Source organism: Microbacterium marmarense, assembly GCF_037204165.1.
GTDB classification, from domain to species: Bacteria; Actinomycetota; Actinomycetes; order Actinomycetales; family Microbacteriaceae; genus Microbacterium; species Microbacterium marmarense.
This window is the reverse complement of the sequence record NZ_JBBDGL010000005.1, coordinates 1-163,307: the sequence shown is the minus strand read 5'-3', so window position 1 is coordinate 163,307 and position 163,307 is coordinate 1. Positions and strand designations below refer to the sequence as shown.

The window sequence follows — 163,307 nt, the reverse complement described above, 5'->3', positions numbered from 1 at the left end:
GGGGTCGGCGAATCGCTGCGAATTGGCTAGGTGGGCGCTCTTAGGTGCGTTGCTTGCCCAGCCCACCGGCGCCGTACCCGTACCGTCACGATTTCCAACGGCACCGCCTCGGGGCAGAACACGACGTACGCGCAGACGTACCGCTGACCATAGTGCCGGTCGCGTGCGGCCTGGTCTTCATCGCGATCCGGCTCATCGCCCGACGAAGAAAATCTTGTCGCACAACGAGCTCGGCTTTAGAACCGGTACTCGTCACATCGGCTGCAGTTTCGGACGCCGGACAAATGCTATTGGGTTGTGATGGCGCGCGATTCTGTGCGAACTCTGTCTTGAGGTGAGCCGGAATACCCTGGTGCGCCAACGCTGGCGCGTGAAAGCCCCGCCCGGATCATTGAAAATCAGGACGGGGCCTCGGCGCAACGTGTAGCTACACCGTGGTGGTTGACGCGGTGGGAGTTCCCGCATTCTCAAGCGTCGCGCGGCGCTTCATCAACACCATGAAGTAACCGGCTGCGACGGCACCGACCAATCCGATGACAGCGGTGACGACGAAGTACACATTGTTCGCACCTGCGACATTGTCACCGAAGCTCGTGTAAATCGCGCTGCTGATCTGCGGCAAGAAGATGTCTGGCAGGTAGCCGAAGAACGAGATAATTCCGATCGCGATTCCCGTTACTGCTACCGGTACGCGGCACTCGTCAAGAATCGACCAGTACACACCGCGAATGACGTACATGACAAGACCTGCCGCGACGATCAGCACATAAATGACGCCGATCGGTGAGCTGCCCGGAAGCACGGCGAGCGCGATGAGCATTGCAGAAGTGAGCACCATCGAAATCATCAGAACGCGTGAGCGACCAAACCGATCGGCCAAGAAACCGCCGCCAAAGCCGCCGATCGGGCGCATCCACAACACGATCACTGTGACCACTCCGGCACCTACCTGCGTTACACCGTGATTGACGTTGAGGAAACCAGAGAAGTAGTAGTGGCCCCAAAACAGCGTGTAGCCGCAAAAGAGAATGACGATCATCACCCAAACCTCGCGGATCTTCACGATGCGGCGGATGCCAGCCCAGGTCGACTCAACGTCACCCTTGCTCTCGGCTTCAGCCTTGATCTCTTTGTCGCGCCCACCGGGCATAAGAAAGAAAAGACCGACGGCGATCACGATAATCGCGATGCAGTACATGTACACGACCGCTTGAAATCCAGCCTGAGTGCCAGCAAGGTCAACCACTCCAGGCCCCGCGACAACTGCGAAAATCGCGATCGCTGCACTGGCCAGAATGGCCTCGACCAGGCCTCGTCCGCCATCGAGTGCGCCGAAGTAGCGCCCCTCCTCATTGGTATCGGCGAGCAGGTTCACCGTTTTGAGAATGGCACTCCAAAAGGTGAAGACCGTCGCGATACCCCAAATCAGGTAGATGAAGATCAGCGACGACTTGTCGGGAATCTGTGCATACCAGAGGCCCGCTCCTGCCGTCATGAGCAGCGAAATGATGATCAAGAACTTGACCGGAAAGCGGTCGGCGAGCCAACCACTGGGAATGTAACCGACAACGAAAATGATGCCGATCATCGAATACAGATTGGCCAGTTCGGACTGGTTCATGCTGAAGACGGTCAGGATCGTCTCTTCGAAGTTCTGGCGAAGATAGACCAGCGGGTAAATCGACCCCGCGGCGAGAATGAGGAGGATTAGCTCGAAAATCTTCCTTGATTGGGCGAGCTTGGGCATGGGGTGGTGCTCCTTATTGTTCGGAAAGAATGTTGTACGTGCGTTCGAGAATGACGTCCGTCTGCGCAGAGATATCTGCATAGACTTCGCCGAGCTTGCTGTATAGGTGTGCACGGCTGGGGTCGGGTGTGAACCCGTCTGCCTGATGCACCATCCGTTGAGTCGCTACATCGAGATCGGGGTAGATTCCGCATGCCACGGCGACACAGATCGCCGCACCCAGCCCTGCTGCGTTGGGTACCGCGTTGCGCGCAACAGGAATGTTGAAGACATCAGCAAAAATTTGCATGCCCACATCGCTGTTTGACCCCCCGCCAGAGATGACGAGGTTCTCAATGCGGAAACCCAGCTCGGCCTCCATCGCGGCGACGTTCTGCTTCATGCGAAACGCGATGCCCTCAAGAATCGCGCGGTACATATGCGCATACCCGTGCCGCTCGTCAAAGCCGATGAACATGCCCTTCTTATGGGGCTGCGTTGGCGATGCCAGCCAGTCGAGCACGCACATGAGCCCGTCGCATCCCGCCGGCACCGTCGCCGCGAGCGTGTTGAGGTGCTCTTCACGCGACATGTCTGCCTCAGCTGCCGATTGTGTGATCTCGGCGCCCACCAGATTGCGCAGCCACGACACCGTCCACATCCCGCGCCGAATTCCCGCGCTTTCGTAGATGTAACGATTCCGTTCTGATGCGAAGTTGCTGAAGTAGTTCACGGAGTCGTTCGCGTACTCGACGCCCACGACCATGGCTGCGATGTAGGTTCCGAGCGACACCAGTCCCTGGCGCTGGTCGCGAAGACCAGCCCCCAGCGCCTCCGTCGCTTTGTCATTTGCTGTGTGCACGACCGGCAAACCACGCGGAATGCCGGTAGCCGCCGCGAATTGCTCGTTCACCCGTCCGCCAATATCCCCGGGCATCTGCAACTCGTACAACATCGCCCGAGGCACGTTGAAGGAGTCAAACGTCGCCGGATCGTCAAACCACTCCCACGTCTGCACGTCCATCGGCCACGGCCCGATGTAGTTGGCCGCCGTATCGGTGAGGCTTCCGGTGAGACGTCCCATCAAGTAACCCGAGGTCGTGGTCACATAGGCGACGTCGTCGTTCGTGTGCTCGTAGGGCTTAGATAACCGGTGGTCCATCCAGCTCTGCACTGGGGCCGCCAGCATCCCGTTTTCCCGAACCAGTGCGCGACAGCACCGGATCGTGCACAGACCCACCCCGACGATGTCTGCGGGGTCGCCTTCGAACATCGTCATTACACGCCTTGCGGCGGCAACGATCGTGTCATAGAGGTCGTCGTCGGGATGCTCAGCGACGCCTGGGCGCGGCGTATACATAGGCGCCAACGCCTCGCTTGCTTCGCACACGATCCGCCCGTCGGTGCCGAAGATAACAACCTTCGAGCTTTGCGAACCGCCATCGATGCCAATGATGTATTTGGTCGTCATCGCTCAGCGCACCAGGTATCCGCCGTCGACGCTCAGAATGTGACCGTTGACGTAGTCCGATGCGCGACTGGCCAAAAACGCTGTCGCTCCCATCAGGTCTTGCGTCTGACCCCAGCGGCCCGCCGGCACGTGGTCCATCACGCGCTGGTTGGTGTCGGGGTTTGCCCGCGTCTCGACGGTGAGAGCGGTGGCGTAATAGCCCGGGGCGATTCCGTTAACCTGAATGCCGAAGGGCGCCAACTCGTCGCAGTATGCCTTGGTGAGTCCGGCGATGCCGTGCTTCGTTGCCGCGTATGCCGGTGACCATTGACCACCCAAGAACGAAAACACCGAACAGATGTTGATGATCTTGCCGCTTCGCTGCGGCACCATGTGCTTTGCCACCTCGTGCGACATTTCGAACGCCGCCGTGAGGTTCAGCGCCACCATCGGGTCCCACTGCTCGCGCGTGAACTTGAGCACGTCGGGCTCATTGATGCCGCGACCGGCGCAGTTGATGAGAATGTCGACGCTGCCGAACTCTTTGATGCACGCGTCGACCACCTGCTTGGCGTTGCCTGCTTGCGTGATGTCAGAACGAATGTAGGCGTACCGCGAGCCCGCGGCTTCGACCAGTGCGCCCGTTGTTCTGTCGTCGGGGATGATGCTCGCGGCGAGCACGTTCGCGCCCATCTTGGCGAGTGCGAGGGTGAAGGCCTGGCCAAGCCCCGTATTGCCGCCCGTCACGATGGCATTCTTGCCAGCCAGCGAGAAGAAATCTGCGCCGAAGTCGGCGATATCTAGGTCATTCATGTGTGCCTGCTCTAAAGAGGTATGAGTGTGAGGGATACGGGTGCGGCGCCGTCGTGGCACCGCACCCTGGCTCGCTACTGTGCGAGCGGAAAGATAGTGCCGCGGTTCATAATGCCGTTCGGGTCAAACGCCTTCTTGAGCGTCTCGAGCATGTACAGCGACGAGCCGTACTCTTCGGCGAGAAAGTGCGTGCGGTGCTTGCCGACGCCGTGGTGGTGGCACATTGAACCGCCGAGCTTCAGCGTCTCTTCGACGATGATGTTCTGAATCGGGTCGTGGTAAGTCGTGCGCTCTTCGGTCGGGTCAACGTCGACCTTGTAGTAGTAGACGAAGTACATGTTGGTGCCGTTCAAGTAACTGTGGCTGGAGTGTCCTCCCAGCAACGAGAACTGCGCGGGAATCTCGGCCCGAATGCGCGCCAAGGCGTTCTCATAGATGTCACCGATGACGCTCCAGTTACCCGAGATCTCGGTCGTGAAGCCGTTGATCAGCGTCTCGCGAATTTCGACCCGCTCTTCTTCAAGCTTCGAGACATCCCAGTTGAGGTGGTTGAACCAGTCTTCAATGAGCTCACCGTCGACGCGATCCACGCCGGGGAACGAGGCGACAATTTCTTCGATCGCGTCGCCGGTCGCAACTGCGAGACGCTCGGGTCCCTCAGCAACGAAAATCAGTACGCAGCGTCCATCTGAGAAGTGCTTGAAGTGGTAAAGCCCATCCTCCTTGTCGTACAACCGTGCCACCGACGGGCGATAGCCCTGTGTGACAACCTGGCGAAGAATTTGCAGCCCGGTCTTCATGTCATCGAGCAGATAGCCGTAGAACTTGTTGTTCTGGGGGTAATAGCGAAAGATCTTCACCGTCACTTCGGTGATGTAGTTCAAGGCGCCCTCGTTGCCGAGAACGAGGTGACGAATGTCGGGGCCAGCAGCGCGGCGAGGCACATTCTTAATGCGGCAGATTTCGCCGTTTGCAAACACTGTCTCGACGCCCACCAGCATGTCTTCGATGCCACCGTAGAGCGTCGAGAACTGGCCGATCGAGCGCGTGGCGACGAGACCGCCGAACTGAGCCAAAGGCTTCGACTGCGGTGAGTGACCAGTGGTGTAGCCGATCTTGCGCAGCTCATCTTCGAGCGCTTCGAGGCCGACGCCACACTCGACAGTAGCGAGCATGTCTTCGGTGTTGATGTCGATGATCTTGTTCATTGTCGAGCCGTCAACCACGATCGAGTTCTCGACGACGGTTTCGAGCCCACCCTCCGTGGCACTGCCACCGGTCTTGGGCACGACATTGATGCCGTTATCGTTCGCGAAGGTCAGAATCTTCGCTACGTCTGCTGTGCTCGCGGGCTTCAAAACTGCCGCTGGCAGCGGCAGCGAGTAGACGCCGAAGATGTTCTCGACCTTGTAGTAACGGTCGACGCTGTTCTCTTTCAGAGTCTGTTCGTCAGTGATCACCCGGTCAGCGCCGAGCATGTCGGTGTACGCGGCGACGATCTCTTCGCGGGTGAGGTGAGCCGTGGCGATGGCTGTGGTGAGAGACAAGGAGCCTCATCCTTTCGTAGGGAGGTCAGCGGCGCCGACCTCGTCGTGGCACAAAAAAAGAACAGCGATCTCCTTAAGAAAGGAGGTCGCTGTTCTCTAGGTTCTAGCAACCGTTCCGAAATGAATCAGAAGGTATGTGAAGTTTTGAAAGAGGCTAGCACGGACCTCAAGCCGCGCCTAGAACTATTTTCCAGTTCGCTCGACTACATCTGCCACACGTCTCGATTCGACGAAGCGATAGCGATCGCTCCGGCACCTAGTGCCGCAAGAACATCTTGCTTGTCGCAGACTAGCCCGCCCGCGATCAGCGGTAGATCGGTGTCTTCACGCACCCACGAAAGCACTCGCGGCATACACCCGGGGAGAATCTCAACCGCATCCGCGCCCGACAAGCTGACTTGCTTCGGTACGTTCTTGTAGCTGAACGAGTCCACGAGAAACAAACGATGGATCCCAAGGAAGCCCACCGACTTCGCGTACTTCACCATCATCGCCTTCGAACTGAGAACTCCATCGGCTTGCGAGTTTTGTTTCAGAAAGTCGATCACGACCGGCCTATTTGAGAATCCGTCGACTAGATCGATGTCGACGAACACCGTGCGACCCGCGTCTTTGAGAGCCTTGACGATGTCGGCGATTGTCAGCACGGACCCAAAGAGTACAAACACGACCGGGCAGTGCACTTTCAAGATGGCCTGCATGTCGCTGTCATCTTTGATGCTCGCGATCACCGGGTGAAGCAAGAGGATCTCTTCGATTACCGGCGCGATTGTGGGGTCGGGCCGCTGGCGCGGCGCTGGACGTGCGTCGCTGGACGTCGAGTTGCGGCCTACATGGGGGCTTTCGCCACGCACAGCACTCACTTTCTGGCCTCTTTCTGGGTGTGATGGAGCGGTTCGCGCGATGGCGATGCACCCCGTCGCTTGAGCGTAACCCGGGTACGCGCGAACCAGAAGGTGGGGGCCGACGACTTGTTCGCGGAGCCAGCAACTATCACGAACTGCTCCAACAACGATGTGCCGTACAAACAGGTTGTGCAGTTGATTCTTAGACAGTTCACGAACTGTACTGCACAGCATCCAATACTCGAACATAGCGATCATCAGCGGGTTGAGTCAATTAGCCCATAGATCAGGTCTTAACTGGGATTCGCTGGTTTCCTCCGGACCATTCCTTGGGCACGCATCGACCCTGCTCAGTGTCGGAGGCCCTTTCCATCGTTCAAACGTTCCGATCGACCGCTCGATTCCCGCTCCAGGCGATAGTGGACGTGTTCCTGATGGGGTGGTCGAGTTGGCGGGCCGGCGAACGCCCTCAGCGGGGGTTACGACGAATGCGCCAGAGCGCGATCACGCTCAACAGCGCGGGAACACCCAGAAGCAGGGCGAGGGCAGAAAGGGTATCCATGAAGCGGGTCTGTTCGTTTATGTGGAGCTCGTCGAAAATGATGAAGCGAGCCTAAGCCCGCGAAATCGGCCGCAACCGCAACCTGCGCAGAGCCGCAGACAATCCTGAGCCTGCAAGCAAAAGCGGCGCAATTGCCCAGCATCCGCTCGTTTATAGTTTCTAACAGATGCCGATCTACCAACTGTCAATGTCGGAGGTATGCGCGACAATAGAAGCATGACCAACAACGACAGCGAGCTCGAGATTCGCGAGACCGCGATCTTGACCGAGCTGCTCGACACGGTCACCGAGTCGCGCCGATTGATTGCCCAGCACCAGGCCATCGAAGCCGCCGCACTCGCCCAGGCAGGCCACATCGGAGCCGCCCGCTCGGCGCGACTGTCTGCTCGCGCAACCCTCGAACGCGAAATGCCGATCCGCTCTATCGCCGCGGAGTTCGGCACCGCCATGCACGTCGCCGACCGCACGGCCCAAGCGCAGATCAACGACGCGATGAGTCTCGTCGATGACTACCCCGAAACCTTCACCGCCCTGCACGAGGGGCGCATCTCGCGCAGCCATGTCAACACGATCCTCAATGCGGGCGCACCCCTCGAAGGCGCCGAGGCACGAGCGCAGTTCGACCACGACGTAGTCAAGATCGCCGAAGTCGAGACCGCCGGGCGTCTGCGCCGCTTTGCCGATGCCCTCGCCGAGACAGCCCAACCACGCACCCTCAACGAACGCCACCTCGACGCCCGCGAAGAGCGCTCGGTGCGAGTGTTCGCGCTCCCCGATGGCATGGCCCAACTCGAGGCCCGCCTTCCAGGAATTCTCGCGCACGGAATTTTCGATCGCATCACGCAACAAGCACGCCTGATCAAGAATGTTCGGGATGCTGCGCCCTCCCCCGACGCCAATGCACCATCCGACACCTCGCCCACTGGCAGCGCGCTTGACGGCGCGACGGGCGCCGGGTCTTCGCCGAGTGGCTCCTCGCCGGATGGCTCTCTGCCCGATAGCGCTTTGACCGACGCCACCTTGCCAGACCGTGCCGCCGAGCGCGACGTGCGCACAATGGATCAGATTCGCGCAGACCTTCTCGCCGACATGCTGCTGACCTCTGTGCCCGCGGCTGAGCCCAACGAAGCGGATGGTGACGGCACGCTCGGCGCGATCCGTGCGGTCGTGCAGGTGACGGTTCCTGCCGCAACCCTCGCGGGCACGGCTAACATCCCGGCCGATCTCGCCGGGTTCGGCCCGGTCGATCCCGAGACGGCACGTACTCTTGCTGGCGGGGCCGCCGGGTGGGATCGCGTGTTCACCCACCCGATCACTCGCGAAGTGCTCACCGTCGACCGCTACCGCCCAAGCGATGCGCTCAAACGCCACTTGCGTGCCCGCGATCAGCACTGCCGCTTTCCCGGTTGTCGCACCGCGGCCGTGCGATGCGACATCGATCACACCATCGATGCGGCCCTCGGCGGAGCAACCGAAGCGCGAAACCTCGCTCACCTGTGTCGGAGGCATCACACCCTGAAACACGCCACACCCTGGCGGGTGGTGCAGCATGCCGGCGGAGTTCTCGAATGGACCTCACCCGCCGGCCGCATCTACACCGACAAACCACCCGGAGTGATGTTCTCACCATCACCCCCAGACGACCGCGTTCACCCCGACGACCGTTCGGGCAAGTCGTCGCGGTTCACCGATGTGCTGGACCATCCGCTCGACACCAATGCCCCACACGACGATGCACCCGACCGCCCACTCAACGCTGACGCCCCACTCGACGCAAACGCACCGCTCGACACTGACACTGACACCATCGCACCGACTCAGTTCGAGGGCTGGTCCATCGTCTCCGACCCCGACGACGAACCCCCGTGGCTGCGTTCGGCCGGTTGAATTCGGTGCCGACCACTCGTGTGCAAATCAACCTGGTATATAGCGAATACGATTGATGCCACACGACTTGCCCCTCCCCTTAGTTTTGGAGCTTCATGCGTCTTTCGGTTATCGGCTGCGGATACCTCGGAGCCGTTCACGCGGCAGCGATGGCATCGATCGGTCACGAGGTTGTCGGTATTGACGTTGACGAGCGCAAGGTCGCTTCACTGTCCAAGGGTGTCGCGCCGTTCTTCGAGCCCGGACTGCAGGAGATCCTCACCGCCGGCATCGAGTCAGGTCGCCTCACATTCACGACCGACATGGCTGCAGCATCCGGCGCCAAAGTGCACTTCATCGGCGTCGGCACCCCGCAGCAGAAAGACGGCTACGCGGCCGACATGACCTACGTCAACGCCGCCGTCGACGGCCTCGTGCCCTACCTCTCTGAAGGCGACATCGTCGCCGGCAAGTCGACCGTGCCCGTCGGCACCGCCGCAAGCCTCACCCCACGCGTCGAAGCCACCGGCGCCACCCTCGTGTGGAACCCCGAATTCCTACGCGAAGGCTGGGCCGTGCAAGACACCATCGACCCCGACCGCCTCGTCGTCGGCGTGCCCGCAACCGACGCCGGCACCACCGCCACCGACGTGCTGCGCCAGGTCTACCACCCCGCCGTCGCCAAGGGCACCCCCTTCATCGTCACCGACCTCGCCACCGCCGAACTGGTCAAAGTCTCGGCCAACGCGTTCCTCGCCACCAAAATCTCGTTCATCAACGCCATGGCCGAAATCGCCGAGGTCACCGGAGCCGACGTCACCCAACTCGCCGACGCCATCGGCCACGACGCCCGCATCGGCCGCCGCTTCCTCGGCGCCGGCATCGGCTTCGGCGGCGGCTGCCTGCCCAAAGACATCCGCGCCTTCGCCGCCCGCGCCGAAGAACTCGGCCGCGGCGAATCCGTCGGCTTCCTCCGCGAAGTCGACGCCATCAACCTGCGCCGCCGCGAACGCGCCGTCGAACTCGCCGTCACCGCCGCTGGCGGCACCGTCTACGACAAGAAGATCACCGTGCTCGGCGCAGCGTTCAAACCCCACAGCGACGACATCCGCGACTCGCCCGCCCTCGACGTCGCCGTGCGCCTGCACGGCCTCGGCGCCAAGGTCACCGTCACCGACCCCGCCGCGATCGAAAACGCCTCCCGCGTGCACCCCCAACTCACCTACGTCGAAGGACGCGACAACGCCCTACAGGGCGCCGAAGTCGTCATCGTCGTCACCGAGTGGGACGAATACCGCCGCGAACTCACCCCCGCCCACGTCGGCGAACTCGTCGCCAACAAAGTCATCGTCGACGGCCGCAACTGCCTCGACGCCGCCGCCTACCGCGACGCCGGCTTCACCTACTACGGCATGGGCCGCCCCTAACCTGCACCACCAATCCGCGCGGTGCACACAGCGGCACCGCGCTACTGAATCAACCGGGTGAAAACCTCACCCGGTTGATTTCGGCAAGTCGCGTAATGAATCACTTGGTTCGACGTCTCTTCAGTAGACCCCTCAAGACGTCACCAAGGAATCCCGCCACATGCTGAACAATTTCGAACTGCTCTCCCTGATGCACGTCACCGCTTCAGGCATCGCTACCGTCGGACTCTGCCTTGCCCTCGTGGCCGCAGTGGGCGTGTTCATCGCACTGGCCGCCGACCGCCCCGACAAGCTCGTCGGCCCCACCGGACTGCTCATTCTCGCCGTGCTCGGCGCAACCGTCGGCGGCGCCGCCCAAGAGTGGTGGCAGCTGATCACCGCCGTTGTCGCCGGAGGCACCGCCATCGTCGCCGGACTGATCGTCGCCCGCCTGCTCCGCACACGCCAGCAGCCCGACGCACCCCAGACGTCCATCGACCGCATCCCCCTCGCCTCCTGGCAGTAAGCGGGAGTGCCACCCCGGCCTGTGGTCGTTGATGGGATTCATAGGATGCTGACGCCCAACTGTCACCTCACAGATTGCGGCCGCCGCTCACATGATCGATAGCCTGAAACGAACGCTCGACAACGGCGCATTCCCGGCGCTGACGCCGACACCATCGATGATCGCTGGCCGACGAACCTGGGGTTCTTATGCAGACCACGACACTCTCTAGGCGCACGCGCGCCGTCGCCGTCGCGGCAGCTGCCGTATTGCTGCTCGCCGGCTGCACTGTTGCCGCTCCAAAGGCCGAAAGCGCCCCCGAACCGACCGACACCGGCTCCGCGGCGACAGCGACGGCTGCACCCGTGCCGAGTGACGACGACACCACGCAGGCCGACGGCGCTGAGAGCGATGAAACCGACGATGCCACCGATGACGCATCGACCTCTCCCGAGGCTGCTCCTGCGCCGTACAGCGCCCCTTACAGTGCTCCGTATGCGGCGCCGTACGCTGCGCCGGGCGCGGTGCCGGGCGAGGCCTCGGGCGACACTGGTGCCGGCACTGCTACGGGTGGCGGCGGTACTTCGAGCGGCAGTAGTAGTGGAAGCGGTTCGTCGAGTGGCAGTGGGGGCTCCGGTGCTACGGGTGGTTCCGGTAACGATAGTGATGTCGACCCTGAGCTTGCGATCTCGCACGACGACTCGGTGTACCTCAACTCGAGCGTCGGCACCCTTACTTTCGACTACGAGAGCTACTCGGTCGGCAGCGGCGACTCGTTCGACTGGCAGGGCACCTCGTGGAACAACTCAGATCAACTGCAGTTCGACGTGAGTGCCACCCACGACAGCTCAACCACTCCGGCCACATACTTCTCGACGAACACGAACCAGAAGACGGTGCACACGCTGTCGTCTGACGGCGACGAACCAGACGAGCTGCACTACGCGTTCTGCGGCGACCTTAACTTCACCGCCTTCGGTGCCGCCAGCACCTCCACCTGTTTCGGTCAGGGCGAATGGGGCATCGACAACAACTGGTGGGTCGGCGGCAGCGACTACCAGACCCACGACGGCGAGATCTGCTACATCAACCCCAACGAGGTCGGCGCCATGGGCGCGAGTGCGGTGGCGTGCATCAATCCCGACATTTCGTCAGACACGTTCGCGGTCGACTCGGGCGGCACACACTCGAACTTTCTCTCGTTCTACAGCTTCGAGCAGCTCACCGTCGTCAACACCGAACTGCAGACCGCGCTCGACAGCGTGGTCGAAAAGCTCAACTCAGCCGGTGTGCTCACCAACGCACAGACCACGGCGATCACTCACGCAATCGACGCGAAGGTTCCTGCCGGCGTGCCGCTCGTGCTCAACTCGCCGTCGTCATGGGAGTTCGGCTGCGCCGACTCGTGCACCGACACCGACGACTACTCGATCACTTCTGGTCAGCTGTGGGCGGGCCTTCACTCCACCACCGACTACGACGGACTGCTGTGGAACGCGGGTCTCGACAACCTGGCGATGAACAACATGAGCATCAACGCGACCGCTGGCCGCAATGCCTCGTCTGACGTCGCCGACTGGTTCACCGGCGAAATCGCAAGCGGCGCCATGATCGGTGCGGGCACGCAGAACGGCACCGCCAGCCCGTCTGAACTGAACTTCGCGGTGTGCGGCGACCTCACCCCACAGGGCGGCAGCTTCAACAACGACCCCATCACAACGTGCATCGGTCAGGGCCACAACGCTGATGACTTCGATGCGAACAACTGGTGGATCGGCGGCCCCAGCTGGCAGGCAACCACTCCCGTCGCACTCGACAAGATCATCGACGCTATTCCCAACACCTTCGTCCGCGACTTTCTCGAGGTCATCGCTGACGACACCGAGGCGCGCATACTCATCGACGTCGACCGGCTGACCGCCCTGATCACGCTGAGCGGCAACGCCGTCACCGGCGACGCAGTCGACGGAGCCGTGTTCGTCGTAGGACTGGGCTAGTCATGGGACCGGGCTAGTCATGGGACCGGGCCAACTGTGCGGCTGGGATAGTCGTGGGACTGGGCTAGTCGTTCGACCGCGTCAATTGTGCGGCTGGGCGAGGTGAGGCCGGTGCTAACTGTGCGATCAGGCAGCGATGAGCGAATCGACGCGGGCGGCGAGCGCACGCGGCGAGAACGGCTTCGTGAAGTAATCGTCAGCGCCAGCATCCATCGCCCGTTGACGATCGATGTCTTCAGAACGCGCGGTCAGCATGAGAATCTTCGTCTGCGCGTACCGCTCTGTTGCGCGCAATTCGAGGCACACTTCGAGCCCGTTCTTTCGCGGCATCATCCAATCGAGAATGATCAGATCTGGCAGCCGTTCAGCGGCGGCTTGCAACCCGAACTCACCGTCAACGGCCACGTGAACATCGTGACCTGAGAGTGAGAGCTTCATCTGGATGAGCCCGGCGACATCGGGGTCATCCTCCACGACGAGAATAGCGGCCATGGAGGTCCTTCCTCGGGGAGAGTGGGTAGCGTAATCATACGACCTTGCGCCCGTTTTGCGACAGTAGCCACTCCCGCACTACGGTCGCATCATGCAACCGCTCTTGCCATCGCAACGGCTTGATGGTGGCGAGGGCCCCGGTTGGGTCACCTCTTGGTGGATCTGGGTGGGCGCCGCGCTCACCGTTTTCGGGCTCGCTACCCTGGGCGTTTATCTGCGCCCCGAGGGCACCAACATCGCGGTGTGGTGGCCCGCCGCCGGCTTCTCGGCAGCGTTCGTGCTCGCCAATCCGCGCCACCGTCGTTGGGGTGCAATCACCCTCATATTCGTGTCGACGGTACTCGCCAATATGGTCGGCGGCCGCGACATCGACATCTCTCTCGTCTTCGGCATCGGCAACGCCGCCGAAGCCGGAATGTTCGTATATATCCTCGAACTAGGGCGCCGGCGGTTCGTGCTGCGCACGGTCTCAGATGCACTGCGATTCATCATCGCTGCTGTTGTCGGCGGCTGCGTGATCGGAGTGCTCGCGGGCCTCGCCATCATGACGTTCGACGGCGGATCATTCGTCACCAGCGGACTCCATGCAGCGATGTCGCACTCGGCGGCGATCATGATGATCGCCCCGTTCGCCGTGCTCCCCCCTCTCACCAGCGAGAGAGCTCCATGGGGCGAAGTGGCGCTGCAATCAGTGCTGCTGTTGCTGTCGCTCGTGATTGTTTTCGGCGTCGAGAATCAGCTGCCCCTCGCCTTCGTTCCACTCGCCTTTCTTTCGTGGGCGGCATTCCGCTTTCCTGCAAGCATCGCGATCGCAGAGGTGCTGACCACGTCGATCATCGTCATCTTGGTCAGTGTGGCCGGCTTCGGTCCCTTCGTCGACGACTCGTTGCATCCCGACGAGCAGGCGGCTGTCATCGTGACGTTCTTGCTCGTGCTGGCCGCGTTCACCCTGTTGTTGGCGGGCGGGCGCACCGAGGTGATTCTCGCCGGCCGCGCGGCCCAGAACGCCTCGCAGTTGCTGTCGTCGGGCTTCGTCGACTCGCAGGTAGCCCTGGTGCTCGCCGACGTGGTCGACGACGAGTGGGTCGTGCGCTGGACGAACCGCGCTGCCGCCGCGGTGCTCGCCGACGAGGTGAGTGCCGACAGCCGCTGGCAGGGCGAGCTGGCCGACCAGGCGAAGGCAGCGCTCGAGTGCGGCGACGTGGTGTCGTTTCAACGCATTGCGGGCCGTGAGACGATCAACGTCGTCGCCAACGCGGTCGATGGTGACGGCAGCCGCATCGCGGTGCAGATCGTTGACGTCAGCGAAGCCGTGCGGGCAGCCGATGAACAGCTCGCCGCCGAGCGCGAGCGAAGCGCCGTGCTCGCGGCGAAGATCGAGCTCGAACGCCAGCGCGAAGACTTCGTCGCGACCACCAGCCACGAGCTGCGCACCCCCATCGTGAGTGTCGCCGGCTACACCGAGATGCTGCAAGATTCCACCGAGCTGCGCGGCACCGAGCGCGAGTGGGTCGACATCATCGCCCGCAACGCCGACCGTCTTATCGAGCTCGTCGAGGGCCTGTTGTCACTGAGCCGTGCTGCGCAGGCGCCCTATGAGAGGGGCATCAGCGAGCAGGTGCAGATCGCTGAAATCGTTCAAGACGTCGTGCGCATTCAGTCACCATTCGCCGCGAACCGCGGCGTGGCACTGCAGGTCGGTGCCCTCGACGGCAGCGTGACGAGCGTGCGCAGCGACCTTGCTCGTGCGATCGGCAACCTGGTGTCGAACGGCATCAAGTTCACGCCCGATGGCGGCCAGGTCACCATCGAATCCTTCGTCACAGATGCCGCGACCGTGATCAAGGTCACCGACACCGGGTCGGGCATTCCCGCAGAAGCGCTGGCGCACGTGTTCGAGCGGTTCTATCGCGCACCCGACGCTGAGCGCAACAACACCCCCGGCACCGGCTTGGGTCTCGCGATCACGGCAGAACTCGTGCACCGCAATGGCGGCACGGTCTCGCTCGAATCACCCGAAGAGCGCGGCACCATCGCGACGGTGCGGTTTCCGATTCGAACGCCCACCACCACGATCGACGTGATCGGCGCTTAAGCCCACCAGCCGAACACCAGGCTCACCGGTGCGAGCACGGCGAACGCGCCGAGCGCGGTGCCAACAATGGGCAGCGTCTTCGAGACGCCGGGGCGTGCTTTCACCAGGGCGATGATGCCGAGAATCAGCGCCACGAACCCGAGCAGCCCAACAACGGGCAGCACGACGATCAGCAGCCACAGCACCGGGTTCATTCCCGGAATCAGCGAGATCAATACCAGCAGCACAGCGGGCAAGAGCGCAACCGCGGCGACGATCACCGCGGCCAGCCCGAGCGCTGAGCGCCCTCGCGTAGCGGGCTGAGATGCGGCGGTCTGCTCGGTGAACGCGGCGTCGTTCGCAGAAGGCGGTGTGGATCCGGGCGCAGAAGTGGTCATGCGGTGAGCGTAGCGGAGCGCGCCTTTCGGCGGCGTCCCCGCAGAGAACGCGGCACGTCTCCGTGTTGCGGTGCGACGTGCGCAAGAATCTTGCGCCAGTGCGTCGCGATCGCAAGCCCCGCACCCTCGGCTCGCACCGTGCGGCCGTCGAGCAGCCGTTGACGAAACCAGCGCCCATCGATGTCGGTGCTCACCTCGGGGTGATCCTCGCCATACACGAGCAGGGTCTCGGCGCGAACGCGGTCGAGCCGAGCCAGCCAGTCACGCTGGTCGAATGCGAGCTGATCACCACGAACGCCGGCATCGCCCTGCCGCGCGGCGAGTGTCAGCATCCGCTCAACACGACTGCTCGCCGCTGTCCAACTGGGCTCACTCTCTGAGATTCCCAACATCGACGGCGTGAACGGTTCATCGGCCGACACTTCGTCAGGAAAATGCTCGGGAGCGGGCGTATCAACCAGCACCGCCCGATCGATAAGCTCAGGATGCTGCGCCGCCAGCGCGAGCGCCACGAGACCGCCGGCGCCCCATCCCACCACTCCGATGGAGCCGTAATCAACGCCTTCGAGCATCGCTGCCTGGCGCTCGACGCCGTGCAGATAGCTCGAGATATCGTCGGCGTGACGGGCAAACGAGGCATCGGCATCGCGACGCCACGGGTCGCTCGCGCCATACCCCGGCCGCTCGGGCGCGATCACGCGCACTCCCCACTGCGTAGTGATGAGCGGATCGGGGTCGAACTCGCTCGCGCCGGGCGAGGGGTGACACAGCAGCACCAGTCGCCGAGCGACGGGGTCACCGAGATCTGACATTCCCAGGCTGCGGCCGTCGCGCAGCGTGACCTGTCGCGCCGTCATCGGTCGCCAATATGCAGTGCGCCTTTGACCCGCTCCGCCGTCTGGGTGGCGAGCGCTTCGGCCGAATCGCGAATCACGTTCACCGCCGACGGGTCGCCCTTGAGCAGCGCCATGCCGGTGTTCTTCGCGAACTCCGCGGTGATGTGGGGCGGCAGCGGCGGAACGTTCTTGCTGACATACGCGTCGATGAGCGTCACGCCGCGGTGCGCGAGAGCCGCTTCCATCGCGGGCGCGGCCTCATCGTCGCTCTTCACCCGAATGCCCTGAAACCCGACCAGTTCGGCCCACCCGGCATAGTCGACCGACTCGACGTTCTGCGAGCCCTCCCACAGCGGGTTGGCGTCTTCGGTGCGCATCTCCCACGACACCTGCGCAAGGTCGTCATTGTGCAACACGACGATGATCAGCTGCGGCGATTGCCACTGGTGCATGTACTTCTTGATCGTGATCAGTTCGTTCATGCCGAGCATCTGAAAGGCGCCGTCGCCGATCGTGCACACCACGGTGCGGTCAGAGTAGGCGAACTTCGCGGCGAGCGCGTACGGCATCGCCGCCATCATCGTGGCGAGGCGGCCCGACAGATCTCCGCGCATGCCCTCGCGCAGCCGAATGTGGTGGCCATACCAATCGGCCGAGGTGCCCGCGTCGGCCGTGACGATGGCGCCGTGCGGCAGGCGCTCGTTGAGTTCGTAGAACACTCGGCGTGGGTTCACCCCGTCGGAGTAGTCCACCATCGCCTGCGCCTGCATCTCGCGCTCCCAGCCGACCATCTCTTCGGCGACCTTCTCTTGCCATGACAGGTCGGTCTTCTCGGTGAGCTGCGGAATCACGGCGCGCAGGGTCGAGGCGACATCACCCCAGAGGTTGAGTTCGGTGGGGTACCGCGTGCCCAGGTGCTCGGGACGCAGATCGACCTGCACCGCGCGCGCCTGGCCGGTCTCGGGCATGAACTCGCCGTAGGGGTAGTTGGTGCCGAGCATCACGAGCGTGTCGCAGCGCTGCATCTGATGCAGACTCGGCAGCGAACCCAGCAGCCCGAGTTGCTGCGTGTGATGGGCAACGTCAGAGCTGATCACGTCTTTGCCGCGAAGCGCGGTGATGATGCCGGCACCCGCCAGTCGGGCGGCCTCGAGCACCTCGGCGGTGGCGCCCTGCGCGCCCGCGCCCACGAAGAACGTCACACGCTCACCCTCGTTGATGATCTTCGCCATGCGTGCGATCTCGTCTGCCGGTGGGGTGATCTCGATAGACGCGGGCTTCGCGCTCGAGCGCGAGACCCAGTGCTCAGGTTGCGGAGCCTCAGCGTCAAGCGCCTGCACGTCGTGGGGCAGCACGATGACCGTGGGCTGGCGCCGCGCGATCGCGGTGCGAAACGCGGTGTCGACGACGACCTGCGCCTGTTGCGGAGTGGTCACCGTCTGCACGTAGGCGGCAACGTCGGCGAACACCCGCTCGAGGTTGTTCTCTTGCAGTGTGGCAGTGCCGGCAGAGGCGAGACCCTGCTGGCCGACGATGGCGACGACGGGCTGGTTGTCCATCTGCGCGTCATAGAGACCGTTCATCAGGTGGAATGCCCCGGGGCTCGAGGTGGCGATGCAAACGCCCACCTCTCCGGTGAACTTCGCATGCGCGGTGGCCATGAGTGAGCAGAGCTCTTCATGCGTGGGGCGGATGTATTCCAGCCCCTCGCCGGCTTTCTCGGCGCGCCCGAGGGCCCCGTCGAACTCTCCGATGCCGTCACCGGGGTAACCGAAGACCCGCGAGACACCCCATTCCTGCACTCGATCGATGATGAAGTCGCTGACTGTAGGCATGCCTCTAGTCAAGGCCGATGGCGAGCCGATTCCAAGCCACTTGACAGCGCTTGGGGGTGCGCTATCCTCCCCAACTCGGCTTCTCGCGCCCGTGTCCACAGCGACCACCCAACGAGACCGAGTGTCGTAGGTATGTTCTAGTCTTTAGCTATGTCGATCGACAGTTCGAGCCCCACTCCCGAAGACGCCGAGCGCGCCGCGGATGGCATCGACGACGTGGTCGGCTTCGCCCCGCAGATCACGCAGATCGCGGCAGCTCAGCTCGAAGCTCTCGTCACAGTGCATCAGGTTTCATTGGCGGATGCTGCGCGGCACGGCCGCGAACTCACCGACGTCGTCGAGCGTGGCATTCGGCTTGAACTCGCTGCCGCATTGCGCGTCACCGAAACGGCAGCCAGCAACCTGTTGCATCTCGCCGATGCGGTCGTGGTTCGTTACCCGACGGTGCTCGATTCGATGCGCGCAGCGCGCATGACGCAGCAGCACGCCGAGATTCTGGTTGACGCCGTCGACAAGGCAGAGCCCGAGTTGCGCGATGATCTGCTGCCGCGGGCGATCACCCTCGCCGAGGCCGAGCCGGTCGGAACGTTTCGCCGCAAGGTGAACCGGCTGGTTGAGGTTGCGCGGTCGGTGACGCTGCCGCAGCGGCACGAAGAAGCCCTTGAGCAACGGCGTGCGTACGTGTCGCCGGGCGATGACGGCATGGCCTGGCTAGCGATCCTGGCTCCTGCCGTTGAGGTTCACGCCGCGTACGGGCGCGCAACCGCGATGGCCAAGGCGATGCTCGAGGTCGACGGCGAACACCGCACCCTTGATCAGCTGCGGTCCGACGTGTTGTGCGACCTGCTCATTGACGGTGAGGTCGCTGATGGCTCACCGGTCACGCGGGGCATTCGAGCGAACGTCACGGTGACGGTGCCCGCGCTCGCGTTGCTGGTCGACGACGAAGACGCTCGCGCAGCCGCCGGGCTCGCACCGGCCGAGGTCGAGGGCATCGGGCCTATCCCACTCGATCGGGCGAAGCAGCTGTGCGGTGGAGACAGCGGGTGGATGCGGGTGCTCACCCACCCAGAGACCGGAATGGTTCTCTCGGTCGGGCGAGACCAATACCGACCACCCGCTTCGTTGAGGCGGTTGGTCAGGTGGCGAGCCGACAGATGCATGGCACCGGGATGCGGACTCACCGCCGTCAGATGCGAAATCGACCATACGGTCGCATGGGAAGACGGCGGCGGCACCTCACTCGACAACCTGAGTCCGATCTGCCGAGGGCATCATCGCGTCAAGCATCACGGCGGCTGGACGGTCACCCAGATCGCCGACAGTGGCGGCGCACTGCAATGGACTTCGCCCACCGGGCGGCAGTATGACGTCTACCCCGAGCGCCGCGTGGTGGCGTTCCGCCCGAGCGACGAAGGCACCGCACCGTTCTAGCGGGCGCAGGGTCGTCGGGGGTGAGTCGTCGGGGTGCGTCGTTTGGGGTGGGTCGTTCGGGGTGAGTCGTTCGGGGTGAGTCGTTGGCTGGTGCAGAGGGGTCAGGCTGGTGCAGAGGGGGCAGGCTGGTGCAGAGGGGTCAGGCTGGTGCAGAGGCGCTCCCGCTAGCGCGGAGTCACTTCGAGCTCGCGCCGAGTCGTTTCTGCTGAGTCGTTCGAGCTGGCGCAGCGTGCACGGGTGTTGCAGAGGGGTTCTGCTGTATCGATTCAGTCGGGCGCTGCGCCGAATTTCGCGCCTCACCAGCGTAATTCTTGGCAGGGCACGGGCGTCATGGCGGAAAGCGCATCCCACCCGTAATTCCGGGTGCGTTTCACAACCGTTGCGAAACGTTTCCATTTTGTTTCCACTCGTGATGAGAACCATTTGCGCCGCTAGCTTGGACGAGCCAGCGTAGGCTCACCGCCGCTGGCATTGGGCGGGCGAGACGTCGGTTTGCTCCACTCCCCCTTCCCATCCCTCCCCCCAGGAGAACTGTGTTTCGCACGCGAATAACCAAAGCGGTCCTTGCCGCTGCCGCCTGTACAACCGTTGCATCCATGTTCGTCGGCCTGCCTGCGTCTGCGGCAGAGACCGGCGTCGTAGCCGAAGGCGACGACTGGACGATCACCGAAGTCGCGGGTGGCTACGAAGTAGTCAAAACCCTCGACGAGCCGCTCGAGATCACGGCCGACGTCCCCACCCTGTGGGCCGACGACCTCGACCTCGGGTTTGCCACCGAATCCCTCGACGGCCTCACGCTCTCGGCAACCACCGCCGACCCCGAAGTCGTCAGCACCGACGACGTGCTGCAGGGCTGGGCAGGTCAGGGCAACCCCAGCGAATCAGTCGATGTCGACGTCGATGCTTTCGCGATGAAGTCGCTGCTCGCTCCGCTCGCCGCTGAGGTACCCGAACTGGCCGCAGACCCGAGCGCCATGGGTGACTATGCGGTCGAGCGCCTCGACTACGACCTCGGTGACGAAGCTGTAGAGCTTTCGGGCTTCGACCGTCTCGGCGAAATGCGCGCCGCGGTGTTCATGCCCGAGGGTGCCACTGGCGAACTGCCCGTGGTCGTCTTCCTCCACGGTCGCCACTCCACCTGCGCCAACGGCACGCGCAACCCGCTCGCCTGGCCGTGTGGTGAAGACCAAGACGAGATCCCCAGCTACCTCGGCTACAACGACGCGGCAGAGATCCTCGCCAGCCAGGGCTACGCGGTTGTGTCGGTTTCGGCCAACGCGGTCAACGCGCTCGACGGCTCGCTTTCTGACGACACCGGTGCCCTTGCTCGTGGCCAGCTCGTCATCGACCACCTCGACCTGTTGCGTGACGCCAACGCGGGCACGTTCGTCTCCCCCGACGACGCTGTTGTTCCCGTCTCGGCATCGCTCACAGGCCGCCTCGACCTCGACAACGTGGGCCTCATGGGCCACTCGCGCGGCGGCGAAGGAATCATGCGCGCAGCGGTGCTGAACGCTGAGCAAGACGAGCCCTTCGGCATCAACTCCGTGCTCCCGATCGCGCCGACCTCCTACAGCCGCATCGCGGTTCCCGGAGTCATCACCGCGACCCTGCTCCCCTACTGCGATGGCGACGTCGAAGACCAGATGGGCCAGAAGTACATCAACGACTCGCGTCACTCCTACGACGACGACGTGCTGCGTTCATCGGTGCTGATCATGGGCACCAACCACAACTACTTCAACACCATCTGGACCCCGGGCCTGTACCCCTACAACGTGAGCGATGACTGGGGCATTTACGACCGCTCGCAGACTGACGCGACCTGCGGCTCGACCGTCTCAGACACTCGGTTGGATGCTGCAGAGCAGTACGCCGTGGGCAACGCCTACATGGCTGCGTTCTTCCGCCTCACCCTCGGTGGCGCTGACGAGTTCTTGCCGATGTTCGATGGCACCGATGCGAAGCCGGCTGACCTCGACTTCGCTGACATCCGTGTGAGCGCAACCCAGCCAGCATCCACTCGTTTCGACATCGACAACTTCGATGTGCCGGGAACGACCTATGACCTGCGCGGCAGTGGCACCTACGTCACCTGTGAGGGCATCTCGTCAACACCGGTACCCGGAGTGCTGCCTTACTGCATCAACGGGCTCGGCTTCGCGCAGGCTCCTGACTGGGGCAACGCGGGCAGCGTGACACGCACGTCGTCGAACCCGAAGACGCCTGGCGTGCCGTCGACCACCGCGATGCACTTCACCTACACCAGCTCGTCGAACCCGGCAGAGCTCGGTGTGACGGTGCCCGGCGGTTCGGTTGATGCAACCGCATTCGAGAACCTCTCGCTGCGCATCTCGCCCGACGAAACCGTAGCCACCAGCACTGAGATCACGATCCAGCTGGTCGACGGTTCAGGTGCGAAGGCATCGGTTGTTGCTTCAGAGTACGGCGACGCGCTCACGGTGCTTCCGGGCAGCGGCAACCCGCTGCGCAAGGTGCTGCTGCAGCAGATCACCATTCCTGTCGGCGACTTCACCGGCATCGACCTCACCGACGTTCGCCAGGTGCGTTTCATCGCTCCCGACGAAGACGGTGGCGTCATGCTGAGCGACCTGGCTCTGCTTGAGCCCGCGAGCATCGGCACCGCCGAGGTATCGACTCGACCAGTTGTCTCGGTTGGCGACGTGATCGTCGATGAGGGTGCTGGCCCGTCAACGCTGCAGGTGCCGATCTACCTGTCGCGCCCCGCAGAAGAGACCTCGACCATGTACTTCAGCGCCGTCAGCTTCGCTTCCGCGAAGATCGCCGGTGTCGTGCAGCAGGTCACCTTCGCTCCCGGCGAGACCTGCACCGCGGTTGAAGTTCCCTACACCGGAGACACCGAAGAGAGCAGCAGCGCGACCACGAACTACACGGCGAACGTGGCAACCACCGCTGGTGGCGTCACGATCGGCGACTCGTTCGCATGGATCACGCTTCGCGAAGATGACGGCGTCACCGACGGCACCCCGGTGCCCGAGGTTGGCGTGCAGGGCGACCCCTGCCTCGAAGCGACCGGTGCACCCGGCACGCTGACCGTCAGCCCCGCTTCGGCGGCTCCCGGCGACACCGTCACGGTGACCGGCAGCGGCTTCCGCACCGGCGAGTCGGTGTCGTTGACGATGTACTCCGACCCGGTTGACCTGGGCTCGGTCGTCTCGAACGACGGCTCGGTATCGTTCACGGCCGTTGTTCCTGACGACGCCGAGCTGGGCGAGCACGAGTTCGTCGCCGCCGGCTACGGCTCAGGCTCCGAATCGACCTCCGCGTTCACCGTGGCGATCGAAGAAGAGCCTGTCGACCCGACCGACCCTGTCGACCCGACCGACCCGGTTGACCCTGACTCGGGCACCGACTCGGGTTCAGGCACCGATTCGGGTTCGACCGACACTGACACTGACACTGACACCGACGGCGCAACGGCGTCGGATGGTTCATCGGTGTCGTCACTGCCCGTGACAGGTCTTGACACCGGCATCGTGATGGGCTGGGCAGCTCTTGCCTCGATCCTGATCGCCGTTGGTGTCGGCGCACTGATGATTCGTCGTCAGCGTGCAGGACACGACGTCGGCTAGCACGCCTCCCCAGCGCTAGCCGCCTCCCCAACGAACGTCCCGTCCCCGAGCAATCGGGGGCGGGACGTTCGTTTTGTCTGTGGCCTCGAACATCCCGCTTGCCGGGCAGAATGGAAGGCATCCGAACCATCAACGCGAGCAACCGTTTCTCGAGCTACTGGCCACGCGACTATTGACTGCGTCTACCGCAACCGAAGGACTCTATGCGCATCTCGGCACGAGCTGACTACGCCGTTCGCGCGGCAGTCTTTCTCGCGCGCGGTTCGCTCGGTGAGCGTGGTTCGGACGAACAGGGGTCTGGCCCGCGGGTGCCGGGTGAGCAGGTCTCGGCCAAGCAGATACCCCCACAACGCATCTCCGGCGAGCGCATCGCCAGCGAGCAGGGCATTCCGGCGAGCTTTCTTGAGGGCATTTTGTCGGCGCTGCGCAAAGCGGGCATCGTCGAGAGTCGACGCGGAGCGGGTGGCGGATACCGGCTGGCAGCACCCGCCGGCGAGATCTCGGTCGCCGATGTCATTCGAGCCGTCGATGGCCCCCTGGTGTTCGTGCGCGACGAGCGACCGAGCGAGCTCGAGTACCCCGCCGCCGATAGCGACCTCGTGACGCTGTGGGTCGCGCTGCGCGCGAGCGTGCGCCGCGTGCTCGACGACACCTCACTCGCGCAGCTCGCGACGGGTGACCTGCCCGCCGAAGTTCGCGCGCTCGCCGACGACCCGTCGTCTTGGATCAGCGGGCGCTAAGCGCCGAAACGCCGGCTGCGCGGGCCGCGGCCGCGCGCTGCACCTGACGGCCGTGACCGACTTGCCCGCGACATATTGCGACACGTTTATTGCGGCATCCCGCGGGCTCTGATTGATTACCTACCTATCCAGTCGGAATTAGCCGGAATAGGTGGCCATGCACACTCTCGTACTCCTCGCCCTCGTGGGCCTCGGCGCGCAGCTCGTCGACGGAGCACTGGGCATGGCCTACGGCGTCACCTCGACCACCCTGCTTCTTGCCATCGGTGCGAACCCCGCCGCGGCGAGCGCGTCAGTGCACCTCGCCGAGATCGGCACGACGCTGGCTTCGGGGTTCTCGCACTGGAGATTCGGCAACGTCGACTGGAAGGTCGTGTTGCGCATCGGCATTCCCGGAGCCATCGGCGCCTTCGCCGGAGCCACCGTGCTGTCGAACCTGTCGACCGACGCGGCGCGTCCGTTGATGAGCCTCATTTTGCTGAGCCTCGGCATCTACATCCTCATTCGCTTCACGTTTCGCTCACTCCCGCGCGTCGACCGCTCGAAGCCACTGCGGCTGCGCTTTCTCGCACCGATCGGCCTTGCGGGTGGATTCCTCGATGCCACCGGAGGCGGAGGTTGGGGCCCGGTGGGCACCCCCGCACTGCTCGCCAGCGGACGCATCGAACCCCGCAAAGTCATCGGCTCCATCGACACGAGCGAGTTTCTCGTCTCGCTCGCCGCAAGCGTGGGTTTTCTGCTCGCCCTCGGCACCCAGGGTTTCGACTTCGCGTGGGTGGCCGCGCTCCTCATCGGCGGCGTGATCGCTGCACCGATCGCCGCCTGGCTGGTGCGAAAACTGCCCCCGCGCCTGCTCGGCTCGCTGGTCGGCGGAATCATCATCTTCACCAACGTCCGCACGCTGCTGATCGTGCTCGAGGCCCCGGGGTTCGTCGTCGCCTGGACGCTCAGCGCCATCGCGGTGATCTGGGCGGCAGCGGTGGTCATCTCATTGCGCGCATGGCGCCGCGAGCAGACAGTTTCTGCCCGCGAAGAGATTTCAAACGAGTCGGATGCTGCGCCCAGCTACCGCACCTAGAAAACCCGGTTATCACACCTAGAAAAGTGCGCCGCACCATGCCCGCGGGGGTCTAACGTAGCCGCATGGCAACTGCGACTCCCACCACGTCGCTGATGCGCACCTACCGGTATCTGCGCATCGGCATCGCAGGAACGATCATCGCGTTGTTCGTCTCCGTGGGCATCTCAGCGACGCAGGTCGGCCTGCTGCCGTCGCTCAGCAACTACTACTTCACGCCCGCGCGTGACGCGTTCGTCGGTGCACTGATTGCAGCATCCCTCGCCCTCTTTGCCCTGTCTGGGCGCGGAGTCGAGCGTGCTCTGCTCGACGCGGCCGCGCTGTTCGCCCCGCTGATCGCCTTCATTCCGACGACGCTCGGCCCGGGCAATATCGCGCGCATTGTGGTGCCGTGCGAGTTTCGGTGTTTTCCGCCCGAGTACGAGGCGATCGCCGCGGCAGGGGTCATCACCTACCTGGTGATGGGTGTGCTGACGGTGATTCTGGTGCTGATCCTGGCGCGGCGACGGCAGGTGTCGCTGGGCGCCGTGTCGGTTTCACTGACCTTCGCGATCATCGTGCTGTTGACGCTCGCCATCGGCTGGATCTTCTTTCGCGACTTCGTGCTTGATCAGGGCCACGCCATTGCAACGGTCGCGTTCTTCTCACTGTTCGCCGCGGTGGCTGTGCGGGGAGCGTTCCCGAGGCTTGGTGCGCCGCCGCGGCGCACGTTCAAAGCTGCGTACATTCTGATCGCCTTCATGCTGGTTCTCGTGCTCGGCGTGTATGTATACGCCGAGCTGAACGGCTATGTCGAGCGCATCGACTTTCCGGTGGCGCTGATCGCTGAAACCGTCGCTCTCGCACTGTTCGGCGCCTTCTGGATCGTGCAGTGCGTCGAGCTGTGGGACGAACCCGACCCCGCCGCGTCACGAGTACAGCCCCAACCGCAGGCCCAGCCGCAGGCGTAGGGGTAGCGCGGCGAGGCGTAGGGGTAGGCGTAGCGCAGGCTCAGCTCCCGCTGCGGCGACGCACGAGCAATACGATCGCCAGCCCCACAGCCGCGCCGAGCGTGTTGGCGATGATGTCGAGGCCGCTCGGTGTGCGCTGGGCGAGCAGCAGCGCCTGCACCGACTCAATCACGATCGTGACGCCTAGCGCGATGACGATGACCAGCCACGGGCGGCGCCTCAACAGCATTGCGCCCAGCGCTCCCAGCGGCACAAACAGCGCAATGTTCGCGGTGAACTCGATCAGGTTGTAGCTCAGCCACGGAATCGCGGCGCTGATCGCGTGCAGCAGGCCGGCGGCGTTGCGGTCCACCGGCGTCGGCCAGAACGCGATCAGCGCGAGGAGCACCCCATAGGCGACAAGCCATGAGCGCGGATCGCGCACGAGCGAGGCGCGCGGGTCGCGCAACAAGGCGCGTGGGTCGCGCGGGGCAAGCAAGGCGCGTGGGTCAAGCGCGTCACGCGGGATCGCGGGGGAGCTATCACGAGCGGGGCGGGTTCGCGGTGCCCTCGGGCGCCATTCGGGCGCCAACGCAAGGGGTGGCCGCGGGGGCACCAAGAGGTATCCGGGCGGCGGAGTCGGCGGAGGCGTATCGGCTACCGGCGGCGGCTGAGCGGGCGGGGGCGTATCGGCTACCGGCAACGGCTGAGCGGCTGGCGACAGCTGATCGCGCGGGGGCGTATCGGCTACCGGCAACGGCCGAGCGGGCGGGGGCGGCGGGATGCTTCCGGGTTGAGGCGCTGAATCGACCGCGGGCACAGCAGTGATGGGCGCCGCAGCATCCGTCGTGTCTGCGACCGTGGTCGAATTCTCGTGCACCAAAGCTGTCCTTCGCGCTCCCCTGGCGCGCTGCGACATTGCCGCGCATGTTGAAGTGAGTGTACTCCGCGGCCTACCAGCAGACGTACGGCAATTCTCGATAGCCTGGCCTTCACTGTTTGCTGTGAGGTGGCTGCGCACTGGAGCCCCACGCCCGAGCTTCCCCACGGACCTATGACTAACTCCACTGCTTTCCGCGTCGCGGGCCGCACCTTCGCCTGGGTGCTCGGCGCCGTGCTGATCGCGGCTATCGCCATGACCGCGTGGGTCGGCGTTCGCGGTCTGCTCGCCTACACCCACCTCAGGGATGTGCAGGCCGAAGCGAGCTCGGTGCGCGATGACCTGACCGACCCGGCGGCTGCGACAACGGCGATCGACGAGATCTCGGTCGACACCCGCGCAGCCGAGTCGTTGACATCAGACCCGATTTGGCAGCTCGCTGAGTCGCTGCCGTGGGTGGGACCGCAGCTCGAAGCAGTATCTACCGTCGCCGCGGCCGCCAACCAGGTGGTCAACACCTCGCTCACCCCGCTCACCGAAGTGGCCTCGTCGTTCGAACTCGACGCGCTGCGTGCCGAGAACGGACGCATCGACTTGGCGCTGTTCGAAGAACTGCAAGCACCGGCCACGATCAGCGCGGCGGGTATTGCGGCGGCATCAGCATCCATCGACAACATCGACACTGCCCCGCTGCTCGCTCCCGTCGGCGACGCAGTCACCCAGGTCGCCGACGTGCTCACCGAAGCCACCGAGGCGACCAGCGCGCTCGCGCGCGCCACGGTGCTGCTGCCCTCGATGCTTGGCGCTGATGACGCGCGCGACTACCTCGTGCTGTTTCAGAACAACGCCGAGTGGCGTTCGCTCGGGGGCATTCCCGGTGCGATGGCCCTCATCCACACCGACGACGGCGAGATGAGTCTGGCTGGGCAAGAGTCTTCGAGCGATTACCCCAAGTACGAAGAATCGGTGCTTCCCCTCGACGACGATGTGTTGGCGATCTACACCGACCATCCCGGCAAGTGGATTCAGAACGTCACCCAGGTGGCCGACTTCAGCGTCTCGGGTGAACTCGCCCGTCAGATGTGGGCCCTCGAGCACAACGGCGACGAGGTGGATGGCGTGATCGCTCTTGACCCGGTGGCCCTGTCATATCTGCTTGAGGCGACCGGTCCGATTGAGCTACCCACCGGCGATGTGCTCACGAGCGAGAACGCCGTGCAGCTGCTGCTCAACGATGTCTACCTTCGCTACACGGTGCCCGCCGAGCAAGACGCATTCTTCGCCCTCGCCGCGGCGAGTGTTTTCGAGGCGCTCTCAGACGGCAGCTCCGACCCGGTCGAGCTGGTCGCCGCGCTCACCAAGGCCGGCAGCGAGAACCGTCTGCTCATGTGGAGCGCCGTCGAATCCGAGCAGACTCTCATCGCCGAGACCACCCTGGCGGGCGGACTGCCCATCACCGACGAGGTCACCACGAGCTTCGGGGCGTACGTCAACGACGGCACCGGCTCGAAGATGGACTACTACCTCGACACCGACGTTGCCGTGCAGTGGGATTCCTGCACGCTCGACGAGTCGGGCTTGGCTTCGGGCACCGCCACGATGACGCTGACCGTCACGAACAATGCACCGGCAGATGCCGCCTCACTGCCCGACTACATCACCGGCGGGGGCAACTTCGGGGTGCCGGCAGGCATTGCCCGCACGGTCGGATATCTCTACGTTCCCGAACACTTCGAACTGATGGATGCTGTCAGCACAAATGAGAAGGGTTTCGGCGGAGCCAGCCACGACGGCCGTCGCGTGTTGTCGTTTTCGACAGACCTCGCGTCGGGCGAGTCTTTCACCGCCACCGTGACCGCGCGCTCGACGGTGCCCACCGGAGCAGAACTCCTGGTCAGACAGACTCCCACGATTGGCGATGCGTACTCCGAAGCAGATTTCTGCGCGTAGACTTGCGCGTGTTATGACCACGACACTCGCACCTCGCATCGCCCGCCTATCCGCGGCAGCGATGCTCGCTGCTTCGCTGGTGGTTGCGGCGCCTCTGGCCGCCCAAGCATCGACGATCTACCCTCCCGCTGAGTCATGCACGACTGCAACCAGCACAGTGCAGGCAGGCGGGGGCTTTCAGTTCGGCTGCAACGGCGCCACGTTCTCGCCGAACGAGTCAGTGACGATCACTGTGACCGGCGAAAACGGCGCGGGGGCCAGCATCGGCATGGTGCGCACAGCGGTCACCACCGCGAGCGGCCAGGTCACCTCAGATGACTCTGGCGCATTGCCCGCGGTCACCATCACGCTTCCCACGAATGCCTCGGGCATCTACAACATCGCCGCAGTCTCGGCGACATCTGCTGGCGCCACCGCCAGCGTGACAGTCACCACCGGCACCGACGGCCTACCGGTCACCGGTTTCGACAGCGGCACCCTGACCGGCTTGTGGATCGGCGGCGGAGCCCTCGTGCTCGCGGGCGCTGCGGTCGGCATAACCGCCCTGGTCCGTCGCCGCCAGAGCGACGACTGAACCTCAGCCCTCGCTTATAGGCGCTCAGGTTGGCGCCTAGGCTATTGGCGCCTAGTTTGCTGGCGTCTAGGTTACGGGCGCAGCGATAGCGGGAGCTTCTGCGGGCGCCGCGGTTGCCGCGGTTGCCGCGGTTGCTGCCGTCGCCGTGGTGTCGTGCACGCGTGCCGTCACCAGAATCGGCAGGTGATCGCTCAAGCCCTGGGGCAGGGTGCGCACGCGGTCGATCTCGAAGCCCACTGAGGTGGCGAAGTCGTAGTGACCACGGAAGAACTTGTAGCGCGTATACGTGCGTGAGTCGCTGAGGTTCAGCTCATAGCCGTGCTCGCGAATCGTCTGGCCCAGGTTCTCTTTGAAGACCGGGTAGTTGTAGTCGCCGACCATGAGCGCGGGAAGGCCGTCACCCAGGTGCTGCAGTTCGGTGAGAGCGGTGCGGATCTGGTGGCGCCGCAGCGAGTTGAGCGCGGTGAGGGGCGCCGCGTGAAACGACGCGACGATCACTTCGTGGCCGTGGTCGATGTCATACAGCCGCACGCCGAGCAGGCGTTCCTCTGCGGGCTTCAACACCCGGTCGTGCAGTGACTTCTTGAGCGCGAGTGCGCGCACGTCAACGGCACGAAAAGTGCTCTCGCGGTAGTAGACCGCGAGCCCGAGCCGGTTCCGCTGTGTCGAGTCGGCAAGTCTGAGACCGTTGATCGTGTCAGGGATGTCGGTGGTGTCGGCCTCTTGCAGGCACAGCACGTCGGCTTCGTGTTGCTCCACCAGGCGGGGTAGTTCTCCAGCGGCCTGGTGCTTGCGCAGGTTGTACGAGATGACCTTCATGGTGGTGCCAGCATATTCCTGTCGGGTGTCGCTGCGGTGACTTATGTCCTACCTCTGCGCACACTCATAGCGAACAGCTCGATACCCGGCCGCGTCACTGCTCGATACCCGGCGCTGCTACAGCTCGATACTCACTGCTCGTCGCTGCGGCGACGCCGGGTCTGCTCAGCGCGCAGGGCGAGCAGCTCGTCGCTCGGGTAGCCCACCGCGGTGAGCGTAAGACCCCGCGCGGCGAGCACCTTCGTCTCGGGAACCCGCTGCAGCTCATCGCGAATCTCGGCGACATCTGCCACATCGAGGCGCCCGTCGCCCACGGCAGCGCAGGCACCTACCAGGGCGCGCACCATCGAGTGGCAGAACGCATCGGCCTTGACGTTGGCGATCAGAATGCCATGCTCATCGCGATGCCAGTCGAACTCGAGCAGCGTGCGAATCGTCGTCGCGCGCTCTTTCGGCCGGCAGTACGCCGCCCAATCGTGCAGGCCGATCAGGCTGCTCGCTGCAGCATCCATCTTCTCGACATCGAGCGTCGATCGAACGCTCGTGGTGCGCAGCCGCTCCATCGGGTTGTAGCCGGCAACGCGGTCGGCGATGCGGTACTCGTACCGACGCCACACCGCTGAGAAGCGAGCGTCGAAGCCTTCGGGCGCGAGCGAGGTGCGACGCACCACCACGTCGGGGTAGGCACCGCCGGCACCGGTCAGCCGCGCGGCGAGCGCGCCCGCGGCGTAGTCGGTGAGAGATTCAGCATCCGTCGCGTTCTTCACTCCCCTGCCGCGCACATTGCGCAGACGACGCTGCTGGTCTTCGTCAAGATCGATGTGCGCGACCTGGCCGGTCGCGTGCACACCCGCGTCGGTGCGACCGGCGACAACCAGGCGCGGCTCGCCGCCGAGCACGAGAGAGAGCGCAGACTCAAGCGTGCCCTGCACCGTGCGAAGCACCGGCTGCACGGCCCAGCCGCGAAAATGCGTGCCGTCGTAGGCGATGTCGAGCCGAATGCGCATCAGACAATCCTATCGAGGAGCGCTCGCTCAGAAGCGGCGGGTGAACACCTGCTCGCGCTCGCGCTCGACGAAGCCCAGGCTCGAGTACAGCGAGTTTGCGCCGGTGGGGCTGGCGGTGTCGACGTCAAGCTGTGCCTTCTCGAGACCCGCTGCGCGCATCGATGCCAGCGTGCTGGTGAGCACGCGCGGCGCAAGACCCTGCCCGCGGTGGTCGCGCACCACACCGACGTATTCGATGTAGCCATAGCGCGCGCCGCGGTGCACCCAGTTCGCTTCGTTGACGCTGACGAGGCAGAACGCCGCGACGCGGCCGTCAACATCGGCGACGGTGCACAGGTCGTGGCGAAAGTTGTCGCCGCCGGTGAGCTTGCCCCAGGTCTCGCGGCTGTAGGGAACGCTGCCCCAGTGGTCGCGAAACGCGTCGTTGCGCGCAAGTCGCGCTTCGTTGTCACGGTCGGGCGTGAGCGCCTGCAGGGTGACATGGGCGTCGACGTCGAGCTGTTCGACGGGGCCCGAGAGGTCACGTTCCATCACCACGAACCACCGCTCGCCGGCGAGGCCGTTCGCGAGGGCGATCTTCTCAGCACCGGGGTTGCCCTCGTGCACGTACTGCTCGATGACGCCCTCTACCTCAACGTCGACTTCGGCCAGCACCTGCAGGGCACGCGCGTACTGCCACGCACCGACGATGGTGCCGATGCCACGGCGCCGATACTCGGGCAGCACCGCACCGCGCAGCGAGACCTGCACCTCGACGGTGACGTCTTGTTCGCGCACGACCGCTGCGACCACGACGATCTGTCCGTCGGCATTCTCGCCCACGAGCGCATCGTCAGCGCTGACGTGGGGCATATCGAACAGGTCAGCGATCGATCCGCGGGTCGTCACCCACGTCGGATGATCAACCTGATCGGCCGCGGCCACCACCGCGTGAATGGCGTCGATATCGTCACGGGTGGGCGATCGCCACACCGCGATGGCCTCATGGGGGGCGACAGGAGCGGTTTCAGGCGCACTAATGCGGTCAGACAGCTGCGATGACATTACTCCAGGCTATGCCGCGGCGGCTATGCGGTGCGAGTTCGCGGTCTATTCCAAGGTCAAACCTCAGGCGCGCGACGTAGACTTGACCGCGCTTTCTGCCACGTTCTGCGCTCGCCCGTCATCACCGAAAGTTCCATGTTTACTCACGCGCCCGCGCACTCCCCTACTCGGTTCGCCGGGCTCGATGGGCTACGTGCGATCGCGGTGATTCTGGTGGTGGTGTACCACCTGTTTCCCCCCGATGCCCTGCCTGGCGGGTTCATCGGGGTAGACGTTTTCTTCGTGATCAGCGGATTTTTGATCACCAGCCTGCTGCTGCGAGAACATTCGCGCAGCGGAAAGATCGCGCTCGTGCCGTTTTGGCAACGTCGCGCGCGACGCCTGCTGCCAGCGCTCGCGGTCGTCGTGACGGTCTGTTCCACCCTCGCGTGGATGGTCGGCGGCGACGTGCTCACCCGCCTCGGCGCGCAGGTGCTCGGAGCCGCGACCTTCAGTTACAACTGGATATCGCTCGCCGGCGACAGCGGATACTTCGCAGCATCCACCCCCGAACTCTTTCGCAACTTCTGGTCGCTCGCCGTCGAGGAGCAGTTCTATCTGCTCTGGCCCCTCGTGCTGCCGCTGTTTCTGCTGCTGCCGCGCACGTGGGCGCGTGTGGGCATGGCGCTCGTTCTAGCGGCCGCGTCTGCGGTCTGGATGGGCGTCATGGTGTCGTCTGGCGCAGGCGAGCTCACCCGCGCCTACTTCGGCACCGACACGCACGCGTTCGGTCTGCTGATCGGAATCGCCGCCGCATTCGCCATGGCGCAGTTGAGGCGAATGGATGCTGCGTGGGCCCGCACGAACTGGGCGCTGGGCGTGACATCAGCGACTGCGGTTCTGGCGCTTGCGGGCATCGTCGCGCTGGCGATGATGGCACCGACCGAAGACCTGGTGACCTTTCCCGGAACGCTTCTTGCGGCGAGCCTGTGCAGCGTCGCGGTGGTGATTGCTGGGGCGTGGCCGCGATCGTGGGTGGGGCCCCGGCTCGACGCCGCGCCGCTGCGATGGATCGGCGCCCGTTCGTACGGCATCTATCTGTGGCACTGGCCGCTGCTCGTGTTGGCCGTCGCTGCGGCGCAGGGCACGGGACTGAGCGCCGGGGTGCCACTGTGGATCAGCGTGTGGGTGCTGGGCGTTACGCTCGTCGTCTCGGCACTGTCGTACCGCTACATCGAGATGCCGATACGGGTGCTCGGGTTTCGCGGAGCGTTGGCACGCATGCGCCGGGCGTTCGGCACCAGCTCTCGTTCGCGCATGCGCGCGCTCGGCGCTACCGCTGCGGTGTGCATCGCGCTTGGCGGCACCTCGGCGGCGATCGCAGCCGCGCCGCAGGGCTCGAGCGCTGAGGAGTACGTGCAGGCAGGCGCCGCCGCGCTGAAAGCCGCGCAGGACGCCGCGGCGGGTGCTTCGGGAGCGGGAACGGGGGGTTCGGAGTCGGGAGCTTCCAGCGCCGAGGTGGACCGCCAGAGCGACGGCACTCTCACGAGCGCGATGGGGCCGTCTGGGTCGTCCGCGCCAGCGCCTGGGCCGAGCGGAGCGATGCCCGATGCCTCGCAGCGCATGGCGCAGTCCGGTGCACGGGCAACAGAGAGCGCAAGTTCGCTGGCGGGCGCGAGTAGCGGCGTTGGTTCCGCCGACGCTGCGGCGACCGTTTCTGCTGGCGCGTCAGGTTCCAGTGCGTCAGGTGCTGGCGGGGCGGGCGCTGGCGGGGCAGAGGCTGCTGGGTCGGGAGAAGCAGCATCCGCCACCACAACGTCTGATCCCGCTGAACCGGTGATCGACGGTGCTAACGTCACGGCCGTCGGCGACTCGGTCATGCTGGCCTCGGCGCCCGCTCTGCTGGAGCGGCTGCCGGGCATCGACATTGACGCCGCAGTGTCGCGGTCGACGTGGGCGGGGCCCGGCATTCTGCAGAAGCTGGCGAAGCAGAACAAGTTGCGCGACTACGTGGTGCTCGCGCTAGGCACTAACGGACCTATCGACGCCGGTTCGCTCGACGAGATGCTCGATATCGCTGGCCCCGATCGGCACGTGATTCTCGTGAACGCGTTCGCGCCACGTGACTGGATACCGGGCGTCAACGCCGACCTCGCGAAGGTCGCGCACGAACGTCCGAACGTGATGGTTGCCGACTGGTCGAGTGCGATTGAAGACAAGACGGCGATGCTGGCGGGTGACCAGATCCACCCCGGCGAGCCGGGCGGACGCGTCTTCGCCGACACGGTGGCTGGCGTCATCGAGCAGGTTGAGGCTGAGCGCCTGGCGCGGGTCGAGGCTCAGCGTGACCTGCAGATGCGCATCATGACGTGGCTCGCGGGCGACACGCCCTACGCCGGCCCGGCGCCCGCCCCGGTGCCCCTTTCGCGCGCCCCGCTGGGCTAGCCGCCCGCCGCGCTGGGCGCGCTGTGCTAGCCGCCGCACGCAAACCCCGCCCCACCGTCGAAACAAGCCCTCGCGCCCGAAACAAGGCGCACCACCACTCGTTTCACGCACCAGCTCATGTCTCGACGCAGCGGGCCACGTCGCACCGCGCTGCACGGCGCAGCAGCGACGCACCGCCTGCCCTGCGCTGCCCTGCCCTGCCCTGCCCTGCCGACGGAGCCATCCACGGCCGGCCCCAACGCAGCATCCACCCCGCAGGCAAACCCCGCCCCACCGACGAAACAAGCCCTCGTGCCCGAAACAGGGCGCACCACCACTCGCTTCGCGCACCAGCTCATGTCTCGACGCAGCGGGCCACGTCGCACCGCACTGCACAGCACCGGAGAGCGCAGCAGAGCTGCACAACACCACACCACACCGCACCGCACCGCACCACAAAGCTGCCCCGCACTGCCCGACAGAACCATCCGCGGCCGGCCCCAACGCAGCATCCACCCCGCCCGCAAACCCCGCCCACCGGCGAAACAAGCCCTCGTGCCCGAAACAGGACGCACCACCACTCGCTTCGCGCACCGGGTCATGTCTCGACGCAGCGGGTCACGTCTCACCGCACTGCACAGCACCGGAGAGCGCAGCAGAGCTGCACAACACCGCGGCACCGCACCGCACCACACCACAAAGCTGCCCCGCACTGCCCGACAGAACCATCCGCCGCCGGCCCCAACGCAGCATCCACCCCGCCCGCAAACCCCGCCCCACCGTCGAAACAAGCCCTCGCGCCCGAAACAAGGCGCACCACCACTCGTTTCGCGCACCAGCTCATGTCTCGACGCAGCGGGTCAGGTCTGACCGCACTGCACAGCAGGCCGTGAACGGCGAACGCCAGGCCCCACACACCCGAAGGCATGCGGGGCCTGGCGTTCCGAGATCAGCTCTGTGCTGTGCGGCGTCGCATCCACAGCACCGCGGCGCCGATACCGGCGGCCAGCAGCGCGAGAACGCTCAGCCCGACGATCGGCGCAGCGTCGGAACCAGTCACAGCAAGCGCGCCATCGGTCACCGCAGTCACCGTGATCGGCGCCGATGCCTCAAGCCCCGATGCGCTAGTCAGCACGATCTGGTGCTCTCCGGCCTCGGTGTCTGCCGGAATGGTCACCGTCAGCTCGAGCATGCCGCTCGCGCTCGCTGTGGCCGTCGCGAGCGTCACCGGCGTGGAGTGCAGCTCAACTGACACCGACTCGCCGGCGGCGAACCCTTCGCCCGAAACTGTCAGAGATCCGCCGGCAGCGACCGTCGATGCCGAGATCGCCACGCTCGCACCGCCATCGGTCCCGCCATCAGTGCCACCATCAGTGCCACCATCAGTGCCACCATCGGTCCCACCATCAGTGCCACCATCAGTGCCACCATCGGTCCCACCATCAGTGCCACCGTCAGTGCCACCGTCAGTGCCACCGTCGGTCCCACCATTGGTCTCGTCCGCCAGACGTCCAAGCTCGAAGCGGTCGATAACCCACGGGTCAACCTCGGGCGTGCGCACGTCATACGCGTACGAGACGACCTCGTTGGCGCCGGTGTCGAGCATCGCGAAGACGGCGAGGTCGTTGCTCTGCACGAAGGGTTGCGCGGTGCCATCCTCGGTAGTGAACGGTGCGACGTTGGGAACAACCGGCTCAAGGCCGCCCGGGTTGCCCTGCGACAGGTAGTTTGACGCATCCCAAGGCTCGGGCGGCAGCGGACGGGTGCGGCCGCTCAGCTCGTGGTAGGCACCGTACGAGTTGCCGGTGTTCGACGTTTCGAGGTAGTTGACACCGTTTTCGGAGACGAAACGGTTCCACAGGTGCGAGTGACCGTTGTGCACCAGATCGACGCCTGCGCCTTCCATCAACGGGCTCAAGTCGTTCAGCAGCATGTTGTTCTCAGTCGGATACTCGTACCGCACGCCGATGACCTCGCCAGCGTCGTTGGTCTCTTCGATGCGCACCGGGTCGCCGAACTGGGGCATGACGTTGTCGCCGAGACCCTGGGGGCTCTCGTGCAGCATCACGATGCGAAAACGTGCGTCGGTGTACTCATCGCTGGCGAGCTCGTCGGCCAGCCAGTCATACTGCTCTGAGCCCACAGCCAACGACTCGAAGATGTGCTCGCCATAACCCTGCGTGAGCGGATCGTCGAGGCTGGCCGCACTCTCTTGGTAGCGAGAGCTCGAGGTGCGCGCTTCAGGATCTGCTTGAGCCGTGGTGCCGCGCCAGATTCGCGTGGAGTACAGCGAGATGAGGCGGATGTCGCCGAACGAGACTGCGTAGTAGGTTTCGCCACCCGGTGAGTCTTCAGGAAGCGTGAACACCTCTTCATACGTGGTCGTGCTGAACGAGTTGTCTTCGATCCACTGCGCTTTCACTTCGGGGTCGGCAGACGGGTTGACCTCGGTGGCGACTTTCTCGTACTCCGCTTCGGCGACCGAAACCGGCACCGGCGAGTTGAAGCTGGTGCCGATGCTGGTCATGCCGTCGATACGGCCCTGCACTTCGTGGTTTCCGACGGCGGGATACAGCGGTGCGTTCTGCACGATCTCGCCACCGTAGTACTCCTGCACACCGTTGTTGTCGAAGCGACCGCCGTTGCCCTGCAGAGCTGCGAAGAAGGCGCTGCCGCGGGTGTCATCGAACCACTCGGACGCACGGTCGGGGTGGTTGACGAGATCGCCGGCGAGGAACACCGCGTCGATGTCGCCGATCGTCTTGGCCGCCATCTGCAGGTTGGCGGCTGTATTCGCCATGGCCTGGTGGTCGCTGGTCAGCAGCACGCGCAGATCGTCGCCAGCCTGCGGGGCGGGCGCGAGGCTGAAGGTGCCAGACACTGCCATGTCGGCACCGTCGACCGAAACAACTCGGTATGCCACGGTCTCACCGGGCGTGAGGCCGGTGACGTGCGCCTCGTGGCGCCACACGTCGCGAGCGACGATGCCCTCTTCGGCGGCCGGGGCGTCGACGAGACGCGATGAGCTGTCTTCAGCCATGCGTGAGTATGCGGCAGTTACCGCAGCGAACGCAGTCACGTTCGGGAATGGCGTGCCGGTCGCGGCCGCCCGCGCCTCGGCATCGGTGAGTGCTGCAACGCCCGATCCGATCAAGGTCACGTTGGCCGTACCGGCGTACTCGGTATTCCAAACGACGTATACGTCATCTGCGCCAGGCAGTTGCAGGAACGGGTCGCTGAGCAGTGGCAAGGTTCCGCTGCTGTCGGTGGATGCGGCCGCGAGGTCGACCGCGGCAGGAGCGGTCGCCGCAGAAGCAGGTAGAAGAGGAAGCGCAAGACTTGCGCAGACGACGACGCCAGTGGCGGCCATCGCGAAGCGCGTTCGATTTCGAGGCATTTGGGGGAACCTTCATGTCAGCCGCGCGCACGCCGTATCCGGCCGCACACACGTCGGGGGATGTCGGACTCCCAGCCTCCCGAGCTCAGCCTGCGTTCAGGTGGCTCCTAGCCGAACGATAGCTTTCACCCATGTAGACAGTTGCGCCCGCCCCGGCTCAGAACCCACGCCGCGCACCCGCGCCAGCTCAGAACTCGCGAGTCAACGCCTGCTCGCGCTCGGTGGCTACGAAGCCTAGGCGTTCATACAGGGTGTTGGCGCCGGTCGGGCTGTCGGTGTCGACGTCGAGCACCGCCTTTTCGAGCCCTGCTGCCCGGATCGCCGCCAGCGTGCGGGCAATCACTCGCGGCGCGAGCCCCTTGCCGCGATGATCCCGCACCACCCCGATCAGGTCGATGTAGGAGTTGCTGGCGCCGAGCGTCACCCAGTCTTCTTCGTTGACCGACGCGAGGCAGAACCCCACGATGCGGCCATCCGCAAGGGCGAGAGTCGACAGGTCTGGGCGAATGAACGGGCCGCCGACGAACTGCTTCCACCGCTCGGGTTGCGACGGCAAACTGCCCCAGTGATCGCGAAAGGCATCGTTGCGTGCGAGGCGTGCCTCTTCGGCCCGGTCGGCGCTGTATGCGACGAACTCGATGCCGTCGCGCACCTCAAGCTCGGGAATCTCGATCGACATGTCGCGCACCATGCTCATGAACCACCGCGCCGTCTTCAGCCCATAGCGCTCCGCGATGACGACCGCGCCACTGCCCTCACCGGCATACATGTCGATCTCGCCGGGCAGAGTCGTGTCGATCGACACCAGGTGCTCAAGCGCCCGCGCGTGCTGCCACCTAGCGAGCGCCGTGCCGATGCCGCGACGACGCCAATCCGGATGCACGGCCCCCGTCATGTACACCTTGACACGCTCAGAAGAATCGGGATGCCGCATGGTCGTTCCCAGCGCGATCACCGCCCCATCGTCGCTGAGTGCGACAACCATGTCGCGTTCCGGGTCGATCTCGGGCAGGTCGAACGAGTCTGCAATATCTTCGCGCGGCGTCGTCCACGAGGGGTGGTCTGCCAGATCGGCCGCGCGCTGCGCCTGGTGTATTGCGTCGATATCGTCAACGGTCGGATGCCGCCACATAGCCACATCGGCATGCGATGGCAGCTGCGCGGCTGGCACATCACCACACACCGCCCGCACGCGATCAGCCAGCGGCAAAGCCCCAGCCCCAGCAGCATCCATCGACTCAGTCACACCATTACCCTACGCGCGACGCGCACCTGCGCTCTAGAACAGTTAACGCAAACGAGACCCGCGCCTCCCGAAGGAGCACGCGGGTCTCGCGGTGCAAGGTTGGTCGAGCAAATGGATGCTGCGACCTGCCGGGCAGAGCCCGGCAACCGATTACTCGGCTTTCTCCTCTGCAGGAGCTTCAACAGCGTCTTCGGCTGCAGCCTCAGCGGCTTCTCCTTCGGCCTGCGACTCGGCGCCCGCCTCGGCGGCACTGTCGTCAGCAGCAGCGTCGTCAGCTGCAGTCTCGTCAGCTGCGGTCTCTTCGACAACCTCTTCAGCAGGAGCCGCGTCAGCAGCCTTGGCGGCAGCCTTCTTGTTCGACTTCTTCGGGGTTACCGGCTCGAGTACGAGCTCGATGACAGCCATCGGAGCGTTGTCGCCCTTGCGGTTGCCGACCTTGGTGATGCGGGTGTAGCCACCCTCGCGCTCGGCGACGAGCGGTGCGATCTCGGTGAAGAGAACGTGCACAACTTCTTTGTCACCGATGACCGACAGCACGCGACGGCGTGCGTGAAGGTCGCCACGCTTGGCGAACGTGATCAGTCGCTCAGCGTACGGACGAAGGCGCTTGGCCTTGGTCTCGGTCGTCTTGATCGACTTGTGTGTGAAGAGCGCTGCGGCAAGGTTTGCCAGCATCAAACGCTCGTGTGCGGGGCCGCCTCCGAGGCGGGGACCCTTAGTGGGCTTAGGCATTGTCAATTACTCCAGTGTGAAGGTCGATTCGGGGTCGCGCCGGGCTTCAAGCCGGTGCGAACATCGGACACAGCTCAGACGGTGGTCTCGTCTTCGTATCCGCCGTAGAAGTGTGCACCGTCGAACCCGGGAACCGAGTCCTTCAGCGAGAGGCCGAGCGAGATGAGCTTGTCGCGCACCTCGTCAACCGACTTCTGACCGAAGTTGCGGATGTTCATGAGCTGCGTCTCCGAAAGGGCGACAAGCTCCGAAACGGTGTTGATGCCCTCGCGCTTGAGGCAGTTGTACGAGCGAACCGACAGATCGAGGTCTTCGATCGGCATCGACAGCTCGTTCGAGAGAACAGCTTCAACCGGCGCGGGGCCGATCTCGATGCCCTCAGCCTCGACGTTGAGCTCGCGAGCCAGGCCGAAGAGTTCGGTCAGCGTGCGACCAGCCGACGCGACTGCGTCGCGAGGGTCGATCGATGCCTTCGACTCAACGTCAAGCACGAGCTTGTCGAAGTCAGTGCGCTCACCGGCACGAGTTGCCTCGACGCGGTAGGTGACCTTGAGCACGGGCGAGTAAATCGAGTCGATCGGAATCTGACCGACCTCTGCGTACTCGTTGCGGTTCTGGGTCGCCGACACGTAGCCACGGCCACGCTCGATGGTGAGTTCCAGCTCGAACTTCGCGGTGTCGTTGAGCGTCGCGATGACGAGCTCGGGGTTGTGAACCTCAACACCCGCGGGAGCGGAGATGTCGGCGGCCGTAACCTCGCCAGCACCGGTCTTACGAAGGTAAGCGGTGATGGGCTCATCGCGCTCGCTCGAAACAACGAGCTGCTTGATGTTCAAGATGATTTCGGTGACGTCTTCTTTAACACCAGGAATGGTGCTGAACTCGTGGAGAACGCCGTCGATGCGAATCGACGTTACTGCTGCACCGGGGATCGATGAAAGCAGGCTGCGACGCAGGGCGTTTCCGATCGTGTAGCCGAAGCCAGGCTCCAGCGGCTCGATGATGAAGCGACTGCGGAACTCCCCGATCTTCTCCTCGGTAAGAGTGGGACGCTGTGCAATGAGCACTATGTGTTCCTTTCGATCACGTGACCGCTATATGACACGTGCGGTGAATGAGGTGTTGAGTTTTATTCTTGGGATGCTGCCAAGCACCATCCCGGTAAACCTGCTGTAGCCGAGCCCGCCCCAGTTTCCTGAGGGGGCCCGGCTGCAAAAGTCAGACGCGGCGACGCTTCGGCGGACGGCAGCCGTTGTGAGCCTGGGGCGTGACGTCGTTGATCGAGCCGACCTCGAGGCCAGCGGCCTGAAGTGAACGGATCGCGGTCTCGCGGCCTGAGCCGGGTCCCTTGACGAAAACGTCGACCTTCTTGACACCGTGCTCCTGAGCCTGGCGTGCTGCCGACTCGGCAGCCATACCGGCGGCGTACGGGGTCGACTTACGCGAGCCCTTGAAGCCCACGCCACCCGAAGATGCCCAGCTGATGACTGCGCCCGAGGGGTCGGTGATCGAAACGATCGTGTTGTTGAACGTCGACTTGATGTGGGCCTGGCCCAACGCGATGTTCTTCTTATCCTTGCGGCGCGGCTTGCGCGCTGCGGTTTTGGCCTGTGCCATGTTCGTAGTCTCCTAAATCCGTGACGCCGGCGGTGGCCTAGCGCGCCTTCTTCTTGCCGGCGACGGTGCGCTTCGGACCCTTGCGGGTACGTGCGTTCGTCTTGGTGCGCTGACCGCGCACGGGGAGACCGCGGCGGTGGCGGATTCCCTCGTATGAACCGATCTCGACCTTGCGGCGGATGTCGGCGGCAACCTCACGGCGAAGGTCACCCTCTACCTTGTAAGTGCCTTCGATGAAGTCACGAAGCTGAACGAGCTGCTCGTCGCTCAGGTCCTTGACACGGATGTTCTCGTCGATACCCGTAGCGGCGAGAATCTCGTCCGAGCGGGTACGGCCGACACCGTAGATGTACGTAAGGGCGATCACCACGCGCTTGTCGCGCGGGATGTCAACGCCGGCAAGACGTGCCATGCGAATCTCCTAGGAGTTGGTGGAGGTGTGGAGCAGAGTCGGTGCCCGGGCCTCCAGCCCGAGGTGTCCCCCGTTTTCACGGGTTCTGACGCTGCCGTTTCGTGTGAAGTTGTAAAACTGTGAGTTGTAAAACTCAGCCCTGGCGCTGCTTGTGACGCGGGTTCGACTTGCAGATGACCATCACGCGGCCGTGGCGGCGGATGACCTTGCAGTGGTCACAGATGGGCTTGACTGAGGGGTTGACCTTCATGGTTCTTTCCTTATCGCTGTCTTCGTGCTGCGCGCAGGCATAGCCCGGCACACAGCCGTTACTTCTCGACCGGACTAGCGGTAGCGGTAGACGATGCGACCGCGGGTGAGGTCGTAGGGGCTAAGCTCCACAACCACGCGGTCTTCGGGGATGATGCGGATGTAGTTCTGCCGCATCTTGCCTGAGATCGTTGCGAGAACCTTGTGCCCGTTGCTGAGCTCAACGCGGAACATCGCGTTGGGCAGAGCCTCGGAGATCACGCCTTCGATCTCGATGACGCCGTCTTTCTTCGCCATATACTCGCTATCGCTTCAGCAGACCGGTCGGTCTGCGGTGAATGGGGGTTTTGGTGCCTCGACACGCCAATGAAGGCGCAACGCACCAAAGAGCAATCATAGGTGATATGTGCCCGCGCGGCAACTCGGGCGTGTCGCTGCCCCGAGCTTCGCTCTCGCTAGTTGAAGAGCGAGGCCAGTTCGTCGGGTGCTGGCAGATCAGAGTTCGAGATCGCGTCGCCGTTGACCGCCACCGTGGGCGTGCCGATGCCGGTCGATCCTGGCTGAATCGGAGTCAGCTCGGTGATCTCGGCAACGTACTTCATATACGTGCCGTCGTTGACGCATGAGTCGATGCCGGTGACGCCGACCAGCTCTGCGATCGACAGCATGTCTGCGTCGGTCAGCCCCGTGGTTCCCTCGTCGGGCTGGTTCGTGAACATCGTCTGCATGAACGGCAGTGCCGCATCGGCGTCAGCGACGGCGACGCAGTACATGGCGTTGGCAGAGCGGGTCGAGAACTCGGTGCCCTGCGACGCACGGTCAAGGATCGAGATCGGGTGGATGCCGAGGGTCGCGGTGCCTTCGTCAACGAGCGTTTCGATCGATGGACCGTAGCTCAATTCGAACTGACCGCAGACCGGGCACATGAAGTCGACGTAGGTGTCCAAGCGGTTCTCCGCGTCACCGACGAGGATCGCACCGGAATCGGTCTCGATGTTCGCCGCGACAGGCTGTTCACCCGGTGCGCTGGCTTGGTTGTTCATCGCGACGACCAGCCATGCCAGCAGCCCGATAGCGATCAGGATGCCCACGCTGATCCAGATCGCGAACCAGTTCGTCTTTCGTGCTTGCTTGGCCACCGTTACTCCTTGTGATTGCTATGCGATCGGTTGGGGAGTGATGCCGAACGGTGCGAGACCGGCCGCTCCCCCGTCGGGCGCCGTGAGCACCCATATGCCATCATCGTGCAGCGCGATGCTGTGTTCCCAGTGAGCACCAGCGGTGCCGTCGACCGTCGAAACGGTCCAGTCGTCGTCTTCGATGAGCGTCTCTTGATCGCCGATGACGACCATCGGCTCAATCGCGAGCACTAGACCGGGGCGAACCTCGGCTCCGGGATCGCTCACCCGATAGTTGAACACCGACGGCGACTCGTGCATTTTGCGGCCGATGCCGTGACCGACATAGTCACGCAGAATGCCGTACCCGCCCTCGGGAGCGTTCGCTTCGATGTAGTCCTGAATGGCGGCGCCGATGTCGGCGATATAGCCCGCAGACGCCATCGCCGCAATACCGGCCCAGAGCGACCCCTGCGTGACGTCAGAGAGCAGCTGTCGCTCGGCGACCACCTCGGGCCGCGTTGGATCGGGGATCACGATCGAGAATGCCGAGTCACCGTTCCAGCCCTTGAACTCGGCGCCAGCGTCAACCGACAGAATGTCGCCCGCCTCGAGCACTCGGTCGCCGGGGATGCCGTGAACAACCTGCTCGTTCACCGAGGTGCAGATCGAGTGGCGGTAGCCGCGCACCATCTGGAAGTTCGACTTCGCGCCTCGCCCAGTGATGACGGCGGATGCTGCAGCATCCAATTCGAGAGTCGTCACCCCGGGAGCCGCGAGCGAGCGCGCCGCCTCTAGCGCAGCCGCGGTGATCAGGCCCGGTTCGACCATCGCCCGCATCTGCGCGGGGGTCTTATAGATGGATCGCCGAAACGCCACAGAGAATCAGACGCCAGCGGTGCGCGTGAGTCCGCGCGCTTCAAGGGCAGCGACGATGCGCGCGGCGATCTCGTCAAGCGAGCCCACGCCATCGATCTTGTCGACGATGCCACGTGCGTGGTAGACGCCCAGGATCGGCGCGGTCTCGCGCTCGTAGATGGCAAGACGGTTCGCGATGACTTCTTCGGTGTCGTCGGTGCGGCCCTGCTCCTGCGCACGCAGCGTCAGACGAGCGATGCTCTCTTCGCGCGGCACACTCAGCTCGATCACGGCGTCGAGCGCCTCGTCACGACCCTCGAGAAACTCGTCGAGGTGCGCAACCTGGCCCACGTTGCGAGGGTAGCCGTCGAGCAGAAAGCCACCCGCAGCATCCGCCTGCGAAAGACGATCGCGAACGACCGCACTGGTGACCTCGTCGGGAACCAGGTCGCCGGCTTCGATGATCGACTTGACCTGCTGGCCGAGTTCGGAATCGCCTGAGACCGCGGCGCGGAACATGTCGCCGGTGGAGATAGCAGGAACACCGAACTCCTCGGCGATGCGCACACCCTGGGTGCCCTTTCCTGAGCCCTGCGGGCCAACGATCAGAAGACGGGTCATCGGAGCAGCCCTTCGTAGTGGCGTTGCTGAAGCTGAGCGTCGATCTGCTTCACGGTCTCAAGACCGACACCGACGATGATGAGGATCGATGCGCCACCGAACGGGAAGTTCTGGTTGGCACCCACCGTCACCAGTGCGATGAGCGGAATGAGCGCGATCAGACCGAGGTAGATCGAGCCCGGGAGCGTGATGCGGGTAAGCACGTAGTCGAGGTATTCGGCAGTCGGTCGACCAGCACGGATGCCGGGAATGAAGCCGCCGTACTTCTTCATGTTGTCTGCAACCTCGACCGGGTTGAACGTGATGGCGACGTAGAAGTACGTGAAGCCCACGATCAGGAAGAAGTACAGCGCCATGTAGAACGGGTGGTCGCCCGTCACGAGGTAGAGCTGGATCCACGCGACCCACGCCGGCACTTCTTCGCCAGCCTGCGGCTGGTTGAACTGCGCGATCAGGGCGGGGATGTACAACAGCGACGAGGCGAAGATGACGGGCACCACACCGGCCATGTTGACCTTGATCGGAATGTAGGTGTTGGTACCGCCGTAGGTGCGGCGGCCCACCATGCGCTTGGCGTACTGCACGGGAACACGACGCTGCGACTGCTCAACGAACACGACGAGCGCGATCACGACGACACCGACGGCCAGCACGAGCAGGAACACCTCGAAGCCGCGTGTCTGCCAGATGGCCCAGAGCGACGAGGGGAACGATGCGGCGATCGAGGTGAAGATCAACAGCGACATGCCGTTGCCGATGCCGCGCTCGGTGACGAGCTCGGCGAACCACATGATGAGGCCGGTACCGGCGGTCAGCGTGATGATCATGAGCAGCTGTGCCCACCACACGTCGTTGGTGAGGAGCTGCTCGCACTCGGGAATGCCGGTGACACCGAACAGCTGTCCGCTGCGGGCTACCGTGACCAGCGTCGTCGACTGCAGCAGTGCAAGAGCGATCGTCAGGTAACGGGTGTACTGAGTGAGCTTGGCCTGGCCCGCCTGGCCCTCCTTGTGGAGAGTCTCAAAGTGCGGAATGACCACGCGCAGAAGCTGGGTGATGATCGTCGCCGTGATGTACGGCATGACGCCGAGCGCGAAGATCGACAGCTGCAGCAGCGCGCCACCTGAGAACAGGTTGACGAGCGAGAGCAGACCGTCTGTGCCTGCCGACTGATCGAGGCAGGACTGCACGTTCGGGAAGTCCACGAACGGAGCTGGCACGTGTGCGCCGAGACGGTACAAGGCGATAATCGCCAACGTGAAACCGATCTTCCGACGTAGATCAGGTGTGCGGAAGACCCGCGCAATGGCGCTGAACAAAAGGATTCCTCCAAGAAGGGATGCCGGTCGCGCAAACGACGACCAGCATTCAGGGTAACCCAATGGGGGCCGGAGCATTGCTCCGGCCCCCATTGTGAGTGCTACTTGACGGTACCGCCTGCGGCGACGATCTTCTGCTCGGCAGAACCCGAGACCTTGTCGACCGACACTTCGAGCTTCACCGAGATGTCGCCGGTGCCAAGCACCTTGACCTTCTCGTTCTTGCGAACCGCACCCTTGGCGACCAGGTCGCTGATGGTGACTGAGCCACCACTCGGGTAGAGCTCCGCGAGCTTTTCCAGGTTCACAACCTGGTACTCGACGCGGAACGGGTTCTTGAAGCCACGGAGCTTCGGGGTGCGCATGTGCAGAGGCATCTGCCCACCCTCGAAGCCGGCCTTGACCTGGTAACGAGCCTTCTGACCCTTGGTACCACGGCCTGCCGTCTTACCCTTCGAGCCCTCACCACGGCCGACACGGGTCTTCGCCGTGTTCGAGCCCGGTACGGGACGCAGGTGGTGAACCTTCAGCACACCGGGGCGCGATGCCGGAGCATCTGCCTTCGGAGCAGCCTTCTTCTTCGCGGGAGCCTTCTTCGCGGGAGCCTTCTTTGCAGGAGCCTTCTTGGCCTCTGCTTCGACGGCGTCGTTCTTTTCAGCCTTGTCAGCCATTAGTCGATCTCCTCAACCTTGACGAGGTGTGCGACGGTGTTGACGTAACCGCGCGTCTGCGCGTCGTCGGGACGAACGACAGAGTCGTTGATCCGCTTCAACCCGAGCGAACGCAGCGTGTCACGCTGGTACTGCTTCTCGCTCACCTTGGACTTGATCTGTGTGACCTTGAGACGCGCGGCCATCAGGCACCTACCTTCGCAGCGGCCGCGGCATCAGCCTCGGCACGGACGAGACGCGCAGGAGCAACCTGGTCGAACTCGAGGCCACGACGCGCGGCAACCGCACGAGGCTCCTCAAGCTGCTTCAGGGCTGCAACCGTCGCGTGGACGATGTTGATCGTGTTCGATGAACCGAGCGACTTCGACAGCACGTCGTGAATACCAGCGCACTCAAGCACGGCACGCACGGGACCACCGGCGATAACACCGGTACCACCCGACGCGGGGCGCAAGAGCACCACACCGGCAGCAGCTTCACCCTGGACGGGGTGAGGAATGGTCACACCGACGCGGGGAACGCGGAAGAAGTTGCGCTTGGCCTCTTCAACACCCTTGGCGATCGCCAGGGGAACTTCGCGTGCCTTGCCGTAGCCGACACCGACCAGACCGTTACCGTCACCGACGACGACGAGTGCGGTGAAGCTGAAGCGACGACCACCCTTGACGACCTTCGACACACGGTTGATCGTAACGACGCGCTCCAGGAACTGGCTCTTGTCGTCGCGACCGCCACGGTCACGCTGGTTCTGGTTGCGCTCACGGCCACCGCGACGCGGCTCGCGCTCACGCTCGGCCGGTGCCTCGGCAACAGCCGTAGCCTCGGCAGCGGCAGGTGCTTCAGCGGCGGCAGTTTTTTCCTGCTCGGTCACTTCGGACTCCACCTTGTTGTTGTTCGTTGCTTCGCTCACAGGTTCAGACCTCCCTCGCGGGCGCCGTCGGCGATTGCCGCGACACGTCCCGCGTAGCGGTTGCCACCGCGGTCGAAAACGGCGTCAGAGACGCCAGCAGCCTTGGCGCGCTCGGCGACGAGTTCGCCAACCTTGCGAGCCTTGGCGGTCTTGTCGCCCTCGAAATCACGAAGATCGGCTTCAAGCGTCGACGCCGAGGCCACGGTGTGGCCCTGGCTGTCGTCTACAAGCTGCACGAATACGTGACGCGCGGAACGGTTTACGACCAGGCGGGGACGCACGGCGGTGCCGACGACCTTCTTGCGAAGGCGGGCGTGGCGACGCGAACGTGCGACTGACTTCGACTTCACAGCCATGATTACTTACCAGCCTTTCCGGCCTTGCGCCGTACAACTTCGCCGGCGTAGCGCACACCCTTGCCCTTGTAGGGCTCAGGCTTGCGGATCTTGCGGATGTTGGCAGCTGCCTCACCGACGGCCTGCTTGTCGATGCCGCTCACGGTGAGCTTGTTGTTGCCTTCAACCGTGAGGGTGATGCCTGCGGGTGGCTCGATCAGCACGGGGTGCGAGAAGCCAAGAGCGAACTCGACCGAGCTGCCCTTCTGAGCAACGCGGTAACCCGTACCAACAACCTCGAGGCCCTTGGTGTAACCCTGGGTGACGCCGATGATGTTGTTGTTGATGAGCGTGCGGGTCAAGCCGTGAAGCGAACGCGATTCGCGCTCGTCATCGGGGCGAGAGACAACGATCTGTCCCTCTTCGAGCTTGACACGGATGGGGTTCGCAACGGTGAGGTTGAGCTCACCCTTCGGGCCCTTTACTGCGACATCCTGGCCTTCGACCTCAATGGTCACGCCGGCGGGAATGTCGATGGGAAGACGTCCAATACGCGACATATCAGGTCACCAAACGTAGGCGAGGACTTCCCCACCTACACCTTTCTGCTCGGCCTGACGGTCAGTGAGAAGACCGGAGGAGGTGGAAAGGATGGCAACGCCGAGGCCACCGAGAACCGTGGGGATCTCGTTCGACTTCGCGTATACACGGAGGCCGGGCTTCGAGACGCGCTTGATGCCGGCGATCGACCGCTCGCGGTTCGGGCCGTACTTCAGCGTCAGAGTGAGGGTCTGACCGACGCGTGCGTCGCTGGTCTCCCAGCTGCCGATGTAGCCCTCGCGCTCGAGGATTTCTGCAATGTGAGTCTTGAGCTTGGAGCTCGGCAGCGACACAGATTCGTGGTGCGCCGAGTTCGCGTTGCGCAGACGGGTCAGCATGTCTGCGACCGGGTCTGTCATTGTCATGTGGATTGTTTCCTTTGTTCACCAGGTTTCGCCGCCTGTTTCGCAGACGTCGACCTGTGGTGGGGTGGTCCCTCACCGCGCCTGAGCGAGGTGAGGGACCGGGGTATGACTAGGCCTGTGCGTCCTCGGAGCGGAACGGGAAGCCGAGGTGACGCAGAAGTGCGCGACCCTCGTCATCCGTCTTCGCCGACGTCACGATCGTGATGTCGAATCCGCGGACACGGTCGATCTTGTCCTGGTCGATCTCGTGGAACACGGACTGCTCCTGAAGACCGAAGGTGTAGTTTCCGGTGCCGTCGAACTGCTTGCCCGAGAGCCCGCGGAAGTCGCGGATACGGGGCAGAGCGAGGTTGACGAGACGGTCGACGAATTCCCACGCACGGTCACCACGGAGGGTGACGTGTGCGCCGATGGCCTGACCTTCACGCAGCTTGAACTGCGCGATGGACTTGCGAGCCTTCGTGACGACCGGCTTCTGACCGGTGATCTTGGTGAGGTCTTCGACCGCACCGTCGATCACCTTGGAGTCGCGAGCTGCCTCGCCGACACCGGTGTTAACGACTACCTTGACCAGGCCAGGGATCTGCATGACGTTCGTGTAACCGAACTCTTCCTGCATTGCCTGCTGAATCTCGGACTTGTACTTCTGCTTCAGGCGCGGCTGGATCTTGCCAGCCGGCGCGGCAGCGGTGGTGGTCATCAGAGGTCCTTACCTGACGTCTTTGCGTAGCGAACCCGAACGGTGCGCTTCACGCCGTCCTTCGTCTGCTCCTCGACGCGGTGACCGACACGGGTCGGCTTCTTGGTCGAGGGGTCTACGACTGCGACGTTGGAAATGTGGATCGGGGCTTCCATCGTTTCGATGCCGCCCGTCTTGGTGCCTCGCTGGGACTGACCCACGCGGTTGTGCTTGGTGACGTAGTTCACGCCCTCCACAATCACGCGGTTCTGCTCGATCAAGACATCCAGGACTTTGCCCTGCTTGCCTCGGTCGCCGCCCTTGTCCTGCTTCTTACCGGTGATGACCTGAACCAGGTCGCCCTTTTTAATGTTCGCCATGATCAAATGACCTCCGGGGCGAGCGAGACGATCTTCATGAACTTCTTGTCACGAAGCTCGCGACCGACCGGTCCGAAGATGCGGGTGCCGCGAGGCTCCCCGTCGGTCTTCAGGATGACGGCGGCGTTCTCGTCGAACTTGATGTAGGAGCCGTCGGGACGACGGGTCTCTTTAACGGTACGGACGACAACCGCCTTGACGACGTCGCCCTTCTTGACGTTTCCGCCCGGAATTGCGTCCTTGACCGTTGCGACGATGATGTCTCCAATGCCGGCGTACCGACGCTGCGAGCCACCAAGCACGCGGATCGTGAGCAAGACCTTGGCGCCGGTGTTATCGGCAACCTTGATGCGGGATTCCTGCTGAATCACTTGTTACTCCTTGGGTTCCAAGTAAGCCGAGGGCTTACTTGGCCTTCTCGAGGATCTCGACCAGGCGCCAGCGCTTCGTAGCGCTGAGCGGACGGGTCTCGTTGATCAGGACGAGGTCGCCGATGCCAGCCGAGTTGGCCTCATCGTGAACCTTGACCTTCGAGGTGCGGCGGATGACCTTGCCGTAAAGCGGGTGCTTCACGCGGTCTTCAACCTCAACAACGATGGTCTTGTCCATCTTGTCGCTGGTGACGAGGCCACGACGCGACTTGCGGTAGCCGCGAGCCTCAGCGTCGCGCACATCGTGCTCGCTGCTCTCGTGACCTGCAGCAGCGACCGTGGGGGTCTCGACCTCGGCTGCCTTGGCAGCGGCAGGCTTCTTAGCCGCCGCCTTCTTGGCAGGGGCCTTCTTCTCAGTGGTCTCAGCCATTACTCGGCCTCTTCCTTCACGGCCTTGTCAGCGGCATCCGCCTTCTTGGCCTTCGTCTTCTTCGCCTTCGTCGCAACCTCAACAGGAGCGGGCGTGGCACGAATGCCGAGCTCGCGCTCGTGGATCACGGTGTAGAGCCGCGCGATGTCGCGCTTGACCGCACGAATGCGACCGTGGCTCTCGAGCTGGCCGGTGGCCGACTGGAAGCGCAGGTTGAACAGCTCTTCCTTGGCCTTGCGCAGCTCCTCAACGAGGCGCTGGTCTTCGAACGTATCGAGCTCGCTCGGTGCGAGCGTCTTGGTGCCGATCGCCATTACGCGTCGCCCTCCTCGCGCTTGATGATGCGTGCCTTAAGGGGCAGCTTGTGAATTGCACGGGTCAGAGCCTCGCGAGCGAGTGTCTCATCGACGCCAGCGACCTCGAAGAGAACGCGACCCGGCTTGACGTTTGCGACCCACCATTCCGGCGAACCCTTACCGGAACCCATGCGGGTTTCAGCAGGCTTCTTGGTAAGCGGACGGTCGGGGTAGATGTTGATCCACACCTTTCCACCACGCTTGATGTGACGCGTCATCGCGATACGAGCGGACTCGATCTGACGGTTGGTCACGTATGCCGGGGTGAGGGCCTGGATACCGTACTCACCAAAGCTGACCTTGGTGCCACCAGTTGCCTGGCCTGAACGGCCGGGGTGGTGCTGCTTGCGGTACTTGACCTTACGGGGAATAAGCATCAGGCTGACGCTCCTTCTGCGACGGGGGCCTCGGTGCGAGGGGCGCGACGACGGTCGCCACCGCGGTCATCGCGACCACGGGGTGCCTTCGGAGCGTTTGCCTGCTCGCGAGCGAGTTCCTTGTTGGTGAGGTCGCCCTTGTAGATCCAAACCTTCACGCCGATGCGGCCGAAGGTGGTCTTTGCCTCGTAGAAGCCGTAGTCGATGTTCGCGCGGAGTGTGTGCAGGGGCACACGACCTTCGCGGTAGAACTCCGAACGGCTCATCTCGGCGCCGCCGAGGCGGCCGGAGACCTGAATACGAATACCCTTGGCGCCAGCGCGCTGAGCGCCCTGCAGGCCCTTGCGCATTGCGCGACGGAAGGCGACACGAGCAGAAAGCTGCTCGGCGATTCCCTGTGCAACGAGCTGTGCGTCAGCCTCGGGGTTCTTGACCTCGAGGATGTTCAGCTGGATCTGCTTGCCCGAGAGCTTCTCGAGGTCAGCGCGGATGCGCTCAGCCTCGGCGCCACGGCGACCGATCACGATGCCCGGGCGGGCGGTGTGAATGTCGACGCGAACGCGGTCACGGGTGCGCTCGATTTCGATGTTGCTGACGCCGGCTCGGTCGAGCTGGGTCTGCAGCAGCTTGCGGATCTTGATGTCCTCAGCTACGTAGTCTGCGTAACGCTGACCCGGCTTCGTCGAGTCCGAGAACCAACGCGACACGTGGTCGGTGGTGATTCCCAGGCGGAAGCCGTACGGGTTTACCTTCTGGCCCATTACTTGCTCGCCTTCTTGGTCTGGACGGGGGCTGCCTCAGCAACCTCGGGGGTCGACAGCACAACAGTGATGTGGCTGGTGCGCTTCTTGATCTGGAAGGCGCGACCCTGTGCACGGGGGCGGAAACGCTTGAGCGTCGTGCCCTCGTCTACGTATGCGTTAGCAATGTAGAGGTCTGCCTCAGCGAGGTACTCGCCGTCCTTGTCTGCCTTGACGCGAGCGTTCGCGATAGCAGCTTCGACCAGCTTGTAAATCGGCTCACTCGCGGACTGGGGAGCGAACTTCAGGATGGCCAAAGCCTCCTGAGCCTGCTTGCCCTTTACGAGCGCAACGACACGACGAGCCTTCTGAGGGGTCACGCGGATGTGTCGCACGCGTGCGATGGACTCCACCATTTCTCTCTCCTCTATCGTCCCCGCGTTAGCGGCGACGGCCCTTCTTGTCGTCCTTCACGTGGCCGCGGAAGGTGCGGGTGGGCGCGAATTCGCCCAATTTGTGGCCGACCATGGTCTCGGACACAAACACGGGGATGTGCTTGCGGCCGTCGTGCACGGCGATCGTGTGACCCAGCATTGCGGGGACGATCATCGAGCGGCGTGACCAGGTCTTGATGACGTTCTTCGAGCCGGATTCGTTCTGCGAGACAACCTTGCGAAGCAGGTGCTCGTCGACGAAGGGGCCCTTCTTAAGACTGCGTGGCATCTTCCTCTACTCCTACTTGCGCTTCTTGCCGGCGTTGCGACGGCGAACGATGTACTTGTCGCTTTCCTTGTTCGCGTGGCGGGTGCGGCCTTCGGCCTGGCCCCACGGCGTAACAGGGTGACGACCACCGGAGGTCTTACCCTCACCACCACCGTGCGGGTGGTCGACGGGGTTCATTGCAACACCACGAACGGTCGGGCGGATGCCCTTCCAGCGGTTGCGACCGGCCTTGCCCCAGTTGATGTTCGACTGCTCGGCGTTGCCGACCTCGCCGATCGTCGCGCGGCAGCGTGCATCAACGTTGCGGATCTCGCCCGAGGGGAGACGCAGCTGAGCGTAGGGGCCCTCTTTCGCCACGAGGCGAACCGAGGTACCAGCCGAACGAGCCATCTTGGCACCGCCGCCGGGGCGGAGTTCGATCGCGTGGATCACGGTACCGGTAGGGATGTTGCGCAGCGGCAGGTTGTTGCCGGGCTTGATGTCAGCGCCAGCGCCCGACTCTACGATGTCGCCCTGAGCCAGCTTGTTCGGCGCGATGATGTATCGCTTCTCGCCGTCGAAGTAGTGCAGGAGCGCGATGCGCGCGGTGCGGTTGGGGTCGTACTCGATGTGAGCGACCTTGGCGTTGACGCCGTCTTTGTCGTTGCGACGGAAGTCGATCACGCGGTACTGGCGCTTGTGGCCACCACCGATGTGACGGGTCGTGATGCGACCCTGGTTGTTGCGACCACCGGTCTTTGACAGCGGGCGGAGGAGCGACTTCTCAGGCGTCGATCGTGTGATCTCGGCGAAGTCGGCCACCGACGAGCCGCGGCGACCCGGGGTCGTGGGCTTGTACTTGCGAATAGCCATATCTCTAGTCCTCTATTCCGACCGTCAGCCGACAGCCGTGAAGATGTCAATGGTGCCCGACTTCAGGGTCACGATGGCGCGCTTGGTGTCCTTGCGCTTTCCCGTGCCGAAGCGGGTGCGACGGGCTTTGCCGACGCGGTTGAGCGTGTTGACCGCTGCAACCTTGACGTCGAAGATCTTCTCGATAGCGAGCTTGATCTCAGTCTTGGAGGCACGCGGGTCCACGAGGAACGTGTACTTGCCTTCGTCGATGAGACCGTAGCTCTTCTCTGAAACGACCGGCTTCAGGATGATGTCGCGTGGGTCCTTGTTCACGGCGGTCATGCCGAGACCTCCTCGGAAGCGCCAGCCTTCGAAGCAACGAATGCGTCGTAAGCGGCCTTGGTGAAGACGATGTCGTCTGAGACGAGCACGTCGTATGCGTTGAGCTGGTCAGACGTCAGCACGTGCACGTACGCAAGGTTGCGCACGCTCTTCACGGTCAGCTCGTCTGCGCGGTCGATGACCACGAGCACGTTCTTGACAGCACCGAAGCCGGTAAGCACGGTTGCGGCGGCCTTGGTCGACGGCGCACCGTCGATCTCGAAGGAGTCAACGATGTGCAGGCGTCCACCACGAGCACGGTCGCTGATGGCACCCAGAAGGGCAGCAGCGATCATCTTCTTGGGGGTGCGCTGCGAGTAGTTGCGCGGCTTCGGGCCGTGGACGATGCCACCACCGGTCATGTGAGGCGCACGGATCGAGCCCTGACGGGCGTTACCGGTGCCCTTCTGCTTGAAGGGCTTGCGACCTGCACCCGAGACCTCACCGCGACGCTTGGTCGAGTGGGTTCCCTGGCGAGCTGCCGCGAGCTGCGCGACAACGACCTGGTGGATCAGCGGAATGTTCGTCTTGACGTCGAAGACTTCGGCGGGAAGCTCAACCGAGCCAACCTTCTTGCCATCTGCCTTCAGCACGTCGAGCGCGAGAGTCGAGTCAGTCATGTGCTCAAGCCCCCTTCACTGCGTTGCGGACGTAAACGATGCGGCCACGAGCGCCGGGGACGGCGCCCTTGACGAGCAGCAGACCCTTCTCGACGTCGATGCCGTGCACCTTGAGGTTCATAACGGTCACGCGCTCGCCACCCATACGGCCGGCCATGCGCATGCCCTTGAAAACGCGGCTCGGGGTCGACGACGCGCCGATCGAGCCAGGCTTGCGGTGGTTGCGGTGAGCACCGTGCGAGGCGCCCATGCCCTTGAAGTTGTGACGCTTCATAACACCCGCGGTGCCCTTGCCCTTGCTCGTGCCGACAACGTCGACCAGCTGGCCGGCCTCGAACACACCGTCAACGGTGAGCTCCTGGCCGAGGGAGTAGTCGCCGGCGTCCGCGGTGCGGATTTCGGTGACGTGGCGACGGGGGGTCACGCCTGCAGCCTCAAAGTGAGCCGTCAGGGGCTTGTTGACCTTGCGGGGATCGATCTGGCCGTACGCGATCTGAACAGCCTGGTAGCCGTCCTTCTCGGGCGTGCGAACCTGGGTGACCACGTTGGGGGCCACTTCGATCACAGTCACGGGGATGAGCTTGCCGCTCTCGTCCCAAACCTGAGTCATACCGAGCTTGGTGCCCAGCAGACCCTTGGAAATCTTGTTGTTGATGTCAGCCATGTCGAACCTCAGAGCTTGATCTCGATGTTGACGTCTGCCGGCAGGTCGAGACGCATAAGCGAGTCGACAGCCTTGGGCGTCGGGTCGATGATGTCGATCAGGCGCTTGTGGGTGCGCATCTCGAAGTGCTCGCGGCTGTCCTTGTACTTGTGGGGCGACCGGATAACGCACACGACGTTTTTCTCGGTCGGCAGCGGCACGGGGCCTACTACCGTCGCGCCCGCACGGGTCACGGTGTCGACGATCTTGCGCGCCGATGAATCAAGACCGGCGTGGTCGTACGACTTCAGGCGAATGCGGATTTTCTGTCCCGCCATTGTCTGTCTCTCTCTCTAACGCGTCTTACCTACCCGGGGTGCCGGGGGCATTGGACGCCCGGTGACGCTGTTGCGCCATGGGCACTTCCACCAGTTCTCACTGGTTTTGCTGCACCACTGTTCTCATGTCAATCCGGATGCTTCAGCATCCGGAACCAAAGTCTGCGCACGCGAACGCGCTGCCCATTTCTGGGTGGGTTTTGGTTTGGATGTTCTAACTACCCGCGGCCTAGGACCCTGCGCCTTCTAAAAGTCGGCGCCGCCTATGCACTGCCCTGGTAGTGATCCGAGCGCACACCCAAAAGGGCCCGCCGGAATGTGGAACCTCACTAGTCTACGTGCAGCCCGGGCGTGTCGCAAACTCGGGCGTGTCGGATTCTTGCTTGCTCAGCCCACTCCCAGTTAGCCGCTCGCGGGTACGCGGCGACGGGGCTTCGACAAGGCCAGCAGTGATAGTCCCACGAGCAGCGCAGCGATCGCACCGAAGCCGATCATCGCCGGCGTTTGGCCGCCTGTGACCGCGAGCGGCTGCGCGACGGCAACCGTTGCGCTGTCGTCGTTGCAGGCTGCGATCTCTCCTGCATCGTCGGCACCGCCCCAGCAGACCTCTGCGGTATTGCTGATGGTGCTGTCGGTCACATCACTGGCAACGGTGACACCAAGAGTGATGTCAGGGGCTGCGGATCCGATCGCGAGTGCGCCGAGCAGACTGCACTCGAGCACTCCGCCGAATCCGTCGGCGTCAGCACCGGTCACCGCGCAGTCTTCCCACCGGGGAAAGGCCGTGGCATCTGTGGTGACCTGATCTACGCGGATGCTCGCGGGAATGACGTCGGTGATCACCACCGGCTGTGCTGTCGAGTTCACACTGACGTTCTGCACTGCGAGCGAGTAGTCGAAGGTGTCGCCGGCGACGACGGTATTGACGCTCGCGGTTTTGGTGATCCGCAGGTCGGCGCTTCGCTCAACCGCGCAGTTCGGCGTCGCGGCCGGATAGCTCGTAGTGACGACGAGGGTGGGGTTCACCGTGAACGTGACTGTGGACGACCCCCGCCACGGATAGGTTTCGTATTCGGTATCGAGCACGAGGCCGTTGTAGACCAGAGACGCATCCACCGCGAGCGATCCATCGCTGTTGTAGTCCTGCTCGGCGAGCGGACGATAGCCAGGCCATTGGATGCTGTCACCGTTGCTCGCGAAGGCGGCGCCCGGCCATGCGATGCGCCCAGAATCTCCCGATACGAGCGTCTTGGTCTCAGACGCGGGCACCGCGGGCTGCGCATCAGGTGACCAGGTCATCGTAATCGGCTGCCCGACGAGCGAATCGCTCGTCTCGACTGAGTAGTAGAGGTATGGGGCGTCATTGATGCACCGCGCGTAGACGTTGGCGACAAGTTCGTCGCGAGTGATGTCGACGGAGTCGCAGTCGTTGTCGGGGTTCGCGTCGAACGGCGCATCAACACAGGCCTCATTCGTCAGCGTGCCCGATAGGGCGAGCGCAGGTGCGGGATCAGCGTCGCCGGTATCGACCTGCGCCGCGGTGTAGTCGGGAGAGGCTCTGACCTTCACCTTCACCTCGACTGCGCCACTGGCCAGCGTTGCGAGGGCGACGTCTGAAACGGTCACCAGGTTGCCGTCAACCTCAGACGACCAGCCCTCAGGCACGACGACCGACTGCACGATCAGAGCTTCGGGAACCTCGTCGGTGATGACACCGTCGGCAACGGCAGCCGTGCCGTGATTGGTCACGGTCAGGAAGTAGCTGAATTCGGTGCCGTACTCGACGGAGTCTTGTTCGCCGAGGTCGGAGTGGGTCTTCTCGATGCCCAGATCGACGAAAGTCGGCGTCGGTGTCGGTGTCGGTGTCGGTGTCGGCGTCGGCGTCGGCGTCGGGGTTGGTGTGGGGGTCGGGGTTGGGGTTGGTGTCGGTGTCGGCGTCGGTGTCGGGGTCGGGGTCGGAGTTGGGGTCGGAGTTGGGGTCGGAGTTGGGGTCGGGGTCGGCGTCGGGGTCGGGGTTGGGGTCGGGGTTGGTGTCGGGGTCGGGGTTGGTGTCGGGGTCGGGGTTGGGGTCGGGGTTGGTGTTGGTGTTGGGGTCGGGGTCGGGGGCTCGCACTCGAGCAGCGGCCAGGTGTCGGTCGAGTTCGTCTGCACGAAGGTCACGGTGAAGCCCGTGACCGTGCCGATGTATGCCGGGTAGTCGAAGGTGATCACGCCCGAGACAACTTCGACTTCGGTGAGCGGGCGCGTGGTGCCATTCGAGAAACGCAGGCCGAGGGAGTTGTATCCCCCAGCGATGTTCCGGTCGACGTAGGCATTCACTTGGGTGGTGGATGCTTCGCCGCTCGCGCGGTACTCCAGGTTGATGTGATCGCCGTTCACCAGGCTGCGACGATAGTCGACGGTGATCTCATCGCAGGACAGGTGCTGGATCGGATTCGCGGCGCCGGCGCCCGACGACACGAAGGTCGTCTGTCTTTGCTGCGCGCCCTGGTCTGCAGACGCGGCGGTCGCGATACCCGCGCTTGAACCGAGAACGAGTGCGCACGCAAGTGTGGTTGCGAGCGCGGTGCGCAAATATCGCACGATGACCTCCCCAGACGGTGCACGAAGCACCAGGCTCGACGGGTCGCTTTTTCGCTGCAGCATCCCCATGCCACAGCGGCATCCCATCTGATTCCACGACGATTCGGGTCGCCGTGTGAACAAGTGTTCGCGGCCAACGATAGCCAGAGAACCTCCTGCGCTCAGCACACAAAAGTGCTGATCAAGTCAATGCTTGGCCGAAGCTGAGGCTATGCCGCTGATGGCTCTGAGGATGCGCGTTTTGCGCGCGATCAGACGCGCGATCGACACGGAAGAAACTCCCCTCGCGGCCGGCCACGAGGGGAGTTTTTGCGCACATGGCGCGGGGCGGAAGGAGCGACCGCGGGGACGACGCTCCTTCCACGCGATTAGAGCAGCAGCTTTGCGTTGCGGCGACGGCGAATCACCAGAACCGTCACACCCCCACCGAACACAGCCAACAAGCCCAACATCACGATCGCGGCCAACGGGCCACCACCTGTCACCGGCAGCGCCGACAGCAGCACGATCGCATCGTCGCTGTCACGTCCTGAGTCCTCAGGGTCGCCGAAGGTGTAGTAGTCCACAACGGCGACGTTGGTGATGACGCTCGCGGTCGACGACGCGTTGACCAGAGCGGTCAGCGTGATCGTCGGCGCGGTCGTCGGCCCGCCGTTGTCGCTGCCCAGTGGCTGCAGTGGCCCCGTAAGCACACATTCGAGCGAACCGCCGTAGCCAGCGCTGTCAGCACCCGAGACTTCACACGTCTCCCAGTATGGGAAGGTCGTGTCGTCGTCTTCGCCTGGCCAGCTCACATCAGTGATCTTCAGGTCTGCGGGGATCGAGTCGGTCACCACAACGCCCTCCGCTGCCGAGTCGGTACTGACGTTCGCTACCGCGATGTCGTACGTGAACGACTCGCCGGGCTCACTCTTGTCAACACTGGCGGTCTTGTCCACCTCCACCTCGGTGTGACGAGCCACTGCGCACTCGGGCGTTGCCGTCGGGTACTCGGTGGTGAACGTCACTTCGGGGTTCACGCTGAACGTGCCCGTGGTCAGTCCTCGCCAGGCGAAGTCAAGCTCGCTCGGGTCGAGAATCAATCCGTTGAACACGTTCTGGGCCTGTTCTTCGGGCGTCATGATCGTCGTCGTTCCGGGCAGGTAGTACTGCCCGTCGCCGGCGAGATCAGATCGCTCGATGGCGCGCCACCCCGGGTAGTCGATTGAAATGCCCGCGGGATTGAACTCCGCACCCGGCCACGGAATCTCGTCTGACCAGGTTGCCGTGCCGCCCGGCTGAGTCATCGCGACCTGCGAGGGCGATGTTTCCGGAGTCACATCGCCATTGGTCGGCATCCACACGAAGTCGATCGGCTCTGAAACGAGCAGCTCCGACTTCGATACGGTCCACCCCAGCAACGCAGCGTCGTTCAAGCAGCTCGTGTAAACAGACGCCACGACGTCTCGTGTCGGGATGTTCTCATCGTCACAGTTGTTCGACTCGTTGTTGTCGGGGCCGTTGAACTGCTCGTCTTCAACCTGACCGGTCAGCTGCACACACGCCGTGTTGTCGAGCGACTCGAGCGGTGTCGGCACCGTGGGCGTCGCTTCGCCATGAATGACGTACGGCAACGGCGACGCAACTTCGTAAGGAAGGAACTCGACCGTCAGAGTGATCGTGGCTGACTCGCCGACTCCCAAGGCGTCGAGCGTGAGGTCAACGACGTTGCCTTCATAGCCGGGGCTCGGGCTCCAGCCGGCACCCTCCACGTCCAAGCCGACGATCTCGAGACGGTCATTGAGGTCGTCATCGGTGACCTGCAGACCGTAGGCGGTTCGCGTGCCGTAGTTCGTGACTGTGAGCACGTAGTCGAACACATCACCCGGTGCGACCGAGGTTTCGCCCTCAGGCAACTCAGATGTCTTCACGATGCCCACGTCGTCAACGTGAACGACCGTGCAGCCGTCGTCGGTGTCTTCATAGGCACCCGATGTCACGGTCGCGTCGTTCCAGATCACGATGCCGTGCTCATAGACATCGCCGCAGGTTTCAAGCACCTGCTCGCCAGACGTAACCACGTCGACGACGGCGCTCACCTCGTAGGTGTACGAGGGGAATTGATCGCCATCGACAATCAGTTCGCCCGCTTCTACGAGCGTCCAGGTGCCCTCTCCGTTCCAGGTGGCGTTGTCGAGCGGACCACCGTCGGTCGCCGCTGCTGTCCACGACGCGCCGTCAGCAAGCGTGACACCGGCCGGAAGCACGGGCTCGTCGGTGAGAGTGAAACCTACCGGCGAGGGCAGCGGATCTGCATCCGTTTGCGGATAGCTCACCGTCACGTCATACGAGATGTTCCAAGAACCGTTCTCGTTCTGGGTGCTGGTGCTTCCGATCTTGTAGATCTCAGGGAAGACCGGCTCGGCGCACGCGTCGACCATCACTGGTTCCGCACCACCCGAGGTGAGCACAGCGATGTTCAAGAATCCGCCTGCCGGGTCATCGCTGTCGGGATAGCACACTGTTGTGCCAGCTTCGATGGCCTCAACCGTGACGTCAGCGACCGCACTCACCGTGTAGGTGTGCGTTGCGCCGGGTCCAATGGCCTTGCCCTCCGCAAGCTGCGCTGACCACGATCCGCTGTCGAAGTCAGTCGCTGAGCCCCCTCCGAGGGCCCACGAAGCACTCTCAATGACGATGTCACCGCCGAAATCAAGGGTGTCCACGAGGTCGTAGCTTGCGCTCAGCCCGTCGGGATTCATTTCGCCCTCGGGGGCCAACTCGACAACGAGGTCGTAGGTGATCTCCCACTTGCCCGTCGTGGCGTCTTGCGCTAGCCCGCTCACCGTCTTCGTCACCGTCGGGTACACCCGGTCAGCGACGGGGATGCACGTGGCGCTCTCGTCAATGACCTGACCGCCCTGAAGCAGCTCTGCCGTGTTGTAGAAGCCGGAGCCCGGTTCTTGCGTGCACTCCGCAAGATTCTCGTCGAACTCATTCGCGATTGCTGCCGTGAACGACACCGTCCACGTGTGTGGTGCGTCTGCGGCAAGGATCTCGACGGGCTCGCTCGGGAACGTGTCACCGGGTGCGATGGCTATCGGGGCTCCGACCGGATCGGTGTCGGTGCGAACCGCGGTTCCCGAGGCGTCCACGATCGTGATGCCGGCCGCGAAGTCCGGATCATCGGCCAGCGAGTAGTACGTGTCGTAGCTGCTCGGGGTGACCGTGATCATGTAGCTGACGACCCATTGGTCAGGGTTGCCCTCAACTTGCGTTGCACCGAGAGGTGCCTTCACGATCGTCGGAAGATCCGGCGTCGAGCAGTCATCTGCTGTCGACGAGGTGCCGCCAGCAAAGACTGTCGCGGCGTTGAGGAACCCGCCCGCCGTGAGCGAGCCCTGTTCCTCACACGTCAACTGCGAGTTCTCGCTCATCCACGCGTCGGTGCTGATTTCGGCCGTTGCCGTCACCGTGTAGGTCTCGGTCGCCCCACCGTTCAGCACGCTCCCTGTAGCGAGAACCGCGTTCACTCCCATGAAGGTTCCGCTGGTGCCCGACGGGCCTGTCCACGAGGCTGCCGGGTCGTCAAGCAACGTGATTCCGCCGCCGAATCGTAGCTGATCACTGAGGTCGTACAGGGCGATCAGGGTGGACGAGTCGTTCGTGACGGCTACATCGTACGAAACGGTCCACGTACCGTCTTCGTTCTGAATCGTCGATGTCACAGACTTCTCAACTGACACGGTCGGCGTCTCGATCGAGATGCAGGCATCGGCCTCGTCATCGCCAACACCGTTGGTCACCGTCGTGGCGTTCCACACCCCGGTGGCGCTGTCGGGCGACTCACCACATGCCAGCTCATCGCGCGACGCACTCACCGCGACATCCACCTCGCTGGTCACGGTGTACGTGTGCGATGCACCTGCCGTGATCAAACCCGTCGCCAGCTCGGTGTTCGAGTCGCCGTTCCATGCATCGTTGACGACGCCTGCGTCTGCGGCAGTTCCGCCGGTGATCTCCGGGCCTGTCGCCGACCAGTCTGCACCGTCGACGCCCATGGGCAGCTGCGCGATCGTGTCAGTCGCCGAGTACGCGAGCTGAGTATCGCTCGCGTTCATGACCGTCACCTCGTATGTGAGTATCCAACGGCCATCATCTGTCTGCGATGTTGCAAGCGCCGTCTTCTGAACCTCGGGCGACGCCGGTTCGGCGCAACCTGAGTCAGCGTCGGTGCCACCAGGGAAGGCGATGGAGGCAGTGTTGAAGAACGCCCCTCCGTTGCTCTCGTCGCACGCAAGCTCCGGATCCGCCGTTTCGGTATCGAAGCTGGCGATGACGCGGTAGACGTAGGTGTCTTCGCCGTTCGCTTCGATCGCCGTGTTCGCGGCCGGGGCAGAGACCTCGGTGTCGACATCAGCAGGGTCGCGCCAGCTCGAAGCCGCTTCTTCCCAAGTGAAGCCTGTTCCGAGATCGGGCAGGTCAGTCAACGTGTAGGTGCTGGCCAGGTTGGTGCCATTGGTCACCGTGATCTCGTAGTCGATCTGCCAGGTCCCGTCGGCAAGCTGCGCGACGGTGCCGTCTGACTTTTCGACCTCGAGCTCGGGGAGTTCAACCGTGACGCATGCCGAGTCAGACAGTGTGATCTGACCCGAGACGACCGTCGCCTGGTTGAGCAGACCACCCTCGTCGCTACACGAACCGATCTCGTCCGCAGAAAGCGACGGCGTGATGATCCCACTCACCGTGTAGCTGTACGACGCGCCTTTGCCAAGCGTGCCTTCCCAGATCGGGTCGGCCGAGCTGTCGCTGTTGGTGATTGGCGCGCCATCGATCGGCGCAACCGTCCACACTCCATCTGAAAGCGTCCAGCCGCCGGGCAAGGTCGGCCACTGATCGGTCAACGCGGCAGCGATGTCAGTCGCTTCGCTCTCGTTTGCGATCGTGATCTCGTACGAGATGTTCCACGAGCCGTCGGCGTTCTGGGTGGTGGCGTTGGCAGTCTTCTCGATCATCGGGAAGGCTGGTTCGCCGCATGCCCACGCCTCACCATCCGGCTCATTGCCGCCGGGGGTGTAGAGCTCTGCGATATTCAAGAAACCACCCTGATCCGGGCGTTCCATGTTGACGGCATCAATGCACATCCAGGTTTCATCGCTGATGAAGGTGGCAGAAGGATCCGTGAAGCTCGATACGACTTCGATGGTGTAATCGTGAGTGCCCGTCGCCGCCGGCAAAGCTGCTGTCGCGACCAGCACGGTGTCAGCTGTGCCATCCCAATCCGAGTTGAGAGTAACTCCGTCGGGAGATTCGATGACGCTGGCGTCATCGATGTCGATACCGACGCCGAAGTCGAGCACATCGCGCAGTTCATACGTGAACGTCGAGAACTCCGAGGTGTTGGTCACCGTGATGTCGTAGCGCGTTACCCACGTGTTCCCCACCTGCTGCGGGTAGCCGTCGGCGAGCTCTTTGACGATCGTGCCGTCGGCATCTTCGGCGACGTTGACAATCTGGCAGGTGATGTCGTCGCCCGGCTGAAGCGTGACCGTGTTGGTGACGGCGGTCAGCGCCATGGCATCAGGCTGCGCCATGGGCATGACCCGAGTGGGTGCACAGGCCCAGTTGTTGTCTGTGGTGTAACCCGAAGGACCGTCAGTCTCGCTCAGCGTGTAAACGACACCTGCTTCTACCTCAGCGCTGATGGCTGCGATGTCGGATTCAGGCTCGATCAGGGCTCCCTCGCCGTCGATCGGGGTTTCGCCACCGCCGGCGGCCACAAGAGTCCACTGGTCGGCCGTCGCGACGCCACCGTTGGTGTTGTCCACGCGCTTCTGCAATGTGAGAGTGGGCGCGATGTCGTCGTTGACGAAGCGGTAGATCGGGTCGTCGAGCGCATCGACAGTGACCATCCAGTTGCCGGCGTCATTCTTGCGCGGGTATCCGGGTGCCGCCACGGCGACAACGTCGGTCCAGCTTCCATCCACGAATTGCTCAAGTTTTTGGAAGTCATAGCCAGAGACATCTGACTCAGTCAGCGTATACGCGTGGTCAGGGCGCACACCGAAGGTGCTTGCCTCGACGACATCGAGCGATCCGTCGACCGAGGTCGCGGTCAGGCCAGGAAGGGTGGCCGGCGTTGCGGTGAGTTCCCAGTCCGCTGGGACCGCGTCGCCGCCGTTGTCGTTGACCACGCGCTTGAGCAACGTGAGTTCCGCCGTCTGGTTCACCAGGGTGCATCGCACGTTATAGCCGAGGGGTACGTTCACGCCACCATTGATGCCATCAGAGAAACCCGTGATGGGCGTTCCATCGCCTGATACGCGGATACAGGTCGCGCTGCCGGTCGACAAGGGGTTGGACTGCAAGCTGGTGCGGTTGTCAGTCTGGGTGTATCGCGGGTCCCCGCCGGTTTCGAACAGCTGGTAGCGAGCGGTCGGAGTTACATCGTGCTTGACACCCGATACGCCCGAGGCAAACGCTATCGCACCATTCTCTCCGGTCGCATTCAGTGTCCAAAGGTCTGCGTCCGCGTCGCCACCCTGAACCTCTTTCGCAAGAGTCAGCGTGCTCCGACATTCGACCGTATTTGTAATGGTTGCTGTGTTGTTTGCCTTGGTAAGTTCCATCTCAAAGCCGGAGCCGAGCGCGGTCTTCGTTGCCACGCCATTCACGCTTGTGACTTCCGCTGTGTTGGTGCAGAGCGCGTTGTCAATCAGAGTTACAGACTCTGAGAGAGTCGCTTCGTCCCCCTGCGTGTAGCCGGAACGGGCCACACCCCAGCCCTGAGTCGTGGCACTCGCGTCATCCGGGCCTGTCAACGACAGCTGAGCGGAAAGCCCCGCCGGCTGCGCGCCGTTTGCGTACTCGGTGCCGTTCACAACCCACTTTTTGGTGACCGTAAGATCGGCTTCAGGGTTGGGAGCACGGTTGTAGACCGTGCAACTCACGAGGTCTGTGCTCGGCACGTTCACGGTGAAGCCAAGCGCACCCGAATTGGTCACTGCGACCGAGGCGCCCGTAGAACGGTTGGTGCACACGGCGTTCTTTCCATTCACTTGCTGAAGAGTGAACCCGGTCTGCTGCGTTTCGGTCGCCGACACCGCAGCGGAGTTGACACCGCCGGGGAAGGTCAGCGGGAAAGTCACCGTGCCCGTGCCGTCAGCAGTCGTCGTCCGCGAGGCTTCGGGAGTGGTGACCGTGCTGGGGCTGACCGTGCTGCCGAAGGTCCATCCAGCTCCTGCAGGAGTGGCGCCGGCGATTGATCCTGCGGCCGCCGTCGAGGGCACGATCTGCTTGGTCACAGCGAGGTTTCCCTTGCAGTTGCCAAGCGCAAGTGCGCGCAACGCGTTTCCTACGGTTTCGTAGTTTGTCGTCTGGTAATAGTCTGCCGTGCTGCCGTTCGAACCCGAGAAGGCTGTCGTCCCTGAGATCGCACGCAGGTTGAGCGCGTTGGTCGCGCCGACAGCGCCGTCGCCGACACCGAAGGCGAGCACACGTGTTCCGGCGGCTTTCAACGCGTTCGCGGAAAAGACTCCATTCTCAGTCTCTCGAAAGCGGTTGTTGCTGCCCGAACCCTGGTACGGGTCTTGGTTGTACGTTGTCGGGTTTCCATCGGTAATCACGACCGCCACGTCGTAGTGGTTGTCGGTCGTGTTCGATGATGCAGCGATTCCTAGACCGCGGTCCCAGTTGGTTCCGCCTCCGGAAGTCCACGATGAATACCTGTTCTTGAACGTGGTCGCTTGCGCGCCCGTGGATACGGAGACCAGGTCGGGATAGTTCGCGGATGCACCGGCTCCAGGCGTCTGCCAAGAGAACGAGAAGAGCGACATGCGCGACGGCGTACCCGCGAGCGCATCCACAAACGTGTTCGCCGCAGTTTTGAGATCGGGAAGCGCATCGCCGACTGAACCAGAAATGTCAAGGATCAATGCGACGTCAAGGCCACAGGCCGGGTCTAGCGTCGGATTCGAACGCGATTGCTGCCAGATGCCGCCGGAGGCATCTGAAGCACTGCCTGAAGACGCCATGAAGTCGTTGGAGTTTGTTGACTCATATGTTTGCCCGGCACGCAACTCGTCTCCGGTGCGGAACTCGTAAGCGAGCGAGCTACCGCCACCGAAAGCGCTTCCTACCCGCAGGTCGGGGTTTGAGTAGTAGCTACTGGGCACGGAATATTGGACTACCCAGTACCGGTCGTCGCGATTTGCGCCACCATTTTGCGTGTTGGGTACGACGAATGAGCAGTCACCGTCGGCGTCTGAGACGCACTTGGCCCAGCCATCGCCGTTGGCAGAAACACCATCCGGGCGGTTGCCGTTTGACCCGTTGTTGTTGCCGCCGTTGAGGTGAAGGGTCACGCCGGCGAGTTCGGTAACGCCGGTAACCCCGACGCGGTCGGATCCAACTTTGACCGTGATCACGGCATTGTTTCCGGTGGCGTCAGGAACGCGCAAGACGCCGGTGTCGCTGGCCCTGGGCTCAGTGACGGGCACCGTCGTAGTCGGCCTGGGCGAGGCCGTCGCTTCCGTGGTCGCCGCGGCAGTTTCTTCGGCAACAGGGGTCTCTTCCGCTACCGCGTTCTCTGCGGGCGCAGTGATCGTGGGGGTGGGCGTAGGAGTTTCCTCAGCCAGCGCGGGTGTCATGCCCGTGAAGACCAGTGCCGCCGACAGAATCGTTGCGATGCCGCCTGCATACCAGCGGTGGCGGGTCACCAGCTTTCGCTGAGTCTCCCGCTTCGCTCGCAAACTACGCCGCGTTACCGACTGGCCGCTTTCCCCAAAATTGCGCACGCCAAACATCGCTTTTCACCTCTGTCATCAACGACAGGTGCCCCCCAGTTTTGGGACTCCCCAGTTCGAGCTTCCGCAGTCATCACGCTTCCCCAAGCTGATCGTCGCGGACGTCTCGTCCCACTCCCGAACCTAACCCGGCGCAGCCCACCCGAGCAAATGAAATCGACGACGTGAGGTGGAACTGAGCAAAAACTGAGCTAGTTGATATCGAGATGATTCGTGCGCTGCTCGATCGCACGACAAAGCCCCGGGCAGCAGCACCCGGGGCTAGTGAGACTGACTACTCGTCGCCTACCGACTTGTCGATCTTGCCGCGCACATCGTCGACGGTGCCATGGTGAGACTCGGGCGCCACCTTCTTGGCTGCACTCGATGCTCCGTCCAACAGGCTGTCGCTGATGTCTTCCGCTTGTTCAGACTTCACAAACCCATCGACGTGCTCTTTGTTCTGCTCGTAGAGGCCTTTGCCCTGATTTACGAGATCTCCGAAACCCATAGTTGCCTTCCCTCCCGGCGCGCGGTGCGGCCCGTCACAGCCATTGTGGCGGCGTTCGCAGACCAGCAACAGCACCTCCGGCCAATCCTGGGCGATTCTTGCGCACACAAAAAGGCCCCCGGGAATCCCCGGGGGCCTTTCTTGAAGCGGCAGATGCTACTTGAGCACCTTCGTGACCGTGCCGGCGCCGACGGTGCGGCCACCCTCACGAATCGCGTAGCCGAGGCCCTCTTCCATGGCGATGGGCTGAATCAGCTCAACCGACATGTCGGTGGTGTCGCCGGGCATGACCATCTCGGTGCCCTCGGGCAACGTGATGACGCCGGTGACGTCGGTGGTGCGGAAGTAGAACTGCGGGCGGTAGTTCGTGAAGAACGGGTTGTGACGGCCGCCCTCTTCCTTGGAAAGGATGTACGCGGTGCCCTCGAAGTTGGTGTGAGGGGTAACCGAGCCGGGCTTGACAACAACCTGGCCACGCTCAACGTCGTCACGCTTGGTGCCGCGAAGAAGCAGACCACAGTTCTCGCCGGCCCATGCCTCGTCGAGCTGCTTGTGGAACATCTCGATACCAGTCACGATGGTCTTCTGCGTCGGGCGGATGCCGACGATCTCAACCTCGGAGTTGATAGCAAGGGTGCCACGCTCGGCGCGACCCGTGACAACGGTTCCACGACCGGTGATCGTGAAGACGTCCTCAACGGGCATCAGGAACGGCTTGTCCTTGTCGCGTACCGGGTCGGGGATCGACTCGTCAACGGCGTCCATGAGCTCGACGATCTTCTCAACCCACTTCTCGTCACCCTCGAGAGCCTTGAGGCCCGAGACCTGGACGACAGGTGCGTTGTCACCGTCGAAGTCCTGCGACGAAAGAAGTTCGCGAACCTCGAGCTCAACGAGCTCAAGGATCTCTTCGTCGTCGACCATGTCGCTCTTGTTGAGTGCGACGAGCAGGTAGGGAACGCCAACCTGCTTAGCGAGCAGAACGTGCTCGCGAGTCTGTGCCATCGGGCCGTCGGTCGCTGCAACCACGAGGATTGCGCCGTCCATCTGGGCAGCACCGGTGATCATGTTCTTGATGTAGTCGGCGTGACCCGGGGCGTCAACGTGTGCGTAGTGACGCTTGGGGGTCTCGTACTCGACGTGCGAGATGTTGATCGTGATGCCGCGCTGACGCTCTTCAGGAGCCGAGTCAATCGACGAGAAGTCGCGCTGCACGTTGGTGGCCGACGGGTACTTGTCGGCGAGCACCTTCGAGATGGCAGCGGTAAGCGTGGTCTTACCGTGGTCAACGTGACCGATCGTTCCGATGTTTACGTGCGGCTTGGTCCGCTCGAACTTGGCCTTAGCCACTGGGTCCTCCTCAGGACTGTCGTGTAGAAGTTCCGGGCGCTGGTTTGCGACCGGCTCTCTACGAGGGATTGTCTCCACCTTAGTAGAGACGCGTTAGATGAAACTGTGTGTCTGCTCACGCCACCTTCGACCAAGCTTCCACACACAATATGCAGTTGTGACCGGATGCCACACCCTCCGCTGCTGCTCGGGGTGTGGCATCCGAAGTATTACTCGCCCTTTTTCTGGACGATCTCTTCAGCGACGGCCTTGGGAACCTCGGCGTAGCTGTCGAATTCCATCGAGTAGACGGCACGGCCCGAAGTCTTCGAGCGCAAGTCGCCAATGTATCCGAACATCTCGGAAAGCGGAACGCTCGCGCGAACCACCTTGACGCCGGCAGCGTCTTCCATCGACTGGATCTGTCCACGACGCGAGTTCAGGTCGCCGATGACGTCGCCCATGTACTCCTCAGGAGTACGCACCTCGACGGCCATGATCGGCTCGAGGATGATGGGCTGCGCCTTGCGGATCGCTTCCTTGAAACCGATCGAGCCAGCGATCTTGAACGCCATTTCAGACGAGTCAACATCGTGCGAAGCACCATCCATCAGGGTGGCCTTCACGCCCACCATCGGGTAGCCGGCGAGCACGCCGACGTTCATGGCGTCCTGGAAGCCCTGGTCGACCGGAGCGATGTACTCGCGCGGGATACGACCACCGGTCACCTTGTTGACAAATTCGTAGATCTTGTCGGGGGTGACTTCGAGCGGCTCGATTGCAAACTGGATCTTGGCGAACTGACCCGAACCACCGGTCTGCTTCTTGTGCGTGTAGTCGTGACGCTCAACGGCACGCTTGATGGTCTCGCGGTACGCGACCTGGGGCTTGCCCACGTTGGCCTCGACGCGGAACTCGCGCTTCATGCGGTCAACGAGGATGTCGAGGTGAAGCTCACCCATTCCCTTGATGACGGTCTGACCGGTCTCGCCGTTCTGCTCGACGCGGAACGTCGGGTCTTCTTCGGCGAGCTTCTGGATCGCAAGACCCAGCTTCTCCTGGTCAGCCTTGGTCTTGGGCTCGATGGCAACCTCGATAACCGGCTCGGGGAACGTCATCGACTCAAGCACAACCTGGTGCTGCGAGTCGCAGAGAGTGTCGCCCGTGGTGGTGTCCTTGAGACCGATAACCGCGTAGATGTGACCTGCGGTAACCGCATCAACCGGCATCTCTTTGTTGGCGTGCATCTGGAAGATCTTTCCGATGCGCTCCTTCTTGCCCTTGGTGGAGTTGATCACCTGGGCACCCGAGTCGAGGTGACCCGAGTAGACGCGGATGTAGGTCAGACGACCGAAGAACGGGTGCGTCACGATCTTGAACGCGAGCGCCGCGAACGGCTCTTCGCGGTCAGCGTGACGGGGAATGACGATCTCTTCGTCCTTGGGGTCGTGCGCTTCGATAGCGGCCACGTCCAGGGGCGAGGGAAGGAAGTCGACAACAGCGTCAAGCATGGGCTGAACGCCGCGGTTCTTGAACGCCGAGCCACAAAGCACGGGGTACAGCTCCGAGTTGATCGTCATCTTGCGGATGGCGCCCTTGATCTCGGCAACTGTCAGGCCTTCGCCGCTGAAGTGCTTCTCAAGAAGCGCCTCGTCGGACTCGGCGACCGTCTCGAGCAGCATTTCGCGGTACTCGGCAGCCTTGTCGGCGAGGTCAGCAGGAATCTCCTGAACTTCGTACTTGGCGCCCATGGTGACGTCACCCTTTGAGTCACCGGGCCACACGAGTGCGCGCATTTCAATGAGGTCGACGACCCCGATGAAGTCGCTCTCAGAGCCGATGGGCAGCTGCAGAACGAGCGGCTTGGCCTTGAGCTTGTTGATGATGGTGTCGACGGTGAAGTAGAAGTCCGCGCCGAGCTTGTCCATCTTGTTGACGAAGCAGATGCGAGGAACGTCGTACTTGTCAGCCTGACGCCACACGGTCTCGGACTGGGGCTCAACGCCCTCCTTGCCGTCGAAGACGGCAACAGCACCGTCGAGCACGCGGAGCGAACGCTCCACCTCGACCGTGAAGTCAACGTGACCGGGGGTGTCGATGATGTTGACCTGGTTCTTGTCCCAGAAGCACGTCACAGCAGCGGAGGTGATCGTGATGCCACGCTCCTGCTCCTGCTCCATCCAGTCGGTGGTCGCCGCACCATCGTGCGTTTCACCGATCTTGTGGTTGACACCCGTGTAGAACAGGATGCGCTCGGTTGTCGTCGTCTTGCCGGCATCGATGTGCGCCATGATGCCGATGTTGCGGACCTTGGTGAGGTCGGTGAGCACTTCTTGTGCCACGGGGTGTTCCTTACTTTTGGAATCCAGGTAAATCGATTATGTCGATCAGACGTGTGTGGGAGGTGGCGACTTCGCTGCGTGAGCAGCGAAGTCGCCACCGCCGCTGTTTACCAGCGGTAGTGCGCGAAGGCGCGGTTCGACTCAGCCATCTTGTGAGTGTCTTCGCGGCGCTTGACCGCGGCACCCAGGCCGTTCGAGGCATCCAGAATCTCGTTCTGGAGGCGCTCAGTCATTGTCTTTTCACGACGGCCCTTGGCGTAGCTCACGAGCCAGCGAAGAGCGAGCGTGTTGGCGCGGTGAGGCTTGACCTCAATCGGCACCTGGTAGGTCGAGCCACCAACGCGGCGGCTCTTGACCTCAAGGGTGGGGCGCACGTTGTCGAGTGCCTTCTTGAGGGTCGAGACTGCGTCCTGGCCGTTCTTCGCCTCAACGCCACGAAGGGCGGTGTACACGATCGACTCGGCGATGGACTTCTTGCCGTCAACAAGAATCTTGTTGACGAGCTGGGTGACGATAGGTGCGCCGTATACCGGGTCGTTGACGACGGGGCGCTTCGGGGCTGGTCCTTTACGAGGCATCTAACTCAACCCTTCTTTGCGCCGTAGCGGCTACGAGCCTGCTTACGGTTCTTGACTGCCTGGGTGTCAAGTGCACCGCGGACGATCTTGTAGCGAACACCGGGAAGGTCCTTAACACGACCACCACGGACGAGCACTAACGAGTGCTCCTGAAGGTTGTGACCCTCACCCGGAATGTACGCGGTGACCTCGGTGCCGTTGCGAAGCTTGACACGAGCGACCTTGCGCATCGCCGAGTTCGGCTTCTTAGGCGTGGTCGTGTACACGCGAGTGCAGACGCCTGCCTGCTGGGGGTTCGACTTAAGTGCTGGCGCTTTGGTCTTGGTGACCTTGGGCGAGCGACCCTTGCGAACCAACTGCTGAATGGTTGGCACGTTCTCTCCTTGTTGTGCTGCACGGTTCTTTAGTTCCGCACAGGTGCTGCACGGTGTTGTTGGTTCCGCACAGGTGCTGCACGGTGACAGCTTCGTGGTTTCACCACAAACCCACCGGCGCAACAAAAGTCATCGCGATTTGTGTGGTGGGTATGCCGTGGGGGCGACCTGTTCGCAGGCCTCTCCCTGAAGTGTGTTGCGACACACCGAGTCCGCACCGAGGCACGGCAGACGGCGTGCACTAGCACACACCCGGTCAATGATACGCGGGATCGGCTGTCGCGGCAAACGAGGGTCAAGCGTTGAGCGAGAGCAGTGCGGTGAGAGCGGCAATGGCGAGCACGAGTCCGAGGGATGCTGCGACGATCACGATTGCTGCGCGCATACGCCGGCGCCCAACGGCCCGCCTGACGGCGTTGCCGTCTACCGGCCGATGCTCGCTGCGGGCGGCCGGAGCCGCCCGTTCGATGCGGGCCGGGGAAGCATTTCGCACGGCGTAGATCTGCACATCGTTCGAGCGCGCTTCGAGGGTGCGTGCGGCTTCTTCGCGCTGCGCAGTCGGGGTGAGCTTCGACTGCTCGGCAGCAAAACCGGTGGTCGGCGCTGTCTGACGCGCGCCCCGCCGCACAACGATCGTCGACCCATCATCGGGATCGATGCTCGGCGGCGTTTCAGCGCCCGATCTGCGGCGCGCGCTGACGGCGGTCTCAGCCGGGGCGGAGTGTTCGTTGCCGCTCTGGCGGCGCGAGGGCAGTGTGCTCTCGTCAAGAAGCTCAGCGGGGCCGTCGTCAGGAAGCTCAGCGGGGTCGTCGAATCCGCTCACCGATCAGTCCGCACCAACCGCACCTCAGCATCGCCGAGCATAAAACGGTCGCCTGCCTCCGTCTCTTCGCCCGGAGTCGCTTCGATCTCGGGCCCGACCAGCGTGGCGAACACCACACCGTTCGTGGAGGCAAGGTCGGTGATGTACCAGCGATCGTTTTTCAACTCGAGCCGGGCGTGGGTCTTTGAAACGGTGCCATCGTCGACCGAGACGAGCTGGGCCGTCGGGTGGTCTGGGTCGGCGGCGGGACGCCGACCCAGCAGCACCGTCGTGGAGCCGAGCGCGACCGGCTCACCCGCCGGCAGCACCAGCGACCAGTTCGTTCGCCTGCGGCGCGCGATGATCGTCTCGTCGAGGACATCTTCGGGAATCTCGGGGCGGGTGTGAAACGACGACACCGAGGTGCGTGCTGAGCGGGGCGTGCCTGCTTCGGGCGCTCCCACGACCGCCGAGACCGGTCCCGATGTCTCGGGGAAGGCCTCAGGATCGCTCGGCGCCCAAGGGTCACGCTCTGCGTCAGCCGGTGCCGCTGGCACCCGGGTGACCGGCGGGTGGGTGGATTGATCGGTGGTCTCGCCCGTGGGCAGGATCGCTCCCCCTCGACCCCGCAGAACACCATCGGGAATGCTCGCGGGATCTGTTGGCCCAAACTTCATCGCCGGCATGGGAGCCGGTGCGTCAGAGGTGGAATGAGCGTCTTCCCAGTCGGATTCGTCGTCGATCATAGGTTCTTCCTTGGCGTCCTCTGGTTCGGGCGCCCAGCTGAGGGTAGGAGGTGGTGAGTCTACTGAACTGTGGGCATCCGTGACGGATTTGTCAACTGAACTGGGCTGAGCGGATAGTTCTTCATGATCCACATAACTCTGTCGCGCGTATGCGGGTCGCGGCACGCTGGGGTCGAGCGCTCGACGCTCACTCGCTCCGAGCCAGCGAGCACTGCCAAAGCCAACCACTGATGCCCACACCGGGAACAGCAGCGCCGCCAGCGCCGTCATCGCAGCGTTCACACCGAAAGCGAGATTGATGCGGTGGCACGCAAGCACCTGCGCGATCCACACCGCCGCCCAGCCGAGCACCGGCACGAGCCAGAGCAGCAGCAGCCAGGCCGAGAGGTGCCCGAGTCGAAACAGGACTGCCTGATTGTAGAACGGCACCCATGCCTTCCAGGCGTGGTCACCAGACTTGCGAAACACGGCACCCAGAGCGAGGGCCGTCCACACGTAAATGCCGATCGCGGCAACGAGCGGAATCGGGCCGAAGAGCCCGAGCGTGAATGCTTCGAGGGTCATAGCGTGGAGCGCGCGGGCGAGGCGCGCCGTCCCTTCTGAACGTTCGGGGAGCGAGCGCCCCTGTTGGGGTCGAGCCGACGAATGAACGATCTCAACGATACGGATGCCGCCAGTCGGCGGACAGCAGAAAGATCAGCGCGAAGCGCGGCGCTCTGCCGCGCGACCTGCGACCAGACCGCTTCGACATCGCTGTCGGTGACCGCCGTTCCTGAGAATACCGCGCGGTCTGCGGCGTCGGCGATACACACAGCCTCGGGGGCGCCGAATGCGACGGCGAGCTCGCGGCGGGTGAGTCTTGCGGGCGCTTCGAAACGAGCATCAACCGCTGCATCCACGTATTCCTCCCACGCACCCGCGACACGATCGGCGGGCGTGGCGGCACGTCGACGTGTACGGCGCCGCACTGCTTTGGCCGCGACCACCACCAGGAAGGGACCGAGAACGATCAACAGCACCAGCAGGACAATTGCCACGACCCGCAGGGCTGCCCAGAGCCAGGCCAGATCGACGGCGTTCGAATCACCGTCGTCATCGGGCAGGGCGGCGTCTTGTTGCACGGGATCTGGGGGCAGCACCGGTTCGGCGGCGTCGGGACGAACTTCGGTCACGTTCTCGGGGTCGCGCAGTTCGGTCACATCGAGGCTGGGCGTGTTGGCGTGCTGTGGCGTGACATCGATGGGCACCCATTCGCCGTCAGCCGCCGCTACCTCGGTCCACACCGAAACGTCCTGCGCTTCGCAGCTGCCGTTATCGCACGCCGCTAGTCCAGCGGGCGCGTCACCGATCCGCACACCCATGACGACACGCGAAGAGAACCCGAGCTCACGCGCGATCAACGCCGCAGCTACTGCAAACTGTTCGTCATCACCGATCGCTGCGACGTAGTTGCCCGTCTGCTGCGCACGCGGGTCGTTCTCTCTTTCGAGCAGCCGCTCGAAAAGCGTATCGATTCGTGCGAGTGAGTGACCAGAAGCGCTGGGCTGAACGGTGTAGTCAACCAACTCACTCGCCCAGGCGGGTTCTTGCTCGTCGGCGAGACCCAACCCATGACTCAGGTAGCCCCGCTCGCGCAGCAGCGCGATGAGCGATTGCAGCGCGGCACCTTCGGTGCCTTGCGCGTGTTCTTCGACCCACCTCGTCAGATTCTCCGGAACGGCTGCACCGTCGTCGACCGCGCCCGCCGCTTCGATCTCAGCGAGTGATGGCGTGGGCTTCTCGACCGCCCGGACCGTATAGGTGTCGCCCGCGCTTAGACCGCCGCCAGCGGTCTGCACTCCTGCTGCCGCATCCACGCTGTAGTAGAAGCTGTCTGCGAGATCAGCGCTTCGAGCGCCGGCGAACTCGACCGCTTCGAGTCCGCTCAAGGTGGGCATCCAGATTCCGCCGAGAGCGCCGATTGTGATCTCTGCCTCGACCGGAGCGCCCTCGCCAGCATCAATCGTCGATGGCAGGCGCACAAACTGCGCCGCTTCAGCCGATTGCTGCGCACCACCGCTTCGATACACCTCTCCGTCATATGCGTCGAGAGTGGCGATGCGAACTCTTGCGGGCAGCGCTCCGTCAGATGTCACCGTGAAGATGATGTCGGTGGCTCGTTCGTCGGCGAACAGGGCGCGATACTCTGACAGCGGACTCGCTGCCTGAGCCAAGTCGATGTCGGGCCCGACAGACGAGCGCAGCACCTGACGATCAGCGTCGTGGGTACTCAGCGGCACCACGACAATGCCAATCAGCACCGCCACGGCAACCATGCCCGCCCCCAGCGAAGCGCGGCGTCGATCTGCCTGCGAGAAACGGCGCGGTGTGCGAATGCCACTGGAGTCGGCTGCCCGTTGCAGCGCGCGCACGCGCTCGTCGCTCGTGCGCCATGCGAGCCACGCCAGACACACCACCAGAATGCCCGCTCCACTCGCGGTCTCGACCGGCGCGTACAGCACCACCGGGCCGAGTTGCAGCGGCATGCTCACCGAGGTGCGCCCGAAGAACAGTCCGAAAGACGCCATCGCGATAGCCAGCGGAACCGCCAGATACGCCAGGCGGTCCGGCCGCCACGACAGCCGCAAGAGCACGCACGTGCCCACGAGGAACAACACCAGTGCCGGCACCAGCAGGTTGCGATACGAGCCGACGGGCAATTCGACGGTGACCAGATCTTTCCAGGCGAAGAAGAACCCCGCCACCACCTCGGCTAGGCTCTCACCCCACCCCGAGGGCGCGCCCAGCTGCGCAGGAACCGCGAGTGTCACTCCCAGTACGAGCAGAGCGGCGACCAGCACCGCCGTGACCAGCCAGCCGCGCCACTGCTGGCGCCACGATACCGCCGCGATCAGGGTGGCGGCGGCGAGCGCCACAGCCACCAGCAGAACGAACTGCGTCGAACGGTAGATGGGCCACGCAGCCACAGCCGAGATCAGCACGGTTGCCAGAGCGAACAGCGATCCCGCCACGACGCGCGGCGTGACCCACGGCGTGCGCGGCGCAGCATCGTCTCGAAGAGCCTTCATTCGGTCGCACCCCGCAACAGCAGTCCTGCCAGGTCGTCGAGTGTGCCCACAGTGAGCACGGTGACGCCCGAGATGGGCTGAACCCGCGGGTGCGCGCGCTCGTCGCAACGCACCGCGATCACCGCGGTGTCGATCGAGAACGCAAGCGCCGCCTGTTGCAGCCGTGCCAGCGGAACCGACGAGCCGGCAACGATCACCGCAACCGAAAGCTGGGCGCCCGATTCCGCTGCGAGGCGGCAGGTATCTGCAAGCGACGACGCGTTCTCAATCCGCTCCACCCCGCTGAAGCCGTCGAGCAGCACACGCGGCGAAGCAGCGGGAATGCGGGTAATCGAGCGCAGGCGACCGCGCACCGCACGCGGCACCTCAGAACCGGTTGCGATCACCACATCGCGAGCGTCGCGCACTGCACGCAGCCCCAGCGATGCCGCGCATTCCACGGCAAGCTCGAACTCGTCGGCGTCTGCGAACTCCTGTTGCGCTGACGCCAACACGATCGCCATGCGCGAGCGACGAGACTCTTCGTATTGGCGCACCATGAGGCGGCCGGTCTTGGCCGTTGAACGCCAGTGGATTTGGCGGCGTGAGTCGCCGGGAACATACTCGCGAATGGCATGGAAGGTGATGTCTGCATCGACCACCCGCTTGGTGGCGCTGCCTTCCAGGTCGCGGATCAATCCTGCGCTCGTCGACGGCAGGGTCACCGTGCGGGGGTGCACGAAGACCTCATGCACGTCACGGAATGCGTGTTCACGCCGCAGCAGGCCGACCGGGTCGTTGCGCACTGTTGTGACCGGGCCCACTGCCACGATTCCTCGACGCATCCCGGGAATCTCAAGGGGTTGCCCAACCGAGTGCCCCGGTCTGAGCAGCGGCACGCCGAACTCCACCAAGCCTGCGCCCACGGGAATGTCGACCCGGCCGGGCAGCGCCGTTCGCTTGCCGTCGTTGCGCACCAGAATCTCGCCCATCAGCCCGTTGCCGGCAACAATGCGCTCGTGCTGCAGTTTCAGGTCGACCTGGTAAGAACGCCCGCCGAAGAGAAACGGAATGCTGGCCAGCAGCAGCACCAGCGCGATCACGCCGGCGACCATCCACTCAACCCAACCGAAAGCGATACCGAGCACAAGACCTATGGATGCTGCAACAGCCACAACCACGCCAGCGGGCCGCACGGTTCGCGCACTCCACTGCGCGGCGCGGCGAACGGCCACTCCCGTGTTGCGCCAGAACCGCGACCACCACACCACCACGCGCACCAACGCGCGGCCGCGCCCCGACGACGTCACCGACGTCGACGTGACATGGGTCGCTCCCCCGGCGCTCGTGGCAGCGGAGGTCCGGGTGAGGCGCGACTCGGTCGTGCTCATGCAGACTCGTGTTTGCTGGGTGGCACCACGTCGAGAAGCACTTGCGAGATCACGGCTTCTTGAGTGACCCCGTCGAATTCGGCTTCGGGATGCAGAATCAGTCGGTGCGAGAGCACCGGCACGGCGAGAGACTTCACGTCGTCGGGGGTCACGTATGTGCGCCCCTGCGACACCGCCCTCGAGCGTGATGCCTTCGTGAGTGCGAGCGCGCCGCGAATGCTCACGCCCAAGCGCACCTCGTCGGCGTTGCGCGTTGCCTCGACGAGTCGAGCTATGTAATCCAGCACAAGCGAATCGACATACGCCAACGCAGCGAGATCAGCCATGCCGACAAGGACTTCGGGCGCGATGATCGGGGGGAGCTGATCGGTTGCCACGGCAGCTCCGTCGAGAATGCGAACCGTCGCGGCGTGGTCGGGGTAGCCGAGCGAGGTGCGCATCATGAAACGGTCAAGCTGGGCCTCAGGCAGGCGATAGGTGCCGGCTTGCTCCACCGGGTTCTGGGTGGCAAGCACCAGGAACGGCACGCCAACTTGACGCGAGACACCGTCGATGGTGACGCTGCCTTCTTCCATGACCTCCAGCAGCGCGGCCTGCGTCTTGGGACTGGCGCGGTTGATCTCGTCGGCGAGCACGATGTTCGCGAAGATCGGCCCGGAGTGAAACTCGAATACGCCCTGTTTCTGGTCATAGACACTCACGCCGGTGATGTCGCTGGGCAGGAGGTCGGGGGTGAACTGGATGCGTGTATTCGTTCCCTTCACCGACTGGGCGACCGCTCGAGCCAGCGATGTCTTTCCGGTGCCTGGAACGTCTTCGAGAAGCACATGACCGTCGCTGAGCATCGCGGTGAGCACGAGCTCCACCACGTGGCGTTTGCCCAATACCGCGCGCTCGACGTTGTCGGCGATCTGATCGAACGTCTGCGCAAACCAGGTCGCTTGCTCTTGGGTGAGCGTCATTGTGATTCCTTCGTCATAGGTGCCGCACGTCTTCAGGGTGTCGGTTCGGGTGTGATCGGCAGGTTGGGGTCGCACGTAGCCGAAAGCGTGCTCGACGCGGGGGAAAGCCCCCACCCTTGCGCACTCCAGCCCGCCGATACGCTGACGCCCTCGACCAGCACTGCGCCCACCGGAACCGTCCACGTGTTCGCCGGATGGGCGAGCAGCGCGCCGGAGGCATCGTAGTAGCGCACTGCGCTGTTGCCGAAGGTCACGTTGGCCCCCGAGCCGTCGGGCGCCTTCGACGACTGCCAGCTGGTCGCCAGCTCGGCTCCACCCACACACGTGGAGATGTTCCAGCTCACCTGCAGCTGATAGGGAGCGCTGCCCGCGCGCGGACTGACCGCTGCCCACGGTGTTGACCAGTCTTGCCAATCGTCGTGCACGTATCTCACCCGCATTCCCGGATCTTGACCGAAGACGCTCGTGGCGGGACCGCCACTGAATTCGGCGTGAGTGCGGCGGGGAAGGTCTTCGGTGGTCGTCGGCTGGTTGCGAATAATCCACTCGGCGCGCTGGCCGGCGACATTGGGGGTCGCGTCAACGACGAAAGTCCAGTTCTGCGGCGCGGTGCGGTTCTGGTACGCGCGCACAGTCTGCTGCGCTTCGCTTCGCCCAAATGAGGTGTCACTGCGATACGACTCCACACACGCGGTGAAAGAGTACGCGTCGCCGGTCGCCAAGCCCTCGAAGACGACGACCGGTCCGGCGGTGCTGACCGTGCAGGGCTCACCCTGTCGAACGACGCCGTACCGCAACGTCGAACCGGTGCCGTTCGCCGTTGCCGACACCCGCGCCTCGACGCTGGCCGTACCGTCTGAGTGAGAAGTAGCCGTCAACGAGAGCTGCACATTGCGCGGCGCGCCGATGCCATTTGTCGTCACTCTGGCTGACGCCCCGGAGGGATCGCCAGGTAGGCCGTTAGGAATCTCGAACCGAGAGTACGGGGTGACGGTCACGGGCGTGGCCACATTGGTGCCCACTCGATACGAGCCCACCTCGATCGTGGACTGGTTTCGCACCACGGGCACGCGCACCGTTTCACCGGCGGCACTCGTGATCTCGAGGCTGCCGGTCTGGTCGGCGTCGATGCCATCGATCACAAGCGATACCACTCCCCCCTCGCCCGAGGTGATCACCGGAGTCGCTGCGACCTTTGTCGGTGCCGCTGGCGGGTCATACGCCCACGCAACGATTCGCACACTCGACTTCGACTCGCCCACATCGCTCACGGCTGTCACGACATAGGTGCGCTTCTGGCCGCTCTGGGCGGGGATAGCACCACACGCTCCGTTTGCCGCGCACCGCGCGACCGTTTCGCCGTCGACACGCACGATGAAGCCGGTCAAAGCCGGATACGCGGAACGAGCGTCGCCGGGGTCGACGCGCAGCGTGACACTGCCACTGTCGTATGCGCTCTGCACGACGCTGGCGGGAGCTTTGGGATAGCCGAGAAGGTCGAGCAGTATTCGGCCGTCGCGTTGCGCGCTCGTCACCCGCTGCTGCGCGTCGCTCACAGAGAACCTCGCCGCACAGGTGGCGCCCGGCGCCTCATCCGTCCAGCTCGCGGTGACCGAGGTCGGCCCTGCCACGGCGAAACTCACCCCCACACACGCCCCAGTGCCGCGCACCGCGACGACCTCGAGCGGTGTGCCCGGCAGTGGATTGACCTCGCCGGATGCCCCGATGACGTCGAACGTGCACGAGGAGCCATTCGACTGCGAGCACTGTTGGGTGATCGATCCGCCCTGCGGAAGCGTCGACGGCGCCGCGCCGACGCGCATGATGAGCCGCACTGCGCTCACCGCCGGGTGGCTCACAACTGCGACGACCGCAGCCTCTTCGGCGCCGGGCACCGCGGCATCTCGACCCGTGACGATGACCTCTGACCCGCTCTGGGTCACCATGAATGACGCACCCGAGTAGTCCACCGAATACTCGATGCTGTTCCAGTCTTCACGCAGCTGCCATGTCGTCAGATCGCGAAGATCGAAACTGGCGGTCTCGCCCGGTCCGACCGTCATCGAGCCGGCCCTGAGCACCGGCTGAGGGTCAAGAGCCTGAATGGCGAGCGGAACAGAGAGGTACGTCCAATCCTCTTGTCCTTCAAGGCGCACGGGAACCACGCAAGCGTCAGTCCACGGCGCGCTCGCTCCTGCCACATAGGTGACGCTCGTCGCGCCGTCTCGGGCACAGCTCGCTTCGCTGCGCGCGCCTGACACGGTCACGGAGCTGCCCACCTGCATTGTTGTGCCGCGAGGAATCGCGACCAGTTCCGCCATATCGAAGGTGACCGACTCCAGCTCGGTCACCTCGAGCGCGGGCATGCCTGCGCGCAGCGCGAGCGCCAAATCCTCATCGCCTGGCACGCGCAGGAACGCGTACGTCGTCACCTCGCCCGACGCGCCCTCTCCCGTGACGGCGAAGGGGATGAGGCGGCTCTGCGCGGGAAGGTCACCACTCAGCATCCGCCCCTCGACCTCGACATCGGTCGGGTCTTGCCACAGTGACAGCTCAAGATCACCGACAGCGCCCCCCGACCACGCGACCTTGCCGTCGAGAACATCCACTCCAGACACAAACTCGTCGCGAGTTTCCACGGTCAACACGGTGTCGTCCACGATAGGAAAATCGGGAACCCTGTCGCGCACGACTCTCACCACGATGAGTCCGCGCGCGGTGTTGCCAGAGTCGGATTCGAGGTCGTACAGGAACGACTTCGTGCCGGTGTCAGCACCCGCATTGATCACGATCGTCGAGTCATCCATCGACTCGATGAGGCCAGCGAGGCGCTCGTACTCAGGGTTATCGGTGCCATCGGCGAACTGTTCGGGAAGCTCGGGGCGCACCGCGGTCAGCGTGAGTGAGCCGTTGGTCGGGTCGATGTCGTTGGCGAGAGGGCTGATCCTGATCTGATTGGCTTCACCCACCTGCACTTGCACGTAGTCCGAGAAGGTAACCGGGCTCGGGTTCGACTGAGCGTCGAGCACGCCGACGCGCGCTATTGCCTCGGCTTGCTCTCCGAATTCATCTACCACCTGATAGCGGAACGTCGCCTGCCCGCGATCCCCCGGCACACTGCTGTAGAGAATCGAGCGCCCGTCTGCGGCTATCGTCGCCGCGCCTCGCTCAGGCTGGGTCACGATTCGCTCCAGCGTGACGGTGTCGCCGTCTGGGTCCATGCCGAAGTCGTCGAAGTCAATCGCCACGCTCTGGCCGCTCAGCACCCGACCTTCAAGGGTCTCGGGCACTGGCGCGCGGTTGGTGTCGGCCGAAAGCACACGCACACGCACGGTTGCGCTGTCTGCAAGCGAGGGCGCTCCCGTTGAGTAGGCCTCATAGTCGATCGTGTAGTCGCCGGGCGTCGTGGGCGCCAGATACCGCAGGGTGTCTGCCGAAGCGAAAGCGAGCGCATCAGACGCCGACGACACCACCGAAGCAGGATTCAGCGTGGGTGCACCGCCCGAAGGGGCGATATCGTTCTCGAGCACCGGGATGTCTATCTGGCCACCCGCCCGCACGACGACAGAATCGTCGACGGCAATGGGCGCTAGTTCAGGTGCTGGCGGCAGCAGATAGACCGTCGCTTCGCCTTCGATCCGTGCGCCGGAGTCTTCGGTTCCATCGCTCACCACGTATGACACCGTGCCGAGGCGGCCTTCCGCGCCGGTTGCTGTCGTGCCTGAAATGCGAAGGTTGTTCTGCCCGACAGCATCCACCGACAGCTGTGCACCTGGCTCTGCCGTGGCGATCGCATCGCTCAGCAGCAACACGCGTCGCGTGGGATTGGACACCGCGGTGAATACGTCCAAAGTGGCGTCTTCTTGGGGGTATACGAATGCAACAACGGGTGACGTCGACAGCTGTGCCGGGGCGTCAGCGGGCACCAGTGTGATGAGCGCCGTGCCGGTCTCATCGCTCAGGCCATCGGTCACGGTGAAGTCAACGCGGTACGTTCCAGGATCAGTTGCAGTGAAGTCGAACCGCGTCGTGCCGCCCACGGCGGTGGCTGTCGCGCTCGCGTCATCGAGCACCCGCACCGATTCGAGCGACAGCGCACCCGTGGTGCCGGTGACGTGCCCAGCGACATCGATCGTGGTACGTCCGCCAGCAAGGTCGATGGTCGAAAACGACTGCACGGTGAGTTGTGGCTGCGATGAGACTCTGATGGCAAGCGGGCGTTCGGTTTGCTCGCCAGCGGTGTCGGCCACGGTCACCGTGAGCTCAATGAGCTCTTCACTGCCGCCACCGCTGTCGCTGTGCTGGTAGACCACTTCGCCCGCTGGCGTGGCCGCAACGCTGCCGATCTGCGTGGGGTTGTGCACGGCGAGCAGCAGCAGCGGATCGCCATCGGGGTCGACCCAGCCCGGCAGCACCGGCACAGTCACCGTGCCGCCGCGGGTAACTTCGGGCTGAGGCCACTCGAGCAAGCAGCCCTCAACACCGCACCACTGCGGCGCAGCGTTCTCGCTGTCGCTGTGCACGGTGAGTATGACGGATGTCGACTTCGAGCGAAGTCCATCTGTTGCCGTGCCGTCCTGCACCGCGTAGGCGAACTCGGCACTGCCGCTCGCTCCGGGGGCGACGAAGACAGCCAGCCGCTGGCCATCGTCGGTGATGCGAACCGTGCCGAAAGCCTCATCGAGCCCGGTGACCGAATCGGGAACGATCGTCAGCACATCTTCGTTCGGATCATGGTCGTTCATCAGCACGGGGAGCGTCACCAACTGATCGGCACGCACGCCGAACGCATCCGGCTCGGCGATGGGCGGCTTCGGCTCGAGCACCACCTCGCGTTCTTCGTCGCTGGGCACGGCTTCTGGATCTGTGCGGTCGTCGAGCGACCAATCCTGGCTCGAAGCCAGCAGTTCGCCGGTGGGCACGTTCCACGCCCACCCCGAGCGAGTGTCGTTGAGGATGGCCGTGCTCTCACCCAGCACCAAAACTGGCCGACGCTGATCGGGCAGGCTCTCGCCGCCGTAGTCGAGCAATACGTCGCCCGCGCCGCGAGTCCACAGCACACCCCCGGTATCGGCCTGCCCGAGCCAGGCAGCGTACAGCGCACCGTCTCTGCTGACGGGAGCGGCGGGCACGCCCCTCACTGTGGTGCCGTCGCCCACCAGCGTGGTCACCTCTGATCCGTCGGTCGGCACGGCGATGAGCGATGTCTCGTCGGCCACATAGATGGCGTCGGCCTCAGCATCTGGAGCAGAAACGACAACGGTTCCCGTCGTGGCGACAACCGCGCGCCCGCCGTCGCCCAGCCACACTTCGCCGTCTTCAACGTCAACCAATGCCCACTGATCGCCAGCCGCCGTGATCGTCGGGGTGCCTAGCCCCTCGGCAGTCAACTCGTCGCGCGCTCGCACATCGTCGGAGGGGATGTCATAGGTCAGCACCGCCGCGTCGGCGCGAGAATACGCGAACAGCCGGCCACGCTCATCGATCGCGATCGCATCAGCCGCGTATTGCTGGGCATTCTCGTCGTCTGATAGCGGGTCGAGTTGGCTCGTGGTGCCGCTTGAGAGCGTGCCGAAGAAAACGCTGCCCGCATCGGTGCGGTAGGCGACATAGTCACCGGCCGTGACGACGGCGACGGTGCCCGCCGGAGTTGGAGTGGCACTCGCGAGCGCCGTCTCATCGAGGTCAACCGGCTGCGCTTCGTCGATTCGTGTGACTCTGCTCAGGCTGTCGCTGAACAGATATGCCGCGTCCGCTGTCTGCACCACGCGATCCGGGTTGCTGATGTCGCGCACCGTGTCGAGCTCGTCAATGGCGGTGTTCACCCGCGCATAGCGTCGCCCCTCGCCGGTTTGCAATGCCCACACTGCGTTGTCGACCTCGGGGGTGTCCTGCGCATCCAAACCTGGCCACACCACGCTAATGCCGATGACCACCGCCGCGACCACCGATGCGGCGATGATTCCCGCGGTCGTGCTGCGGCGCATCAGAGTGCGCCTGTTGCAAGCAGCGTGGCGACGACGCCGATGGCGACCGCGACGACGGCGCCCACGACACCGCCCGCGAGCCAGTGCCAGCGCGGGCGCGATGAGCCTGACGGTGCCGAGAACTCGGTGTCTTCATCACGGGCCAGCATTGACATGCCCGTTTCGCTGCGAGGCTTGCGTGTCACGTCTCGCTCAATTCGCGACCGCGCCGGGCCCCGCAGCTCAGCGTCAGCGAAATCGACCGGCGCAGAAGCGGGCGACCACTCTGCATTGGGAACCTCAACGGGCGTGGGCGAGAGGTCCATCTCGGCCTGCACGATTCGCAAGGCGTTCGCAAAGTCGAGCGCAGAAGCGTACCTGCGCTCGGGGTCTCGAGACATTGCTTTGGCCAGCGCCGCCTGAAGCGAGGCGGGCACATCATCGCGCGATATCTCGGTGTAGCTCGCTCGCGCGATGCGGCGACGCAACAGCTCTTTGGTGTTCTGGCCGCGCTCACGGCGCTCGAACGGGCTGTGGCCAGCCAGCAGTGAATAGACCGTTGCGCCGAGGCTCCACACTTCGCTCGAGATGGTGCCAGCGGTCGACTCCGAGATCACCTCGGGTGCGCTCCAAGGAATAGACATCGCCAGCATCTCATCAGCGCTCCGGCTCAGCAACGACGACGAGATGCCGAAGTCCGCGAGCACGGGGGTGCCGAAGGTCGTGATGAGAATGTTGCTGGGCTTCACATCGCGGTGCACGAGACCGGCACGGTGCGCCGATTCCAGCGCACTGGCCATGCGAATGCCCGTGACCAGCACTTCCTCGACCGGAATGCGTTCCAGCCGGTAGCGCTGCGCGAGTGAGCCCGGGCAGTACTCCATCACGATGTAGGGGCGGCCATCCGCAGAGATGCTCGCCTGGTAGACGGTGACGATCGACGGGTGCGCAGACAGACGGGCCAGCACATCGGCCTCGGCATTGAACATACGACGCAGGTCTGCATCGCGCACGTCGCTCGGCAGCACCTTCACCGCAACGCTTCGTCGAGGCATGTCCTGCTCGTACAAGAACACGTCGGCGAATCCGCCCGAGCCGAGCGGCCGAATGTAGGCGAGGCCAGGCAGGATCGGGGGCGCTGACGGAAGACGACTTGCCATGCGCCAACCCCCGCTGTTTCCGCTGTTCGCTTCGTGATGTCTGAGCGCTGCATAAGCACCGCAAACTCGGTCATGCTAACAAATTCCGCCGAGGGTTCCTGACCCTCTTGATTCGGCTGTGTAAAGCCATCAGACACAGTGGATGCTGAGATCAGCCGTTCAGCGGATCATTCGGGTCGAACGGGGCATCGAGAGACCGCGTGAGTTCTTCGAGCATCGCCTCGATCTGCGGCTCGACGAACTCCTGAATGGCGGTTTGGATGCGAAGGCGATGGTGCAGCATCACCGCGCAGATTTCGCGTCCGACCATGTTCGCGTAGTCGTCAGCCAGGCCCACTTCTTGACGCAACGCGGCCTTCGCCTCGGCGCTCAACGGGGGAAGATCGGGCACTGCTGAGTCGACCTCTTCGGCCAGGCCTGAGATCGTGAACAAGAAGGGCGCTCCTGGCACCGGGTCGGGATCCAGCGGCAGGCCTTCGAACTCGGGTTCGAGTCCCTCCGCGGGCCGATAGCTGCGCGCTCTGTTGCGCGTGGCTTGCTGGTCGAGCTCTGCCTGAAGCATCGGCAGGTTCACCGAGGTGTACTCCGCAACCGCGCGATCGACGATTGTCTTGATTCGCGTCGAAAGCCCATGCTGCACTCCGTGCGGCACATCTGCGCCCAGTCCCGCCGCAGACAGCACCGGAGACCCGAAGCAACGCCGGCACGGAGCGACGCGGCCGCGATGCGTTGCCGGTTCCCATCGAGGCAGCCAAAGCAGCCAGGCGTCGACAGCCTGGCTCACCTGGGTCTCGATTGACCGCTCCACCCTCCCCACGGTAGCGCCGCATCGCCGAAATGGGTGGTGACGTGCCCTCTGCACGGCACTATTCTTCGTCGTCGCGCTTTTCTTCTTCCCACGGCCAGCGAGGCTGCGAGGCCTGCGTGCGCACCAGCGCAACACCCGCCCATGCGCACACGAACGCTGAAGCCGCGATCACCGCGCCAAACCACGTCGTCGCGATTGACGTGGCCGCGCTCGTCGCGCGTGCGACATCTGAGCTGGTGACGAGCGCCGTCAGCCAGAGCACGACAACGTAGGTGACGTACGCCGTCGCCGCTGTCGTCGCAGACGCCCAATACGAGGGGCGCTCTCGACGGACTGCTCCCCAGAGCACGAGGGCAAACGCTGCCAGCGACGCCAAGAGCCCCACGATAGCGGGCGCCTGTCCGAGACCTGTCACCGCGATGACGTCTTGGTCGAGCACCAGGCTCGTCATGCCGAGGCCGAAGATCACTAGCGCGACGTAGCCCATCGACGCAAACACCAACGCGGCGGCAGGGCGGTTGGAACCGCCCTGACCGCCGCGTTCAGACGTCATGTGTGTTGCCGAGGCTATTGCTGAGTGAGCTGCGGGCCCGCCTCGAGCGTGCGCTCGTACTCGCGCTGGGCCTCGACGTTGAGCTCGGTTACTCGCTTGCCGCGGGCGGCAACCCACGCACCGAACCAGATGGTGAGCTCGCGTCCGATCACGAACGCTGCAATGGCGAGCGGGGCAAGCAGCTCGGATTCCGCCAGCGCGGCACCCTCGCTTGCGGTGAGAGTCCAAAACGGCGCCTGGAAGAGTGCGCCGAGAATGTGGCCAGCATAGGATGCGACGCCGACGAGCAGGCCGAAGATGACCCACGCTCCCCACCGTCCGCGATTGATGATCGCTCCCAGCAGCCAGAACGCGACGTAGAAGACGACGATGGGAACCCAGAGCGACCAGGTAGCCAGTGCCTCCAATGCGGCCGTACCGACGTTGTCAATGGTCACCGCTCCGGTGATCGCGCCGAATCCGAGCCACGCCCCGAGATACAGCACTCCGAACGCGATCGCTGCCAGCAGGCCGATCGCGCCGGCAGCGGCACGATTGCCTCGAGGGTGAGGTGCGTCGGGGGCCTGAACGAAGATTGGCTGCTGCGCGTAGGCCGTCGCGGCGGGGGCCGCGTATTCGATCGCTGGCTCGCTGGGCGCGACGGGGGCAACTTGCGTGGGGGCGTCTGCGGGTGCGTAGGCGGTGGTGACGGCGTCGTCAGATGGCGCGTACGCCGTCGTTACCGGCTCCGACGCGGCCGGGGCACCATTCGTGGCGTCAGCCGAAACCGCACTCTCTGGCGCATCGGCAACGGGCGCCGCCTCGGCGATCGGGTCGCCGCCAAGCGACGAATACTCTTGCGCCCACGCCTTTTCGACATTGGCGTCCGGGTCGATCGGCGCTTCGTGCGCCGGCACCTCGTCAGCGGCTGACGGCGAGCCGTCGTAGGCCGGGGCTTGTTCCGGGGCACTGGTCTCGTCGTTCACGGCGTCGCCGCGAGCGGCTTCCGCGTCGGCAAGACCCTCGTTGGCGCGCCCGACGACATCGTCGACAGACGTCGGTTCGTCTACCGGCTCGCCGTATGAAGACTTGGGATCACTCATCGAAGGCACTCCTCACGCAGGGCTCTTCCCCGCCTTGCCGACAATAACGTCCTGCAAGCAATGTTTCCCTTAGGCGTGCCGTGGATGAGCGTGGGCGCGTCGCGCTGTTTTTGTCACCGCAAGTGCGCTGAGAGTCCTCGCTGGCCGTCGGCAAAGACGATTAGGGTTGCCGCATGAGACGACACACCTCGCCGCGGGTCGCGCTGGCAGCATCCATTCTGGCCATCGTGGCCGTTTTCGCCGGATGCGCGTCGGAGTCTCAGTCCACCCCCTCACCCACCGACTCGGCGACCGCGACGCTGGTGCCGAGCCCCACTCCGATAGCCACCATCACACCGGATGCGACGCCGAGTGCCACCGCAGAAGCGCAGGCTGAGATCCCTGAGGACTGCGGCGGACTGCTCACGCCGGCGGTGGCTCAGGAGCTCGATGGCGTTCCGCTGAACGACCCCGCCTTCGGCGCCTCAGGGTCGCAACCCGACGGCAGCTTGATCTGCATCTGGGCAGACCCCGCGGCCGACACGACAAATCTCACCACCACGATCTCGTATATGTCACGTGGCCCCGCACTCGACATGCTCAACGAGCTCGTCGATGATCAAGACTTCACGTGCTACACCCCGAGCGGCGGCACGCGGTGCGAGAAGACATGGGAGAACGCCACTTACCCGGTCATCGACGGTCGAACGGTGTTCTGGCGCGATGGCGTGCTGATCGATACTCGCTATTCGAACCTTGCCCCGAGTGGCTACACCGACGCGCTCGTCGCCAGCATCTACGAATAGCCCCGCCTCTCGCCGCTATTCGGCTGGTTCCGCCTCGCCCCACACGAAAGCACTGAGACGCGCGCCATACGCTTCAGGATGCCACGCCGACTCGACGCTTGAGAGCCACCAGCCATCGCGCACCGTCTGCGTCTCGCGCACGTCACCGCTGGTTCGTGTGCAGTTCACGCCCGCATCTACCTCGGCGCAGGTGAAGCCCTCGCCCTCGAGCGACGCCTCGGCGATAGCGACTGCGTCTTCGCCCACTCGCGAGAGGGTTGACACCACGGTATGACCCTCGTGCCACCTCCAGTCACACGTGACCCGAACGACAGGCTGCAGGGCATCGGTGAGCGCGGTGGCTTCGCTGGCGGGTGCGGCTGTTGTCTGCGAGAGCAAGGCGCCGGCCTGCCACGCCATCACTGCCCACAGCGAGTCGGGGTACATCGCGCGACAGTCGAAGTCACCTTCTTCCGCCGCCAGCTCGGTCGGGCTGGGCTGCTCGGACGGCACAGGTTCTGCCGTCGAGGCCTCGCGAAGCATGTCGCCGCCCCACTGGCTGAGAATGGGAGTCATTGGCGCTGCAAGCCAGACCAGAGCTGCCACAATCGCCGCACAGATCAAGCCGATGGGCACGGCAAGCCAGGCGTTGCGCCCACCGACTCGTGCCATCGTCATGCCTCCAAGCTCCACGCTAATCGCATCTCGCGAATGTCCTGCCACGGCACGGCATCGGGTGCCCAAGTGGCCGCGAAAACGACGAAGTGCCCCGGGAGGCCCGGGGCACTTCGCTCACTTCAGACGTTGACTAGTTGTAGCTCGTGAAGTCGTCGGTCGTGAAGCTGTCGAAATCGACATAGCTCAGGTCAGCATCGGTGTACGCGCCGTCAGAAGCGAAGATGCGGTGCGGGTAACGCTCGCTCTTTGCTTCTTCGGTTGCCTCGACCGTGACGTTGCGGTACTTGGTGAGTCCCGTTCCGGCAGGAATGAGCTTTCCGATGATGACGTTCTCTTTGAGGCCCATCAACGGGTCGCTCTTGCCGTCCATCGCTGCCTGGGTGAGCACTCGCGTGGTCTCCTGGAACGATGCGGCCGAGAGCCACGATTCGGTCGCAAGCGACGCCTTCGTGATACCCATGAGCTCGGGGCGACCCGAAGCCGGACGCTTGCCTGACCCGACCGCTTCGCGGTTGATCATCTGGTAGCGCTTGAAGTCAACAAGCTCACCCGGCAGCAACGTGGTCTCGCCGTGGTCGACCACGGTGACCTTGCGCAGCATCTGGCGAACGATGACCTCGATGTGCTTGTCGTGAATCGGCACACCCTGCGAGCGGTAGACGCCCTGCACACCGTTCACGAGGTACTGCTGCACCTCGCGGGCACCCATGACACGCATGACCTCCTTGGGGTCGAGCGTGCCGACCAGAAGGGGCTGGCCGACCTCAACGCGGTCGCCGTCCTCAACGAGGAGGGTTGCGCGCTTGAGCACGGGGTAGACGTGCGGCTCGTCGCCGTTGTCGGGCGTGAGGATGACCTTCTTCGCCTTGTCGGTCTCGTCGATCGTGATGCGACCGGCGGACTCGGCAATAGGCGACGCGCCCTTGGGGGTACGCGCCTCGAAGAGCTCTTGCACACGGGGAAGACCCTGGGTGATGTCATCTGCCGACGCCGAACCACCGGTGTGGAAGGTACGCATCGTCAGCTGGGTTCCGGGCTCACCGATCGACTGTGCAGCGATGATGCCTACGGCTTCACCGATGTCGACGATCTTGCCGGTCGCGAGTGAACGACCGTAGCAGCGCGCGCACACACCGACCGCCGAGTCACAGGTGAGCACCGAGCGCACCTTGATGGTCTCGATACCACCCTCGACGAGCTTGTTGATGAGAACGTCACCCACGTCGTCGCCAGCAGCGGCGAGAACCTCGCCCTTGCCATCGACCACGTCAGCGGCGAGCGTACGTGCGAACACCGAGTTCTCGACGTTGGCATCCTTGACGAGCGCGCCATCAACGACTTCAGCGATCGTGAAGTCGAGGCCCTTGCGGGTGCCACAGTCTTCTTCGCGAATGATGACGTCCTGCGACACATCGACGAGACGACGCGTGAGGTAGCCCGAGTCAGCCGTACGCAGGGCGGTGTCAGCCAGACCCTTACGAGCACCGTGGGTTGCGATGAAGTACTCCGCAACCGACAGGCCCTCGCGGTACGACGAGATGATCGGGCGAGGGATGATCTCACCCTTCGGGTTGTTCACCAGGCCTCGCATACCCGCGATGTTGCGGATCTGGAGCCAGTTACCACGAGCACCCGACGACACCATGCGGTTGATGGTGTTGTCTGCCGGGAAGTTGGCGCGCATCGCCTTCTGAACCTCGTCGGTGGCCTCGGTCCAGATCTTGATGAGCTCCTGACGACGCTCGGCGTCTGTCGTGAGGCCCTTCTCGAACTGACCCTGAACCTTCGCGGCCTGCTTCTCGTAGCCGCCAACGATCTCAGCCTTGTTCGGCGGGGTGAGGATGTCGCTGAGTGCAACGGTCACACCCGAACGCGTAGCCCAGTAGAAGCCGGCGTCCTTGATGCGGTCGAGCGATGCAGCAACCTCAACCTTGGGGTATTCCTCGGCGAGCTTGTTGACGATCTGCGACAGCTTGCCCTTGTCTGCCTGCTCGCGAACGAACGGGTAGCCCTTGGGAAGGGTGTCGTTGAAGATCGCCTGACCAAGTGATGCGTCAAGCAGGCCGTGCTTCTCGTAGCCCTCGGGCGCTTCGCCCTCGAGGAACGTGAGGCCCGGAACGCGAATGCGCACCTTGGCCTGCAGGTCGAGGGAACCCTCGTCCTTAGCCATGATCGCCTCGCTGACCGAGCCGAATGCACGACCCTCTCCCGCTGCGCCTTCCTTGACCGTGGTCAGGTGGTGAAGACCGATGATCATGTCCTGCGAAGGCAGGGTGACCGGACGGCCGTCAGAGGGCTTGAGGATGTTGTTCGACGCGAGCATCAGAATGCGCGCTTCAGCCTGAGCCTCGACCGACAGCGGCAGGTGCACGGCCATCTGGTCACCGTCGAAGTCAGCGTTGAACGCTGCGCATACGAGCGGGTGAAGCTGGATTGCCTTGCCCTCAACGAGCTGAGGCTCGAACGCCTGGATGCCGAGACGGTGAAGCGTAGGTGCACGGTTGAGCAGCACCGGACGCTCGCGGATGATCTCTTCGAGAACGTCCCACACCTCGGGGCGCGTACGCTCGACGGCACGCTTGGCCGCCTTGATGTTCTGCGAGTGGCCAAGGTCGATAAGACGCTTGATCACGAACGGCTTGAACAGCTCGAGAGCCATCTGCTTGGGCAGACCACACTGGTGCAGCTTCAGCTGGGGACCGACGATGATGACCGAACGGCCCGAGTAGTCAACGCGCTTTCCGAGCAGGTTCTGGCGGAATCGACCCTGCTTACCCTTCAGCATGTCGCTGAGGGACTTGAGGGCACGGTTGCCGGTACCGGTGACGGGGCGGCCGCGGCGACCGTTGTCGAACAGTGCGTCGACGGCCTCCTGCAGCATGCGCTTCTCGTTGTTGACGATGATCTCGGGGGCACCGAGGTCAATCAGACGACGAAGACGGTTGTTGCGGTTGATCACACGGCGGTACAGGTCGTTGAGGTCGCTTGTTGCGAAGCGGCCACCGTCGAGCTGAACCATCGGGCGCAGCTCCGGCGGAATGACCGGAACGACATCGAGCACCATCGACGCGGGCGAAGCACCGGTCGACAGGAACGAGTTGACGACCTTCAGACGCTTGATCGCACGGATCTTGCGCTGGCCCTTGCCCTCAGAGATCTGCAGGTGCAGGCTGTCGGCTTCGGCGGCGAGATCGAACGTCAGCAGGCGACGCTTGATCGACTCCGCACCCATGTGAGCTTCGAAGTACTGACCGAAACGGTCCTGAAGCTCGTGGAAGATCTCGTCTTCACCCTTGAGCTGGCCGACCTCGAGGGTGCGGAAGTCTTCCCACACCTTCTCGAGACGAATGATCTGCTCGTCGAAGTTCTTGCGGGTTGCTGCCATCTCTTTCTCGGCAGCATCCTTGAGCTTCTTCTTCTGGTCAGCCTTGGCGCCTTCGGCTTCGAGAGCAGCAAGCTCCTCTTCCAGCTTCTGCAGACGGTTGGCAACGCGTGAGTCGCGACGCTCACCGAGAGTCTTGAGCTCAAGGCGAATGTTGTTCTCTTGCGTGGCCAGGTCGCGATGACGAGCGTCTTCGTCGACCGAGATGACCATGTACGCGGCGAAGTAGATGACCTTCTCGAGGTCCTTCGGTGCCATGTCGAGCAGGTAGCCCAAGCGCGAGGGAACGCCCTTGAAGTACCAGATGTGGGTGACGGGAGCCGCGAGCTCAATGTGGCCCATGCGCTCACGACGAACCGAGGACTTGGTGACCTCGACGCCGCAGCGCTCGCAGACGATTCCCTTGAAGCGCACGCGCTTGTACTTGCCACACGCGCACTCCCAGTCACGCGAGGGTCCGAAGATCTGCTCTCCGAAGAGACCGTCCTTCTCGGGCTTGAGCGTGCGGTAGTTGATTGTTTCGGGCTTCTTGACCTCACCGAATGACCAACGACGAATGTCGTCGGCGGTGGCCAGGCCAATGCGAAGCTGGTCGAAAGAGTTTGATTCGAGCACTAGTTCTCCTGTGTCGGAAATTCGTTCGTTGCCTGGCCGGATCAGATCTCGTCGATTGACGAGGATTCGAAGCGGCTCGAGATGTTGATGCCGAGCTCTTCCGCAGCGCGGAAGGCCTCGTCGTCGGTGTCGCGCAGGTTGACAGGGGTGCCGTCTGCCGAAAGTGCTTCAACGTTCAAGCACAGCGACTGCATCTCCTTGAGGAGAACCTTGAAGGACTCGGGAATGCCGGGCTCCTGAATGTTCTCGCCCTTGACGATGGCCTCGTACACCTTGACGCGGCCGAGGATGTCGTCGGACTTGATCGTGAGGAGCTCCTGCAGCGCGTATGCGGCACCGTAGGCCTCAAGCGCCCACACTTCCATCTCACCGAAGCGCTGTCCGCCGAACTGAGCCTTACCACCGAGCGGCTGCTGGGTGATCATCGAGTACGGGCCCGTCGAGCGTGCGTGGATCTTGTCGTCGACAAGGTGGTGCAGCTTCAGGATGTACATGTAACCCACCGAGACGGGTGCCGGGAACGGGTCGCCGGAGCGGCCGTCGAACAGCATCGTCTTACCCGAGGAGTCGACCAGACGCTCGCCGTCACGCGTAAGCGTGGTCGAGTCCAAAAGACCGGCGATTTCCTGCTCGAACGCGCCGTCGAACACCGGAGTGGCGACCTTCGTGTTCGGTGCAGCTTCGCGAGCCTCTTCTGGCAGCTTGGCCGCCCACTCGGGGTTGCCTTCGACCTTCCAGCCCTGCTTGGCGATCCAGCCGAGGTGAAGTTCGAGCACCTGGCCGAAGTTCATTCGACCCGGAATACCGAGCGGGTTGAGAACGACGTCAACGGGTGTGCCGTCGGGCAGGAAGGGCATGTCCTCGATCGGAAGGATCTTGGCGATGACACCCTTGTTGCCGTGACGACCAGCGAGCTTGTCACCTTCGGTGATCTTGCGCTTCTGGGCGATGTAGACGACAACGCGGCGGTTGACACCCGAGCCGAGCTCGTCGTCACCGTCTTCAGCGTTGAACTCCTTGACGGCGATGATCGTGCCCTGCTCGCCGTGAGGAACCTTCAGCGAGGTGTCGCGAACTTCGCGGCTCTTCTCGTTGAAGATGGCACGGAGCAGACGCTCCTCGGCGCTGAGCTCGGTCTCACCCTTGGGCGTGACCTTGCCGACGAGGATGTCGCCGGGGCGAACCTCGGCACCGATGCGGATGATGCCTCGCTCGTCGAGGTCCTTCAGCAGGTCGGGGCTGACGTTAGGCAGGTCGCGAGTGATCTCTTCCTTGCCGAGCTTCGTGTCGCGGGCGTCAACCTCGTACTCCTCGATGTGAATCGAAGAGAGGGTGTCGTCTTTCACGAGGTTCTGGCTGAGGATGATCGCGTCCTCGAAGTTGTGACCTTCCCACGTCATGAACGCCACGAGCAGGTTCTTGCCGAGCGCGAGCTCGCCATTCTCTGTGGCGGGACCATCGGCAAGAACTTCGCCAACATCAACGCGGTCGCCTGCAGAGACGATCACACGCTGGTTGTAGCTGGTGCCCTGGTTGGAGCGGTCGAACTTGCGCAGGTAGTACTCCTGCGTGCCGCCCTCGTCGAGCTGAACGGTGACGACGTCTGCCGACACCTCCATGACCACACCGGCCTTCTCAGCGGTGATGACGTCACCAGCATCGATGGCTGCGTAGCCCTCCATACCGGTTCCGACGACAGGCGACTCGCTGCGAAGCAGCGGCACAGCCTGACGCTGCATGTTGGCGCCCATGAGTGCGCGGTTCGCGTCGTCGTGCTCGAGGAAGGGGATCAGCGACGTAGCAACCGACACCATCTGGCGCGGCGAGACGTCCATGTAGCCGATTTCGCTCGCGTGGAAGAGGTCGACCTCGCCACCCTGACCGCGACGAGCAAGCACACGCTCGTCGACGAATGCGCCGTCAGCCTTGAGCTCGACACCGGCCTGAGCAACGATGAAGTCGCTCTCTTCGCTGGCGGTGAGGTAGTCGATCTGCTCGCTGACCTTGCCGTCGATGACCTTGCGGTACGGCGTCTCGATGAAACCGAACGAGTTGATGCGCGCGAACGATGCGAGCGAGCCGATCAGACCGATGTTCGGGCCTTCAGGCGTCTCGATCGGGCACATGCGGCCGTAGTGCGAGGGGTGAACGTCACGAACCTCAACGCCGGCACGCTCACGTGACAGACCGCCGGGCCCGAGCGCCGAAAGGCGACGCTTGTGCGTCAGACCCGCGAGCGGGTTGTTCTGGTCCATGAACTGCGACAGCTGCGAGGTGCCGAAGAATTCCTTGATCGCCGCGACGACGGGGCGCACGTTGATCAGGGTCTGCGGGGTGATCGCTTCGATGTCCTGCGTGGTCATGCGCTCACGCACAACGCGCTCCATGCGCGAAAGACCGGTGCGAACCTGGTTCTGGATGAGCTCGCCGACGGCGCGAATACGGCGGTTGCCGAAGTTGTCGATGTCGTCGGTAGCCAGACGGATCTCGGCGGGCTTGCCGCTGCGAATGCCGTCGTACGCGAAGTCACCGCGGTGCAGGCGAACCATGTACTTGATCGTGGCGACGATGTCTTCGACGCTCAGAACCGAGTCGCTCAGCTGCTTGTCGATGCCCAGCTTGTGGTTGATCTTGTAGCGACCAACCTTTGCCAGGTCGTAGCGCTTCGAGTTGAAGTAGAAGTTGTCAAGGAGCGCGCGCGCAGCCTCGGCAGCAACCTGCTCGCCCGGACGAAGCTTGCGGTAGATGTCGCGAAGCGCATCTTCTTTCGTGAGGATGGTGTCTTTCGACAGCGTCTCTTCGATCGAGTCGAAGCCAGCGAACTCGGCGAGGATGTCTTCGGTGGTCAGGCCGAGAGCCTTGAGGAAGACGGTGACCGACTGCTTGCGCTTGCGGTCGATACGAACACCGACCTGGTCGCGCTTGTCGATCTCGAACTCAAGCCATGCACCACGGCTGGGGATGACGCGTGCCGAGACGATGTCTTTGTCACTCGTCTTGTCGGGCGTCTTGTCGAAGTACACACCGGGCGAACGCACCAGCTGCGAGACGACGACACGCTCGGTGCCGTTGATGATGAATGTGCCCTTGCCGGTCTGCAGGGGGAAGTCACCCATGAAGACGGTCTGAGTCTTGATCTCACCGGTCTGGTGATTCATGAACTCGGCCTCGACGTAGAGGGGGGCGGCGTACGTCTTGCCGCGCTCCTTGCACTCTTCGATCGAGTATTTCTCGGGCTCAAGGTAGGGGTTGGTGAACGAGAGTTGCATCGTCTCGCTCAGATCCTCGATTGGCGAGATCTCTTCGAAGATCTCCTCCAGACCGCTGATCTCGGGAACGTCGGTGCGTCCCGCCTGTTTGGCCTCCGCGACACGTTCGGTCCATGCTTCGTTGCCGACGAGCCAGTCGAATGACTCAGTCTGCAACGCGAGCAGGTCAGGGACCGTCAGCGTGTCGGAGATCTTGGCGAACGAAAGCCGCGATACTCCGCGGCCGTTCTTGAGGGTGGTGGTGGATGCGTTACGCGCAGCAGCCAAGGGGATTACCTCCGTGGGCCCGGGTAAGGGCTCGTTTCCTTGTCGTCAGGTGAAGGCTCTGTTTCCCCAAAATCAACTCGCCCCACTCCGCAACAGATCCGAAAATCAAGCGGGGGGCGCGCAGACACAGCCGACCACCATATGAGGGCAGGGGGATTCCAAGAGCGCAACTACCAACTATAGGCGGGAAGACGCGCCATGTCCAGCCGGATTCTTGACGAGGGTGGGATGCTGCGGTATAACTGCGCGCAAGACGCGCGTTCGGCCGCGAAAACCCCGGATTATCGCGGCTCAGTGCAGCGCATGCCGAAACCGCACCCGGGTGCCTGGCCGCGCTTGGCCGAGCAGCGAGAGCGCAGCATCCGTCACCACAGCGATAACCGGGTAGCCGCCGGTCACCGGACCGTCAGCCATCAGCACCGCCGGCTGCCCGCTCGGCGGCACCTGAATCGCGCCCGGCACCATCCCCTCGCTCGGCAGCTCACCGGCGTGCTCCCGCTCGAGCGGGGGTCCGTCGAGGCGGATGCCGACTCGGTCGGCGTTGTTCGACACCGTCCACACCGTGTCAAAGAACGCAGCGTGTGCGCTCGCCCCGAAACACTCAGCGCGCGGCCCCTCCGCAAGCTCGATGTCGAGGTCGCCGTCGTGCGGCGCACCCCATGGGCTCAGGTCGACGGGCGGAATCGGGCCGGCATGCTCTTCGCTCACTGTCATCTGTTGCGAGGCGCGCAGCGGCGGTCGCCCCAGGCCAGCGAGCACGTCGCTCGAGCGTGAGCCCAGAATGGTGGGGCCAGCCCAGCCGCCACGAACGGCGAGATAGGCGCGCGCGCCGCGCGTGAACCAGTCGAGAAATAGCTCCTGACCACGGCGCCACTGCACAGGTCGATAGGGGTCGACGGGGTGACCGTCGAGTGTCACCGAGCCCGATGCGCCGGTGAGCGCGATCCACAGGTCACGATGGGCAGTCGCGCGAAACCCGCCCATCGTGACCTCGATCGCGGCGGCAGTCTCGGCGTTTCCGAGCAGCCGATTGGCGGTGCGCAAGGCGCGGCGATCCAGCGCCCCTGAAGGGGCTACGCCGAGAGAAGCCGCACCCGGCCGCCCCAGATCCTGCAGGGTTGCGAGCAATCCCGATTCAACGATTCGAATGGCCGCGCCGGGATCGTCGACGCGCGCGGTGGCGACACCCGCAGGAGGGTTGAGAACATCCCCCGCGAGATCGTCGACCCTGCGAAAGCGCACGCGCATGCCGGGAGCAAGCAGCGCAGGGCGCTCGGCCTCGGGCGCGAACAGCGGCGCATCGGTGGTGCCGATGAGCCGCCACCCCCCGGGAGTCTCACGCGGATACGCACCCGAGAAACCGCCTGCCAACCCGACAGCCCCTACCGGCACCCGGGTGCGCGGCGCATCGAGGCGCGCCACGTCGTGGGGCCAATCAGCACTCACCAGGTAGCCAAAACCCGGGGCGAAGCCGGTGAACGCCACCCGCCACTCGGCGCTCAGATGATCATCGATCAACCGCTCCACCGTGACACCGAGCAGCATGGCGGTGCCGGCGAGGTCAGCGCCGTTGTAGACGATGTCAACCTGCTGCAGCTCGCCCCGTTTTTCGGCGGCAGTGTCTGCCGCTTGGGCGCTCTCGAGCGCCCAAGCGCGTGCGGCGGCAACACTCAGCACGCGCGGGTCTACGCGCACGAGCACCGTGCGTGCCGCGGGCACGAGGTCGATGACACCCTCGGGGCGCGAGGCCGCGAGCGACGCGTGCGTGGCGAGCACCTCGTCGAGCGTCGAGACTTCGAGCAGAAAAGCGCTCTCGCCCATCGGCAGGGCGCGCGCGGTCACCATGGCCCAGTCACCATGGCCCGCTCACCATGGCGCACGCACTGCCAGGCCGTCCGCGTCAAGCGCCGCCCTCACCGCACGCGCCATCTCGACCGCCGCAGGCGAATCGCCGTGAACGCAGAGCGATGCCGCGTCTGCGTCGATGAGTGTGCCACCTGCCGTCTCGACCACACCCTCGCGAGCTAGTCTCACCGCGCGAGCCGCGACGTGCACGGGATCGTCAAGCAGCGCTCCTGGCTCCCCGCGCGGCACCAGCGAGCCGTCGGCGCGGTACCCGCGGTCAAGAAAGGCTTCACGCACGAACGGAAGTCCCGCTGCTTCTGCAGCGCCGCGAATCTCACCGTCGAGACCGAGCACAGGCAGGGCACGCCCGAGCGTGGATGACAGGTCGCTGATCGCGCGAGCGACAGCATCCGCCACTTCCCTGTCGGAGATGACCGCGTGATAGAGGGCCCCGTGCGGTTTGACGTAGCGAATCTCGGCGCCCGCCGCGACGAGCGCGGCCAGCTGTGCCGCCACACTTGCGGCGAGCGCTGCGGGCTCGATGATCAGAGCGCTGCGCCCAAAGTTGGCGCGGTCAGGGAATGAGGGGTGCGCGCCGACAGCAACCCCAAATCGTGCGGCACGCTCGACAGCTTCGCGCATCGATGCGGTATCGCCGGCATGACCCCCGCAGGCGATGTTGGCGCTCGAGATAACAGCGAACATCGACTCATCATCGGCGGTCGGTCGACCGTCGACCGTCTCGCCCAGGTCGGCGTTGAGGTCGATCGCGCTCATGCCCCCACGCTAGCGGGGTCAGGCGCGCGGCGGGCGAGCACGCCACAGCTACCGTTGAGTCATGGCCCGCTCGAGAAACAACGCCCCTCCTCCGCCAGAGGCTCGGCTGCTCGACGGCACCATCGCACGGGTGATTCCTTCGCAATACGCCGGCGGGTGGGAACTCGATGTCAATGGCACTCCACAATCGCACGTTGACCTTGACGACCCGACACACCTGCACTTCGAATATGTCGCTCGCATGGGCGCCGTGATCGATCAGCTGCGCATGCCGCGCCAGCCCATCACCGCGGTGCACCTCGGCGCCGGCGCGCTGACGATTCCGCGCTACATAGAGACCACTCGGCCGGGGTCACGCCAGCAGGTCATCGAACTAGAGCCCGCTCTGTGGGATCTCGTGCGTGAGAACCTTCCCCTTCCCCGCGGCGCGTCAATTCGCGTACGCATCGGCGACGCGCGTGAAGGGCTCGGGCGACTGCCTGCGGGCATGATCGGCGCGGCACACCTGGTGGTGTCTGATGTGTACTCGGGAGCGCAGACGCCCGCACATCTGACGACCGTGGAGTTCTACACCGAGGCCGCACGCTTTCTTGCGCCCGACGGAGTGCTGCTCATAAACATCGCCGATGGTGCCGGTCTGGCGTTCGCTCGGCGTCAGGTCGCGACGGTGTCGCGCGTGCTCGAACACGTGATCATCCTCGCCGAGGTGCAGACCCTCAAAGGGCGCCGATTCGGAAACCTCGTTGTTGCCGCCTCGCACACAGCGCTGCCCACCGCGTGGCTGCCACGACTCATGGCTGCGGGCCCGCATCCCGCCAAGGTCGCAGAGGGACGCGAGGTCGAGGAGTTCGCCCGGGGTGCACGCATTGCCGCTGACGGTGATGCGACCGACTCGCCGAAGCCCTCATCGACGCTGTTCGAACGATGATCGGATGCCGCGGATCGGCGTGCCGAGCCGGCAATTTGTGACCCACGGGTCACACTTGAATGGCGATTCACAGCACGGCAAAGGAGGTCAGGGTGAGTTACATCCTCGGGTACGACCCAGAAACCCTGCGCGAGAAGGTCAACCCCGCTCAGTGCCAGGAACGCCTTGACGAAATCGGCGAGCAGCGCTCGCTGCCCGCTCTTCTTGAGCGAGTGTGGCTGTTGAAGGTTCTCGGTCGAGCAGACGACGCCCTCGTGATCTCTGAGCAGTCTGTTCGCGTGGCCCGCATGGCCGGAACGCGCAAAGACCTGCTGAGGGCACGCATTCTGCACGCCTCGGTGCAGCAGGTGCGCGGCGCCTATGCCGCTGCCGAACAAGAGCTCGGCACCTGCGCAGAAGAAGCTGAGGGGCACGGGTGGGCAGGCATCGCCGCCTTCGCGTATCAGCACCGCGGCAAGGTGCACTTCGACGAGGGAAGCCTCGAGTCGGCACGCCACGACTTCAAGCGGGCGCTCTTCTTGCGCCAGGACGCTGGCGCCCCCGACGATCAACTCGAATCCACCTTGCTCGCCATCGACACGGTAGAGCGTCGCCGCGCCGCTGAGTCGGTCGCCAGCTGATTCGACGCCCGCACGCACCGGTCGCCCGCTGAGTGTCGTAGGTATGTTCTAGTCTCACCCCATGTCGGATCTAAACCGTGTGCGCCACTGGGCTGAGGCGCTGATTGCCCTTCACCTGGATGACTCGTGGTCGTTCAGTTTCGACAATGCGAAACGGCGAGCAGGGCTCTGCGATTACACGCGAAAACGCATCACCGTGTCTCGCTACCTCACGGCGCGCTACGACGACGACACCAATCATCAGACGCTGCTGCACGAGGTCGCTCACGCGCTCGCCGGCCCGAGCGCCGGGCATGGTGCCGCGTGGAAGCGAGTCGCGCGCGATCTGGGCTATGTGGGCGGCACCACGCACAACGGCGAAACGGCGACCGATCTGGCGCCATGGGTGGGCACCTGTCCGGCAGGGCACGTCGCGTATCGCCACCGCAAGCCCACCAGAGCCGCGTCGTGCGTGAAGTGCGCGCCGCGATACGACGAGCGCTACCTGTTCGCGTGGGCGCGTCGAGAGATCACGCCCGCAACCCGGCTGGCGGCGCAAATACCCCGCTAGTCGGCAACCGAGCCGCCGACAAAAATGCCCTCACGCAGCACGGGCACCGCGGTAGACGCATCGACGTCAGCAGCGGCGAGTACGTCGCCCCGCGAACCCCCTGCGATGAGCTGCTGACCTGACCCCGATGCCGAAAGAAGGTGCCGCGTCGCCCCGCGCATGCCTCGGAACGCCTCTGCTGCGCATGCCGCCTCGGGCGACGTATGGTCAAGACCCAGGTCGGTGAGCGCACCGATGATCGCACCCGCTCCGAGGTGATCTTCGACCGCGAACCGCAAGCCGGTCTCGCCAGCAACTCGCTCACCCGCGGCGATGATCGCAATGCTCGTGCGCGCCCCTCGACGAAGCTGTTCGTCGGCGACCTCGCGCGCGACCGACGATGCGTTCCGAAGGCAGCCCAGAATGACAAGGGCACCGGTTGCCGCTGCCAAATCCGCCACCGCAACACCATGCAGTGCGCTGACACGGGCTGCGGAGAGCGAGACGGTGTCACCAGCCTCAATGGTGCGCGTAGTCGTGGTCGAGAAACGCAACACGTCGACCACGATGACGATATCGGCCGGGTCGAGGTGCGCGAGCCCCTCAACACCCCACTCAAACCGCACCTGGTAGCGATGTTGATCGAAGAAGGAGCCGTCGCAAGCGGCCCCCGGCGTCTCAGACTCTTGCACCTACCGAGCCTAATCTGTCGCGCGCGTGCGATCGAAGACAGTGAACGAAGTGCAACACTGGACGCATGCGGATCATGCTCAAGCTCGTCATCGATTGCGATGCAGATGCCGCATGGCGCGCGCTGCACTCCCCGCGCGCGGTGGCTGAACTGTATGGCCCCGTGGTCGACATGTCGCCGCTTGAGCCTCAGGGACTCCCCACGACGTGGGAACCGGGCGCCGACGTTGCCGTGCAACTCGCCGCCTTCGGCGAGATTCCCATGGGCCGCCAGTTCATCAGCGTGAGCGAGCGCTTCGTCGATGAGCCTGCGGGCCGGGTGCGGATCTTCCGCGACACCGGCATTCCCCTCACCGGTCCTCTTGCGTCGCTCGATGTGTGGGATCACCAGATGGCGATTTCGCCCGCTCCGGGCGATCCATCCAAAACGCTGTGGCGCGATCGCCTCGTGATCGGCGGGGCGTCTGCGCCTCTGCTTTGGCCGGTGCTGTGGGCAACGTGGCAGTGGCGCGCGGCGCGCATTCGCGCCCTCGCACCAAGCTGGGCTCACGATCCGGCGCCCACACCACAGGACTGATCGTTTGCCCGGGGCGGCGGCCAGCGCGGTGAGCATCCCCCGGGATTGAGTCTTCGGGCGCAGCATCCGTTCGAGTATCGATCACACCCGGGGTCTTGCCCTGCCCTGCTTGCAGGCTTTACTGTCACGACACAGGCCGAAACCACAGTGAAATGTGGGGGCTGTTTGATCGGGGTAGCAGAGAGGCAATCCCGACCCTCCCTCTCGGCGGCAGATACAAATGCTCGCTCGAGCATGGACGGAGACGCAATGACGACGGTACGTGCGGCAATTACGCAGACAAAGTGGACTGGCGACAAACAGTCGATGCTCGACAAACACGAGCAGTTCGCTCGGGATGCTGCCGCCCAAGGCGCACAGGTCATCTGCTTTCAAGAGCTCTTCTACGGGCCCTACTTCGGCATCACCCAAGACAAGAAGTACTACGACTACGCCGAGCCCATCGATGGCCCGACCGTCACCCGCTTCGCAGCCCTCGCTGAAGAGCTCAACATGGTGATGGTGTTGCCGATCTATGAAGAGCAGCAGACCGGCGTGTACTACAACACAGCCGTCGTGGTGGATGCTGACGGCACCGTGCTTGGCAGCTATCGCAAGCAGCACATTCCACAGGTGGAGAAGTTCTACGAGAAGTTCTACTTCAAGCCCGGCAACCTCGGCTACCCCGTTTTCGACACCGCTGTCGGCAAGGTCGGCGTGATCATCTGCTACGACCGCCACTTTCCAGAGGCATGGCGCATGCTCGGACTCAACGGTGCCCACCTGGCGTTCAACCCGAACGCAACAAAGCCCGGTCTATCCAACCGCCTGTGGGAAGTCGAGCAGCCCGCAGCTGCGGTCGCGAACGGCTACTTCGTCCTCGCGCCCAACCGCGTAGGACTCGAAGACAACGAGTATGGCGACGAGGCCGTCAACTTCTATGGCAAGAGCCAGATCGTTGATCCTCGCGGCAACTACGTCGGAGAGCTCGGTTCGGGTGAGCACGAAGAGCTGCTCATTCGCGATCTTGAGATGGACCTCGTACGCCAGATGCGCGACGACTGGCAGTTCTACCGTGATCGTCGACCTGACGGCTACGGCGAGATCAGCGCGCTGTAGACAAGGGAGCAGACACCATGGCAACCACACTCATCAAGGGCGGCACGGTCGTTTCGGCGACAGGTCGCGGAGACGCTGACGTTCTGATCGACGGCGAGAAGATCATCGCGGTGCTGCAGCCGGGCTCAGCCCTGCTCGGCACCGATATTTCTGCGGTGGTCGACACGGTCGTCGACGCCACCGGAAAGTACGTGATCCCCGGCGGCATCGACGCACACACGCACATGCAGCTGCCGTTTGGCGGCACTGAGGCATCAGACACCTTCGAAAGCGGCACCCGCGCTGCGGCGTGGGGCGGCACGACGAGCATCATCGACTTCGCCGTGCAGACGTACGGGCAGAAGATCCAAGACGGGCTTGCCGCGTGGCACGACAAGGCCGCGGGCAACTGCGCGATCGACTACGGTTTTCACCAGATCGTCGGCGATGTCAACGACGAGTCGCTGCTGGCGATGCGCTCACTCGTCGACGAAGGCATCTCGAGCTTCAAGCTCTTCATGGCCTACCCCGGAGTGTTCTACTCCGACGACGCGCAGATCCTCAAGGCCATGCAGCTGTCTCGCGACACCGGCATGATGACGATGATGCACGCCGAGAATGGCCCAGCCATCGACGTGCTCGCCGCTCAGCTCATTGAACAGGGCAAGTCCGACCCGTTCTACCACGGGGTCGCGCGCGCCTGGGAGATGGAAGAGGAAGCCACCCACCGCGCCATCATGCTGGCCAAACTCACCGGCGCGCCGCTGTACATCGTGCACGTGAGCGCGAAACAAGCGGTCGGCCAGGTGGCGTGGGCTCGCGATGCCGGGCAAAACGTCTTCGCCGAGACCTGCCCGCAGTATCTGTACATGTCACTGGAAGACCAGCTCGGCGCTACGAGCGACAAGTACGGACACTTCGAGGGCGCCAAGTTCGTCTGTTCGACCCCGCTTCGCTCACACGAAGAGGGGCATCAAGACGCCATGTGGCAGGCGCTGCGCACGAACGACCTGCAGATGGTCTCCACCGACCACTGCCCGTTCTGCATGAAGGATCAGAAAGAGCTCGGGCTCGGCGACTTTCGCAAGATCCCCAACGGCATCGGCTCGGTGGAGCACCGCATGGACCTGATGTATCAGGGCGTTGTCACCGGCAAGATCACACTCGAGCGCTGGGTGGAACTCACCTCCACCACGCCCGCGCGCATGTTCGGCCTGTACGGCAAGAAGGGTGTCATCGCCCCCGGCGCCGACGGCGATGTGGTCGTCTACGACCCGAACGGTCACACCTCAATCGGCTACGGCAAGACGCACCACATGAACATGGATCACTCCGCGTGGGAGGGCTATGAGGTCGACGGTCACGTCGACACGGTCATCTCGCGAGGCAAGGTCGTCGTCAACGATGGCCAGTACCTGGGGCAGAAGGGCGATGGACAGTTCCTCAAGCGGGGCTTGTCGCAGTATCTGACGTAAACCGCGTCACCACCGCGCTTCGGCGCTACTCGACTAGCGGTGCACGTCACGGCGGCACTCGCAGCATCCGCATTGCAGACCTTTAAGGAACACACCATGGATTTCGGAGTCGTCCTCCAAACCAACCCGCCCGCTGCACGCACCGTGCAGTTGGCGAAGCTCGCCGAAGCACACGGATTCAGCCACGTCTGGACGTTCGACTCGCACCTGCTCTGGCAGGAGCCCTACGTGATCTACTCGGCAATCCTCGCCGAGACGAACCGGGTCACCGTCGGCCCATTCGTGACGAACCCCGCCACGCGTGACTGGACCGTCACGGCATCGATCTTCGCCACCCTCAACGAGATGTACGGCAACCGCACCGTGTGTGGCATCGGCCGCGGCGACTCGGCCGTTCGCGTCACCAACGGCAAGCCGGTCACCATGAGCGAGCTGCGTGAGTCGATTCACGTTATTCGCGAGCTGGCCAACTCTCGCGCCGTGGAGTACAAGGGCGCAACGCTGCAGTTTCCGTGGAGCCGCGGTTCCGAGCTTGAGGTGTGGGTCGCCGCGTACGGACCGATGGCGCTCAAGCTCACCGGTGAGGTCGGCGACGGCTTCATTCTGCAATTGGCAGACGTCGACATCGCGGCGTGGATGATCAAAACAGTCAAAGATGCCGCGGCTGCCGCCGGGCGTGACCCCGAATCGATCGCCTTCTGCGTGGCCGCCCCGATGTACATCGGCGACGACGTCGCGCATATGCGCGAGCAGTGCCGCTGGTTCGGCGGAATGGTCGGCAACCACGTTGCCGACATCGTCGCGAAGTACGGCATGCACGGCGACGTTCCCGAAGCGCTGACGAACTACATCGCGGGGCGCACCGGCTATGACTACAACTCGCACGGCAAGTCAGGCAACGAGCACACCGACTTCGTGCCAGACGAGATCATCGACCGCTTCTGCATTCTCGGCACCGCCGACGAGCACATCGCGAAGCTCGAGAAGCTCAAAGCGCTCGGAGTCACCCAATTCGCGGGTTATCTGCAGCACGACAACAAAGAAGAGACCATGCGGGTCTACGGCGAAACCGTGATTCCGGCTCTTTCGAGCCACGTGACGGCCAAGGCATGACGGCGGGCCCACCGGGCGATACCGCGGTTCTCGCCGAATCCGCGACCGCGATCGCGCGCCCGGCGAAGCCCAGGCGTTCCTTTCCGGCGTCGAGGTGGGCATGGGGGGCGCTCGGCATCATCGCCGTCATGGCGATCTGGGAGCTCTACAAGTGGCTCGGCCCCGACGACGGTGTGATCATCTTCGGGGTCGCGGGTGATGACCAGAGCGGTCTGCGCATTCTTCCCCGCACCCATGACCGGGCGATGCCCCACATCTGGACGATGTGGGAACGCCTGTTTGAGCCCACCGGCGGCACCGATACCCCGCCGTTGTGGTTCGCCGTCGCGGGCGCGGCCCTCGTGACCTTGGGAATCGCGGCGGTCGGCTGGCTGATGGGGGTCGTGGTCGGCCTCGCGCTCGCGCTCGTCATGCAGCGCTGGCGCCTGGCGGAATGGGGGCTGCTGCCCTGGATCATCGTGTCGCAGACCGTGCCGCTCATCGCCTTCGCGCCGCTGGTGGCGAGCATCGGCACCCAGATCGATCGCGGCGGTTTTCCGTGGCCGCAATGGCTCTCGATCGCGGTGATCGCCTCGTACCTTGCATTCTTCCCTGTCGCGATCGGTGCCCTGCGCGGCTTGACCTCACCCGACGCGATTCACGTCGACCTGATGCGCAGCTACGGCGCGGGGTATCGCGCGACATTGACGTCGCTGCGCCTGCCCGCGTCCGTTCCCTATCTGTTGCCCGCTCTGCGTCTTGCCGCTGCCAATGCGGTCGTCGGCGCCGTGGTCGCAGAGGTCTCGATCGGTATGCGCGGCGGCCTTGGCCGCATGCTCATTCAGTTCGCCGGCCAAGCCTCGAGCGATCCCGCGATTCCGTGGGCACCCATTTTCGGCGCCGTCCTTCTCGGACTCATCGCCGCCGGCTCCGTCGCCCTGCTCGGCGCGAGCCTGACGCCATACCGCAGAGGAGAAGCCACCACATGACCTCCCCCATCGCTACCGCACCAGCCGTTCACGTCGCGGGCGTCACACGTGAGTTCGCCACCAAGACCGCCACTGTCCACGCTCTCGCCGGGGTCGACCTCGATGTGGCAGCGGGTGAGTTCATCTCGCTGATTGGCCCGTCTGGATGCGGCAAGTCGACGCTGATGCGTCTGATCGCCGACCTCGACCAGCCGACCGCGGGCACCATCGAAGTGTTCGGAAAGCCAGCCGCCCGCGCCCGGCTCGATCAGGACTACGGCATCGCGTTTCAGCAGGCGGGTCTGCTGCCCTGGCGCACAGTGGAAGCGAACATGGCGCTGCCCCTCGAATTGCATGGAATCGCTCCGGCAAAGCGCAAGGCGCGCGTGGCGGAGCTTGCCGCAATGGTCGGACTCTCGGACTTCACCGAGCACTACCCCGACCAGCTCTCTGGCGGAATGCAGCAGCGCGTTGCGATTGCGCGTGCGCTCGCTGAAGACGCGAAGTTGCTGCTGATGGACGAGCCCTTTGGCGCACTCGACGAGATGACGCGCGAGCGCATGCAGACGGAGCTTGCCCGAATTGCCGCCGACACCGGCGCCGCCGTCGTCTTCGTCACGCACTCCATTCCCGAGGCGGTGTTCCTGTCTGAGCGTGTCGTCGTCATGTCGGCGCGACCCGGTCGCATCGCCGAGATCGTCGACGTGCCTCTCGGTGCTTCGCGCACCGAGTCGCTGCGCGAAGCACCCGAATTCTTCGAACGAGTCACCGCGGTGCGCGAAGCGCTGCACGGCGCACCCACTGAACGGGCGAACGAACGGTGAGCATGCAGCAAGCGCCGATGCGCACGCGAGATCAGGTGCTGCGCATCGCAGCACCCATCACCTTCGGCGTGCTGGTGCTCATCCTCTGGCAGCTGCTGGTCGAAGTCGCTCAGGTCACGCCACGCATGCTCCCGAGTCCGACGGCGATCGTCGACGCGCTGATCACGCACTGGGGCATCATCTTGGAGGACGCGATCATCACCGGCGGCAACGCCCTCGTCGGTCTGGTGTGCGGCAGCATCCTGGCCATCATCGCGGCGGGCATTGCCGCATGGGCGCGGCCGATCGATGCGATGGCGGTCCCTGTAGTCGCGGCGATCGCGGTGGTGCCCATTGTTGCCCTCACTCCCCTGTTCAACACGATGTTCGGAGCGTCCAGCCAGTTCGGCCGCCAGGCCATCGCCGGAATCGCAGCCTTTGTGCCGGTCTACCTGAACATGCTGCGAGGCCTCAGGCAGGCCCGCCCCGTGCAGCGCGACCTGTTTCGCGCCTATGCGGCGAGCGGGTCGCAGTCGTTTCGCAAGCTCACCCTGCCGACGTCGCTGCCGTATCTGACCATCGGTATTCGCATCGCGAGCTCGCTCGCCGTCATCTCGGCGCTGGTCGCCGAGTACTTCGGCGGCCCCGCTGACGGTATCGGCACCGCGATCGCCACCATGGCCAAAAGCGGCAATGCCGCACTCGCGTGGGCCTACGTGTTTGCCGGCATTGTGATCGGCCTCATCTTCTTCCTCGCCACGGTGCTGCTCGAGCGCCTGACGGCTAGGCGGATCCCGGGGTAACCCGGAAACAGCGGTACACCCTGCACCACCCACCATCACGAAGGGAAACACCATGCGACACAGCAAACGGCGCGGGCTCCTGCTCGCTTCAGCAGCAACAGCAACCGTTCTCGCGCTATCGGCGTGCAGTGCATCAACCTCCGAGTCGACCGACTCCGCCGATTCGGGTGACTTCGAGCCGATCACCGACCTCTCGCTGCAGCTGCAGTGGTTGCCGCAGGCACAGTTCGCCGGTTATTACGCGGCCCAAGAGCTCGGCTACTTCGAAGAAGAGGGTTTCGACTCGGTCGAGATCATCCCCTCGGGTGGTGACATCGTGCCGCAGGATGCTCTCATCGCGGGTGACGTCGACTTCGCCGTCGCGTGGGTGCCGAAGGTTCTCGGAACCATCGAAGCCACCGGTGTCGAGCTGACCAACATCGCGCAGATCTTCCAGCGTTCGGGCACGCTCCAGGTGTCGTGGGCAGACGACGACATCACCTCGGTCGCTGACTTCGAGGGCAAGCGCATCGGCTCGTGGGGCTTCGGCAACGAGTGGGAGATCTTCGCGGCGATGGCCGACGAAGGACTCGATTCGCAGAGCGTGTCGATCACGACGCAGGACTTCTCGATGAACGCTCTTCTTGACGGAGATGTGGATGCTGCGCAGGCGATGACCTACAACGAGCTCGCTCAGGTGCTCGAGACGGTCGACCCCGATACCGGCGAGCTCTACACGATGGACGACCTATCGATCGTGTCGTATGAAGACACCGCGGGCGCCATGCTGCAGGACGCCATCTGGGCTGACACCGAGCGTCTCGAAAGCGACCCGGCATACGCCGACGCTGCCGAGCGCTTCTTGAAGGCTGTCGTCAAGGGATGGGTCTACGCCCGCGACAACACCGAAGACGCGGCATCCCTCGTCTGGGACGTCGCCTCGAACGCAGAAGCCGCCTTCCCGGTCGGCCCGACGCACCAGCTGTGGCAGACCAACGAGACCAACAAGCTGATCTGGCCCGCTGCCGCCGGCATCGGCGTCATCGACTCGGCCGCGTGGGACCAGACGGTTGACGGCGCACTTGCCGCCACCAACCAGGACGGTCTCAACCTGATCACCGCTGAGCCCCCGGCATCGGCATACGACAACACCTACATCGAAGCGGCGCTCGAGGCGCTTGCCGCTGACGGTGTGGACGTCGAGGGTGCCGACTTCACCCCGATCGAGGTCACCCTCACCGAGGGCGGCCAGTAGCACCATCCCTTCGGCGGGCCGGGCACCTTCGGGTCGCCCGGCCCGCTGTTTGCGTGGGCGGAGGGTTGCGTTCGCGCGCGCCTGCCCGGTGCGGGGCTGCGCGTCGCGCCTGCGGCTGCCGCTGCACCCGCCCCCCTCGCCCGCGTCCCGCTCGCCCTTGCTTCCGCGCCGCCGCGCGTCCCGCTCGCCCTTGCTTCCGCGCCGCCGCACCCTTGCTCCGCTCGCCCCAAACAAGACTTCGTGCGCGAAACAGGGCGCACCCCACCATGTCTCGCGCACACAGCCATGTCTCGCCCGCGCGCACACCGCTTGCTCGCCCGCGCCGCCCACGCACGCTGCCCCACGCCCCGCGTCCCGCTCACCCAAACAAGACTTCGTGCCCGAAACAGGGCACACCGCACCATGTCTCGCGCACCCGCCATGTCTCGCGCACACAGCCATGCCTCGCGCACGCGCGCGGCGCGGCCCGCTATTCCGCCAGGATGGGGCGGTTCTCGTAGAAGGTCTGCAGCACCACGGTGGTGCGGGTGTTCACCGACGCGGCGACGCGGATGTCGCGAATCAGCACCTCGAGGTCGCGGGGTGTCGGCACCCGCACGAACAGCATGTAGCTCGCGTCACCCGCCGTCGAGTGGCACGCCTCGATGGCCGACAGGTGCTCAAGCAGCTCGGGCGCGTTGTCGGGCTGTGCCGGATCAAGCGGCGTGATCTCAATGAATGCCGACAGCGGCCGCCCGACCGCCTCGGCGTCGACCGTCGCGCGATAGCCGGTGATCACTCCGCGGGATTCCAACCGCCGCAGCCGCGCCTGCACCGCCGACGTCGACAAACCGGTCGCCTCCGAAAGCTCCGCAAGCGTGGCACGGCCGTTACTCGACACCTCTCGCACAATGCGCAGGTCGGTCTGATCTTCGAGACGGGATGCGCCCGGGCGTTCGATCGACGTCATGAGTCGAGAGTACCAGGCATGGCCGGATACTTTCCTGCCAGAAGGTGTTGCGGCGAGATAACTTCCCGTAGACTTCCCCCAACTCAGACGAACGGAGGTTCAGCATGCCCAGCATCACCGCGCTCACCACGCAAGAAATCGTCGGCGAACCCGAGGTCGTCGAAGACGCCATCGAAAGCAGCACCGCGTGGCAGAGCCTCAAGCAAGCTGCCACCGCGCTGCAGTCGCTGCAAATCCAAGACGGTTCGATTCCGGATGCTGCGCACCACCCCGCCGCACACGAGCACGTCAGCGCCATCACTTCGGCTATTGCCACACTGGCACCGTCGTTCGAGCACGATGCCGCGTACCTGGCAGCATCCATCGTCGACTTCGACCGCTGGGCGCGAGAAGGCTTCGGCGTACCCGACTTTCTCGACTCGCTCAACGCGTTTCAACCACAGCAGCATCGCATCGACGGCCTGCAACACCTGGTCGTCTTTCCGATGTACACCCAGAACGGCTCGCGCAACCGCTTCGTCGAGGCGCTGCTGGTTGAGGTCATCTGGCCCGAGTTCATCGCGCAGCTCGAAACCGAATACACCAACCGTCTGTTCGTCTCACTGCGGCTGATCGACTTCACCCCCGGCTATGACACCAACTCGGCGGTGCTGTTTCCTGAAACCGTCGCGATGCGCGAGATTCCCACGTTCACGTGGGGAGCGATCTTCCAAGACCGCGAGGCCGCGCGCTACCGCCGCGTAGTGCGCGCTGCCGCTGAGATCACGAAGCTCGACTTGCCCGCCGACGCCGCCCGCATGCTCGACGATCAGCAGCTGACCGAACGCACTTTCGTGATGTGGGACATCATCCACGACCGCACCCACATGCGCGGCGACCTGCCGTTCGATCCGTTCATGATCAAACAGCGCATGCCGTACTTTCTGTACTCGCTCGAAGAGTTGCGCTGCGACCTGACGGCATTCCGCGAGTGCGTCGCAATCACCCAGCGATTGCGGGCACGGGTTGAGGCTGGCGAAGAGCTGGATGCTGCCGAAGCCGAGACGCTTGAGCAGGCGGTGCTCGTGCAGTACGCCGTCATCTTCGACCGCATCTTCCGCTTCGCGATCACCGGCACTCGCGTGCGCAACTACGACGCTGTCGGCGGTCAGCTGCTCTTCGCCTGGCTTCATCAGCGCGACGTGCTGCACTGGACCGACACCGCGCTGACCTTCGATTGGGCAGAGATCCCCGCCGCGGTGGTCGCGCTCGGCGACGCGATCGACGAGCTGTACTGGAAGTCGATCGACCGCCCGAAGGTGGCCCATTGGCTCGCCGCGTACGAGCTGGTCAGCACCACGCTCACACCACACCCTGCGTCTGCGTGGGCTCGAGGACTGCCCATCGACGTGCTCGCGGGCGCGCCCAAGGGTTACACCGATCAGGTGCTTGACGATGAGTTTCCGCTGTCGATGTTCTTCGAAGCTCTTGAGAAGAAGATGCGACCGGTGATCGAGTCCACCGAGGGCATCAGAGCGTCGGATGCCTGAATCCGCGGTGGCCGGTCGCACGGTCGTCATCGCTGGCGGCACGAGCGAAGCAGGGCGTGCGGTGTCGCGCGCCCTGCTTCGCGGCGGTGCTCTTGTGATCGTTGTCGGGCGTGATCAGGCTCGGCTCGATCAGATGGCCACCGATATTCCGGGGGTCTCGACCGAGGCGTGCGATCTCACCGACGAAGCAGCCGTGATGGCTATGGCTGCGCGCGTGGGCCCGATCGACGGCGTGGTCAATCTCGTCGGCGGCTGGCGCGGCGGCGGCGGCCTCGAGGGGCAGCACGACGCAGACTATCGATTCCTCGAGGCTGGCCTCACCGCACTTCGCCATGTGAGCCGGGCATTCGACAACAGCCTTCGCACGTCGTCGGCCGGTCGCCTTGCGATCGTGTCGTCAACTGCCACGGCACGACCACTCGCGGGCGGAGCAAACTACGCCGCCGTCAAAGCCGCGAGCGAGGCATGGGCGCGCGCCGTTGCACAGGGGTTCGCCAAGACGGCACGAGATGCGCAGGTGCCACTGAGCGCAGCATCCGTGATCTTCAGGGTCAAATCACTCGCCGGCCTCGAAGAAAGCCTCGCCGATGCCGTTGTCGCGCTGTTCGACTCACCCGCTGCCGACATCAACGACACCGTCATCACCCTTCCGCGCACCTGACTCGATCTGCGCGCAAGGCCAGCCGAGGCGCAGCTCCAAGGGCGCGCGAGTTCGCGCGGCGGCACTCGTACGCCCAGACTGAGTTGGGCATCATCAGCACTAGATTGGACCTTTGTGAGCACGCTCCACGACACCAACATCCGCGGATTCGCTTCCGACAACTACTCCGGCATCCACCCTGAGGTGCTTGCCGCTATCACCGCGGCGAACCAGGGGCATCAGGTCGCCTACGGCGAAGACGTCTACACCGCAAGACTGCAAGACGTCTTCACGCAGCACTTCGGCAAGGGCGTCGAGGCGTTCCCGGTGTTCAACGGCACCGGCGCGAACGTCATCGGACTGCAGTCGATGCTCCCCCGCTGGGGCGCGGTCATTGCCGCATCCACCGCTCACATCAACGTCGACGAGGGCGGCGCCCCCGAGCGTGTCGCCGGTATCAAACTGCTGACCGTGCCGACCGACGACGGCAAGCTCACCACCGATCTCATCGACCGTGAGGCTTGGGGTTGGGGCGACGAGCACCGTGCGCAACCACTCGTTGTATCGATTACCCAGTCGAGCGAGCTGGGCACCCTGTACACGCCCGACGAAGTGCGCACCATCGCCGATCACGCCCACACCCGCGGAATGCGTCTGCACATGGACGGTGCTCGCATCGCAAACGCGGCAGCCGCGCTCGGGGTCGGGGTGCGTGAGTTCACCCGCGATGCCGGTGTCGACGTGCTGAGCTTCGGCGGCACCAAGAACGGCGCCATGCTCGGTGAGGCAGTTGTCGTGCTTGACCCGGCAGCCTCAGAGGGCCTGCTGTTTCTGCGCAAGCTCAACATGCAACTCTCCAGCAAAATGCGATTCGTGTCGGCACAGCTGATTGCGTTGCTCGAGGGCGACCTGTGGCTTCGCAACGCCGCACACTCGAACGCCATGGCACAGCGGCTGCGCTCTGGAGTCGAAGCGGGACTCGCCGACGGCACGATCCGCGGGGTCGCTTTCACCCAGCAGACACAGGCCAACGGCGTGTTCGCGACGCTTCCCGAGGGAGTGGCCGACCGCCTGCGTGAGTCGTTCCGTTTCTATGACTGGGATGCTGCGCGCAACGAAGTGCGCTGGATGTGCTCGTTCGACACCACCGAAGACGACATCGACGCGTTCATCGCCGCGATCGCCCGCGAAACGACTAGCTAGCCGGCCGCCCCTCTTCGTCGTCGCCGTCGTCGCTGGCTTCGTCGTCTTCGCCGTGCACTTCGGTGGCTTCCACCTCGGTGTGCTCTTCGTGCTCGACGACCTCGGGCTGCGCGTCTTCGCCGTCGCTCTCGGCCTGGTCGGCGCCGGTGCTCTCGGCGTCGGCCGACTCGTCAGTCACGGGCCCTGAGTCGCCGGCGCCACCGAAGGCTCCCTCGGGGCGAATCAGCTCTTTCACCTCTGACATGAAGCTCGTCAGCTGGTGCTGCTGCCAGCGCAGCTGGCGCGTGCGATCTTCTGCGTCGCGAAGCACCGACTGCGAGTGCTCCGTCACGGTGTCGATGATGCTCTGAGCCTTCGTGTGCGCTCGCTCAAGCGTCGCGCGGGCACGCACTTGCGCATCAGCTTCGATCTGCTGAGCCTGCGCACGCATCAGTCGTTCAAAATCGTCAGCCTTCAAGGCGACGCGCTGAGAGTGCTCCAGCGATGCGGCGACCTGTTCATTGGCGTCTTGGGTGATGCGATCAGCGTGGGCCACCGCTTGATTGTGCAACAGCAGAAACTCCTGCTGCGCGTCGTCTTGGCGGCGGGTCAATGACTCTTCGAATTCAAGGGCACGCACCCGCAACTCACGCACCGCGTCTTCGGCTTCCGCTCGAGCCTCGGCGGTCTCTCGAGCCACCATCGAGCGCAACGCAGCCGCACCCTTTTCTGCCTCGGTGCGAATCACGGCCGCCTCTTGCTCGGCCTGCGATACCTGTTCGGCCGCACGAGCGGCTTCTCGCTCTATGCGCGTCTGGTGTGCGGTGAACTCGGTGTCGATGCGCAACCGCACCTGCTGAGCGTCGTGGTGCGCGTGCGAGAGGAGCGCCTCGGCCTCAGCTTTGGTCTCTTTCTGGCGGTTTTCAATCTCTTCGCGGGCGGCGGCGATCAGACGCTCGCCCTGCACGGTCGCATTGCGCAGCAGCACGCTGGCCTGGTCTTCGGCCACACGCAGAACTTCTTCGAACTGGTGCCGATTCGAGGTGTCTTCGGGCGCAGACACGAGTTCATCGCTCAGCGCTTGGATGCGGTTCTCAGAATCTGTGACCTGGGCTCGGGCGGCGGCCAGCTCGGCTTCAAGCTGCTCTACGCGGTCGCGAATCTCAGCGGCGGCGTCGTCGGCCTCTTGCTTGGTGCGCTCTGCAACCGTGCGGTTGTCTTCGTTCGCCGCATCCAATTCTGTTTGCAGGCGTTCAATCTCAGATTCGCTCTGCGCGTTCATCGCCCCGGCACGGCGCTGGCGCTCTTTGAGCACCTCAACCTGCTCAGCCTGCACGCGCAGGCGCTCGTTGAGTTCGGCAACATTGGTGTCGACTTCGTCTTTGTCATAGCCGCGGAACGCGGTCGTGAACGTCGGCGCGTTCGCCGTGCGCATCGGCGCGACGATCAGTTCGTCGAACGTCTTCGCGTTCTCATCGACGTTCGAGCTGTCAGAATCGGCACGATCAGCCATGGCGCCTCTTTCACGGAGGTAGGCGCAGCGGAAGAACTGCGCGTCGGTACCCCGACACTACCCGGGCTCACTATGTGAATGAGCACGGATTCAACTGATATTCACAGCGGCGAAACACCGCTCTTGCGCAAGGATGCGCACGCTGTTTCAGCGAAGTGCACCGACGCTCGCGAGGGCTAGCCGAATGAGTGTTCCGCGGCCGCCTTCCATCTCGTCGGCGAGCGCGTCGGTCGCTGCTTCCTCGGGCGTCATCCACGTCACTTCGAGCGCATCCTGCCGAGGCTCGCACGTGCCAGAGACCGGCACGACGAAGGCAAGCGACACCGCGTGCTGGCGGTCGTCGTGAAACGCGCTGACGCCGGGGATGGGAAAGTACTCGGCGACAGTGAACGGGCTCGGCTGCGGGGGCAACAGCGGAAAGGCCATGGGCCCGAGGTCGTTCTCGAGGTGGCGAAACAGCGCGTCGCGCACAGTTTCGCCGTAGCGAACTCGACCCGACACGATCGTGCGGGTCATCTCCCCCATTGGAGTAGCTCGCAGCAGAATCCCGATCTCGGTGACCTGGCCCATGCCATCAACTCGCACCGGCACGCCTTCGACGTACAGCATGGGCATGCGGCGCCGGGCTTCGGCTAATTCGACTTCGCTCAGCCAGCCCGGGTTGGAGCTTCCCGCGCTCTGGCCGAATGGCTCGTCTCCGGTGGGCTCTGGGTCTGGAGTGCGAACGGACATGCTTCCTGTATACCCTCTCGGGCGCGTCGATGCCCGACTGGCCGACGGGATGCGCAGAAGTAAGTATTCTCATCTCAGCGCAGAAAGGCCTCGCCATGACCGAAACCGACCAGCACCAGAGCCGCATCAGCATTATTCAAGATGTCGTTGCCGTCTTCGTGCTCTCCATAACAGCTGTTCTCACCGCGTGGTGTGGTTTCGAATCTTCGAAGTGGGGCGGCGAGATGTCCATCGCATTCAGCGAGGCATCTTCTGCGCGAATCCAGTCGGTGGCTGCTGAGGGCGAAGCGCGTGACCAGCGCCAGTTCGACCTCACCATCTACAGCCAGTGGGTCGTTGCGGTCGCTGACGGCAACGATCAGCTGGCCGACTACATCGAAGAGCGGTTCGCGCCTGAGTTCGCGATCGCCTTCGATGCCTGGCAAGCCGACGGCATGGCAGAGAACGGGCCATTCGCCACCGACGCGTATGTGTTGCCAGCCGCACTCGAAGCAGCGGATCTCTCAGCCAGAGCAGACCAGAAGTTCACCGAGGCGCTAGAGAACAATCAGCGCGGCGACAATTATTCACTGCTTACCGTGCTGTTCGCCCTCGTGCTGTTCCTCACCGCGATGTCGCAACGCGATGTGAAGACCTGGATCGGTCGAGCCTTCCTGGGCATGGCGATCGTCGTAGCCATCGTCGGCATCGGCATTCTGATGACCCTGCCGGTTCGCATCTGACCGCATCGGGCTGGGCGGTGCACGATGGCAAGATAAGAAGATGCCTGAGTCACTGATTCTTGATGCCGAGGCCGTGCTTTGGTCTGCCGAGCGCAACGACCTGAAGGGCCATGATCTTCTTGTGGTGCTGCACGGGTACGGTTCCGATGAGCATGACCTGTTCGCGCTGCGCACGTACTTTCCGCAAGATCTTGTCGTCGCGGCACTCGCTGCACCACTGACACCGCCGTGGCCAGCTCCCGGGCGTTCGTGGTACCCGATTGAAGGACTCGATACTCGGGATGCTGCCGGCATCACCGCCGCAGCCGAAGCCGTGCTGGCGTGGCTCGATGAGCACGCGCAAGGCGCAGCATCCATTGGACTGCTGGGCTTTTCGCAGGGCGCCGCGGTGTCGCTGCAATCGCTGCGACTCGCTCCCCAACGCATCGACTATGTCGTCAATCTCAGTGGCTATGTGACGCCCGGTGCGCTCCCCAACGACGAAGAGCTCGCAGAGCTCAAGCCGCCGGTGTTCTGGGGACGCGGCTCTCATGACGAGGTGATTCCTGCTGCACTCGTCTTGCACACGACCCAGTGGCTGCCCGAGCGAGTCGAGCTGAGTGGCCGCGTTTATCAAGACATGGCACACAGCGTGTCGGAGGCAGAACTGGCCGATCTGCGCGTCTTCATCGACAAGCAGCGCGAGCGTCTCGCAGAGCGCAACAGCTAGCCCGCTTCTGGATCACTAGGCGTACCGGAAGGTCCGCGCCTAGAGTCAGGTTCTTCATCGTCAGGGCTCTGGGGACTTTCCGGGGAGTCACGTGGCTCTTTGGACTTCAGATCTTTTGCGGCGGCGCCGAACGCGAGGGCGAACGCGACTCCGATGCTGACACCGATCGCGATGCCCACACCGATGTTGCCCAACGCGACGCCAAGGGCGATGCCCACGCCGATTCCGATCGCGAGTCCGGCGCCCCATTGCGCGTTGGCGAACGCGGGCTGCTGCCCCTCAGGCTCCTTCTTCATGTCGTCCATGCCTGCGACGATACGTGCGCGAGCGCGACTGCGCATCCATCGCGAGAAGGATCTTCGCGCGTTCCGATACCGCATGCTCGCGCCGTGTCAATAGCCGACCACTGAAAGCGCCAGTGTCGCCGGTACGCACCAAGATGGAGTGGTGGCCGATGTGCTTGAGCGATTCGGTCCTGCCACGCAGGACTGGTTTCGTGGCGCCTTCGAGGGTGCCACGAACGCGCAGCTGGGCGCGTGGGACGCGATCTCAGCAGGAAAACACGCGCTTGTCGTAGCCCCGACTGGGTCGGGAAAAACGCTCTCGGCCTTTCTCTGGGCGATCGACCGGGTGTTCCGAGAGAAGAAGCTGCCTGAACCCGCGGCCGTGGCTGCGTCGAAGCGCAAGCGTGGCACCCCGGCCTCGACCACGCGCATCCTCTACATTTCGCCGCTGAAAGCCCTGGGCGTCGATGTCGAACGCAACCTGCGCTCTCCGCTGATCGGCATCGCGCAGTCTGCACGCAGACTCGGAGTCGCCCTGCCCGAGGTGACCGTGGGCGTGCGGTCGGGAGACACCACCTCGAGCGACCGCCGCAAACTCGTGTCGGCGCCGCCCGACATTCTCATCACCACCCCCGAGTCGTTGTACCTCATGCTCACCAGCCAGGCTGGTGAAACACTTCGCGACGTTCACACGGTGATCATCGATGAGGTGCATGCCGTTGCCGCCACCAAGCGCGGCGCGCACCTCGCGGTGAGCCTCGAACGGCTCGATGAGCTGCGCGCCACGCTCGAGCCCACCTCGAAGCCCGCACAGCGAATCGGTCTGTCGGCCACGGTGCGGCCGATCGACGAGGTTGCCCGGTTCTTGGGTGGCGCACTCCCCGTCGAGATCGTCGCGCCGCGCGCGACGAAAGCGTTCGATATGCACGTGGTCGTGCCGATCGACGACATGATGAACCCGCCCGCAGCACCGAGCGCCTATGCGAGCGCGCCAACAGCGACGCCTCCAACGCCAGCAACGCCTGACGAAGAACCTGCGATCGATGAAGACTGGTTCGCCGACGGTTCTCGCGGACCCCACAGCGACAGCTCGACCGAGATCACCGGCTCGGTGTGGCCCCACGTCGAAGAGGCGATCGTCGATCGCATCGTGCAGCACCGATCGACCATCGTCTTCTGCAACTCCCGACGGTTGGCAGAGCGACTCACCGGACGACTCAACGAGATCTACTCCGAGCGGCTCGGTGCTGAACCTGCGCAGCTGAAAGCGCCACCCGCGGCGATGATGGCGCAGGCAGGAGCCACCAGCGGTGCCGATCCGGTGCTCGCAAAAGCCCACCATGGTTCGGTGTCGAAGGAGCAGCGCGCGCAGGTTGAAGACGAACTGAAATCAGGCACGCTGCGTTGTGTGGTTGCCACCAGCAGCCTCGAGCTCGGAATCGATATGGGCGCCGTCGACCTTGTGATTCAGGTCGAGGCACCGCCAAGCGCCGCATCAGGGCTGCAGCGCATCGGTCGCGCCGGCCACCAAGTGGGTGAAGTGAGCCGCGCCGCACTGTTTCCCAAGCATCGCGGCGATGTTCTTCACACCGCGATCGTCACCGAGCGCATGTTGGCTGGCCAGATCGAGGCGATCAAGGTGCCACAGAACCCGCTCGATATTCTCGCTCAGCAGACCGTTGCTGCCTCAGCGCTCGGTGCAATCGACGTCGAGCGTTGGTTTGAAACGCTCAAGCGCAGCGCACCGTTTCGCTCGCTGCCTCGATCAGCATATGAAGCGACCCTCGATTTGCTCGCGGGCCGCTTTCCCTCCGATGAGTTCGCAGAGCTTCGCCCCCGTCTCATCTGGGATCGCGACGCGGGCACTCTGACCGGTCGGCCGGGCTCGCAGCGAATCGCCGTCACCAGCGGCGGCACGATCCCAGACCGCGGCTTGTTCGGCGTCTTCATCGCGGGCGAATCGCAGAACGCTCGGGTCGGAGAACTCGACGAAGAGATGGTCTACGAGTCGCGCGTCAATGACGTCTTCACCCTCGGAACCACAAGCTGGCGCATCGTCGAGATCACCCACGACCGGGTCAACGTCACACCGGCTTTCGGCCAGCCCGGCAAAGTGCCCTTCTGGCATGGTGATGGTCTCGGCCGACCCGCAGAACTGGGCGAAGCCCTCGGAAAGTTCTCGCGCGAACTGTCGGCGGCGCAGCCCGAGCAGGCAGAACAGCGACTGCGCGCTGCGGGTCTCGACGACTACGCCCGCGACAATCTGCTCGCGTATCTCACCGAGCAGCGCGAGGCTACCGGCACGCTGCCCACCGATCGCCAACTCACGGTCGAACGAGGCAGAGACGAGGTCGGCGACTGGCGTGTGATCCTGCATTCCCCTTACGGCATGAAGGTGCATGCGCCGTGGGCGCTGGCCGTGAATGCCCGCATTCGTGAGCGCCTTGGCGTCGAAGGCTCGGCGGTAGCCAGTGACGACGGCATCATTGCCAGAATTCCGGATGCTGCGGCCGAGCCGCCGGGCGCAGATCTCTTCATCTTCGGCGCGGATGAGCTCGACCAGATCGTCACCGAAGAGGTGGGCGGCTCAGCGCTGTTCGCCTCGCGCTTTCGTGAGTGCGCAGCACGCGCCCTGCTCATGCCCCGTTTGAACCCCGGCAAGCGCAGCCCGCTGTGGCAGCAGCGCCAGCGATCGGCGCAATTGCTCGAAGTCGCCCGCCGTCACCCGACCTTCCCGATCATCCTCGAGACGCTGCGCGAGGTGCTGCAAGACGTATACGACGTGCCCGCTCTGCTGCGGGTCTCCCGCTCGATCGCCGATCGCCGCATCCGCCTGGTCGAGACGGCTCCCGCGCAACCGTCGCCGTTCGCGCGCGATCTGCTGTTCGGCTACGTCGGCGCATTCATGTACGAGGGCGACTCGCCTCTCGCCGAGCGCCGGGCAGCAGCACTGGCCGTCGATCCCGCGTTGCTCAGCGAACTTCTCGGCAAGATCGAGATGCGCGAGCTGCTTGATCCTGAGGTCATCGCACAGTTCGAGCGCGAAGCGCAGCGGCTCGACGCCGACCGCCGCGCTAAGGGGGTGGAGGGGGTTGCCGATCTGTTGCGCGTGCTCGGCCCGCTCGACGCTGCCGAGGTCGCGGCACGACTGCAAGCCGCCGATGACCCGACGATCGCCGCAGACGCTCCTACGGCCACGTCGCATCTAGCCGCGCTCGTAGAGGCTCGCCGCGCTATCGAAGTGACGATCGCGGGGGTGCGCCGGGTAGCTGCAATCGAAGACGCCGGCCGGCTGCGTGATGCGGTGGGAGTCGCCCTGCCGGTCGGCATCCCGAACGCCTTCCTTGAGCCCCTCGCCGACCCATTGGGCGACCTCGTTGCGCGCTTTTCTCGCACTCACGCCCCTTTCACCTCGGATGCCGTCGCACAGCGCTTCGGCATCGGCATCGCCGTTGCGCGGCTGACGCTGCAACGACTCGATTCGCAAGGCCGGGTCACCAGCGGCTACTTCTTGCCGGAAGGCACCGGCGCCCGCGGTGAAGACCTGGAGTGGTGCGATACCGAAGTGTTGCGCCGGCTGCGCATGCGCTCTCTCGCGGCGATTCGCGGCAGCGTCGAACCGGTGCCCCAAGACGCGTTCGCGCGCTTTCTGCCGGTGTGGCAACACGTTGCTCGCCCGCTCGAGGGCATCGACGGCGTCGCGACCGTCATCGATCAGCTTGCAGGTGTGCCCATCCCGGCGAGCGCGTGGGAGTCGCTGATCCTGCCCGCACGCGTGTCTGATTACAGTCCGAGCATGCTCGACGAACTCAGCTCAACCGGCGAGATCGTCTGGTCGGGACACGGCAGCCTCGCCGGGCGTGACGGATGGATCGCGTTGCACCCGGCAGACACCGTCAGCCTGTCATTGCCGATCGCCGAAGACGAGGTAGCGCCGGGAAGCCTCGACGCCCAGCTGCTCGCAACGCTCGACGGTGGCGGGGCCTACTTCGCCGCGCAGCTTCGCGCGCTCACCGGCGCCGAGAACGAACAATCCCTCGTTGAGGCCCTTTGGCGTCTCACCTGGTCAGGCCGAGTCACCAACGACACCTTTGCGCCCGTGCGCACGCTCGTCAGCGGCGGCTCGCAGGCGCACCGCGTGGCGCGCAAGGCTCCGCGAGCTCGCATGTATCGAGGGGCCGCAGCACGCACCGTTGCCTCGTCAGTTCCCGCGCGTTCGCCCTCGGTGGGCGGTCGTTGGTCGCTGCTGCCGCCTGCCGAAACCGATCCCACTCTTCGCGCTACGGCTGCCGCGAGCCTGTTGCTCGACCGCTACGGAGTCGTGACCCGCGGCTCGGTGCAGGCCGAGGGCGTTCCCGGCGGGTTCGCGCAGACCTATCGCGTGCTCGCAGGGTTCGAAGATGCCGGCCATTGCCGCCGTGGCTACGTGGTGGAGAAGCTCGGCGCCGCGCAGTTCGCTGCGTCCGCCACGGTCGACCGACTCCGCGAGTTCGCCTCGGTGCCCGATACCCCGCCCCTGCGGGCGGTGACGCTCGCGGCAACCGACCCTGCCAACCCCTACGGCGCGGCCCTGGGGTGGCCCGCGCTCGAAGGCGTCGCACACCGTCCCGGTCGCAAAGCGGGGGCACTGGTCGTGCTCGTCGATGGCGAACTGACGCTCTATCTCGAACGCGGCGGCAAGTCAGCGCTGGCATTCGTCGATGACGACGCGAGGCTGGCCGCGGCCGCCTCCGGCCTTGCCGAAACCAGCAAGCGGCACCGGCTCGACACCCTCACCATCGAGCAGGTAAACGGCGTCTTCGTCTACACGACGCCGGTCGGGCGCGCGCTGCGGGCGGCCGGATTCGTCGAATCTCCCAAGGGGCTGACGCTGCGAAAGGCGAGCGCTCGTGCCTGAGGGCGATACCGTCTTTCGAACCGCGCGGCGCCTCAACGACGCGCTCGCCGGCGGCACGGTAACCCGCTTCGAGCTTCGCGTGCCGCAAGCCGCGACCGCCGATCTGCGCGGTGAGGTTGTGCACGGGGTTGCCGCCCGTGGCAAACACATCCTGCATCGCATCGGCGACTTCACCTTGCATTCGCATCTGAAGATGGAGGGCCAGTGGCACGTCTATGGGCGCGGTGATCGCTGGCGAAAGCCTGGCTACACCGCTCGCGCGGTGATCGGAGTCACCGCAAGCGATGCGACCAGGTGGGAGAGTGTCGGCTTCGACCTCGCCGATATCTCTCTCGTTCCTGCACGCGACGAGCACACTCTCGTCGACTATCTCGGATCTGATCCGCTGAGCGCAGATTGGGACCCGACAGATGCGGCAACTCGGTTGCGGGCCGACACACGCAGCATCCACGTGGCGTTGCAAGATCAGCGAAACATCGCTGGCTTCGGAAACGAGTACGTGAACGAGATTCTCTTCGTGCGCGGTGTGCATCCTGAGACGCCAGCGCAGTTGACCGACGTCGCCGCGATCATAGATCTGGGCGCGCGCATGATCCGAGCGAACCGTGATCGTCGAGACCGCACCTTCACCGGAGACAACCGCCCCGGTCAGACCACGTGGGTCTACCGACGCGAAGGAAAGCCGTGCCGACGCTGCGGCCAGACCCTTCGGCGCGGCGCCTTGGGCGCTGCCGCGACGAGCGAACGCCTGGTGTTCTGGTGTCCACGCTGTCAGCCCGAGAGCGACAGCAGCGTGCGAGGGCACTGACCCAAATCGTTATCGATACGGACGTTCTGTAAGCACCGGCAGGCATTGCCGGCATGAGCGCCGACCGCTACCCTTACGAAACCCGCGTTTTTCTGCCTGTTACATAACTCCGGACATAGTGTTTGGCATCATCGCCTCTCGTCCCTAATCGTCCGGTTCGCGTCGCTGTGCGTTGCACGCCCGTGTTCGGCGATATGTAATTCTCAGAACATCACACCGGCTTCGCAGCGTTGCGCAGCCCTCGACCCGAAGGACTCCACCAGGTGACAACGGTGACCGATGCGGACTCGACCGCAACGACAAACTCTGGCGCGGCTGACAGCCGCGGCGGCGTCCGCCTTGAGGGCATCACGAAGCGGTACGGCGATCAGACCGCCGTCGACAACCTCTCGTTGACCATTGAGCCTGGCGAGTTCATCTCTTTCCTCGGCCCCTCGGGTTGCGGCAAGACGACCACCCTGCGCATGATCGCCGGCTTCGAAACGCCCAATGCCGGCGACATCCTCATCTCAGGAGCCTCGGTGCTCAACGCGCCGCCGTACCGCCGCGATGTCAACACGGTGTTTCAGGCCTACGCGCTGTTTCCGCATCTCTCGGTGGCCGAGAACGTCGCCTATGGGCTGCACCAGCGACGCACCTCCAAGTCCGATGTGCGCGAGCGCGTGACCGCGGCTCTCGACATGGTGCAGATGCGCACGTTCGGCGACCGCCGCCCCACTCAGCTCTCGGGTGGCCAGCAGCAGCGCATCGCGCTCGCTCGCGCGCTCGTGAACCGCCCCGCCGTGCTGCTGCTCGATGAGCCGCTCGGCGCACTCGACCGTCAGTTGCGTGAAGAGATGCAGATGGAGCTGAAGCTGCTCCAGGCGCGCCTCGGCATCACGTTTGTCTTCGTCACGCACGATCAGGGCGAAGCGCTGTCGATGAGTGACCGCATCGCGATCATGCGCGCGGGCCGCATCGAGCAGCTCGCAGACTCAGACACCGTGTATGCGCACCCCGCCTCCGCCTACGTCGCCGCCTTCGTTGGGCAGCAGAACTTCTTTCGAGGCAGCGTGACCGAATCTGGTGCTGCTGTGACCTCTGCTCACGCGCTGGTGCGCGGCGCGACAGCGTCGTTGGCAGATGCTTCGCAGGGCGAGGCCGCTGTGCGACCCGAGTTCATCAAGATCGAGAAGGACGGCATCGCTGGCAGCACCGACGATGCGAACACCGCGCGCGGCAAGCTTCTCGGCGTCTCGCACCTCGGTGACACGATGCAGTTCCTGGTGAGCCTCGGTGATGACCAGAGCCTGGTCGTGCGCCGTCCCACACCCGACGCTCCCTCTCTTCGCATCGGCGACTCGGTTCTTTGCACCTGGGAAGCCCGCCACGTTCTGCTCTTCCCCGCCGATGACTCCGCCGCCGAGGGCGGCTACGTCGCTCCACCTACAGCCTGATCCGTCGCCACACCAGCCACCGGCGCCAAACCCGAACCAGGAGTCTCTGATGACCGAATCCAGCAACCCGCTCCGCATTCTTGCCCCGCAAGAAGCCGTGCCCACGATCGCGCGCGAGATCTCGCGCCGACGCTTTCTCAGCGTTGCGGCGATCACCGGCGGCGCAGCAGTGCTCGCCGCCTGCTCCCCGAGCGGCGACAGCACCCCATCGACCCAGGCGACCGGCGGCGAACTCGAATCGAGCCTGTCGGTGTACACCTGGGGTGACTACGACTCTCCTGACGTGATCGCGTCGTTCACTGCCAACCTGGGCCCAACAGTCACGCTCGACTCATACTCGTCGAACGAAGAGCTCATCGCCAAGCTGATCGCCGCGAAGGGTACGTCTGGCTACGACATCGTCGTGCCCACGGGCGTATTCATTCCACAGATGATCGAGAACGGTCTGCTGACGAAGTTCAACAAAGACCTGCTGCCCAACATCTCCAACATGGACCCGGCCTACCTCGGCCGCGCGTGGGATCCGAACAACGACTACTCGATCTGCAAGGCCTGGGGAACCACGGGCTTCGTCTACGACAAGAACATCATCACGCGCGAGCTGACGACATGGGGTGACTTCTTCGACGCTGCGCAGAACGAGGCCAGCGGAAAGACAGCGATGTCTGATGACCCGGCAGGTGTCGTTGGCGCCTATTTCTGGGCGAATGACACTGACTGGAACACCGAAGATCCCGAACAGCTCGAAGCGTGCCGCGAGTACCTCGTGAACACCATCGCGCCCCACATCTCGGCGTTCGATTCGTACCCGGGCACCAACGCGATCCCGCAGGGCACTCAAGCGCTCATGCAGGCGTGGAACGGCGACGCTCGACTGGGCCTGATGGAATCAAGCGAACCCGACCGCTGGCAGTGGGTTCTTCCTGGCCCGATCACCGAGCTGTGGATGGACAATTGGGCGATCGCCGAAGGTGCGCCGAACCCCGAGGCTGCCCACGCGTTCATCAACGACTCGATGACCCCCGAGAACCTCTTCTTGAACCTTGACTACATCGGCTACAACGTCGGCGGAAAAGACATGGAACAAGAAGCGATCGACGGCGGCATCGAGCTGACCGACTTCATCTTCTTCAGCGACGAGCAGCTCGCCACCATGAAGGAACAGGTGCTCAACGACTCGCAGACGGTTCGTGTGGAGATCTGGAACGAAATGAAGGCCGCCGCTGGTGCGTAAAACCTCCGGTGCCGCGCTCGCGGTTCCTGCGTGGGCGTGGTTCCTCGTCTTCTTCGTGGCCCCCGTGGGGATGGTCATCTGGTTCAGTTTCGGCTACAAACCAGGCATCTTCGGCACCCACGCGAATGACATCCTGTCGTTCGATCGCTATGTCGAAGCGCTGACTCCGACGTTCTTGGCGACGTTCATCAACACCCTGTGGGTCGGCGTCATCGGAACAGTGCTGTGCTTTCTGATCGGTGCGCCGGTGGCGTACTGGATGGCGTTCAAAGTGAAGCCGTCACGGCGTGGATTGCTCATCGCCCTGGTACTGGTGCCGTTCTGGACGAACTTTCTCGTTCGCACGATCGGTTGGCAGATCATCCTGTCACCGGAAGGCTGGATGTCTTCGGGCCTCCAGGCGGCCGGGTTGCTCGACGGCCCGCTTGATCTGCTCTATACCCGAACGGCGGTGGTCATCGGTGTGGTCTACAACTACCTGCCATTGATGATTCTGCCGCTGTTCGTCGCTTTCGACCGCGTCGGACCGGCGCTGCGAGAGGCGTCGAAAGATCTCGGTGCGGGCAAGGTGAGCACGTTCGCGCGCGTCACACTTCCACTCGCCCAGCCCGGAATCATCGCGGGCGTGCTGCTGGTGTTCATCCCGCTGATGGGTGACTACATCACGGCGACAGTGCTGGGTGGGGCCAAGGGCAACATGATCGGACAACTGGTCGCGAGCCAGTTCCAAACCGCGCAGAACTGGGCGCTCGGCTCAGCCATGGCTGTGCTGTTGATGCTCGTCATCACACTGACGATCGCCGCGGGCGCCGCTCTCATCTGGCTGGTCACGCTGCCGTACCGCCACCGCACGCGGTTGGTGCTCGGACCGGTTGATGACGAGAAGACGGATGCTGCCCCTGCCGAGCGCACGGAGGTGCTGACGTGACCCAGACAGTTACTGAGACCATGCTGCGCGCGCAGCAGGCTCCCGGCGCCCCTCGTGAGCGCAAGTTGAAGAGAACCTGGTCAGACATCGCGTTCAACGTGTGGGGCGTGCTCGTGATGCTCTTCTTGTTCGCGCCGATCATTGTGATCGTCATCTACTCGTTCAACACCGGGCGCCTGCTCGTATCGTGGGACGGCTTCGGCTTCGACGCCTTCGCCACGATCCTGGTGAAGCCAGCGATTCAGAGTGCCGTCGTCGTCTCGTTGCAGACCGCACTGTTCGCCGCCGTGATCGCGACCGCGCTCGGCACGCTTGCCGGCATCGCGATGGCTCGCCACCCGGGCAAATGGACCTGGTGGTTCCTTGGCTTGCTGCTGATGGTCTCGGTCACCCCCGAAATCGTCGATGCCGTTGCCCTGCTGCCGTGGTTCGTCTGGCTTGGCCAAGACATGGGCATCGGAATGTTCAACAACGGCCTGGTGCGCCTGTCGGTCGGGTCTTCGCTGTTCGCGACGGCGGTGGTCTCGTATATCGTGCGCGCACGGTTGATCGGCCAAGACGCCAACCTCGAAGAAGCCTCGAGCGACTTGTACGCCAAGCCGTTCACGACCTTCCGCAAAGTCACCCTCGCGCTGGCGATGCCCGCGGTGCTCGCCGGCTTCCTGCTGGCGTTCACGCTGAGCCTCGACAACACCATCGTGGCGGCGTTCGTGCAGGTCTCAGGCTCAACGCCATGGCCGGTGTATGTACTGAGCGCGGTGAGATCGGGCCTTCGCCCCGAGATCGCTGCGGTATCGACGATCATGTTGCTGCTCACCCTCGTGGCACTCGCGCTCGTCGCGCTCGTGCTCAAGCGCGCAGGTGATTCGGCTACTGAGATCGCCCGCACCATGACCGGCGGCTGATTCTGGGAATGGATGCTTCGCCGTGGCGCAGCATCCACTCCAGCGTCTGTCCGCATTCGTTCCATCAGAAGGATCCCCATGCCCTCCGCAGAGCTTGTCTTCACCGGTGGTGCTGTGTTCACGGCTGACGCCGTTCGCTCACGCGCACACTCGGTTGCCGTTTCAGGAGGGCGGATCATCGCCGTCGGCGGCGACGAAGTGCGAGAACTGATCGGCACGAAGACCGAGGTAGTCGACCTCTCTGGGCGCATGCTGACACCGGGCTTTCAAGATGCGCACGTGCATCCGGTGTGGGGTGGCCTCGACATGCTGCGTTGCGATCTGGCCGGCTACAGCACTGCCCCCGATTACCTCGACGCGATCTCTCGCTTCGCGGCGGCGAACCCCGACGACGAGTGGGTTCTGGGCGGAGGGTGGCAGATGTCGGCCTTTGCGGGTGGCACGCCGACGGCCACCGCTCTCGACTCTGCAGTCGCCGATCGTCCCGCGTTTCTGCCGAACCGCGATGGTCACGGCGCCTGGGTGAACTCGGCAGCGCTGCGACTTGCAGGCATCGATCGCGATACGCCGGATCCTTCGGACGGGCGAATCGAGCGCGCCCCCGATGGCACCCCCACCGGCACACTCCACGAAGGCGCCATGGGTCTGGTGAATCGCCTGTTGCCCGAAGAGCCACTTGATCGCCTCACTGAAGCGCTTCTCGTCGGTCAGCGATATCTGCATTCGTACGGCATCACTGCGTGGCAAGATGCGATCGTGGGCAGCTATGGTGACGCCGGTGATCCAGCGCCAGCGTATATGAAAGCTGCCGCCGACGGCACTCTGACCGCCAGGGTGATCGGCGCGCTCTGGTGGGACCGAACCAAAGGCCTCGAGCAGATTCCGTCTCTCATCGAGCGACGCGAACGCTTTCGCGCCGGCCGCTTCGCGGCGACCAGCATCAAGGTGATGCAAGACGGGGTCGCCGAGAACTTCACCGCCGCCATGATCGAGCCTTACTGCGACGGCCACGGCCACTTCACCGACAACTCCGGGATTTCCTTTGTCGCGTCCGAGATCCTCAACGAAGCGGTGCCGTTGCTCGATGCCGCCGGCTTTCAAGTTCACTTTCACGCCATCGGAGACCGCGCCGTGCGCGAATGCTTGGATGCTGTCGAACACTCGATAAGCCGCAACGGCCGCGGCCACAACCGACACCACATCGCACACATACAGGTCGTGCATCCCGAAGACATCCCACGCTTTCGGCGCCTCGACGTGGCCGCCAACATGCAGTCGCTGTGGGCGACACTTGAACCGCAGATGGTGGATCTCACCCTGCCGTTCCTCGGCGCCACCCGCAGCGCCTGGCAGTATCCGTTCGGCGATCTGCTGCGCTCAGGCGCCGTGCTGGCAGCGGGCAGCGATTGGTCGGTTTCGTCGCCGGATCCCCTTGCCGCCATCCACACGGCCGTCAACCGCCTGGCTGGTCCCGGCTATGAAGAAGGCGACTACGAGCCGTTCCTTCCAGAACAAGCCATCGACTTGGCAACGTCGCTCACTGCGTACACCGCCGGATCGGCCTGGGTGAACCATCTCGATGCTGACACCGGAACCATCGAAGTCGGCAAGTACGCAGACCTCGCCGTGCTCGATCGCGATCCCTTCGATGCGCCCAGCGACGAGATCGGGCACACCAGAGTGCTGCAGACCTTTGTCGAAGGTGAGCGCGTGTACGCGGCCTCCGACGCTTAGCCACCTTCACCATGGCGACTGCTCGGACAACTCGTACGAGCGCGGCCAGACTCGCGACACCAGGATGTGGCGGGCACGCCGCCATGACACGAAGATTGAATGAACGAAACCCCTGAAAGGGTGATACCCGTGGGAACGACTGTCTTCGAACGACGTCGGCCACCGGCCGCGGCAATACAGCGTGGCCTTGCAGACACGCAGCACAGCGTGTTCTGGCTTGATGATCTGCCTGCTACCCGCACCCGCCCGTCACTATCGGGGGTCGTTCACGCCGACCTCGCGATCGTCGGCGCCGGCTACACCGGGTTGTGGACTGCGCTGCTGGCCAAGCGTCGCGACCCGTCACAGCGTGTGGTGGTCGTCGAAGCGCGCACTGCCGGCTGGGCAGCTTCTGGCCGCAACGGCGGTTTTTGCGAAGCTAGTCTCACGCACGGTCGCGAGAACGGAGTGACTCGTTGGCCTGACGAGATCGATCAGCTCGATGAAATGGGGCTTGCAAACCTGGACGGAATGGGCGATGACATTGCCTCGCACGGCATTGATGCCGATTGGGAACGTGTCGGTGCGCTGTCGGTGGCGACCGAGCCGCACCAGCTCGAGTGGCTCGACGAATGGGAACAAGACGCGCGCTCGCGCGGCGACGAATCTCTCGTGCGGCTCGACGAAACGCGAGTGCAGGCGTCTGTCTCATCACCGACGTATCTGGGCGCGGTGTGGGAGACCCGCACGACCGCGCTCGTGCACCCCGGCAAACTGGCCAGCGGACTGGCGCGCGCTGCAGAAGAAGCAGGCGTCGTCATCTACGAGTCGTCGCCCGTCAGGTCGCTCGACGACGCCGCGGACGCGATCGCCGTGGTGACCGCTGGCGGCCGCGTCGTGGCATCGCAGGTGGCGCTTGCCACCAACGTCTTTCCTGCACTGCTCAAGCGCGCTCGACTGATGACGGTGCCGGTGTACGACTACGTACTCATGACGGAACCTCTGTCGAGTGAGCAGCTGCAGGCGATCGGATGGAATGACCGCCAGGGAATCGGTGACCTTGCGAACCAGTTCCATTACTACCGCATGAGCAAAGACAATCGGATCTTGTTCGGCGGCTACGACGCGGTCTACCACTACGGCCGCAAGGTGCGCTCGCAGTATGAGAACCGACCCGAAACCTGGCAGTCGCTCGCTAGCCACTTCTACACGACCTTCCCCCAGCTCGAAGAGGTGAAGTTCACTCACAAGTGGGCGGGCGCGATCGATACGTCCACACAGTTCTGCGCCTTCTTCGGCACCGCTCGTCGCGGTCGTGTGGCGTACGCCGCCGGTTTCACCGGATTGGGAGTCACCGCAACGAGGTTCGCGGGCGATGTCATGCTCGATCTGCTCTCGGGCGAGAAGACTGAACGCACCGAGCTTGAAATGGTGCGCAAGCGCCCGTTGCCGTTCCCGCCAGAGCCTGCTGCCGCTATCGGCATCAACGCGACTCGCTGGTCACTCAACCGCGCCGACCACAACAACGGCAAGCGCAACCTGTTGCTGAAGACGCTTGACTCGCTGGGCCTGGGATTCGACTCATGAGCTCAGTGACCGCTGGCCTTTTGGCCGATGCCGCGACGTTGTTGCTCACCCACGAAGCAGTGCCGCTCGAGCAGGTCGTTGCCGGCATGCCCACGACCGGCTATGCCACGATCGACGAATCGGACGCGCTCGAGATCGGCGTGTGGGAGATGTCGATCGGCGCGATGAGCGACGTGGAAGTCGACGAAACCTTCGTGGTGATTGCCGGAGCAGCAACGCTAGAGGTTTTGGAACCCGAGCTGGCGGCGATCGAGCTGGCGCCGGGGTCGGTGGTCAGGCTGACAGCGGGGATGAAGACAGTGTGGACTGTTCGCGAACCCCTGCGCAAAATCTACTTCGCCAGCTAGACGCCGTCTCAGCGCCCAGCGCTTCGTCGAATCAGCAACGCCAGGTGCAGTGCGGTCTGCGTCTCGCCGTCATCGAGGTCGAGACCGAGGAGTTCTTCGATGAGCGCGATGCGCTGGTAGAAGACCGAACGGGATAGATGAGAGGCGGATGCCGCGGCCGTGCGGTTACCCGGGTGCGCGAGCATAGCTTCGAGAACATCGAGCAGATCACCGCCGCGCGCGAGGTCGTAGTCGATCAACGGTGCCAACATGCGCTCACCGTGTTCGAGCACGCGCCGGTCGTCGCGGAGCGACGTGACCAGATGCACGAGCGGTCGGTCGTCCGCGCGGCGAAGTTGCAGCCCTTTCAGCGCGCGCCGACGACGACCCCGCGACAGATCGACCGCGTCGTGCAGCGACGACAGCGCATCATCGAGGCCCGCCGCTGCGCGCCCGATCGAGACAACGAGTCTTTCAGCGTCAGCCGGCGAGTCTGCCGCTTCCCTCGCGAAGGTGCGGGCGGTCTCATCATCGAACACAGCGCCTAAAGGCAGAGAAAGCAGCATGAGCGCAGCGGGACCAGCCGCACCCTCGGGGGCCGAGCCCATGAGCACCTTGCCGCCCACCGCGCGGGCTGCAGCATCCACCCTCTCAGGAGTGACTGGCGCTCCCGAGAAAACGACCCCATGCACCGACGCGGAGTGCACCGGCAGTCCGGCGGCCTCAAGCCTCGCGGCTGCGCCTCTCGCGCCTGCGAACCTTCCAGTGAGCAACCCATCGATGAGTCGGCGCCGTCCGATGCGCCCCCACTCATCAGAGTCACCGTCTGCCAGACGGCCAACCGCGAGAGCGATGGCACCCTGCTCTAAGACTGCGGATCGACCAGCGGCATGCTCGGGCCCAGGAAGTGCGATGAGGCTCCCCCAGCGAATTCCACGCGCCTCGATCGGCACCACCAGCCAATCGTCGAGCGTCGGGGCAGCGCCGCGCTGCGACCGATGCTCGGCGCGACGTTGCGCCGCCCTCGACTGAAGCTCCCACTCGACGAAGAGCTCTTCCTCCATCGCGGGCGGCACTTCTGCCGCAACGACCTCGTGCGCGAGGTTCTCGAGCACGATCGGCGCGCTCAGCGTCTGCGCCAGTTGCTTCACAATGAAGTCGGCCGGTGAGCCGCGCAGCACGAGCGAAGTAAACCGCTCTCGCACCTCGTCTCGCGCTCGGAGCGCGTCGTGCTGCCCGGTGATGATCACGCTGTGGACGCTTTCGGTGACCGCCACGAACTTCACTTCACGGTGAAGAACGATGAGCGCCAGGCCGCGTGCCTCGGCGGCCTGCGCCACCACAGCGGGCGTGTAGCGATAGTGGGCGCCAAGCTCGAGCACGAGCCCGGCGATTTCAGCGTCGGCGAGCGCATCGATGAACCGACGCATGTCGGCGGGATCGGTCGGCCACGATGATCCTGTTGACAACAGCAGTTCACCGCCGTTGAGCAATCGTGCCACGTCACCGCTGTCAGAGGCGTAGACCCAGCGAACCCGCTTCTCGAGGGCGCTATCGCCGACGAGAACCTCGGGCACGCCCTGTGCGAGCACGTCAAGAGCGAGCACGTCGCGCACGGTGGGAAGAGTCTCACTTGCGGAGCGGCCTGTCGGACGATCCGTGCGAATGGAGTGATCTTCGCGACGTTCGGCCACTCTTGCCGCCTCTATTCCTCTGACAAACTGGGACAAATCCACCATAGATGATGCCCGGTCGATTTGTCCGACCAGCGCAAGGAGATCTCATGAGCCTCATCCAGCACCACATCAACGGTCAGGCAACGGGCGCGGCCGAGCGCACCGGCAATGTCTACAACCCCGCCACCGGAGCCGTCCAGCACGAGGTGGCATTCGCCAGCGTCGACGAGGTCACTGAAGCGATCGCCGCGGCAAAGGCCGCACTTCCGGGCTGGCGCGCCACCGGTCTGATCAAACGCGCAGACGTGTTCTTCCGGCTGCGTTCGCTGTTGATTGAGCGCCAAGATGACCTGGCCGCGATTCTCACCAGTGAGCACGGCAAGGTGCTTTCAGACGCAAAGGGCGAGATCAGCCGCGGCCTCGAGAACGTGGAGTTCGCCGCGGGGCTTGTGCACCTGCTCAAAGGCGAGCGCAGCGAGCAAGTGGCCCGCGGAGTCGATATTCATTCGACCAAGCAGCCCGTCGGCGTCGTCGGCGCCATCACACCGTTCAACTTTCCGGTCATGGTGCCGTTGTGGATGACAGCCTCGGCAATCGCGTGCGGCAATACGGTCGTACTCAAGCCCAGCGAGAAAGACCCGAGCGCATCGATCTTCCTCGCGAAGCTGTTCGAAGAAGCAGGACTGCCCGCGGGAGTTCTGAACGTCGTGCACGGCGACAAGGTTGCCGTTGACACGATCATCGACTCGCCCGATGTGCGCGCCGTGAGCTTCGTCGGCTCCACGCCGATTGCGCGTTCCATCTACCAGCGCTCCAGTGAGCAGGGCAAGCGTGTGCAGGCACTCGGCGGTGCTAAGAACCACATGGTCGTTATGCCGGATGCTGATCTCGACGGCGCTGCCGACGCGGCGGTTTCTGCCGCCTACGGCTCGGCCGGCGAGCGTTGCATGGCTGTCTCGGTGCTTGTCGCGGTCGGCAACGACGTCGCAGACGCACTCGTCGAGAAGGTCGCCTCTCGCATGAAGTCGCTCATCATCGGCGATGGCACCGATTCGGCGTCTGAGATGGGACCTCTCATTACGCGCGAACACCGCGACAAGGTCGAGTCGTACGTGACGGGTGCTGCGGGCGAGGGCGCGACCGTGGTCGTCGACGGCACTCAGCAGGAGTTCGATGGCGACGGCTTCTTCACCGGAGTGAGCCTCATCGACCACGTCAAGCCCGGTATGAAGGTCTACGACGACGAGATCTTCGGCCCGGTGCTGTCGGTGGTCCGCGTCGAAAGCTATGCCGAAGCTGTCGAGCTGATCAACGCGAACCAGTTCGCGAACGGTGTCGCGATGTTCACCCGCGACGGCGGCACGGCTCGCCAGTTCGAGTTCGACATCGAGGTCGGAATGGTCGGCATCAATGTTCCGATCCCGGTGCCCGTCGGTGCGTATTCGTTCGGCGGGTGGAAGAACTCGCTGTTCGGCGACTCGCACATCTACGGCCCCGAGTCGATCCACTTCTACACCCGGTCGAAGGCTGTCACGACGCGTTGGCCCGACCACACCCCCACCCAGGTCAACCTGGGCTTCCCGAGCAACCACTGAGCCTCAGCGCTGCGCACCCGAAAGGACACACCGATGACTGACGTTTCGATCGATCTCGACACTGAAGCGCGGGTACGCGCTGATGATCGCGCACATGTGTTCCACTCGTGGAGCGCACAGGCGCTTATTGATCCCATGCCCGTTGCCGGGGGAAACGGAGCGACATTCTGGGACTACCAGGGCAACTCGTTTCTTGACTTCGGCTCGCAGCTGGTCAATCTGAACCTGGGCCATCAGCATCCTGACCTGGTCGCCGCCATCCAAGAGCAGGCCGGTCGCCTCGCGACGATCGCACCTGCCATGGCCAATGATGTTCGTGGCGAGCTGGCTCGGCGCGTCACAGAGGTCGCTCCAGACGGCTTCGAGAAGGTGTTCTTCACGAATGGCGGCGCAGACGCGAACGAGAATGCCGTGCGCATGGCTCGACTGGTGACAGGCAAGCGCAAGGTGCTGTCGATGTACCGCAGCTATCACGGCAGCACCTCGACGGCGATCTCGCTCACTGGCGACCCCCGGCGCTGGGCGAACGAGCCCGGTGACGGGTCGGTGGCCAAGTTCTTCGGTCCGTACACCTACCGCTCACCGTTTCACTCATCCTCGCCCGAAGAAGAGGCGCAGCGCGCCCTGCAGCACCTTGAGCAGACCATTGTGCTGGAGGGGGCGTCGACAATCGCGGCGATCATCATCGAAACGGTCGTCGGCACCAACGGCGTGCTCATCCCGCCGCCCGGCTATCTCAACGGTGTGCGCGAGCTATGCGACCGCTACGGCATCATGTACATTGCCGACGAAGTCATGGTCGGGTTCGGGCGCATCGGCCAGTGGTTTGCGTTTCAAGAGTTCGACGTCGTTCCCGATCTGATCACCTTCGCAAAGGGAATCAACTCCGGTTATGTGCCTCTCGGCGGAGTCGTGATCTCAGAGCGAATTGCCGCGCACTTCGATACCGTGATGTTCCCGGGCGGTCTGACCTACTCGGGTCATCCGCTGGCATGCGCAGCGGGCCTGGCGACATTCGAAGTGTTCGATCGCGACGGAATTCTCGAGCGTGTGCGCGATCTCGGCTCACGCGTGATCGAGCCGCGTCTGCATGAAATCGCATCGCGTCACCCGTCGGTGGGCGATGTGCGCGGGATCGGCATGTTTTGGGCTATCGAGCTGGTCAAAGACCGTGAGACGCGCGAACCGCTCGTTCCGTTCAACGCCGCAGGCGCCGAGGCCGCGCCCGTGTCAGCCGTCGCAGCGGCCTGCAAGAGAGACGGGCTGTGGCCGTTCGTGCATTTCAACCGAGTGCACGTCGCGCCGCCGCTGGTGATCGACGAAGACGACCTGGTGCGCGGTCTCGGCATCATCGACCGTGCCCTGTCGCAGGCTGACGAATATGTGAACTGAACGCGAAGCAATCCGCTTCGCTTCAAGCTACGAATCACTCCTGAGACACAAACATCTGGGTATGGGAATGAATGATCCCACCGAGTCGTTGGTGTCGATAGTCGGCAAATTGCCGTAGGAGGGGCTCGTGGGTAAGAACTACATCGACATCGAGAACGATCTTGGCGAAACACTGCGCTACCGCAAGCACGTCAACGGTCGAGGGCTGATCGCGCACGGGGCGAAAGTGCACCCGAGCGCCGTGGTTGAAGCTGGAGCGTATGTCGAACCCGGAGTTCAGATCGCCGCGGGAGCCCATGTGGGTCGCGGCGTGTGGGTTGAGACAGATGCTGTGATCGGACCAGAAGCACGCATTGAGCCGCACGCTCATATCGGCTCAGGTGCCGCGATCGGTGCGGGCGCAAAAATCGGCGTGCGCACTCAAGTGGGAACGGGTGCACGCGTGGCGATCGGATCGCTGATTGGCGACGATGAGACCATCAGCGATGGCGAGCGTGTCGCCACCGACCAGCGGGGACTCCGCCTCGCCGCCTAGCAACAGACGGTCGGGGGTTGCCGCTAGCCTGTCGCAGTGACCAATCGTTCCGGCCGACAAGCGCGATGGGGCGTGGCTGCCGTGGGCGTCGGCATCGTCTTGACGCTGGCTTTCTTCGCGTTGCCACCCTTGATCGGCAACCTGGGTACCGCCGATTCGAACGACGACTCAAGCGCCGAAACCTCGGCGGGCGGCGTCCCAGAGCGGCCCGACGACGCCTTCGCCATGACCGTGGAATACGTCATCGACGGTGACACCGTCAAGGCACGGGCAACTCACGCCAACGACGTAATGCCCACTTCTGAACGCGTCTCGGTGCGGCTGATTGGGATCGACACCCCCGAGCTGCGACCCGAACCGGAGTGCTGGTCACAAGAGGCGACCGATCACCTCAGCGCGCTGCTGCCCGAGGGCTCTATCGTCTGGGTGGCGCCTGACCAGGAATGGTACGACCGCTACGACCGCGCCCTTATGTACCTGTGGAACGAGTCAGGCGATTTCGTCAACTATGAGTTGATGGCGGCCGGTGATGCGCGTTCACTCGTGGTGCGACCGAACGATCTGCATGCTGAGCTCTTCGCACGAGCCGAAACTGATGCGCGTGCGATCGGCTCCGGTCAATGGGGCGCGTGCGTGTTCTAGGCGAAGAGGAACACAACGAAACCGACGAGCGGAAAAGTTCCCTGAATGAGCGCCGGGCGCAGGTACTTCGCTCCCGTGGTGATCAAAACCATTGCCGCCGCGGCCATCGACCCCAGGCTGAACAGCACGAGCGTGCGGCCTGCGACATCGGCCGTGGTATCTGGACCGCCCGCCCAGAACAGCGCGAGGCCTAGAATCACGCCGATCGCCAGGAACAGATTGTAAAAACCCTGGTTGTAGGCCATCGGCTTGGTGATCTCCGCGGCATCCTGAGAGCGAATTCCGAAGATCTTCCACACCCGCGGCTGCGTCCACTGCACACTCTCCATCACAAAGATGTAGACGTGAAGCAGCGCGGCGAGCGCGGCGAAGACGGTAGCAATGATGGCGAGCATCTTCGAACCCTAGCGCCACGGCTACGCTTGGCGTCATGGTTAAGGGCGGCGGGTCGCGCGGACGCCCGCGCAAGAGCGGGCGCGATGCCGCACCCCCGCGGCAAGGCAAGCCCACTAGTCGCGCAGGATCGCCGAAATCACCTCGCCCGAGCAAACCCAAGACTGCCATCGAGATTGCGCCCCCCGTGGTGGATCTGCCGCCGCGCTTCACGCTCGGAGTCATTCCCGGCGCTACGCCCGGAAAATGGATTGACGTGTGGAACTCCCGCATGCCTCGAACCCCGCTTGATCTCGTGCACCTTTCCGTAGCAGATCAGTATCAGGCGCTGGCCAGCGGCGAGGTAGACGCGGCGATCGTGCGCCTGCCGATCAGCAAAGACCGGCTTCATGTCATCGAGCTCTACGAAGAAGACCCGGTCGTCATCGCATCTATCGACTCTCACCTGACGGCAGCGGAACAACTGTCGCTCGAGGATTTGAGCGGCGAGGTGCTCCTCGTGCCCGATGACGATGTGCTCGACCTCGACGTTCCTGGTGCGGTGGCGCCGCGTTTCGCAGCACCTGCCGACATCGAAGAGGCGATCCAAACCGTGGCCGCCGGTGTCGGCATCGTCATCGTTCCGATGTCGATCGCACGGGCGAATCGCCGCAAAGACACCGCCTACCGTGTGCTGAGCGACGGGCCTGCCTCGCCCGTGGGCGTCGCGTGGCTCGCTGACTCCGACAACCCCGCCATCAACGCCTTCATCGGCATCGTGCGCGGACGCACGGCTCAGTCGTCGCGCGCGTAGCGGGGGATGTCGCCAACCTGGGTCTCTGCGACATCCCCCGTGGTTCGGGTGCGAAGACCACGCCCCCATGCGTGCCCGAAAACGTCTTCGCGTTGGTCACAACCCCCAGCCCGTTTGGTGGCCACCCGTTCCGATGATCAAGAGCACGACAGACGCGCGGTGATACATCGCGGGCGAAGCTTTTTTGAAGTTTCTCAAAATCCAGCGCCATGCACTTGAAACGGCGCGATGATTCCTGTCTGTTCGGATGCTGCGGCGAGCGCGTCCGAGGGCTGCGAGCCTGCGGCGAGTTGCTCGTGCATAGCGCCGAGCAGCTCACACGCCTCGTCGTCGGCGACCATGACCGGTGCGGCGATCACACATCGGGCTCCCGCGTGCAGCCAGATTCGTGTCATCCCGATCGCCTCTTCCCCCCAGCGCACCGACGAGCGGCCAACCTCGCAGGCTGAGAGCACCACAACGTCGGGCACCCGGGGAATGAGGTCGATGTCGTAGCCGAACAAGGTGCCATTGGCGAGCTCGAGGCCCGAGAACATGGGGTTGTCGACCGCGTGCCGACCGTGGGCGGCCACGTGAAGCGTGCCCGATCGACCTGCAAGCTCAGTCACCGCGTCTACGGTTGCCGCTTCGCCCGTGACGAGATGCGCGGCGGGACGGAAAGCAGCCGATCTATTCACCTCTTCGCGCGCTCGCGGCACTCGGGGTCCCGCGACGAAACCGACCCCCGAGCGAACGGCGCCGCCGCGACGGGTCACCCAGCTGGTGGCTGAGGTCGCAAGAGTGAACACGCGCCCGCGCATTCCGGGAAGCATCCTCCAGGGAATGCCATTGAGCACGCCGGGCGCCGTGATCACAAGGCGACGCGCGCGAGCCCACGCTGCGGGCACGTCAAGCAGCGCCTTGGACAGTGCGGCAAGACGCTCGTCTAGAGACCTGCGAACAATGCGCGCCATCGGTCCGGAGACCATCGACGCTGAAACGTCGAGATCGGCTCGCAAACCGGCCATCAGCGCGCTCACCGTCGGCCAACTCGCCACATCGATGACGCGCGTGCGTGTCGCAGTGACCACGACACAGAGCACATCGTCGCCGCTCCACACATATGACAGCAACGCGGTGTCACCATCGAGTCCAGCCCGCACGGCGCTCAGCGTCGCGCGCTGTTCGATCTCAATGCCGCGGGTGTCACGCCATTGACGTTCGCGCACGCGGTCGCGCAGCACCTCGGCCCGGGGGTCGGCAAGCCAGCTGTCGCCGAGTGCATCCTGCCGAATCTGACGGAGTTCTGCCAGGTCTGCGGCGAGTGCGGCATCGGGCGGTGGACGCAGCGGCACAACGCTCTGATTGAGGTGGCGTGCACGTTCAGACCAGTCGAACAGAACGTCCGCTCGTCTCGAGGCCACCGCAGCGCGCAAGCCCGCCACCATCAATGGCGTGGCATGCACGGCCGCAGACGTGCGCAGGTCGAGGCTTCCGAAATCCGCTTGACGGCGCACGAGTTCGTCGAGGCCGCGGGCGCAGTAGCGACGCACCGCAGCAGCATCGCCATCGCTTTCCGCGCGACGAGCGCGCGCCTGTTCGGCCAGCAGAACGGTTGCCAGCGACGAGTCTCGCGGCACGCGGATCGCGCGCCGCGCGCCCGGTGGCACGACGGCGCCGTCGTCAGAGCGCAGTTGTGCGGCGAGTTTCACCGCCGTTGCCGCAGAGTTAAGCCCCGCTCGTTGCAGCCCTCCCACAAGAGCAGGAACGCGCGCCATCGCGGTAGCGCGGTGAGAAACGACTCGGCGCTCGCCGGTGGCGCCATAGACGTCATCTGCGAGCGCAGCGCGCACCTCGGTGGCTTCGGCACGCAGGGCCCACGTGTGGCTTCCCAGCGAATGAAAGCGCCTCGCCGCGGCGCGAGCCAGGCGCATCGCATCTCGCGGGTCGTGCAAGAGCCGCGATCTGGCCAAGCCGAGTTCTGCTTCTGCGCGAGCTTGACGCATGCGGTGGGCACCGAACACTCGAGCAACTCTCGCCAGTAGCTGCTCTGCTTCGGTCGTGAGTCCGGCATCACGCAGCACCTCGGCACGATCGAGATCCGATTGCGCCGCCGCCGCCGGCGACTCCTGCTCAAAGGTCGGTCGAGCCGCCTCCATATGCGCAAGCGCGGCGATGAGGTCTCCTGCGAGAAGTTCGACGTAGCCGAGGTTGTGCAGCGCTTTCGCCCGCTCGACCGGCTCGCCGAGGTCAGCGAAGATCGCGGCCGCGTGGTTCAGATCGTGTCGGGCCATTGTGAGGTCGCCCCCGAGCATCGCCGCCACGCTGCGGTTGATGTGCATGCGTCCGGCGCGGGCACGATCTTCGAGAGTGACGTTGACGACGCCATCCAGCGCCTGCGTGAGCAGCTCCCGCGCCTCACTGTTCTCGCCGCGCATCAATGTGAGCACGCCGAGTTGACCAAAGAGAATAGCCTGCGTCTCACGACTCACACCGGTGTCGTCCATTGCTTCGCGACACAACGCCTCAGCGGTTGCTGGATCGCCGGTGCGCGAAGCAATGTAGGCGAGAGTTCCCGCGATCCTGGCGCGCAGGTCGGGGTCGACGGTGCGCGCCTGCGCGAGGCGCAGGTCACGGCGGGCTGCCGCGTTGCGACCCGCGTTGCCGTGTTCGACGCCGCGCGTGTAGAGCTGCGTTGCGCTCAGTCCCATAGGTTGAATCTACAAGGGCTTCTCCGCCGCTATCGCGTCAATGGTCTTCGTGGCGAACGCAGCGCGATCCGTGGCATCCGCAGACCAGCCCGAAGTGCTCGCGATCGCGTCGAGGCGAGCTGCCAAGGCTCCGGCAACGAGCGGCGCCGCGAACGAAGTGCCGCTCCACACGGCGAACCCGCCCGTGAAGTCATCGGGATCGATGCACTCCCGCTCCTGACCGTGTGCGTCTCGCCGTGTGACCGCTTGCGCGCCGCCGTTGAAAGCAGGGAATGTCGAGATGACCGCAGCGCCGCGCGCATAGAGGTCGACCCACTTCGCAGTGTTGCTGAACAGCGAAACGGTGCGCCTATTCGGGTTGCATGCGCCGACCGATACGAGCGGCGCCAGCCCGGTTTCGCCGGGAAACGCCGCAGGGAACATGGGACGATCCGTCGCGTCATTGCCCGCGCTGCAGATCACCGCACAGCCCGCGGCGTTGATCTCCAGCAGCAGCGCGCGCAGACCGTCGCTGAACAGCACGTCGTCGGGCGTCTCGTGGTAATACCCCAACGACAGGCTGAGCACGTCAATTCGGCGACCTCCCGCGAGGCCTTGAGCATCGCGCAGTACCAGTTCGGCGACTTGATCGAGTGCGTCAATGAGATCGGACTCGATCACGCGTCCGAGACTGTCAGCGATGCGCGGGGTGAGAATGGTTGCTTCGGGGCACGCCTGCAGGATGATTCCCGCAATGAAGGTGCCGTGGCCCGAGATCGGATCGATCTGACCGTCGAGGGGACCAACGAGGTCGGCGTTCACCTCTGGATCATCGGCGGCAGCCGTCTTTCCCACGGCCACGCCGTCTACTTCGACCCGGCGCTCAACGACGCCGCCTTCGAACCAGTCGTGCTCACCGCACCCGGTGTCGAGCACCATGACGGTTGGGCGAGCGATTTTTCGCGAGCGTGCACGAGCTGGGCGCTGCCCTACCCAGGCGACCGGCTGACGCCCGCCGTATCCGGGCAGCGAATAACTGCCAAGCCCCGTGCTGGCCGGATTCGTCGAGGTGAACGGGTTAGTCGACGTGAACGGGTTCGTCGAGGTAAACGGGTTCGTCGACGTGAACGGGTTCGTCGAGGTAAACGGGTTCGTTGACGTGAAGGGGTTCATGCCGATGGGGCCCACGGTAAGCAGGTGGTCAAGGCTCACGCCGCTCAGGTCTACCCCCGCTGCCGCCGCGGCACGCAGCACCGTCCAAGCATCGGGAGCTTCGGCGCTGCCGGTCGCCACAATCGCCAGTCGGGTTACGGCGGGCTGGTCAGTCGCAGCACGCCGGCGCGCGGTCCGCGCAAAACTCACGACACCGAGCCGCGGCACGAATTCCACCCCGGTGTCACTCATCACCGCGCCGAGTGCTTCGGCCACTTCTTTGGGATCCCGACCCGCAGCGACCAAGAGGCGATCGGGAACATAAACCGTGGGAAACACGTCTTTGTCGCCCGAGTCAGCCGACGGATTCAGCACCACTCCGAGGGGTTTGATCGCCTCTTCTCGCCGCTGCCAGCTTGCTCCGCTCTCGTGCTCCACTTTGTGGTCGCCTTCGCCATCTTGGTCGATCGGTCGTGCCATCGCGCTCTCCTTGCCGTAGGGTCACACCTCGAACTGGGGTGTGCGGTAATCGTGGGTGTGATCGCTCTCGACGACGAGGCGAAGATGACAGAGCCCTGCCGGCACTTCACCGAAGGCAAACCGACCCTGCTCGCCCGGGTCGGCCTCCCACTGGCGGTCTTTCTGCACCAGCAGAATGGTTTTCACCGCGCCATCCACCCAGCCGTCAACCCGGCGCCCACCGTTCTCGGTCGTGCTGACGTGCACGAGCACGCTGGTGACGCCATCGCTGAACTGCAGCGTCGCCGTGTCGGTGTCGCTGCGCACGGCGGCGCGCGATCCTTCGACCAGGGTCAACATCGCATACTCACGCGACAGATCTGACGACGCAACAGCGGCGACCATCTGATCGATCAGCTCCGCCGGCATAGGGTCGTGCTCAGCCCACAGCACACGCAAGCGCGCAAAGAGTGCAGCATCCACTCCGAAGCTTTCAGCGGCCATCACGGGCTCCTTCCCATCCGGCACCCTCAAGCAGGGCGCGGAGTTTGCCGAGGCAGCGTTGGCGCGTGGGGCCAATCGAGCCCACGGGCATAGCCAAGTCTTCGGCGATTCGTGCGTAGTCAGGTCGTTCTTCGAAGGCGACCACGCGCAACAGTCGCTGACAGCGCTCGTTGAGCATCGTCACGGCAGACCACAGTCGGCGAGATTCGTCTGCGGCTACCGCATCGTGTTCGGCGGATTCGTGAACCGGAAGCTGTGTTTCAAGAGCGGCTGACTCGGTCGCGTCGGCCTGTCTGTGCTGTTTGCCGACTCGCCACGCCTCCCGACGCGCGCACATGGTCAGCCATCCCGAGACGGCGCGGGCATCCATGATCGATTCGTGCCGGCGCACCAGAGTCATCCACGTTGTCTGCACGACGTCTTGAGCAAGTGCGAAGTCGAGCCCATAAGCGCGCGCCACGTGCCACAGGGTCGGCGTCATCAGCCGAACCAGCTCGTCCATCGCTCGCGTGTCACCGCCGCGCCACCGCAGAAAGAGTGACGCAGCACGCTCCCACCTCGCTGGCTCGGCGGCGTCGACGGGCACGTCGGGATGTGTCATAGCGCCCATTGTGTCCACACCTTGCATGAGCATGGAAGAGGCATCGTGATACATGACGCGCAAACGGATTGGTCTTCGACGTTTTAGACTGGCCCCCATGACGTCCGCGCCGTTGCTGTATGTGTGTGTCCGGCCGCAGCAGGGAGCCGCTGCCGCCGAATACGAATCCTTTCGCAGCGCTATGCAACTTGCTCCCTCGCAGCTTCACCAGCATGACCTGGTGCGCACTCCGTTTTCGCACGACATCTTCGATCGCTACAGCGGCTTTGTCGTCGGTGGCAGCCCGTTCAATGTCGCTGATCCCGAGCCGACGAAAACCGAGGTGCAGCTACGGCTCGAGAAAGACCTCGAGCACCTCGCCGCTCATACCGCCGCCGGTGATGGCCCCGCCGCCTTGTTCACCTGCTACGGCATAGGTGTGGTCACCCGCATGTTGGGAGGCGACGTCACTCGCGCTTTTCCTGAAGACACCGGACCTGTCTCTGTCGAGTTGACCGCAGAAGGCCGAACCGACCCCGTGTTCGGCGGGCTGGCGAATCGCTTCACCGCTCTCACCGCGCACAAAGAAGGCACGTCAGCGGCTCCAGGCGGGGCGGTTCTGTTGGCACAGAACGACGCATGCCCTGTACAGGCCTACCGCGTCGGCGAACGCCTGTACACCACACAGTTTCACCCAGAGCCAACGTCAAAGGCATTCACGGAACGCATGGCCGTATATCGCGATGATGGCTACTTCGATGCCAGCGCCTTCGATGAAATCGCGGCACGGGTGCTGTCAGCGTCGATCACCGAACCGGTGCGCTTGCTGCGAACCTTCGCTAAGCAGTTTGGACCGAGCGCGGCTCTCGCAGACCCCGAACAGTGAACGCGATGCCCACGACGAGAATCACTGCGGCAACCACCGCGGCGGTGTAGCCGATCGCGAGGCTTTCGGGCTGATCTGTGATGCGGGCGACCGCAAGCCAGGAAAGCCCCCAGGCCAGAGCAAGCGACGGTGCAAGGCGCTTGCCCGCCCATGAGATCGCCACCCCGATCACCGCGACGACGGCCAGAACAGTCATGCCCCACACCACGGCGTGGTCTTCCCAACTCGCCGGAAGGTTCACCGTCAGCCAGGCGGTGACATTGGCGACCGTGGCGAGCGTGACCCAGCCCAGGTGCAATCCGGTGACGCCGTCGATCAGGATGCGATCCACCCAACCCGTCGAAGGCGACAAGACAATCGCCCGTCGAAACGTCACCGCGAGCGCGGCCAGCAGCGCCACGATTCCGATCACGGTGAGCACAAGAGTGGTGAATTGGGCGAGCACCAACCACACGCCGTTGAGCACCATCGTCAGAGCGACCCACCAGCCGAGAACTCGCTGGCGCTCATTCGCTCGTTGCGAGGGCAGCGCCTGCCACACCGTGTAGGCGAACAGACCGACGTACACGGCCGTCCAGATTGAGAACGCGGAGCTCGCCGGAGCAAGATACGTCGCATCAGCGGCGAGCGCGCCGTCTTGCAGCTCTTGCACCGGGGTGCCCCCGAAAACGCCGACCCCGACCATGGCCGCGATGATCATGAAAACAGCAGCGCTGATAACGGAAATCTGCCGCACAAGGTCTTTCGCCGAACTCTCCATGACTACACCGTACAAACGCCGCTGGCCGCATGCCACCCGCTTGACACTCCGAGTGGAGCGTGGCATTCGCGCGCTACGTCGCTCCGCCCGGCGGGTTGATCAGCAGATCGACCCTTTCGTCGAGGTATCTGTGCAGTGGCATCCACCCGCCGCGCGGATTCCATCGCACGCTGATGACGCCGTCGACCAGCGCGAGAATTGAGGATGCTGATTCAGCCGTCGGTGCGTTGAGTTCCAACGGACTCCACCCGAGATGCACCGGCGTGCCCTCGCTGAATCCACCGCGGTAGGCGGCGGCAGCAAGCTCCGAGCGGTGCCGCTGAGACTCCGCTGTGTAGCCGCGGGGGGCGTCGTGGCGTGAGCGCACGATCTCGCCGGTAGCCAGCAGTGCATCGTCGGTCAGAAGCAGCACCCCCAAGTGCCACGCGGTTCCGCGTGCGATGATCTTGGGGGCGCGCGCGATACCCAGTATGCGTCGCGGCACGACGATCTCGCCGAGAGCCTCCTTGGGAGCATCGATCAGAGCGCGGCGTGCACCGGTGAGCAGCTCATCAGGTGTCGCACTCACCGCGTCTGCTCTCAGGCTTCGTTCTCAACAGGGGCATCGGCGTCGCGCGACACTCGGTCGCCGTGCATCGTCATGGCGATAAGAGGGAACAGCAGCACAGAGAGCATGCCAGCGCCGACGAGCACCGACGCTGCGCCGCTTGACAAGATCTCGGCATCGACGCCGATGGCCGTGACAGCGACGATGATCGGCAACCCTGTCGCTCCCATCAGGGCGATCGAGAGTCGCTCAGAGAACTTGGCGCCCTTCGGTGCCACCAGCATCGACGGCAGGCCGCGAATAGCAAACAGCACCAGCAGCGCGACCGGCACGAGCAGGGCGAGTGTGGGGTCGTCGATCAGCGCTTCCAGATCGAACGTGACCCCTGTGTAGATGAAGAAGATGGGCACCAGGAAGCCGAAGGCCAGTCCCTCGATCTTGCTTTCCACGGCATGGCGGTCTGATTCACTCGCTTCGCGCATGATGAGGCGCCACAGCACGCCCGCGGTAAAGGCTCCGAGAAGCATGTCGATGTCTAGTGCGATGCTCAGTGCGACCATGGCGCTGAGGATCAACAGCACCGTCCTGACTGCGAACTGGCCGGATGTGTGCAGCGACGAGCTCACGAACTCGTGCAGTCTGCCCTGCGGCACCCTCATCGCCCACCACACGGCGAGAGCCGCAATGATGGCGAAGCCGAGCAGAACGACGGTCGAGAGCCCGGGCTCCCTGCCGCCGAGAAAAATGGAGATCGCGATCAGCGGGCCGAACTCACCGACAGTTCCGAGAGCGCTTGCCGCCATGCCAAACGGCGTCTTGAGCTCACCAGCATCACGCAGAATCGGCAATAGTGTGCCCAGCGCAGTGGTCGACAACGCGATCGCGACGATCATCGCGCCCTCACCGGGCATCAGAACCCATCCAAGACCGAAACCCGCAGCAAGGCTCATAATCCAACCCAGCCATGCCATTCGGCCCGTTCTGCCACGCAGAGTTCCCGCCTGTATTTCGGTACCCGCGACGAAGAAGAGCATGGCGAGACCGAAATTGCTCAGCGCCGAGATCAGCTCAGATTCCTGAATCCAGCCCAGCAGGCTCGGCCCCATCAGGATGCCGAGCAGCAGTTCGAAAACGACCAATGGAATGCGCACCCACCGCCCCAGGCCTCGTGCCATCAGGGGCGCCATGACCGCAAGAAAGGTTACGACCACAAACGAGGTATCGACGTCATTCACGCCGTTCAGCGTACCGGTGAGTGCGCTGCGCGCTTGCGTACGAGCGGTTTTTCAGACGCGGGTCGCGCGGGCCGACATCCGAAGCGGAGAAGTCATCGGCGGCGGCTCCTCGGTCGCTGCCGGCATGCCACCACCTCGAATCTCATGATGGAGCCCCTCCATGCGGTTGTCGAGTTCCGCGGCAGTGGTGGCAGCGTCTCGCAGGTTATCGAGAAGCTCTTGGGGCACGTTGCTGTCGTATTTGTAATAGATCTTGTGCTCGAGACTCGCCCAGAAGTCCATCGCGATAGTACGAAACTGCACTTCGACCGGCACGTCAATGCGCCCCGTCGACAAGAAAACGGGCACCTCGACGATTGCGTGCAGGCTCTTGTATCCGTTCGGCTTGGGCACAGCGATGTAGTCCTTCACCGAGAGCAATCGGATGTCGTCTTGCGCCGTCAGCAGATCGAACAGACGGTATACGTCAGCCACGAACGCGCAGGTGATTCGTACCCCGGCCACGTCATGCACATGATCACGGATGCTGTCGAAGTCAGCTTCGATGCCCTTGCGGGCAACCTTCTCGACCAAGCTGTCGGCAGACTTCACGCGGCTTGAGACGTGTTCGATCGGGTTGTAGTCATGCATCAGCTGAAACTCGTCGCGCAGAATGCTGATCTTCGTCTCGATCTCCTGCAGCCCGAAACGGTACTCGAGCAAAAAACGCTGCAGGTCGTCGCGCAGGCTTCGCAGGGCAGCAGGCGAAACGGTGATCTCGTCTGATTCAGGAGGAATCTGCGGCAGCGTCGAGGGAATCGGCATGGTGCAACGCTAGGCAATGCGCTTACGAGAGCGCTGTGAGTCGACTACAGATCGTCGAGGGACGCTCGGGCTCGGTCTGCGATGCGCTTCGAGGTGAGAGCGGTTTCGGCGGCGGCCGCATACTCGTGCTCCAGCTCTTCGATCGTCTTTGCGATCAGGCCGGCCTCTGCTTCCCGCTTCGCGATATCTGCACGCAGGTCGTCGATTCGCTCGCGAACATGATCGGCGCGCTGGCGCGCTTCAACCCGTCGCGCGCCAATCTGGCCGAGCGCTCGCGCGGCCTCGTTCGCGACCCGGTCGGCATCTCGTGCCGCTTTCTCTGCTGCTTTGCGCGCGCGTCGCTCGGCGAGGTCATCGACGACCGCCGACGCTGCTGGCGCGGTGCCGGGAAGTGAACCACCCACCGAATCGACTGAGGGTGCTGCGCCGCCTGCTTCAAGAGGCGTGACCAATCGCGCGGTGCTCACAGCAGCTGCGGCGGAGGCGTCCAAAACTGCGGCGTTGATGGTCTTCTCGATGTCGGCAAGAGCAGCAGGGCTTACCGAAACTCCCTGTTGCTGAGCCAGATTGACCGCGCTGCGGGCCAGAGCAGCCACCAGCGCACGGCGCTGCGGAGCGAGCAGCGCAAGCTCGGCGGCATCCAGATCATCTTGAGCTTCTCGAAGGGCGGTGGCGAGTGCCAACGCTTCATCGAGCTGACCGGCTCCGACGAGCAGATTGACGGCCCACGCGGCCACCGTGGGCTTGCGAAGCCCCTTGATTGCTCGCGCAAGCGCACTCGGAGCCGTCTGCGCGCGAGCGTTTCGCTCAGCGGTGAACTGGTCAGGCCGCAACGCGTAGAGTTCTGCGGCGACGTCATCGAGGCCGCTGTCGGATGACATGGCCCTATTGTGCCTCGAACTGCCTCGCAAGAAGGTGCGCGTCTCAGCTGGACGCCAACACGTTGGCCGCCTGCCGCGCAGCACCAAGTGCGACATACTCGCCGGGCTCGGGCACCTCGACTTCGAGGCCCAGCACGAGCGGTGCGATCTGCCGTACCGCCTCCGACTGTGCGCCTCCGCCGACAAGAAGCGCGCGTTCAAGTGGCACGCCGAGTGCACGCAGGGCATTCAAGCCGCCAGCCAGGCCCGTGAGCATTCCCTCAACAGCCGCACGGGCGAGGTTCTCGCGGGTGGTTGATGCCAGCGTCATACCAGAAAGCTGCGCTGTCGCATCGGGCAGATTCGGAGTCCGCTCCCCCTCGAAATACGGTACGAGCGCCAAGCCGCCAGCGCCCGGCTCTGCCTGCAGAGCCAGCCGGCTGAGCTCAGCGTGATCAACGGCGAGCAGCCGACCGATAGCATCCAGCACGCGCGCCGCGTTCAACGTTGCGACGAGGGGCAAGAAGTGTCCGGTGCAATCGGCAAAGCCCGCGACGGTGCCCGTGGCATCGATCGTGCGTTGCTCGCTCACCGCAAAGACGGTGCCGCTCGTGCCGATCGATACGATGACGTCGCCCACGCCCGCGCCGAGGCCGAGCGCTGCGCCCGCGTTGTCTCCCGCGCCGGGAGCCACCCGGCGTCCCGCGGCATCCACCACGAACTCTTTCGGGCCGAGCACCCGAGGAAGCACGGCGTCGCGACCGAGCGCTGCCGTCAACAGTTCGCGATCGTATCCGTCGGTGACCGGGTTCCAATATCCGGTTCCTGAGGCGTCCGAGCGATCGGTGACAAGCTCTTCGAGCACCGGGCCGAGTTCTGACTCCGCCGCCGGGCCGTATCCTCGCAGTCGCCACGTGAGCCAGTCGTGCGGCAGGGCGATGGCGGCCACTCGGGCGGCGTTTTCGGGTTCATGATCACGCAGCCAGCGCAGCTTCGTGATGGTGAACGACGCCACAGGCACCAACCCGGTGCGTTGGGCCAGGGCGTCGGCACCAAATTCAGCGATCAGATCGCGAGCGGCGTCTGCCGATCTCGTGTCATTCCACAGCAGAGCAGGCCGGATGACGTTTCCCTCGTGGTCAAGAACAACCATGCCGTGCTGTTGTCCGCCCACCGACCATGCGGCGATGTCGTCCAGACCGCCAGCATCCGCGACAGCCGAGCCGAGCGCCTCCCACCAGGCTGATGGATCGACCTCGGTGCCGTCAGGGTGCGAAGCCCGCCCGTGGCGCACGATCTCGCCCGTCACGGTGTCGGTCACAAGCACCTTGCAGGACTGGGTCGACGAATCTACTCCCAATACGAGCGCCATGGCTCTCTCTTTCACTTCGGTAGCGCGTGCGAGGCCCTGGTTGTGCCGCTAGCGCGCGCCGAGCAGGTGCTCTGCAGCGAGCTGTTGCAGGCGCACGAAGCCGAAGCCCTTGCCGCCGACATACTCGTCTGCGTTGAAGTCTTCGTAGGCGGAGCGATCCGCGACGAAATCGTCGTAGGTTTCACCCTCCCCAAGAGTCGGCACAGAGAGCTCGTACACCTTGGCTGCCTCCAGCGCTTCTTGCACCTCGGGGTCGGCGCGGAAGGCGTCTGCCCGTTCCTTGAGCAAGAGATACATCCGCATGTTCGCGGCTGCAGATTCCCACACACCCTTCTCGTCTTCGGTGCGGCTGGGCTTGTAGTCGAAGTGGCGCGGTCCGTCGTAGGCCGGTCCGCCGTCAGGACCGCCATGCTCAAGCAGATCCACGAGGGCGAACGCGTTGTAGAGGTCACCATGACCGAACACGAGGTCCTGGTCATACTTGATGCCGCGCTGACCGTTGAGATCGATGTGGAAAAGCTTGCCGTGATAGAGCGCCTGGGCGATGCCCGCGGCGAAGTTGAGTCCCGCCATCTGTTCGTGACCGACTTCGGGGTTGAGGCCAACGAGCTCGGGACGCTCAAGCGAGTCGATGAAAGCCAGCGCGTGCCCCAGGGTCGGCAGCAGGATGTCTCCGCGCGGCTCGTTGGGCTTGGGCTCGATGGCGAAGCGAATGTCGTATCCCTTCTCGGTGACGTAGTCACCGAGGAAGTTGACGGCTTCGCGGTAGCGCTCGAGCGCCTGGCGTACGTCTTTCGCAGAGTCGTACTCTGCGCCTTCACGACCTCCCCACATGACGAATGTCTTGGCGCCGAGCTCGGCTCCGAGGTCAAGCTGACGAAGCACCTTGCGCAGGGCGAAGCGGCGAACGTCGCGATCGTTCGAAGTGAAGCCACCGTCTTTGAAGACCGGCGCCGAGAAGAGGTTCGTCGTGACCATCGGCACAATCAGCCCGGTGTCGGCGAGAGCTCCCTTGAGGCGATCGATCTGTTTTTGTCGCTCCGAGTCGGTTGAGCCGAACGCGAAGAGGTCGTCGTCGTGGAAAGTCAAGCCATAGGCACCTAGCTCCGACAGTTTCTCGACGGCGTGCACGACATCAAGCGCTGGTCGCGTGGGGCCGCCGAAGGGATCGGTTCCGTTGTAGCCGACTGTCCATAGACCGAAGGAGAACCTGTCGGCGCGAGTGGGGTGATTCATGGTTGCTCCTCATTGAACGTAATAAGTTGTTCGATACAACCTATCGTACGAACCCGAGATTCGCGAGTCAAACGACAAATCCTCCCAGCCGGTTCATCTATGGTGAGATCATGAGCGAGATGGGGCTGAACGGCGAGGAAGTACGCCGACAGAATCTCGCGCATTTGGTGCGACTGCTGCACCGTGAGGGTCCGACCTCGCGATCGCGGCTGACAGAAGCTACCGGCCTCAATCGGTCGACCATCGCCGACCTCGTAGGCGAGCTGAGCCGCCGCGGCGTGGTGGAGGAGCAAGCGCCCACGGGTGCTCATCGCGTGGGTCGACCGTCACTCGTCGTGCGCACGCGCGGAAACTGGATGGCGATCGCCGTCAACCCCGAGATCGACGCTGTGACCTTTGGTGCGGTAGCGCTCAACGGTGTGGTGATCGCTCGCGAGCGTATCGAAGTCGCAGGAGCACCCACACCCGAAGCCACCGCGCGCATGATCAACGAGCAGATCGAGCTGTGGAAGGCCGGGCCGCTCGCCGACGCACGACTCGTCGGCATCGGCATCGCCGTACCAGGCCTCGTTCGCACCCATGACGGACTTGTCAGAAACGCGCCCCACCTGGGCTGGCATGACGTGCCGTTGCGCGATATCGTCAGCGAGCTCACACAGTTGCCGACCGTGATCGACAACGACGCGACCCTCGGTCTCGTCGCGGAACACCTCTTCGGCGCTGCCAAGGGCGTGGCTCACGTCGTATACCTCAACGGCGGCGCGAGTGGTATCGGTGGTGGGATCGTTGTGCACGGACTGCCCGTCCGCGGCGCGAGCGGCTACGCGGGCGAGTTCGGCCAGAACCGACCGGGCATTCTGGCCGACGCCGACCGAAGGGCACCCAACGGAGTGCTCGAAGACGAGGTCAGTCGTGCCCGCCTGCTCAGTGTTGCCGGCCTCAGCAGCGCCGATGAACCCACGCTTGCACACGTGCTCACGCACGCCATCGGCGACGCGGCCGGCGATGAGATTGCAAGACAACGCCGCATTCTGGCTACCGCGCTGGCGAACGCGGTGAACGTGCTCGACCCGCAAGTGGTCGTCTTGGGCGGGTTCCTGGCTACGCTGGCTTCGACCGACACCGTGGGACTGGCGACGTTGGTGCGCTCCCACGCGATGAACGAGATCGGAGACGATTTCGAGCTCAGAGTTGCTGGTCTCGGCGAGGATCGTCTGCTCATCGGCGCTGCCGAAGCTGCCTTTGCGCCTTTGCTGTCTGACCCCGCCGCGCTAGCTTCAGAGCTTTAGAGCCGGCCGACTCTCAAGGTTCGACGCAATCGCCCCGTCCACGCGCTGCTGACTGGCGGGGTCGTCAACGAGCGGTGCGAACACCAACTCCGCCGCACCGATCAGCAACAGCCCATCGCCAAGTTGCGTCGCCGCGAGACTCACCTCTTCGCGCGCCCCGGGCAATGACGGACCGATCCGGTCGGTCAGCGCCGTCTCGCCCGCGGCAAGAAGAATCGCCGCCAGGTATCCACCGAGCACCAGTTGAACCGGGTTCAGTGCATTGATGATGGTGCGAAACGCTGTCGCGAGATACGGAAGCTGGCGGTGAAGCTCACGCCCGCACGCCGATTGTGGATGGTGCCACGCGTCAGAGACGAGCGCGTTCATCTCGGCTGCCGTGGAGGGTCTGGCGCCAGCGGCAGCGATAAGGCGGTCCAGTCGAACTTCGGTTTCGAGACATCCCACGGCACCGCAGTGGCAGCTCGAACCCATCGAATTGACGAGCGTATGCCCGAACTCTCCCGCGTGCCCGCCACTGCCGCGAATCAGCTGCCCGTCGATGACGATGCCGCTGCCGATGCCGCTCGCGCCGCCGTTCAGGTAGACGATCACGCCCGTGCCGCTCGCCGCACCGAAGGCCACCTCAGCCAAGATGCCGCAGTTTGCATCGTTGGCCCCCACCACGGGTAGACCGATCTTCGCCTCGAGCATCGCGGCGACGGGCACGTCGCGCCAGTCGAGGTGTGGTGCCAATAGCACGCGCCCGTCAGCTTCTCGCACGAGGCCGGGAATTGCCAGGCCGACGCCCACCGAGCGCAATCCCAGCTGGTCGGGCCGCATGCCCTCGATGATCGCGCCGACGATGTTCACGAACTCAGCAGGAGTCGGGATGTGGTCGTTTGCGTAGCGCACGCGGTGCACCACGCGCCCGCCAAGCGACACGAGCGCCACGTCGATCGTGTCTACTTCGGGGTTGACCGCGATCGCAACGGTCTGTGTCGACGCAGACACCGCGGCGCTCGGACGTCCCACTTTGCGGGTCGGTGTGGCGGCGTGCGCGTGCACCAGTCCGCGCTCCTGAAGCTCTGCTACCAGACCGCCGATCGTGGAGCGATTGAGACCGGTTGCACGAGTGAGCTCCGCGCGAGAGAGGGGTCCAGAGCGGTGCGCGAGAAGGAGCACTTGCCGCAGGTTCTGGCGCCGGATCTCGTCGACCATCGTGCGTGATGCGGTGCCGGAGTGAACTTTGCCCGCCTCATGCACCGCATCACGCTCGGGCACTGTTTGATGAACCGAAGTCAGGCTTGCGAGAAGGCTGCGTCGAAAGCAGCTTCCGAAGGCACGTAAGTCGAGAGACGGCGCATGAATGAGAGTGCTTCTGGCGCTCCGACCAGTCGATCCATGCCAGCATCCTCCCACTCAACCGAAAGCGGGCCCTCGTATCCGATCGCGTTCAGCATGCGGAAGGAGTCCTCCCACGGCACGTCTCCGTGCCCGGTCGAGATGAAGTCCCACCCACGCCTCGGGTCGGCCCACGGCAAGTGCGAAGAAAGTCGCCCGTTGCGACCGTTGCTCAGGCGAACCTTGGTGTCTTTGCAGTGCACGTGGATGATCTTGTCGCGGAAGTCCCAGAGGAAGGCCACGGGGTCGATCTGCTGCCAAACCATGTGGGAGGGGTCCCAGTTGAGGCCGAATGCTTCCCGGTGACCGATCGCCTCGAGCGCGCGAACAGTCGTCCAATAGTCGTACGCGATTTCAGACGGGTGCACCTCGTGCGCGAATCGCACTCCCACCTCGTCGAACACATCGAGAATGGGGTTCCACCGATCGGCGAAGTCCTGGTATCCGGCGTCGATCATCGCATCAGACGCGGGTGGGAACATCGCCACGCACTTCCAGATCGACGATCCGGTGAAACCCGTGACAATCTTCGCTCCGAGCTTGGCGGCGAGCCTCGCGGTGTTCTTCATCTGCTCGGCTGCGCGCTGACGAACGCCTTCTGGGTCGCCGTCCCCCCAGACTTCATCCGACAGGATGTCGCGGTGGCGCTGATCAATCGGATCGTCGCAGACCGCTTGCCCCTGGAGGTGGTTGGCCAGTGCGTACACCGAAAGCCCGTTTCGCGCGAGCGTGTCGAGCTTGCCCTGGACGTATTCGTCATCATCCCACCGCGAAGGATCAAGATGATCTCCCCAGCACGCGATCTCGAGGCCGTCGTAACCCCACTCGCCAGCGAGTCGAGCCACCTCCTCGAAGGGAAGATCCGCCCATTGCGCGGTAAGAAGAGTAATCGGTCGAGCCATGTCGCTTGCCTTTCGTCGTCGAATCAGTGACAGGAGAGTAGCCGGCGGTCAGCCGACGGAAGTCCAACGGCCGGAGTCATCAGAGCTGCGCGTCACGGCGTCAAGAACGTGCTGAACGTGAAGTCCATCGTCGAACGACGGCGAAGGTGACACGCCATCGCGAACGGCTGTCACGAAGTCGACGACCTGGTGCGAGAAGCCGTGCTCGTAGCCGAGCATATGCCCGGCTGGCCACCATGGCGCAAGATATGGGTGTTCGCTCTCAGTGACGAGAATCGTGCGGAAGCCCTGCTCTGTGGAGGGCAAGGTCGCGTCATAGAACTCAAGCTCATTGAGGCGCTCGAGGTCGAAAGCCAGTGCGCCCAGCGACCCAGAGACTTCGATGGTGAGCGAGTTCTTGCGGCCGGTGGCGAAACGGGTTGCCTCGAAGCTGCCAACCGCAGAGAATCCACCCTCGGGAGCTGCGAAACGCCCCGAGAACACGGCGACGTCGTCGACGTCAACGGTGCCGCGCTCGGTCGATGCGGTGCCCGACAGCCCGATGCCTTCGCCCAGCAGGGGCCGTTCGGTGACGATGGTCTCGAGCAGGCCCGACACCTTCTCCACATTCAGTCCCGTGATGTACTCAGCGAGATCGACGGCGTGGGCCCCGATGTCGCCGAGGGATCCGGAACCGGCGCGGTCTTTCTGCAGGCGCCACGTCATGGGCCCGTCGGCATCCATCAGCCAGTCTTGGCGATAGGCGGCCCGCACCTGGCGAATATCTCCCAACCGCCCGTCTGCAACAAGCTGGCGCGCGAACGTGGTCGCAGGAACGCGCCGATAGGTGAACCCGACCATCGACCGAACGCCCTTCGCGGCGGCGCGCTCGGCGGCATCGCGCATCGCCAGCGCTTCCTCGACGGTGTTGGCGAGCGGTTTCTCGCACATCACGTGTTTGCCCGCATCGAGCGCGGCAATGGCGATCTCGGCGTGCGAATCGCCCGGGGTGACGATATCAATGATGTCGATGTCGTCGCGGGTGATGACCTCACGCCAGTCGCTGGCAGCCTCGTTCCACCCCCACTTGTCTGCGGCAGCCTGGGCGGCCTGAGCGTTGCGCCCAACCAGAACGGCCATCTCGGGCTGCGCTGGCAGATCGAAGAATCGGGGCGCCACTCGCCACCCCTGGGAGTGGGCGGCGCCCATGAAGCCGTAGCCAATCATGGCGACGCGAAGTCTCTCAGTCACGTTTCTCTCCATCGAGTATTGGGGTTTCATCGCACTGGGCGAGTGCCCAGCATAGTGGGGGCCGCGTTGACCGCGGCCCCCACTATCGTCGGGTCAGGAAGCGAACGCGAGATCGATGTACTGGTCGACATTCTCCTTCGTAACGACCGGTGCGTCGAGCACGATGCGGTTCGGCACGCTCGGCGTGATCAGATCGCTCATCGTCTTGCCCTGTGCGATCAGACGCGCAAGGGCGATACCGTCAGCAGCCTGAGTGGAGGGGTAGATGATGGTGGCCTTGAGGACCGAGTCATCGGCTTCGATGAGTTCCATCGCGTCGCGCGAGCCGGCACCACCGACCATGAAGAACTCGTCACGACCTGCCGAGTTGATCGCGGCGAGGACGCCGATGCCCTGGTCATCATCGTGGTTCCAGATGGCATCGATCTCGGGGTTGGCCGACAGCAGCTGAGAGGTCACAGTTTCGCCACCCTGAACCGTGAAGTCTGCGGCAACGCGAGCCGAGACTTCAAGGCCGCAGTCATCAAGAGCCGCTGCGAATCCTTCGGAGCGATCCTGGGTCAGGGGCAGGGAGTCGATGCCAGCGATTTCAGCAACGATTGCGTCGGGGTCGTCCCCGAGCTGCTCACAGATGTAGGTGCCAGCGCTGACTCCCATTCCGTAGTTGTCGCCGAGCACGGTGGTGCGAGCGGCGAAGGGACTCGAGAACTCACGGTCGACGTTGATCACCGGAATACCGGCGTGCATCGCCTTGATGGCCACCTCGGTCAGCGCCGCGCCATCGCTGGGCAGCAGCACGATTGCGTCGACGCCATCGTTGATGAACGTTTCGACAGCGGCAATCTGAGCCGTCACATCGTTGGTGCCTTCTGCGAGCTGCAGCTCTACATCGGAGTAGCTGTCGGCTGCGGCGATGGCGCCAGAGTTGATGGCGCCGAGCCAGCCGTGGTCGGCAGCCGGACCCGAGAAGCCGATGGTGACGGTCTCGCCGGCCTCAGCATTTTCTTCGGTAGTGGTGCCCTGGTCTACGACTGACTCGTCTTCGGCCGTGGAACCGGTGCAGCCGGCCAGCAAAGCGATCGCCGCTACCGAGGCTGTGGCGCCCCAAACCATTCGTCGCGCGAGGGAACTCTTGATTGCCATGAATCTCTCCTTTGAGGTGATGCAATGTTGCATGAGTGTGGTGCTGTGTCGCCGGCGATCCGTCGGGAACGGTTCACTCGAATTGGCGTTCGCCACAACATAACATCACTTCAGTTGCCATGTCTAGCGCTTTTCCGCCGCCGCATGTTTGCGCGCAATCCGCGTAACGACGCGGCAACAACCCGAAGAAACGGGTGCGGATGTGCCCCCAATCTGTTATGTTGCGGGAATGATCAAAGTCGACCACGAGGTAGTCCTCAACGTCCGAGGGCTGTCGAAGTCCTTCGCAGGCGTGCGCGCTCTGAAACATGTAGACCTGGAAGTACGCGCTGGCGAAGTGCATTGCATTCTCGGCCAGAACGGTGCGGGCAAGTCCACAATCATCAAGACGCTGGCAGGCGTGCATCAGCCTTCCAGCGGCGAGATCATCTGGCTGGGAAAAGAGACGCAGATCGAGTCTCCACTCGACGCTCTCGGCCTTGGCATCGCCACGATGTACCAGGAGCTCGATGTCGTCGACGGGCTGACCGTGGCGGAGAACATCTTCCTGGGGCACGAGCTGCAGCGCGCGGGGTTCACTAAGCGCGCCCAAGCCAACCGGCTGGCCAAAGAGCTGATGAAGCGGCTCGGGCACAGCTCACTATCGCCCAACACCGAAGTGGGAACGCTGAGCGCAGCCAACAAGCAGATCGTCAGCATGGCGCGCGCGCTCTCTCACGATGTGAAGCTCATCATCATGGACGAACCTTCAGCGGTGCTTGACAGCGAGGAGGTACAGAATCTCTTCGGCGTCGTTCGCGAACTGACCTCCGCCGGAATCGCGGTGGTGTACATCACGCACCGGCTAGAAGAGATTCGCGAGATCGGTGACCGCATCACAGTCATCAAAGACGGACGAACCACAGCGACATCATTGCCGGTCGGAGATACCCCCACAACAGAGCTCATCCGGTTGATGACCGGCCGCACGGTAGAGAACGTGTTCCCCCCTGCCACCCCGATCGCCGCTGACGCGCCCGTGGTGCTGGAAGTGCGCGACCTCGCGCTCGAAGGATGCTTCGAAGATGTGTCATTCAGCGTCCGAGCGGGTGAGATCGTCGGCCTCGCCGGGCTCGTGGGATCAGGCCGCTCCGAGATTGTCGAGACCATCTACGGGGCCCGGCGAGCGACATCCGGAACAGTGCATGTGGGAGGCAAGCAGCTTCGACGCGGTTCGGTCGTAGCCGCGGTCAACGCGGGAATCGGGCTCTCGCCCGAAGAGCGAAAGAGCCAGGGGCTTGTGCTCGAACAGCCCATCTATGTCAACGTGACGCTGTCGTCAATCAGCCGGTTCGCCAAGAACGGATGGCTGCGAGAAAATTCCGAACGCAACGTGGCGCGCGAACAGATCGAAGCGCTTGATTTGCGCCCCGCTGACCCCGATCGAGCTGCGATCACGCTGTCGGGTGGAAACCAGCAGAAGATCTTGTTGGCGCGCTGGCTCGTCCACGGCACCGAAGTGCTGCTGCTGGATGAACCGACCCGGGGTGTTGACGTGGGTGCGCGCACCGAGATCTACGCACTCATCCGTCGCCTCGCAGCCGCAGGCAACGCCATCGTTGTCATCTCGAGCGAGATCGACGAGGTGCTCGGCTTGGCCGACAACGTGCTCGTCGTCGCCGAAGGGCGCGTGCTCGACACGATCCCCGCTTCACAAATCGACGAGCACGGAGTGCTCGACCTTGTTATGAAAGGAACTGCCGCGTGAGTCAGCAGACACCCCCGGGCGTGGAGTCCACCGACCCGGCGACCACCACCACGGTCACCACAACCGAGGACCCACCGATCTGGCGAAAGGTGCTGGGAAGCTCCACCGGCCGCAACATCGGCCTGATCGTGGCGCTCGCGCTCATCTTCGTCACGGGAGCAATCACCGCGGGAGACAGCTTCACAAGCGTGAACAACATTCTTGTCATCCTTCGACAAGCCTCCATCATCGGAGTGATCAGCATCGGAATGACCTTTGTGATCATCTCGGGAGGCATCGATCTGTCGGTGGGCTCGGTGATGGGTTTGGCCTCGGTAGTGGCGACCCTCGACGTGATGCAGCACTTCGTCGATCAGACGCATTGGATCCTCATGGTCGTCGTCGCTATCGCGGTGGGCATCGTTGCCGGCATCATCAACGGAGTGGTGATCGCCTATGGCAACGTCGTCGCGTTCATGGCGACGCTCGCCATGCTGGTGGCCGCCCGCGGCCTCGCCGAGATTCTCGCGGAACGTCGTACGCTCACTGTTGACTCCCGTGACTTCATCGACTTCATGAACGCTGACTTCCTCGGCGTCGACATTCTCATCTGGATGTTCGCGCTGGTCGCGCTCGCGGGTTGGCTTGTTCTCAACCGCACCACCTTCGGGCGGCGCACGGTGGCAATCGGAGGAAACCGCGAGGCGGCGCGTCTGGCGGGAATCAATGTCAAGCGCCACACCGTGTGGCTGTATGCGATTGCGGGTCTGAGCGCCGGCATCGCCGCGGTCATGATCCTCGGACGCACGACCGCTGGCACCTCGACCCATGGCACGCTCTATGAACTCGACGCGATCGCTGCGGTCGTTGTGGGTGGAACGCTGCTGATCGGCGGCCGCGGAACCATCGTCGGCACGGTGTTCGGCGTTCTCATCTTCGCCACATTGTCGAACGTGTTCGTTCAGAACAACCTGTCGTCTTCGGTGCAGGCGGTAGCGAAGGGCATCATCATCGTCGTGGCGGTGCTGCTGCAGCAGCGCTTCGCAGCACGGGGCGCTCGAGAATAGGTTCGCGCCGACGAAAGCGGCGCCGGTTGCGAGAGTCATCTCGCAACCGGCGCCGCTTTCACATGCTCGGGGCCCTCTCACCAGCGAAGCGATCGCCGCGTCACCGGAATGCAGGGCACCGCAGTTCAGCGGCGTTTGTTGCGCAACTGAATCATCACCACAACCGCCGCAACGCCTGCGACGAGGAGGCCACCAAGAACCACCACAATAAGCAGCGCGTTGTTGCCAATGCCGTCGGGCGCCGCCGCAACAGAGGGGTCATCGCTCATGACCGCCTCGTCGTTCGATTCAATCTCGATCGGTGGTGCGAGCGGCTCGACGTTCACTTCGATGGACGCCTGAGCCAACTGTGGCGTGGTTGTCTTCGCGGTGACTGTCCACTCCCCCTCCTCAAGTATTGGCTCTTCGGTTACCCAACGCCCGATACCTTGGTTGGACGAGATCAGCGCAACGGGGCCCACCGTTGTGCCATCGGCAGCGACTGCGGTCACAACCGCATCCATGATTGCTTCTACAACGTGTGCGTCGCGGGTGTACCGAGCGGATACGGTGAAACCACCTGCTCCGTCATGGGCCACCTTGAGTTCGTAGGGTCCACCATGCGCCGAAGCTCGAGTCGGAAGCACGGCGATTGAAATGATCAGCGCCGCAACGAGCACAAGCGCGACGCGCCTTGCGAGCAGAGATACAGTCATGGAAATTCTCCGTTGAATTCTCGGACACAGATAGCCGGTCAGTGTCGACTGCCCGGCTATCCATTGTCTCTCAGAGGTCAGTAGTTGCCGAGGTCTTGCCAGGGTGAGCTGCCGGGGGTCGCGTTGCGGGTCCACCACTTCGCTTTCCAGACG

138 protein-coding genes are annotated in these 163,307 nt (G+C 64.1%); 48 read left to right on the top strand and 90 right to left on the bottom strand.

The window, feature by feature from the left end; genetic code table 11:
* Positions 1-427: 427 nt before the first annotated feature.
* The 5 genes from WDU96_RS13545 to WDU96_RS13525 all read right to left on the bottom strand — a co-directional run bounded on the left by WDU96_RS13545 (position 428) and on the right by WDU96_RS13525 (position 6,399).
* Complete coding sequence (locus WDU96_RS13545; RefSeq protein ID WP_337339058.1) at positions 428-1,747, bottom strand: MFS transporter; 1,320 nt, start codon at positions 1,745-1,747, stop codon at positions 428-430.
* Between the two features lie 13 nt (positions 1,748-1,760).
* Positions 1,761-3,197: an FGGY-family carbohydrate kinase gene (locus WDU96_RS13540; RefSeq protein WP_337339057.1), complete on the bottom strand. Its 1,437-nt coding sequence runs from the start codon at positions 3,195-3,197 to the stop codon at positions 1,761-1,763.
* A gap of 3 nt (positions 3,198-3,200) precedes the next feature.
* The gene (locus WDU96_RS13535) at positions 3,201-3,989 is read right to left on the bottom strand and encodes an SDR family NAD(P)-dependent oxidoreductase (protein ID WP_337339056.1); all 789 of its coding nucleotides are present in this window, start codon (positions 3,987-3,989) and stop codon (positions 3,201-3,203) included.
* Positions 3,990-4,063: 74 nt separating this feature from the next.
* On the bottom strand, positions 4,064-5,536 hold the full coding sequence (locus tag WDU96_RS13530; protein ID WP_337339055.1) for an FAD-binding oxidoreductase: 1,473 nt from the start codon (positions 5,534-5,536) through the stop codon (positions 4,064-4,066).
* Between the two features lie 203 nt (positions 5,537-5,739).
* Positions 5,740-6,399 (bottom strand): glycerol-3-phosphate responsive antiterminator, encoded by a 660-nt coding sequence (locus WDU96_RS13525; RefSeq protein ID WP_337339054.1) that lies wholly within the window; start codon positions 6,397-6,399, stop codon positions 5,740-5,742.
* Between the two features lie 760 nt (positions 6,400-7,159).
* Here WDU96_RS13525 and WDU96_RS13520 point away from each other — a divergent pair.
* From WDU96_RS13520 to WDU96_RS13505, 4 genes are all read left to right on the top strand, one after another.
* Complete coding sequence (locus WDU96_RS13520; RefSeq protein ID WP_337339053.1) at positions 7,160-8,830, top strand: HNH endonuclease signature motif containing protein; 1,671 nt, start codon at positions 7,160-7,162, stop codon at positions 8,828-8,830.
* A 95-nt stretch (positions 8,831-8,925) separates the two neighbouring features.
* Positions 8,926-10,236, top strand: coding sequence for a UDP-glucose dehydrogenase family protein (locus WDU96_RS13515; RefSeq protein ID WP_337339052.1), 1,311 nt, complete (start codon positions 8,926-8,928; stop codon positions 10,234-10,236).
* A gap of 160 nt (positions 10,237-10,396) precedes the next feature.
* Positions 10,397-10,741, top strand: a complete 345-nt coding sequence (locus WDU96_RS13510; RefSeq protein WP_337339051.1) for a hypothetical protein — start codon at positions 10,397-10,399, stop codon at positions 10,739-10,741.
* A 188-nt stretch (positions 10,742-10,929) separates the two neighbouring features.
* Positions 10,930-12,717: a hypothetical protein gene (locus WDU96_RS13505; RefSeq protein ID WP_337339050.1), complete on the top strand. Its 1,788-nt coding sequence runs from the start codon at positions 10,930-10,932 to the stop codon at positions 12,715-12,717.
* 126 nt (positions 12,718-12,843) lie between these two features.
* Here the strand turns inward: WDU96_RS13505 and WDU96_RS13500 are convergent, their stop codons facing one another.
* On the bottom strand, positions 12,844-13,209 hold the full coding sequence (locus WDU96_RS13500; protein ID WP_337339049.1) for a response regulator transcription factor: 366 nt from the start codon (positions 13,207-13,209) through the stop codon (positions 12,844-12,846).
* A 91-nt stretch (positions 13,210-13,300) separates the two neighbouring features.
* Between WDU96_RS13500 and WDU96_RS13495 the strand changes: the two genes are divergently transcribed.
* Entirely contained in the window at positions 13,301-15,304 is a 2,004-nt protein-coding gene (locus WDU96_RS13495; protein WP_337339048.1) for an ATP-binding protein, read from the top strand.
* On the opposite strand, the gene WDU96_RS13490 is transcribed toward WDU96_RS13495, so the two are convergent.
* From WDU96_RS13490 to WDU96_RS13480, 3 genes are read right to left on the bottom strand one after another with little or no spacing between them, the layout of a single operon-like run.
* Positions 15,301-15,681 (bottom strand): hypothetical protein, encoded by a 381-nt coding sequence (locus tag WDU96_RS13490; protein WP_337339047.1) that lies wholly within the window; start codon positions 15,679-15,681, stop codon positions 15,301-15,303. The genes WDU96_RS13495 and WDU96_RS13490 overlap by 4 nt on opposite strands.
* Positions 15,678-16,538: an alpha/beta fold hydrolase gene (locus WDU96_RS13485; RefSeq protein WP_337339046.1), complete on the bottom strand. Its 861-nt coding sequence runs from the start codon at positions 16,536-16,538 to the stop codon at positions 15,678-15,680. Before WDU96_RS13485 ends, WDU96_RS13490 begins: the two co-directional genes overlap by 4 nt.
* Positions 16,535-18,352 carry a thiamine pyrophosphate-requiring protein gene (locus WDU96_RS13480; protein ID WP_337339045.1) on the bottom strand — a complete coding sequence of 606 codons (1,818 nt, stop codon included), beginning with the start codon at positions 18,350-18,352 and terminating at the stop codon, positions 16,535-16,537. Before WDU96_RS13480 ends, WDU96_RS13485 begins: the two co-directional genes overlap by 4 nt.
* A 150-nt stretch (positions 18,353-18,502) precedes the next feature.
* On the opposite strand from WDU96_RS13480, the gene WDU96_RS13475 reads away from it, so the two are divergent.
* From WDU96_RS13475 to WDU96_RS13455, 5 genes are all read left to right on the top strand, one after another.
* Positions 18,503-19,786 (top strand): HNH endonuclease signature motif containing protein, encoded by a 1,284-nt coding sequence (locus WDU96_RS13475; protein ID WP_337339044.1) that lies wholly within the window; start codon positions 18,503-18,505, stop codon positions 19,784-19,786.
* A gap of 596 nt (positions 19,787-20,382) precedes the next feature.
* Positions 20,383-23,400, top strand: coding sequence for a hypothetical protein (locus WDU96_RS13470; RefSeq protein ID WP_337339043.1), 3,018 nt, complete (start codon positions 20,383-20,385; stop codon positions 23,398-23,400).
* Between the two features lie 203 nt (positions 23,401-23,603).
* A complete protein-coding gene (locus tag WDU96_RS13465) occupies positions 23,604-24,140 on the top strand; it encodes an RrF2 family transcriptional regulator (protein ID WP_337339042.1) in 537 nt (178 codons plus the stop codon).
* A gap of 157 nt (positions 24,141-24,297) precedes the next feature.
* Positions 24,298-25,218: a sulfite exporter TauE/SafE family protein gene (locus WDU96_RS13460; RefSeq protein ID WP_337339063.1), complete on the top strand. Its 921-nt coding sequence runs from the start codon at positions 24,298-24,300 to the stop codon at positions 25,216-25,218.
* Between the two features lie 65 nt (positions 25,219-25,283).
* Positions 25,284-26,168, top strand: coding sequence for a hypothetical protein (locus tag WDU96_RS13455; protein WP_337339041.1), 885 nt, complete (start codon positions 25,284-25,286; stop codon positions 26,166-26,168).
* Between the two features lie 40 nt (positions 26,169-26,208).
* On the opposite strand, the gene WDU96_RS13450 is transcribed toward WDU96_RS13455, so the two are convergent.
* Positions 26,209-27,027, bottom strand: a complete 819-nt coding sequence (locus WDU96_RS13450; protein ID WP_337339040.1) for a VanZ family protein — start codon at positions 27,025-27,027, stop codon at positions 26,209-26,211.
* A 174-nt stretch (positions 27,028-27,201) separates the two neighbouring features.
* On the opposite strand from WDU96_RS13450, the gene WDU96_RS13445 reads away from it, so the two are divergent.
* The gene (locus tag WDU96_RS13445; RefSeq protein WP_337339039.1) at positions 27,202-28,977 is read left to right on the top strand and encodes a DUF4012 domain-containing protein; all 1,776 of its coding nucleotides are present in this window, start codon (positions 27,202-27,204) and stop codon (positions 28,975-28,977) included.
* Between the two features lie 13 nt (positions 28,978-28,990).
* Positions 28,991-29,551, top strand: coding sequence for a cell wall protein (locus WDU96_RS13440; protein WP_337339038.1), 561 nt, complete (start codon positions 28,991-28,993; stop codon positions 29,549-29,551).
* Positions 29,552-29,617: 66 nt separating this feature from the next.
* Here WDU96_RS13440 and WDU96_RS13435 read toward each other — a convergent pair whose 3' ends face one another.
* From WDU96_RS13435 to WDU96_RS13425, 3 genes are all read right to left on the bottom strand, one after another.
* On the bottom strand, positions 29,618-30,370 hold the full coding sequence (locus tag WDU96_RS13435) for an endonuclease/exonuclease/phosphatase family protein (protein ID WP_337339037.1): 753 nt from the start codon (positions 30,368-30,370) through the stop codon (positions 29,618-29,620).
* A gap of 131 nt (positions 30,371-30,501) precedes the next feature.
* Positions 30,502-31,377 carry a tRNA pseudouridine(38-40) synthase TruA gene (truA, locus tag WDU96_RS13430; protein ID WP_337339036.1) on the bottom strand — a complete coding sequence of 292 codons (876 nt, stop codon included), beginning with the start codon at positions 31,375-31,377 and terminating at the stop codon, positions 30,502-30,504.
* Between the two features lie 27 nt (positions 31,378-31,404).
* Positions 31,405-32,421, bottom strand: a complete 1,017-nt coding sequence (locus tag WDU96_RS13425) for a GNAT family N-acetyltransferase (RefSeq protein ID WP_337339035.1) — start codon at positions 32,419-32,421, stop codon at positions 31,405-31,407.
* Between the two features lie 135 nt (positions 32,422-32,556).
* Here WDU96_RS13425 and WDU96_RS13420 point away from each other — a divergent pair, with 135 nt between their 5' ends.
* Positions 32,557-34,845 (top strand): acyltransferase family protein, encoded by a 2,289-nt coding sequence (locus WDU96_RS13420; RefSeq protein ID WP_337339034.1) that lies wholly within the window; start codon positions 32,557-32,559, stop codon positions 34,843-34,845.
* A 928-nt stretch (positions 34,846-35,773) separates the two neighbouring features.
* Here the strand turns inward: WDU96_RS13420 and WDU96_RS13415 are convergent.
* From WDU96_RS13415 to WDU96_RS13175, 49 genes are all read right to left on the bottom strand, one after another.
* Positions 35,774-38,221, bottom strand: coding sequence for a metallophosphoesterase (locus WDU96_RS13415; RefSeq protein ID WP_337339033.1), 2,448 nt, complete (start codon positions 38,219-38,221; stop codon positions 35,774-35,776).
* Positions 38,222-38,408: 187 nt separating this feature from the next.
* On the bottom strand, positions 38,409-39,467 hold the full coding sequence (locus tag WDU96_RS13410) for a GNAT family N-acetyltransferase (RefSeq protein WP_337339032.1): 1,059 nt from the start codon (positions 39,465-39,467) through the stop codon (positions 38,409-38,411).
* Between the two features lie 150 nt (positions 39,468-39,617).
* Positions 39,618-40,199, bottom strand: coding sequence for a 50S ribosomal protein L17 (gene rplQ, locus WDU96_RS13405; RefSeq protein ID WP_337339031.1), 582 nt, complete (start codon positions 40,197-40,199; stop codon positions 39,618-39,620).
* Positions 40,200-40,273: 74 nt separating this feature from the next.
* Positions 40,274-41,266, bottom strand: a complete 993-nt coding sequence (locus tag WDU96_RS13400) for a DNA-directed RNA polymerase subunit alpha (protein ID WP_337339030.1) — start codon at positions 41,264-41,266, stop codon at positions 40,274-40,276.
* A 151-nt stretch (positions 41,267-41,417) separates the two neighbouring features.
* Complete coding sequence (gene rpsK, locus WDU96_RS13395; RefSeq protein ID WP_337339029.1) at positions 41,418-41,816, bottom strand: 30S ribosomal protein S11; 399 nt, start codon at positions 41,814-41,816, stop codon at positions 41,418-41,420.
* Between the two features lie 37 nt (positions 41,817-41,853).
* Complete coding sequence (rpsM, locus tag WDU96_RS13390; protein WP_337339028.1) at positions 41,854-42,228, bottom strand: 30S ribosomal protein S13; 375 nt, start codon at positions 42,226-42,228, stop codon at positions 41,854-41,856.
* Between the two features lie 133 nt (positions 42,229-42,361).
* Positions 42,362-42,478, bottom strand: a complete 117-nt coding sequence (gene rpmJ, locus WDU96_RS13385) for a 50S ribosomal protein L36 (protein WP_005050492.1) — start codon at positions 42,476-42,478, stop codon at positions 42,362-42,364.
* Positions 42,479-42,552: 74 nt separating this feature from the next.
* Complete coding sequence (infA, locus tag WDU96_RS13380) at positions 42,553-42,774, bottom strand: translation initiation factor IF-1 (protein WP_017201569.1); 222 nt, start codon at positions 42,772-42,774, stop codon at positions 42,553-42,555.
* Between the two features lie 158 nt (positions 42,775-42,932).
* Positions 42,933-43,616: a DsbA family protein gene (locus tag WDU96_RS13375; RefSeq protein WP_337339027.1), complete on the bottom strand. Its 684-nt coding sequence runs from the start codon at positions 43,614-43,616 to the stop codon at positions 42,933-42,935.
* An 18-nt stretch (positions 43,617-43,634) separates the two neighbouring features.
* Positions 43,635-44,474: a type I methionyl aminopeptidase gene (gene map / locus WDU96_RS13370; protein ID WP_337339026.1), complete on the bottom strand. Its 840-nt coding sequence runs from the start codon at positions 44,472-44,474 to the stop codon at positions 43,635-43,637.
* Positions 44,475-44,480: 6 nt separating this feature from the next.
* The gene (locus WDU96_RS13365; protein WP_337339025.1) at positions 44,481-45,074 is read right to left on the bottom strand and encodes an adenylate kinase; all 594 of its coding nucleotides are present in this window, start codon (positions 45,072-45,074) and stop codon (positions 44,481-44,483) included.
* Positions 45,071-46,393: a preprotein translocase subunit SecY gene (gene secY, locus WDU96_RS13360; protein ID WP_337339024.1), complete on the bottom strand. Its 1,323-nt coding sequence runs from the start codon at positions 46,391-46,393 to the stop codon at positions 45,071-45,073. Before secY ends, WDU96_RS13365 begins: the two co-directional genes overlap by 4 nt.
* A gap of 101 nt (positions 46,394-46,494) precedes the next feature.
* Entirely contained in the window at positions 46,495-47,064 is a 570-nt protein-coding gene (rplO, locus tag WDU96_RS13355) for a 50S ribosomal protein L15 (protein ID WP_337339023.1), read from the bottom strand.
* Entirely contained in the window at positions 47,064-47,249 is a 186-nt protein-coding gene (gene rpmD / locus WDU96_RS13350) for a 50S ribosomal protein L30 (RefSeq protein WP_337339022.1), read from the bottom strand. Before rpmD ends, rplO begins: the two co-directional genes overlap by 1 nt.
* Complete coding sequence (gene rpsE / locus WDU96_RS13345) at positions 47,249-47,974, bottom strand: 30S ribosomal protein S5 (protein ID WP_337339021.1); 726 nt, start codon at positions 47,972-47,974, stop codon at positions 47,249-47,251. The genes rpmD and rpsE overlap by 1 nt, the downstream gene beginning before the upstream one ends.
* Positions 47,971-48,330: a 50S ribosomal protein L18 gene (gene rplR, locus WDU96_RS13340; RefSeq protein WP_337339020.1), complete on the bottom strand. Its 360-nt coding sequence runs from the start codon at positions 48,328-48,330 to the stop codon at positions 47,971-47,973. The genes rpsE and rplR overlap by 4 nt, the downstream gene beginning before the upstream one ends.
* A gap of 2 nt (positions 48,331-48,332) precedes the next feature.
* Positions 48,333-48,869 carry a 50S ribosomal protein L6 gene (gene rplF / locus WDU96_RS13335; RefSeq protein ID WP_337339019.1) on the bottom strand — a complete coding sequence of 179 codons (537 nt, stop codon included), beginning with the start codon at positions 48,867-48,869 and terminating at the stop codon, positions 48,333-48,335.
* A gap of 6 nt (positions 48,870-48,875) precedes the next feature.
* Positions 48,876-49,274, bottom strand: a complete 399-nt coding sequence (gene rpsH / locus WDU96_RS13330; protein ID WP_337339018.1) for a 30S ribosomal protein S8 — start codon at positions 49,272-49,274, stop codon at positions 48,876-48,878.
* 109 nt (positions 49,275-49,383) lie between these two features.
* Positions 49,384-49,974, bottom strand: coding sequence for a 50S ribosomal protein L5 (gene rplE, locus WDU96_RS13325; protein ID WP_337339017.1), 591 nt, complete (start codon positions 49,972-49,974; stop codon positions 49,384-49,386).
* Positions 49,974-50,333, bottom strand: a complete 360-nt coding sequence (rplX, locus tag WDU96_RS13320; protein WP_337339016.1) for a 50S ribosomal protein L24 — start codon at positions 50,331-50,333, stop codon at positions 49,974-49,976. The genes rplE and rplX overlap by 1 nt, the downstream gene beginning before the upstream one ends.
* 2 nt (positions 50,334-50,335) lie before the next feature.
* On the bottom strand, positions 50,336-50,704 hold the full coding sequence (gene rplN, locus WDU96_RS13315; RefSeq protein WP_337339015.1) for a 50S ribosomal protein L14: 369 nt from the start codon (positions 50,702-50,704) through the stop codon (positions 50,336-50,338).
* A 34-nt stretch (positions 50,705-50,738) separates the two neighbouring features.
* Positions 50,739-51,134 carry a 30S ribosomal protein S17 gene (gene rpsQ / locus WDU96_RS13310; RefSeq protein WP_396668854.1) on the bottom strand — a complete coding sequence of 132 codons (396 nt, stop codon included), beginning with the start codon at positions 51,132-51,134 and terminating at the stop codon, positions 50,739-50,741.
* Positions 51,134-51,448: a 50S ribosomal protein L29 gene (gene rpmC, locus WDU96_RS13305; protein ID WP_337339014.1), complete on the bottom strand. Its 315-nt coding sequence runs from the start codon at positions 51,446-51,448 to the stop codon at positions 51,134-51,136. The genes rpsQ and rpmC overlap by 1 nt, the downstream gene beginning before the upstream one ends.
* A complete protein-coding gene (rplP, locus tag WDU96_RS13300; RefSeq protein ID WP_183499689.1) occupies positions 51,448-51,867 on the bottom strand; it encodes a 50S ribosomal protein L16 in 420 nt (139 codons plus the stop codon). Before rplP ends, rpmC begins: the two co-directional genes overlap by 1 nt.
* Entirely contained in the window at positions 51,867-52,628 is a 762-nt protein-coding gene (gene rpsC / locus WDU96_RS13295; RefSeq protein ID WP_337339013.1) for a 30S ribosomal protein S3, read from the bottom strand. The genes rplP and rpsC overlap by 1 nt, the downstream gene beginning before the upstream one ends.
* A complete protein-coding gene (gene rplV, locus WDU96_RS13290) occupies positions 52,628-53,023 on the bottom strand; it encodes a 50S ribosomal protein L22 (RefSeq protein WP_337339012.1) in 396 nt (131 codons plus the stop codon). The genes rpsC and rplV overlap by 1 nt, the downstream gene beginning before the upstream one ends.
* Positions 53,024-53,048: 25 nt before the next feature.
* Positions 53,049-53,330 (bottom strand): 30S ribosomal protein S19, encoded by a 282-nt coding sequence (gene rpsS, locus WDU96_RS13285; RefSeq protein ID WP_337339011.1) that lies wholly within the window; start codon positions 53,328-53,330, stop codon positions 53,049-53,051.
* Between the two features lie 12 nt (positions 53,331-53,342).
* On the bottom strand, positions 53,343-54,182 hold the full coding sequence (rplB, locus tag WDU96_RS13280) for a 50S ribosomal protein L2 (protein WP_337339010.1): 840 nt from the start codon (positions 54,180-54,182) through the stop codon (positions 53,343-53,345).
* Positions 54,183-54,206: 24 nt separating this feature from the next.
* Complete coding sequence (rplW, locus tag WDU96_RS13275) at positions 54,207-54,506, bottom strand: 50S ribosomal protein L23 (protein ID WP_337339009.1); 300 nt, start codon at positions 54,504-54,506, stop codon at positions 54,207-54,209.
* On the bottom strand, positions 54,503-55,165 hold the full coding sequence (gene rplD, locus WDU96_RS13270) for a 50S ribosomal protein L4 (protein WP_337339008.1): 663 nt from the start codon (positions 55,163-55,165) through the stop codon (positions 54,503-54,505). Before rplD ends, rplW begins: the two co-directional genes overlap by 4 nt.
* Before the next feature lie 4 nt (positions 55,166-55,169).
* The gene (gene rplC, locus WDU96_RS13265; RefSeq protein WP_337339007.1) at positions 55,170-55,829 is read right to left on the bottom strand and encodes a 50S ribosomal protein L3; all 660 of its coding nucleotides are present in this window, start codon (positions 55,827-55,829) and stop codon (positions 55,170-55,172) included.
* Positions 55,830-55,837: 8 nt separating this feature from the next.
* Complete coding sequence (gene rpsJ, locus WDU96_RS13260; protein WP_013584016.1) at positions 55,838-56,146, bottom strand: 30S ribosomal protein S10; 309 nt, start codon at positions 56,144-56,146, stop codon at positions 55,838-55,840.
* Positions 56,147-56,548: 402 nt separating this feature from the next.
* A complete protein-coding gene (locus WDU96_RS13255) occupies positions 56,549-58,792 on the bottom strand; it encodes a hypothetical protein (protein WP_337339006.1) in 2,244 nt (747 codons plus the stop codon).
* A 305-nt stretch (positions 58,793-59,097) separates the two neighbouring features.
* On the bottom strand, positions 59,098-67,425 hold the full coding sequence (locus tag WDU96_RS13250) for a VWA domain-containing protein (protein WP_337339005.1): 8,328 nt from the start codon (positions 67,423-67,425) through the stop codon (positions 59,098-59,100).
* A gap of 361 nt (positions 67,426-67,786) precedes the next feature.
* Complete coding sequence (locus tag WDU96_RS13245) at positions 67,787-68,002, bottom strand: hypothetical protein (protein ID WP_337339004.1); 216 nt, start codon at positions 68,000-68,002, stop codon at positions 67,787-67,789.
* 156 nt (positions 68,003-68,158) lie between these two features.
* On the bottom strand, positions 68,159-69,352 hold the full coding sequence (gene tuf, locus WDU96_RS13240) for an elongation factor Tu (RefSeq protein WP_337339003.1): 1,194 nt from the start codon (positions 69,350-69,352) through the stop codon (positions 68,159-68,161).
* A gap of 209 nt (positions 69,353-69,561) precedes the next feature.
* Positions 69,562-71,673, bottom strand: coding sequence for an elongation factor G (gene fusA, locus WDU96_RS13235; protein WP_337339002.1), 2,112 nt, complete (start codon positions 71,671-71,673; stop codon positions 69,562-69,564).
* Positions 71,674-71,780: 107 nt separating this feature from the next.
* Positions 71,781-72,251, bottom strand: coding sequence for a 30S ribosomal protein S7 (rpsG, locus tag WDU96_RS13230; protein ID WP_337339001.1), 471 nt, complete (start codon positions 72,249-72,251; stop codon positions 71,781-71,783).
* A gap of 5 nt (positions 72,252-72,256) precedes the next feature.
* Positions 72,257-72,625 (bottom strand): 30S ribosomal protein S12, encoded by a 369-nt coding sequence (gene rpsL, locus WDU96_RS13225; RefSeq protein ID WP_017201609.1) that lies wholly within the window; start codon positions 72,623-72,625, stop codon positions 72,257-72,259.
* 295 nt (positions 72,626-72,920) lie between these two features.
* Positions 72,921-73,448, bottom strand: a complete 528-nt coding sequence (locus WDU96_RS13220) for a hypothetical protein (protein ID WP_337339000.1) — start codon at positions 73,446-73,448, stop codon at positions 72,921-72,923.
* The gene (locus WDU96_RS13215) at positions 73,445-74,737 is read right to left on the bottom strand and encodes a DUF5684 domain-containing protein (protein ID WP_337338999.1); all 1,293 of its coding nucleotides are present in this window, start codon (positions 74,735-74,737) and stop codon (positions 73,445-73,447) included. Before WDU96_RS13215 ends, WDU96_RS13220 begins: the two co-directional genes overlap by 4 nt.
* Positions 74,734-77,241, bottom strand: a complete 2,508-nt coding sequence (locus tag WDU96_RS13210) for a transglutaminaseTgpA domain-containing protein (RefSeq protein ID WP_337338998.1) — start codon at positions 77,239-77,241, stop codon at positions 74,734-74,736. Before WDU96_RS13210 ends, WDU96_RS13215 begins: the two co-directional genes overlap by 4 nt.
* Entirely contained in the window at positions 77,238-78,611 is a 1,374-nt protein-coding gene (locus tag WDU96_RS13205) for a DUF58 domain-containing protein (protein ID WP_337338997.1), read from the bottom strand. The genes WDU96_RS13210 and WDU96_RS13205 overlap by 4 nt, the downstream gene beginning before the upstream one ends.
* Positions 78,608-79,573, bottom strand: coding sequence for an AAA family ATPase (locus WDU96_RS13200; protein ID WP_337338996.1), 966 nt, complete (start codon positions 79,571-79,573; stop codon positions 78,608-78,610). The genes WDU96_RS13205 and WDU96_RS13200 overlap by 4 nt, the downstream gene beginning before the upstream one ends.
* A 32-nt stretch (positions 79,574-79,605) precedes the next feature.
* Complete coding sequence (locus WDU96_RS13195; RefSeq protein ID WP_337338995.1) at positions 79,606-85,560, bottom strand: Ig-like domain-containing protein; 5,955 nt, start codon at positions 85,558-85,560, stop codon at positions 79,606-79,608.
* Positions 85,560-86,699: a serine/threonine-protein kinase gene (locus tag WDU96_RS13190; RefSeq protein ID WP_337338994.1), complete on the bottom strand. Its 1,140-nt coding sequence runs from the start codon at positions 86,697-86,699 to the stop codon at positions 85,560-85,562. The genes WDU96_RS13195 and WDU96_RS13190 overlap by 1 nt, the downstream gene beginning before the upstream one ends.
* Positions 86,700-86,850: 151 nt before the next feature.
* The gene (locus WDU96_RS13185) at positions 86,851-87,507 is read right to left on the bottom strand and encodes a spermidine/putrescine ABC transporter substrate-binding protein (protein ID WP_337338993.1); all 657 of its coding nucleotides are present in this window, start codon (positions 87,505-87,507) and stop codon (positions 86,851-86,853) included.
* A 58-nt stretch (positions 87,508-87,565) separates the two neighbouring features.
* Complete coding sequence (locus tag WDU96_RS13180; protein WP_337338992.1) at positions 87,566-88,060, bottom strand: hypothetical protein; 495 nt, start codon at positions 88,058-88,060, stop codon at positions 87,566-87,568.
* Positions 88,061-88,074: 14 nt separating this feature from the next.
* Positions 88,075-89,142: an ABC transporter gene (locus tag WDU96_RS13175; protein ID WP_337338991.1), complete on the bottom strand. Its 1,068-nt coding sequence runs from the start codon at positions 89,140-89,142 to the stop codon at positions 88,075-88,077.
* A 173-nt stretch (positions 89,143-89,315) separates the two neighbouring features.
* Between WDU96_RS13175 and WDU96_RS13170 the strand changes: the two genes are divergently transcribed.
* Positions 89,316-89,927, top strand: a complete 612-nt coding sequence (locus WDU96_RS13170; RefSeq protein WP_337338990.1) for a hypothetical protein — start codon at positions 89,316-89,318, stop codon at positions 89,925-89,927.
* Between the two features lie 15 nt (positions 89,928-89,942).
* Here WDU96_RS13170 and WDU96_RS13165 read toward each other — a convergent pair whose 3' ends face one another.
* The 5 genes from WDU96_RS13165 to WDU96_RS13145 all read right to left on the bottom strand — a co-directional run bounded on the left by WDU96_RS13165 (position 89,943) and on the right by WDU96_RS13145 (position 100,739).
* Positions 89,943-90,584: a hypothetical protein gene (locus tag WDU96_RS13165; RefSeq protein ID WP_337338989.1), complete on the bottom strand. Its 642-nt coding sequence runs from the start codon at positions 90,582-90,584 to the stop codon at positions 89,943-89,945.
* 130 nt (positions 90,585-90,714) lie between these two features.
* Positions 90,715-94,581 carry a DNA-directed RNA polymerase subunit beta' gene (gene rpoC / locus WDU96_RS13160; RefSeq protein ID WP_337338988.1) on the bottom strand — a complete coding sequence of 1,289 codons (3,867 nt, stop codon included), beginning with the start codon at positions 94,579-94,581 and terminating at the stop codon, positions 90,715-90,717.
* Between the two features lie 41 nt (positions 94,582-94,622).
* Positions 94,623-98,117 carry a DNA-directed RNA polymerase subunit beta gene (gene rpoB / locus WDU96_RS13155; protein WP_337338987.1) on the bottom strand — a complete coding sequence of 1,165 codons (3,495 nt, stop codon included), beginning with the start codon at positions 98,115-98,117 and terminating at the stop codon, positions 94,623-94,625.
* A 291-nt stretch (positions 98,118-98,408) separates the two neighbouring features.
* Entirely contained in the window at positions 98,409-99,962 is a 1,554-nt protein-coding gene (locus WDU96_RS13150) for a 5-oxoprolinase subunit B/C family protein (protein ID WP_337338986.1), read from the bottom strand.
* Between the two features lie 21 nt (positions 99,963-99,983).
* Positions 99,984-100,739, bottom strand: coding sequence for a 5-oxoprolinase subunit PxpA (locus WDU96_RS13145; RefSeq protein ID WP_337338985.1), 756 nt, complete (start codon positions 100,737-100,739; stop codon positions 99,984-99,986).
* A gap of 61 nt (positions 100,740-100,800) precedes the next feature.
* Between WDU96_RS13145 and WDU96_RS13140 the strand changes: the two genes are divergently transcribed.
* The 3 genes from WDU96_RS13140 to WDU96_RS13130 all read left to right on the top strand — a co-directional run bounded on the left by WDU96_RS13140 (position 100,801) and on the right by WDU96_RS13130 (position 102,837).
* Positions 100,801-101,667: a spermidine synthase gene (locus tag WDU96_RS13140; protein ID WP_337338984.1), complete on the top strand. Its 867-nt coding sequence runs from the start codon at positions 100,801-100,803 to the stop codon at positions 101,665-101,667.
* A gap of 92 nt (positions 101,668-101,759) precedes the next feature.
* Positions 101,760-102,287, top strand: coding sequence for a hypothetical protein (locus WDU96_RS13135; RefSeq protein ID WP_337338983.1), 528 nt, complete (start codon positions 101,760-101,762; stop codon positions 102,285-102,287).
* A gap of 61 nt (positions 102,288-102,348) precedes the next feature.
* The gene (locus WDU96_RS13130) at positions 102,349-102,837 is read left to right on the top strand and encodes a SprT-like domain-containing protein (RefSeq protein WP_337338982.1); all 489 of its coding nucleotides are present in this window, start codon (positions 102,349-102,351) and stop codon (positions 102,835-102,837) included.
* Here WDU96_RS13130 and WDU96_RS13125 read toward each other — a convergent pair.
* The gene (locus tag WDU96_RS13125) at positions 102,834-103,508 is read right to left on the bottom strand and encodes a 2-phosphosulfolactate phosphatase (RefSeq protein ID WP_337338981.1); all 675 of its coding nucleotides are present in this window, start codon (positions 103,506-103,508) and stop codon (positions 102,834-102,836) included. The two genes, WDU96_RS13130 and WDU96_RS13125, sit on opposite strands and share 4 nt — an antisense overlap.
* Before the next feature lie 65 nt (positions 103,509-103,573).
* Here WDU96_RS13125 and WDU96_RS13120 point away from each other — a divergent pair, with 65 nt between their 5' ends.
* The 8 genes from WDU96_RS13120 (at position 103,574) to WDU96_RS13085 (ending at position 111,535) form a co-directional block, all read left to right on the top strand.
* The gene (locus tag WDU96_RS13120; RefSeq protein ID WP_337338980.1) at positions 103,574-104,083 is read left to right on the top strand and encodes a hypothetical protein; all 510 of its coding nucleotides are present in this window, start codon (positions 103,574-103,576) and stop codon (positions 104,081-104,083) included.
* 249 nt (positions 104,084-104,332) lie between these two features.
* On the top strand, positions 104,333-105,181 hold the full coding sequence (locus tag WDU96_RS13115; RefSeq protein ID WP_337338979.1) for a nitrilase-related carbon-nitrogen hydrolase: 849 nt from the start codon (positions 104,333-104,335) through the stop codon (positions 105,179-105,181).
* Positions 105,182-105,198: 17 nt separating this feature from the next.
* Positions 105,199-106,635: a dihydropyrimidinase gene (gene hydA / locus WDU96_RS13110; RefSeq protein WP_337338978.1), complete on the top strand. Its 1,437-nt coding sequence runs from the start codon at positions 105,199-105,201 to the stop codon at positions 106,633-106,635.
* A 96-nt stretch (positions 106,636-106,731) separates the two neighbouring features.
* Complete coding sequence (locus WDU96_RS13105; RefSeq protein ID WP_337338977.1) at positions 106,732-107,748, top strand: TIGR03842 family LLM class F420-dependent oxidoreductase; 1,017 nt, start codon at positions 106,732-106,734, stop codon at positions 107,746-107,748.
* On the top strand, positions 107,745-108,716 hold the full coding sequence (locus tag WDU96_RS13100) for an ABC transporter permease (protein ID WP_337338976.1): 972 nt from the start codon (positions 107,745-107,747) through the stop codon (positions 108,714-108,716). Before WDU96_RS13105 ends, WDU96_RS13100 begins: the two co-directional genes overlap by 4 nt.
* Positions 108,713-109,519: an ABC transporter ATP-binding protein gene (locus WDU96_RS13095; protein WP_337338975.1), complete on the top strand. Its 807-nt coding sequence runs from the start codon at positions 108,713-108,715 to the stop codon at positions 109,517-109,519. The genes WDU96_RS13100 and WDU96_RS13095 overlap by 4 nt, the downstream gene beginning before the upstream one ends.
* A gap of 2 nt (positions 109,520-109,521) precedes the next feature.
* On the top strand, positions 109,522-110,301 hold the full coding sequence (locus WDU96_RS13090; RefSeq protein WP_337339061.1) for an ABC transporter permease: 780 nt from the start codon (positions 109,522-109,524) through the stop codon (positions 110,299-110,301).
* 52 nt (positions 110,302-110,353) lie between these two features.
* Positions 110,354-111,535, top strand: coding sequence for an ABC transporter substrate-binding protein (locus tag WDU96_RS13085; protein WP_337338974.1), 1,182 nt, complete (start codon positions 110,354-110,356; stop codon positions 111,533-111,535).
* Between the two features lie 469 nt (positions 111,536-112,004).
* On the opposite strand, the gene WDU96_RS13080 is transcribed toward WDU96_RS13085, so the two are convergent.
* Positions 112,005-112,484, bottom strand: coding sequence for an Lrp/AsnC family transcriptional regulator (locus WDU96_RS13080; RefSeq protein ID WP_337338973.1), 480 nt, complete (start codon positions 112,482-112,484; stop codon positions 112,005-112,007).
* Between the two features lie 104 nt (positions 112,485-112,588).
* Between WDU96_RS13080 and WDU96_RS13075 the strand changes: the two genes are divergently transcribed.
* The 3 genes from WDU96_RS13075 (at position 112,589) to WDU96_RS13065 (ending at position 115,856) form a co-directional block, all read left to right on the top strand.
* Positions 112,589-114,013 (top strand): DUF6421 family protein, encoded by a 1,425-nt coding sequence (locus tag WDU96_RS13075; protein ID WP_337338972.1) that lies wholly within the window; start codon positions 112,589-112,591, stop codon positions 114,011-114,013.
* Positions 114,006-114,674, top strand: coding sequence for an SDR family NAD(P)-dependent oxidoreductase (locus tag WDU96_RS13070; RefSeq protein WP_337338971.1), 669 nt, complete (start codon positions 114,006-114,008; stop codon positions 114,672-114,674). Before WDU96_RS13075 ends, WDU96_RS13070 begins: the two co-directional genes overlap by 8 nt.
* Positions 114,675-114,788: 114 nt before the next feature.
* Complete coding sequence (locus WDU96_RS13065; protein ID WP_337338970.1) at positions 114,789-115,856, top strand: threonine aldolase family protein; 1,068 nt, start codon at positions 114,789-114,791, stop codon at positions 115,854-115,856.
* Here the strand turns inward: WDU96_RS13065 and WDU96_RS13060 are convergent.
* Positions 115,849-117,348 carry a coiled-coil domain-containing protein gene (locus tag WDU96_RS13060; protein ID WP_337338969.1) on the bottom strand — a complete coding sequence of 500 codons (1,500 nt, stop codon included), beginning with the start codon at positions 117,346-117,348 and terminating at the stop codon, positions 115,849-115,851. The genes WDU96_RS13065 and WDU96_RS13060 overlap by 8 nt on opposite strands.
* Before the next feature lie 147 nt (positions 117,349-117,495).
* Positions 117,496-118,080 (bottom strand): NUDIX hydrolase family protein, encoded by a 585-nt coding sequence (locus tag WDU96_RS13055; protein WP_337338968.1) that lies wholly within the window; start codon positions 118,078-118,080, stop codon positions 117,496-117,498.
* 95 nt (positions 118,081-118,175) lie between these two features.
* On the opposite strand from WDU96_RS13055, the gene WDU96_RS13050 reads away from it, so the two are divergent.
* Together WDU96_RS13050 and WDU96_RS13045 are read left to right on the top strand one after the other, a co-directional pair.
* A complete protein-coding gene (locus WDU96_RS13050) occupies positions 118,176-118,802 on the top strand; it encodes a hypothetical protein (RefSeq protein ID WP_337338967.1) in 627 nt (208 codons plus the stop codon).
* A gap of 40 nt (positions 118,803-118,842) precedes the next feature.
* The gene (locus WDU96_RS13045; protein WP_337338966.1) at positions 118,843-119,511 is read left to right on the top strand and encodes an alpha/beta hydrolase; all 669 of its coding nucleotides are present in this window, start codon (positions 118,843-118,845) and stop codon (positions 119,509-119,511) included.
* On the opposite strand, the gene WDU96_RS13040 is transcribed toward WDU96_RS13045, so the two are convergent.
* A complete protein-coding gene (locus tag WDU96_RS13040) occupies positions 119,508-119,816 on the bottom strand; it encodes a glycine zipper domain-containing protein (RefSeq protein ID WP_337338965.1) in 309 nt (102 codons plus the stop codon). The genes WDU96_RS13045 and WDU96_RS13040 overlap by 4 nt on opposite strands.
* A gap of 142 nt (positions 119,817-119,958) precedes the next feature.
* Here WDU96_RS13040 and WDU96_RS13035 point away from each other — a divergent pair, with 142 nt between their 5' ends.
* The 9 genes from WDU96_RS13035 to WDU96_RS12995 all read left to right on the top strand — a co-directional run bounded on the left by WDU96_RS13035 (position 119,959) and on the right by WDU96_RS12995 (position 133,650).
* Positions 119,959-124,692: an ATP-dependent helicase gene (locus WDU96_RS13035; protein WP_337338964.1), complete on the top strand. Its 4,734-nt coding sequence runs from the start codon at positions 119,959-119,961 to the stop codon at positions 124,690-124,692.
* Complete coding sequence (locus tag WDU96_RS13030) at positions 124,685-125,500, top strand: DNA-formamidopyrimidine glycosylase family protein (protein ID WP_337338963.1); 816 nt, start codon at positions 124,685-124,687, stop codon at positions 125,498-125,500. The genes WDU96_RS13035 and WDU96_RS13030 overlap by 8 nt, the downstream gene beginning before the upstream one ends.
* A gap of 272 nt (positions 125,501-125,772) precedes the next feature.
* Positions 125,773-126,936 carry an ABC transporter ATP-binding protein gene (locus WDU96_RS13025; RefSeq protein ID WP_337338962.1) on the top strand — a complete coding sequence of 388 codons (1,164 nt, stop codon included), beginning with the start codon at positions 125,773-125,775 and terminating at the stop codon, positions 126,934-126,936.
* Positions 126,937-126,985: 49 nt separating this feature from the next.
* On the top strand, positions 126,986-128,170 hold the full coding sequence (locus WDU96_RS13020; protein WP_337338961.1) for an extracellular solute-binding protein: 1,185 nt from the start codon (positions 126,986-126,988) through the stop codon (positions 128,168-128,170).
* Positions 128,160-129,098 carry an ABC transporter permease gene (locus WDU96_RS13015; protein ID WP_337339060.1) on the top strand — a complete coding sequence of 313 codons (939 nt, stop codon included), beginning with the start codon at positions 128,160-128,162 and terminating at the stop codon, positions 129,096-129,098. The genes WDU96_RS13020 and WDU96_RS13015 overlap by 11 nt, the downstream gene beginning before the upstream one ends.
* On the top strand, positions 129,095-130,003 hold the full coding sequence (locus WDU96_RS13010; RefSeq protein ID WP_337338960.1) for an ABC transporter permease: 909 nt from the start codon (positions 129,095-129,097) through the stop codon (positions 130,001-130,003). The genes WDU96_RS13015 and WDU96_RS13010 overlap by 4 nt, the downstream gene beginning before the upstream one ends.
* A gap of 78 nt (positions 130,004-130,081) precedes the next feature.
* The gene (locus WDU96_RS13005) at positions 130,082-131,737 is read left to right on the top strand and encodes an amidohydrolase (RefSeq protein ID WP_337338959.1); all 1,656 of its coding nucleotides are present in this window, start codon (positions 130,082-130,084) and stop codon (positions 131,735-131,737) included.
* A 129-nt stretch (positions 131,738-131,866) separates the two neighbouring features.
* Entirely contained in the window at positions 131,867-133,303 is a 1,437-nt protein-coding gene (locus WDU96_RS13000) for an NAD(P)/FAD-dependent oxidoreductase (protein WP_337338958.1), read from the top strand.
* Positions 133,300-133,650 carry a cupin domain-containing protein gene (locus WDU96_RS12995; protein WP_337338957.1) on the top strand — a complete coding sequence of 117 codons (351 nt, stop codon included), beginning with the start codon at positions 133,300-133,302 and terminating at the stop codon, positions 133,648-133,650. Before WDU96_RS13000 ends, WDU96_RS12995 begins: the two co-directional genes overlap by 4 nt.
* 8 nt (positions 133,651-133,658) lie before the next feature.
* On the opposite strand, the gene WDU96_RS12990 is transcribed toward WDU96_RS12995, so the two are convergent.
* The gene (locus WDU96_RS12990) at positions 133,659-135,323 is read right to left on the bottom strand and encodes a PucR family transcriptional regulator (RefSeq protein ID WP_337338956.1); all 1,665 of its coding nucleotides are present in this window, start codon (positions 135,321-135,323) and stop codon (positions 133,659-133,661) included.
* 89 nt (positions 135,324-135,412) lie between these two features.
* Here WDU96_RS12990 and WDU96_RS12985 point away from each other — a divergent pair, with 89 nt between their 5' ends.
* The 4 genes from WDU96_RS12985 (at position 135,413) to WDU96_RS12970 (ending at position 139,469) form a co-directional block, all read left to right on the top strand.
* The gene (locus WDU96_RS12985) at positions 135,413-136,900 is read left to right on the top strand and encodes a CoA-acylating methylmalonate-semialdehyde dehydrogenase (RefSeq protein WP_337338955.1); all 1,488 of its coding nucleotides are present in this window, start codon (positions 135,413-135,415) and stop codon (positions 136,898-136,900) included.
* A gap of 33 nt (positions 136,901-136,933) precedes the next feature.
* On the top strand, positions 136,934-138,292 hold the full coding sequence (locus WDU96_RS12980; RefSeq protein ID WP_337338954.1) for an aspartate aminotransferase family protein: 1,359 nt from the start codon (positions 136,934-136,936) through the stop codon (positions 138,290-138,292).
* Between the two features lie 127 nt (positions 138,293-138,419).
* Positions 138,420-138,827, top strand: coding sequence for an LbetaH domain-containing protein (locus WDU96_RS12975; protein ID WP_337338953.1), 408 nt, complete (start codon positions 138,420-138,422; stop codon positions 138,825-138,827).
* Positions 138,828-138,863: 36 nt separating this feature from the next.
* Positions 138,864-139,469 (top strand): thermonuclease family protein, encoded by a 606-nt coding sequence (locus WDU96_RS12970; RefSeq protein ID WP_337338952.1) that lies wholly within the window; start codon positions 138,864-138,866, stop codon positions 139,467-139,469.
* Here the strand turns inward: WDU96_RS12970 and WDU96_RS12965 are convergent.
* On the bottom strand, positions 139,466-139,864 hold the full coding sequence (locus tag WDU96_RS12965) for a DUF1304 domain-containing protein (RefSeq protein WP_337338951.1): 399 nt from the start codon (positions 139,862-139,864) through the stop codon (positions 139,466-139,468). The genes WDU96_RS12970 and WDU96_RS12965 overlap by 4 nt on opposite strands.
* A gap of 35 nt (positions 139,865-139,899) precedes the next feature.
* Between WDU96_RS12965 and WDU96_RS12960 the strand changes: the two genes are divergently transcribed.
* Complete coding sequence (locus tag WDU96_RS12960; protein ID WP_337338950.1) at positions 139,900-140,655, top strand: LysR family substrate-binding domain-containing protein; 756 nt, start codon at positions 139,900-139,902, stop codon at positions 140,653-140,655.
* Between the two features lie 194 nt (positions 140,656-140,849).
* Here the strand turns inward: WDU96_RS12960 and WDU96_RS12955 are convergent, their stop codons facing one another.
* The 4 genes from WDU96_RS12955 to WDU96_RS12940 are packed head-to-tail and all read right to left on the bottom strand — an operon-like array spanning position 140,850 to position 146,040.
* Complete coding sequence (locus WDU96_RS12955) at positions 140,850-143,345, bottom strand: CHAT domain-containing protein (protein ID WP_337338949.1); 2,496 nt, start codon at positions 143,343-143,345, stop codon at positions 140,850-140,852.
* A 9-nt stretch (positions 143,346-143,354) separates the two neighbouring features.
* Positions 143,355-144,956 (bottom strand): S8/S53 family peptidase, encoded by a 1,602-nt coding sequence (locus tag WDU96_RS12950; RefSeq protein WP_337338948.1) that lies wholly within the window; start codon positions 144,954-144,956, stop codon positions 143,355-143,357.
* A gap of 21 nt (positions 144,957-144,977) precedes the next feature.
* Positions 144,978-145,439 carry a hypothetical protein gene (locus WDU96_RS12945; RefSeq protein ID WP_337338947.1) on the bottom strand — a complete coding sequence of 154 codons (462 nt, stop codon included), beginning with the start codon at positions 145,437-145,439 and terminating at the stop codon, positions 144,978-144,980.
* Positions 145,429-146,040: an RNA polymerase sigma factor gene (locus tag WDU96_RS12940; protein ID WP_337338946.1), complete on the bottom strand. Its 612-nt coding sequence runs from the start codon at positions 146,038-146,040 to the stop codon at positions 145,429-145,431. The genes WDU96_RS12945 and WDU96_RS12940 overlap by 11 nt, the downstream gene beginning before the upstream one ends.
* A 97-nt stretch (positions 146,041-146,137) precedes the next feature.
* Between WDU96_RS12940 and WDU96_RS12935 the strand changes: the two genes are divergently transcribed.
* Positions 146,138-146,905, top strand: coding sequence for a glutamine amidotransferase-related protein (locus WDU96_RS12935; RefSeq protein WP_337338945.1), 768 nt, complete (start codon positions 146,138-146,140; stop codon positions 146,903-146,905).
* Here the strand turns inward: WDU96_RS12935 and WDU96_RS12930 are convergent.
* From WDU96_RS12930 to xylA, 7 genes are all read right to left on the bottom strand, one after another.
* Positions 146,859-147,665 carry a TspO/MBR family protein gene (locus WDU96_RS12930; protein ID WP_337338944.1) on the bottom strand — a complete coding sequence of 269 codons (807 nt, stop codon included), beginning with the start codon at positions 147,663-147,665 and terminating at the stop codon, positions 146,859-146,861. The two genes, WDU96_RS12935 and WDU96_RS12930, sit on opposite strands and share 47 nt — an antisense overlap.
* Positions 147,666-147,738: 73 nt before the next feature.
* The gene (locus WDU96_RS12925) at positions 147,739-148,233 is read right to left on the bottom strand and encodes a glutaminase (RefSeq protein ID WP_337338943.1); all 495 of its coding nucleotides are present in this window, start codon (positions 148,231-148,233) and stop codon (positions 147,739-147,741) included.
* An 11-nt stretch (positions 148,234-148,244) separates the two neighbouring features.
* Positions 148,245-149,447 (bottom strand): cation:proton antiporter, encoded by a 1,203-nt coding sequence (locus WDU96_RS12920; protein WP_337338942.1) that lies wholly within the window; start codon positions 149,445-149,447, stop codon positions 148,245-148,247.
* A gap of 51 nt (positions 149,448-149,498) precedes the next feature.
* A complete protein-coding gene (locus WDU96_RS12915) occupies positions 149,499-150,251 on the bottom strand; it encodes a GTP pyrophosphokinase (RefSeq protein ID WP_337338941.1) in 753 nt (250 codons plus the stop codon).
* Positions 150,252-150,295: 44 nt separating this feature from the next.
* Complete coding sequence (locus WDU96_RS12910; RefSeq protein ID WP_337338940.1) at positions 150,296-151,132, bottom strand: transposase; 837 nt, start codon at positions 151,130-151,132, stop codon at positions 150,296-150,298.
* A gap of 43 nt (positions 151,133-151,175) precedes the next feature.
* Positions 151,176-152,483 (bottom strand): xylulokinase, encoded by a 1,308-nt coding sequence (gene xylB, locus WDU96_RS12905; RefSeq protein WP_337338939.1) that lies wholly within the window; start codon positions 152,481-152,483, stop codon positions 151,176-151,178.
* A 48-nt stretch (positions 152,484-152,531) separates the two neighbouring features.
* Positions 152,532-153,719: a xylose isomerase gene (gene xylA / locus WDU96_RS12900; protein ID WP_337338938.1), complete on the bottom strand. Its 1,188-nt coding sequence runs from the start codon at positions 153,717-153,719 to the stop codon at positions 152,532-152,534.
* A 110-nt stretch (positions 153,720-153,829) separates the two neighbouring features.
* Here xylA and WDU96_RS12895 point away from each other — a divergent pair, with 110 nt between their 5' ends.
* Entirely contained in the window at positions 153,830-155,008 is a 1,179-nt protein-coding gene (locus tag WDU96_RS12895; RefSeq protein WP_337338937.1) for an ROK family protein, read from the top strand.
* Here WDU96_RS12895 and WDU96_RS12890 read toward each other — a convergent pair.
* The 4 genes from WDU96_RS12890 to WDU96_RS12875 form a co-directional block, all read right to left on the bottom strand.
* Entirely contained in the window at positions 154,997-156,271 is a 1,275-nt protein-coding gene (locus WDU96_RS12890) for an ROK family transcriptional regulator (protein ID WP_337338936.1), read from the bottom strand. The genes WDU96_RS12895 and WDU96_RS12890 overlap by 12 nt on opposite strands.
* 17 nt (positions 156,272-156,288) lie before the next feature.
* On the bottom strand, positions 156,289-157,293 hold the full coding sequence (locus tag WDU96_RS12885; protein ID WP_337338935.1) for a sugar phosphate isomerase/epimerase family protein: 1,005 nt from the start codon (positions 157,291-157,293) through the stop codon (positions 156,289-156,291).
* Positions 157,294-157,341: 48 nt separating this feature from the next.
* Positions 157,342-158,499, bottom strand: coding sequence for a Gfo/Idh/MocA family protein (locus WDU96_RS12880; protein WP_337339059.1), 1,158 nt, complete (start codon positions 158,497-158,499; stop codon positions 157,342-157,344).
* 117 nt (positions 158,500-158,616) lie between these two features.
* Positions 158,617-159,666: a substrate-binding domain-containing protein gene (locus WDU96_RS12875; protein ID WP_337338934.1), complete on the bottom strand. Its 1,050-nt coding sequence runs from the start codon at positions 159,664-159,666 to the stop codon at positions 158,617-158,619.
* A 229-nt stretch (positions 159,667-159,895) separates the two neighbouring features.
* On the opposite strand from WDU96_RS12875, the gene WDU96_RS12870 reads away from it, so the two are divergent.
* Together WDU96_RS12870 and WDU96_RS12865 are read left to right on the top strand one after the other, a co-directional pair.
* Positions 159,896-161,413 (top strand): sugar ABC transporter ATP-binding protein, encoded by a 1,518-nt coding sequence (locus WDU96_RS12870; protein WP_337338933.1) that lies wholly within the window; start codon positions 159,896-159,898, stop codon positions 161,411-161,413.
* The gene (locus WDU96_RS12865) at positions 161,410-162,459 is read left to right on the top strand and encodes an ABC transporter permease (RefSeq protein WP_337338932.1); all 1,050 of its coding nucleotides are present in this window, start codon (positions 161,410-161,412) and stop codon (positions 162,457-162,459) included. The genes WDU96_RS12870 and WDU96_RS12865 overlap by 4 nt, the downstream gene beginning before the upstream one ends.
* A 125-nt stretch (positions 162,460-162,584) precedes the next feature.
* Here WDU96_RS12865 and WDU96_RS12860 read toward each other — a convergent pair whose 3' ends face one another.
* Positions 162,585-163,154 carry a hypothetical protein gene (locus WDU96_RS12860; protein ID WP_337338931.1) on the bottom strand — a complete coding sequence of 190 codons (570 nt, stop codon included), beginning with the start codon at positions 163,152-163,154 and terminating at the stop codon, positions 162,585-162,587.
* Positions 163,155-163,307: the final 153 nt, after the last annotated feature.

What these genes read in the sequence shown, in the direction of transcription:
- WDU96_RS13475 (WP_337339044.1), top strand. Translation starts at nt 18,503, where the DNA reads ATGTCGATCGACAGTTCGAGCCCCACTCCCGAAGACGCCGAGCGCGCC.
- WDU96_RS13195 (WP_337338995.1), bottom strand. Translation starts at nt 85,560, where the DNA reads ATGCGCCGCAGCACGACCGCGGGAATCATCGCCGCATCGGTGGTCGCG.
- WDU96_RS13245 (WP_337339004.1), bottom strand. Translation starts at nt 68,002, where the DNA reads ATGGGTTTCGGAGATCTCGTAAATCAGGGCAAAGGCCTCTACGAGCAG.
- rplO (WP_337339023.1), bottom strand. Translation starts at nt 47,064, where the DNA reads ATGGCTGACAAGGCTGAAAAGAACGACGCCGTCGAAGCAGAGGCCAAG.
- WDU96_RS13520 (WP_337339053.1), top strand. Translation starts at nt 7,160, where the DNA reads ATGACCAACAACGACAGCGAGCTCGAGATTCGCGAGACCGCGATCTTG.
- WDU96_RS13435 (WP_337339037.1), bottom strand. Translation starts at nt 30,370, where the DNA reads ATGAAGGTCATCTCGTACAACCTGCGCAAGCACCAGGCCGCTGGAGAA.
- truA (WP_337339036.1), bottom strand. Translation starts at nt 31,377, where the DNA reads ATGCGCATTCGGCTCGACATCGCCTACGACGGCACGCATTTTCGCGGC.
- WDU96_RS13100 (WP_337338976.1), top strand. Translation starts at nt 107,745, where the DNA reads ATGACGGCGGGCCCACCGGGCGATACCGCGGTTCTCGCCGAATCCGCG.
- WDU96_RS13460 (WP_337339063.1), top strand. Translation starts at nt 24,298, where the DNA reads ATGCACACTCTCGTACTCCTCGCCCTCGTGGGCCTCGGCGCGCAGCTC.
- rpsG (WP_337339001.1), bottom strand. Translation starts at nt 72,251, where the DNA reads ATGCCTCGTAAAGGACCAGCCCCGAAGCGCCCCGTCGTCAACGACCCG.
- rpsH (WP_337339018.1), bottom strand. Translation starts at nt 49,274, where the DNA reads ATGACAATGACAGACCCGGTCGCAGACATGCTGACCCGTCTGCGCAAC.
- WDU96_RS12915 (WP_337338941.1), bottom strand. Translation starts at nt 150,251, where the DNA reads ATGCCGATTCCCTCGACGCTGCCGCAGATTCCTCCTGAATCAGACGAG.
- WDU96_RS13190 (WP_337338994.1), bottom strand. Translation starts at nt 86,699, where the DNA reads ATGGCAAGTCGTCTTCCGTCAGCGCCCCCGATCCTGCCTGGCCTCGCC.
- WDU96_RS13165 (WP_337338989.1), bottom strand. Translation starts at nt 90,584, where the DNA reads ATGACGATGGCACGAGTCGGTGGGCGCAACGCCTGGCTTGCCGTGCCC.
- WDU96_RS13070 (WP_337338971.1), top strand. Translation starts at nt 114,006, where the DNA reads ATGCCTGAATCCGCGGTGGCCGGTCGCACGGTCGTCATCGCTGGCGGC.
- rplC (WP_337339007.1), bottom strand. Translation starts at nt 55,829, where the DNA reads ATGGCTGACATCAACAACAAGATTTCCAAGGGTCTGCTGGGCACCAAG.
- WDU96_RS13480 (WP_337339045.1), bottom strand. Translation starts at nt 18,352, where the DNA reads ATGCCTACAGTCAGCGACTTCATCATCGATCGAGTGCAGGAATGGGGT.
- WDU96_RS13490 (WP_337339047.1), bottom strand. Translation starts at nt 15,681, where the DNA reads ATGACCACTTCTGCGCCCGGATCCACACCGCCTTCTGCGAACGACGCC.
- rplD (WP_337339008.1), bottom strand. Translation starts at nt 55,165, where the DNA reads ATGACTGACTCGACTCTCGCGCTCGACGTGCTGAAGGCAGATGGCAAG.
- WDU96_RS12930 (WP_337338944.1), bottom strand. Translation starts at nt 147,665, where the DNA reads ATGGAGAGTTCGGCGAAAGACCTTGTGCGGCAGATTTCCGTTATCAGC.
- WDU96_RS13510 (WP_337339051.1), top strand. Translation starts at nt 10,397, where the DNA reads ATGCTGAACAATTTCGAACTGCTCTCCCTGATGCACGTCACCGCTTCA.
- WDU96_RS13180 (WP_337338992.1), bottom strand. Translation starts at nt 88,060, where the DNA reads ATGACGTCTGAACGCGGCGGTCAGGGCGGTTCCAACCGCCCTGCCGCC.
- WDU96_RS13060 (WP_337338969.1), bottom strand. Translation starts at nt 117,348, where the DNA reads ATGGCTGATCGTGCCGATTCTGACAGCTCGAACGTCGATGAGAACGCG.
- WDU96_RS12965 (WP_337338951.1), bottom strand. Translation starts at nt 139,864, where the DNA reads ATGCTCGCCATCATTGCTACCGTCTTCGCCGCGCTCGCCGCGCTGCTT.
- rplE (WP_337339017.1), bottom strand. Translation starts at nt 49,974, where the DNA reads ATGACCACCACCGCTGCCGCGCCGGCTGGCAAGATCCAGCCGCGCCTG.
- rpsM (WP_337339028.1), bottom strand. Translation starts at nt 42,228, where the DNA reads ATGGCACGTCTTGCCGGCGTTGACATCCCGCGCGACAAGCGCGTGGTG.
- WDU96_RS13535 (WP_337339056.1), bottom strand. Translation starts at nt 3,989, where the DNA reads ATGAATGACCTAGATATCGCCGACTTCGGCGCAGATTTCTTCTCGCTG.
- WDU96_RS13420 (WP_337339034.1), top strand. Translation starts at nt 32,557, where the DNA reads ATGTTTACTCACGCGCCCGCGCACTCCCCTACTCGGTTCGCCGGGCTC.
- WDU96_RS12895 (WP_337338937.1), top strand. Translation starts at nt 153,830, where the DNA reads ATGAGCGAGATGGGGCTGAACGGCGAGGAAGTACGCCGACAGAATCTC.
- WDU96_RS12935 (WP_337338945.1), top strand. Translation starts at nt 146,138, where the DNA reads ATGACGTCCGCGCCGTTGCTGTATGTGTGTGTCCGGCCGCAGCAGGGA.
- WDU96_RS13455 (WP_337339041.1), top strand. Translation starts at nt 25,284, where the DNA reads ATGGCAACTGCGACTCCCACCACGTCGCTGATGCGCACCTACCGGTAT.
- WDU96_RS13055 (WP_337338968.1), bottom strand. Translation starts at nt 118,080, where the DNA reads ATGTCCGTTCGCACTCCAGACCCAGAGCCCACCGGAGACGAGCCATTC.
- xylB (WP_337338939.1), bottom strand. Translation starts at nt 152,483, where the DNA reads ATGGCGCTCGTATTGGGAGTAGATTCGTCGACCCAGTCCTGCAAGGTG.
- WDU96_RS12875 (WP_337338934.1), bottom strand. Translation starts at nt 159,666, where the DNA reads ATGGCAATCAAGAGTTCCCTCGCGCGACGAATGGTTTGGGGCGCCACA.
- WDU96_RS13515 (WP_337339052.1), top strand. Translation starts at nt 8,926, where the DNA reads ATGCGTCTTTCGGTTATCGGCTGCGGATACCTCGGAGCCGTTCACGCG.
- WDU96_RS13425 (WP_337339035.1), bottom strand. Translation starts at nt 32,421, where the DNA reads ATGTCATCGCAGCTGTCTGACCGCATTAGTGCGCCTGAAACCGCTCCT.
- WDU96_RS12940 (WP_337338946.1), bottom strand. Translation starts at nt 146,040, where the DNA reads ATGACACATCCCGACGTGCCCGTCGACGCCGCCGAGCCAGCGAGGTGG.
- rplX (WP_337339016.1), bottom strand. Translation starts at nt 50,333, where the DNA reads ATGGCGAACATTAAAAAGGGCGACCTGGTTCAGGTCATCACCGGTAAG.
- WDU96_RS13465 (WP_337339042.1), top strand. Translation starts at nt 23,604, where the DNA reads ATGCGCATCTCGGCACGAGCTGACTACGCCGTTCGCGCGGCAGTCTTT.
- WDU96_RS13175 (WP_337338991.1), bottom strand. Translation starts at nt 89,142, where the DNA reads ATGAGTGATCCCAAGTCTTCATACGGCGAGCCGGTAGACGAACCGACG.
- WDU96_RS13215 (WP_337338999.1), bottom strand. Translation starts at nt 74,737, where the DNA reads ATGACCCTCGAAGCATTCACGCTCGGGCTCTTCGGCCCGATTCCGCTC.
- WDU96_RS12885 (WP_337338935.1), bottom strand. Translation starts at nt 157,293, where the DNA reads ATGGCTCGACCGATTACTCTTCTTACCGCGCAATGGGCGGATCTTCCC.
- WDU96_RS13255 (WP_337339006.1), bottom strand. Translation starts at nt 58,792, where the DNA reads ATGCTGCAGCGAAAAAGCGACCCGTCGAGCCTGGTGCTTCGTGCACCG.
- WDU96_RS13075 (WP_337338972.1), top strand. Translation starts at nt 112,589, where the DNA reads ATGCCCAGCATCACCGCGCTCACCACGCAAGAAATCGTCGGCGAACCC.
- WDU96_RS12960 (WP_337338950.1), top strand. Translation starts at nt 139,900, where the DNA reads ATGGTTAAGGGCGGCGGGTCGCGCGGACGCCCGCGCAAGAGCGGGCGC.
- WDU96_RS13005 (WP_337338959.1), top strand. Translation starts at nt 130,082, where the DNA reads ATGCCCTCCGCAGAGCTTGTCTTCACCGGTGGTGCTGTGTTCACGGCT.
- WDU96_RS13105 (WP_337338977.1), top strand. Translation starts at nt 106,732, where the DNA reads ATGGATTTCGGAGTCGTCCTCCAAACCAACCCGCCCGCTGCACGCACC.
- WDU96_RS13120 (WP_337338980.1), top strand. Translation starts at nt 103,574, where the DNA reads ATGCGGATCATGCTCAAGCTCGTCATCGATTGCGATGCAGATGCCGCA.
- WDU96_RS12880 (WP_337339059.1), bottom strand. Translation starts at nt 158,499, where the DNA reads ATGATTGGCTACGGCTTCATGGGCGCCGCCCACTCCCAGGGGTGGCGA.
- WDU96_RS13205 (WP_337338997.1), bottom strand. Translation starts at nt 78,611, where the DNA reads ATGAGCACGACCGAGTCGCGCCTCACCCGGACCTCCGCTGCCACGAGC.
- WDU96_RS12985 (WP_337338955.1), top strand. Translation starts at nt 135,413, where the DNA reads ATGAGCCTCATCCAGCACCACATCAACGGTCAGGCAACGGGCGCGGCC.
- WDU96_RS13415 (WP_337339033.1), bottom strand. Translation starts at nt 38,221, where the DNA reads ATGCCTCGAAATCGAACGCGCTTCGCGATGGCCGCCACTGGCGTCGTC.
- WDU96_RS13470 (WP_337339043.1), top strand. Translation starts at nt 20,383, where the DNA reads ATGTTCGTCGGCCTGCCTGCGTCTGCGGCAGAGACCGGCGTCGTAGCC.
- WDU96_RS13200 (WP_337338996.1), bottom strand. Translation starts at nt 79,573, where the DNA reads ATGACGCTCACCCAAGAGCAAGCGACCTGGTTTGCGCAGACGTTCGAT.
- rpmC (WP_337339014.1), bottom strand. Translation starts at nt 51,448, where the DNA reads ATGGCGATCGGCACCAAGACGCTCGCACCGAGCGAGCTCGATACGTTC.
- WDU96_RS13140 (WP_337338984.1), top strand. Translation starts at nt 100,801, where the DNA reads ATGGCCCGCTCGAGAAACAACGCCCCTCCTCCGCCAGAGGCTCGGCTG.
- rpmJ (WP_005050492.1), bottom strand. Translation starts at nt 42,478, where the DNA reads ATGAAGGTCAACCCCTCAGTCAAGCCCATCTGTGACCACTGCAAGGTC.
- WDU96_RS13145 (WP_337338985.1), bottom strand. Translation starts at nt 100,739, where the DNA reads ATGAGCGCGATCGACCTCAACGCCGACCTGGGCGAGACGGTCGACGGT.
- WDU96_RS12910 (WP_337338940.1), bottom strand. Translation starts at nt 151,132, where the DNA reads ATGTCATCCGACAGCGGCCTCGATGACGTCGCCGCAGAACTCTACGCG.
- WDU96_RS13495 (WP_337339048.1), top strand. Translation starts at nt 13,301, where the DNA reads ATGCAACCGCTCTTGCCATCGCAACGGCTTGATGGTGGCGAGGGCCCC.
- WDU96_RS13090 (WP_337339061.1), top strand. Translation starts at nt 109,522, where the DNA reads ATGCAGCAAGCGCCGATGCGCACGCGAGATCAGGTGCTGCGCATCGCA.
- WDU96_RS12860 (WP_337338931.1), bottom strand. Translation starts at nt 163,154, where the DNA reads ATGACTGTATCTCTGCTCGCAAGGCGCGTCGCGCTTGTGCTCGTTGCG.
- WDU96_RS12945 (WP_337338947.1), bottom strand. Translation starts at nt 145,439, where the DNA reads ATGGCCGCTGAAAGCTTCGGAGTGGATGCTGCACTCTTTGCGCGCTTG.
- WDU96_RS13045 (WP_337338966.1), top strand. Translation starts at nt 118,843, where the DNA reads ATGCCTGAGTCACTGATTCTTGATGCCGAGGCCGTGCTTTGGTCTGCC.
- rplB (WP_337339010.1), bottom strand. Translation starts at nt 54,182, where the DNA reads ATGGCTATTCGCAAGTACAAGCCCACGACCCCGGGTCGCCGCGGCTCG.
- rpsC (WP_337339013.1), bottom strand. Translation starts at nt 52,628, where the DNA reads ATGGGCCAGAAGGTAAACCCGTACGGCTTCCGCCTGGGAATCACCACC.
- WDU96_RS13540 (WP_337339057.1), bottom strand. Translation starts at nt 3,197, where the DNA reads ATGACGACCAAATACATCATTGGCATCGATGGCGGTTCGCAAAGCTCG.
- WDU96_RS13040 (WP_337338965.1), bottom strand. Translation starts at nt 119,816, where the DNA reads ATGGACGACATGAAGAAGGAGCCTGAGGGGCAGCAGCCCGCGTTCGCC.
- WDU96_RS13170 (WP_337338990.1), top strand. Translation starts at nt 89,316, where the DNA reads ATGAGACGACACACCTCGCCGCGGGTCGCGCTGGCAGCATCCATTCTG.
- WDU96_RS13445 (WP_337339039.1), top strand. Translation starts at nt 27,202, where the DNA reads ATGACTAACTCCACTGCTTTCCGCGTCGCGGGCCGCACCTTCGCCTGG.
- WDU96_RS13440 (WP_337339038.1), top strand. Translation starts at nt 28,991, where the DNA reads ATGACCACGACACTCGCACCTCGCATCGCCCGCCTATCCGCGGCAGCG.
- WDU96_RS12950 (WP_337338948.1), bottom strand. Translation starts at nt 144,956, where the DNA reads ATGGCACGACCGATCGACCAAGATGGCGAAGGCGACCACAAAGTGGAG.
- WDU96_RS13130 (WP_337338982.1), top strand. Translation starts at nt 102,349, where the DNA reads ATGTCGGATCTAAACCGTGTGCGCCACTGGGCTGAGGCGCTGATTGCC.
- rpsJ (WP_013584016.1), bottom strand. Translation starts at nt 56,146, where the DNA reads ATGGCGGGACAGAAAATCCGCATTCGCCTGAAGTCGTACGACCACGCC.
- rplP (WP_183499689.1), bottom strand. Translation starts at nt 51,867, where the DNA reads ATGCTTATTCCCCGTAAGGTCAAGTACCGCAAGCAGCACCACCCCGGC.
- rplR (WP_337339020.1), bottom strand. Translation starts at nt 48,330, where the DNA reads ATGGCTGTGAAGTCGAAGTCAGTCGCACGTTCGCGTCGCCACGCCCGC.
- WDU96_RS13150 (WP_337338986.1), bottom strand. Translation starts at nt 99,962, where the DNA reads ATGGTGACCGCGCGCGCCCTGCCGATGGGCGAGAGCGCTTTTCTGCTC.
- rpsQ (WP_396668854.1), bottom strand. Translation starts at nt 51,134, where the DNA reads ATGGCTGAGACCACTGAGAAGAAGGCCCCTGCCAAGAAGGCGGCGGCT.
- WDU96_RS13365 (WP_337339025.1), bottom strand. Translation starts at nt 45,074, where the DNA reads ATGACCCGTCTTCTGATCGTTGGCCCGCAGGGCTCAGGAAAGGGCACC.
- WDU96_RS12995 (WP_337338957.1), top strand. Translation starts at nt 133,300, where the DNA reads ATGAGCTCAGTGACCGCTGGCCTTTTGGCCGATGCCGCGACGTTGTTG.
- WDU96_RS13085 (WP_337338974.1), top strand. Translation starts at nt 110,354, where the DNA reads ATGCGACACAGCAAACGGCGCGGGCTCCTGCTCGCTTCAGCAGCAACA.
- rpsS (WP_337339011.1), bottom strand. Translation starts at nt 53,330, where the DNA reads ATGCCACGCAGTCTTAAGAAGGGCCCCTTCGTCGACGAGCACCTGCTT.
- hydA (WP_337338978.1), top strand. Translation starts at nt 105,199, where the DNA reads ATGGCAACCACACTCATCAAGGGCGGCACGGTCGTTTCGGCGACAGGT.
- WDU96_RS13485 (WP_337339046.1), bottom strand. Translation starts at nt 16,538, where the DNA reads ATGACGGCGCGACAGGTCACGCTGCGCGACGGCCGCAGCCTGGGAATG.
- WDU96_RS13050 (WP_337338967.1), top strand. Translation starts at nt 118,176, where the DNA reads ATGACCGAAACCGACCAGCACCAGAGCCGCATCAGCATTATTCAAGAT.
- WDU96_RS13080 (WP_337338973.1), bottom strand. Translation starts at nt 112,484, where the DNA reads ATGACGTCGATCGAACGCCCGGGCGCATCCCGTCTCGAAGATCAGACC.
- WDU96_RS13505 (WP_337339050.1), top strand. Translation starts at nt 10,930, where the DNA reads ATGCAGACCACGACACTCTCTAGGCGCACGCGCGCCGTCGCCGTCGCG.
- rpsK (WP_337339029.1), bottom strand. Translation starts at nt 41,816, where the DNA reads ATGGCACAGGCCAAAACCGCAGCGCGCAAGCCGCGCCGCAAGGATAAG.
- rplV (WP_337339012.1), bottom strand. Translation starts at nt 53,023, where the DNA reads ATGGTGGAGTCCATCGCACGCGTGCGACACATCCGCGTGACCCCTCAG.
- WDU96_RS13545 (WP_337339058.1), bottom strand. Translation starts at nt 1,747, where the DNA reads ATGCCCAAGCTCGCCCAATCAAGGAAGATTTTCGAGCTAATCCTCCTC.
- rpmD (WP_337339022.1), bottom strand. Translation starts at nt 47,249, where the DNA reads ATGGCCGCGCGTCTCAAGGTCACACAGATCAAGTCCAAGGTGAGCGAG.
- WDU96_RS12955 (WP_337338949.1), bottom strand. Translation starts at nt 143,345, where the DNA reads ATGGGACTGAGCGCAACGCAGCTCTACACGCGCGGCGTCGAACACGGC.
- WDU96_RS13115 (WP_337338979.1), top strand. Translation starts at nt 104,333, where the DNA reads ATGACGACGGTACGTGCGGCAATTACGCAGACAAAGTGGACTGGCGAC.
- rplW (WP_337339009.1), bottom strand. Translation starts at nt 54,506, where the DNA reads ATGACCGCCGTGAACAAGGACCCACGCGACATCATCCTGAAGCCGGTC.
- WDU96_RS12870 (WP_337338933.1), top strand. Translation starts at nt 159,896, where the DNA reads ATGATCAAAGTCGACCACGAGGTAGTCCTCAACGTCCGAGGGCTGTCG.
- WDU96_RS13020 (WP_337338961.1), top strand. Translation starts at nt 126,986, where the DNA reads ATGACCGAATCCAGCAACCCGCTCCGCATTCTTGCCCCGCAAGAAGCC.
- WDU96_RS12980 (WP_337338954.1), top strand. Translation starts at nt 136,934, where the DNA reads ATGACTGACGTTTCGATCGATCTCGACACTGAAGCGCGGGTACGCGCT.
- WDU96_RS13210 (WP_337338998.1), bottom strand. Translation starts at nt 77,241, where the DNA reads ATGAAGGCTCTTCGAGACGATGCTGCGCCGCGCACGCCGTGGGTCACG.
- infA (WP_017201569.1), bottom strand. Translation starts at nt 42,774, where the DNA reads ATGGCGAAGAAAGACGGCGTCATCGAGATCGAAGGCGTGATCTCCGAG.
- rplQ (WP_337339031.1), bottom strand. Translation starts at nt 40,199, where the DNA reads ATGCCTAAGCCCACTAAGGGTCCCCGCCTCGGAGGCGGCCCCGCACAC.
- WDU96_RS13095 (WP_337338975.1), top strand. Translation starts at nt 108,713, where the DNA reads ATGACCTCCCCCATCGCTACCGCACCAGCCGTTCACGTCGCGGGCGTC.
- rplF (WP_337339019.1), bottom strand. Translation starts at nt 48,869, where the DNA reads ATGTCGCGTATTGGACGTCTTCCCATCGACATTCCCGCCGGCGTGACC.
- xylA (WP_337338938.1), bottom strand. Translation starts at nt 153,719, where the DNA reads ATGAATCACCCCACTCGCGCCGACAGGTTCTCCTTCGGTCTATGGACA.
- WDU96_RS13500 (WP_337339049.1), bottom strand. Translation starts at nt 13,209, where the DNA reads ATGGCCGCTATTCTCGTCGTGGAGGATGACCCCGATGTCGCCGGGCTC.